We start from the raw sequence: 219,782 nt of genomic DNA, 5'->3' as shown, positions 1-219,782 counted from the left end.
AAAACATCGCGTCCTTCTTTGTTGGGGCCAGAGTTTTAATGCCCAATTGGCTTTGCCCGCATCGCGCCACCCTATCACGACCGCGGATTGATGAGAAGCAGAGGGTAGTCAAACCGATAGATCGCGTGAAGGGGGCATCGTTGTTGCACCTCCTGACTTTCTGGAACATCGCCTTTCGTGACCGCTCAGAGACCGTTTGAAAACGGGTGGCGGTTTGAGGCGGTCCATGATTCAAGCTTCTGATGTGGACAGCAGCGAATCAGGCCCGGATGGCCGCCGGTGTTGGGGGCACCTCAAGCGTCCGTTGTTAGACTAGGCGACACCTTGTAGATTGGAAAGACACCTCGGAGATTTGAAACATGGCGCTCAAGCGGATGGACAACGTAGGAATCGTCGTCGAAGACCTCGGAGGGACGATTGATTTCTTTCGCGAACTCGGCCTCGAGCTCGAAGGGCGGGCCACGATCGAAGGAGAATGGGCCGGACGTGTCACTGGACTGGGCGATCAGCGTGTGGAGATTGCCATGATGCGCACACCGGACGGCCACAGCCGGCTCGAGCTCTCCCGCTTCCTCACGCCGCCTGTCGTCGCAGATCACCGGAACGCCCCGGTCAACGCCCTAGGCTACCTCCGCGTCATGTTCGCCGTGGACGACATTGACGAGACGCTTGAAAGGCTCCGCACGCGCGGCGCGCAGCTCGTAGGCGAAGTAGTCCAGTATAAAGACGCATATCGGCTCTGTTACATCCGTGGGCCTGAAGGGCTTCTCATCGGACTCGCCCAAGAACTCAGCTGAGCGCAATACGAAGACAAATGGCGAAGAGTGACCAATGTCAGCGAGCGCGTCCGAGGCCGACCCGCCTGTTCGAGGTGCATCCCTCCACGGTCGGCCGCGCTGGCCTTGGATCAAGCATCTGTACGCCGACACCGCCTACGACCGGGGCAAGCTCATGGACAAGGCCGCCTATCTTGATTTCGTCATCGAAGTCGTCCGACGCATCGAAGGCCAGCCTGGGTTCAATGTTCTGCCGCGACGCTGGGTCGTCGAGCGGACCTTCGGCTGGATGACACGATGGCGGCGCCTTGTCCGCGACTACGAGGCCCGCATCGACGTGTCAGAAGCCATGATCCATGTCGCCATGGGCGGTCTTCTGCTCCGACGTATCAGCCACTGACGTTCCCAAACGGACTCTCAGTGGAAGACTGGCGTCCGGGCGCTCATTCTCCTATCGCGTTCAGCTCTTATGTTTGCCGCCCTGTGGGTTGCTTTTCGTTGCGGCCTTGATCTGATTGGCGAACGTACTCTCCACCTTTATCGGAGACTTCTCCTGTTTCGGTTTCCGCGCTTCGCGGTTGCCTCTTACTTGTCCTTTAGCCATTGGTGCGATCCTTTTTGAAGTTAGAATTGATGTGTGAGGACAGATTCACAACATTCCGATACGACGATTTCGATGTCCTCGTTGAACGATCCCGCGACCCAAGTATTTGGAGGTCCCGCGTAGGAGCTACATGGCCGGCCAGCTTATTGGAGTGGTGCCCGAAGCATGTTGAGCTCGGACGAAGACATGTATGAAAGATCGAACACGGAAGACATTCTGTCCTCCTTTGAGAAGGCTAGGGTGTGGCGGCCTTCGATCAGCAGCCCCCTAATAAAGACCGCTGAAGAACGGACCATGCGCTCTTCCCTTTCTCAATACAACTGAATTCGGTGAAGGCGCGATGGTGAAGCGGGGACATGAAACTGGCGGCGAGAAAACGACGATCCGATCGGTCAGCATCACTGCCTCGTGAAAACCTCGCCATCAGCACACGCGTCGGGAGCGACGGGTGACGAAGTTGCTGTTCGCTCGCCTCAAGGGAGACGAGGCGAACAACTGATCGAGGATCTAGCATGCGAGGTTTTGAGTGAGGCCAGGCTCACATATTCTCAGCCGTCCTCCAGGAAGAGCCGAAAAACCACCGATGCGCAACCCTTCTCCTCCCGCAGCTGCAGGTTTCTATGCATGATCCAGGCCGAAAGGAGCCCTCCTCTGCGCGGCGTTTGTTGCGCCTTTCCAGCGCATGCCCGCATCGCGGCCGATCGTCGGATTTCCCTCTTAGATCTCTGTACCCTTCGGTGGATATTCGCACCGCCATCGCACGACGCGCAAGTTCGGATGCTCCTCCGACCACCTGGCAATCTGAGGAGGCGCCTGGGCCATGCAGGCCATCAAGCTTCCCCTGTTTTCGAAATGAAGATGTTCATCCCGGCAGATCGAAGGCCTGTCCGCAATACAAATTGTCAAGACGAGTTCGATAAATAACATGTCGCACCTTTCGACCAACGAGGCCGCGCCGCAGCAATTTTTTCTCTCAGGCGCCGCAGCCGCGACCGCCAACCAGCCGCGCCCCCGCGGTGCTGGAAGAGGTAAGGGTATGAAGAGGCTAAGAGCTTCGCCCCGGCCCGTCAATCGCGACGTTCGTCCCGCGCGATCGATGAGGGTTCAATGGCCAATCAAAGGGTTGACTTACATTCCCTGGCGGGTAATTTTTTTGCCGGATCGCAAGTCTGCCGTCACCGTACGGAAGGCCATACGATCCAAAATGGCTGGCGCCGGTGGAGGAACAGCAGCGCCTGCCTTCGTCAAAGGGCACCCTTGGCGAAATGAGGAAATATCATGAACTATCATATCCTTCTGATCGGTGTATCAGTTGCGATCTTTTCTGCCTGCGGGGTCAATGCTCAAGACGGAGATGCCAACGCAGGCGCAACGGTGTTCAACAAGTGCAAGATCTGTCACAGTGCCGACACTGACCAGAACAAGGTAGGCCCGTCTTTGAACGGAGTGATCGGCAGGGCTGCCGGCTCGCATCCAGGGTTCTCTTATTCCAAGGCAATGACCGATGCGGGCAAGGCCGGCCTGAAGTGGGACGAGGCATCGTTGCGCGACTACCTCCACAATCCGAAGGCGAAGGTGAAGGGCACCAAGATGGCTTTTGCTGGCCTGAAGGACGATGCCGACATCGCCAATCTCCTCGCCTATCTCGTGCAATTCCAGAAGAAGCAATAAAGGCGAAGACCGCCGGCAGTCGCCGGCGGTCTCATCATCCCCGTGGCTTGCTCGGCTTACGCTGCCTGCTGCGCTAGCGCCTTGTCTGCCTGTCGGCGGATCGCTTGGATATTGCCCGCATAGGCCGACGCGTCATCGCCTGCGAATATGGCCGAGCCCGAAACCAGGACGTCGGCACCGGCAGCAGCGATCAGCGGCGCGGTTTCGGCCGTAATGCCGCCATCGACTTCGACATGGATCGGACGATAACCGATCAACGCGGCCACGCGGCGCACCTTTTCGGCGACCGCCGGAATGAAGGCCTGACCGCCGAATCCGGGATTGACGGTCATCAGCAGGACGAGGTCCAGCCGGTCGAGCACGTATTCGATCACGCTTTCGGGCGTCGACGGATTGAGCGCGACGCCTGCCTTCTTGCCGAGATTGCGGATCGCCTGAAGCGTTCGGTCGAGGTGGGGCCCGGCCTCCGCATGGACCGTAAGGTAGTCGCAGCCGGCATCGGCGAAGGCGGCGAGATAGGGATCGACCGGCGCAATCATGAGATGACAGTCGAACACTGCGTCCGTCCGGTTGCGGATCGATTTGACGACCGGCGGCCCGAAGGTGATGTTGGGCACGAAATGACCATCCATGACATCGAGATGGATCCAGTCTGCGCCCGCCTTGACGACCTCCTCCACCTCATCACCCAACCGGGAAAAATCTGCCGAAAGGATGGAGGGGGCAATGATCGATTTGCGGCTCATGACCTGGCCTCCGCTTGTCTTGCTGCGCTGTTGAAGACGCGACTGGCCTGGATGTCTTCGGCAACGATGGTGGACAGCACCTTGGCATCAATCGGGCCGGCGGAAGTCTCGAACAGCCGGTTTGCCTGACGCAGGCGCGCGCGATCGAGGGCGTTGCGGATGGAGCGCGCATTGGCAAAATGCGGTTGGCGGCGCCGAAGGGCGATATATTCTTCCATGGCGGCCCGGGCCTTGACGTCGAAACGGTAGTTCTGCTTGGTAAGCGTCGCCTCGGCGATCCGCAGGAGTTCGTCGTCGGTGTAATCCGGAAAGTCTATATGATGAGCGATACGCGAACGAAAGCCTGGATTGCTTTCGAAGAAACGCTCCATCCGGTCGGCATAACCGGCCAGTATGACGACGAAATCCTCACGCTGGTGCTCCATGACCTGCAGGAGGATCTCGATCGCTTCCTGGCCGTAGTCGCGCTCGTTTTCCTGCCTGTAGAGATAATAGGCCTCGTCGATGAAGAGGACACCACCCATCGCCTTTTTCAGGATCTCCTTCGTCTTCGGCGCCGTGTGGCCGATATATTGCCCCACCAAGTCGTCGCGCGTCACCGATACCAGATGCCCCTTTCGGATATAGCCGAGGCGATGAAGCAGATCGGCCATGCGCAATGCGACAGTCGTTTTCCCAGTCCCGGGATTGCCGCTGAAGCTCATGTGCAACGTTGGCGTTTCATGAGCGAGTCCGAGACGCTTGCGCGCGCGTTCGACCAATAGCAGGGCCGCGGTCTCCTTGATTCGCTGCTTGACCGGTGCAAGGCCGATGAGGGAATTGTCCAGCTCGTCGAGGAGCTCCTTGACGCCGGACTCGACATATTCCGCCCGCAGATCGATGGCTGATGGCTCCTCGCCATCGATCTTAGGCCTCATGGGGACCGCATCAGCCATAACGTTCTCCCGCCGGCCGGTCTGCCGCATAAGAACGTGTGGTGTATTGGAGCCGTCTGCCGGCCGCCTCCTGCCGCTCAAGCCGGAATCCCGGCTCTTCCGGGGGACGATTGACGATGAAGGAGAGGCGAACGGACTCCCATCCGTGGCTACTGTCGAAGGCGACGAGCCGGATATAGCGGTCGCCATAGACCTTCCGGCACTCGTTCAGCTCCATTATCAGCGCGGCTGCGTCCGCATTGTCGAACATCGGATGACCCCACATGTCCCAATAGGTGTTGCGGGGATGGGGATCATCGGTGAACTCGAGGCTCGTCGCCCAGCCCTTGTCGATGCAGTATTGCGCCTGCCGGGCGATCTGCTCGTCCGTCAGCGGCGGCAGGAACGAGAATGCTCCCTGGGTGATATGCATGTGAGGTCTCCTATTCTGCTGCTGTGGCCGTCGGCACGAAATCCGGCGTGTCGGTCGAGGTGTAGTTGAAGGTCACGTCCTTCCAGACATCGAGGGCCTGCTGCAATGGCTGGCAGTGGCGCGCCGCCTCGCGCAGGATCTCCGGTCCCTCGTGCACGATGTCCCTTCCCTCGTTGCGGGCGAGCACCATGCATTCGAGCGCAACGCGATTGGCCGTGGCGCCGGCGGCAATGCCCATCGGATGCCCAATGGTGCCGCCGCCGAACTGCAGCACGACATCTTCACCAAGAAGGTCCAGGAGCTGATGCATCTGCCCTGCGTGGATGCCGCCGGAAGCAACGGGCATCATGCGGTTGAGAGAGGCCCAATCCTGGTCGAAGAAGATGCCGTTCTCCAAACGCATCGGATTGAAGCCTTCGCGGCAGACGTCGTAGTAGCCGCGTGTCGTTGCGGGATCGCCTTCCAGCTTGCCGACAACGGTTCCGGCGTGAATGTGGTCGACGCCTGCAAGCCGCATCCACTTGGCGATCACCCGAAAGGACACGCCATGTGTCTTCTGGCGCGTATAGGTCGAGTGCCCGGCGCGATGAAGATGCAAGATCATGTCATTGCGACGCGCCCATTTTGCCATGGATTGGATCGCCGTGTAGCCGATGACGAGGTCGATCATGACGATGACCGATCCAAGCTCCCTGGCAAATTCAGCCCGCTCGTACATGTCCTCCATGGTGGCTGCCGTGACGTTCAAATATGTTCCCTTGATTTCGCCGGTCTCGGCCTGGGCCTTGTTGACCGCCTCCATGCAGTAGAGGAAACGTTCGCGCCAATGCATGAAAGGCTGCGAATTGATGTTCTCGTCATCCTTTGTGAAGTCCAACCCGCCCTTCAGCGCTTCATAGACCACGCGACCGTAGTTGCGCCCCGAAAGGCCAAGCTTCGGTTTCACGGTCGCGCCAAGCAGCGGGCGACCGAACTTGTCCAAGCGCTCGCGCTCGACGACGATGCCGGTCGCGGGCCCCTGGAAAGTCTTCACATAGGCGACCGGAAACCGCATGTCCTCCAATCGCAATGCTTTCAGCGGCTTGAAGCCGAAGACGTTGCCGATGATCGATGCGCTCATGTTGGCAATCGAGCCTGGCTCGAACAGGTCGAGGTCATAGGCGATATAGGCGAAATACTGGCCTTGCGCATTCGGCACCGGATCGAGCCTGTAGGCCTTTGCGCGATATTTCTCGGTTGCCGTCAGCCGGTCGGTCCACACGACCGTCCAGGTGGCGGTGGAGGATTCGCCCGCGACGGCCGCGGCAGCCTCGACTGGATCGACGCCGTCCTGCGGCGTGATGCGGAAGAGCGCGATGATATCGGTATCCTTCGGCTCGTAATCAGGCTCCCAGTAGCCCATTTTCTTGTATTCCATCACGCCAGCTCTGTAGCGTTCCGCACCTGTGACGGTTTGCGATTTATTGGCCATGACTTAGTCCTCTCGTTGTCTTCTGTATCGCCGATCAGGCGGCTTTGGCTGCTGTGGTTTTCGGATCGAGTTCGCCCGCGGCATAGCGTCTCGCCATCTCATCTAAGGCAATGACCTTGATCCTTGAGGCGTTGCCCGCCGTGCCGAAACGTTCGAAGCGGTCAAGGCAGAGATTGCGCAAGGCATCCATTGCAGGTTTCAGGAATTTTCGCGGATCGAATTCCTCCGGATGCTCTGCGGCGATCTTACGAAACTGCCCCGCCATCGCCATGCGACAGTCGGTATCGATGTTGACCTTGCGGACCCCATGGCGAATGCCGCGCTCGATCTCCTCGACGGGCACGCCGTAGGTCTGCGGCATTCGTCCGCCGTAGCGGTTGATGACGTCCTGCATTTCCTGCGGGACCGAGGATGAGCCGTGCATGACGAGATGCGTGTTCGGCAGCTTGAGGTGAATTGCCTGGATGACGCTCATCGCCAGAATATCGCCGTCCGGCGCCCGGGTGAACTTGTAGGCGCCATGAGACGTGCCGCAGGCGATCGCCAGCGCATCGACACCGGTGCGCGCGACGAAATCGACGGCCTGGTCAGGGTCCGTCAGAAGCTGCTCATGTGATAGATCACCTTCAGCGCCATGACCGTCCTCGGCAGCTCCGGTGCCGCTCTCCAGCGAACCGAGAACACCCAGCTCCCCTTCGACCGACACGCCCAGCCAATGGGCAATGCGCGTGACCCGTTCGGTGATTGCGACATTATACTCATAAGACGAAGGTGTTTTGGCATCCGCTTCGAGAGAGCCATCCATCATCACCGAGGTGAAGCCGTGGCGTATCGCCGTCATGCAGGTCGCTTCGTCGCTGCCATGGTCCTGATGGACGCAGATGGGAATGGCCGGATAAATCTCCGAAAGCGCCTCGATCATGCGCGCCAGCATGATGTCCTTTGCATAGGCACGGGCACCCTTGGAGGCCTGAAGAATAACGGGAGCGTCACAGGCGGCAGCAGCCTCCATAACCGCAAGGCCCTGCTCCATATTGTTGATATTGAAGGCGGGAACGCCATAACCGTATTCCGCTGCATGATCGAGCAGCTGGCGTAATGCGATGCGGGCCATCAGCCTGCTCCTTTCACGTTGAACTGACCTCAGGCCGCAAGTCTCAGCGCCGCCTCCACGACGGCCCCGGGGGTGATGCCGAAATGGTCATAGAGTGCGGCGGCAGGAGCGCTGGCACCGAAGCCCTCCATGCCGATGAAAATGCCACCGTCTCCAAGGTATCGGTCCCAACCGAGACGCGCCGCCGCTTCGATGCCGATCCGCGGACGAGTTCCGAGCACTGCCTCGCGGTATTCGGACGGTTGTTGTTCGAATAGCTCCCAGCACGGCATGGACACCACCCTCGCCCCGATGCCGTGTGCAGCTGAAAGCATATCGGCAGCAACGCAGGCAATTTCGACCTCGGAACCGGTCGCGAGGAGCGTGACGGGTGATGGTTCCGAGGTCGCGCGCAGGATGTAGGCTCCGCGCGCAGAACGGTTTTCTTCGCTATTGGCCGGGCGACACATCGGCAGGTTCTGCCGCGACAGCACAATCAGGCTCGGACGATTGCGGTCCTTGAGGGCCTGTTCCCAGCATTCGGCCGTCTCGACGATGTCGCACGGACGATAGACGTTCAGGTTGGGTGTCGCGCGCAGCATTGCCAGATGCTCGATCGGCTGATGGGTCGGCCCGTCTTCTCCAAGGCCGATCGAGTCATGCGTCATGACGTAGATAACCTGCTGCCCCATGAGTGCCGAGAGGCGGATGGCGCCGCGCGCGTAATCGGAGAAGGCGAGAAAGGTGCCGCCATAGGGAATGAACCCGCCATGCAGGGCAAGGCCGTTCATCGCAGCCGCCATTGCGTGTTCGCGGATGCCATAATGGATATAGCGGCCGGCGTAACTTCCCGGCTTGATCGGCTCCATTCCCGCGGTCAGTGTCAGGTTGGAATGGGTCAGGTCCGCCGAGCCGCCGATCGTCAAATCCGTCGCGGCGTTGATGATGCCAAGAACCATTTCGGAGGCCTTGCGCGTGGCGACCTTGGTCGCCTTGGCCTGATGCGTTCGACGAAACTCGGCAAGTTCATCGAAGAGTGATGTGTCGATCTCACGGTCTACGGTTCTCAGGAAGGCGGCGCCTTCGGGAGCTGAAGCAACGCGGTTGAGCCACTTGACCCGCTCGGCTGCCCCGCGTGCGGCAGCATCGCTCCAGCGCTCCAAAATAGCCTCAGGAACCTCAAAGGGCGCCGCTCTCCATTTCAAGGCGTGTCTTGCCGCGGCGACTTCGGCTTCGCCGAGCGGCGCGCCATGCGTCTTCTCCGACCCCTGAAGATTTGGCGCGCCCTTGCCGATGATGGTACGGCAGGAAATGAGCGACGGCTTGTTCGAAACCCTTGCCCGGGAAATCGCCCGGCCGATCGCATCGAAATCGTGCCCGTCGATCTCCTGAACGTCGAAGCCCGCCGCCTGGAAGCGTGCGAGCTGGTTCATCGAGGTCGAGAGGCTGGTGGGACCGTCGATCGAGATGGAATTGTTGTCCCAGAACACGATCAGCCGCGACAGCTTCAAATGGCCGGCAAGGTCGATCGCTTCATGGCTGATGCCCTCCTGCAGGCATCCGTCACCGGCAATGACATAGGTATAGTGATCAACGAGCCCGTCGCCATAGCGCGCATTGGTCACGCGCTCGGCAAGCGCCATGCCGACCGCCGTTGCGATACCCTGGCCCAATGGACCCGTGGTCGTCTCGATGCCCAGGGCGTGACCGTACTCGGGATGCCCGGCAGTCCTGGCGCCAAGCTGGCGGAACCGCTGCAGCTCCTCAACCGTCATATCCTCATAGCCGATCAGGTAGTGAAGCGCATATTGCAGCATCGAACCGTGGCCGGCCGAAAGAACGAAGCGATCACGATCGGGCCAATCGGGGTGCGAGGGATCGATCTTGATGAAGCGGTTGAACAGCACCGTTGCGACGTCGGCCATGCCCATCGGCATGCCAGGATGGCCGGAATTGGCCTTTTGAACGCCATCCATGGCAAGCGCCCTGATGGCATCGGCCATGTCTTGTTCCGTTACGATAGCGGGTTCGATAATGCCCTGCGGCTGGAGTTGCGTGTTCATCGCTTTCATCCTCATGAGGCGCGGTTTTTGCGTTCGATCAGTTGCATGATCAGGGGTGTCAGGATCAGCTGCATGGCGAGATCGAGCTTGTTTCCCGGCACCACGATGGAATTGGCGCGCGACATGAACGAGTCGTGGATCATCGACAGCAGATAGGGGAAATCGATGCCGCGCGGTCTCGCGAAGCGGATGACGAGCATCGATTCGTCAGGCGTCGGGATCCAGCGCGCGATGAACGGGTTGGAGGTGTCGACGATCGGCACCCGCTGGAAGTTGATATCGGTCAGTGTGAACTGCGGCGTGATGTAGCGTACATAGTCGGGCATGCGCCGCAAGATGACGTCCATGACCGCTTCCGTGGAATAGCCGCGCGCTTCGCGATCACGGTGGATCTTCTGGATCCATTCGAGATTGATGACGGGCACGACGCCGATCTTCAGGTCGGCGTGACGGGCGAGATTGACCTTGTCCGTCACCGCGCAGCCGTGCAGCCCTTCATAAAAGAGCAGGTCGCTTTTCGGAAAATCGCGCCATGGCGTGAAGCTGCCCGGCGGGACGTCAAAGCGCGCGGCCTCCTGTTCATCGTGGATATAGGTCCTTGTGTGGCCCGTGCCGCTGCGACCATATTCGTCGAAAACGGCTTCGAGCGTCTCTAGTTCGTTGGCATCTGCGTTGAAATGGGTGAAGTTTGGATTGCCGTTCCGTTCCTCCTCGGCCACCTTTTCCTTCATGGCCTGCCGGTCGTAGCGGTGAAATGCGTCTCCCTCGATGAAGGCCGCTTCGATTTTCTCGCGCCTGAAGATCTGCTCGAAAATCCGCTTGACCGACGTGGTTCCGGCGCCCGACGATCCGGTAATCGAAATGATGGGATGCCTTGCCGACATGTCTTGTTCTCCGATCAGGCCCTGAAGAGACCGCGATTACTGAAGAGCGGCGCTCGCTCGGCAATATTGCTCGGCTCGGTGTGGTAGCGCCCAATGCGCATGACCTCCCGCGCCGAGCCGAAGACCAGCGGAACGCGCTGGTGCAGTGACGTGGGCGTGAGGTCCAGAATACGGCTGATCGTGTCGGTGGCGGCTCCGCCGGCCTGCTCAATAAGGAAAGCGATGGGATTGGCCTCGTAGACCAGCCGCAGCCGGCCCTCGCCATAGCCCCTGCGCGTGTCGCCGGGATAGAGATAAACGCCGCCGCGCATAAGGATGCGATAGGCATCGGCGGCAACGGCCGCGATCCACCGCATGTTGAATTCCTTTTCACGCGGCCCTTCCGTCCCCTTCAGGCAATCATCGACATAAAGCCTGACGGCCTCGTCCCAATGACGATAGTTGGAGGCATTGATCGCGAATTCCTGGGTCCGCGGTGGAACGACCACGCCTTCGTGGGCTTGTATGAATACGCCGCCACCTGAGGAAAAGACGAAGACGTGGGTGCCGCTGCCGAGGCTGAGAACCAGCGCAAGCTGCGGGCCGTAGATGAAAAAGCCGGCGGCGAGCTGGGCGTCTCCCCGTTGGAAGAAGGAGGCGTTAGGCTCGCCGACCGGATCACCAGCCGCTGGGAGGATGGAGAAGATCGTCCCGATGCAGACGTTTATGTCGATGTTCGAGGAGCCGTCCAACGGATCGATGGCGACTGCAAGCGGGGCTTTCGGATCGAGGAGCGCTGCGTCTTCGAGCTCCTCGGAGGCGTAGAGGCAGACAGGCGCCTCTCGCATCGCGTCGATGAAGAACGCATCGGCCAGGACGTCGAGATCCTTTGTTATGTCGCCGCCTGGACCAACATGGCCGCGTTCTCTGGAAAAGGCCTTGCCGGGCGCACCTTGATTGATCGTGCTGTAGAGCGTGACCGCGGCGGCAGCCAGGTGCCGGATCGTGACGGCGGCAGCTTCGCAATGCGGGCGACCACTGCCGATATGGGAATTCAAAAAGGCGTCTAGCGTCGACGAAGTCATAGCCTACCTCCCCGCCCGCTCCTCACTGCCCGGGCATGGCAACATCGAAACAGGAATTTCGCGTTAAGTAAAATTTATTGTATTTACTAGTTAGCTAAAAAAAATTAAGCTAACCTGATGAAGAACCTGACGCTTCGACATTTGCGTGCAACGCAGGAGATCGCGCGGCACGGAACGATCGTGCGGGCCGCCAATGCGCTCGGCCTCACCCCCTCGGCCGTCACCATCCAGCTCAAGCAGATTGAGGAGGATGCCGGCATCATCCTTTTCGACCGGACAAATGACGGAATTCGCCCAACGGCGGCGGGCCTTGCTTTCATCGATGCCGCCCAGATGATCGAGGAAAGGCTGCGCCAGCTGGACGACGAAGTCGATGCAATCAAGGGCGTGCGCACCGGCACCCTCGCCCTCGGCGTCGTCTCGACCGCAAAATACTTCGCGCCGAACATGATGGCGACCTTCCGCAAGAGCCATCCCGGGATCGCCGTTTCGCTCGCCATCGGCAACCGGGCAGAAATCATTACAAAGCTTAAAAACCATGACGTCGACATCGCCCTGATGGGCCGTCCGCCCAAGGACATGCCGTTGCACTCGGTGGGATTCGGCGACCATCCGCTGGTGATGGTCGCACCGCCCGACCATCCCTTGGCAGGGAAACGGGACATCACCAAAGAGGAGATCGCAAAGGAACATTTTCTCGTCCGAGAACCCGGTTCGGGCACGCGCATATCGCTGGAAATCTTCCTCGGCGAGATTCCTGGCAGGCTCGATGATCTGGGAACCGAGATGTCGTCGAACGAGACGATCAAACAGGCCGTCATGGCGGGCCTTGGCATCGCTTTCATTTCGGCCCATACCATCGCCATGGAACTGGAGTTCGGCAAACTCGTCACCCTCGACGTCATCGGCATGCCGATCCGCAGGCAATGGTTTTCGGTAACACGGACGGACAGAACCGTCTCCCCGGCGATGAGTGCCTTTCAGGTGTTCCTGCGTGAGCGGGGAGCCCAATGCCTGCCCTTCTTCGACAAGCTTTATCCGATGTTGCAGCAATCCGATTGAAGATCTTCGGCCGATCTTAAACCGGACGGCCACGGCTCAACCTCGCGGAAACATGATTTCGCCCTTGCCCAAGACCGCATTGTCGCCGCCGAAACGGAAAGGTTTTGCGCCGAGCAGCGGCCGGTCAAGGATCTTGTCTTCCATCAGATAGCGGTCGAACAGTGCCGGAAAGACGATTTCGACGCGGCCGCAATCGATGAACGTCGGCGAAAGCGCCGCTGGTCGCCGGTCGAACAGAAGCGAGCCGCGCTTCATCAAGTGGCCGGGATAAAGACCGACGCGTCCGATCGCAACGATCGTCCCGGCGGTCATGCCGAGACCGGCGTAATCGCCGCATCCTTTCAAAAGCGCGATGATGCCTCGCCGCATCTTCTCGCCGGGGCGATGGCCGGCCTTGCCGCCAACAATCACGAGGCCGCCCGTCATGCCGTGGATCTCTCCCGCCATCGGCCCGCCAAGGCCATCGCCTGCATCACCGGCGATCTCGATGCGCCCGTTCCTCATCCCCGATCCCGCCTGCAAACCGGCCTTTCCTTCGATTTTCAGGAAGCCGCCAGCCATGCGGCGACCGGCGCGGGCGCCGACATCGCCCTCGACGCGGATCTGCCCCGTCGTCATCTCCGCTCCGACGAGGTCGAAGCGCCCGCTGCCGCCTGAAAACACGATGTTCGAGATATCGCTACCCGCCACCTTGAAAACATCGCCCACCGTGGCGGGACGCCGGCTCGTTCCAATCAGCAATCTGGCGATGTCGGCAGGCTGCATGCCGTTGAGCTTTTGGGGCGTCAAGCCGGATAGATCGAGCCTTTCATCCGGTTCGGAGCGAAGGGTGAAGGTCAGCGGCTTCATGGCAGGAGATCCCTCAGATGATAATGGAACTTGCCGAGTTTGCCGCCATAGTTTCCCGCGCTGATGCGCAAAGCGCCGCGCCTCGGCCCGAAATTGATGACCGCCTTCAGCCCGGCTTGCATCGCCGCAGCCACCGCCTCGCTCGTCTCCCCGTCGATGACGATTTCAAGGATTGCATTGATGTCGGGACCGAGCGCACTCTTGGTCACCCCCCGTAGTGTGGGCGCATAGGCATCGTTGGTCGAAGCCATCATGCCCTTGTACTTGCCGCCGATTTTCGAGCCGGAGCGCACGATGCCGCCGGGGAAAGGCATGATTGCGCCGGGAACCTTCTCAATCGCCGCCACGGCGCGCTCGGCGGCCGCCAGCGCCTTTCCGCCGTCTGTGGCGAGCAGGAAGAGGTTTCCGCCGCCAACCGCCTCTTTCGTCAAACCGGCCTTCGCCTCGCACAGAAATTCGCCATCCATGACCGGCACCCGCCAATAATGCTTGCCGCCGAACTTCTTGGAGATCTGCCATCCGTCGCCGAAATAGCGCAGGGATGATCCGAGATCGAGCCAGGCGCTGCCTTCGAGCCCGGAAAAACAGGCGCTGCCGGGCGAGGTCAGAACACATTGACCGAGCCTGGTTTTCAACTGCTTCTGCAGCTCGTCCGTCCCCATCGCAAAGATCATCACGCGGCAACCCGGACGCCCATCCGGCGTCTCGGACGCCGGAATATCGATGTCGATCGCCGCCTCGCAACCACAGCCGATGACGGAGGTCGCAAAGCCCGTCATGGTGGTCGCCGCCTGGCGCGCCCACTTCAGGCTCGGCGCGGTGATGATGATTGCGGTCGCACGCATGCCGAATGCCTCGGCAAACGTGTCGTCGATCTCAATGCCGTTGCGGATCAGCTCTTGCATGCGACCTCCGCAAAAGGGTTTTCGCGACAAATTGCTGAATCCGGAAAGGTGAACCAGTCGAGCGACAGCCCGTAGCGATCTTCGTGATAGGCTTGCATGCGCTTGGTGATGCTCTTGTCGGGCGGCAAATTGAGGTGCACCGTCTTTCCCCAACGATAGTGCGTGACGACGCCGTCCTCGACGACCAGGTCGCCGTTCTTGAACACCAGAGCCGCATCGCGGAACATCCTTTGGACATCCTGCCCTTTCCGGTAGACGGCGATATCCGCGATTGCGCCGGTGCCGAGGTGCCCACGGTCATCGAGGCCAAGCAGCCTCGCCGGCGCTGCTCGCGTCATGACCGCAACCTCCTCAAGCGTATATTCGCGGGAGATCGAGGCGAGTGTGGTAAGCTCCAGCGCGGAGCGGTCGAGCTCGTCCATCTTGGCATTGCGGACATCGCGGCGCATCAGCAACTCGAACAATTCGGGATAGGCCGTGAAGGGGGCGCCGTTCGGATGGTCGGTGGTGAAGAAAACCCGCCATGGGTCGTTGATCAGCAAGAACAGCTCGAGCCCCACCGCCCATTGCAGCGAACCATAGTAGTCCTTGCGATAGCGATAGGGGACAATGCCGCCGCCGTTTCCGTCGCCGTCGAAGAGAATGGACTTTTTCGGACTTGCCGTTCGCATTCCGGAATACTGCCTTATGACGTCGGATGAGATTGTCACCGTCTGGCCGAACATCACCTGGCCGACGTCGATCGTCACGTTTTCCGTGCTGTTGACCAGATCGGCAAGACGGGCAGCCTCGGAGGAAAAGCCGCGTTTGCCTTCGGTGCCGTAACCATAAAACTGCAGGTGCGCGAGATGGATTGGTTGGCCTTGCGCCGCGCGAATTGTCTCAGCAGCCGTTGCGGCGTTTCCGGCGATGCCAAGGTTATTGGCGTGGACATGGAGAGGGTGAGGAATTCCCAGACGGCCGACGGCGGACTGCAGCGTCTCAACGATCTTGCGGGAAGTGACGCCGTAGGATGGCACGACGTCGTCGAAGGCGAAGCTGCGGATGTTTTCCTTGAAGGCGGCTGCTGCGCCTGCATTGATCACCTTCACGCCGAGCGATCTTGCCGTCGACACGGTCCAACCCACGTAATCGTCGATCATCGCCGAGGAGGCGTTGTCCCTGATCATCGACAGAAGGAAATCGTCATTGCCGAGGATTGCAAGCGTTGCCTTGTCGATGATCGGGATGTCGGCAAGCTCCATATGGGTATGAAGCGCGTTCGAAGGCGACATGGCGGGCTCCACCACGGTGGTAAAACCCATCTGAGCGTAAAGGCATCCCGTGTTGAAGGTAGACCACCCGGCGTTTGCAAGCGGCGTGTGCAACGGCCGTTTGAGGTGCGCGGCATGTTGTTCGGGCAACAGAAGTCGGGCCGTATTGACGTTTCCCCCGCCGATATGCGAGTGGATGTCTATTGCACCCGCCATGACGAGGCAGCCGGAAACGTCATAGGTTTTGTCGGCCCTCTTTGAGACCGGCTTTTCGATGATGACGCCATCCTTGATCCAGACGTCGCGATTGCCGGTCGGACCATTGACCGGATCCACCACTTCCCCACCTGCAAGACGGATCATCATGATGGCAAACCCTCTCCCTGCAGGGCATGCTCGAGTTGCCCGACGATTGCATAAACGCTGGGGAGAGCGGAAGGCGCCGTTGCGGCAACGGATCTTAGGGTTCCGATGCGGCTCGAATAGACCACGCCGTCATGGTCAAGACCAGCCTTGCCGATACGAATGGTGACCAACGCGCCGGCGGCGGGCCGTTCACTCCTCACCAGCGCGACCGTGGGCACTCGGCTGCGTTTCGGCGGACGCGCCTCGTCACGCTCCGATACCCACAAATGCAGATCCGCCTCCTTATCTGCGATCATCCGCTCGATGTCGCAAAGCCACGGGTCATGGATGGGTGAGCCGGTCGAAAAGCCTGTACGCGGCGCAAAGCCCGTCATCCAGGTCGATGCCAAGACCGTGCCCCAGGCGTCGTCGTCGGACGGCAGGAAAAGAGCCGTCGCCCGCCGGGCTCTGTTGATGTCTGCCAGCATGCCTTGCAGCATCGCCAGACTGGCCGGGTCGTTGAGATGGGAGAAGACGAAGACGGGAAAACGCGCGCTCGCCATTTCGCTTAAGAAAGTATCGATATTGGCGAGAGGGGCGGATGTTTTTCTTCCAGCCAGCATCGCCCTGAGGCTTCCGAGCACGGCATCGATGGGAAAATCGGACGAGCCCACTTCGATCGCCTTCAAACGCCGCAGAGGCTCGCCGGCGGCGGCCGGCGCCTTGCCTTTGATCTGTAGCCAACGCCTTCGGCTTGACGACGAAAGATCCGCCGCCGTTGACGCAAGCGATAAAAGCAGATCGTGATGAGCCGCTGCAATGTCGCCCACGATGATGATGAGGTCGGCGCGGCGCCGCACTTCCGTCGCCGTTGCAAAAAAACCGCCGATATCCGTGTGAAGTGCCACTTCCTGAAGAAGGTTTCGGCCATTCACGTGGTCATAGGTCGCCCCGACCCGCTCCGCCAGCGCAATCAGGCTGCGGGAGCCATGGACATCCGATTCAATGGAAAATACCGGGCAGCGGCTCTTTGCCAGAAGCTTTGCCACCTGCTCAATTGCATCTGGCAAAGGAACTGTTTGGCTGCCGATCCATGCAACCATCACACTCCGAAACTTTCTGGTGCCCCCGTGAATTTATCTGTTCTTCGTCAAATGTGAAGTCCATCCGACGAAAAATGCAGCTCAGCTATCATATTTCAGGTAAGCAAATCGCTGATCGGCATTGGGCGTGCCTTCGAGAGCACCGTCCGCCTTGCCCGGCTGCCATTGGACGACGTCCTCAATTTTTTTGGCGAGTTCGAAATCCTTGTCGGTCACGCCTTTGGCGGCATGGTTCATCAACAACACCTCCACCCACGCATAGGATGCCTTGAGATCGGGATGGTGCCAGGCCGCCTCTGCCAGGTGTCCAACCGTGTTGATGACCATCAGGGTGGATTTCCAATTATGCGTTTTGTATCTGCGGCGAATCCAGCCGTTTTCGTAGCGCCACTGCGGAAGCTCCGCCTGCAGCTTCGAAACGATTTCGTCCTCGGAATAAACGCGCTCCCGTTTCCGTTCCGTCTCCTCGCTCATCGCGGCTGCTCCTTTGGTTCTTTTCTCCCGGTTTGTCACCCAGACTTGCGCTGGTAGTAAAATACGATAACATAACTCAGGGCCCGATTATCAAAAAGTTCAGAAATAGAACCGATGTCGGACTCCGTCTCCATTCAAGTTCCTGGACGCTTGCACCTCGGATTCCTGGACATCCCTGGCAAGGACAGCTCGCGTTTCGGCAGTATCGGTTTGCCGCTGGACGGCATATCGACGCGGCTGGAGGTCTCGCGGGCAGCCGAGACCAGCGTCCATGGACCCGAGAGTGCCCGGCTTTTTGCTCACCTTACGGCCCTGCGGTCTCGTCTCAAGCTTTCAGGCCATCACCGGGTGATCGTTCGAGAGACAATCCCGGCCCATGCCGGGTTGGGGTCTGGAACCCAGCTGGCGCTCGCCGTTTCCGCAGCGCTTCGAAGCTTGCATGATTTGCCGTTCCACATCCGCGAAGATGCGGCCTTCCTGGGGCGCGGCGCACGATCGGGAATCGGCATTGCGGCCTTCGAGGAAGGCGGTCTTATCTTCGATGCGGGCAAGGCCAGGGACGATCTGACCCCGACCGTCATTTCCCGCATTCCGTTTCCGAGCGAGTGGCGCATCATTCTCGTTCTGGACAGCCTTGCCCACGGAATTCACGGAGACGCTGAAATCAAGGCATTCCGCGCGCTGGCGCCGTTTCCTGCAGCCGGCTCGGCTTCGATCTGCCGCCATGCGCTGATGGAGATCATGCCCGCCGCGTTCGAAAAGGACATGGCCACTTTCGGCAATGCGGTGACGGCAATCCAGCAAACGCTGGGCGATTATTTTGCACCGGCGCAAGGCGGCCGTTTTACCAGTCCGGCGGTCGAAAGGACGCTCGCAAGGCTTGCCGAATGCGGAGCCGTCGGCATCGGGCAAAGTTCCTGGGGACCGACCGGATTTGCCTTTGCTCCATCTCAGGCGGCTGCCGAGCGGATTGTCGCTTCTGCCGCGCTAATGGACACACAAACGACAATCCGCATCGTCGCCGGCAGAAATGAGGGGGCGCAGATCGCGCGAACGAGGGCACCGCAGCAATTCGAACTGGGTCGGGAAACATACTAGAGAAGGCGAGCCAAATGAGCCGGAAAACCATTCTCCATATGCTTACGCCATTGAGGCAGATGAGCCCGTTCGACGTCAATATGGCCCTTGATGCGGGCTATGACCATATCGTTCCTTACACGGACGTGGCGCTCGCCGACATAGCCGGCCTTGTCCAGGATGCGGTCTTCTCACGTCCCCCGGATGCAGGCGTTGCCACCGGCATTTTTATTGCCGGGCGTGATACGATCCTGGCACTCGACATGATCGATGCCGCAAAGCAGGCAATGGTGCCCCCTTTTGAGGTTTCTGTCTTCGCCGATCCTGCCGGCTCGTTTACCACCGCCGCAGCGATGGTCGCCAGAGTCGAGAAAACACTTGGAAAACTGCACAATCGTGAGCTGGCGGGAACGAAAGTGAGCATTTTCGGCGCGACCGGCGTCGTCGGCTACTGCACCGCCGTGATCTCAGCCAAGGAGGGCGCAGACGTCACGCTGGTCGGTCACGACGGAATTGCGCGTGTCGAAGCCATCGCCGAGGCCATCAAGGCCCGCTTCGGCGTCACTGTGACAGCGGCGGACGGTTCGACGGAAGAAAGGAAGACGGAATTGTTGCGCAAGGCCGAAGTGGTGCTGGCCGCGGCCAAGGCTGGCGTCAAGGTGATCTCTGCCGAACAACTGCGCCAGGCGGCAAATCTGCTTGTTGCGGCAGATGTCAACGCCGTGCCGCCGGCAGGCATCGAGGGCCTGGCCGTCCATGCGAAAGCCGATACGCTCGGGGAAACCGCCGCAGTCGGCATCGGTCCGCTTTCTATCGGCAATGTCAAGTACAAGACCCAATCGGGGCTGTTCAAACAGATGATCGGCGCTGAAAAACCGGTAATTTATGATTTTCAGGATGCTTTTACCCTTGCCCGCAGCATCGAAAAATAGTCCTGCGATTCTGATCGCGGCCATTTCCGGCCGGTCACTTGCCGCAGCAGCGCGCCGTGCCGGCTATCGGCCGTTGGTGGCCGATCTGTTCTGCGATTGCGATACGGTCGCCCTTTCCGAGAGGACAGCGCGCCTATCGGGCAGTATAAGCGAAGGAATAGACCGCGAGAAAATCATCGGCATATTGTCACGCCTTATGGGCGACGAGAAACCGGCCGCATTGGTCTACGGCTCCGGCTTCGAACGTCAGCCCGACGTCATCGACGCACTCGGTCGAGTGTTTCCGCTTGCCGGCAACAGCGCCGACACCGTGCGGGCGATCAAGGAACCCGCCAACCTGTCCCAACTTTGTCGAAGCTTGGACATCCCGCATCCGGCGATCCAGTTCTCGTCACCAGAAAAACCGGAGGGCTGGCTCACGAAGCTTGGCGGCGGCGCCGGCGGGTCGCATGTCAGACCGGTCGCAACGATGCCTGCCGAGCCAGGCTACTATTATCAGCAGCGCATGTCCGGCCGCAGCATCTCGGCTCTTTTCCTGGCCCAAAATGGTGCCGCCCGCATCATCGGCGTCAGCCGGCAATGGTCTTCGCCTTCGCCAACGTCACCATTTCGTTATGGCGGGGCCGTCCGTCTCATGCGATTTGACCGGCAAAAGAAAATGCAAATCGGGTGCTGGCTCGACAAGCTGACGCGCCACTGCGGCCTTGTGGGTCTTTGCAGCGCCGATTTCATCGATGGGCCGGAGGGGCTTCATCTCATCGAAATCAACCCACGACCTGGCGCAACGCTGGATATCTTCGACACCGACAGCGCACCCCTCCTCATTGAGCATTTGCGCGCCGTGCGCGGGGAAAGGATCGACGTGCCAGTCTATCGCGGGGCTGCGGCCGCGGCGATTGCCTACACGTCTCGTTCCATCTCCTGTTTCCCCGATGTCAAATGGCCGAACCTGACGGCCGACCATCAAAGGCCGGGTTCGGCGCTCAGCCCCGGCGATCCGGTTTGCACTGTCTTGGCGCATGCCCGATCCGCCTCCGCAGCAGAGCGCGCTGTCAAGCGCCGTGTCAACCAAGTAGCGCAGCATTGGAAGGAGGAATTCCAATGAAGAACGGAATGGCCCATCTCAACAGGAATGCGCAACGGATCATCGATCAGATCATTGCCGACGACGAAAGATTTGGCGTCGCATATGGCCGCGGCTCTCTTGGAGAACATCTCATCGACGCCGGCGCGGCAAGCCCCGGAGGCCTCGAAGTGGGTCTGCGGATGGCGGAAATCTGCATGGGTGGCCTGGGAACGGTCTCGATGGTGCTCGATCGTCATAACGAAAAGTGGCCGTTGAGCGTTATCGTCCATTCCTCCCAACCGGTTCTTGCCTGCCTCGGCAGCCAGTATGCGGGTTGGCGGCTTTCGCATGAGAAATATTTCGCCATGGGCTCGGGCCCTGCGCGTCTGCTGGCGCGCGTGGAGCCCCTTTTCGAGGAAATTACCTATAGCGAAACCGATGCTTCGACGTCAGTTCTTCTTCTTGAAACGGACAAGGCCCCGCCGCCAGCCGTTGTCGAAAAGGTATCAAAGGCGACAGGACTAGGCCCTGACGCTTTGACCTTCATCTACGCGCCGACGCAAAGTCTTGCAGGCTCCGTTCAGATTATCGGGCGCTCACTGGAGGTCGCTCTTCACAAGGCCCACAGCCTCAATTTTCCGTTGGATGCGATTGTCGACGGAACGGGATGCGCGCCGGTTCCAGCGCCTCATCCGGACTTCCTGCAGGCTATGGGGCGGACGAACGATGCCATCATCTATGGCGGATTGGTGCAGCTGTTCGTTCTAGGCAGCGCGGCAGACGCGCGCGCGCTCGCCGAAGAGCTGCCGAGCTGCAGGTCGCGCGACTACGGGCAGCCTTTTGCGGAAATCTTCGAGAAATTCAACGGCGACTTCTACGCGATTGATCCGCATCTCTTCAGCCCGGCCGAAGTGATCGTTACGGCTGTCGAGACAGGCGACACCTTCCGCGCCGGTGAATGGAACAGAGAGATGCTGGAGCAATCCCTTGGTTGAACAGACGGTGATTTCAGACAAAATTCTCATTCTTTCCGACAAACCAGACCGCCAGGTGAGACAGTTGCGTCGCGCCTTCGCAAAACTCGGCGCGGAGACGATCTTCTGCCCGCTTGCCGATATCGCGTTCGATACCCGGTATCCATCAGGCATTGCCATCCCGACGCTTGATGGAGCCCTTCCGGCCGGTGTGATCGTCCGCTCCATCTCCGGCGGCAGCTTCGAAGCGATCACACGCCGTCTCGGCATCTTGCACGCGCTGACCCAGCTTGGCGTGCCGGTCTGGAACTCCGCCAAAGCAATCGAGCGTTGCGTCGACAAATCGACGACGACGTTTCTTCTTGCGGCTGCCGGAGTGCCAACGCCGGAAACGTTCGCAGTGGAAGGTCCCGCCAATGCCAGGACCGTCGTTAAGCGCGAGGTGCCGCATGGCCTCCTGGTGCTGAAACCGCTCTTTGGATCGCAGGGACGCGGAATAAGGCTCATTCGTTCGATCGACGATCTGCCTGACCCGGACGAGGTCGACAATGTCTATTACCTGCAGCGCCTTGTACTGCGTGCCGGACCGCCCTATCGGGATTACCGGATATTCGTCAGCAATGGTGAAATTCTCGGCATGATGGGTCGTTGCGCCGACGGCTGGATCACCAATATCGCCCGCGGCGCGAAAGCCGAGCCGGTCGTCGGGCCGCTGCGCCCGAAGCTTGCCGAACTTGCGCTTGCCGCCGCCGCCGCTGTTGGAACCGACTTTGCGGGCATCGATATCGTACAGGGATGCGAAGGCAATCTTCTCGTACTGGAAGTCAACAGCATGCCGGCCTGGACCGGCTTGCAATCCGTTGTCCCCGTCCGCGTCGCCGATTGCATCGCTCAGGCAATGGTCGCGCTTCTCAGTCCGGACGTAAAGGAAAGGCCCGCAGCATGACGCTGACGCGGCAAGAGATCATGGCAGCCTACCTCGACGCCTGCCGTGCCGAGATCGATGCCTTGAAGCCGGGCAACGTGCACCGCTTCGCAGACGGCCACCGGATGACGGCGGATCAATTCCTCCAAAGTGCGGCCGTCAGTTCGCTATCGGTCACCGAACCGCTTCAATCGGTCGGTCAGCGTGTTCTTCGTGCGGTAACCGCCACCCGCGAAAGCGTGGGAACGAACACCAATCTCGGCATCCTCCTGCTTTGCGCGCCGCTTGCCAAGGCGGCCGAGAGCACGTCTTGGGATTTCCGCAAGGACCTCACGCAGACATTGGATGAAATGGATGCGGGCGATGCCCGCGACGTCTTCGCCGCAATCCGCCTCACCAACCCGGGAGGGCTCGGCAGCGCCGAAGAACATGACGTCAGAGACGAGCCGACGGTGTCTCTCGTCAACGCCATGGCCATGGCGGCCGACCGCGACATGATCGCCCGACAATATACGAACGGCTTTGAAGACATCTTCAACGGCGGCCTGTCGGCGTGGAGAGAAGCGGCCGCCCGCGGCGAAGAGGACATGTGGCCGACAATCTTCGTCTATCTTTACTTCCTGTCCTCGTTTCCCGACAGTCATATCGGGCGCAAACACGGGACCGATCTCTCTGCCGAAATTGCGCAAGAGGCAGACACAATACGCCGTCGAGTGATGGACGAGACGCGCTTGCCGAGACGGGAAGAGATTCTGCTGGACTTCGACAGGCGGCTGAAGGACAGGGATATCAACCCCGGGACCTCCGCCGATCTCACGGTTGCGACGCTTTTTGTCTGCAACATGAAGTTCGGCTTGCATAATCGTAGCTTAGATGTTTGAATTTGGCCGGCGAATAAATCTTACTCGCTGCTATCTGGCCAACCGACCCAGTCAAGGGTGCTGCGAACAAGGATAGCTGTCCATCGAGCGTCGTGTCTCGTGTGGTACGGCTTCTTTGGACGAAACTTTTTGACCATACGGTACAAGGGAGGAATTGGCCGTGGCAAAGATTAGCAAGGTAATGGTTGGTGAGTCACTCGTTGGCGAGGGAAATGAAGTCGCGCATATCGATCTTCTGATCGGACCGCGTGGAAGCGCAGTGGAAACGGCATTTTGCAATGCGCTCACGAACAACAAGGACGGGTTTACGTCACTTCTGGCGGTCATCGCCCCGAACCTGGCCTGCAAGCCGAATACGATATTGTTTAACAAGGTTACGATTAAGGGTGCCAAGCAAGCCGTGCAGATGTTCGGCCCGGCACAGCATGCGGTGGCAAAGGCAGTCCAAGACAGCGTAGCCGAAGGCATCATTCCCGCCGACGAAGCCGATGACGTCTTCATCTGCGTCGGCGTCTTCATCCACTGGGAAGCAGAAGACGACGCCAAGATCCAAGATTATAACTACAGGGCAACGAAGGAAGCGATTGAGCGCGCAGTCACCGGCAAGCCGACCGCGGCGGAGGCAACTGCTCAGCGGGACACCGTCAAGCATCCTTTCAGCGCCTAGACACGAAACAACCCCGCACAGGGCGAGCCCGCCGTAGAAACAGGCGGCCTGTTGCGCCGGTTGTCGAAGCTTTTAGGCTTCAGCGGTACGCCATCTTCAAGCGCCAATGGTTGAAATGGCAGTGCTTCGGCCAAAGGATTGAGAGAAGAGGCAAAGCGCCTCTTCTCTTAAATTTCCCTAGCTCCCATAAAAGGCGGAGACGTCGGTTCCGGTTAGTTCGCCGCTATGCAGCGATGTTGCGACCAGTGCACCAGCAATGCCCATGTCGGTCAGCCGTTCCAGGTCGTTGACATTGCGGATCCCGCCTGCGGCGATGATGTCGCGGTTTCCGGCGATGTCCTTGATTGATCGCAAGCGATCGAAGTCGGGTCCGCAGCGCGCACCCACCTTGTCGAGTGTCATCACGATCACCCGTCTCGGCCACAGGTCAGGCGTTGACATGATGGCGGGCGGCCCGAGGAAGGCATCACCGCGAAAGTCGAGGGAAAGGATCAGTCTCTGATGCGCACCGAACGCGCTGAGAACGTCGGTACCGGCCTGGCTTTCGGAACCCAGGACGGCATAGATCTGCGCGTTGGCAAGCGCCTGCCCGACGTCCGTTGCACTTCGAAACCCTGCATCGAGCCAGACGTCCGGCCTCGGCTGCAAAAGAGATAGAGGCCCGGCGGCAGAACAATGGCTCGAACCGCTCTCGATGGCATCGAGGTCGGCCACATAAAAGATCGAAAACGGATGGATTCGGCGCAAGCCGTCGGCGACACTGCTGATCGCCGGTATCGCGCTGAGCGGCGTCTCGATGGGTCTATAGGTATCGCGCATGCCCATCTGCGCGCGTACCACCTGGCCGTCTTTGACGTCGAGAACGGGAATGATAAGCAATGGTCAAACCTCGGCAGAAACGATCACTCACATGAAAGCCGGAATGGTAGCAGAAGAAAAGCAAACAGTTATCGGCTGGGACATCGGTGGCGCGCATTTGAAGATGGCGCGGACCGAGAATGGCCAAATTACCCATGCCAGGACCGTCAGGGCGCCGATGTGGCTCGGGCTCGATCAGGTGCGCGATGCGCTGGATCAGTTCCGCCCGCTTTTTCAAGGCAATCCCATCCATGTCTTCACGATGACGGGAGAGCTGTCGGATGGCTTCCCGTCACGAGACGCCGGTGTTCGCCATATCCTGGATTTCATCAAAGCGGAATTCGGCGGCGACGACCTGCAGGTTTATGGTGGCCGTGCCGGCTTCGTCGATCTTTCAGACGCCTACGATCTCGGCCCCGATATCGCCTCGGCCAATTGGCATGCCACGGCTGCGTTGAGCGCCAGGATCAAGGGAGAAGGTCTCTTCGTCGACATGGGTTCGACGACCACCGACATCCTCGCGTTTCAGAACGGACGGCTCTGCAACAATGGCTATTCCGATGCGGAGCGTCTGTTGACCGGCGAACTCGTCTACACGGGCTTTACGCGCTCGGCGCTGATCGGAATTGCCGAAAGAGTTCCGGTGCGCGGCACGATGACGCCGCTGATGAATGAGTATTTTGCCAATACCGCCGATCTCGGGCGCATTCTCGGAACATTGGACGAGGCCGACGACCAATACCCCGCCGCCGACCGAAGAGCCAAGTCGCGTGATGGATCGATCGGCCGTATCGCTCGCATGGTCGGACGTGACGGCACCGATCTTAGCGAAGGCGAATGGATCGATGTCGCCCGCTGGTTCAGCGAGCACCAATTGCGCATGATCCACGACGGTGCGTTCAGGGTTTCCGGCAATGCCGCACTAAGCCCGGTCGCACCGGTGGTGGGCGCGGGGATCGGTCGCCCGCAGATCATGCAGCTCGCCAAACGCCTGGAGCGGCCCTACGTCGACTTCGGCATGCTTATTCCAGCAGCATCGAACGAAATCCGCGATCAGGCAAGCAAGGCCGCGCCGGCCGCTGCCGTCGCGCTACTGTGGTCGAAATCGTAAAACCCCCTACGGACGAAATGCCGGACGGATCCCGTCAGTCTCCGGCCGAATGGGCGTTCACGCGCTCCATCAGCCAATCCCAGGCCTGCCGCTCGTCAGCACCGGCCGTCTTGTCGATGGCAATCGACAGATACGCAATCTCGGAATCGACCTTTTGCTTGGGCAGCATATGCAGTCTGCTCACCAGGATCGCGAGCTCGAGAACGGCTGCCTTGGCCCGGTTCATGCCTGTGAACGGGGCATGCGTGGCCTCAGCTGCGATCCGGCAGAAATAGCGGGGGCGGATCTCGTCCTGCGTGACGGAAACGACCTGCAAAACGGAATGACTGAGCGCGGCCTCCAGACGCGGGACAGGGCAATCTTGCACCGCAACCAGCGGCCATTCCCGCCGTCCGGTGAGACAGCCCGCGAAAATCCGCATGTCGTCCGTATAATTGGCAATGGCAAACGGCACGGCGGTAAGATTTTCGAGGGTTGTGGAGGGTCGGAACGGCGCAATGACCCACCCGTCATCTTGAGCGATGATACCGAGGGGCGCGATATGCACCCGGCCCTTGGCATTCACCGTCGTTACGATCGTTTCGCGAATGAAGCTCATGGGCCGTCCTTCTTTGCGCGCAGCGTATGCCCGGCCCCGGCAAGCCGTGTGCGGTCCTCGCCTGCGCCCGGGCTCGCCACGCCCCAGGTAAGCGGCTCGTCCTGCGAATAGCGTTTGCCGAGCTTCCAGGCGATTTCCGCTTTCATCAATTCCGCTCCCAGATAAAAGGCATGCGGGCCATCCTGTTCAACATTGAGCACAGGAAAGAGGTCGAAGGCGTTGTCGCTCTTCCAGTGGCCGGCTTTGCTGAAGACATGGATGCCGTCAGGAGCGGTCATGATGCGGAAATTGGCGTCGCGCACGTCTTGCGCAAGCGCCTCGATATCGGCAATGGAGCTCGCAAAGGGCGCACGGTCGTGTATTTGCAGGAGGGCTGCGTCATAGCCGCGGGGCAGCGCATGATCGTGCTTGGCGGCATACATGATGCGTCGCGCCCGGTCATGTTCCTCCACCGTGCGCACGGTATGCGGACTGACGTTGACGACCAGCACGTTGGCGATGGAAAGCTCCGAGCAAAGGCCCGCGAGGATGGCTGTTATTCCCGACGTGTCGGCGTCGGTCAGTTCGGTCAGGTTGCCGGTGCCCATCATCATCTCGACGTCCGGCCAGCGGCGGCGAGCCTCGATGAAGCGTCCAAGCGAGGCGGCGAAGCCGAAATGGATTGGGTCGAGGACCGGATCGGCGATGAAGGATATCCCGGCGTTCTGCGCCGCCTCGATGGCACGGCCGAGAGAGAAGAGGTCGCCCGGCACGGCTGGAACGAGAACCGGTTTGACCTTGTGGCGCGCGGCAATTCCGATTGTCCTTTCGTTGAGGCTCAGAAGATAATCGGCGCCGGAGCGGGCGGCGAGTTCCAGTTCATCGGAGTTTGCTGAGTCCACGCTGACGCAAAGCCCCTCGGCCTTGATCCGCCCGATGGCTTCTTCCAGATGGGCAAAGGGCGTATCTGGAAGGCAGCCCAGGTCGATCACATCGGCGCCGCCGTTTGCGAGCGCTCGCGCTCTCTTTAGCAGCGCCTCCAGCGACAGGGTCGATGCGTCGACGATTTCGGCGAAGATGCGCATCTCGTGGCGCGACAGATCCGGCGGCTTTCCCGCCCGGCCAAGGTAGACGGGCAGATCCGCCACCTCGTCAGGTCCGCGCACGAAAGGGATGCCGAATTCGTCGCTTAACCGTTCCAGATGGCCTCTGAACCGACCGGGCAAGACAACTCGGTCCGCCTTCAACGGCCGAGGCAAGCGACGGCTGACGATTTCTTCCGTCATCAGGGCGGCAACCTTCACACCGATGTCGATGATCTCGTAGGTGAAGGGGGTTGTTCCCAGTCCGGTGAGAATGTTTTCAAGCCTGGCCTTTGCCAAGTGCCCGGTCAGGAAGACGAGATGCTCAGCCACGACCGTCGATCTCTCCTTTCCGCCGCGCCACCGCCAGCTCCAGATCAGCAAAGGATTCCACGACCTGCGTGCGTTCAAAGGTCTTAAGACGGGCCGTGTTCTCAAGATCGATCGGCCGCGGATAGACCTTCACCATTCCGTGGGGGGCCATTGTCTCCAGCTCGGGCGCGGTGTCGCAAGCAAAGACGATTGATGGAAGGCGGCATTTGCCGGCTTGTGCGTAGACATTCGTGGCGATCGTGTCGGAGATCCCCGCCACGCATTTGGCAACGGTATTGGACGTGGCAGGCGCAATCACGACGCTATGATAGACGCCGTGATAGAATTCGCCGACAGGGACTGCGCTTGCCGTCTTGTCGTGAAGCACGCGTGTCGTGTCCGAAAAATCGAGCTTCAGCCCATACATCCTGAGAACTTCGTCTGCGGCCTTCGTCACGAAGACGTCGCAATGGTCGAGTGAGCGGATTAATTCGAAGCATTCGACGAAGAAATGGCCTGACCCGGTCAGCACCCAGGCCCATCGCGGCGTTCGAAGCCGCGTCATCGGCACGTCTCTGTGCGGGCTTCATCGGGCAATCCCACGCGGCGCCCGGGTATGCGGGTCATGGGCAGCGCGAGCAGCTGCGAACGCAGCGACGATGGTCCGGCAACGTACAAGACTGTCTCCTTCCCGAGCAATTGCGGCAGCATGGCATCGACGACGCCATTGTCAACGAGCGCTTCCAGATCGTTCGGAAGGGATTCCGGATCGACCTGCTTGCACAACAGCAAGTGGCCGCTTCCGATCTGCCTGCACAGCCAGGCCGCAAGAGCATCCGACGTCACATCCCACGACTGTGCGATGTCGGCGTTGCGGGCCATCTGGGACGGCAGCCATACCGGTATCCCGTCTTCGGCAAGAATTGCGTCGAGCTCGCGCAGCGACCGGGCCGGTTGAAAACGCGGATGCCGCTCGGCGATCACGATGCCGAACTGATCCATCGCGAGAATGGCCATCTCATGTGCCGCGGCATTTGAGAAGTGCATGTTATTTTGCGAAACGCGCACCTGGTCGGCAAACGGTCCGCCGCCGGGAACGATCACCAATGGCAAGCGCGCCGATGTCAGCACCGCAATCCATTGGTCCATCTCGATACGGCCGGCCGTGCTTCCTCCAAGCTTGACGACCAGCGGCTTCATACCACTTTCCTTCCTCCATCGGCCTTTGCCGCTACGACGCGAAGCGGCTTTGACAATCGGGCGCTTTCCCTCTTGCGCTCGATCTGCACGCCGACGCCGCCCGGACCCAGTTCCAGTTTTTCTACTCGCACGACGACACGAGCCACACGCGGGTTCTCAAGGATGAACGCTGCAGCCTGCTCGGCAAGCGTTTCAACCAGATCGACATGACCACGGCTGACGATCGCGCGGATGCCGTCCATGATGAGGTCATAAGAAACAATATGATGCATGTCCTTCGGATCGCGGGTGAGACGAAGGACATCCGCCGTCACATCGAACCGGACCTTCTGCTTTTTGCCATGTTCAAAGCTGTAAGCGCCGATGTCGACCGGCAGGACGAAATCCCGCACGAAAATCTGGTCGGTGCCGAGATTGTCCTCAGCCGGATCGGGGAAATATCCCCGTGCCGCCAGGAGTTCGAGGTCAACGCTCGGCGTTTTTTCAGCCGGCCGCTCCCCGGGTATTAGAGCACGGATCTTTGCCGTGGCTTCAGCGTCCAGATCGGCGTTCCTGGACAGGCCCTCGCACAGCGATCCCCGGAAGCCCAAAAAATCCGGCTTGCCCGGCAGCAAGCGTGGGATGTCGGGTGCTTCCAGTGAGCCGGCAAGGCCCGTCATCAATCCGTGCCGTTGCCCCTGCGCCACAAAATCCGAAATACGATCTGGAGGAATGTGATCCAGCAACCGTCCCTTCGATTTGTCATCCGTATCCAGCATGACGCCGTAAAAGCCTGCTTTTGCAAACGATGTCATGACGTTCTCCTCGTATCGATGGTCGGCAAAAACAACGGCGATCAACCTCTTGCGGCCGGCAATATCGGCCAAGGCTTGCGCATCCGCCCCGATGGGGGACGACGGCAGAAACCCGATCTTGATGAAATCAACACCTGTCGCGGCCACCTCCTCGACCCTTGCCCTGAGGGCCTGCAGATCGCCGCCAAGTTCGCCGCAGGCGGCACTGACGGGCCGTCTGCCGGACACGAAATCGACAACGTCGATGATTTGCGAGATGTCTGCCGCCCCGAGCGCGCCGCGCAAAGGGTCCTTGAGATCGATAATGTCCGCACCTGCCTGCAGAACGATCTCCGCCTCCTTGCGATTTTGAACACTGGCCAACATCAATGTCATGGCATGTCTCCGCAGGCGCCGCATTTTTCCCAACCGTGGCGGGAAAAGTTGAGTGCAAGTATTGAGTTTATCGGGGATTGGACTACAAACATAGTGGGCACCTTATCGAGACAGCGCGTCCGCCTTCGTTGAAGCCGGCGCGGAGCGTGGTATGACCATGAAGAGTATGGTGCCGAATACTCTTATCTTTTTATTCGCTTGTTTTTCGCTGCTCGTCAATGCGCCGCATCTGATGGCGCAGCAAAATCCCGCCGCCGAGCCTGCAACGGAAATCCGCATAGGATATCTGCGCGCCTATGAGCCGCAACTTGCGCTGTCGATCCTGGATGTTCCCCCGCGCGATGAAGGCGTTGCCGGTGCCAACATCGCCATCAACGACAACAACACGACCGGCAGATTTCTCGGCCAGTCGTACAGCCTGGACGTGGTGGAGACGAAACGGGAGGCGGATGTCGTCCCGGTTTTCAGGCAGATGCTGGCGCGCGGCGAGAAATATGTGCTGACCGACATATCGGCCAAGCAGTTGCTCTCCATTGCCGATCTCGCCAAGGAGAACGGTGTGCTTCTCTTCAATGTCGGCTCGACGGATGACATTTTGCGCGAGCACGAATGCCGCTCCAACGTCTTCCACACCGCTCCGACGCGCACCATGCTTGCCGATGGCCTGGCGCAATATCTGATCTGGAAGCAGTGGCGCAATTGGGTGCTGCTTTACGGTTCCCACGAACCGGACCAGCTTTTTGCGGATGCGATCCGGCGCTCTGCCAAGCGTTTCGGCGCGACGATCGTCGAGGAGCGGCTCTACAAGGATACAGGCACGGCCCGCAGAACCGACAGCGGCGTCGTTCAGGTGCAGCGACAGATGCCGGTCTTCACCCAGGGACTGCCCGACCATGATGTCGTCATTGTTGCGGACGAGAGCGAGGTCTTTGGAAGCTATGTTCCTTTCCGGACCTGGGACCCGCGGCCCGTCGCCGGCACGGCGGGCCTCATTGCCTCGTCCTGGCATCCGGCCAGCGAACAATGGGGCGGCTCTCAGATCCAGAACCGCTTCGTGAAGGCGACCGGACGGCGCATGCTCGGCAAGGACATGCAGGCATGGACGGCAGCCCGCATCCTCGGCGAGGCCGCAACGCGGACCAACGGCAACGATCCTGCTCAGATCGAAGCCTTCATAAAAGACGAAAATTTCTCACTGGCGGCCTTCAAGGGACAGAAGGTGAGCTTCCGTCGCTGGAACTGGCAGCTCCGCCAGCCAATTCTGCTCGGCGATGGGCGCGGTGTGATCTCCACCTCGCCCCAGGAGGGTTTTCTTCACCAGTTTTCCGAACTCGACACATTGGGGATCGATCAACCGGAGACAGCCTGCAAATTGAACTGAATACGCAATGGGAGGAGAGAATGCGCAGACATGTTTATCTGCTTGCGGGAATGATCGCCGCCGTCTTGTATGCGGGACCGTCTCTGGCCAACACCGTCTATGTTTCGAACGAGAAGGACAACACCGTCACCGTCGTCGACTCCAAGACGATGGAAGTCACCCAGACAATCAATGTTGGACAAAGGCCGCGCGGCATTACGATTTCCCATGACGGAAAGCACCTTTATGTCTGCGCAAGCGACGACGACACCGTCGAGATCATCGATACGGCAACGCATCAGATCATCGGGACGCTGCCTTCCGGTCCGGATCCGGAGCTCTTCGTGCTCTCGCCAGACGGCAAGACGCTCTACGTCGCAAATGAGGACGACAATCTGGTCACCGTCATCGACGTCGACAAGAAAACCGTGATCACCGAAATACCGGTCGGCGTGGAGCCAGAAGGCATGGGCGTCAGCCCCGACGGAAAGACGATGGTGAACACCTCCGAAACGACGAACATGGCGCATTTTATCGATACCTCGACCCATGAGATCGTCGCCAACGTGCTCGTTGACTCGCGTCCGCGCTTTGCCGAATTCAAGCCGGACGGTTCACAGGTCTGGGTCTCTTCGGAGATCGGCGGAACCGTCTCCGTCATAGACAATGCCTCCAGACAAATCGTCAAAAAGATCACGTTTGAGATCCAGGGCTTGCGCTCGGAGGCGATTCAGCCCGTTGGCGTGCGGATTTCGGCGGACGGCAAGAAAGCCTATGTCGCCCTCGGCCCGGCCAACCGCGTGGCGGTCGTAGACACGCAAACCTATGAGGTCGAGAAATATATCCTTGTCGGTCAGCGTGTCTGGCAGTTGGCTTTCACGCCCGACGGCCAGCACCTGATCAGCACGAACGGTCTTTCCAACGATATCACCTTCATCGACACGGCGAGCGACGAGCCCGTCAAATCCGTCACCGTCGGAGCCATGCCGTGGGGAGTGACCGTAGCACCCAACTGATAGGCGTTCCGATTTCCAAAAGGAGGACAACATGAAACTCGCAGTCATTGCTCTTGCAAGTCTTATTGGCGCTCTTTCTACGCAACAACCGGCCCTTGCCCAGTCCGGTGATGACGACGACGGCGATCCCGCGCCCAAGGTTACGCGCGCAAGCCAAAACGTGCCGGAATTGATCCTCGGATCGAAGGACAACAGCTACGCAGTGAACCGGAAGGACTTCGAACTCGTTTCAGGACAGGGCTACCGGTGGAAGATCACGTCGGCGGCCGGCCTTGAATACAAGTTCGTGACCGATCTGTTTCGCAACGTGTGGATGAACCAGATCGTCATCAACGATCTCGAGGTTCACATGAATGGAGCCCCGGCATGGCTCGAATTCGATTCAGAAGGAACGATCAACGTGCAGTTTTCGACAGTGCGGCCGGGAGAATACACATGGTCGGTTCCCGACCTTGCCGACAAGGGCATGACAGGCAAGATCATCATCAAGTAGGCATCCCGGGCGTCTTGCTCGCCTGCGGCAACGCCGCTTGTGAAAGGCATATCCAATGAAGCTTGAATCCCGCTTGGACGAGACATCCAATAGGCAAGAGAGTACGGCGGTCGCTGCACTCGAACTTACCTCCGTCAGTTATAGCTATGGGCAGCGAAAGGCGCTCGACAATGTGTCGTTTTCCATAGAGCCCTCGCGCTTCACCGTTCTTCTGGGGCTTAACGGTGCCGGCAAGACGACGCTCTTTTCACTCGTCAGCCATCTTTTTTCGCCGCCGGCGGGCCGCATTCGCGTTTTCGGCCAGGACATAGATCGCAATCCCGGCGCCGCACTCAGACATCTCGGCATCGTGTTTCAGGCCCGTACCCTCGATCTCGATTTGAGTGTCCGACAAAATCTCCTCTATCACGCCTCCCTGCACGGCATCGGATCGCGTGTGGCGCGGCAACGGATCGACGAGCTTCTTCGGTCCATCGACATGAGCGACCGCATCGAGGAAAAGGTCCGCGATCTGTCCGGCGGACAGATCAGGCGTGTCGAGATCGTTCGGGCCCTACTGCACCGGCCTTCCCTGCTGCTGCTCGACGAGGCGACGGTCGGGCTCGATATCAAGTCGCGTGCGACCATTGTGAAGGATATTCGTGCTCTCGTGGAACACGCCGGCATCAGCGTGCTGTGGGCAACCCACCTGATCGACGAGGTTGGCCAGGCGGATCAGATCCTGGTCCTGGACCAGGGAAAGCTCGTCGCCGATGGCCAGGTTTCGACCATTCTTTCCCACACCGGCACGGAGACCATCAATCAGGCATTCTCGAAGCTTACCGGTATCACAGACATGAATATCCGGGGAGGAAAGCCATGACCGGCGCGACCGGAACCTTGGGCGGTGCGACCGCCGAGAAATGGAAAGGCTTCACGGCGATCCAGTACCTCGTCTGCCTGAGGGGTATTCTGTTGCGCGAATGGCTGCGCTACCTCTCGCAGAAGGAACGCTTCATCTCCTCGTTGGTGCGGCCCCTGCTCTGGCTCTTCATATTCGCAGCCGGTTTCCGGCAGGTGCTGGGCGTTTCGATCATACCGCCGTATGAGACCTATGTTCTCTACGAGGTCTACATCACGCCTGGATTGTGCGGGATGATCCTCCTCTTCAGCGGCATGCAGTCCTCCCTGTCGATGGTCTATGACCGGGAGATGGGCAATATGCGTATCCTGCTCGTCAGTCCATTTCCGCGCTGGTATCTTCTCCTATCCAAGCTTTTGGCCGGCGTTGCCGTTTCGCTTCTCCAGGTCTATGCATTCCTGGCGATTGCCTGGTTTTGGGATGTCAAGGCGCCAATCGCCGGCTATTTCATGATCCTGCCTGCCCTGTTTTTCTCAGGGCTGATGCTGGGAGCGTTAGGGATGCTCTTGTCATCGCTTGTCAAGCAATTGGAGAATTTTGCAGGGATCATGAATTTCGTGATCTTTCCCATGTATTTCGCCTCCTCGGCGCTTTACCCGCTCTGGCGGGTTCAAGAAGCAAGCCCCCTGCTCTACAAGATATGCCTCCTCAACCCGTTCACCTATGCGGTCGAACTCATCCGCTTCGCCTTTTACGCGCGTATCGAATGGACATCGCTTGCCGTCGTTGTGGCCGTCACGCTTGCCCTGTTGGGGGGAGCCATCCTGGCCTATAATCCCGCACGTGGCCTGACCGTCCGCAAGCAGGAGATGGGAGCAAGCCAGTGAGCCGACGCTTTTTCGTTTTCGTAATCCTTGCCGCGCTGTCTGCGGCACCGGCGGCACACCCCGCAACAAACACCGATCCCGACTGGCCTTGCGTTCAACGCAAGGTGCCTGAACTTTCGATCGGCCAGGTGTGGAACGCCGGCGAGCTTCCCGAAACGGCCAAGCAATGGGACAAGGACCCTCGATTGTCCGACCTCGCCGCCGAACTCGTCAAGCGCAGCAATCCGATCGATGATGCCCGCAAGCAAATTTCGGATTACATCGCATCGCTGCCCAAGGATCAGGCCCATGAAAAGCTGGAGCAGCTTTTCATGGGCGTGTTCGACAAGATCAACGTAGAACGCGGCCTGATCATCTCCGGCATTTCGCGCTATGCCGAAAGTCAAAGGCAGCTTGCCGCCGATCTCAGAAAAAAGGCCGCAGAGGTCGACAAGATGCGCACGGCATCTGATGCCGACCAGACCGAGCTTGCCAGGCAGACGGCGCAACTGACATGGGAGACGCGCATCTTCGAAGAGCGTGTCCAGTCGCTTTCTTATGTCTGCGAGGTTCCGACAATGATCGAGCAGCGCCTTTACAGCCTCTCGAAAATCATCAGCGAGATGATGCAAAGGAACTGATCTTGCCGCCGGCAGCACCATCGTCGGAAGGGTGCCAGAGGTCCTGAAGATTGGCTGCGAATGGCCCAGCTCTCGCGCCGTCGCGATCAAGCCGCCGGCGCGACCTCGACGCGTCGAGGTTCGTTCGCGTATCCGGATGCTCAACGCTGCGGGGCAAGCGGTTTCTAGCGCGACTGCCGGGGCGCTTCAGCGGCGAGCGCAGATGCCGCCGTGCGCAGGCCACCCAGCGGCGAGGGTTCCTGCGAGGCGAAATCGTAGAGACAGGGCGTCGCGAAGATTGCCCCGCTCAGAATAGAGATGATCAGCAGTCTCATTCGTCCTCCGCAGACATGGGGGACCCATGTCTTCTTCCGTTCGCGTTGCGCCTTATGCGGCCGCCGCAGACCCTTGGGCTGCGGCGGCCGCTTGCATTACTCGACGATCTGCAGTTCCACATGGATGTTGTCGCGCGTCGCCTTGGAATACGGGCATGTCTGATGCGCTTCCTCGACGAGGGCCGTTGCCAATGCCGGCTCGATACCCGGCAGGCGAACGTTAAGGCGGGCCTGCAGAAAATAGGCGCCGTCGCTGATTCCAAGATCGACCTCGGCATCAACGGAAAGATCCTGAGGCAGCTTCACCTTTCGCTTGCCCGCGGCAATGCCGATTGCGCCGATGAAGCAGGCCGACCATCCGGCGGCAAAGAGCTGCTCGGGATTGGTGCCGTCCCGATTGCTGCCGGGAGGCGAGAGCTTTATGTCCAACTGACCATCGTCGCTGCGAGACGCCCCCTCGCGGCCGCCGGTGGTCCGGGTCTTGCCAGTATAAAGAACCTTATCGATCTTCGTCATCTCCAAACACTCCTTTGCTTCGTCGCTGGCGACGTCGTTTTGGGAAGTGTCATTTGCCCGATTGACGTATCGGTCATGTTTTCAAAACGATCCGAAGTGTAACGAAACGTAGCGACTCCCTGGTCAGACATCTTGTTGTACAGTTAAGGTAGGCTGAGGCTCGGCGCGTTAGAACGTTTGCTTCCAGTTCCAAACCGGCGCGAGCAGAGCCCCATAAAACCGCCGTCAGAGGGATGGCGGAGTTTCAAGTCGGCCCGCGCATCTCGGGAAGGATGGAGACCTAGGCCTTGATCGAATGGCTCGCTGCCAACAGCATTGACGTTAATTCCCCGGCTCCGGTTGCCACGCCAAAGGCGCCCGAAGAGGCAAGCAATGCCTTCCTTGCCGGCCTCGGGTCGGCAGGATCAACGAAGCCTATGGCGATCATACCGGCGGAGACGGCTGCCGCAACGCCGTGCGGGCTGTCGTCGACCATGACACAGCGTGCCGGTCTTGCCGCGAATTTCTCGGCGCAATGCAATAAAAGGTCCGGGGCAGGCTTTGGCCGCGCCACAGCCTCGGCGCTGAAGACCCCCGGGTGGAAGCACTGCCAGAGATCGAGCCTGCCGAGGCTCGCGCGAAGCCGGTGCATTGTACTGTTCGACGCAACACATTTCGGCCGGGTTAGGCTGGCGACGATGTCGCCGATGCCAGCCATTGGCGTCAAGGACCGTGCGAATTCGGCGTAAAGCCGCCGATGCCAGGCTTGGAAGACGTTTGCAATGTCACCCAAGCCGTAGTCGCGGACGCACATGTCGCGGATCACCGTTTCGGAATTGCCCGTGAATTTTTCGTGGGCTTCGGAAGGGGTGATTGCCACACCCGCCTCCTGCAGGGCTTCCGCAAGTGTGCGGCTTGCGATCGGCTCACTGTCGATGAGCACGCCGTCGCAGTCGAAAATGACCAGGTCAATGTTCTGAAGGGGATCGGGGTTGGAGTGATTGGAGGCGCGCGTTTGGTCTGTCGCAGATAAGGACACGGTTCACGAACCCCGTATGCTAAGGGCAAGATCCGGCCTGTCGGTGGTGATCTGCCGGACGGGTTTGGCCAACCAATAGGCAAGGTCGGCACTGTGATTTGGCACCCATGCGCCGAGCCGGTCAAAGGGAATGAAGGACGTGATTTCGTCCCAATGCGTCGCAAGCAGAGACTTTTCGACGGCAATGATGTCGGCGAGCCCCTCCATTTTCTCAAGGCCGGATCTGAGCCCAAGTCGCTCGGCGGCTGCGCGGTCAAATGACGACAGCGTCCGGATATGCGGCGCAACCTCACGGACAGTTTGAAGAACGCTGGCGTGAAAGCTCGTCAGGACAGAACGGTCGGCAAGCTTGAGGCCATCGACGAGGTTTGCAGCCCTCCTCTCAAGGCCCGGATAGGCATCCCCCTTCGCATCTGCCTTCAGCTCGATATGCAGCTCAAGGGCGCTGTCCTTGAATATCTCGAGAACCTCTTCAAGCGTCGGTATCGCCTCTCCGTCGCTGTCTTTCAGCGTGACGCTTCGGTGCTCGCCTGGAGCAAGGTCGAAGACCGGTCCGGAGTAATCGGTCGTGCGATCAAGCGTTGCGTCGTGAATGACGAGCAGTTCGCCTGAACGGGTCAATTGCACGTCGAATTCGACGCCTTCGACTGGCATTTCAGCCAGTTTGCGGAAGCCAGAAAGGCTGTTTTCGGGCCAAAGATTGCGGCCACCGCGATGGCCGATGATGTAAACCATTTCGAAATTGTCCTTATTGTCTGGGCAAAGGCTTACTTGCCGGAATCTACCAGCCCCTTGGTGAACCAGCGTTGCATGAGGAGAATGATGACTGCCGGAGGCAACATGACGAAGAGAGCGGCGCTCATGGCAATGTTCCACGCAGGCACGGAATCCGAGACCGGAACCAGCTCCTTAAGACCCAGAATTGCGGTAGCCATCGTCCTGTCGGTGGTAAAGAGCAGCGGCCAGAGATACTGGTTCCAGCCATAGAGAAAGAGGATGATTGCAAGTGCCGCGATATTGGCGGTGGAAAGCGGCAGCAGCACATCCTTGAAGAATTTAAGGGGGCCGGCGCCATCGAGTTTCGCCGCCTCGCATAGCTCCTCAGGCACGGTCAGGAAGAACTGGCGGAAGAGAAATGTCGCCGACGCGGAGGCAATCAGCGGCAGGATCAGACCGCCATAGGTGTTCACCATGTTCCACTTCAGGGATGTTTCTATGCTGTAGCCCGTCAAGTTTTCCATAAGGCCGGCAAATCCGGTGATGCCGGAAAGCCAGCGGATCGGGCCTGCAGCGTCGGCCACGGCCTCGTAAGTGGGGATAATGCGGACTTCCACGGGCAGCATCAAGGAAACGAAAATCAGCCAGAATGCGGTCATGCGGAACGGGAAGCGAAAATAGGTTACGGCAAAAGCCGCAATGAGCGAAATGGCGAGCTTGCCGATGACGATCCCACCCGTCACGATGATCGAGTTGAGGAAAAGCTGCGCGAAATCGCCTTGCCTCCAGGCGATTGCGACATTCTCGATAAAATGCGAGCCGGGCACGAGCGGGAAAGGAGCCTGCTGCACCTCTTCCAGCGTGAGCGAACCTGCCACGAAGGCAAAGTAAAGCGGCAAGCATACGAAAGCTGCGCCAACCAGCAGAACGGCGTGACAGAAGATCGAAAGGCCGAGATTGCGTTCACCCATGGCTACACCTGATAGTTGACCTTGCGCTCAAGCGCACGGAACTGGAGGACGGTGAAAAGGACCGCGACGATCATCAAGATCACCGACTGGGCAGCTGACGACCCCAGATCGAGCTGCACGAAGCCGTCCTGATAGACCTTGTAGACTAGGCTGTTTGTGGCACCCGCAGGCCCGCCACGTGTGACGGCATCGATGATGCCGAACGTTTCGAAGAGGCCGTAGACGAAGTTCATGACGACGAGGAAGAACACCGTCGGTGAGACGAGCGGCAGGGAAATCGTGAAGAACCGCCGAACGGGGCCTGCCCCATCAAGCTTGGCAGCTTCCAGCAGCGAGGCCGGAACCGCAAGCAATGCGGCAACCAGGAAGATGTAGTCATAGCAGACGTTCTTCCAGATGGAGGCAATCGTCACCAGAAGCTGTGCATCGAATGGCCGTCTGTTCGGATCCCAGGCGATGCCCAGCGAATGCAGGAACTGCGCGATCGGACCGACGGCCGGATTGAACAGAAAGGCCCAAAGCACGCCTGATATGACAGGCGCAATCGCATAGGGCATCAGGATGATGCTCTTGTAGATGCCGCGGCCGCGGATGACGAAATCCGTGGCGAATGCAAAGAGCCCCGCAAGGCCAAGCGTTGCAATGTTCTGGAGCAGCGTGAACCAGAGCGTAAAGAGGGCGCTGCTTCTATATTCAGGGCTTGCCAGCAGCGTCTGAAAATTCTTCAGGCCGACGAAGATCTGCAGGCCACCGAATGGGTCGACCTGTACGAAGGCGAGCGACAGTGCCTTGTAGGAAGGGATGAAGAAAAAAAACAGCAGGATCAGCAACTGAGGCGCAACGAGCAGGGCAGCGAGCCACGGCTTGTTGAAATGCGCAGCCTTGAGACCCGCCTGGGGGGAGCGCGCTGTTGCCAGGCCGGACAATGGCCTTCCCAGGATGCGGAGGCGCCGTGGAGCGCCTCCGATGACCTGCACTGGGCTATTTCCCTGCATGGAGCTGCTCATATTGGCGAAGGATCTGGTTTCCGCGTGCAGCCGCTGAATCAAGCGCCTCTTGGGGGGTCTTCTGACTGGTCCAGACCCCTTGGATCTCTTCGACAAGAAGCGCCATCGACTGATTGTGGTTGCCGAAACGGAAGCCGCGGGAATTATCGTCCGGCGTACCGCGGGAAAGCTGCAGAATGGCGATCTCACGCGTCGGATGCTCCTTGTAGTAGCCTTCCGCCTTGGCCTGCTCGTAGGCTGCGTTGGTGACCGGCACATATCCCGTCTGCTTGCTCCACCAGACCTGTGTCTTCGGCGAAGCGACGAAATTCAAAAAGGCGGCCGCGCCCTTGTATTCGTCCTCGGATTTCCCCTTGAGCACCCAGAGCGCACCGCCGCCGATCGTGCTATTCTTCGGTTCGATGCCCTCCTCGTGCGGCAGGAAGGTCGCGCTCCATTTAAACTTTGCGCCCGCCTCCACAGCAGCATGGGCAGCCGTCGAGGCGACATAGGTCGAGCAGGTGCCCGAGATGAAGAGCTGATCGGGAGAAAGCCCCTGGCCGGCGATCTGCAAGACGCCGTCATCCATCCACTTTTTCAAGCGCTCCACCTGACCGACGATCAGCGGGCTCTTGTTGAAGACGAACTCGGTATCCAGCCCGCCAAAACCATTGGCTTTGGTGCCATAAGGCTGGTCCTGTATGGCCGCATAATTTTCGATCAGGCTCCAGTAGAAGTCGTTGGCGAGCGCCATCTGGCATTTCGAGATGCCTTTTTCCTTGATCGCATAAAGCTGCTTTTCGACTTCCTGCCAGGTTTCACCAGGCTTTTCGAAGCCGGCCGCCTTGAACTGTTCGGCATTGTACCAGAAGATTGGAGTCGAGCTGTTGAACGGCATCGCGGCGGGCTTGCCGTCGATGAGATAAAAGCCCGCAACGGGTGCAACAAAATCGTTCCAGTTGATTTTGTAGCCTTCCCGCTCCATGAGTTCAGGAACCGGAATGATCGCACCGGACCGGTGCATGGTCAGGAAGCCGCGTTCGGCAGCCTGAATCAAAACAGGCTGTTGGCCAACGCGATAGGCCGCAACCATTGCAGCCATCGTTTCCTCATAATTTCCCTTGCTGATACCGACGATCTCATACTTGTCCTGAGATGCGTTGAAATCGGAAATCAGCTGCTTGGTGATCTCGGCAAGCCGGCCGCTGGCGGCATTCCACCATTCGACCTTGACCCGGTCTTCGGCGAGCGCATTCCCTGCGATGTGTAAGCTTAAGACGAGTGCGGCGGCGCCAGCCGCAACGCTCTTGAAGACCCGCCCGAACGGGCCGTTTTCTGAAGCCTTGTCTATCATCTCGTTTTCCTCTCCATCGCCTGCTGTTTGTGCGTCGGCTTTGCCGGCTGCGGCTGACCCCTCCCAAGGTGGCGATGAAAACAGGTTAGGGGTGACTTGTTACAAATGTCAATAGCGTGTTACAAATGTATGACGGGCGCACGGGAGGAACGAATGGCAGCCATAGAACTAATCGACCTGAAGAAGAATTACGGTCAGGTTCCAGCGGTGAAGGGCGTCAACCTGACCGTCGCCGACGGCGAGATGATCGTGCTTGTCGGGCCTTCGGGCTGTGGCAAGTCGACGCTTCTAAGAATGATTGCCGGCCTTGAGAGCATCAGTTCAGGGCATCTGCATATTGCGGGAGCCGATGTGAGCAACGTCGAGCCCGCAAAGCGCGATATCGCGATGGTGTTCCAGAACTACGCGCTTTACCCACATATGACGGTTCGTCAGAACCTCGAATATGGACTGAAAAATCGCCGCGTCGCGCGCCCCGAAATCGACCGGCGCATTGCCGAAACCGCGGCCATTCTGGAAATCGGCCCATTTCTCGAGCGCCGTCCGCGGCAGCTATCGGGCGGGCAGCGCCAGCGCGTCGCAATGGGTCGGGCAATCGTTCGCAATCCCGCCGCTTTCCTCTTTGACGAGCCGCTTTCGAACCTCGACGCCAAACTGCGCGTCCAGATGCGGGTGGAAATCCGGCGCCTGCAGCGGCGGCTGAAGACGACAAGCCTTTACGTGACGCATGACCAACTGGAAGCCATGACACTTGCTGATCGTCTTGTTGTCATGAATAGCGGACGGATTGAACAGATCGGCACCCCGCTCGAAGTCTATCAGCGCCCGGAAACGATCTTCGTCGCTGGCTTCATCGGATCGCCGCCCATGAACTTCGTTGATCTTAAAACGAACGGCACCATTGCGGCGGAAGAACTAACTATGTCCGCGGACGCCGATATGATCGGCATTCGTCCAAATGCCATCAGGCTCGGCGAGACCACCTCGCCTGCCCTTCGTTTCAAGGGCAACGTCGAGCTCGTCGAAACCGTGGGCGACGAAAACCATGTCCATCTGCGCCTTAACGATGCGAGGAACGAACTGATTGTGGCAAGCATTGCGGGCGACCAGAGACTTTCGGACGGTGAGACGGTCTCATGCTTTGCCCTGACAGACAATCTTCACTTCTTCAACAGCGCGACGGGTCGGCGGGTCAACTAGCAAAAATGCATGCAAAAAACCCACCGGACCACAGCAATTGACAAAGGCGGCCGATCTGGTGCCCATAGCGGCGAAAGCAGAGGTTGCGAGAGCGGTCCAATGACACAGGCAAAGACGGCCGGCGCGCCAGTTGCACTTCCCGACGAGCAGATGCAGGTTCGTGTGGTATGGCTCTACTTCATGGAAGGCCGTACGCAAGGCGAGATTGCCGACGCGCTTTCGACCAACCGGCTTCGTGTCAACAAAATCATCGCCGAAGCCCGCCGATCCGGCCTTGTGACGATTACCTTGAATTCCAGGCTTACGTCCTGTGTCGAGCTTGAGCAGACGCTGGTCGCGGAGTTCTCGCTGAGCCGGGCGATCATCGTGCCAACACCTTCAGATCCCGATCTCATACCTGTTCTGCTCGGCCAAGCGACGGCGGACTACATCGCCCAGCTGCTCAGCAACGGCAAGCTGTCGGGTATTGGCGTCGGCTGGGGAGCCACGCTGCGCGAAATGGTACGTCATATGCCATCCATGCGCCGGCCCGACATTTGCGTGAATTCGGTGATGGGTGGACTGACGCATGGCATCGAGATCAACACATTCGACATCGCAAGCGACCTCGCCCGCCATTTGAATGCGGAGTGCGCCTATCTTGCAGCTCCCATTTATGCCGGCAGCCCGGAATCCAAAACGGCAATCGTAACGCAGGACGTATTCCAGGCGGCTTTCCGGCAGATTGCCTCAAACGATCTTGTCGTGCTCAGTATCGGCGATATGACCGAGCGATCGCTTCTGATGCGCTACGGGCTGCCGCAGGACGTCACGATCGACGAGCTTGTCGCTACCGGCGCTTGCGGCGATGTTCTGGCGCAATTCATTGACAGGAACGGAACCCCCATCGACCACCCGCTCAATCTACGGGCAATCGCGCCGCCGCTGGAAGCGTTGCGCAAGATCCCGAACGTCGTCTTCGCGTCAGGCGGGATCAACAAAGTCGAGGCCATTGCCGCGGTCCTCTTGTCGGGGCTTGGAACTGTCCTCGTCTGCGATGAAGACACGGCGCGCGCAGCTCTGTCGGTGGCAGCCCGCGCGCCATCGCCCGCGGAGTTGTCCTGAAATGCATCGGCCCTAAGGACCGCGGAGCCGAAGAGGCTGTTGCGATCCCAGCGGGCAGTTTGACAGGTCAGGCCTGTCACGCCTGCATCCGGCATGCCCTCGGCGGCCCATCGCAAGCAAAGCGCCTCCCGGTCTGAAAGGATAAAGTGGGTTTATGGGTCGGTGCGGTCGTGCTTTGGAGGCGCGCATGGATAAGTGCCGCCGCGGCGGCTGCGCCCACCGCGTCGATGTCGCCACTTCCCGATGCATCGCAGGATGGACAAAACTTAATAAAGTGACCGAACAGGCTGCGTTGTCCGCGGTAACGACATCGAGATGAAAATCACGGCCTTGGGCAGCAAATGAGACATGCGGTAGAACGGAGATTGCTTTCAATTGGTCAACGCTGGAATTTCAAATGGTCGCAACTTGACTTTCAATTGGTCACGCCCTTATTAGCGAAGCTGTGGCGATTTATCCAAGGCTCGTTGAGCAGCGCGTCAACGACGCTATGTCAGACGCCCGTGTCGTATTGATCATTGGCCCCCGGCAATCCGGGAAAACAACACTTGCCAAGAAGATGACCAGTGCGGAGATGGCGTACTACACGCTTGATAACGCAACGACCCTGGGAGCAGCTCAGCAAGACCCTGTGGGGTTTGTACGAGGTATGGATCGTGCCATCATAGATGAGGTTCAGCGCGCTCCCGAACTGCTGTTGGCGATCAAGGAAAGTGTTGATACCGACCAACGGCCCGGACGTTTCCTTCTTACGGGATCAGCTAATCTTATGACGCTGCCACGCGTGGCGGACTCGCTCGCCGGACGCATGGAAGTCGTTCGATTGCTTCCGCTTGCCCAAAGCGAAATCAGATCGGCGGAGGGTAACTTCCTTCTCGATGCCTTTCGAAACGAAGTCAAAACCGGCGATTCTGTCATCGGGGACGACTTAGTGATTACGGTTCTTGCAGGGGGATATCCCGAAGCATTGGGACGGAAAACTTGGTCCCGTCGGCAGGATTGGTACATGGACTACATCCAGGCGATCGTGCAACGGGATGTTCGTGATGTCGCGCAAATCAAGCAGATTGCTCAAATGCCGCGGCTACTACGCACTCTGGCGGAGCATTCGGGTCAGCTGGTGAACTATTCCGGGATTGGTGCCGCAATTGGGATGAACCACATCACAACGCAGAAATACGTTCGCATATTCGAGAACCTATCCCTCGCCCGGACTTTGCAACCTTGGTTCTCCAACAAGCTAAAACGTCTTACAAAGACACCCAAAGTACATTTCCTTGATTCTGGCCTCCTCGCGTCCCTTCGTGACCTCTCTCTCGACCGACTAAAGGCCGAACGCGGGCAATTTGGACCATTGCTGGAGACTTTTGTTTTTGCCGAAATCCTTAAACTGGCAAGTGGCATGGAAGAACGCTTCGAGTTTTCGCACTTTCGCGACAAACAGCAAAATGAAGTCGATATCGTCATCGAAGACAGAAGGGGACGAATAGTCGGTATCGAGGTAAAGGCGGCAGCGACCGTCTCGAACTCCGATTTTTCGGGATTGCGAATGTTGGCAGAAGCATCCGGAGATCGGTTTGTTTCAGATCCTATGAGGAGGTGGATAGCGGTCCGCGCTGTGGCAAAGTGAGGCTCGCTAAAACATCTCACACTGGAGGCCAGCATGCCGGTTGCAGCACACCACCCCGAAACGCCGACCGCTATCCACACCGATCTTCGCGCAATTTTCGTCTCGATGGAACTCTCCCGCTCGAAATGGCTGGTCACCTCGCTGTCGCCGGGTGGCGGCGAGAAGATGTCCAAGTACTGGGTGGAGGCCGGCGACATCGCCGCCCTGCTGGAACGGTTTGCCGAACTCAACAGGAAGGCCCAGGCGCGGACGGGACGATGCTTTCCGATCATCGTCATCCAGGAAGCTGGGCTCGACGGCTTCTGGATCCACCGCGTGCTGGAGGCGGAGGGGATCGAGAGCCACGTCGTCGATCCCGCCTCGATTGCGACCTCGCGCCGGCGGCGGCGGGCCAAGACCGACAAGATCGATGGCGAAGCGCTGGTGCGCGCGCTGCTCGCCTATAAGCGGGGCGAGCCGCGCGTCTGCGCCATGCTCAGGGTACCGACACCCGAGGAAGAGGACCGCCGCCGCCTTGCGCGAGAGCGCAAGGTCTTGACCAACGAGCGCGTAAGGCACGTCAATCGCGTCAAGGGCCTGCTGTTTGCCCAGGGCGTGTCCGGCTACGAACCACTGCGTCGAGACCGGCGCAAGTGCCTTGAGGAACTGAGGACCGGCGACGGGCGTCCGCTGCCTGTCCATCTGAAGCGGCAGATTGGCCGCATCCTCGACCGGCTGGAACTGCTGATCGAACAGATCAAGGCGATCGAGGCTGAGCGCGACGCCATGCTGGCGGCCCAGCAGGGTGCTTCATCGGCGCCGACCATGCTACTCGCTCTGAAAGGTATCGGACCAGAGTTTGCCGCCGTGCTGTGGTCGGAAGGCCTGTCCCGCCACTTCGACAACCGGCGACAATTGGCTGCCTATGCGGGCCTGGTCGCAACACCGTGGAAGAGTGGGGCGATTGATCACGAGCAGGGCGTGTCGAAATCCGGCAATCCTAGGCTACGAACGACGCTCGTTCAGCTTGCCTGGCTGTGGGTGCGCCATCAACCGCAATCGGCGCTCACCCTATGGTTCAAGGAGCGGGTGAAGCAGAACAACGGGCGGCTGAAGAAGACGCTGATTGTGGCGCTTGCTCGCAAGCTGCTTGTGGCGATGTGGAAATACATCAATGCCGGCGTCGTCATCGAGGGAGCGGCCATGACGACCGCCTGATGCGTTAGCCATCAAACTGAATTCTGCCATCTTCCGGGACCTGATCAGTCCCGGCGGATCCAGGTGGGACGAACCGAACAAACCCTTGGCTTGAAATGCCGCCTGTCCAGAAGGGTTTCGTCCTCCTGAGCCCTTGCCCCGTCGCAAGCGGGATGTTGGTGCGCGCTGTTTCGAACGGCGACCGTATATAAGGTGGATCTGGCTCGGACAAACGGGCCGCGTCATGCCATCGGGCTCAGACCATGGATTCCGCAATGGACCAACCAGGAGAAGTGGAAATGTTGCCCTGACATCCCCGTTCCCCTTGACCTTCCTCATATAAGGGTTTGTCTTGTATGACCATCAAAACGTGATCCCGTTCGGAGAACGTCTATATGCCGTGCCATTTTCGGCACTTTGGCGCTAGCTTTGCCAAATCGCTTTTGGAGTTCAGGCTCACGTCAGCGCCGGACAATCCTCAGATCGTGAATTGCACGGTTTCGCGGCGATGACGGAAATCGCTTCGGCATTTCTTCGCGGGAATGGATATCGCGGGCTGATGGCGCTCCGCAATTCGCTCGAACTCCAGCTTCGCGCGCGACGGGAGGCCTCAAGGCGCCTTTCCCAAGCCGGATGCTGGAGCGCCTCCACCCTCAGCTCATCGACCGAGGGGTGTCGCAATGGCTCTATGTAATGGATGGGCTTGCTACGATCGGCGAAGACAAACTCGGCAAAGGTGATGCAGCGGCGGATGCCGAGTTACCCCTACCTAAGATCAGAGCCGAAGCATCGACTACGCTGGTTCTCTTTCCCGTTGACCGCCACGCTCACTCGTATCTTGCGGGCACGATTAGCGGGCGTTGAACGGACAGACAAAAAGTATGCAGCGGGCTTCGCCTGAACTACGCTGATGGGGCAATGGCGATCCTGGCTGTGCGCTGCGCTCACGCCGAAAAGAAGGAGCGCGGTAACGCGTTCGAACTCTAGGGCCGCGAGCGCTTGGCGGGATGTTTGGCTCGCTACGGTCAGACGGCAAATGAATCGCTTGACTCGCTTCCCCAATAGGAACATTTAAAGAACAAAATGAAAGGCAAAGCCATGTCAATCGCCGAGAAGTTCATCGTCCTGCCCTATAAGAAGAACCGCGGAAATCTTGTGCCGGGGGAGATGCGCCAGGCTTCAAACGGTCCATCGGCTGAGAAGATTGCTGCCTCGATGGCTGCTCGCTTCGTCGGGGTCGCTGCCTATGCCGTGATGGTCGACGATGAGACCGGCGACATGACGTCGCCCCGCTTACTTGCAAGGCATGGCGAAATCGCTGATCTAAACATTGGTTAGAGGCAGTGGATCCAGAATATCTTGCTGGGTTGCGAAAAATGCCCTTCGAAGACGATTGGTAGCGCCGAGCTCCAAGTTGCCATGCGAGAGATGTGCCGCTTGTGCTCGCCGCGCGCTACCATTCGTTGTCACTAGATCTATTTTCTCCAATCCGGGATCGACCAGCACCGCGGAGGCGATGCGCGGATCGCGGTTCGATTGTTCGAAGCGCGCCCGATCGATGCTGCGCAGATCGAATTTTTCGACCGTGACCTGCTTGTTGTTGACGAAGCCGCGCCCGCCTTCGAACCAACGGCAATCCATCATGGCCGGATAGTCGTCGCAATAGCGCACATAAGCATCAAGGTCGGCTTGAGCGCCGGCAAGCTCCATCGCCGTGCTGCCGCCGAGGGAAAACCCGGGAACGCCGATGCGATCCGTGTCGATCGACGCCTGCCATCGGGCATCGCTGACGAGTGCCGTGATAATTGTCGAAATATCCTGGGTACACTCCCAGATTTTTGGCGTGGCAGCCGGCGTGGAAACGCCGCTCGTTGTGCCGGGATGGTTGGGGCCGGCCACGATGAACCCTGCCTCCGCCAATACCTTAGCGATCCACGCCATGCCTTCCACCCTCGAACCGGAGCCATGCGAAAGTAGCACCAGCGGGAAACGACCCACTTTGATGGAAGCATTCTTCGAGGCTGGCGTACCTTCGAAAATTTTGCTCTCGCCGGTCAATGCGGGTTCACCATCGCCCTTCGATGGATACCAGATCGTCACGGCAAGTGCGCTGCCGCGTTCATGCGAGAAGATGCGGATATCCTGCAGGCCGACTTCACCTGCGAAAACGGATGCGGTTGAAGTGACGACAAAGAAAAAAGCTGTCAATGCTGTGGTCAGTCGCATGAGAACCTCGTTCGGTTTGAGAAACGATGACTGACCTTCGGTGGAAACACGGTCTTTTCGACCTCGATCAGGTTCAAGGACGTTCTCGAACATGATGCGGTTCTACTTCTTCGCTGCATCTAGATTAAAGTCCGAAAAGCGTCATCATTGCTTGATTCTTCTTCGTAACTGCCATGTCTGCCGAGGATCGTCCGGCTGTATTTTTGCTATGGGGGTCTGCACCTTTTGTTACAAGCAGATCAATCAGTGGCAGACTCGGGCGCGGGTTGAGCACCGCCGTCCAAAGCGCGTCATTCCCATACTTATCGAGACGACGCAGATCAGCACCCTTGTTCACGATGTCCGTCGCGAGATCGTACATACCCCGTGAGATCGCATATTGAAGCGCTGTTTGGCCATTGCCGTCCTGATGATCGAGAGGTACGTCAGCCTGCAGGATCGATTCCGCATGTTCAGGTCTGTAAGCAATCGCTTCCTGAAGGTAGCTGCGATTGTCTTCAGTCCGGGATCATGTGAGGATCAAAATTCGGATTTGTTCGTAACTCTGCGAAGAAATTTGCCATTCTTTCTACTCCGCTTCGTAGCGATGACTGACGATTTGCGTTTATGGACTCTGGTTGATAACTATTCGGATCTCGATACTGGCGCACGAACTCGTCCTTCGGTAGCCGTCCCTCCATATAATCCTGGTGCAATGTCCGATACTCGTGGCCTGGCTTGTGCTGTTCCACACAGACACAATTTGCGTGCCAACGGTGGCGATCGCCCTTTGCGCCACCGTTTCACCGCATATGGCCGATTTGGGCCATTGCCTTGTGTGCTATCGACGGCGCAGGCCACGAAGCTTGCGCTCCTCTGGGTTGCAATGATATGAAACACTCGGGTTTCGCCGAGCCGGGCAAAGACTCGGGCGCGCTGTTCAGCTGGAACTCCGAGAGGCGCTAAGGGTTCTCCCGCGACCAGCGCCACGATCAGCTGGCGGGCGAATGGGTACGAATGCAAATGGATACGCGCCATGGGACGGCCGGTACGAATCGTACCTAAGATAACGCGTGGCACTTGTCATTGCGGCGCTGTGCGTTGGGAGTATCGAGGAGACATACCCGATGCCACGATCTGCAATTGCACGGTCTGCCGCCGCTATGGAGTACTCTGGACCTACGGATACGATGGTCAGGAAATCGCCGTGGAAGACCCGGGGCATGCTATGGCAGCGTATATTTGCGGGTCTCGCAGGATCTCATTCAATTTCTGCAAACTCTGCGGCAACCTTATCAGCTGGCGCAGCTTGAGGCCAAACGACGACGGCCGAACAAGAATAGCTGTCAATCTTCGCCTCGCTGATCCGCAGCAGGTGGCGGAAGTTCCACTGCGCCGCTTTGACGGCCTCCACAGCTTTCACGACCTGCCGCTTGATGGACGCACGGTCGCTGACGTCTGGTTCTGAAGATGTAATCGACGCTGTAACTTTTCACTGGTGCGGCAGCACCGAACGATCTCCGAATGGGCGAACGTCTTAGCTGCCGGCCGCGGGGTTGTCTCTCAGACAGCGTTGCTTCTTTCAGAGTGCGGAACCAATCAAACCAAATCCCGAAAGACGCCTTGGAAGGCCAGGATTCGCGCCAATATCCCTGTCGTCACCGGGATCAACGCCACCGACTGCCATCTCTTCGGCGAGCCTGAAATTGCCTTCGAGCGCCCGCGTGGAACTAACGGAGGCCGAAATGACGTGCTCGTCCGGCAGAGGCCTAGTCGCGATAGCGTTCGAGATCGGCGAGAGCGCTCAGCAGCCGTTGCTGCACCTCCTGCTCCTGTTGACTAATCGCGGCCAATAGCCGTCGCATGGTTCCGCGCAGCCCGTGAAGCTGGTCTACCAGGTCCATAACGACATCGACGCCAGCCTCGTTAAGTCCCATCTTCCGGGTAAGATCGAGGATCAATTGCGCGCGGGCGACGTCGCTATCGCGGAACTGCAGCCGTTCCTCCGCGGCATCAGGCACCAGCCATCCCTCCTCGATCCATAAATTCAACTCGGTGACGTCGATCCTCAGGAAACGCCGGAATTCAACATCATCCATGCTCAGACCTCCATGCTCCTTCTTGGATCCTGCGCGCTCGTTCCGGCCCAATCCTTGACGAATGCGGTCAACCGGTCATCCGGCTTGTCGGGCAGGACGATCTTGAGAGTGACATAGACATCGCCCTGTTTACCGCCGCGCCTTACAACGCCTTTGCCCTTGAGGCGCAGCACCTTGCCTGTATTCGAATACGGCGGCAGCGTCAGATTGACGGGACCCGAGGGTGTCGGCACGCGCACCTTGCCGCCGAGCACGGCTTCGCTGAGCGAGACCGGCAGTTCCAGGCGAATATCGTCACCATCACGGGTGAAGAAGCGATGCGGACGTACGCGGATATCGATCAGCGCATCGCCCGCCGGTCCGCCGCCAATTCCCGGCTCGCCCTTACCGCGCAGTCGCAACATCTGTCCGTCTCGGGTGCCTGCCGGAATCTGCACGTCGAGGGGCGGGCCATCCGGCAATCTGACCTGCTTTTTAGCGCCGTTGACTGCATCGAGGAAGTCGACCTCCATCGAGAACTGACGATCTATGCCCTGGGCGCGAAATTGCGCGCCACCGCTGCGGCGCGAAAAGAAACTGGCAAAAGGATCGTCGGCGTCGCCGAAATCGGCAAAGCCGGAGGTATTCTGGTAGGGGCCGCCAGGACTGCTCGCCGAGGCGTAGTCGCGATAATAGTTGCGCGGCGCCTGCTCGGCGCCTGTCATATCGATCTCGCCGCGATCGAAGCGGGCACGCTTTTCCTCATCGCTCAGAAGTTCGTAGGCAGCGGAAATATCCTTGAACCGCGTCTCGGCTCTCTTGTCACCCGGATTGAGATCGGGATGGAACCTCTTGGCGAGCTTGCGGAAAGCGCTTTGAATTTCCTTTTGGGTCGCGTCCGGCTTCACGCCCAAAAGCTCATATGGGTTCTGGTTCATACATGTCTCCTGTCGAGGCACGAATACTGCAAAGTGAATTCAGCGCTGATATAGGTTGCCGCCGTCTACTAGAGGAGAGGTGAGCGGAGCATTCAGCCTAAGGAGCGGTTGTTTCACGGGCTGCAACACGACTCCATAAAAAGGCTCGATGCGGACGAGCTGGTCCTTCACTGACCATACGCCGGCAGTGTCCTCATCCGCGACCTTGGCTGCCAGACGCTCGCGTCATCAAAGATGGTGCCCGCAAGCGCCGCGACGCCATCGAGGAGATCGACGTGGATAATGCCGTTCTTGCTCCAGCTTTGCTTTCTACGTCCGACCCAGCTTTGCGCAGATCGAGGTTACTCCGGCAGTCCCGCTTTCCGAAGAGCCTCTATATACCGAGTACGATCGTCCAGTCGTCGGAACGGTGGGAGTATATCGGCAAGATTCGAAAGGCGCAGCGCAGGGTCGAAGTCGCATAGGCGAGCGATCATTTCCTGGGCTTCCACAAACCGCCCCACCATGGCATGACCCGCCGCCACGACACGCATCGCACGGGTAGTTCGGCTGGTGGCGCAACGACTTTCCCGCCCAAGCGACGGCGTCATCGTAGCGGCCAGCACAAAAATGAGCGAGCCCGGTGTTCAACGGCCAAGCAAACAGGCGCGGATCAAATGGGCTCAGGCGCATGGCAAGCGCGGCGTGCCCGACGGCCTTGTCCGGCTCGCCCAAGCAAGCTTTCACCCAGCTGCTGACGCCCAAAGCAGCGACCAGGTTCGGGTTGAGAGCAAGCGCGCGAGAGCTCGGCGAGATCAGCACATAATTCTGATTCCCTATTGCGGGCATAAGCGCGTGGCCCAAGCGATCATCGCCGTACGTGGCCTGAGCGTTGCCTGCACTGAAAGGATGATGCATTGACGACGTGCAAATTCCTGTTTAGCTGTATCGTCATGAAGATCGCAATGGTTGTCGTGGTGATAGGGCGCATGGGCAGGATGGTATAGCCATCCGGCGAAAGCACCCATGCGCGGTAAGCAGGCTCCTGACGGGGCCTTTTTTTATGCCCGGAGATTGGGCCGCGCCTCGTCAGACTTCCGCAATCACTCCTGACAAGACGGACAAAACGATGATGAGCGAAAATCCCATTCAGACGTCGTGCACCCAAGTGACCGGCAGAACGGATATCACCCTGACGACTGCCCCGCCCCGGCTAGCGACCCTCATCTTGCTTTCGGCGCTTGCGGTGCTGCCGGTGAACATGATCTTGCCGTCGCTTCCGAACATTGCAGCCACGTTCCAAGCTGATTTCGGGCTCGTCAATCTTTCGGTTGCGGGCTATGCAACCGTATCGGCGCTGACAACGGTCATCGCAGGGGCGATGACGGATCGATATGGGCGCAGGACGGTCGTATTAATGGCTGTCTCCATCTTCATTGTCGCCTCCGTTGGCTGTGCACTGGCGACCAATATTGGCGTTTTCCTTCTGTTTCGAGCAATGCAGGCGTCCATTGCTGCGTGTTTTTCCGTGGCCCTCGTCCTGATCAAGGAGACATCGGGCGAGCGCGAAACCGCAAGCAAAATCGGTTACGCCGCCGTGGGATGGGCACTTTCGCCGATGCTCGGTCCGATGTTTGGCGGGACGTTGGACGAGTTGTTCGGATGGCGGGCGAGCTTTGTTGTCTTTGCGGTCCTTGGTTCAGCAATGCTCGCTTTGGCCCTTTGTGATTTAAGGGAAACGGTCGCGCGCTCACAGAGACCGCATGGGAACTATCTTGCCGCCTATGGACAGCTCCTGAGTTCGGCGCGGTTCTGGGCCTACACCCTGTGTATGGCCTGGTCCATGGGGACGCTTTACATCTTCCTGGGCGGAGCACCATTGGCCGTCGGTCAGACGCTCGGCGGCTCAAGTGCGAAACTGGGCTTGTACATGGGGTTGGTCCCGGCGGGCTTCATCCTGGGTAGCTATTTGGCTGGCCGCTACGCCTCCAAGCACGCGCTGGGCGCTACCCTCATTGTCGGGCGCCTCATAACGTGCATGGGGCTGGTGGTTGGCCTGATCCTATCGATGTTGGCGACAGCCCACGTTCTTGCGTTCTTTGGGCCTTGCATGCTCATAGGCATCGGCAATGGACTGACCATGCCCGCCGCCAACACAGGCGTGCTGTCGGTGCGCGCCGATCTCGCCGGTACCGCGGCGGGGCTGGCCGCTGCAATGACAACCGCTGGCGGAGCGCTCATAGCCTCAATCGCCGGCTTGTTCCTTGTGAAGTCAGGTGCAACCCATGTACTGCTCGGTATGATGCTGATATCGGCATCACTCGCATTGCTGGCAGCACTTTTGGCCGCTTTTGTCGATTGGCGTGCCTCCAAGATGGTTTCCTAGGGAGTGGCCGATTTCTATCAACCCTTGCTCAGTCCACTTTAAGCCTTGGGGTTTCTTCTCGCGAAAACATGCTCGTCTTCTGGCTCGCGCGCACTCTTTCGCGAGCCCTGGTCGGCCAACCGTCTGGCGATCTGGCCCTGCAACTGCCGCCCCGGCACCGCATGGCCTTTTTGTTTGCATGCTCGCCCCCGAAAACCCGCCAAGCTCCGATCCCCGTTTAACTTCAGGCTCACTATCCAGCGTGAGCTCTTTCACGGGGCTTCGGTGGAAAATCGACATCATGCAGTGCTACATTTCCTTTTGAATGACGCAGAATGTGTTGCCGTCTGGATCAGCCAAGACGATGTAGTCCGCTTCCCCGGGATAGCGCCAATTGACGCGTTGCGCGCCGATCGACAACAACCGCTCGACTTCGGTTTTTTGATTGGATGCGTAAAGATCGAGATGATGGCGCTGATGGGTTTCAGGATCAGATGAGACGATTGTGATCGCCATCTGTTGACCCTCGCCCTCTGTCGGAACGAGGATCGCCCAATCCGCCGACGGCTCCCTCGCGGGCTTATATTTCAAAGCAGCGCACCAGAATTCAATGGCACGCGGGACATCGCTTACACCCCAGACAATCGAACCTATCTTGAGCATTCTTCCTCCTTTTTCCGACACCAGCGCGCGCCAAATGACCGCTAAGATCAGTGACGGCCGAATGCGGTGCCCGCGTGCCGGAGCAACCACCGACGATCAGATAGCGAGCATATTCCACCTGCCGGCGCGCATAGCCAATGCGCCCTCGCTCAACATGCGCTGTCCATCCAGCTCCTGAACCGGCCCAAAACGCATCTCCTCATATCAAAACCTGACCGGGCTTGGCTGTTCCATAAATTTCGCAGCCAAGGTCGCGAACCTCAAGTTCTCAAGATGATCAATCCGTCGGTGCTCAGGCAGGCTTTGTATCCTCGACATCAATGCCCGCCCGTCGAAGTGTTGGTGCCCTCCTGCAAATGCCTCGATGCCTCCCACCTTGATCAAGGTGAACGCCGATCTACCTTCTTCTCTAAGAGGCGAGAGCCCTGCAATCGGTAGATAATATGTGTCCGGAAACCTGCTGCAACCATCGACCAGTCGTCCCTCCATTGAAGGATCGTCCCGCCATCGTTGGTCCTGATTGTGATCCACTCTCTTTCAGATCGCGAAAAGGCAGAGGCAACCAAGGAGCGCCGGCGTGTCCGGCTGACGGAAAAGCAATCCCGACAACTTTAGGCAGGGCTTGGTTCAGAAAGGTCGATCACTGACAAACCAGATCGAGGTTCCAAACAGCGCGTGTTCCGACACCGGTTCTTTATGGAGCGTCAGGAGAGGCCAATCTCCGGTCATCGCGACGGCAATCCATGACGGTCGGCTTATGCGGCAGGACTTGCTGCCGCTTTGTGCTTTGAGCGAGTCCGAGCGTCTTCGTGAGGAAGACCCCTTCACAGCCTTCCTGATCAGTGGCGTGCCGAACCAGGTCGTTTTTCATCGTTCTCGGTTTGAGATCGATCTCAACCGGAGTCGCGAACAGGCTGTCTATTTCCGTCCTGAGCAGGCTTGGGGGCTAACCGTCTGGAAAAATGGCCTTCCCGCCTCCGAACACTTGGCCTCGCTGATGGTTTACGATGACTACTATGAGATGCTTGGCTCCTTTCTAAAGGGTATCGAGCGAAACCACGGGGAGTTCGTCCTTCTCGACGTCCACAGCTATAACCATCGCCGCGCCGGTCCCGACATCCGGACCGATCCCGAGCAAGCCCCAGATATCAACATCGGTACCTTTTCGATGGACCGCGATCGCTGGGCGCATGTCGTTGATCCGTTGATGGAGCACTTCCGAGCCGTCAAGACCGGAGACAAGCCGCTGGCTGTGAGCGAGAATATCGCCTTCCAGGGCAAGGGAGAGCAAACCCGGTTTATCCATGAGCAGTTCCCCAAGACGGGATGTGCCATCGCCATCGAGTTCAAGAAGATATTCATGGACGAGTGGACCGGGCAGCCGGACAACGCCGTACTCGGCAAGCTTCGCGACGCGGTAACGGCGGCGGTTCCGCTTCTGGAACGCATTGTGGGGCAGCCTCGATGATGCGACAGACGTCGGCAGTTCAGGAGAGTTGGCTGGAGGAGGTCACACAGTGTCTGCGTGATGATAAGCCGATCCGCAAGGAGCTGCCGGAAGGCGGGCGACTTCATATTGATCGACTGCTGCCCTTCCTCTTCATTTACGTTGAGACCCGCAAGACCGAAGAGGTTGCCCGGTCGGTAACACAGTCAAACGCTTCGTATCTTCTCGCATCGACCCCAAAGCAGGTCATGCCTGTCATCCAGGCTCTTAGCGCCATCGCGGTCGAACGATTTGGATCATTCCTGGTCATCAGAATCGGAGAGCTCGGGCGCGACAAGTTCCTTACCGATGACGCGCCCTATCTACCGCCCTTCGAGGTTTCGGTCTGGTCAACCGAGAATGCCGTTGTAGCCAAGGAGACATTCTCGCAGGCGGTCATGGCGAGCGAGGCTCGGTTTCGCACGCCAAGGGTCGAGGAACGAGGCGCTCCGCCATCGATGATCGACGAGGAAATTTCTGCTTTATCCGGTTGCGCCGTCCTATCGGCCGAGTTTGCTCCGATTTACCGCGCGCCCGAGTCCGCAAAGATATACCCAGAGCTTCGAGATCAGCTGATTGCAACCCTGTTCGATGCCGGGCTACGGGCATGTGCCGCATTCATAGGCTCTCGTGGCATCTTGAAACTGACATCGCATCGATCCTTGGGTCGACGCGCCTTTGTTGATGCCGTGAGCCGTGTTGACCGGGGCATCGATGAAATTGCGTCGGCCTTTGACGTGCTCCTTGCGGTTACGCCCATCAACGCTCAGCAGGCGTTTCAACAGTTCAAGTCGAACAGTTTCAAAGGCGAACCCGCCTTCCTCTACCGCCCTTTGACCATCCAGGTCGAAAGCGCAAAGCAGCACCTCTTTTCGGTTTCCTTTGATCATATGGAAGACCCGGTTCTCTACGATCTCTATCGGGAAAAGCAACGCGAAGTGGATTTGCAGCTTTCCTTGATCGCGTCGCGCCAGGCAGCCACCTTCATAGAGTTCGGAAGAGCGCTATACGGGCCTGTCGAACCGTCTCTCCTTGCCGAAGCCGAAAGCATTCTCGGCACGCTTTCGAGCGGCGGCCCGGCTGATTTTGACGACCGGGTTTCCGAGGCGCCGAATGCGGACGCCAACTATGTTTCGCGACGGGCGCAGGCGATGATCGCTATGTATCGGCGGGCGTGGCCGGACTTCAAAGTCGATATCGAGCTTCGCGATGATCTTCCATCAGGGTTGATGGTGACCAATCATCGCCTTCTGATATCAAAGACGACCAATATGGATCGACGGCGCGTGGAGCCGCTTCTTTCCCATGAGATCGGCGTCCACCTGCTCACCTACTTCAACGGATCGTCGCAAGGCCTGCGGCTCTTTCGCTCTGGCCTTTCTGGCTATGAAGGGATGCAGGAAGGCCTTGCGGTTTTCGCCGAATACCTCTCGGGCGGTATGACCGTGGAACGGCTGAAGTTGATTGCTGCCCGCGTCGTCGCATGCGCCGACATGCTTGCGGGAGTGCCCTTTGAACATACGTTCTATCGTCTGGTCCAGGATTATAAATTCACCCACTTCGGGGCATTCAATCTTGCGCTGCGGATTTACCGAGGCGGCGGTCTCGCCAAAGATGCGATCTACCTGAGAGGACTGCTTCAGCTCCTGGATCACCTCAAGCGCGGCGGTGCGCTTGAACCCTTCTGGATGGGAAAGATCGCCTCTTCTCATTTTGGCGTCATGGAGGAGCTTGCAGCACGCGGGTTGCTGAAGCAACCGTCTGTCTATCCGCTGTTTCTCGCCACCGGTGAAGGGCGCGAAAGGCTCGACAGGGCCAGACAGGGAATGCGGCCCATCGACATGGTCCAACCAAAGGAAAGCTAGATGCGCATTGCGTTCTTCGTGAACTCCATCGAGGGCGAGGCTCCGTCCTATACGACGACCTCTCTGGCAATTGCGGCGATGGCCCGTGGCCATGATATCTGCTACGTCACGCCCGATGGTTTTGTGCTTCGACCGGATGACAGTCTCTCTATGCGGGCGACCATTCCGGGTGTTGGAAAACCCAAGAACGCCGAAGCATTCATCGCGACCCTTAATGAGAAAACCTCGACCGAAACGATTGACATGGTGGATGTCGATGTTCTCTTCCTGCGCAACGACCCATCCCTGGACGCCGATGAACGGCCTTGGGCAGCGCATGTCGGGGCAATGTTCGGACGGCTTGCGGTTGAGCGCGGCGTGATCGCCGTCAATGATCCCGACGCCTTGGCGAAGGCGCAGAACAAGCTCTATTTTCAAGACTTCCCCGAGGTCATACGGCCGACTACTCTTATTTCCAAGAGCCTGGACGAGATCAGGGCCTTCATCGACAGCCAGAAGCGTGGCGTCGTCCTCAAGCCGCTTCAAGGATCGGGCGGCCGGCATGTGTTCAAGATCAAATCAAGCAAGGAATCCAATCTTAATCAGATATTCGAAGCAGTCAGCGGCGAGGGATACCTGATCGCCCAGGGCTATCTTCCCGATGCCGTCGAAGGCGATATTCGATTGTTTCTCATGAACGGCAGGCCGCTGGAAAAGGATGGTTCTTATGCGGCATTTCGCAGGGTCCCGGCAAAGGGCGAGGTCCGCTCCAACATCAGCGCGGCCGGAACTGCAGCCGCAGTGAAGATCACGCCAGAAATCCTTGAGGTCGCCGAAATCGTAAGACCGAAGCTCGTCGCCGATGGAATGTTCTTGGTCGGTCTCGATATCATTGGTTCCAAGATATTGGAGATCAACGTATTCACGCCGGGAGGGCTCCAAAACATTGAGCGGCTCTACGGCGTCGATTTCTCCTCCGTGGTGATCGAAGCGCTGGAAAAGAAGGTGAGCACGCGTGCGAATTACGGCAGCCGGTTGTCGAACGCAGTCCTGGCGACATTGTGATCGTGCCAATCGTGCGAATGTCAAATGTCACGCCAAGACCGGTCGGCCCCAGAGCGTATAGATGACCTGCACGAGCCAGTCCGGTACAAGTGCTCGCGGCAAACGATTGCCGCCGAGGCCGCCATCTAGGCACCGGACGTGATTTCGGCTACCTTTGAACGGTCATTCCAGTCGTTGGGGCCTATGGATCGATTTGATGCGATGCGGGTACTGCTTGCGGTCGTCGACGCCGGCAGCTTGTCGGCTGGCAGCCGCAGGCTGAATGCTCCCCTGCCCAGCGTCAGCCGCAAGGTCGCCGATCTTGAACGGCACCTCGGCGCAAGTCTCATCATCCGAACAAGTCGCAATCTGCAGCTTACCGACGCCGGGCGCGACTATGTCGAAGCCGCACGCAAGATTATGGCAGACCTCGAAGAGGTTGAACGCCGAGCCTCCGGCGAATATCAAACGCCGCGTGGAATGCTCACGATCACAATGCCAGTGGAGTTCGGAAGTCGGTACGTGTTGCCTATTGCGCTGGACTTCATGAAAGAGCACCCAGAAGTGACGTTGAACCTCCTGTCGCTCGACCGTTCAGTTCATCTTGTGAATGAGCAGGTGGATGTTGCCTTTCGGCTTGGCGAACTCGCCGACAGTTCCCTCTATGCAGTCAAGGCCGGCGAATTTCGCCTGCTGACATGTGCCAGCCCAGCCTATCTGGAGCGGCATGGCGTTCCTCAACATCCCACCGATTTGTCGAACCATGAGGGCATCATGTTCAACAACCGGTCATTCTTCTGGGGATTCGAAGTCGAGGGCAAACCAATCGAAGCGGTGCCGCGAAGCCGCATCGAGGTCAACACCGCGGCCAACTGTGTTGCCGCGGCGTTAAGCGGAGTCGGGATCGCCCGCCTCTTCGACTACCAGATTCCCGACGAATTATCCTCTGGCGCGCTTGTGCCGATACTGAAAGGCTACGGTAGCGAGCCGAGGCCGATCCATATCGTCTATTCGCGCCAAGGGCTTCTTGCCTTGAAGGTGCGCACATTCATCGACTGGGCTTTGCCACGGTTCCGCGCGACGTGCAGTAACTATGGTGCCATTGCGCACTGACCGCATGACGCGCGGACGTCGTCGATTGTCCGCTCCGGGTCTTGAAGATGGGGGAGTGCCCGATGCCGGAAGGAGCGAGAATTCCGCATTGACCCTTTCGGCAAGCTCGATTCCCATTTCTTTCTTGATATAAGAGTCTTTCTTACCCAGACCACCTTCACCGCTGTTTGTGAGCCGGCCGAGATTCGCCTCGACGTAATCTGGTCCTTGTAAAATGCGCGTAGTCACTGGAGAAAGCATCTGCCGTGGTCATGTGGTCACGGCTCCATCCGCGGGGCATGTCTTGTTTGAACTCCCGGGAAGCCTCGAATTGAGCTTGCCTGGCCAGTCCTCTCCGTGATGAGTCTTCTCAAAGACCATTGTCATGTCGGTGATCCTTTCCTCTCGACCGGATCATCGGACCAGTCGATCGACGTGCACCTGAAGTCGCGGTCCGATCAGCAGGATGGCGGGAATGACGATTAGATACCCGATGCTCCACGAGCGCAGCCATGTCAGGACAAATCCCTTTGAGAAGCCGAGGTTGAGCGCAAGAAGGACGAAGGAGATTATTCCGGTTGTGATGATGCCCATCGACAGGGCGAAGGCGATCTTCCGTTTCAATTGCGTGTTCATGTTCTTCTCCAATGAAGGTTCAAAGCCTCGATATGACCGCTTTGCACTGATCGAACCGGGGCGGTCACGATCTGGTTGATGATCGGCGCCGAGAATCGAGCATTGCCACCCGGGGCGGTAGAGCAAGAATGCGAGAGGCAGCCTCTTGAATCCGGCAAGTCCCAAACGCTGCGAAACGGACTACATCTGTCGCGAAAGGACCGAAACGTCATGTCGCGAACTCACCCCAAGGCTCTCGTCACCTACGCGGCCTGCGCGATCGGCTTGCTATATGCCGACCGCCTTGCTCGCCGCGGATATGATCTCGTGTTGCTCGCAAATAAACCTGACCGGCCAATTGCCCTTGCGCGCATTTTGCAAGCTGAGACCGATCAGGCGGTCGAGGTTGTTGCTGTCGACCTTTCGACGGACCAGGGCCTCCAAGACGTGGAGGCTAGGTTCGCCGAAGAGAAGGGCTTTGACCTTGTCGTCAACAATCTCGACTTGCCAGCCGGCAAACCGCTTCTGGAAGACCGGGCGCTCAACCTCGACCGCCTGATCGGAATGAACGTTAAGGCATATGCACGCCTCGCAGCAGTGGCCGCACATAGCATGGCCCGGCGACGTCAGGGTGCCATTATAAACGTGGCATCGGCAATTGCCTTCGCGCCAGAAGTTGCGACGGGTGTCTACGGCGCGAGCAAAGCCTTCCTTGTCGCCTTGACCCGCACGATGCAGGCCGAACTGACGCATCAAAACGTCTATGTTCAGCTCGTTCTGACCGGCGCGGTGCGCACCGATGTCTGGCCGTTCCCCGCCTGCATGCCTGAAGCAATACCCGGAATGATGACGGCTGCCGATCTCGTAACTGCCGCGATGGTCGGTTTCGACCGCCGCGAGGCCATCACCATCCCCTCGCTGGTAAAGACCGGCCGCTGGACGAGTTATGAGCACGCGCGCAAGGCGCTGCTTGACGACCTCATGAACAGTGAGCCGGCCACTCGGTATCGGCGCCAAGGGTGATCAAGTCCGTCAAACGAGAGGCTGGCTCTCATTTTTGCTCGCTACCGGGCCAACTTTACCGAGCTCATATTCTTACCCATCGCAGTCGACAAGTCGCAACTGACGCTTGGCTGTGTCCACGACAACCCGAAAGGAAATGCCATGCAGGAAACGTTAGGAATCGCCGTCGTTACCGGCGCATCGGGCGGCATCGGCGCCCTTTATGCAGATCGACTTGCCCGGCAGGGCTATGACTTGATGCTCGTTGCGCGAAACGGCGACCGGCTGCAACGCGTAGCGGCTGCTATCCGCGAACAGACGGGCCGCACCGTCTTGACCGTCACCGCCGACCTCACGACAACGGACGATGTAGCCCGGGTCGCAACGCTGATCACTGGTGACCCGCGGATCACGATGCTGGTCAATAATGCCGGTGTCGGGGCGACCGCGCCGCTCGTCCAGTCCGACGTCAACGCCATGAGCGCGATGATTGCGCTCAATGTCGATGCGCTGATGCGGCTCACTTACGCCGCCGTCCCTGGGTTTGTCGAGCGGGACCGGGGTACGATCATCAACATTGCTTCGATCGTGGCTGTCGCGCCGGAAAGATTGAACGGCGTCTACGGCGGCACGAAAGCCTTTGTTCTCGCCTTCAGCCAGAGCCTGCGCCAGGAACTGGCCGACAGCAACGTCCACGTACAGGTCGTTCTCCCAGGTGCCACCGCGACTGACTTCTGGGATGTCGCAGGGCTTCCGGTTCAGCACTTGCCGCAAGAAATGGTCATGCCGGCTCAAGACCTGGTCGACGCTGCCCTACTGGGGCTTTCGCGCAAGGAGTTCGTCACCATCCCGAGCCTTCACGATGCCGGCCAATGGGATGCCTTCGACGGCGCCCGGCAGGCGATGGCGGGAAATTTGTCCACCAACAAGCCAGCAGCCCGCTATCAGGCCGGCTGACATCCGATCAGGAGCAAATGAAATGTCGAAAGTCGTCTACACGGGTAAAACCCACACCACCGGCGGGCGCGACGGCGCCTCGCGCAGCTTAGACGGGCGTCTTGATATCAAGCTGTCGCCACCCGGATCGACGGGCGCTGGCACCAATCCCGAGCAGCTCTTTGCGGCGGGTTGGTCCGCATGTTTCCTCGGCGCGGTCGGAAAGGCCGCCGGCGAGCGCCACCTCCGCCTGCCCGCCGATGCCTCAATCAATACTGAGGTTGACCTTGCCTTGGGTGATGATGGCTATTTGCTAGGTGCGCGGCTGAGTGTGAGCCTGCCGGGCGTCGCGCCTGAACTTGCGACCACCCTCGTCGAACGGGCGCACCAGCTTTGCCCTTACTCGAAGGCAACCCGCGGCAACATCGAAGTCGAGCTCAGCGTGGCTTGATCCGCATCGATTATTTCCTTCAACCAGACATCGCGCCGGCGATCGGAAATCTCCCGGTCTCGACCGGCGCGGTTATCACGGGATGATATTAGCCATGAACACGACCATTAAAGCCCTCGGCCTCGCTGCAACCGTCCTTCTGACTGCAGCGACAGCGACTGCCCAGGCCCAAACGCCAGGCAGTGTCCAGACTCAGTTTCTACCTGTCAAGGATGAGCCCGAGCCGAAACTACTTGTCGATCAGCCCCTTGCAGAACCACTCACCACGCGAGGGGTGGCCATTATTCCATATCGGACCGAGAATTTTCGCATCCTGCCGATTTTCGGTCCCGGCGCAAGCGACGTATCGCCACGGGTGGGCCACCTGCACGTCAACGTCGACGATCTGCCGTGGCGCTGGGCGGATGCAGGCGGCACAGGTGCAATTGTTCTGACGGGGTTGCCGGCTGGCAAACATAAAGTGCTGATCGAAATTGTCACGCCTGAACACCGTGTGATTGGCGGCCAGGCTGTCTCGTTCACGGTTCCGGCGATCCATGGCCAGCATCATTGAAAGGCCATCGCTCCTGAGTTCGGATCAGGTGAACTGCAACGCCTTGTTGAAAGTGCCTGATCGATGTTGTCGGCCAGATCACGCCATGGGTCCGTGTCACACCTCCAACGTCATCCCGCAAGGCTGGGAGGCCTCCCCAATATGCAGGTAAATCGGTCCAGGGCTAGTTGCGACCTGTCAGCCTGCATGCTTGAAGAACTCGATGAAGGCGCGCAGTGCTGGGCGCATCTGACGCCGGCTTGGGTAGTAAAGATAGACACCGGGAAACGGCGCGCACCAATCGGCAAGAACCCGGCGCAGCCGCCCTTCTTCAATGGCGGCGTTCGCCATGTTTTCTAGCAGGAACGCGATACCGGCGCCGTCTAGCGCGGCCTCGATCACCAACCGGTCGTCGCCTAGAATAAGCGGTCCATCGACATCAAGGACCAGCTCTTCGCCATCTTTTTCGAATTCCCATCTATAGACCTGTCCGCTGGCAAATCGCCGCCGAATGCAAGCGTGATCCATCAGCTGACGCGGATGGACCGGCACGGTCTTTTGCTCGAAATAAGAGGGTGAAGCAACGACGCTTGCCCGTATAGGAGCGCTCATTGCGACGGCGATCATGTCCGGCTCCAGACTCTCTCCGAGGCGCATGCCGCCATCAAGGCCCGCAGCGACGATGTCGTTGAACGGCTCCTCGACCCGGATTTCCAGAACGACGCCCGGGTAAGCCCTGCTGAAAGCCGCAAGGCGTGGCGCCAGAAGCCAATGCGCCGCAAAGGGCGGCACGCTGAGGCGAAGATTGCCGGCTACACGATTGTTGATTTCCTTTACCGCATCAAGCGCCAGGTCGATCTCGCCCAGCGCCGGCCCCAGCCGTTTGAGAAGCAGTGCGCCCTCTTCCGTTACCGCGATGCTTCGGGTCGTACGAGAAAAGAGTCTAACTCCCAGAGCAGCCTCCAGGCTCGAGACGGCGTGGCTTACAGCAGAAGGCGCTATCCCCAGCTCCTTGGCCGCCCCCCGAAATCCCCCGCATGCGGCCACGGTAGCGAAGATTGCAAGTTGAGGTAGGCGACTTCTGTCCATTGTTCCATTCTATAGAACAGCGTGTGAATTTCCAGGCGAATTAACGAACAACCTTCCTAGTCCTATCTTCCATTCATCACAGAAGGAGATCAGTGATGAAAAAACGGAAGCTCGGAAACGAACTCAACGTCTCGGCGGTAGGCCTCGGATGCATGGGCATGACGTTCGCCTATGGCGGTCAGGATGAGGCAGACGCCATTCGCACGCTGCACCGCGCTGTCGAGATCGGCGTAACTTTCTTCGATACCGCAGAGGTCTACGGTCCTTTCGATAATGAAATTCTGGTGGGCAAGGCTTTGAAGCCGCACCGGGATCGCGTCGTGATCGCAACCAAGTTCGGCTTCAAGATCACCGATGAGGGCGAAGGGCCGTCGCGCATGGTCGGCGTCGACAGCCGCCCTGAACATGTAAAGGCAGTAGCCGAAGCCTCTCTCGGACGGCTCGGAATCGAGCAGATCGACCTCTTCTACCAGCACCGCGTCGACCCCAACGTGCCGATTGAGGAAACTGTCGGAGCCATGGCGGACCTCGTCAAGGAAGGCAAAGTGAAAGCGCTCGGCCTTTCGGAGGCAAGCGCTGCCACGATAAGGCGCGCTCATAATGTGCACCCAATTGCGGCGGTGCAGAGCGAATACTCGCTGTGGAGCCGGGATCCGGAGAAGGAGGTCTTGGCGGTGTGCCGCGAGCTTGGCATCGGCTTTGTCCCTTACAGTCCGCTCGGTCGTGGTCTCTTGACCGGCACAATCAATAAGCCCGATGAACTTGGTGCCGATGACTGGCGCAAGAACCTGCCACGCTTTCAAGCTGATGCCATGGCCGCGAACGCTGCCCTTGTCGCAACGTTGAAGGACATGGCGCAGGCAAAGGAGGTAACGGCGGCGCAACTTGCACTGGCCTGGGTGCTGCATCAGGGCGACTTCATCGTGCCGATTCCCGGCGCGCGCAAGCTCAAGCATCTGGAAGAAAATGCTGCGGCAGCCGACATCACGTTGTCGGACAATGAGCTTAAACAGATCGGCGAGGCGCTCGCTCCGGCAAAGGTCACCGGCAGCCGTTACCGCGAGCAGGACCTTGCCCTTGTGAACGGGTAGACTTTTTACGCCTCAGCGTTCGACAAGGCGTTCCTTCCACTACGTCTTGACATCCTCGGCCTCAGGCGACGGACCATCCACCGTCCACCAGCAGGTTCGCGCCGGTGATTAAGCTCGCAGCCGGTGATGCAAGGAAGACTACGGCACCCACCACATCATCGGTCTCACCGATCCGGCCAAGTGGAATGTGAGCGAGCGTCGCTTTGCGATTGTCGGCATCGGATAGAAAAGGTTCGGTACCATCCGTGTGGATGAACGTCGGCGATACGGTATTTACGGTGACATCATAGCGTGCCCATTCGGCTGCAAGGCAGCGCGTGAGGTGATTAATTGCCGCCTTGCTCATGCAATAGATTGCCTCGCCGCGCAGTGCCACGGTACCGGCCTGCGAGCTGATGTTGATGATCCGGCCCCCATTGCGCTTGATCATGTGACGGCCTACTGCCTGCGTCATCAGAAAGGTGCCCTTGATGTTGACATCGAGTATCTCGTCAAGGTCCTTCTCCTCAACGAGTTCCGCGAGATTGCCCGGAGCCACGCCGACGTTGTTGACAAGGACGTCGATCCGACCGAACGTAGTAAGCGCCGCGTCGACGGCTTGTGCGATATGGGCCTTATTGGGAATGTCCAGTTTAACAGGCAGAACTTTTCGTCCCGCGCCCTCGAGTTCGGCAACCAGGCCCGCCGACGCTGCGACATCGCGGACCCCCAAAACAATATCGGAGCCTGCTGCGGCACAGGCAAGTGCGCAAGCTCGCCCGATGCCACGGCTCGCGCCCGTCACCAAAGTCACCTTGCCCTCAAGGCTGAAGTCCGGCGCATTCTTCTGCATCATGATGCCTCCCTCGATGAAGCTCATTTATGGCAGCATCGGCGTGCGGATGCCAGATGTTCTGTGCATGCCGAGGAGCGTCCCTTTGACCAATGGGCGATCCCGCAGCGTCTCTAGAGCCAGATTGATCGGGCAGCCCGAGCGTTGCGCGTTCACGCGCAGTCCAAAAACCAATTGCGACATAAAATCAGTCCAGCCATTTTAAAACTGATTGCATAACGCAATTAGAACGGCGGTGGCGCGGGCGCTTAGGAGGAGAACGAGGGCATGGCCAAGCTCGTCTTCGCAATGATGCAATCGTTAGGCGGTTTGCGCCAGGCCCTGCACTCTTGCGCCACTTCATCGAGGAAGTGCGCGGCCTGACCGGCTGCGTGTACGGTTGCCGCATGTTGGCAAAGCCTGGATGAAATTTGCGGCAGCGGACCTTGCTAATCGCGATGAATGCGGGCCGGAATCATCGAAACCGCGGGATTGCCTGGCGCATCCTGGCGGAGATGAAGCACCCATCGTCCGAGCACGATCGCGGCAAGTACCGCTACCCCCATGCGAAGCCACGGAAAGGCGCCGACACGGTTCCCCGCCACGGTTTTGAGCTGACCAGGGAACAGGGCCAGCTGCTCACACAGGTCGGCAACGTCCTTCCGGAGCCAGGCAACTTCCCGCAGGGCCGATTGCAGCTCATCCTCGCCGGGTATGTCTTCGGCCAGATCGTCGGCCGGGGCGCCTTCCTCCACGTCCGCAAGGTGTTCACGAAGCTGGGTTGGACTGTCAAAGCCCTTGAAACGGATGTTCGTCATTGCCTTTGCCTCAGTGCGTTTTCGCTGTCGTCGTCCTCTCCCCTGCATTTGCGGCGACTAGCGGCGGAGGGAGCGGAGGTTTTTGTCGCTTGGCACGTAGCGCTTGCCCGTACCGGTACCGGTGAATTCCCGCCTGGCCATGGTGCGTCTGCTTGCTGTGCGTGGGGAACGCTTCAGGCCGCAAAAAGATGCATCGGCGGCGATCGGAGGCGCAGGTCGATTGCGGTACTGACGTGCACAGAACGATAAACCGCTTTCAACCCGAAACAGGCGCAGTCAGGCATCAGGAGCCGCCATCAACGTCGGTTGGGTGGGAAGCAGTCCTCTGCCTGACAATATCGCGGCGGCACGTCCTGCAGATTGAACCTTGACGAGAGACCGCCACAGGTGTGGCCGTCCTCGACAGTCGCGAGGATTTGTCCAATCCTGAAAAGTACGATGGCGACCCAGGCAAGCTGATGGCGCCCCACGATGACGCAACCCGGTAACGGTATCCGTGCCGACCGTCGGTCGACATAGAACGCACCGGCCACACGCAAGATCGTGCAAGGCCCGATTATGTCTAGCCAGTCTCATAACGCCAAAAGAACACGCGAAAGCCTTAGAAGGCGGCTAGATTGCGTAGCTGGACCCGCTCCAGTTTTCTTTCAACCGTTTCCATGGCGACATTCGTCGATGTGCTCGCCACAAACGGCAAGTTTGAAATCCGTTCGCCAAGTACATGTCTATAGCGGCGTATGTCACGCGTCCTGATCTTGAGCAAATAATCAAAGCGTCCGGCAATCATGTGACATTCCTCGACTTCCTTGATCTTCTTGACTGCCGCATTGAAGGCGCGAAGCGCATCTTCCTGCGTGTTTGAGAGTTTGACCTCCGCAAAGGCAATATGCTCCAGATTCAGTTTCGAGGGGTTGATGACGGCTTTGAACCCTTCAATGTAGCCGTCAGCAATGAGCCGTTTAAAACGCAGCTGGCAGGGCGTTTTAGAAAGCCCGACGCGCGCAGCAAGATCGGTGATCGACATTCTTCCGTCGTCGGAGAGCGCTTCGAGAATTTTCCTGTCGAATAGGTCAAGTTCACTAAACTCATGCTCGTCTTTAGTCATTTCATACAGCTCCGCTCGCAGCAATAAATCCATACAGACTATAAACCAGGAAAATCAAGTCTGAATGCCTTGATTGCGCGTGCTAGAGTGGGCTGCTTGCTGAGGAGGAACGCCACCCTGACCATCCCCGTTAGGATCCAGGATCCGCAACCACAGAGATTGTCGTTTCCGGAGAGTGTCGAGATTTACATGGACCGCGCGCGCGCCAGCTTTCCTCTGCCCGAAGGTTTGCCTGAACGCATCCAGGCGTACAATTCGACGTATTGGGCTTGTTTCGGCAACCACTGGGCGGGCGGATTTTGATCCGCCCCGAACCTTTCGTGAATGCAAGTGGCGTGATCTTGTCGTATTTTGAAGAGGCAATGAACGTGATGCATCTTCCATTCGCTCTCATGGAGCGTCGCAGTCGGGAACGCCGCAATTCTCAAAACACGCAGGCACTCGAAGACATGACGGGCAAGAAGGTCCCCACCGACATCCGCGACGACTTCGCAAAGGGCGGCAGCGAGATCGTTCCCCTCCGCTCTCGCACGGTTGACGTTATGCGCGGCGCTTACGACCGCACGGTGCCGCGCTGCACGCCTCTGCGGAGATCAAGGACTTCCGAACGGGCGGGTATCATACCCCTCCAGCCGCATCACTGACGCTTAAAACGCAATCGGCATCCAACACAGGGAACTGAAAGGCACCAAAATGTCGAGCCAATCCAACAAAATCCACAAGGACAACACTTTGCCGGACCCGATGCCTTTTTCGCTGTTTGCACCACCAATCAGAGCACAGACGCCTTTGCGGCAGGCAATCACAGCAGCGTATCGTCGTCCCGAGCCCGAATGCCTTCCTCCCCTCGTCGAAGCGGCACGGGCGCCTTCCTCGGCGAAGGCCGATGCGGCTAAGACCGCGCGCAGGCTCATCGAAGCCCTGCGTGCCAAGCACAAGGGTACCGGGGTCGAGGGGCTTGTGCATGAATATTCTCTCTCAAGCCAGGAGGGTGTCGCCCTCATGTGCCTTGCCGAAGCCCTGCTGCGCATCCCCGACGCTGAAACCCGCGACGCGCTGATCCGCGACAAGATCGCCGAGGGAGACTGGAAGTCGCATCTGGGCGGCACGAAGTCGATGTTTGTGAATGCCGCGACCTGGGGCCTGGTGGTCACCGGTAAGCTGACGTCCACCGTCAACGACCGCAGCCTGGCTGCAGCGCTTACCCGTCTCATCGCGCGTGCCGGCGAGCCTGTGATCCGCCGTGGCGTCGACATGGCGATGCGCATGATGGGCGAACAGTTCGTCACCGGCGAGACGATCGACGAGGCGCTGAAGCGCGCCCGGCCGCTCGAAGCCCGCGGCTTCCGCTACTCCTACGACATGCTCGGAGAAGCTGCCACAACTGCTGTAGATGCAGAACGCTATTATCGCGACTACGAGGCAGCGATCCATGCGATCGGCACGGCCTCCAATGGCCGCGGCATATATGAAGGGCCTGGAATATCCATCAAACTCTCGGCGCTGCATCCACGTTACGCCCGCGCGCAGGCGGACCGCGTGATGGGCGAATTGCTGCCGCGGGTAAAGCAGCTCGCGCTCCTGGCAAAGAAGTACGACATCGGTCTCAACATCGACGCCGAGGAGGCCGACAGGCTCGAACTCTCTCTCGACCTGCTCGAAGAATTGAGCATCGATCAGGATCTCAGCGGCTGGAACGGCCTCGGTTTTGTGGTGCAGGCCTATGGCAAGCGCTGCCCCTTCGTGCTCGACTACATCATTGATCTTGCCCGCCGTTCCGGTCGCCGGATAATGGTGCGGCTGGTCAAGGGCGCCTACTGGGATGCCGAAATCAAACGCGCTCAGCTCGACGGCCTTGAAGACTTTCCCGTCTTCACTCGCAAGGTTCATACCGACGTTTCCTACATTGCCTGTGCGCGCAAGCTGCTCGCTGCCGTCGATTTAGTCTTCCCGCAGTTTGCCACCCACAACGCGCAAACGCTTGCGACGATATATCATCTGGCCGGTCCGGAATTTCAGGTCGGAAAATATGAGTTCCAATGCCTGCACGGCATGGGCGAACCGCTCTATGACGAGGTCGTAGGCAAGGCCAAGCTCAATCGTCCGTGCCGCATCTATGCGCCAGTCGGCACGCATGAGACCTTGCTCGCCTATCTCGTCCGCCGCCTTCTCGAAAACGGCGCGAACTCATCGTTCGTAAACCGCATCTCTGATCCAAACGTCTCGGTCGATGAGCTTGTTGCAGACCCTGTGGACGTCGTCGAAGCGATGCCCGTCGTCGGCATGCCGCATGACCAGATCGCACTTCCGGCTGCGCTTTTCGGAAAGGACCGGCTCAATTCGAAGGGGATTGACCTTTCGAATGAAGCAGCCTTGGCGGAGCTTTCCGCTAATCTCGCCGCCACTCTTTCGCGAAACTTCCATGCCATGCCGTTACTCGCCGACGGCTCGCAGGACGGTGAGACACGGCCGATCGCCAATCCGGCCGATCACTCCGATATCGTAGGTCAAGTTACGGAGCTCAAGGTTGACGATGCGCCCAGGGTTGCACGTATGGCTGCCGATGGTGTCGCACAGTGGGCTGCGTTGTCGCCTCGTGAGCGAGCAGCCTGCCTTGATAAAGCAGCCGACATAATGCAGGCCCGCATCGAGATACTGATGGCCATCGCCATGCGAGAAGCAGGCAAGTCAGCCGCCAACGCGGTCGGCGAAGTCCGCGAAGCGATCGACTTCCTGCGCTATTATGCAGACCAGGCACGCAAGACGCTCGGTCCGGCGCATGCACCGCTCGGCGCGATCGTGTGCATCAGCCCCTGGAATTTCCCGCTGGCGATCTTCACGGGCCAGGTGGCGGCCGCCCTCGTCGCCGGCAATTCGGTGATGGCAAAGCCCGCCGGCGTCACCCCGATCATCGCTCATGAAAGCGTGAAAATCCTGCATGAAGCCGGCGTGCCACGCGGCGCGCTGCAGTTCGTGCCCGGCAGCGGCCGCCTCGGAGCTGCACTTGTGGCGGCCCCGGAAACGGCAGGGGTCATGTTCACCGGCTCGACCGAGGTCGCCCGTCAAATCCAGGCCCAGCTCAGTGAGCGCCTCTCGCCGGCCGGAAAACCAATACCGCTGATTGCGGAAACGGGCGGACAGAATGGGATGATCGTGGATTCGTCGGCGCTCGCCGAGCAGGTCGTTGCCGACGTGATTGCCTCCGCCTTCGACAGCGCCGGCCAGCGTTGCTCGGCTTTGCGCGTGCTTTGCCTCCAGGATGATGTCGCCGACAGGACGCTCGCCATGTTGAAGGGGGCGTTGAAGGAGCTCAGGATCGGGCGCACCGACCGGCTCAACATCGACGTCGGACCGGTGATTTCCGAGCAGGCAAAGGCCGAGATCGACCAACACATCGAACGGATGCGCTCGCTCGGCTGCAAGGTGGAGCAATTGCCGCTTCCCGACACTGCCGCTCTTGGCACCTTCGTTCCGCCGACGATCATCGAACTGAAGCAGATGTCGGACCTGACTCGCGAAGTGTTCGGACCTGTACTGCATGTCATCCGCTATCGCCGCGAAGATCTCGATCGCTTGATCGACGATATCAACAATTCCGGTTACGGCCTCACTTTCGGGCTCCATACGCGACTGGACGAGACAATCGAGCACGTTACGGGACGGGTGAAGGCGGGCAATCTCTACGTCAACCGCAACATCATCGGCGCGGTGGTCGGCGTCCAGCCCTTCGGCGGACGGGGGTTGTCCGGCACGGGACCCAAGGCAGGCGGGCCACTCTACATCGGCCGTCTCGTACAGCGCGCGCCCGTCCCGCCGCAACACAGTTCGGTCCATACCGACCCTGCGCTTCGCGAGTTTGCATCCTGGCTGGGCCGGAAAGGCCACAACGCCGAAGCGGAAGCAGCGCGCGAGCTTGCCGCGATTTCCGCGCTCGGGCTCGAAAAGGAACTGGCGGGACCTGTGGGCGAACGAAACCTCTATGCCCTTCATCCAAGGGGGAGGATCCTCCTTGCGCCGGCAACGGCAACGGGCCTTTTCCGTCAGCTTGCGGCGGCATTGGCCACCGGAAACCAGATTGTGATCGATCGTGCGTCGAACCTTGAGATCGCCCTCACCGCGCTTCCAGCGTCCGTTTTGGCCAGGGTCTCCTGGAGTTCGAACTGGGAATCCGACGGACCATTCTCGGGTGCCCTGGTCGAAGGGGATACTGAACGCACAAGCTCGATCAACAAAAGGATTGCGGCCCTGAAGGGGCCTCTTGTCCTCGTTCAGTCGGCCACGACCGATGAACTCGCAAAAGATCACGAGGCATATTGCCTCAATTGGCTGCTGGAAGAGGTTTCGATTTCGATCAACACGGCTGCGGCCGGCGGCAATGCTAGCCTTATGACGATTGGCTGACACGGGGAAGTGCCGCGCGTGTCCGGATCAGACCGCGCGGCCGCTTCCGACACCGCAACTTTGAAAGTTGAGAACGACCATGTCCACGGAACCGAAATCCGAAGAACGTTCTGACGAACTTCTGGAGCATTACCGCCCTATCGCACTGAGGGCGGTATTGGCAGCATGCGCGGTAAAAGGCGAGCACAAGAAGCCGGCGACGGTTCAAGATCTTGAAATATTCGGGGCCTTACCCGAAGGCTTTCACATGCCGCACGATCTCGAGAGCTGAGGGTCTTCCCGCCGCTTTCTCCTGACGGCCAGCCAATGGCTCAAATTGCGCTGACTTGCGCGGTCCGAAAAGCGCCATTTAGCGGTGACTCGTCTATGTGCTACGGGTCCCGTTCGCAGTCGCGCGCTTCATGTTTCAGCCACTCGACGAACTGTGCGACGCGAGCATTCTTGGCGCTGCGCGACGGCTCGATGACGAAACATCCGTTTCGCGTTGTGATTGAATACTCGGTCAGCCTGACCGCGGGATCCGAAAGCATCGAGCTCGAGACTCAAGTCTGGATCACGGCGGCAGGAGCTGAACGGCTCGATACCTTTCCCTGGGAAGACGTCTAAGCCGATTTGTGGGGGCTTCGGCCTGAGCTGGGCCTCCAGCGATGAAACGCTCACTTCACAGGCGTTTGGCCTCGCTATCTGAGGGAAGATGCAGGTCGCGACGTCGGAACACCTCGATCAAAAACCTGCTTGCGTTTTGCGCCCCGCGATATTCTGCGGAACGAACCGATAGTGGATTAAATCCATGACAACAATCTCACTTTGCGTCCGATTGCGGTAGCCATGGCGGCGGTCGGCAGGAAACCTCAGCGACTGCCCTTGCGCGACCCGTCTCCACTCTTCCTCCACCAGCAATTCGATCTCCCCGCGCAGGACGGTCACATGCTCCACAACCCCGATGTCATGCGGCTCTGAGATACTCTCGAAGTCGGGCGCAAAGGTCAGTTCATAGAGTTCGAAGCCGAACCGGGTCTCATAAGGGAACAACAATGCGCGTTGCATGCCTTCCTCCGACGGGCGCACCCGGAGACAACTGGCGTCACGCAAAAGCAACACATCGCCTACTTCGCGATCTGGCTCAAGCAGGGTGGTCATCGGAACCCGCAAGCCCGTCGCGATCTTCCAAAGCGTCGCAACCGTCGGCGTGGATTCGCCACGCTCGATCTGGCCCAGCATCGCCTTGCTCACTCCAGTACGCTCTGCAGTCTTGTCGAGGCTCCATCCAAGGTCGTGCCTGATCGATTTCAGTAGATTCCCCGTGTCAACGGGACTGATGGACTTCATTTCTGACTGACCTCGCATTTGTGCGTTATAGCGCACACTTCGAACGTGCGCTATAACGCACAAATGCGCAACTGCAACAACAGCGTCGGAGGATGTCACATGCAGCCTGTCAGTGAAAGACCCGCAGCATCCCGGGAAGCCAGGCAACCAGACACCAGGCTCGACCTCGGGCGCATCTTTGAGGCGAGGGAACATATCTCACGGATGTTTCGCGACACGCCCCAATTCGGCTGTCCATCTCTTGGCGATCGTCTGGGCTGCGAACTCGTCATCAAACTTGAGACCGCAAACCCGATCCGATGCTTCAAGGGACGTGGGACCGAGGTCGTAATGTCCCGCCTCGCAAGAAGCGCTGATCGGAAGGCCGCGGTCTGCGCCAGCGCCGGCAATCTCGGGCAGGCGCTCGCATATAGTGGGCGGGAACGCGGTATTGGCGTGACAGTGGTCGCCGCCACAAGCGCCAATGCCGCGAAGATCGATCACATTCGCCGGCTCGGAGCCGCCGTCGAACTTGTCGAGGGCGACATCGAGGACGCGCGAAAGCGCGCTCGCGAAATCGCGGCCAGCTGCAACGCTTTACTCGTGGAGGACAGCGAAAACCTCGACACCTGCGAAGGCGCGGGCACGATCGGGCTGGAGCTTGTCGAAGGGTTCGACCGCATCGACACGATGCTGCTCGCGCTCGGCGGCGGTGCGCTCGCCACCGGCGTTGGCCACGTTTTCAAGTGCCTGTCGCCCGCAACGGAGGTGGTGTGCATCCAGCCGAGCGGGGCGCCCGCCATGGCCCTGTCCTTTCGGGCGCGATCGGTCGTCACCACCGATCGCACCGATACCATCGCCGACGGTGTCGCCGGCCGGTTCCCAATCGCGGCGGTCCTTCAGGACCTGCTCGCCGTCGCCAATCACGTGCCGCTGGTTGAGGAGGCAAGCATCAAGGCAGGCATGCGCCTGCTCCATCGGCACTCCGGCCTCGTGGTCGAGCCATCGGCCGCCCTTGGCGTTGCCGCGATCCTGGAAGAACCCTCGCGATACCGCGGCAAGCGTGTGGTCACGGTGATCTGCGGGTCGAACGTACTGCCCGAGGCGTTTTCGGCGTGGACACAGGACTAGGGTAAAGCGCAACCGCTTCCAGTGAAGGACGATGACGATCGGGTTGAGCGCCGATGTCCGGACCGACAGGTGTCCGTTACGCGCAATCACCACATCTTGCATTCATCGGCGGCTGCCATCGTCCGATCGGCCAAATCGCTCGAACGCAAGCCTCTCCTTTTCGCTGAAGCTCTTGTCGTCAGGTGTATTCGTCCTTGAGGAACGTCAGACCCTCGCCCACCTGGGCAGGTGTGAGCGACGAGGTGCTGTCTGAGGCCGACGGGTCGCGAAGAACGCGGACGTCATCAGGAAGCAGAGGAGGCGATAAGATTTCTCCCGGCTTACATCTGAATCGCCTTCATATCGCGCCTGGTCAGCGACGGCGCTCAATGCTGAGAGTGAGTTTCTTATGCTGGCGCGACATCGAGATCACGAGGTTGCTTTATCGCTCGGGCCTGCCTCTATACTCATGACAAGCTTGCGCAGCAGGGCGGCCAGGGCCGCGCGCTCTTCGACATCCAAACCTTCCAGGAACAAGAGTTCACTGGCCATATCCGCGCGAAACGCCTTTTCGGCTAGCGCGATACCCGTTGCGGTCAGGCAAACGACAACACTTCGCCCGTCGTGGGCCGATTTCTCGCGCACAATCAGACCAGCCTTTTCCAGCCGATCAAGGCGGTGCGTCAGTCCGCCGGAAGACAGCATAAGCGTCGTATACATTGCCGTCGGCGTCAGCTGGTAGGGTGGTCCAGATCTGCGCAGGGTCGCGATGACGTCGAACTCGCCGCGATCGAGACCGAACTTGGCAAAGGTCTCCTCGATGGAGGGCGCCACCAGGTTTGTTAGCCGTTTCGCGCGTCCCAAAATCGCCATCGGCTCGGTGTCGAGGTCCGGCAATTCGCAGGCCCATTGCGCGCGGAGCCGGTCGACATGGTCTTCGACAGCGCCCTCCTTTGAGCCGCGGTTGTTGTCTGGCGCCACCCGCATGATCCTCGTTTGCTTCGTCGTGCCCCACATTTGCGTGGTGCTGTTCCATACACCATGGGGCCCCAGCCGCAAAGATATCTTTGTGCGAAGATATTTATCTTGACGAGAAGATAGTTTAACAATATGCCTTCTTGTGAAGATAACTGCGAACGGTTGGAGGAGATCAGGATGTTTTCGGTTTATCGCTATCAGCAGCCCGAGCCCGGCACGAGCCGTACTATCCGTTTCGAAGGTCGTCACTTCGGCAGCGAGGTATCGGTTTTTATCGTGGACGCGGATCCGGGCCGCGGCCCGGCGCTGCATGTTCATCCCTATGCCGAGACCTGGGTGGTTCGAAAGGGGGAGGCCGAGTTCACGGTTGGCAATGATAAGACGCGCGGCTCTGCCGGCGACATCATCGTTGGCTCGGCCAACGTTCCTCATCGTTTCGAAAATGTCGGCACCGGCCGGCTGGAGATCGTCTGCATCCATCCGAGCCAGACGTTCGAGCAGACCTTTGTTTAAGCCATCTCTGAGAGGAGCAAGATAATGACTAAAATGATCTTTCTGAACCTGCCGGTGAAGGATCTGGCAACCGCGACGGCTTTCTACGAGGCCATCGGCTGCGTCAAGAACGAGCAGTTCTCCAATGAAAATGCGAGCTCGATGGTGTGGTCAGAAACGATCACGTTCCAGCTTCTGCAACATGGCTATTATCAGACGTTCACAGCAAAGCCGATCGCTGACGCGCACGCGACGAGCGGTATGCTGATCGCTCTGTCTCGCGACAGCCGCGAGGAGGTCGATGCCATGGTGGAGGCTGCCGCCAGATCAGGCGGCCAGGCGGATGTCCGCGAGCCGCAGGATTTGGGATTCATGTACCTGCGCAGCTTTGCTGATCCGGACGGACACGTTTTCGAACCGGCTTACATGGATATGGGCAACGCCAGTTGAAATCGGAGGGTTACCTGAGCTTCAACAGCCATCGGCAGACCTAGCTTTTCTTATGCCTAAGGCGAGATTTTGTCGTCTGTTCAAGGCGCGGACGACGGCCTATACAGTGTCGCGCCTGCGGGCGGCCACGTGTTCCTTGGCGGTACTGCGTGTGACCGCAGCTGCAGGCCCGTCACACCGCGCAAGCCCGCTTCCGGGAATGCGGGCGGCCCCATTGAAGCGAGGATACCAGGAGCTATGAGGACAATATCCAGCAGGACATATGCGGTTTGCGCCGGTGCCTGTTTTTCCCTTTTCGGCACCTTTCTTGCCTGCCGTGCAGAGGCAGACGTTGTTGAAGGCAGGATCAGGCCCTTGGTCGACCGGACCGTCAAGGCGTTGATGACCGAAAACGGCGTAGCCGGCATGGCGGTGGGCATTTCTGTTGATGGCCGCCGGTTTATTTTCAACTATGGTCTCGCCGACAAGGAAAAGGCAACCCCCGTCACCGCTGACACGCTGTTCGAGATCGGCTCCGTCAGCAAAACCTTTACCGCCACGCTCGGCGCCTATGCTGAGGTCAGAGGAGCGCTCGCCTTCTCCGATGCTGCGAGCGAGCATATGCGGGAGCTGGCAGGCAGCGCCTTCGATCAAATCACCGTGCTCGAACTGGGTACCTATACGGCGGGAGGTCTGCCGCTGCAGTTTCCCGACGAGGTCGTCAACAATAGCACGCTCACGCGTTATTTCCGCGGATGGCGCCCTGGCTATGAACCCGGCACGTATCGCGTCTACTCCAATCCCAGCATTGGTCTGTTCGGAACCCTCGCAGCTGCGAGCCTCAGAAAGCCCTTCCCTGAGCTCATGGAGGGCACCCTCTTTCCTGCACTTGGTCTCACCAACAGCTATATCCGCGTCCCAGAGGCGGAAATGGGAGATTACGCCTTCGGCTACAACAAGGAAAACAATCCCGTGCGAGTGAGCCCAGGAGCGCTCGATGCACAGGCCTACGGGGTCAAGACGACGGCGGCCGACCTGTTGCGCTTCGTCGAGGCGAATATAGATCCCTCTGGGCTTGAACCTTTGCTGCAGAAAGCGATTGGCGCAACCCAGACCGGCTACTATCGGATAGGCGATACGTTCCAGTCCCTGGGGTGGGAGCTCTATGCCTGGCCGGCAGGACTGGATATACTCCTCGCTGGCAACTCATCCGACATGGCGATGAAGCCTCACGCGGTGACCCCGCTCGTGCCGCCACAAAAGCCAGCCCAGGACGTGTTTTTCAATAAGACGGGTTCCACCGGTGGCTTTGGAGCCTATGCCGCGTTCGTGCCAACACGCCGGATCGGCGTAGTACTGCTTGCCAACCGTAACTATCCCATCCCTGAGCGGGTTAAGGCCGCCTACTCGATCCTCGGGATGCTCGAAGCCGTATCGCAGGACGAGAGGCATCGGTGAGTTGACCGATGCCTCGCGAAGAGAAAGGAGTGGCGGGTGGCCGGCTGCCTCGAACCGAGTGCCGGTGTTCAGGCGGCGCCCCGTCGGCAGGATCAGTAGACAACCACGCCGCGGATGCTTTGACCGGAATGCATGAGTTCGAAGCCCTTGTTGATGTCTTCGAGCGGCATCGTATGGGTGATCATCGGATCGATCTGGATTTTGCCTTCCATGTACCAGTCGACGATCTTCGGCACGTCGGTGCGGCCACGCGCGCCGCCAAAGGCGGTGCCCATCCAGCTGCGGCCGGTGACCAGCTGGAACGGGCGGGTGGAGATTTCCTGGCCGGCACCGGCCACCCCGATGACGACCGACTTGCCCCAGCCGCGATGGCTGGCTTCCAGCGCCTGGCGCATCACCTTGGTGTTGCCGGTGCAGTCGAAGGTGTAGTCGGCACCGCCGATCTGGTCGGCGCCGCGCTTCGTCATGTTGACGAGATAGGGCACGATGTCGTCGCCGACCTCCTTCGGATTGACGAAATGCGTCATGCCAAACTTTTCGCCCCACACCTTGCGGTCATTGTTGATGTCGACACCGATGATCATGTCGGCGCCGGCAAGCTTCAGGCCCTGGATGACGTTGAGGCCGATGCCGCCGAGGCCAAAGACGATCGCCGTTGCGCCGATCTCCACCTTGGCGGTGTTGATGACGGCGCCGATGCCGGTGGTGACGCCGCAGCCGATGTAGCAGATCTTGTCGAAGGGGGCGTCCGCATTGACCTTGGCAACGGCGATCTCGGGCAGCACCGTGTAATTGGCAAAGGTCGAGCAGCCCATGTAGTGATGGATCTTGTCCTTGCCGATCGAAAAGCGCGACGTGCCGTCCGGCATCAGGCCCTGGCCCTGGGTGGCGCGGATCGCCGTGCAGAGATTGGTCTTGCGCGACAGGCAGGACGGGCATTCACGGCATTCCGGCGTATAGAGCGGAATGACGTGGTCGCCCTTCTTGACCGAAGTGACGCCCGGTCCGACATCGACGACGATGCCGGCACCCTCATGACCGAGGATTGCCGGAAACAGGCCCTCCGGATCGGCGCCAGACAGCGTGAAATCGTCCGTGTGGCAGATGCCGGTCGCCTTGACCTCGACCAAAACCTCGCCGGCCCGCGGGCCTTCCAGCTGCACGGTCATGACTTCCAGCGGCTTTCCAGCCTGAACGGCAACGGCAGCGCGAACATCCATGGGTTTGCTTCCTTCCTGATTTCGTTTCGCAATTCACATATTCGGTAAATCATCGCGTCGATCAAAGAGACGTGTCTTCGACGTGGCACCAGACTGCCAATAAGGGCTCAGCAGTGCATCGCATCGCGAACTTCTTGCCAGCTTCATTGAAGAAGACGGTCCCTGCAGTGGCACGGAACCAATTGCTGTCGTCGAGGCAAACTTCGCCACCGGACAGAAGCAAGAATACACGTGAATGGAATTGCACGTGATCTGGAAAACGGCTGTAAGGGGCCATCAAGGTCAGTCCGAGGCGCACGTCACTGCGTTCCTCAAGGCCGTGAGGTCCGACGACGATCGCATGAGCGTGAGATTGCTCGAACCTGAGGCTTGCAAATGGGCCGGTCCGGCCGCTTCGCCAGGACAGTTGCTCGTTCAATTCCGCCAAGCCTGTTGCACCGCCAGCAAACCGGGGCAGAGAGGCATGCAGATTAGAGAGAGCGCGGTCAAAATGCTCAGGTTTCAACGGTGTGGCAGTATCGATGCATCTGGCCACACCCCGTTTTTCGAGCCTCTGGTATATTTTGCCCGCAATGTAACTTGCCATGACAGGAGCCTGGGACGACAAGAGGGCGTCGCCAATTGCGTTGAGAACCTCCTGCAAAGCTCGGGGACGAAAACCTCCGCCAAGCACGGAGACCTGTCGTCGTATTGGCGCGCTGTCGTCATTGAGTAGCAGGTCCGCGCTCCGCTTGAGTGGTGTCGAGACTTGCGACATGTTTTTCTCCGCCGTGGATGAAACCGGACTGCGACTGAGGCAGCACGTTCATGGATTAGATCGGCGCGCCTGTTAACACGGAAATAACAGCGATCAAATTGAACTCTGCAGTTCCGGCAGGGCCTCGAAGAGATCGGCGACGAGGCCGTAGTCTGCGACCTGGAAGATCGGGGCCTCCTCGTCCTTGTTGATGGCGACGATGACCTTCGAGTCCTTCATGCCGGCAAGGTGCTGGATGGCACCGGAAATGCCGCAGGCGATGTAGAGTTCAGGGGCGACGACCTTGCCGGTCTGGCCGACCTGCCAGTCGTTCGGCGCATAGCCGGCATCGACGGCCGCACGGCTTGCGCCGACGGCGGCTCCGAGCTTGTCGGCGAGCGGCAGGATGACTTGCCTGAACTTCTCGGCCGAGCCGAGTGCGCGGCCGCCGGAGATGATGATCTTTGCCGACGTCAGCTCCGGGCGGTCGGAAGCCGACAGCGCGTCCTTGACGAAGGTCGAAAGACCCGGATCGGAAACGGCCGGGATTGCCTCGACCGGAGCCGAACCGCCGGTCTCGGCAACAGCGAAGGAGGCGGTGCGCACGGTGATGACTTGTCTGGCGTCGGTTGCCTGCACCGTCTGGATGGCGTTGCCGGCATAGATCGGCCGCTTGAAGGTGTCGGGCGCGACGACTTCGATGATTTCCGACACCTGCGCCACGTCGAGAAGGGCGGCAACGCGCGGAGCGACGTTCTTGCCGGTCGAGGTCGCAGCCGCAATGATCGTGTCGTAGCTGCCGGCGAGCGAAACGATCAGGTCGGCCAGCGGCTCGGCCAGATTGTTGGCAAGCGTGTCGCTTTCGGCCAGCAGCACCTTGGAAACGCCGGAAAGCTTGGCAGCGGCATCGGCGGCAGCCTTGGCACCCTTGCCGGCAACCAGCACGGTGACATCGCCGCCGATCTGGCGAGCAGCGGTCAGCGCCTTGGCGGTCTGGTCGGAAAGGCTTGCATTGTCGTGGTCAGCCAGAAGCAGAATGGCCATGGTCGTATTTCCTTTCTCGCCTTAGAGGGCGCCGGCTTCGTTCTTGAGTTTCTCGACGAGCTCGGCGACCGACTTGACCTTGACGCCCGCCTTGCGGCCACTTGGCTCTTCGGTCTTCAGCACCTTCAGGCGCGGAGCGGTGGAAACGCCGAAGTCGGAAGGCGCTTGTCTGTCGAGCGGCTTCTTCTTCGCCTTCATGATGTTCGGCAGTGAAGCATAGCGTGGTTCGTTCAAGCGCAGGTCGGTGGTGACGACGGCCGGCAGCTTGATGTCGATCGTCTGCAGGCCGCCATCGACTTCGCGGGTGACGGTCGCTTTACCGTCGGTAATCTCGATCTTCGAGGCGAAGGTTGCCTGGGCAGAGCCCAAGAGCGCGGCGAGCATCTGGCCGGTCTGATTGCTGTCGTCGTCGATCGCCTGCTTGCCGACGATGATCAGACCCGGCTGTTCGGCGTCTGCCACGCCCTTGAGGATCTTGGCAACGGCAAGCGGCTCGAGCGTCTCGTCGGTCTCGACCAGGATGGCGCGATCGGCACCCATGGCGAGCGCCGTCCTCAGCGTCTCTTCGGCCTTGGCCGGACCGATCGACACGACGACCACTTCCGCAGCCTTGCCGGCTTCCTTCAGCCGCAGCGCCTCTTCCACCGAGATCTCGTCGAACGGGTTCATCGACATCTTGACGTTGGCAAGCTCGACGCCCGTGCCATCCGGCTTGACGCGGATCTTCACATTGTAATCAACCACCCGCTTCACGGGGACGAGAATTTTCATGGGGTCCTTCCTTTTTCACGTCATCTCCGGCCGCTTGAGCGCGGAGAATATTTGAAGAATTGAGCCGTGCGAGCATGGCGCATGGGTGACTGATCAGATGCTGCAAACGCCGTATCCACAAACCATCCAGGCTTCGACTGCACCAGCCCGACGTCACTGCGTGAAGGTTGGCTGTCCGACATGTCGGACCGCCTTTTCGTCAGATATCCTTGGCGATCCGCAACCCATCGTAGATGGCAGCATGGGTGTTGCGAGCGGCCACAGCATCACCGATCCGGAAGAGCTGGAATTTCCCTTCAGGATTGCGCACGACAGTCTGGGGTTCGCCGGCGACCAATTGCTGCTGCGAAATTTCGCCGAGATTGGTGGAAAAGGGTTTCAGCTCGAAATAAAGTTCATCGAGCGGGATTGTCCCATGGTTGATGACGACCTGGTCGACCGTGCGCTGCTTCGCAACACCGCCGTAATCGCTGCCGACATGGGCAATGAGCTGATTGCCCTCCTTTTCGACCGCTTCAAGCCTGAAGGTCACGGTGAAGGTGACGTCGAGGTTCTGCAGCGAACGCATATAGGGCACGAGGTTCATCGCCATGACTTCCGGGGCGAAGGAACGGTCAGGTGTCATGATTTCCACCTTGGCGCCCGCCTTGGCAATGAACTCGGCAGCCTGCAGCCCTGCGTGGTCGCCCGCATCATCGAAGATAAGAACGTTCGTTCCTCGTTTCACGTCACCTGAAATGATGTCCCAGGCCGAGACGACCAGTTCATTACCCGTGGAGAGGACGTCTGTATGCGGTATGCCACCGGTGGCAATGATCACCACGTCGGGCCTTTCCGCCTCCACCGTGTCGGCTTCCGCCCAGGTGTTGAAACGGAAGACCACACCGTACTTCTCGCACTGGTTCATCCGCCAGTCGATGATGCTGATCATTTCCCTGCGGCGCTCGCTTTGGGCCGTCAAGCGGATTTGGCCGCCGGGATCGTTGGCCGCCTCGAATACGACGACGTCATGGCCGCGCTCGGCTGCAACCCTTGCGGCTTCCAGCCCCCCCGGGCCTGCGCCGACGACAACAACTTTCTTACGAATGTCCGCCTTTTTGACCACATGCGGCATCGTCAGCTCGCGGCCGGTCGCGGCATTGTGGATGCAATAGGCCGCCCCACCCTGGTAAATGCGGTCCAAACAGTAGTTGGCGCCGACGCAGGGACGGATGTCCTCTTCGCGCTTCTCCATGATTTTGCGAACGATGTGCGGGTCCGTCATATGAGCGCGGGTCATACCGATCATATCGACCTTGCCCGACGCAATCGCATGGCGGGCAGTTGCAACATCCGGGATTTTGGCCGCGTGGAAGGTGGGGAAATCCGTCGCGGCGCGAATCTCACCCGCAAAATCGAGATGCGGGGAGTTCGCCATACCCTGGATCGGGATGACATCTGTAAGGCCGGCGTCGGTGTCGATATGACCGCGGATCACATTCAAGTAGTCAATTAGGCCGCTTTCTTTGAGGCGCTTGGAAATTTCGAGGCCGTCAGCCTTGCCGGTGCCGCCGGGAAGACATTCATCAGCGGTGTAGCGTATTCCCAGAATGAAGTCCTCTCCGACCCGTTTCCGGATCGCCTTCAGAACATCCAGACAAAAACGCATGCGATTGTCGAGCGAACCACCGTAAGGACCTTCGAGTTCGTTTGTCAGCGGGGACGCGAACTGGTCAAGCAGGTGTCCATAGGCCTCCAGCTCGACGCCATCCATGCCCCCGGCCTTCATGCGTTCTGCAGCGTCGGCAAAGTCCTTTATGATGCGCTCGATGTCCCAATCTTCGATCTTCTTGGGGAAAGCCCGGTGTGAGGTCTCGCGCTGATGCGACGGTGCGACAACGGGAAGCCAGTCGCCCTTGTCCCAGCGCGTGCGACGGCCGAGGTGCGTGAGCTGGATCATGATCGCCGCCCCTTCCTCATGGACCGCATCGGTCATTGCCTTCAGCCACGGCACGATCTCGTCCTTGTAGGCGAGCAGGTTGTTGAAGACGGGCGGGCTGTCTTTCGAAACAGCCGCAGAGCCGGCCGTCATCGTCATGGCGACACCGCCCTTTGCCCTTTCAACGGTGTAGGCGAGATAGCGCTCCTTGGGCATACCATCTTCAGGGTATGCCGGCTCGTGCGACGTTACGATGATGCGGTTGCGAAGCTTCAGGTGCTTGAGCTGATAAGGCTGAAGGAGAGGATCGTTCGACATCTGTCGGGCTCCGGACTAGGACAGTTGTGCTAGACGCTATGCGGAAATGTACATACGTGTCAACAGACAAAACACTAAAGTCGTTTTTGTCGACATAGGTGTACATTTTTCTTGTGTCGGGTTTCGTTTTTTGTTAGGAGGTCAATCATGGAGCAGGCTTTGAACGATACCGGTTGGCGCGGATCGCAGGAGGGATGGCTGGAAGCGGCCTACGAATCTCTGCTGGAGTCGGGCGTTGATTCAGTGAAAATTCTCCCCTTGGCCAAGAAACTCAACCTTTCTCGGACGAGCTTCTATTGGTTCTTCAAGGATCGCGAAGAATTGCTTGCCGGCCTGATTGCGCGCTGGCGAGAGAAAAACACAGGAAACATAATAAAGCAGAGCGAAGCCTACGCGGAATCACTTGCCGAGGCCATGCTTAACGTTTTTGATTGCTGGCTCGATCAGAACTTGTTTGACTCCAAGTTCGAATTTGCAGTGCGCAGTTGGGCGCTGCAATCGGAAGAGATTCTTTTCGAGGTCCAAAAGGCAGATCAAGTTCGCCTTGAGGCGCTCAAGCGAATGTTCGTGCGCTTTGGATACGAGGAAACACCAGCCGACGTCCGAGCCCGGACGACCTATCTCGTTCAGATCGGCTACATCTCGATGCAGTCCCGCGAAGAGATCGCGGTGCGAATGAAGCGTATTCCCGAATATATCGCGATCTACACCGGCCAAATACCCCAGCAAAGAGAGCTTGACCGCTTCTTTGCCAGGCATGGCCATAGACCGAAATGAGAAGAAGCGGATGCAGGACTCAATAAGGATCGGCGTGATCGGTGGCGGAGGGTGGCTTGGGAAAGCGCTTGCCAGCGCGATACTCAACAAGGGCGTTGTTGACCACGAAGGACTGACACTCTCCTATCGGTATGAGAGGCCCGCGTCTTTTCCGAACGTTCACTGCACGCAAGACAACCAGGAGCTTGCTGATCGATCGGACGTGATCATCGTTTCTGTCCGTCCGGCCGATTGGCCGTCTCTGTCGGTCGACGCCCACGGCAAACTCGTCATCTCTGTCATGGCGGGCATCCGCCTGGACCAGCTTGCGGCACATCATCAAACGGGCCGCGTTGTCCGCGCCCTACCCAATGCCGCGGCTGAAGTTGGCCGATCCTATACGCCCTGGATTGCATCAGGCGACATGGACGAGGCCGATCGAAGCATCGCACGTCGTATCTTTCGTGCTTTTGGCGTTGAAGACGAAGTGAATGGCGAAAGCGATATTGACTATTTGACTGGCTTGTCCGGGTCGGGGCCTGCGTTTCCGGCGCTGTTTGCCGCCGCGATGATGAAAGATGCCGTCGACCACGGCCTTCCTACAGATATCGCACGGCGCGCCGTGAACACCGTGCTGATAGGGGCCGGGGCCTTGCTTGAGCATCAAGATGACTGTCCGAACAACGTCGTCAATTCGTTTCTCAATTATCGGGGTACGACCGCAGCGGCGATCGAGGCGATGCGCGCTTTTGGCCTGGAAGCCACCGTTTCGGAAGGACTTTCGGCAGCATTCAAAAAATCGGTGAGTATGGGAGACGCCTCCTGACGACCGCATGAGCGGGCTAACGCAGCGCCCCGCTCCAAGAAGCGCCGCTCAACAAAGGGAACGATAATGAACAAACTCCTTGCATCAACATGCCTGATGTTCGGCCTTCTCGGCGGAACATCGCTTGTCAGCGCCGCAGAATGTGGAAGCGTGACGATCGCCAGCATGAACTGGCAAAGCGCAGAGGTTCTTTCAAACCTCGACAAGATTATTCTGAATGAAGGCTATGGATGTAGTGCCGACATCACCGTTGGTGACACGGTTCCGACCATCACTTCGATGGCGGAGAAGGGCCAGCCGGATATCGCGCCCGAAGCTTGGATCGACCTTCTGCCGGATGTCGTGAAGAAAGGAACGGAAGAAGGTCAGATCATTCAAGTGGGCTCCCCTCTTCCCGATGGCGGCGTTCAAGGCTGGTGGATTCCCAAGTATCTTGCCGAGGCTCATCCCGACCTCAAGACGATCCCCGACATGCTGAAACACCCCGAACTTGTCCCCGATGCGGAGGATAAGAAGAAGGGCGCGATTTTCAACGGCCCCCAGGGTTGGGGAGGAACGATCGTCACTTCGCAGCTCTACAAGGCTTTCGACGCTGACAAGGCAGGCTTCACCCTTGTTGACACTGGTTCGGCTGCCGGCCTCGATGGGGCGATTGCAAAAGCCTATGAGCGCCAGCAGGGCTTTGCGACCTATTACTGGGCGCCCACTGCGCTTCTGGGCAAGTATGAGATGGTAAAGCTGGATGCCGGTGTGCCCCATGATGCGGCCGAGTGGAAGCGCTGCAACACCGTGGCCGATTGCCCTGATCCGAAGCCGAACGCCTGGCCTGTCGACAAGGTCGTAACCCTGGTGGCGAAACCATTCTCGGAAAAGGTCGGTCCTGAGGTCATGAGCTATCTCGAAAAGCGCTCCTGGAGCAATGACACGGTCGGCAAGCTGATGGCCTGGATGACTGAAAATCAAGCGTCCGGCGAAGATGGTGCGAAACACTTCCTGAAAGAAAACAAGGACCTCTGGACCAAGTGGGTCTCGCCTGAAGCAGCAGAGAAAATCGAAGCTTCTCTGTAAGTCCTGTGTGCGGTGCGTATCCATGCGCACCGCACACGTAAACGCCGAAAATAAGAAGAATTTGGCCGGCTCTTTTTAAGAAAAGGGGAACCGCATGGAATGGTTTTACAAATTCCCGCACATGGATGATGACGCTCTTCGCAATCTCAAGAAGGCGATAGACGACGGATTTAGATCGTTCACCCGCGCTTACGGTGAAGGTCTCGAAAACATGTTCTCGCCGCTGCAGCACTTCCTGATGGCCGCAGAGCGTTTCATGACGCAGACGCCATGGCCGATTATTACGCTGATGATTTTAGCCATCGCGTGGGCCGGCAGCCGAAGCGTCAAGGTGGTCTTGGGCTGTCTTCTGACATTGCTGGCAATCGGCTACCTCGACATGTGGGACGACACCATGCGGACCATCTCGATGATCCTCGTCTGCACCATCTTGTCCATCGCGATCGGAATTCCGATTGGAATCCTCATGTCGCGGTCGGACCGGGTCCAGAGAGTGATCAATCCACTCCTTGACGTGATGCAGACGATGCCCAGCTTCGTATACCTGATACCTGTGGTCATGCTGCTTGGCATCGGACGCGTGCCAGGACTTATCGCAGTCGTGATCTATGCGATACCTCCGATGATCCGATTGACCAACCTTGGCATCCGCCTCGTTGACAAGGATGTCCTGGAGGCGGCCGATGCTTTTGGCTCCTCAAGCTGGCAAAAGCTGAGAAATGTTCAACTCCCCCTGGCGCTCCCGACGATCATGGCCGGAATCAACCAGACGATCATGATGGCGCTTGCCATGGTGGTTATCGCCTCGATGATCGGGGTGCAGGGCCTAGGTCAGCCTGTTCTCAAGGCCATCGCCAATCAGTATTTTACACTGGGGATCTTCAATGGACTCGCCATCGTGGGCATCGCAATCATCTTCGACCGGGTCAGCCAGGCATACGGACACCGCCTGCAGAAGCACCGGGAGGTGGTCCATGGCTGATCAACGCTTCGAAGGGATTAAAATACGCAACCTTTACAAGATCTTCGGGCCTAACGGCGCAGCCTATGTCGACGTCGTCCGGGGCGGTCTCAGCAAAGCCGAACTGAACGAAAAGCACGGGCACGTGCTTGGTCTGAAAGATATCAACATCGAGATGCCGGCTGGTTGCATTCAGGTGATCATGGGCCTGTCGGGTTCCGGGAAGTCCACGCTGATCAGGCATATCAACCGTTTGATCGATCCGACCGCAGGCGAGGTCCTGGTGAAGGGTGTCGACGTTGTCAAGATGAACGCTGCGGAACTGCAGGAGTTTCGTCGCCACCAGACGGCAATGGTGTTTCAAAAATTTGCGCTGCTTCCGCATCGCAACGTACTTGAAAACGCGATCTACGGATTGGAAGTTCAAGGTGTCCCTCGCGCCAAAGGCGTCGAGACCGCCATGCAATGGATCGAGCGCGTCGGACTGAAGGGATTCGAACAGAAATATCCCAATCAGCTTTCAGGTGGCATGCAGCAACGCGTCGGCCTCGCCCGCGCGCTCGCCAACGACGCGCCGGTCCTGCTGATGGACGAAGCATACTCGGCACTCGATCCGCTGATCAGGATGGACATGCAGACCGTCCTGCTGGACCTGCAAAAAGAGATCAAAAAGACGATCGTATTCATCACTCACGATCTCGATGAGGCCCTCCGCCTGGGTGACCAGATAGCCATTCTGCGGGACGGCGAGGTCATTCAGCAAGGCACCAGCCAGGACATCGTCCTTAGACCGGCCGACGAATACATCGCCAACTTCGTGAAGGAGGTCAATCGGGGACGGGTCATCCACGTGGATGCGATTATGACGCCGGCCGAACCCGGACACCGGCTGAACGGCACGAACATAGCATCGGGAACGACAATCGAAGATGCAATGAGGATATTGACCGATCGACGCCCGGATGAGGACGCCGCCGTGACGGATTCGACGGGAGCGGCCATCGGCACCCTTAACCTTAGACAACTGGCCTCGGCGATCGTCACGCCTCATTGAACTGGCCGCGCCGGACGGCGCGCCCCCCCAAATAGCGCAGATTGACGGCCTTGAACAAGGACACCTCTACTTCGATAGCGATACCAACGTTTGGCACGTCGCGATCGCTGGCGGAAAGCCGCCTTTCTCCGACGGCCATCGAATCCATGAACGATCTGACGCGAAGTCCTGACGGCAGGCGTGGCATCAGAAAAACAGCACCGGTCGTCTGAAATGGGAAATCCACGTTGAATTCGTAACCTTGACCTACGCAGAGAGCGTGTACCGCCTCTGGACGATATGGATCAGGTGACGCCACGGAAGTGGACGCGGGAGAATTCCTCGCCGGCTTCATTCACGATCTCAGCCATCAGCATCGTAATATTGATTTATAGAACTGGCGGCCACAGCGGCATGGCTACTGCGCCGCCTGCATCTCCCACTGCGGCCATCGCTTCAGTGCTTCCCGTCCGTCATCCGTCAAGCCGTAGACGCCTCTGTCGAGCCGCTCAAACCACCCGTAGACATTGGAAAGCAGGATCTTCCCGGCCTCCGGTACACCACACCTGATATCCCGCACACGCAGGGGGCCGGATGCCAATGCGGCTGCGCAGCCGAGCGCCTGCTGGCGATATGCCGTCATGACCGGCGTGCGCGTGCTGCCGCCGAGGGCTGGATCGCCGCGCCGTTCCTGATGCTCGCGCATCAGTCTTGAACGTCGCTTCGGATTGGTCCGCGGCATCGGTGATACTGAGCCGACGATGATGCTGACGTCGCCGGCATCTGAAATGCCGAGCATGCCGATGCCGAGCCTGCGGCAGAGATCGCGAAAGCGCTTATCTGCCTCGCGGCCTTTGCCCTTGCGCGAAACTCGGGCCGCGATCCAGACCTCGTCCGAAACGGCGGCCCGGTCGACGGCCTGCAGGATGAGCTCGAGATTGAAGCTCGTCTTTAGTTCGCAGACCACGACAACAGGCGGATCGTCATCGCTCACGCCCACGAGATCGCAGCCGCCGACTTCGCCCTTGACGACGTATCCTGCCTTTTCCAGAAAGCCTTTGACCGGCTGATAAAGCGAAGTTTCCATTGGCCTGCGGATCAAAACGGAGAATCGTTCGATAAGCTACATCGATTTGCCAGCGCGGACACCACATCTAATGCCAGCGCTCCGATTGGTTAGGCAAAGGACTATGCACCTCGACGAGCTCCGCTGATCGCATCGATAAAAGCAGCGGCGAGCAGTTCAGCAGCACAGAATCGCCGAATTCATGCGCGCGGTAGCCGCACGCGCTGAGCGCTGCGGAGGCCTTGGCGAGCAAGTTATCATCGGCGAAGGCGCGCAGGAGCTCGAAGTGGCTTTCGCCGGGCTGGTGGACGCCCGTGAGAATCGCATCGACCACGCGAAGCGCAGTGTCCCGCGCTATGCGCCCTGTCGCAATGCCATTTCCGGCACGCACGCTGCCATCGGGATTAACGGTTGCCTCGAGCGCGCGCACGACGCTCGTGCCGATCGCGATGATGCGGCTGCCGCGGAGCTTTGCCCGCGCGACCTGCGCTGCGGTGCGCTCAGAGATGCAATATGGCTCATCGAAGGGAAGGCGCGAGTCGAGCGCCGGATCGCCGGTGGAAGAAACGCCCGCGGCATGCGTGAGTGTTGCGAAGCCAACGTCGCGCCGGCGCCAGGCGTTGAGCGTGCGCCAGTCGAGCGCGAAGCCTGCCGACGGCGCCTCGAACGCGAACGGCCGGGCGGCAATCTTCGTCCAAACATCCCACAATGCCAACGGCTCAGGAACATTCGCGTATTGGATTGGCCGGCCGTGCTGCGCCATTCCTGCAAGCACCGCTGCGCGGTTGCCTGAAAAGCACAGCTCGAGTAGTCGAGGATGGTCGAGGAGACGCTCGACGACCCCTTCAAGTGGGCCGAGCCGGAGGCGGTGGCCTGCTGCCAGCGTCGGCGGAGGCAACCGGTCTTCCGTGCGCGTGCGGTGATCGCCCGAGCCGAAGGCAATCGCCACGAAGCGGGTGGGACCGGTAAGTGATAGCCAGCCTGCCAGGCGGATCTCGATCGCCTCGCCCGTTGGGACATGCGTGCCGTGCAAGCTAGCAGGCAAGGTTGCGGCGTCATTGGCGACGACCAGATCGCCGGGATTGAAAAGCGTCGCGAGCCCGACGCGCGGCAGATCCCGCATCGTGCCGTCCGCCTCGACGACGAGCAGCCTGGCGGAGTGCCGATCGGGGCGGTCGGCGGCGATCATGCATGTTGTCCGGCGTGAAGCCCCGCCCAGACCGGCAACGCGTCGAGCATCTTTTCAATGATCTCGGCAGCGGCCAGTCCGGGACGCTTCAATGCCGATGGATCGGCGTCAGGAACCGCCAGCGCGTGTAGCGCGGTGTCCATATCGCCGGGGTCGAGCGCGAGGATCCTTATACCATCGTCTTTCGCCTCCTCGTCCCAGATCGCCGTCAAATGGGCAAGAGCGGCCTTGCTCGCACCATACGCGCCCCAGCCGGGATAGGCAGTCACCGCCGCGTCGCTGGAGATGTTGACCACCACCGCGCCGCGGCCCTCGCGAGCGGACGCGGCAAGCGCGCCGAACAGGGCTTTCGTCAGCCGGAACGCGCCGAGGAGGTTGACTGCAAGCGCTGCTTCCAGCTCCTCACACTCTGTATCGGCCAGAAGCGCCAGAGGGACAGGACCGAGGTTCGACGCATTGTTGATCAGGACGTCGACTCCGCCAAGGATGGCGTTGACCTGCATGGCCATCGGGTAAATGTCGTCCTTCTTGCCGATATCGGCGACAATGCCGTGCGCGCCAGTCTCGTCCGCTATGCGTTCGACATTCGCTGCGGTGCGGGCGACGAAGGCGACGCGCGCACCCCTTTCGATAAGCTGCCGCACAAGCGCCAGTCCGAGGCCAGACGTGCCGCCCGTGACGGCCACACGAAGTCCCTGAAGATCGATATTCGTCTGCATAGCCGGTGCTCCTTCAATCCGTAGAGGTATTTGCTACAAGTTCAAGTTAACTTGAAGTCAAGTGAGATTCGTGCTCTCGTTTATGCATGGATTCGATGCTGACCATCACAGAAGTGTCGCGTCGTAGCGGCGTCGCCTCGTCAGCCCTTCGTTTTTACGAGGAGCGTGGGCTGATCGCGTCCGAGCGGGCCGGGTCGGGGCATAGGCGCTATCACCGGTCCGTGTTGCGCCGGATCGCCTTCGTCATTTTCGCGCAGCGCATTGGGTTGACGCTTGAGGAGATCGGCGCCGAGCTCGCCAAGTTGCCAGCCGAACGCGTGCCCTCGCGTCGGGATTGGTCGCGATTGTCGGGGGAGTGGGCAAAGCGCATCGACCAGCGCATAGCCGAGTTGCAGCGCCTGCGGAGCGGGCTTACCGAGTGCATCGGCTGTGGCTGCCTGTCGATCGACCGCTGTAGCCTGGCCAACCCTGCTGATGTAGCAGGACGCAAGGGGCCGGGGCCGAGGTATTGGACAGGATGAACTGCTCTCCGGCAGGAGGATGACGGTCTCAGCGCCTTCGACCGCTCTTATATTGCGCGTCGCCCTGACCAAGCATGGTGGCAGGCATTGTTTCGGCTCGCCTCCGCGACTCAGCACAAAAAGGTGACCCCGCCGATATCCGGCGACGATCTGGAAATACTGCAGAAACAGAAAAACAGCGGGGTCGCGATCGGCGCACCGGTCGCGGCCCCGCTTTAGGTCGAGGGTTTAGGGAGATTGCACGTCGCATCCAGGTATCGACTCGGTCCTGATTCACAGCGAGGCATCCAACGGCTTCAGCGGTCGTGGGCATCATTCCGTCACGAGCCCAATGCGCTGTTTACGTGCAACGAGTCGAACCTCCGGGCGTTCGTCGGGGAAATTCATGACGTCGAGGAGCAGCGCAGTGTCGATAGGCTTTAGCCAAACCTTGTAGATTGCGGCCGGCGCAGGCAACTCCTCATCATCATTCCCCACTTAGCAAACGGTATGGCTATTAACGTCACCAGCTTTCTTTCAAATAGCTCAAGTATTCCAGAGCAGCAGTCGAAAGGCGATCGATACTTTCACACCGCAGGGCATGTTTTCCTTGCAAGTGCTCGGCGCTGTCGCCCAGCTCGAGCGCGCCCTTATTGCGGAGCGCACGAAGGCCGATATGAAGGCCGCCAAGGCAGGCTGGCCGACTTGCCCGCAACCCCGGCCCTCGCGAACGTCGCCCGGAGGCAATCCGTGCCGTTTCAGCGGCTCGGGAACGAGCCTACCTGAACGAACTGATCTCGTCGGCGCAGACATGACTGCCCACCGTACGGCCGCAGCACAGTTGGGACAATGTCATGCGAATCCTCAATAGCCGAGGTCACGACTGGGCGCCGAACGACTTCACCGGGCGATCCATCGGATGGTACGCGAAAAGCTTGTGGAACCAGAACTGCTTGCCCGGTCGCCGCGGCGGCCCCCTGAGGCTCATCTGATGAAACTGGTCGCCGGGATCGCAATTGCCGATCCTGATCTTTCGTTGCGCGACATTGCAGCTCAGTTGGACCAGATGCGTGGGCCGCCGGCGCGTGGGGGCCGTAAATGGCAACCGTCCTCCGTCAGGGCACTCCTGGACGAGGCCCGTCGCTTCGGGCTCGTTCGCTCTTGAGCGCCTGGTTAATGAGCCGACCGAGCTGCCTGAAGCTTGTCAGCCCGTGGCTTCAACGAAGGAGCCCTTCGATAGTGAAATTCGATTGGACCCACCACCCTAAGAGCATCCCGTCGCCTCAGCGCCAGGACAGCTGGTCTTTCGGCATCCGACCGCTTGGATCGACCACCGTTACCTTGTGCGGAAGCTCCGCGCCCCAGTCCCAGAGCACGAGATTCTTGTCATCGCCCTCGGCCCCGGGCGCGAAGCTCGGAACAAGAATACCTGAAACGCCTTGAGGTCGCAGGCGATCGTAAATCGCCCACGACGCCGGCCGATCTCCAATACTGAGAGCCGTAGCCCATGCGCAGGCCATATCCACCAATGCGACGGAAAATCCTCCCCTTCCCTCTTCTACCGTCAGATCCACGATATGGTCGCAATCGACCTCGTAGGAGCAGAGCACACACGGATCGATCCGATGAGCAAAGCCTTGATTGGCCTCCTTCACTGCCGTCATAATGCTCAGGCCCAGATAGAGCGCTGGCACACCCTTGGGATTGAAACGCGCACCCCTGATGGCCGCTCCATCACCGGAGACCGGCTTGAAGGCCCAACGAGGATCATGCGCCCGATAGCAGGTTCCGACGAACCTCAAGCAAAACCGCCAAGGGCCATATGATCGAGGTATTCGCGAACGGCAGCTGCCTTGCCGTCTTTCACGAGCGATTCGGCGGTGCGCCCGCCGAATGCCGGAAGCGGCTGGGCCCGATACCAGGCCATGGCCTGCTCTTTACCGCCCGCCCAATCTGTAACGCGGCTGATGATCTCGAGCATTTCACGCAGGCGACCTTGCGTTTTGGCCGTGCCGCTGCGCTCCACCCGATATAGCGTCTCTCGTGCAAGCCCTGCGGTTTCTGCGAGCTGGGTCTTGGACATGCCGAACCCGTCCACGAGCCGATCGACTACGATCCTGCCAGACCTATCCATATACGATAGAACCAGCGGCCCATTCTGCCTTGCAATCTTCATGGCCTCAGCCATCGCTATCACCTCGCCACATCTGATGCCTTATATTTCGTACAGAATATATGACCTCTCCGTGCGCAATGCAATCTCCAAAACCATTGCCGGCAAAGCATCTGCTTCTGAAAGCATGCTTGAAGGATTATCTCCATCTGAGTGCAAAGATGAATTCGATCACTAGCGCCAAATCCGACACTAGGACGAACCTGCGCTCCATATCCTTTTCAGGTTACGCTGGGATTCCAGAACGCACAGAAATGCCGGTGGCGCCAGCTTGCTACCTTCGACCTGCGCTCACCTTGTCGTCATGCTGGCGACCAGATCGCTGAACCTCTCGCCTTGTATTCCGACATGTACCCGCAACAGGCGGCGAGCCTCCTCGCCGTTTCCGGCGAAAATTGCATCGACAATGGTGCAATGTTCGGAAAAGGACGTCGACAGGCGGTTACGCACACGCAGCTGAAGTCGCCGATAAGGGCGCAGGCGCCGATGCAGTTGCAGGCACTGCTCCTCAAGGAACTCGCTGCGGCTTGCTGCGTAGATGGCCTTATGGAATTCCTCGTTGTCGTAATAATAGGCGTCGCTGTCGCCGGCCCCGGCTGACAGCTCACAGCGCCTGTGGGCAGCCGTGATTGCCGCGCGAGATTCGTCGTCCAGCCGGCGGGCGGCGAGCGATCCGGCCAGGCCTTCGAGCTCCGCCATGACCTCAAACATCTCGAAAATTCTGTGCGGCGCCGGATCGATGACGACAGCCCCCCGGCGCGGGCGAATCTCGATAAGCCCAATCGCATTGAGTTGCATCAGCGCCTCGCGGACGGGTGTCCGCGATACACCGAACCGGGTCGCGAGCACCATCTCGTCCAGCCGTTCGCCAGGCGCGAACTCATTGGAAAGAATAGCATTTTCAATCTCGTCTCGAAGCCACCTGCCAACATTTTCAGACATGCGTTCTACCTTCATAATACTCAAATCAGTTTCTTGTATACACAATCATTGACATTGTACGCGACATGCGCCAATTTAAATACTATACCGCGAAGCCTCAGAAATGAGAACGGTGGCGACGGGGACGCCTTTAGCGCCACGAAGCAGGGAGGAGAATGGCATGCCTGGAACCTCATTTTTCAGCGACATGCTGCAAAACATCACGGATCGCGGACGCAAGCTTTTGTTTGCGGATTCGCGCACGCCGGCGGATGCGACAAAAGTCGATTTCGAAACCCTCTGTGAAATGCTGATGTCGAGCCGCGGCGAGGCGTCCGGGATGGCCATCGCTGCCGAGATCCTCGATCGGTGGAGCAAACTCGAAGCAGACGGCGTGCCGCAGTTTCTGCAAATGCTCTATGACAGGTTCGGGCCAGACACGGCCAAACTCGATCAGGCGATCGAAACGTATCGTGCTCAAAAGAACTCCGCGACGATCACGGCGCTCCACCAGGCAGCTGAACCACGGCGCCAGGAACTCCTGCGCCGATTGAACCAAGCGCCCAATGGTACGGCCAAGCTGGTCCAGATGCGTCAGCAACTCCTCGCTTTAGCCGCGCAAGCGGACGAATATCGCGCCATCGACACTGACTTTGCCCACCTCTTCGGCTCCTGGTTCAATCGCGGCTTTCTCACACTTCGGCCAATCGACTGGTCGACGCCGGCTCACATTCTCGAAAAGATCATCAAATACGAAGCCGTGCACGAGATCGCCAGTTGGGAGGAGTTGCGCCGCCGCCTGGCGCCAGCCGACCGTCGCTGCTTTGCCTTTTTCCATCCTCGCCTCGCAGACGAACCGCTTGTCTTCGTCGAGGTGGCACTCACACGGTCGGTACCAAACACCATCGCGGACGTGCTCGACGAAGGCAGAGAGCAGATCAACGCCGACGAGGCGACGACGGCTGTCTTCTATTCGATCTCCAATTGCCAGGACGGCCTCCGCGGAATCTCCTTCGGCAACTTTCTGATCAAGCAGGTCGTCGAGGACCTGCGGCGAGACCTGCCCGGATTGAAGAATTTTGTGACGCTCTCGCCCGTTCCAGGCTTTGCCCGCTGGCTTGCCAAAGCGCGTGCCTCGACAGCCAGCCCGGTGCCGTCGGATGCCGATCGCAAGGCCCTGGCGCTACTTGACGACCCGAGATGGGCAGACGACAGGGCCAAGGCGGTTGAGGTGGAGCGCGTGTTGCTGCCGCTTGCGGCGCGGTATTTTTTGATCGAACGCACGCCGCAGGGTCGCCCGCTTGATCAAGTCGCCCGTTTCCATCTGGGTAACGGGGCGCGACTGGAAAGATTGAATTTTCTCGGCGACCACTCAGCCAGGGCGATGGCGCAGGCGCACGGCCTGATGGTCAACTATCTCTACAAGCTCGACGACATCGTAGCCAACCACGAGGCCCTTGCGCAGCGTGGCGAAGTTGCAGCCTCACCGGCTGTCAAAAATCTCCTCGGCCGGAACGGGGACGCCACAAAAGTCGTCAGGCTTCGCGGACTTTCGCGCGAGTCGTAAAACAGCAATTGGAGGAGGGCGACATGAGCAACCATCTTTTTGACGCCATACGGGCTGCCGCACCCGGCAATGCGCCATTCATCCGCATCAATGGCGGACGGATTTGGACCTACGACCAGGCGCTGGACCTTTCTGGCCGTATCGCCAGTGCGATCGACGCCCTCGGTATTCGTCCCGGCGATCGGGTTGCCGTGCAGGTGGAAAAAAGCGCCGAAGCCCTGATCCTCTACCTGGCCTGCCTTCGCTGTGGCGCTGTCTATCTGCCACTGAATACAGCCTACACGCTCGCCGAACTCGACTACTTCATTGGCGATGCCGAACCGCGCCTGGTTGTCGTCTCGCCGGCTCAGCGTGAGGCGGTCGCAACAATTGCGAAGGCTCATGGCGCAATCGTCGAAACGCTCGACGCAGATGGTACGGGCTCGTTGCTCGATCTTGCGAGGGACGAACCACTTGATTTCGTGGATGCGTCATGTTCGGCAGATGATCTGGCGGCGATCCTTTACACCTCAGGAACCACGGGCCGCTCCAAGGGGGCGATGCTCACGCATGGAAATCTCCTTTCAAACGCCCGGACCTTGCGCGATTGCTGGCGCGTTACATCCGGCGATCGTCTGATCCACGCATTGCCCATCTTCCACACGCACGGGCTGTTCGTTGCCACCAACGTCACTTTACTTGCCGGTGCCTCGATGTTCCTGCTGTCGAAGTTCGATGCAGACGAGGTCGTGGCGCTGATGCCGCAGGCGACCATGCTGATGGGTGTCCCGACCTTTTACGTGCGCCTCCTGCAGAGCCGCCGCCTCGACAAGCAGGCGGTCGCGAATATGCGCCTCTTCGTTTCTGGTTCGGCGCCCCTGCTTGCCGAAACGCATGTCGAGTTCGAAAAGCGCACCGGTCATGCCATCCTTGAGCGCTACGGGATGACCGAAACCAACATGAATACGTCCAATCCCTACGACGGAGCGCGGATCGCCGGAACAGTCGGCTTGCCCCTTCCTGGAGTGACGGTGCGCGTTACGGATCCGGCCACCGGCGCCGTGCTGCCGCCCGATGAAACCGGGATGATCGAAATCAAGGGGCCGAACGTCTTCAAGGGCTACTGGCGAATGCCGGAAAAGACGGCAGCCGAATTCACCTCCGATGGGTTCTTCATCAGCGGCGACCTCGGCAAGATCGACACGGACGGCTATGTCCACATTGTCGGTCGTAGCAAGGACCTGGTGATTTCCGGCGGATACAACATCTACCCCAAGGAGGTCGAAGGCGAGATCGACCAACTCGATGGCGTCGCCGAAAGTGCCGTCATCGGAGTTCCTCATCCCGATTTCGGAGAGGGCGTCACGGCCATCGTGGTGCGCAAACCCAATACGGTGCTTGACGAAGGCGCCATTCTTCATGCGCTCCAGGACCGGCTCGCACGGTACAAGCAGCCGAAGCGCATCATCTTCGCCGAGGACTTGCCGCGCAATGCCATGGGCAAGGTGCAAAAGAACGTTCTTCGGCAGAAATACGTCGACCTTTACGCAAGGACCTGATCCGCCTGTGCGCCCTCTGGGAGGACGGCGCGCAGACATATTCAATTGTTGCAAACGAAAAGCTGCCGGCGCGAGAGCGCCGGAGGGAGGGGAATCATGAGCATCGAAATACTGTCCATACTCTTGTTGATCGGCATGTTTGTCGTCGCAACGATCCAGCCAATCAACATGGGCGCACTTGCTTTCGCCTGCACGTTCCTGCTCGGCACGCTGATCATCGGTATGAAAGCCAACGATATCTTCGCAGGCTTTCCGAGCGATCTATTCCTCACTCTGGTCGCCGTGACCTACCTTTTTGCGATCGCGCAGATCAACGGCACCATCGACTGGCTTGTTGAATGCGCCGTCCGCCTGGTCCGAGGGCATGTCGCATGGATTCCCTGGGTGATTTTCCTGGTCGCTGCGGTCATCACCGGCTTTGGAGCGCTGGGGCCGGCAGCCGTGGCCATCCTTGCGCCGGTGGCGCTGAGCTTTGCCGTGCAATACAGGATCCACCCGGTGATGATGGGCCTGATGGTCATCCATGGCGCACAGGCCGGCGGCTTTTCGCCGATCAGTGTCTATGGCGGCATTACCAATCAGATCGTCGCAAAGGCAGGGCTGCCTTTGGCTCCGACATCGCTGTTCCTTTCCAGCTTCTTCTTCAATCTGGCGATTGCCGTACTGGTGTTCTTCGTTTTTGGCGGTGCGCGAGTAATGAAGCAGCAATCGGTATTGTTCGGCCCCTTGCCCGATCTGCACCCTGAAGGCGTATCGGCATCGATCAGAGGCCATGGGGGTACATCCGCAAAGCCGATCAGAGAGCATGCTTACGGCACGGCCGCCGACACTGCTGCAACATTCCGCCTCACCAGCGAGCGGATATCCACCTTGATCGGCTTGACCGCTCTCGGCATCGGTGCCCTGGTCTTCAAGTTCAATGTGGGTCTGGTCGCCATGACTGTCGCAGTCGCTCTCGCGCTGCTGTCACCGAAAACTCAAAAGGCGGCAATCGACAAGGTAAGCTGGTCGACCGTGCTGCTGATTGCAGGCATCATTACCTATGTCGGCGTCATGGAAAAGGCCGGCACGGTCGACTATGTCGCGCACGGCATTTCAAGTCTCGGCATGCCGCTCTTGGTTGCGCTGCTGCTCTGCTTCACGGGCGCCATCGTCTCGGCCTTTGCATCCTCGACAGCGCTCCTTGGCGCCATCATTCCCTTAGCGGTGCCATTCCTGCTGCAAGGTCATATAAGCGCCGTCGGCGTGGTAGCGGCAATCGCGATCTCGACAACGATCGTCGATACCAGCCCGTTTTCCACCAATGGCGCACTCGTCGTTGCCAACGCCCCGGATGACAAACGCGAGAAAGTGCTGCGTCAACTGCTGATTTATAGCGCCCTGATCGCGATCATCGGGCCGCTGGTTGCCTGGTTGGTCTTCGTCGTGCCTGGGCTCGTCTGACGCAGCATGCCGCAGCCGAACGCAACCGCCTGCCGACGATGAAATTACCGGCGCCCGTCAGATCCCATGGGCGCCGGCGCAAGCAGATGGGCACCCGCTCCAGTGCAGCGATCGGCAGCCCACCCTCGATGCGCGATATCACCCGAACGGCGACCGAAGAGCCGCCTCCTTGGCAGGAAGGCCGAGTAGGTTCGCAACGTCTTCAAAGGCCAACATAATTCAATCCTCGCTCCAGATGAGGCTAAATGTAGCCTCAGATGACGCACCACAAGACCACTCTTGCGGATATTGGCACTCCGGCCGCGGAGCCAAAACGCCACCTTGGCCAGGTCTCAAATGCACCCATGTGCGGTCAGATCAAGATACGATCGAGTGCGTCTTTCACTCTTGGCATGTCTGATGGCGGCAAGGGCAGTATTGGCCGTGGTGGCGCGGCGCGGCAAAGGCCAAGGGCGTCAGCTATCGCGTACATTACGCGGAAGCTGCCAAACTCCTTGAACAGCCTCCACAAGGGTTGAAAGGCCTGATCGAGGCCCTCGACCTCGCAGGCGTCTCCTGCTTGGGCTGCTCGCGTGAGAGCAACGGCTTCGGAAGGCAATAGGCCAGCGATCACGCTGTACCAGGCGTCGCAGCCCGCCAGCAGTGCGTCGGCCGCGCCCCAATCGCCACTGTAGCCGATTGCGAAGCCGTCCGGCGTGCGCCTTCGCAAACGCGTAAGTTCAGCCTTGACATCCCCGTGGGTGGGAAGCGGCATTTTCACGGCGACTATGTTCGGTGCGCTCGCCAGACGGACGATCAGATCGTCGGTGAAGGTGAAGCGGGTGGTGCTCGGGTTGTTGTAGATACACAAGGGCAGCTCACCCGCTTCCGCAACGGCCAAAATATGCTGAAAAACCTCCTCTTCCGTCAGGGGAGTATAGGACATGGGAGCCAACAGAAGACCATTCGCTCCCGCCTTCCTCGCATCACGGGCATGCGCCTGAGCCTCGTCGGTTCTCAGCGCGCCGACACCGACGATGACAGGTATCTTCCCGCCAACGCACGCCATTGCCGCCTCGACGGCACGCTGTCGCTCGTGTCTCGAAAGAAAAGCGTAACCGCCGGTGCTTCCCAGCAGTCCGATCGAGTCGGCGCGGGCCGCAGCAATGCGTTCGAGGAGGCGCGCAAGCGCGGCCGTGTCGACACATCCGGAGGCATCCGTGGGCGTGATGGAAAAGGCAGAGAGGCCCGCGAAGAGCTTCATGATGCTTCTCCCATACCTTACGCGCGCGCCAGTAGCAGCCGGAGACCGGCAACGCCGAAAAACAGGGCCAGCACTCCTTCGATCCAGCGCCTCGCGCGACGGTACAGGCGCACCATGGGTGCGGTCGAGAAAATGACCGCATAGCCGCAAAAGATGGTCACGCTCAACACCGCGCAACCGCCAAGGATCGCCGCAAGCGTGTGCCATGACGAGTTCGGGCCAAGGCCCAGCGTCACCAAGGCGATCCACGCAAGGATCGATTTCGGATTGCTGAGGTGCATGAGTAAGCCGCGCCGGTAGAGATCTGTTCCCGACACTGCGGCGCCATTTGGCCCCCTATGCGACACAGCCTGATCGCCCGAAGCAAATGCAGCTTTGCCCGCCTTGAAGGCGAGATAAAGAAGATAAAGACCACCGAAGATTTTGAGTACGATCAGCGCTTCCGCATAGCGGGTCAGGATTGCTGAGACACCTGTTGCAGCCATCGCACCCCAGAAGATCGAACCGCTGACCACGCCGGCAGCGAGTATGAGGGCTGCACGCCGCCCGTTATGCATCGCCACCCCCATGATCCGCATATTGCTGGGGCCGGGGCTTCCGGCTGCGATCACATAGGCGGTGTAGACAATCAGGAGATGGTGGAGTTCGGCAGACAATCTGAGGCCCAATCATGCTGTTGGCTATTGCGGTAGGTCGATCGAAACGTAGCGTAACGTGCAAACCGGGCGCCTGTCTCTATCTTTGGGCGCCACGATCGACTTTTTATGACGTCGCCGAAAGCGGGATAGCGGGCGGTGCTCCCGACCAATGCGGACATCCCGGCAGATCGGCGGCTACATTTCCCTCAATAGGTTAAAGGCAATCATCCACATCGTAAAAGTAATGAGCGTTTCCAGAATTCGCCACGATGCCGGCTTCGAGAAGATCGGCCGTAGCCAGGTCGCACCGTAGCCAAGCGAAAAGAAGAACAGAAACGAGCCGGTTGCGGCTCCCGCCGCGAACGATACCTCGTATCCCGGAAACCGAGTCGAGATGGTGCCAAGCAGCACGACCGTATCGAGGTAGACGTGCGGGTTGAGCCAGGTAAGAGCAAGACAGGTGGTAAGGGTCGCTCGAAAATTCGATAGACCCGCCTCCTGCACCGCCAGCGCTCCCGACGAGCGGAAGGCGGAATAAAGGCTTTTTGCGCCGTACCAGATCAAGAACGCCGCTCCTCCATAGCGCATTGCCGGATCGAGCCAGGGCAGCAACGCGTTGATCTGCCGGAAACTGGTCACGCCCAGCGTGATGAGCACAGCGTCCGACAAACCACATGCGAGGCAGACGGCCAATACATGCTCGTTGCGCAGGCCCTGGCGCAGCACGAACGCGTTCTGCGCGCCAATCGCAACAATCAGGCTGAGCCCCATCATGAGGCCGGTCCCAAAAACCGGAAAATTCACCATAAACCGCTCCCCGAAATATCGAGACTTTCGCTATCGCATCCCGTCAATTTAGTATAGTTAATGCTGCTAACGCTGATTAAGCAAAACTAACTCATGATCGATTATTCCGCTCTCCGCGCCGTATCGGCGATCGTTCAAACAGGCAGCTTCGAAAAGGCCGCAGGCATTCTCAACGTGACGCCCTCGGCTGTCTCGCAGCGGGTGAAACAGCTTGAGGAACGTCTTGGCATCGTTCTGGTCGCGCGGGGCACTCCCTGCACTGCAACGGAGAAGGGAGAATGGCTCTGCCGGCACATGGAGAATGTCGGCATGCTCGAAGCCGATCTGTTCGAGCATCTGCCCGCCCTTGTCGATCCGGCCAAACCCGAGCCGAGGGTGACGCTGCACATTGCGACGAATGCCGACAGTCTTGGAACATGGTTCCTGACGGCCATGTCCAGTTTCGCCAGACGCTCTGCGTATCTCTTCAATATTGCGATCGATGACGAGGATCATACCGCCGAATGGCTGCGGCGTGGGCAGGTGGTCGCTGCCGTCTCCAGCCTGGAAAAGCCGGTTCAGGGCTGCCGGCGCATGTTTCTCGGCGCGCTCCGCTATCATGCAACGGCGAGCCCCGATTTCGTTACCCGGCATTTCCCGCAGGGCGTAACGGCAGAGGCTATCGGCAATGCGCCCGCCTTGACCTTCAATCAAAAGGACAGGCTCCAGAGCCGGTGGATACATCAGGTGCTCGGAGAAGACCTCAGCCCTCCGACCCACTGGCTGCCTTCGACGCAGGCTTTCATCGAGGCCAGCCTTTCCGGCATGGGATGGGGCATGAACCCGGCCCCCCTCGTGCGCGAGCACTTGGACTCCGGGCGTCTGGTGGAGCTGATCCCGGAAACGCCACTGGACATTCCTCTGTACTGGCAAATGAACCGTCTAGCGGCGGAACGGCTGGTTGACCTGACGCGCGAGGTCATGACCGTAGCCAAGCATCACCTGTTGGGCTGAAAGAAGCGCAACTGTCATCCCTGATCGGAGACGACTATATATATTTCGTTATCTATGGGTCGACGCTTTAATCCAGCACCGCCGTTGCGCGCTCCATACGCTCTTGATGATCGCGACAGTATCTTCAGCTATATCGAAGCAGAAAACCCGCGCGCGGCGGTTCATGTCGATGAAGAGGTCGTTCGCGCGCCGCGCGTCGTCTCCTTGAGTTTCCTGAAAGCGGACATCCCGGCCGGATTGCTGGAACACGCGAACTTGTTATCCCGCGCACACCTTATATTGCGGCCTATGCGGTGATGCCCGACAGGATTCGTATCCTGCCTATCTTGCATGGCGCCCAAATATCGCCTGCTGAGATAGAAGATAAGTAGGCTTTTAACCGACTGCGATCGCGCCGTTGTCATGCGAAAATATGCGGTCTTGCTCCTGTCGCAGCCTCAACAGCTCGGAACTTCCATCGATTTCGACGTCACCACATAGGATCGGATTTCCCGCCGATACCGGCCGAACCAGCCTGCGGTTGGCGGCGAGATAAAAAGGCACCGGACTTTCGGCCGACATCGCCTGCGCCGGCACCATTCTGCCCGAAACATTGGTGATCGAATGATGATGACCGCTTGCCGCAAGTAGCGTTCCCGCCGACAGGTCGGCATCGGCATGGGCGATGAGGTCAATGACCGGCTTCGGCGCCTCGGCCCCGCTCGACACGCCGTTGAGGCCGACTTCCAGGATGCTGCTTGCCGCTTCGACTCCCAGGAGGTGGCGCGGTAGATAGAGCATTGCGGTACGGCCCGACCGGCTGACCACGTGGCCCTTTTCAGCAAGCATGGCCCATGTTTCCGCATCGTTGCATTCGACTGTAACGAAGACGCCACCGGCGAAGCTGACTTCGCCAGGGAGACGGAGGCAATGAAACACGTCTAGAGTTGATTTGCGAGTGAGCAGACCACCCTCCTCCACCGCAGAGAAGAAGTCTGCCACTTCGCCGATCCGTGCGATGGGGGCGTGCAGATCCAACCGATCCACCGTGAAGCCGGTTGCATTGGCAACAAGGGTCAGCTCGCAAAGATCGGGCACCGTCCTCTGAGGCAGCGCCGCTGCCGCCTGCGCCCTGCCCGCGGCGACATCCGGGGCAGCCAGGCTGCCCAGCTCGAGCCATGCGGCAAACTCCGGAGCATAGAGCGACGTGCCGTTGCAGGTCAGCATGTTTTCGGCCGGATCAAAGACGAAGTCGTATTCGCTGGATTTGCCGGCAGCGATTATATTTAGACCGAGAACCTGGGCCCAGCTGATGAGCCCCATGAGAAGGCTTGGCTGGTCGCCATCGACAGGTGTTACCAGCACATTGTTGCGGCGTGCCCGCGCAGCGAGACCAGGGCCCACCACGCTGTCGACCTCCTTTGACACGAGCGCCACATGCTTGCTGGCATCGATGGCGAGGCGCGCATGCCGCGCGCCGGCTTCGGGATGGCCAGTCGCCTCTACAACCACGGTAAACGGTAGAGCGAGCACTGTCTCAAGGTTGTCCGTTGCGATGAACCGATGCTCGACCCAGGCAGCCGCGGCCTCCTCTTTTGTCCGGCAAAGGGCGATTTCATCGGCAGGTACCCCGATCGAACGGAGTGCGGCCACTGCAGTTTTCGCGGAAAGATCGACCGCGACACGCGTGCTGACGAGCGGCGTTCTGCGGCTCTGACCGAGGAAGCTGCGCCCGAACGCACCGGTGCCGACGATGCAGCATTCAACGGGGGCGGCGCCTTTGGGGAAGTAGCTATGGTAGTTCATGATGACTCCAACCTCGTAAGAAAAAGCGGCGGCCGGCCCTAGTGGGCCGAGCCTGCCGCACCCCGTCGCCGCAACCGGGAGAGCAGTTTGACGGCCTGGGGAACGACGACGAGCGCCAGCGCCAGCGTGGTGATGGTCCCGACAAGCGGATTAGAGAAAAAAACGCCAAGGGAGCCGTCCGAGATGATCATCGATTGATGGAAGGCATTTTCAGCCTTATGGCCAAGCACCATGGCAAGCACCAGCGGGGCAATCGGGAATTCAAGCTTGTTGAAGACGAAGCCTAGGACGCCGAAGACGAGCACCAGCCAGAGGTCGAACGTCTCGCTGGAGACAGTATAAGCGCCGACGAAGCAGATCGCGACGATGACTGGCCCGATGATCGAAAACGGAATGCGCAGGAGCGCTGCGAACATCGGCACCGTGGCAAGGACTAAAATTACGCCGACGATGTTCGACACATACATGCTGGCGATCAAGCCCCAGACGAAATCGGGCTTGGTTGTGAAGAGCATCGGTCCGGGCGTGAGGCCCCAGATCATCAGTCCTCCCATCATTACGGCAGCTGTCGCCGAACTCGGCAAGCCGAGCGCCAGCATCGGCAGCATCGCACACGTTCCCGCCGAATGATCGGCCGTTTCTGGCGCGACGATACCTTCCGCACGCCCGCTGCCAAAGGCCTGGCCCGGCTTGGAGCATTGCCGTGCGATGCCATAGCTCATGAATGACGCCGCAGTTGGACCACCCGGAGTGATGCCCATCCAGATCCCGACCGCGCAGGAGCGGATGACTGTGGTGAGGTATCTGGGCAGTTCAGCGATCGTGCGGAGCACGTCGCGCAGATCGATCCTTGACGAGAGGCCGCGAAATTTGTGGCCGTCCTGGACCGTCGCGAGGATTTCTCCAATTCCGAAAAGTCCGATGACGACCACAAGGAAGCTGATGCCGCCAATGAGCACGTCAAGCCCGAATGTCAGACGAAGCGATCCGGTGACGGTATCCATGCCAACTGTCGAGAAGAGAAGACCAAGTCCCAACGAAACCACCGTTTTCAACGGAGCAGCGCTGCCCATCCCGACGAAAGCGCAGAAGGCAAGGAAATAGACGGCGAAATATTCCGGTGCGCCGAAACGCAAGGCGAAGCTTGCTGCCCACGAAGATAGAAGCGTAATGACAACGACCCCGGCAAGCGCACCGATGCCCGCCGACATGAAGGCAAGTGTCAGCGCGCGCGTGGGCTGGCCTGCGCGGGCCATCGGATAGCCATCAAACGTCGTGGCGACCGAACTCGGCTCACCGGGAATGTTGAAGAGGATGGAGGTAGTCGATCCCCCGAACAGGGCACCCCAGTACATCGACGCGAGCAGGATGATGGCCGACACCGGATCCATCGAGAACGTCAGCGGAATGAGCAACGACACGCCATTCGGCGCGCCAAGGCCCGGCAGTACGCCGACGATCAAGCCAAGCATCACGCCCACCACCATGAGCATGATGTGGTAGGGCGTCAAAGCGATCTGGAATCCGTCCAGCAGCAGCCCAAAATTTCCCATCGAAGCCTCCCTGTCGTTCAGTAAACGCCGAACATGTTTTCGAGCGGACCCTTGTGCAGCGGGATCTGGAAGACGATCTCGAAAATCAGATAAAGTGCCACGGCAAATCCGAGACCAAGGGAAACGGCTGCAAAGGGATGATATTTTCCCTGTCTCCACGCGACGTAGAAGAGATAGAGCGCGCTGCCGACGTAAAGGCCAAGCTGGATGGCAACGACCACGAAAACCGCCATCGGCAAGAAAAAGGAGGCCAGACGTCTGACCTGTTCGGCCTCCAGGAAGATCTCACGGCGCTTTTCTCCGTGCCGTCGGAGCGCAAAAAGCGTCTGCGCGGCGGAGGCTACGCTCGCCAGGAGCACAATCAGCCCGACATAAAAGGGAAAATAACCAGGTTGCGGGCCAGAGCTTTCCCAACCGACTCCAAGATCGAGCGAGCCCGTCGCAGCAAGAAGTCCGATCCCTGCGGTCAGTGTCGCGGCGACCAGCTCCATGTGGATGCGTTTAATGTGCATTTGCTATCCTCCCTATGAGAAAGAATCGGTCCGTCGGCGCCCGCCGGACCGATCATCTCACTGGACGAGCCAGCCTTCGGTCTTGAAGACCTTGACGGCATTCGTCTCGCTGGTCGCGATGAATTCGCCGAGCGCCTTGCCGGTCAGGAAATCACCGGTCTGCGACGTCTTGCGCACATACTCTTTCCATTCGGAGGTTTCGCTCACCTTGCGAAGAACCTCGGTGTAGTAGGCGAGTGCATCCTCCGGAACATCGGCTGCAGTCCAGACAGTGCGCGGCATCTTGTAGGATTCGATCGGAATCCCGGCCTCGATGCAGGTCGGAATATCCTGCCAGCCCTTGCCGTCATGGATCGGCTCGCTTTTTGCCATTTGCGTGGACGAGAAGACACAGAGAGGTTTCACGGCGCCAGCTTGCCACTGGCCGACATTCTCGTTCGGGTTGTTGACGTTTGCAGCCACGTGACCACCGGCCAGCTGCACGCCGACTTCGCCGCCGCCGTTGAACGGCACGTACTTGAAGCTCGCGCCAGTCTGCTGTTCGATCAGGGCGACAAGCGTCTCGTCCGTATCCTTGGACTGGCTGCCGGCAAAGGCAACCGTTCCAGGCTTTGCCTTGGCGGCCTCAACAAGGTCCGTAGGCTTCCCATATGGGGAATCGGACTTTACCCAGATCAGGAATTCGTCAAACGCAAGAGCTGCAACGGGCGTCAGATCCTCGGTCGAGTAGGCCATCTTCGCCACATGGGGCAGCAGATAGGCGTTGTTCGTTCCGAAGTAGAGCTTGTTCGCGTCGCCCTTGTTCTGCCTTGCATAGAGAAACGCTTCCGCGCCGCTGCCGCCACCCTTGTTCAGGACGACCATCGACTGATCCATCAACTTGTACTTCGTAATGATGGACTGGATGGTGCGAGCGAAGTTGTCGGTGCCGCCGCCGGCGCCCGAGGCGACGACGAACTCGACCGGGCGGTTCGGCTCGAATGCGAATGCCTGGGTAGCCGCGCTTAGCGCCGCCAGGATAGTGCATGCAATGGAAAAAGGCTTCTTCATCGTTACTCCTCCTTTGAACTCATCCGGCACGAACCCTCCTCCATGCCGGGCGATGCTGCAGATTTCTGAAGTCAGGCCGCAGCAGACAGTGCTGCAGCCCTCCTGGCCATGCGCGCCGCCAGAAGCAGCGCCTCGCGGCTGGCGCCTACATCGGCGATGCCCTTTCCAGCGATGTCATAGGCCGTGCCGTGGGCCGGCGTGCACAGCGGGAACGGCAGGCCACCTATCATGGTCACCCCTTTGTCGAAACCGATCAGTTTCATCGCGATCTGACCCTGATCGTGATACATGGTCAGGACGGCGTGAAACTCTTCCTTGAGTGCGCGCAGAAAGACGGTATCGGCAGGGAACGGGCCTGCGACGTCGAGACCGGCCTTTTGCGCGGCTGCCACGGCCGGTTCGATGATCTCAATCTCTTCCGTCCCGAAGTTGCCGCCATCACCAGCATGCGGGTTGAGGCCCGCGACGATGATCCTCGGGTTTTCGTGACCGGCGCTCTTCAGGCATGCCTGCGTCAAAGCGAGCTCGGCGACGATCCCCTCCACCGACAGAGCCGACGCAACCTCCGCCAGTGGTATGTGCGAAGTCACACGTGCGTTCCAGACGCGTTCGAGAACATTGAATTCGCGCGCCTTGCCAGTGAAACCGATGACGTCGGCAACAAAACGGATTTCGTCGTCGTAGCCCGAATAGGCGTAACGCATCGCCTTCTTGTTGAAGGGGGTAAAGCACACGGCATGCGCTCGGCCACTGTCAGCAAGCTTCAGCGCAGTGCGGAAGTTCGTCGTGGCGAAAGTGCCGCCTGCAAGTGTCGCCTCGCCGCGTACCACGTCGGCAGGATTGAGATGCGCAAGGTCGATGAAGACGTGGCGATCCTTACCCGCCTGCTCGAAATTGTCGAGCGGCGCGCTGGCAAGGTTCAAGTCGAGGCCCGCTTCCTTGGCTCCGCCCTCGAGAATACGACGGTCGCCGATCACGACAAGATGCGCCGCCGCGCGGATTTCCGGAAGGGCGATGATGCGCGCGGTAAGTTCGGGACTGATGCCGGCCGGATCACCCATCGCAAGGGCGATTACTGGACGCGTTTCGGTTGCGCCATCTTTGATCATGAACCTCTCCACATGTTTCTCCTCGAAGAAGCAGATACACCGGTTTGGCATTCAATATCAAGAGTACCGCATGCTGTATGCAGAATATTTCATTGACTTGATCGCCGCGGAGTTTCATTAGGTGACCTCAGCGAGCGCCCTCATGGAGAATCAGCGTGGTCCGGATGAACTCAGTCAACGTGGGTACGGGTGATGTCAGCAGCGTTGCGCCGCTGCAGCGGACAGCCTTGCACGACACGCTTGTGAACCACCTGCGCGACATGATCATCGAGGGTAATCTCGCGCCGGGAAGCCGTATCCATGAAGGCCAGCTCGGTGAGCAGCTTGGCGTTTCAAGGACCCCGTTGCGTGAGGCAATCAAATATCTGGCGAGCGAAGGGCTCGTCGAGCTCGTCCCCAGTCGCGGAGCAGTCGTGAAGCGCTTCAGTCCGAAGGATGTGGAGGACATGCTGACGGTGTTGCAATCAATGGAGGAGCTAGCCGGACGGCTCGCATGCGAGGTCGGCTCCGCCGAGGAAATCGCCCATGTTCGCGCTCTTCACGATGAGATGCTGGACAAATACAGGTCGGGCGACCGGCTGAACTACTACAAGCTCAACCAGGCCATCCATACGGCAATCGTCCAGATGGCGCACAACACAACGCTCTCGAACATGCATACGACGTTGCAAACGAGGCTGAAGCGCATCCGTTTCGTCGGTCATGAAGGTCCTGAGAAATGGGCTGCCGCAGTTGCCGAGCATGAAGAGATGATCGTCGCCCTGGAACAGCGCAATAAGCCGGCATTGTCGGAGGCGCTTGGACGGCATCTGAAAAATGCGTGGGAGCGCGTCAAGGACGGTGTGTGAGCCACGTTATGCCGGCGCTTCTTGGATCGTCATGACGCACCATGAGAGCCAGAAGTGCGATAAAGATCGCCGCGAAGCATGCTTGAGAAGTAAGCAAGGTCGCAGCGGTCGTATCGAGTGAGCTGCCCCCGTTGCGTTGCAGACGCGCAGTCGCTGCGAACCGAAAATGGTTTCGCAATCGCCGGTATCAAGTTCGCTGCCGTGGCGCCACGCGGCATTGCGGACACATCAGTTGATCTTTCGGGCGGCCCGATGCGCTGGAAGTGTCACGACGAAGCAGGCGCCGCCGCCCGACGGGGATTCGTAACGGACTGCACCGCCATGGCGCTCGGCGATCTGGCGCACCAGCGCCAATCCCAAGCCCCAGCCGCCCGTGGCCTCGCTTCGCCCCGAGGGCCGGTAAAACGGCTCGAAAACGCGGACGCTCTCGCTATCCGGTATGCCCGGGCCCTGGTCACGGATTTTGAGTTCCGCCGCACTGTCTACCTGCGCAACACTGGCCGTGACGGGAGGGACGCCGTGGCGCAACGCGTTCTGCATGAGATTGCGCACGAGCCTGCCGAGCAGGCGCGCATCGCCTATGACAGTCGCGGGCGTGCCAACGACCTCGACGCCGTGGCGCGCCCCTTCTTCCGAGACAAGAGCCAAGAGGTCGATCGACTCGGGCGCATCGAGCTTTTCGACATGGTCGAGCCTGCTCGCCAACAGAATCTCCTCGACGAGCGTGTCCAGTTCGGCGAGGTTGCGCACGATCTCCTCCTTGCGGTTCTCGTCCGGCGCCTGCTCATAGAGATCGATCGCCATGCGAAGGCGCGCAAGCGGCGAGCGCAATTCGTGGCTGGCATTGGCGAGCAGAGCGCGGTTTGACTTGATCAATCGCTCGACATGATCGGCGGCCTTGTTGAAGCTCTTCGCGACCGCCGCGACCTCATCACTGCCGTCCGCTGGTACACGCGCCACGAAGTCGCCCCTCCCCCAGGCATCCACGCCCCTGCGTAACCGCTCCAATCGGCTGGTCAGGTGGCGCACCACCGGATAGGCGGCAAGCCCAATGACGCCGGCGATCAACGCCAGATAGGTTAGCGGATTGCGTCCGGACGGACGGAAGGGCCGCGCCATGCGCGCTGCCACCGCGCGCCCGTCGGGCAACTTCGTCACCACGGTGTGAAAGCTGCCTCTGCCGTGGCGCCAGCGCCCCTCGAGAACGTCGCGCGGAAGCGGCTGGCCGGCGCTCGCGATCAGCCTACCGCGCGGATCGTAAACTGCAATGTCAGCGTCGAATGCGCGTGAAAACCGCTCCAGCGTCGCCTCGATCGACTGCAGGTCCATGTCGGGCGGAATCAGTGCGGCGACGAACCGCGCGCGTTGGCTCTGCCAGCTGGACTCCTCCTCTCCCTGCCCCAGCCACACGAAGGCCGCACTGGCGAGCGCGACCGCTGCAAGGCTCGCCAGCAGCGTCAGGTAGATTTTTAGGAACAGCCGGCTGCGCATCGCTATCTCTCTTCGTCCTGGAAACGGGCGAAGACATAGCCGGCGCCGCGCACGGTGATGATGCGCCTCGGATGCTTGGGATCGCTTTCGATGGCCGCCCTGATGCGCGATATATGGACGTCGATGGAGCGGTCGAACGCATCCAACTCCTCGCCCTTGACCGTGTCCATCAACCGTTCGCGCGACAGCGTGCGCCCGGCATTTTCGGCAAGCGCCACAAGCAGGTCGAACTGGTAGCTGGTCAGGACACATTCATCGCCGTCGATCCTGACCGAGCGGGATCCCGGATCGATCTCCAACCGTCCGAAGCGCAGGACGCGCGAGACCGCTGCGCTCCCGTTGCGGCGACGCAGGATCGCCTTCAGACGCGCCAGCAATTCGCGCGGATTGAAAGGCTTGGGCAGATAGTCGTCGGCTCCAAGCTCCAGCCCGACGATACGGTCTGTCTCTTCACCTTTGGCCGTGAGCATCAAGATCGGCACGTCCGATACCGCGCGCATGCGCCGGCAGGTCTCGAAGCCGTCAAGGTCCGGCAGCATGACATCGAGGATCACGACATCCGGCATAAGGCGGCCAAGGTCGGTAAGGCCCGCCGCGGCCGTCGCCGCGGCGTGGACGGTGTAACCGTTGCCGGAGAGATAGTCAGCGAGCATGGCGGAGAGGCGCGTATCGTCGTCAACAATCAAGACCCGTTGCGCCATTACTTGCCCTCCGTTCAGTCGCTCGGCCCACTTAGCCTTACCACCGGCCGCGACCCCTGCGCTCTTTCAAATGCTCGACGAGCTTAACGCGCTGCTCCGGCGTCAAAACTGCGGCGGCGTCGAGCAGAGCAGTCGTCATCTTGCGCGAGGCCGCGTCGATGGCCGCGACGCGCTCGCTGCGTAGCTTTTCGGCGGCCGCCCGGTCTATAGAAGGAGCACCGAGGAGTTCGATAACCTGCTCACGCGTCTCGCGAAAGTCCCGGAAAGTCGGCCCGATCTCATCGCGCGCCTTGTCGATGATCTCCCAAATCTTGTCTTCCTGCTCGGATGTCACATCGATTTCGTCAAGCACGGAGCCGATTCGGTGTTCCATAAAGCCGCCACCTCCCATATGTGCGTGCATCATGTGGCCGCCCATCCCGAAGCCGAAAACATCGCTCCGCGCGGCTGCAAAACCGGCCGCGCCGACTAAAGCGACGGCTACCACGCCGCCAATCGCGGCGCGCCGCCCCCATCCTTTCGAGGCTGGTTCGCCGAAAGTCGGGCTCGCCAAATTCTTGTCCTCGTTTTCCATCGTTAGTCTCCTTCACTGCGCAGCACCTGCTGCAATGAAGGTACGCTAACAGGGCAACGTTTCGAGTGTTCTGGGCAAATGTAAAGGAATGTAAAGCGGAGCGCGCCGTCGCGGACAGGCTGGGCCGCAGCGATGAGATTACGTCGGCCGTCATGCCACTCGGTAAAAAATTCCTGCGCCCAAACAGACAGTTACAGCGTCAAAACGTTAAAGTATGCCGAAGTGTATTTTCGAGAAAGAAACATTAGACTAAAGTCATACGCGCTGGGGTCAACAGCAGGTAAAAGTACTATTTTTTGGGAGGAAATAGAATGTCACACAAAGTGGCCTTGAAGAAACGCGTGCTGTCTTCAAACGATCTAGACATGCTGGACGGTTTGCTCAAGGAATGGTGCGACAGTCGCCACTACGACATTTTGAACTTGGAGTCCCAAGAGGCTGCAAGGGAGTTGGTGATGTGGTTTGAGTTCGGCGTCGATAAACCCCATCAACTTCGGGAGTTGCTTGCGACGCGTTAATCAAGATGCCCGTCTGGCATTAAGCGCCAGATGGGCACATCAATCCGGCGCATGGCGTAATTCCAGTTTCCGCCCCGCAGATACTGACTGAATGAATGTCGTCAGCGGATCCGTGAGCCGTCGGCCTGTAATGGATCCAACAGGCGTCTTCCATGCTTCTCGCCAATTGAGCGAGGGGAGTTTGCGGCAGCTATCGGTTCAAACAAACGTTCGGCTTCATCGGGCCGGATGATGCTGCAAGATCAGCGGACGAGATCTTCGTCTACCGGGAACCTACGCGTCCTCTGCGGCATTAGAAGCAGGTTGTCGCAATTTGTTTCAAGGGAGGCCGAGACGTCAGGAAAGAAGAAGAGCGTCCGCTCCAGCGCCGCTCCCGTTCGGCCACATCGCCTTCGCCCGAAGCGAGGGGCACGATTCCGCGTGTTCGAAAAAGCCAATCGCCAAGCCATGAAGATTGCCTGGCTTGTCGTTATCACTTTTGTTGCCGCCATCGCATTGCATGCCTTGTTGACATGATCAACATTGGTTGCACATGCCATCGAGCCGTTATGCTGGTTGGTAACACGTCCATCCCAGATCAAAGAAATGCCCCGATGCAGGTGGATGCGGGTGGAATAGCGTCTCACGCAAGTGCCTCGGCTAAAATCCTAACTTTCCCAGATAAGTGATTGAGATCAGAATATTTTGTCGGATCAGGTCGATGCAAGAAGCGCTGCCAACTTCCCCAATTCCGACGGTTCGGGTCTCATTGTACAAAAGAAGGTCAGACTCCTCCCACTGGCGATTTTATGGCAGTATTAGAGATGCCTTAAATGAAAGGGAGGAACCACTCGTGTCTCTGATAACAAAACTGCCAGCAGGCCAAACTGTCCTTGAGTTCGAGGGGCACAAGTTCTGGGTTGATATTACGGAGAAACCGAAATTTGAAATGAGAGTTGGGATGGTGCCAGAAGGTGATGATCCAGAACTGGTAGTGAAACTCATGGCCGCTCTGGAGGAAGGGAGTAAATGGAAGAAGAATAAAGACGGTTCTTGGAAGTGCGTCGATGAAAGTGGGTCGGCAACTGACGGCATGCACAGAACGAAGCACTGAAAAAAAGGCAACCGCCCGCCTTGGCGAGATGGGCGTCCGAAAGTACGTCCTCGGCCAGAAAATCAGCAGCATCAGGGTGATGATATCGGCGAATTATTGGCATTCCCTATTGCATCAGAACCACCGCATGGCGTCCGTTCCTTCGATTGATACCGAAGGACGAGCCCGTTGTGATCCAAGACATACGTTTTCCTTCTGGCGAACCGTCGCGAGGCATTCGAATGTCGCCTATTCGTAGCATTCTCTCCCGGGGCAGCAGGTTTAACCGACCATGGTCCCGGTGGTTGGTGCAGATTGAAGTCCCTGTCGGGGTCGGACAACCCATGTCACGAGACAAGTCGAAGAGCTGCTGCGCGATCAGGTGCGCGACCGCCCTTTCCCTCTGGGCCGTTGCGTGGGCGCTCCACCTTGAAGTGCGCGAGGCTCCATGAATGTGGAACTTCCGGACCTTCTTCTCATTTGATCGAGATGAGCATCCGAGAACGAGATTCCATGCGAGGCGACCAGCAGCAGGAAATGGCCTCCTGGTTGCGGTCACTGGAGCCTGTCCAACCGAAGGACATGATCGGACTTTGGAAAGGCGTCGGCCTTCCGTCGGGACATCCGCTGGACGGCGTCCTCGAGAACTTGCACTGGTTCGGAAAGCGCTTCCATGCCGACATGCGGGCGGACGCTTTGCTCTTCCAACGGCGGCCCGGACGGCTTGTGTCGATTGATCCCCGCTATATCCCCATCGGGCTCGCGATCAAGGCGGCACCGTTGGGACGAACGGCTGTTGCTCGGAAGCTGTTTTTGCACCTTCAGCAGGCGTTGCGCGCAAAAGATACGACAGCTTCGATAACGCTCCAAATATTCGAACACGTCGAAAGCGCGGCAATGATCTACGACAAGCAGCCCATCGTGGACCACTTCCGGCTTGTAAGACATGATGAACTAGTCGGGATGATGTGCGTGCGCGGCGACTCGTGCCGGTATTTCTTCAGGCTTCGGAAAGTGAACGAGGCAGGCATGTAACCCACGGCTTGGACTGCGCCGTCTGGAACATTGTCGGGCTCGGACCGTTCGCAGGAAGAGCAGCAATCGGAGGATCACATGAGCAATCTTTACAATGAAAGCGACCCCGCGGTCTCGGGCGAACCGGCAAAAAGCATGCTGACTGCGTTCTTTGACTCTCGAAGCGAAGCGGAGGATGCCGTCGAGCGCCTCAAAGAGGCAGGCGTCGCCCACGTCCGGCTGATGCCGGGATACGAAGCCGATGCCGAGAAGGCTAATGTCGAAAGCGACGATCGCGGAGGTTTCTGGCCTCAACTCGGAGACTGGCTCCTTCCGGACGAGGACCGTGTCGTCTATGCCGAAGGACTTCGACGCGGTGGCTTCCTGGTGTCCGCTTCGGTGGACGAGGCCACCTACGACACGGCCCATGACATACTCGACGATGAAGGAGCAATCGACATGGACGAGCGCGCCGACCTTTGGCGCAGCGAAGGCTGGAACGTCCTGAAGCCGAACGAGACATATGTCGAGGCGAGATATGATCGGAACCGTCTCGGGGAAGCGAATCGCGACCAGCAGGTCTCCGGCTCTCGCGACGATGTGTTCGAAGCCGACGCCGCCGCGGGGTCTGCTACGGTCGCAGGTCACTACATGAGAAGCGGCGAACCTACGCCTTCGCGCGTGCGCGCCTATGAGCTCGATGAGGAAGTTCGCGTGGACGAACATATGCGCGACGACATCCTTCCGACCGGTCATCAGCGAACGGTCGCCGAGGGACAGGATCCAGCCGACCGCGAACTTCGTCAGAGCCAGGACATGGACGGCCTGCGTCAGGAGCAAAGCTTCCCACGCAGCCGATAAGCGCGGACGAGATGATCGACGCTGGTCGGCGCAGGTCGGTGCCGTCGGAGACGCCACAGAGGCCGGACGTTTGTGCCGTCCCTCCTTCATTTTATGAGCTGGTCACTGGCGTCCATACGGCGTCGACGGCTACGGGCATCGCGACCCCTGACGCTATCACATGTGCAGCGGATAGAAGATGCTTCAGCCACAGCCGAGACCTCGACATCTTGAGGCATTGGTCACTATGCAGCTCGTTAAGGAGCGCGACGCGGAGCGTGTTCGTGACCGACATTGACGAAACCCTCATTCTTCAAAGGAGAATCCCAATGAAGAGCAAGGAACTTGACGAAAGTGATCCGTGGCGCGAGCGCAACTTCGTGCTGGTCCTGGACGACGGCGAAGAGGCGTTCGAAGCAATCACGCGCTTCGCCGAGGAGCAAAAGGTCGGCGGCGCGTCGCTAACCGCCATCGGGGCCTTCCGTAGCGCCACGCTCGGCTTCTTCGAGTTCGCGACGAAGAACTACAAGGAGATCCCGGTTGAGGAACAGACCGAGGTCCTTAGTGCTATTGGAGACATTGCTATCGGCGACGACGGCAAGGCCAGCCTCCACATGCATGTGGTCCTCGGCCGGTCAGACGGAGCCACCCGGGGCGGCCATTTTATCAAGGGCACCGTTCATCCTACCCTCGAGATCATCATCCGCGAAAGCGCAGTCGGCTTCCGCCGCCGAAAGCGCGAAGACCTCGGTATCGCGCTGATCGACCTGTAGACGGTGGTCTGGAGCAGCCGATCACGAGCAGGGGCTTTTTCTTTTGTCTCGGAACTTTATCTTCGCCTGGATGTTTATGGCGATCACGCTTTTCATATACCCACCAGTCGCTGAATCTGCGTGATCTGCAGTGCTGCGGGCATGACCCTTGGCACTCAGCTGATGGCTTGGACTCGCATTCGACCTCTCATTAGACGAGCCCTTGTCGCAATATGTTTCGTGAAATGCTTGCCCCCGCTTCGGCGGGTTTTTTGTTGAGTCTCAGGGGTGTTGGAGAACCAACCATGCTGAGCTTGCTTAACCCCGCCGCAATACACCCGAAAGCCGTCGCTCAAACACCTTGATGGAACTCTCGCCATGAAGATTGTGGTTGCTCTGAAAAGATACATCTCCCCGGCATCAATTAACTTGCGTGTCCGCTAAACTTGATCGCAGGTGACGGAGACCAACCAGCTGCCGCAAATGAACTCAATCAGACCAAAGTCTTGAGTGCTTCAGGCCAATGGTCTGATGGAGGGAACTGCTGCGTTGTGCTGTCGTTTGCTCACCTGTGAGGCTGCCAAGACAGCCACGGAAATGGAGAAGAAAATGTTTAGCAAGATTCTCGTCTCTACCACTGCGATCGCCCTCATGTCGGGTGCTGCCTTTGCAGGATCCTCGACGGTTAACGGCGCGGTTGGCGGTGCAGCCACAGGCGCAATCGTCGGCGGTCCCGCCGGCGCCGCAATCGGTGGCGCAGCAGGTGCGGTCGTTGGGACTCTACTCGATCCGCCGCCGCCGAAGGTTGTGACCTATGTGCGCGAAGCGCCTCCTCCGTCAGGCACCGTCGTCATAAAGGAGAAGGTTGTCGTCGGACAGCCGCTGCCTGAGGCCGTCGTAGTCACTCCGGTGCCCGATGACCCAACATACGCCTACGCTGTGGTCAACGACCAGCGTGTGATCGTGGAGCCTTCCTCGCGCAAGGTCATCCAGATCGTCAACTGACGACAAGGTTGGATCCGGCATGCCGGGTCCAACCTGCAAACTCAAACCAAATCGACACCACAAGGACGTCGTGCTGCGACGCCCTCTGGCGCAGCACGTCCTCGGCCAGGGAGTTAAAGCTATGAACCGCAAGATCCTACCTGTCCTGATCGCCTCGCTCGCGCTCGGCGCGTCGCCAGTTGGTCTGCTTTCCGCAGCCGCGCAGGATGCAACTCCGATATTGCCCAAGAAGGGCACGACGCAAGGCGAGCAGCCGCAATCCGGCACATCGCAGCAGCCGTCAGGCGCAGAAGCGCCAAGCAACGGTTCGGGTCAAGAAGCCCCGTCCGGAGGAACGGGCGACGCCACAACTGTCCAACCCGATAGCGGAGGAACGGGAACATCCGGCTCATCTTCGCAAGGTACTGATCAGCCTACCACTCAACAGCAAGACACAACGAAACCTGCCGACGGATCCACTTCGCAGCAGGCGCCTGCATCCGGCAGCGAGAGCGGAAAGAGTTCGACGAAGAGCTCCGGTGAAACAACTTCGCCTGATGGAAAAGCCACATCCGATAAGCCGTCTGACGCCACAGGATCGGGCGACGCTGGCACGACGGGTGGGGGCACGTCGACGGGAACGTCCGGTCAATCCACTTCCACTAAGACTGAAACCGATGTCAACATCTCTGTCGAACAGAAGACTGAAATCCAGCAGGTCGTGAAGGAAGTCAATGTCGAGCCGGTTCGCGAAGTCGACTTCACGGTTGAAGTTGGCACAGCCATACCAAAGACGATCCGACTTGAGCCGCTGCCGCCGCGGATCGTCAAGATCGTCCCGCAATATGAAGGCTATCGCTTCTTCATCCTGGCAGATGGCAGGATCATCATCGTCGAACCCTCGACGTTCAAGATCGTCTACATCATTGTCTGAATGGCCCCGACTTCCCCCGGCGGCAAGTCCGCCGGGGGGCAAGAGAAGACCATCTTATGCGACGAAGCAAAGGCTAGTGATATGGGATTTCCACTCGCGGTGATCGCAGCGGCCATCGCAGCTATCGTTCTTGCACTAATGGTGCTCGGTGATCCGGCAGAGAAGGCGCCGAGCCGTGTCTTTGTGCAACAGGCTCTGCATCATCAAGTGACGCGCTCTCCGTGACGCTCAGGGGCTTGCACGCCTCAGCTTATCGCCAGGCCGTCAGAACTACGCAAGGTCGGCCATAGCCCTAAAATGGAGATCGCGTCGCTTGGTTTGAGTCCGCGTCCGCCAGCTCGGCTTCGGCATCAATGGCGAAAGGGCGAACCGTCCTCAGCGGCAACATCAGGATAAAGTTGGCGCCGGAGCGTCTCCAGTGCTCTGACCTTTCGAAGCTCGCGCTGCACAGTCTCGGCCGTAACATCGCGCCAGGCTGCGCCATCCGGCTGGTCCCATACCCTTCCGCCGGATGCCAGAAATTCGCAAAAGGCCTGCGCCGAGCGAAGGCGGCTGCTAAGTTCGACATAGTGGTTAGTGTAGGCGTCCATGAGAACTCCGTCAGCATAACGCGCGCGCCTATAAAAACGACGTCCCCGTCATTCGCTGCGCTGACACTTCGCCTTAGTGCAGCACAGTCGGCGGCAGGCGAACGATGCTCGTAATCGTCTCGAGCAGCTCAACGAACTGGTCGAGGACCATTCCAAAATTCTTGTCATCCATCCGCGCTATCTCCGGGATCGTGTCGTAAGTGCGCGCAACAAGGTAGTCGAGGCCCGTGCTGCTGGCAAACGGGCTGTCGGAAAAGTCGCTCGTTCGAACCGCGTGCAGTTCATCCACAATCCGGCGAACAAGACGCTCGCGATCCTTGATTGAAAGGCTCAACAGTTCTTTCCGCGCATCGCGAATTTCGGTGATGATACCGTGGGACATGAGCCTCCCCGATCTAAACGTGGCGGCAGCGCGCCTTGCGTGTAGCCGCACTGTAGCAGCTCCTTCGCGACTAGACGTCGGACCTTGGTCTGATCGCACCCTTCGCTTAAGACCTAAGTCCTGGCTCGAGCCCCGCCTTGTCCGCAGGCCAGCTGCTTTGGGAGCCATGTGAGCCCGAGGGACTGATCGCCGCTCTCTCGCGCTGCTATCCGCTCGTTTGAACGTTCATCCAGGGCGGCACGACACGTACAGACCAGTGCTTCATAATGGTGGCGAGACCTTCGGTCGCAGAAGAGAAACGATCGTTTCTTTCGCCTCAGCGACTGAGAGGCCCCACCCACGCGTCACGCCAGCATCAAAGACACCAACGGCCGACATCCGTGTGCCTTCGTCTAGCAAGCCCGCTTGGATCATCAGGTCGATCGTGGTTTCGATTGCCCTTTCGGGAATGGCCAGGCCGTTCGGCCACATGCCCATGTCACGCATGTAGCGCAGCCCGCGACGGGCAAGATCGGCGTCATCCGGCACCGTGATGCGCTGGAAGATCGGCAACGCAATTTCTTCCTCCTGCGAGGGATCGTTGGTAATCAGATAGGCTTCGGCCAAAGCCTTCAAGCGCTTTTCCCCTTCGCTGTCTCGCCCTTGAAATCAGTGTATATTATGCCAATATACATTGATGATTGATTGGGAGCGGATAACGGGCTTCGACTGGGACGCGGGAAACGCCCGCAAGAGCGCTGAAAAGCACAGCGTGGGCCAGGCAGAAGCGGAGCAGGTGTTTTTCAACGAGCCACTGCTGATTGTTCCCGACGCAAGGCATAGCGCCGAAGAGCAATGCATCCACGCTCTTGGGCGCACCGACGACGGAAGGCTGCTTCATGTCACCTTCACGCTTCGGCAGAACGCGACGAAGATACCGGTGATCTCGGCCCGGGATATGAGCCGCAAGGAGCGGAGCTATTATGAGCAAGACGCTTAAGCCAGTACCGGAATTCAAGACGGAAGCGGAAGAACGGGCTTTCTGGGAAAGCCAGGATTCCGACGATCATATCGACTGGAGCAAGGCGGAGCGCGTGCGCTTGCCGAACCTGAAGCCATCCTCGACATCGATCTCGCTGCGGCTACCGAACGCGCTTCTTGAACGGATAAAGGTCGCGGCCGGCAAACGCGACGTACCCTATCAGTCGCTCATCAAGATCTGGCTCGCAGAGAAGGTCGACGCTTCGGGTGCGCAACGATGACGTCCGCGGATCGACGAAAGCGCCGCACCGTGGCAGGCGACCCTTCGTCATGATCTATCGGGCAGTAGCATGCCTCGCCACGCCCGTCCTATGGACGTCTCGCGGACCTTCTGGCGCACTCTATGGGAAGGTTTAAAAGGAACTCAGAGAAGGGCGTGCGATTTGCAATCAGGGGCCCTGACTGGTCGCGTCCTCCCCGGCCTGAACGCCGGGGTATCCGCGAGGTTCATGATGAGGATGTCTTCGAAGCCCGCTGCGGCAAAAACCTCGGCTTCGGAGATCTTCTGGCAATTGATGCCTTTGGCCCCGGCGGCGACCTGCGCTGCGGCAAGCGCCGGGATCTTGTGGGTCTTGATATGCGGACGGAAACGCAGGCCGTTTGCATCCATGTAGGATTGCACCCGGCTGATGTTTGCCGCCAGCCGGTCTTCATCGACGATCGGTCGCGGCGTAGAAAGATCCGCAATCCTGTCGCCTACCTCGGCGACAACGGCAAACCGGTTTTCCTGCATCTACGCGGCTCCGCGTTCATTTCCATGAGGATCGGCGATCATCGGCCAGATATTTCTCGGTGCCCGGCGATAGGGCGTCTTGGCCGGATTGTTCGGATAAGGCGTCCCCGCGGAACAATAGAGGATCTCGGCGGCGATCTTCGAAAACGACGCGAAGAAGTGGTTCGTAGATTTGATGACCAGGATCCTCTTCTTCGTCGGATCAATGCCCATGACCGTAAAGAGGCTGGCATCAAAGCTCTGGGCACGCGTTGAGTTCAAGATGATGTCGATACCGTTGAGAACCACATGAGCGGCATCGCCGAAGGGTGCCAGGCTCTCGCGGAACTGCATATCGGCATCCTTCACAAGCTTGACGACCGTCACGGTACCATCGATCGGATTTCCGGTGCCGGGCGCCGATTTCGCGCCGAAGCGGAGCGGAATCTCAGCGCCCTCCCCTGCCGCAAAACAGATCTGCACCGCCATCGGGTCCCAGATCGTGCCGATCGCCGTATCCGTCGCCCCATGGCTCATCAGTTCTTCGAGGATGACCGTGGCATCGCCCGCGGTACCGCCGCCCGGATTGTCCCAGACATCGGCGATGACAACCGGCCAGGCGGTGGCGGCCAGAGCACGCGCGACCGCCTCCTTCTCGTTTATCTGAGGTGCCATGAAGGTTCCGCGCTTGGAGAACAGCTCGAGCCCGAGGTCGCGGGCAAGCGCTGCCCCCTTTTCCGGCTTGCCATCCGTAACCACCAGCATTTTCGTTCCCATTTCGGGAACGTCGCCGACCATGAAGCCATGGATCACGGAAATCGACAGGACATCCGGGTCGTCCCTTTCGATCTCGATGATCTTGTCGACGAAGGAGCGCATGGGTTCGCGCGACGTGGGGAAGACGTCGATCATGCGGCAATCGAAGACGGAAACGGCAGGCTTTATCCTGCCTTCAAGCGTATCGACGGCGATGCGCCACAGATCTTCGGCGCGGTCGACGAAATCCGTGTGCGGGAATTCCTTGAAGTAGACGGCGAAGTCGAGGGCCGCCACGCGCTTGGCGGTCAGATGGCTGTGCGGGTCGAGTTCGGCGCAGACGAGAATATCGGGTCCCACGATCTCGCGGATGCGCGCAAGGATGTCGCCTTCGGTATCTTCGTAGCCCGCCGCCACCATGGCTCCGTGCAGCCCGAGGACCACCGCGTCAACTGGCATTGCAGCGTTAAGCTGAGCCAGTATCTCGTCGCGCAAATCTTCATAGGTGGAACGGTTGACGAGCCCGGCCGGATCCGCCCAGGTTGCCGTCCCTTCAATCAGCTCCCAGCCCTTTGCAGCAGTGACCCGCCTGCCGACGGTGATCGGCGCGGTGCAAAGTGTGGGTGTTTCTGGATGCTGTCCCGGCGGTGCGTAAAGCGAAGCCTCGAAAGCCCGCCGGTCGACACAAATCGGTGAGAAGGTGTTGGTCTCGGTCGCCAGAGCCGCCGTGAAAATGCGCAAATGATTGGCCTTTTATGTTGTCGACACCGCTTCAACCCATCGGATTCGGCAGATAGCCGGTGAACCCGCAGATCTTCCAGCGCCCCTCGTGAAGCCGGCAGTAATAGAGCGTCTGCCACTGCATGACATCGCGGCTGCCGTCGGTCTTGGCGATGCCGCCATCGAATTTCTTGCGCACCAGGGCCGTGTCGCCTTCGATCTCGATATCTTCCAGCGTGGTCGTCGAAAAGATCGCGGTGCGCGCGTCCTCCGCCAGGCTTTCCTTGCCAAATTCCTTGGCCTGCCGCAGCCATTCGTCGCGATAGGCGGCAAGCGTCGGAAAGGCAAGACGCCATTTGTCCGGGCTCACCTGCTTGCGACCATCGATCCCGATGAAACCATCTTCCACGAAGTCGTTTTCAACCATGGACCAATCGGCAGCCAAAAACGCGTCGATATCGCGCGGAACGAGCATCTCCCAGATGGAATGCCGGGCTGTGTCAGACGAAGGGAAGGGATTCTTGAAAGGATCGCGCATGTTCGCCCTTTATTTAAATTCTTTTCATAAATTGCGTTTTTCGCTGGCCAAATTCTGCTTTCTATGGTCACTTGTCAACTTATCAAGAAAATAATTTGCAAGGATCCGGAATGTCCATCAAGCGCTATGGCACTGTTCAAACCGGCGCCGGCGGCAAGTCTCTGCCGTTTGCGCGCGCCGTCGAAGCCGATGGCTGGCTTTATGTTTCCGGTCAGGTTGCAATGGAAAGCGGCGAGATCGTCGAGGGCAACATCATCGCCCAGACGCATAAGACAATTGCCAATGTGCTGGCGATCCTCAAAGAGTCCGGTTACGGCGTCGAGGATGTCGTGCGCGTCGGCGTCTGGCTCGACGACCCACGCGATTTCTGGACGTTCAACAAGATCTATCAGGAATATTTCGGCGAGCACCCCCCGGCACGCGCCTGCGTGCAATCTTCAATGATGGTGGATTGCAAGGTGGAGATCGATTGCGTCGCCTATAAGAAAAAAGACCAGTAAGGACGCCATCACCGGGAGGATCGGTTGGATATCTTTTCCACATTGCAGGAAGACAAGGGCCGCCTCTCTCCCTCGGAGAACCGGATTGCCGAGATCATCGTCAACGATTTCGAATTTGCCGTGAACGCCTCCATCATCGAGCTTGCGGAGAAGGCCGAGGTCTCGCCGCCGACCGTCACGCGCTTCTGCCGCCGTCTCGGCTGCGAAAGCTTCTCTGACTTCAAGGTCCAACTCGCCCGCACGGCGCATATCGGCGTCCGTTATCTGAAGCCCGAGTCCAAAAGCAGTGATCCCGCCGACGTTGCGCAGGACATCATCACCAAGGCCCAGAACGCGCTGTTCCTCCTGCACCGTTCGCTTGACATCGCCGCAATCGAAGGCGCCGCCGACCGGATCGCCAAGGCGGATATGATCTATGCCTTCGGTTCGGGTGGCAACTCCTCGATGATCGCCGACGAATTCCAGAACCGCCTCTTTCGCCTAGGACTGCGCATCACGGCAAGTTCGGACCACAGCATGCAGCTGATGATGGCGGCGGCAGCGCGCGCGGGCGACGTGCTGATCGGCTCGTCCTTTTCGGGGCGCAATGCCGAGCTCGTTCGCGCTTTCGGGCTGGCGCGCGAAGCCAAAGTCACGACGATTGCACTGACGCAGACCGGAAGCCCGGTGGCAGCGGCGGCCGAGATCTTGGTGCCGATCGACCTGCCGGAAGGAAACAATATATTCCGCCCCACCTCGACCCGCATCGCCTATATCGCAACCGTCGACATCATCGCGAGCCTTGTCGCCTATGCCATCCAGCCGAAGGCGGCGGTAACGCTAAGACGTATCAAGCAACAATTGGTCGCGCACCGCGACGGCGACGACCGTCAGCTCCTCGGAGACTGAGGACGTGCAAAAGGAAGGATGAAGCATGACGCAATCGGTCGCTATCGTGACGGGAGCTGCTGGAGACATCGGCGCTGCAATCGCCGCGAGGCTCGCCGATGACCATGACATCGTCCTGCTTGCCGACATCGACCTGGAGGCGGCCGCAGCCGTTGCCGCCGCGCTTGGTCCGCAAAGCCGTTTCGTTGCCGCCGGATGCGACGTCACCAGCGAGGAGAACGTTTCTCGTCTTGCAAGGCGCTGCGCCGAACTCGGACAGTTGCAGACGCTCGTCAACAATGCCGGCGCGGCACGTGCTGTCAGCCTTCATGATACCACGCCTGCCATCTGGCGCATGGACAATGCCCTCAACCTCGAAGCTGCATTCTTATGCTTTCGCGCCGTCGAGGACATGCTGAAGACCTCGAAAGGCTCGGTCATCAACATCGCCTCCGTCAACGGCATGAACGTTTTCGGGCATCCGGCCTATAGCGCGGCGAAGGCGGGGCTTCTCCACTTCACGCGGTTGGTGGCCGTCGAATACGGCAAGTTCGGCATCCGCTCCAATGCGGTCGCCCCCGGCACGGTCAGAACCCGGGCCTGGGAAGCGCGCGCGGCTGCCAATCCCAACGTCTTCGAGGAGGCACGGCGATGGTATCCGCTCCAGCGGGTCGTCGACCCGAAGGATGTGGCCAATGCCGTTGCCTTTTTAGCCGGACCGCAGGCGGCAGCCATCAGCGGGGTTTGTTTGCCTGTGGATTGCGGCCTGACGGCGGGCCAGGCGGAGCTCGCCCGCACCTTCTCGCAATCCGACCATTACTGAAATCCATAATCAAAAGAGAGGAACAGGACATGAAACCGGTTTACTATCGCTTGGAAAACAGCTGGACCCCAAAGGGCGGGCCAAACGGCCAGTTCACCTTCACGCTCTTAAACCTCTCCGAAAGCCCGCTTTCCGGCTTCAAGCTCGTCTATACGTCCTTGACGCGGGTGAGCGACCCTGAAGCCTGCGAGAACGCCCAGTTCCTGCGCCGGAACGCGAACTTCCACGAATTCTCGCCGCCCCCGGGGTTCTTTCTTGCGCCCGGCCAGAGCTGGATCTTCACGGTTGCCGGCCTTCATCGCAAGGCGCAGCATTGCACGGATGGGGCAAAATCCGCCTATCTGACACTGGCCGACGGCACGCATGCCGAGGTGGCCGTCTCCGATCTGCTTCTTGAAGGCAGCCTGAGCGAGCCGCCGCCGGCGCTGCTGCCGGAGGGCCGCCTTGATCTTCCCTTCGCGCTCCAGCCCTGGCCGGCAGAGATCGATGCCAAGCCGGGCGACAGCTTTCCGGTCGTGCTTTATCCGCAGGGCGCAAGCTCCGACGAGCTGCTTTCGATCTCGACGGTGATTTCCCTTTCGCGCCGGCTCTTTGAGAGCGACCATTCCGTCTTCAGCCTGGCGCCATCGCCGCAGGGCCGGGCACTAGCCTTCGACCGCCAAGCCTCGCTCGGTGCGGAGAGTTACCAGCTAACCTTTGCCTCTGACAAGGTCACGCTTTCCTATTGCGATGCGGCAGGGCGCCAGTATGGCCTGACCTCGCTTGCGCAATTGCTCAACGGGGCGCGCACGACAAAGGGCAGGTTCCGCTTTCCTGTCTCCGGCAGCATCTCCGACAAGCCGCGTTACGGCTGGCGCGGCTGCCATCTCGACGTGTCGCGTCAGTTTTATCCGGTTGCCGACGTCAAGCGGCTGATCGATATCCTTGCCTGGTTCAAGCTCAATATCTTTCACTGGCATCTGACCGACGACGAGGCATGGCGGTTGGAGATCAGGGCCTATCCGCAGCTCACCACCACCGGCGTCCTGCGCGGTCCGAACGAGCCGCTGCTGCCGCAGCTCGGCAATGGCGCTGAGCCCGTCGGCGGCTTCTATTCGCAGGACGATATCCGCGACATCGTCGCCCATGCCCAGGCATTGAATGTCGAAGTCGTGCCGGAGATCGATATTCCCGGTCACAATGCCGCAACGCTGGCCGCTCTGCCGGAACTCACCGATGGCCAGGAGGCACCGGACAGCTATCATTCCGTTCAGGGCTATCCGAACAACGCCTTGAACCCGGCCGTGCCCCTCACCTACGAATTCCTGGAAAAGGTCTTCGACGAGATGGTCGAGCTCTTCCCCTCCTCCTACATTCATGTGGGCGGTGATGAAGTGGCGAACGGTTCATGGCTTGCCTCTCCGCTGGCAAAGAAGCTGATGGCCGAGGAAGGCATTTCCGGCACGTTCGGCCTGCAGTCCTATTTCCTGAAACGGATCAAGGACATGCTGACGGCGCGCGGACGCAAGCTTGCCGGCTGGAACGAGGTGGCGCATGGCGGCGGGGTCGCGGCGAAAGACACGCTGCTGATGGCCTGGGAAAATCCGCAGGTCGGCATCGATCTCGCAAGGGAGGGCTACGACGTCGTCATGACGCCGGGACAAGCCTATTATCTGGACATGGTGCAGGCAGAGGCCTTCCAGGAGCCGGGGGCGAGCTGGGCAGGCACGGTGCCGCCGGCACATACCTATGCCTATGAAGCGGGAGGTGAGTTCCCCGAGGATCTCAAGGACAAGATGAAGGGCGTACAGGCCTGCATCTGGTCCGAACACTTCCTGTCGCGCGGCTACTTCAACCGCCTGGTCTTTCCGCGCCTTCCGGCGATCGCCGAAGCGGCATGGACCCCGAAGGCCAAGAAGGACTGGAACCGCTTTGCGGCCATCGTCCCCCTGAGCCCGGCACTCTAGGCGCGAAACTCCAGGACGGTAGCGATGCGGATTGCGGTCGGCGGAATTCACACGGAATGCAGCACATACTCGCCGGTGCTGATGGCGATCGAGGATTTTCGCGTCATGCGCGGGGCAGATCTCCTCGGTTCCGACTATTTCAACTTTCTGAACGCGGAAGGGGTCGACCACCTCCCGCTTCTCCATGCGCGTGCCATTCCCGGCGGACCGGTGTCGCGTGCCGCCTACGAGGAGTTCAAGACGGAGTTCCTCGACCGGCTGCAGGCGTCCACGCCGCTTGACGGTCTCTATCTCGCCATGCACGGCGCAATGAACGTCGAGGGCATGGATGACGCCGAAGGCGACTGGATATCGGCGGCCCGGGCTGTCGTCGGTCCGGACTGCATCGTCGCTGCGAGCTACGATCTGCATGGCAATGTCAGCCAGAAGATTGTCGACCAGCTCGATATTTTCGCGGCCTACCGCACGGCGCCGCATATCGATGTGCGCGAGACCATGGTGCGCGCCTGGTCGATGCTCGTCGACGCGCTTACGAGCGGGAACCGGCCGGGCGTGGCCTGGGCGCAGGTGCCTGTCCTGTGGCCAGGCGAGCGGACTTCGACTGAGGATGAGCCGGCAAAGAGCCTCTACCTACGGCTTGCGGACTTCGACCGCCGCGACGGCGTTCTCGATGCCAATCTGATGATCGGTTATGTCTGGGCCGACGAGCCGCGGGCGACGGCCTGCGCCGTGGTGACGGCCTCGGACAAAGCTGCTGCCGCAAAAGCCGCGGAGGAGATCGCACTTTCCTATTGGAATGCCCGAAAGGATTTTCGTTTCGGACCGGTCACCGGTCCGCTCGACGACATGCTCGATATTGCAGCAGATACGAAGACTGTGCCGGTCGTGCTTGCGGATTCGGCGGACAATCCGACCGGCGGCGGTGTGGGCGACCGGGCCGATGTCCTAAGCGCGGTTCTTTCCCGCAAGTTCGAAAACACGCTCTTTGCCGGCATCACCGACCGGCCGGCCGTCGAGGCCTGCTTTGCCGCCGGCAGGGGAGCGGTCGTGCCTCTATCAATCGGCGGTAGTCTCGATCCGGCGAGCTTTCCCGTTCGCATCGAGGCCGAGGTAATCCTACTCGACGATCCAGGCTCCGAGGCCGAACGCCAGGCGGTGATCCGCTCCAGCGGCGTGACGGTGGTTCTTGCCGCCCGCAGGCGCCCCTATCACAACATCGCGGATTTCGCGCGCCTTGGGCTCGATCCCAGATCGGTTCGGCTGCTGGTCGTAAAATCGGGCTATCTTTCGCCCGAGCTTGCGCCGATTGCCAATCCGAATCTCATGGCACTGACAGAGGGCGTCGTGAACCAGGACATCGAAAGTCTGGCGAGCCATCGCCGAACCCGGCCGATCTTCCCGTTCGACCGCAAATTCGTATACCAACCGCAGGCGCGTCTTTCGGCGCGCTGGCAGGACTGATTATGTTTTATTTTCAGGCCCGGGACGAAGGCCACCATCCGGTAGGGATCTGCACCTTGCGGAACGAGGATATGAGGCGGACGAACGGCTGCTGCGGGTGATCGCCGAGCGTGCGTCAAATGAGATCGCAAACTCGTGCGTTTCGCTGACAACCATCCAGAGCGGCGCACGTTGAATCATGCGAGCATAACTGGACAATGCAGCGCAAGGCGAACTGTTCGGAGGAGCTCATGTGCGGTGATTATCCTCTGATCGTGGGCACCGCGTCCATCGCCGAGAATTTCGCGGAATTCAGATCAAGGTTCGTTTTGTCGATGTTTGCCGGGCGCGGGCGATCTTCCCGTTCGACCGCAATTTCGATTGCCAGCCGCAGGCGCACTTTTCGGCGCGCCGGCGGGATTGACATTTTGCATCATCAAATCGCGTGGCGGGCGGCGCATTGCCAGAACGCGCGCCGTCCGACCACCAGATCGTTCCTTTCGCTGATATCCGCATGAACCGCCTTCTTCCCGATGTCTTTCGCAATCCGGCAATCCGCGTCAGCATGATTGCCATTTTTTTGTTCGGGTTTGCGGGGGCGACAACATCGCCCTATCAATCCGTCGTCGGCATTCGCGAGCTGGGATTGAGCAACGGTCTTTATTCAGCCCTGATCTTTGTGGCCGCGGCGGTCAATGTCCTCGTGAGCATCCTCCTCGGCAACCTTGCCGACCGTCTCGGCGAATATCGTTCGATGATGCTGGTGGCTGCCAGTTTCGGCATTTTCGGCTATGGCGCGATATATATCGTTCCGACCCAAACGAGCTTCATCGCCTGCTCGCTTCTGTTGCTACCGATCTATGGTTCGCTCAACTCCCTGCTTTTTGCCAATGTCCGGGCCGCCACCGCGAAAATGCCCAAAAACGAGGTCAACACCGTCAACTCAGGCGTCCGGGCAATGATCTCGCTGTCGTGGGTGCTGGTACCTGGCATGACAGGTGCGCTGCTTTCCGCGTCGACGAGCATGCTGCACGCCTATCTTTTCGCCTGTCTCTCTTGCATATTCTGTTTTGCCCTGATCAGCGCGTTCCTGCCGCGCCAGAAGGGCACGGACAAAGCAGCAACGCATCATCTCTCTCATCTTGCAGCTCTCGCCGAAGTGGTTTCGCCGAGAATCTTCACGCCCTTGATTGCCGTTGCGCTCATTACGAGCACGCTCCATGTCAACGGGGCGATCCTGCCCTTGATCGTCACCGGAGCGGTTCACGGGACGGTGGCCGATGTCGGCATTCTCGTCGGCATCGTTGCTTTCTTCGAGATCATCTTCATCATCGTCTGGGCGCGACTTCTCAGGCAGATGGGTCAGGTCGCAGCACTGGTGACCGGCACCATCATTTATGCCGCCTACCTGTTGCTGCTCGGCCTTGCTTCAGAGCCCTGGCACGCTTACGCCCTGACAATCATCAGCGGCATTGGCGCTGCAGCGTTGATCAGCATCCCCATCACCTACCTCCAGGACCTCATTGCAGAGCGGCCAGGTCTTGGCAGCGCCCTGATATCCGTCAACATTTTTCTCAGCGCAGGCGTGAGCGCACTCGTCTTCGCCATCGGCAGTTCCATCACAACCTATTCGGGGACCTCAATTATTGGCGCGCTGTTCGGGCTCGGCGGCATTGGGCTCCTGATATACTGCAGCACCAGACGTCGAGCTGTTTGATAGAGGACTACCTAACGCTCCGCAGGTCAGGAAATCCCAACTCATATGCATCCCGCAATCATCCGGCCTCCGGATGGCTGGCGATCAGATCATAAGCAGCTTGAAGAGCGTCGACAAAGCCGAGAGCAACCTCGGTTCCAGCTTCGTGTGCAACCGCGACCACGGGCCATGTCGGGCTCCTCCAGCCAGGTATAGGATATCGGGGTTTTGATGCTGGCTCCTACTGAATTGCGGAACTGTCCGCCTTTTCAAGAGCAATGTAAGCCGCTGCCGTCCATGAGAATCCGAGCCCACCGCATCCTTCGCCGGATTTCGGATCGAAATATTCGGCAAAGCCTTCGGTCTCGATCGCGCTGATCGTCGATTGGCGCAGTTCCTCTGCAAATCCTGCGTGGCCGTTGCGGTGTAATCCGTTGATCAGGAGCCAGTTGATGATCGCCCAGGCCGGACCGCGCCAATAGCGCTTGGCCTCAAAACTCGCGGAAGTAGGCTCGGTCGTCGGGAAGACGACTTTCATACCCTTGCACCATCTTCGCATTTCGCCGGCTGCAGCGTCGGCTGTCACCTCATCAAGGTCGAGCGCAAGAAGAGGAATGAAGCCGGCCTGCGTGGCTGCGGCGACATCCTCGCCGGCCAGCAGATCCCGCGAGACGAAACGCGAAAGATGAGAACGCCATTGCGCCTTCAGGGCCTGCCGCGTGCGCTCATTCAGCGCTGCAATCTCATCGGCTTCGCCTCCGCGCCCGAAGACACCTGCAAGATAATGCAGATCTTCGCCGGCCTTCAGCAGGATCGCGCTGGTCTGGATATCCGCGATCTTGAACTCGGCCTTTTGCCATTGCTCGACGGGGTCCCAGCCGCATGCCGCATAGGTATCCAGGAGATGGATGAAGCGGCCATAGTCCTCGTCACGCGGGCGCATTTGCGGGTTCACATGCCCTATGTCTTTTCGCACGACCGGCGTTTCGGTCGTCGTCGGAACACGCGCAAGGGCGATGTCCCAGGCAGGCGAGTTGTCGCTGCCGCTTTCCCAAGGATGCAGCAAGGCGACGAGACCGGTGCCTTCCGGATCACGCGCGCGGTACCACCACCGGTGCCACTTCAAGGCGGCTTCGTAGAGCGTAAGGGTTCGCTCGTTTGCGACAGAGCCGGTGGCGACCGCCGTTTCGTAAATCTTGCGAAGAGCCATCGCGAAGACCGGCGGCTGCGTGATACCGGAGGTCGGAATGACATGGTTCGTGCGCCAGACGTCGGGGCCGGGGAAATAGCTGTCGCTCGGCTGATGGAACACGATATGGGGGATCATGCCATCGGCCCATTGTCCCTCGGCCAGGCGTTCGAGTTCACGATAGGCGCGATCGATGTCGTAGGCGGCAAACCCCATGGCGACGAAGGCCGAATCCCAGTTCCACTGAAAGGGATAAAGCCTGTCGGTCGGTACCGTGTAGCCGCCGCGGTCATTCGCCGCCAAAATCGCCTTGGCTTCATCGATGTATTTCGTCATGCCATTTACTCCAGATATTCGTCAGGCAGCGGCCGCCAGGTAGGCCTTGCCGCTATCGGGTGCGAGCCAAGAAATGCGCGCGGGATCAGGTTTCAGGCCGATGACGTCGCCGCTTGCGACCTTTTCGGCGGCCGGCAGGATGACGCGAACGGGCTGGTTTTCGATCGATCCCGTCAAAAGAAGATGCGAACCCATCGGCTCGGCGACGCGAACGCGCATTTGAAATCCCTCTGACGGCGGCGCAAGCACCACGGCTTCGCCGCGCAGCCCGAGGATGATCTCGGGCCCGGATTCCGGCGGCACCGAAAAGCGCTCGCTGCCCGCGATCACGTGCCCGTCGGTCACGGGCATGCGGATGAAATTCATCGGCGGATTGCCGATGAAGCCGCCGACGAACCGCGTGGCGGGATGGTTGTAGATGTCGACGGGATGGCCAACCTGCTCGATCTGGCCGTCGTGCATGACGGCGATCCTGTCCGAAAGGCCCATCGCCTCGGTCTGGTCGTGCGTCACATAGATCGTCGTCGTACCGGAAGACTGCAGGACCGTCTTCAGTTCCGTGCGCATTTCCAGGCGCAGCAGCGCATCGAGATTGGAAAGTGGCTCATCCATCAACAGGACCTTCGGCTCGACGGCGAGCGCCCGAGCAACGGCTACGCGCTGGCGCTGGCCGCCCGACAGCTTGTTCGGATAGCGGTCGAGATAGGGCTCGATATGCAGAAGAGCTGCCGCTTTTTCCACCTGCTGCCTGACGCGCGCCTCATCGGCCTTTTGCATCCTGAGGCCGAAGGCGACATTTTCAAAGACGGTCATATGCGGGAAGACGGCGTAGTTCTGGAAGACCATGGCAAGGCCGCGGTCCTTCGGCTGAAGCCCGACGACCGAGCGGTCTCCGATCCGAATGTCGCCGGCACTTTCGGATTCAAGACCGGCGATGATGCGCAGGAGCGTCGTCTTTCCGCAGCCAGAGGGGCCGAGAAGTGAAACGAATTCCCCGTCGTTGACTGTCAGCGAGACCTCCTTCAGCGCCTGGAAGGTTCCGAAGTTCTTCCGGATGCGGTCGATGACGATGTTGGCCATGAAACTGTTCCCGTTACTTGGATGACCCGTTACTTGGATGACCCGTTACTTGGATGAAATGCCCCAGATCGCGAAAAGGTAACGCCTGACCGCGAAGATGAAGACCACGGATGGCAGGATGAGCATGAGGCCGCCCGCAAAGCGGTAATGCATCGGGCTTTCCGCCAGCACGGTCAGCAGATAGGCCGTCAGCGTCCGATTTCTGACGGTGAGCACGGACGCGGCGAAAACCTCGTTCCAGGAGATGACGAAGGCAAAGACGGCGGTCGCGGCGATACCTGGAAGGGCGAGCGGAGCGACGATCTTGAAGAATGCCTGGATACGCGAGCACCCGAAGACCCATGCCGCTTCCTCGAGTTCTCTCGGAACGCCAAGAAAGATGCCTTGCGTCACCAGCACGGCGAAAGGCAGAGCAAGGACGGTATGGACGAGCCCGACGCCCGTTACCGTATCGTAGAGGCCGAGACGGATGAAGGAAACGGTGAGCGGCAGAGCAAGGATTGCCAAAGGAAAGGCGCGGGTCAAAAGGACCATGAGCCGGAAGGAATCCTTGCCGTGAAAATTATAGCGTGCCAGCGCATAGCCGGCGGGCGCTCCGAGAAGCAGGGACAGGGCAACCGTGATGGCTGCGGCTCCGAGTGAGTTCAGGAAGGAGCCGAGAACGCCTTCCGTTCTCAGGAAAAGCAGGAAGGGCTCGAAGGAAAGGCCCGTCGGCAGACCGGTCTTCGGCCAGAGGTAGACGGCGCTGCGTCCGCCGAAGGCGCCGAGCGCGATCAGATAGATCGGCACCAGGACCCAGGCGCAAAGGACGGCGATCCCGCTCCAGAGCAGAATGCGGCGGGACGAGACGAAGTTTGCGGCGCGGGTCGTGCTCATGGAAGACGCTCCGGATCGACCTTGATGGCCTTCAGATAGAACATGGTGGCCGCAAGCGAGATGAGCATGATGAGAACCGCGTAGGCTGCGGCAACGCCATAGTTCTGGTTCTGGTTCTGCCAAGTGTAGGCCTCGCCGACGAGCACCGGGAAATTGCGGCCGCCGAGGGCATATACGACGGCAAAAACCTCGAAGGCCAAAACGGTGCGCAGGATGAGCGCCGACTGCAGCGCCGGCCGGATGAGCGGCAAGGTGATGCGGAAGAAGCGCGTCCACGGACCTGCGCCGAAGATTTCTGCCGCTTCCCGGTATTCCTTCGGCACCTGGTTGAGGCCGGCAACGATGACGACCATGACGATCGCCGTTCCCCGCCATATCTCGGCGGCAGCTATGCCGAGAAAAAGTGCGAACGGCGTCTGGTAGGAAAGCCAGCTCGCCTGCCGTTCGATGATGCCGAGGCCGTAAAGGAAGGAATTGAGATAACCGCTGTTCTGCAGGATCGACAACCAGACGAGACCGGCTGCGAGATCCGAAATGCCGAGCGGAATGGTCCAGATCCACAGGATCGTTTCCCGGCCGGCTGCCACTTTCGCGACCATCGTTCCCATGGCGAGCGCAATGACGATCTGCACCGGCACAACGGCAAGCGTCAGAAGAAACGTGTTTTGTACCGAGCGCGTAAAATTGAGATCACCAACCATACGCTGGACATTGGCAAGCGAGGGCGTGCCATTGTCGGAGACGGCAAGCCAGATCGTCTGCACAAGCGGCACGACGAAGAGCAACGCCAGGAACGCCACCGAGGGCAAGATCAGCAGATAGGGGATCCAGGTGCGGTTGTTGGGCATTGGCTTTCGCTTCGTGGCATTTCGAAAAGCGGCCCGGACGCTAGGCGCCCGGGCCGAAAGGCTTATTCGACAGGGCAGGCTCCGTCGCTCTTGGCGTCCGGCGCCCAGCACGGGGCCTTGGTATCGGCCATCAGCTTTGCAAGCGTTGCGCCTTGCGCCTTCAGGACGTCGCCGACGGCTTCGTTCTGCAGGATGATCCGCTGGAAGCTGTCCATATAGACCTTGTTGAACTCGCCGCCCTTGTCGCCGAGGCCGACGGGAAGCAGCGAAATCAGCGCGTCCGGCGCGGTCTGGGTTGCGTTGACGGCAGCCGCGAGCAAGCCTACTCCAGGATCGATATCGGAAGGCAGCTTGGCGTCAAGCGTCGGAAAGAACCCCACCTTCTGCGCTGTCAGCAATTGCGTGTCGAGCATCGTCAGGTGTTCGATGACGGCGATCGCGCCTGCCTTGTCAGGTGCCCCCTTCGGAACGGCGAGGCCGGCGACAACGGGCATGTAACCGCGGCCTTTCGGCCCGGCGGGAGCCGGGAAGACGACATATTGATCAGGCTCGGAGGAGATCGCCTCCTTGAGGCGGGCGACGTGATCCCAGGCGACCATGACTTCGCCGGCAAGCAGCGGCTCCTGCATGAAGTCGTAGTTGGTGGAGTTCGGATTGACGACCGCCCAGAGCTCCTTCAGCTTCTCCCATCCGGCTGCAGCATCAGCACTTTGGAACGGCCGCACGACGCCGCCTGTGAAGGAGGGATAGAAGTAGCCCTGGAAGAAGCGGGACATCAGCCCCTTCGGCCCGGCCGGAAAGCCGATCTGCGGCTGGCCGGTCGCTTCCTGCATCTTCTTTCCCCATTCGATCAGCTGATCGTAGGTAAGCTTGTTCACATCCGCGCCCTGGGGAAGATATTGCAGGGCGTCCTTCCTGGCGGCCATGACATAGGTCGCCTGCATCCAGGGGACATATTGCTGGCTGGACTTGCCGAGCTTGCCGAGATCAAGCAGAGGCTGCGGCATGCCTTTCGAAGCGAGCGTCTTGGCGACGTCGTCGAGCGGCTCAAGGCCGTCCTTGTCGGCAAGCGGCGACAGTTCGCCGTGCAAAGCGCCGACAAGGCTGATCGTGTGCGTTCCGGCCTGGCGCTCGGCCTCCATGCGGACCGCAAATTGCGGCGGCTCTTCGACCACGTAGTCGACCGGGTTCTGGACGCCCTTGAGCAGTTCTTCGCGCACCACGGTCGCTTCTGCGATCGGACGAAGTTGCGTGGACAGGAACACCGTGTCGGCAAGCACCGGCGTTGCGGCCAAAAGGACGGTCGATGCCAGAATTCTAAGTGACGCTAGATGTTTCATTTTCTCCTCCTCTTTGCTTCTTCTCTACGCATTTGGCGGCGCACGCCGATGGCTCTCGCGGTCGACGAATTCGATCGGGTGCAGTTCCTGAAGTTCTTCCGAAGGCTCGCCGGCAATGGCGCGAAGCAGCAGCGAGGCAAAGCTGCGACCCAGGTTCTCGCCCGCCATGCGCATGGTCGAAAGCGGTGGGCTGGTATAGGCACCGGTTGGAAGATCGTCATGGCCGACGATGCTGATCGTCTCGCCGCCCTCAATTTCACGGAGCGCCCGCAAGGCACCGATCGCCATTTCGTCCGTCGCGCAGACGATCGCAGTTGGCCGACGTGGATGGCGCAGCAATTCCAGCGCCGCCAGGTATCCACCCTGCTCGGTCGGTGCGCCTTCGGCGCAAAGTTCGCTCGAAAGGCCGCTTTCTTCCATGGCTGCCTGCCAGCCCATGCAGCGGACATGGGCAAAATAATAGTCCTGGGGGCCGGCAATATGAGCGATCCGGCGATGACCGTCGGCATGAAAGCGAAGGCTTGCCGCTTGAAACCCGGCAAAGCCGTCGCCGTCGAGATAGGGATGCGGCAACACCGACTCGGTCCGGCCGTTGGTGACGAACGGAATGCCCCGCGCCTGCAGGAATTCCACGCGCTCGTCCCTGCGTTTCGTGCGAACGAGCAGCATGGCGTCGACCCTTTGCCCGTCGACGAAACGGCGGCACATGTCGAGTTCGCTCTCGCCGCGCGGCACAGGGGCAATCACGAGATTGAGGCCGGCGGTCGCAAGATGTTCGGCGCAGCCGGAGAGCATATCGAGAAAGTGCGGCGGGCCGATATGGCCCGGATCGCTCGGGAGTGTCACGGCGACAAGTTCGGCACGCTGTTTGCGAAGGCGTCGTGCAGAAGCATTGGGGCGATAACCGGTGAGCGCTGCCGCTTCCCGTACGCGTTCGCGGGTTGCCGGCGAGACGTCCGGATAGCCGTCGAGGGCGCGCGATACCGTGGTGATCGACAGGCCGAGCGACTGGGCCAATTGTTTCAGATTGGACACTGCGTACCCTCCCAGATACAGCGCCAGTATGAACCAAAACGTTTTGGAGATCAAGCCAAAACGTTTTGGAAATGGACAGCTATAAGGACCGCTGGGAGGGCTCGTCGACCGTCAAGCGATGCGGCGCAGTAACGGGTGTCGACATCGCTGCATTCGCAACAGACTTGGAGACCAGCTGGCTGCCGGAAGGCGTCGATGAAGAGGTTGATGTCGAAGCAAACGCTCGCTCAGTCCGCAAGTGGCTTGCTACCCTTTTGCAAATTGCTAGCTCGCACCTTTAGGAAGTGGCGGGGGAAGCGACATATCCGGTCGGTCACTCAGAAATTTGCAACAAACGCTCCGGGTCGGCGTTAGGTGTATTAAAGGCAACCCCCAGGCGACCCATGGTCTACAAGCGGTACGGTTTAGAGGAGAATTCTGACGGCACGTGGCATGTCATCGACTACCACGAAGGTAGTACGGCAGAGATGCACGGAACGGTTCTCAATCGGTTGCCCCACGATGTCGCGACTGACCTCATGATCATCCTTAATGCCGAAGAAAAGAGAAGGGCCGAGGCCGAGCCTCAGCACCCAAAGGAACACCTCATGGCAACTGGGCGTTATAGCCGTCGCAAGAACCTGAACAACTACTGGGCGGTAGTCGACGCAGTGACCGGACAGGCGGTCGTTATCGATGGGGTGGTCATGGATATGCTCACCGAAGAGGATGCCGAGGAGTTGGTCGAGCGTCTGAACCTTAAGGATGAGGAAGGGAAACCGTTTAGTCGTCCCTGACATTGCCGCTGAATAGCCAATCATGAAACGCTCAGATGGGGACTCCTAATCCCGCTAGCTCAATGACACAAACGTGTAGGTCTTGTCGCCGTTGTTGCGCACGTGACCGAGGCCAGGAAACGGGAGGTGTGCGCCTCCGATCAGGTATCGATCCTTCGCAGCATCATCGAAGACACGCCAATGCTCTTGTTCGGCCTCGGCACTGTCGACGTCATATCCGATTGTGACGGCCGGATCGACAAATTGCACTGCGGCGACATGGACGATATCGCCCCAAAGGAGCAGCTTTTCGCCTTTGCTCTCCACTTCATACATCGTATGACCAGGAGTATGCCCGTAGGCCGGCTGGGCTCGAATTCCTGGGATCAGATCGGCACCCCCCTCGAACGTCTTGATCTTGCCCGCTGTCATGTAAGGAGACAATGACGCGATGGCCGCCTCAAAGAAGCGCTTCGCCGCAGCGGGAGCAGCACGCATGTTTTCCTCGCTCAGCCAGTAATCCACGTCGCGCGTGTCGGCGCGAACGACAGCGTTTGGAAAGGCCCGTTGGTTTCCAGACATTAAACCGCCGATGTGATCTGTATGCATATGCGTGAGATAGACCTCGTCCACCTGCTCCGGCCGATAGCCCGCGGCTACAAGATTGCCAAGCAATTTGCCTGTGTGCGGCCCCAGTAGTGTCCCTGCACCCGCATCGACCAGTACCAGCTTGTCGCCCGTGTTCACCAGAAAGGAATTGTGGGAGGTTTCAACCTGCTCTCCAAGAAAGTTGCTTTTCAGGGCATCGGCGATCCGCGCGGTGTCTCCTTGCAACAACTTCGTAGCCGCAAGCAGATTCTTGCCGTCGGAAAGTACTGTGACCTCACAGTCACCAACCATCAAACGAAAGAAGCCCGGGCTGTCACTCTTGATCATTGGCGCATCAGCAAGGAGTGGGCCGGGCACAGCGCATCCAACGCAAATGCACGACGCTATAAGAAGGGATCGGCGAGTAAGACTGTTCGGTTTGTTCGTCGTCATCTTTTCGTCCTTAGACTGGGGATTGCGAAGAGGCAGGGGAGCATCATTACGCGGGTGCACGACCAAATCCCGAGCCGCGATCATGTTTGCGCAGTCGTAGCGCTCTAGCGAGCGTGAAGGCTCGCACGGCCCATCATCTCCGTCCAATTCACAGTTCAAAGGACCGTTATCATCCCTGTCAATAATGCGCTGGATCATTGGCAGCGGAGCGCGGAGCGAAACGCTTGACGATCCCCTCGCATGTCTCCTTGGCGTCGCTGAGACGTAGTCCTGGCGTTAGACGTGATGACGACGCCGGCATCGACGAGGGCTCTGTTAGCGGATTGAGTGCCGGCCCTGCCCCTGCTCGACCATGACGTCAAGTCCAGAGCCTCTTTTCAGGCGAGTTTGTGCGACTGGCTTGCCAGCGAGGCAAAAGGCGATCAGATCCGCCATCAATCCGGCTCTTCGATCACGGCCATGAAATCGCATTGAACCAGCGAAGGGCCCTCCACCAGCAGCGGCTGTGAGTGTCGGGCCGGTCGAGTTTCGGGGTCCGGAAACATGCGCACCCATTCCGCATTCAGCGGTTCCCGGTTGTCGCGGTCGCGCAGATAGACGGTCATCTTGATGATGTCTTTGGTGCTGCCTCCGGCAGCCTCGACGATCGTCTTCATATTTGCAAATACGTGGGCGCATTGAGCCGTCAGGTCCTTCGGCATGGTGTGAGTGGCAGGATCCACGCCGTGGATCGCACCGGAAACGATCAGGTTGCCGATGCGACAGGCATTGGGAACGGGATACTTGTGAGCGAGGGATTCGACGGTGACGCTCGTCCTGCGGTTCATGGTTTTGCTTGCTCGTGAGCTATGCTGCACCGCCATGTCGGACGTATTCACTACTGTCGATTGTGTCATCTGCTTTTCCTTTTCTTCTCACTGCTTTGAACACCTGCGTTAGCGATTTGCGCGCCGTTTTGTCGGGGCTTCCTTTCCAAAAGCCTGCGCGTCGCACGTTGACAGGATCGGGCCTGGCCACGTTGTTCATCTATGCAGGACCGCTGCCTCATTCGATCTCGGGCGCCCGATCGAGGCAGCCTGCGCCTGAATGCGGGAGCGGTTATGGCCTGCCAGGTGCGGGTTGCTCCGTCGGAGCGGCTGCCGCTTCAATCGACCGATCATCCCCGTCGACAGTCTGGCCAAAACCCGGCTTAAGGCTGATGCCTTTCGTCTCTGGAAGCAGCAGCGTTGCGACGATCGCGATGCTGTAGCCGAGCAGCGCGATCAACCCGATAGCCTCGGCCAAGGTGATCCACTGCGCAAGGACGCCGATGCAGGACACCGCGACGGCACCCGCCGCCTTGCCGAAGTTGTAGGCGAAGCTCTGGCCGCTGCCACGGATGGCAGTGGGGAACAACTCCGTGAAGAAGGGGCCAAGCGCTGCGTAGTTGCCGATCGTGAAGAAGCCGAACGGTATCCCCATCAATATCAGCCCCCAACCTGATAGCGGCAGGAACATATAGGCTATGGTCACCAGCCATGAGCAGACCAGAAACAATTGGAACGTCCGCCGCCGGCCGAGCATGTCGGACAAATAAGCGCTTGCCAGAAAGCCGAAGAACGAACCTCCGGTGACCAGGAAGACATAATATCCCGAGGCACTGGGCGACAGATGCCGGACCGTCTTCATGAACGTCGGCAGCCAGTTTACGATCGCCCCGCCGACACCGATCACGCCGAATGCCAGCAGCGACGCCAGGATGGTGACCGGCAGCATGTTCGGCTGGAAGATCGCCCCAAGCCCCGGGCCGCGGCCAGCAGCATTTATCGCAGCACGAGTCTGCTGGTAGAGCTCCGGCTCCTCGAGCCGGCGACGCAAGTAGAGCACCAAGAACCCAGGCAGCACCCCGATCATCAGCAGCGTCCGCCAGGCGTAGTCCGCGGGGACATGGGCCAGGATCACGCCGGCCAGGATCGCCGCCACGCTCCAGCCGATGCCGAAGCCGCTCTGGACACAACCGACCGCCTTGCCGCGGTGTTCGGGCCGGATGATTTCACCCATCAGCACCGCGCCTGCGGCCCATTCGCCGCCAAAGCCCAGCCCTTGCAGCACACGCACGATGATGAGCTGCTCGAAATTCTGGGAGAAGCCCGCCAGGAAGGTAAACAGTGAGAACCATAGAATGGTGAACTGCATGACGCGGACGCGGCCGAAGCGGTCCGCCAGGTAGCCACATGCCCAGCCACCCACGGCAGCGGAGAAGAGTGTCGCTGTGGCAAGGTAGCCTGCCTGTGCCGTTGTCATCGCCCAGGCTGCGATGAGCACGGGCAGCACGAAGCTGAAGAGCTGTGCGTCCATTGCGTCGATCGCCCATCCAGCAAAGCATCCCCAGAACGTATTTCGCTCCCGCTTTGTTAACTCACGATACCACTTAAACATTTGGCTCCTCCCAATGTTCGAATTTTCGCCTCCGGCTCGGCCGGTCACACGACGAGCGGCGTCAACCCTCCGTCCATGGTGAGCGAGGCAGCAGTCACGTAGGACGCTCTGGCGCTCGCCAGATAGAGCGCCGCATCCGCCACCTCCTCTGCAGTGGCGTAGCGTCCAAGAGGTATGCGCTGCTGGTTTTGTCGCAGCAGTTCCTCCGGCGGCTTTCCAGTGGCACGCGATTCCGCCTCCAGTGACATTTGCAGCCGGTCGGTCATAGTCGCTCCAGGATTGATGACGTTGACGCGAATGCCCGCGTGTCCCCAAGCCGCAGCGAGACCCGCGGAAGCCAGCATCAGTGCCGCGTTCGCAGCGCCGCCAGGGAGGTGGATCGGCGAGGCGATCTTGCCGCCGGTGCCGATAATGTTGACGATCGCACCCCCCCGCCGCGACACCATCCTCGGCAGGACGTAGTCCATGACGTTCATGTAGGTGAAGAACTTCGCATTCATTGCCACCCGCCACTTGTCCGGCGTCAGTTCACTGGGAGGCACACGGATGGCGCCTCCAGCGGAATTGACCAGCACCGCAATCGGCCCGACCTGCTCTTCGGCCGCTATGACCGCCCGTTCCGCTGCCGACCCGTCCGACAGGTCCGCCGCAAACGGCGTAGCGTCGAGACCCTCCTTTGCAAGGGCCGCCTGGGCCGCGGCCAGATTGACCGGATTGCGCGATACGATGACCACGCGGGCGCCTTCCCTGCCGAATGCCCGGGCGCAGGCAAGGCCGATGCCCTTGCTGCCGCCGGTGACCAAAACAACTTTCCCGTCGAGCTCGAGGTTCATTGTGCATGCTCCTGTTTCAGCACATCCGGATTATGGATGTTGATCGCGGAACCATTGGCGAAAGCCACGATCTGATCGAATGCGTTGCCGTAGGCGAATTCAAAATTGTCGCGCTCGACATAGCCGAGATGCGGTGTGCACAACGCGTTCGGCAGATGCAGCAGCGGGTGGGTCGGATCCGTCAGCGGTTCTTGCTCGAACACGTCCACCGCCGCCTTTCCAGGCCGACCGTTGCGCAGCGCTGCGACGAGCGCCCCGGATTTAATCAGCTCCGCGCGGCTGGTATTCACGAGCAGTGCCGTAGGTTTCATCAGAGCAAGCTCCTTGGGACCGATCAGTCCGGTGGTCTCGGCATTCAGGCGCAGATGCAGGCTGATCACATCCGACTGCTCGAAGAGGGCCTGCTTGCTTTCGGCAACCGGAAACCCTTCTGCCCGCGCCCGGTCCAATGAGCCCTGCCGTCCCCAGATCAGCAACTCCATACCGAACGCTGCGCCGATCCGCGCAACCATCGAGCCGAGCCGGCCGAAGCCATAGATCCCGAGTGTCCGACCGCGCAGCCCGAGCCCGACCGTGCTCTGCCAGGAGCCCTTGCGCAGCGCGGCGCTTTCGAGAGGGATGTTGCGCATTGCCGCGAGGATTAGACCCCAAGTGAACTCCACGGTCGGGTACGAAGGGCGTGGCGTCAAAGCTGAGGAGACGAGGACGCCGTGACGTGTGCATGCGGCGAGATCGATGTGCGGCACGTGACCATTCTGGCTGATCAGCTTGAGGTTAGGAAGTCGGCTGACCAGCGCCTCGTCCACCTTGGTCCGCTCGCGCAGCAGCACCAGCACGTCGGCGGTGGCGAGCCGCTCCGCGAGCGTGTCCACGTCGGCCATGGCGTCGTTCCAGATCGTGACCTCATGACCCTGCAGCTTGCTGAAACAGTCAAGCGTACGAACAACGTCCTGGTAGTCGTCGAGGACGGCGATACGCAGTCTTCTCGTGAAATCAGTCATTGCATCACTCTCTGCTCGGGAGGTCGGCAACCGCCGTGCCGGCGTCGATCGCCGTGCATTTATCCTGTTCAAAGGCAGCCTTCGCCAGCGCCCGTTCCAGCACTTCGGCGGCGCGCGCGATCGGAACGAAGCAAACGCCGGTTTCATCGGCAACGACGATGTCTCCGGGCGAGACGCGAACGCCAGCAATCTGAATGTCGCCATTGATCTCCACGGTTTCTATGCGCCACTTGCCCGTGACCGGAGTGATCTCGGTGGCCCAGAGCGGATAGTCGACGCGACGGGAATGGCCGACGTCACGGATGCCGCCGAAGACGATGGCGCCAGCTTCGCCTTGGCGCTTGCCTGTCTGCGCCGAGATGCCGCCCATGTTGGAGACGCCCGCAACACCGTCAATCACGAGGACGTCGCCAGGTAGCGCCAGATTGTGCGCTTCGAATTCCGCCATGCGGTTCACGTGGCCGCGGGCGGTTTCATAGACGTGCTCGCGCTGCATGATGTTGCGCACGGTAAGCGCCGGTCCGACGATGCTTGCGTTTGGCAGGGTCGGCTTGAGAGCCGTGGCTCCGATAGCGCCGGTGATGCCCAACTCGTCCATGACGTCAGCGATGACGCTGGTTGCGTCGGCGATGCGCTTGAACTTCTCGATCAGACCCTGGGGCGGGCGCGGAGTACGCAGGAGACGAATACGATCGGGGCTGATCTTTCCGGTCAGCTTCGGCAGCAGGTCTCCTGCAGGAGCATCATTCATGAAGAAAATCCTTACAGCATCTGGGCGCAGTCTCGATTGCAAGCGCGTATTGATACAAAGCTTAGGCGGAACTCTCTTTGCACAGAGTTGCCCAAAAGAACTGGATGGTCCAATTTGGATTCCCAAGGTACCATTATCACCGAGGTGAATAACATGCGGCTCGACCTCAACTTGCTCGTGGTAATCGAAGCCATTATGTTGGAACGAAACGTCACGCGCGCAGCAGCCAGCCTGGCAATGAGCCAACCGGCCGTCAGCAACGCGCTTCGCCGCGCTCGAAAGCTGACGCACGACCAGTTGTTCCTCAAGGTCGCCGACGGCGTCCAGCCTACATCACGGATGCTGGCGATCTGGCCCGAGCTTCATCATTCGCTGGCGGTGATCCGAGCATCGATCGCACCCGAGAATTTTGATCCGCGCTCGGACCCGACCAGCTTCCGGATTGCAGTTACGGACAGCCTGGCGTCGGAAGCAGTCACCGGCATCGCGTTGAAACTGAGGGCCATGGCCCCTTATGCCCGGGTCGCGTTTACTTTCCACACCAATACCACCTCCCTCGACGGCATCGAGCGCGGTACGCTTGACTGTGCAGTCGGCATGTTTCCAGCGCTTCCACGTGGTATCCATGTGCAGGGTCTTCGTACGGATCACTACGTGTGTGTCATGCGGCGCGAACACGCATTGGAGCGAGAGATGACCCTTGATCAGTTTGTGGCGGCTTCTCACGTGCTGGTGACACCGTCGGGAATGGATCTGGGCGCGGTGGATGGCTGGCTGAGCCTTCACGGTCGTACGCGGATGATCGTCACCGTCGTCAACCATTTTGCTGATGCTTTGCGGATCGTCGCGCAAAGCGACCTCCTGACCTGCGTGCCAAGCGGCTTCATCAACGGACCCGACCACAGGTTTGCCGCGCAGCATGAGTTGGTGGTCCGCTCCTTGCCCTTCGAAACCGAGAAGCTGGTCTACAAACTTGTCTGGCATGAACGGTTGCACACTCACCCCGCCCACCAATGGTTTCGGTCGCTCGTTGCCGGGGTTTGCGGAATTCCCGGCGAAACGACGCATCCAAGCGCCACAACGTCTCCGTCGTGATGCTCAGGAGCGATTCTGGTCGATGGACCCGTCCCTGCCCCGATCCTGGCGCGCTTTAAGCGAAATAGTCAGGCCCAACCATGGGATGCTTCTCCTATCGGTCACGCCGCAAGCACTCGCCGAAGCCGTCCTTTATTAAGCTGAGCGCTTAACGCTTCTCAGAAAGCTTTCGAAATGGGGCCAGAAATCCGCGAAGGCCAATTCGTTGCGATGTTTCAAAACAACCTGTCCAAGAAGCTTCATCCCCACCGCAAGAACGCTTGCTTCGTCGTCAGGAACGATGGCCTTCGTTCTGACAATGTCTGCGATGTCGATGATATCGTCATGGCTCACAATGTCGAACTGCAATGTACGGCCTTGTCTCGATCCTTCGCCACTGTCTGCAATGTGCTGAAGTATTACACGGTATTTGTTCGACATCGATTTCGCTTTCGTCCAGAGTTGATTGCACGACGCGCCGACCTTCGACCTAGATTTCCTTGAGGAGGTCGTTTTTCGAGGCGACGCCTTTTGTCCGACGATGCTGGCTTCAGCGCTGGCAGTACCAGTCGAAAGCAAGCGTCCGATCATCGGACAGATGGTCGTTGAGCTGGCGCTCGATGACCACCATGATCTCGTCGAGCTGCGACACATCGACGGCTTCGATCCAACAGTTTAAGCCCTGAGCGTCGGCTATAAGCGTGACGCGCGCCGGCGCGCTCCATGCTCGTGTCCCGATCTGCGGAGGGAAGACGACAGTGCAGCTGTGTTCGTAAACCAATACCCGGTACCAGCCTTCCCATCGTAACGCGGCATCCTTAAGCAGGCGGCAAGCATTGTCGGTCGAGACGCGGGCCATGGTTAGAATCGCGCAATCCGGCGAAGGCGACGGCTCGGAACCGATCATGAGGTCGATTCTTTCACTTCTTGTGGGAGGTTCGCTCGATCCATCCTTCGAAATCCCTGACCCAGTTCTGCAAGAAGGATCTGGTGCTCTCGTTAGTGATGCCGCCGTCCTCATCGAACAGCTCGGCCTTCCAAGTCAGATAGATCTCTGGCTGACCCATCACGATCACGTGCGCCGCGTTCAGTACACTCTTCAGCTGACTTTGCCCGACTGCAGTTCCAATGGCGCCAGGAGAGGTCCCCACGACGGCGCCTGGCTTTCCGGCAAAGGAGTTTTGGCCATAGGGCCGCGTTCCCCAGTCGATGGAGTTCTTCAAAACGGCTGTGAAGGACCGGTTGTACTCTGGTGAAACGAAAAGCACGCCGTCGGCCTGCTCGATCTGTCGTTTCATCCTCGTAATCGAGACAGGGATATCGTCCCAGAGATCCTCGTTGTACATCGGGACCCCACTGAGCTCGATGAAATCGAATTCGAGCCGATCTTCGGCAAGGCGCGCGAGTGCGTCGGCAAGTCTTCTGTTGATCGAGTGACGCCGGAGTGATCCGACCAGCACGGCGATTTTTTTCATGTTATTTCTCTGCGTTGAATTGGGATGACGGTATGCCGCCGTCCCAACGACGATAATTCATCTTAAGCCTATGTCAAGATATGTCTTAGACAGTCTTTAAAAGAGTATGATATGACGAGAACGACAACTAACGACGACTCCCAAGCCGCGAGCAGTCCTCGAAGGATGCTCGATGGCGATGAGCTGGGATTCCTTCTCCTGCTGCTTCTCGACGATAGCGACGCGCGGCACGGCTACGATCTCATCCGAGAAATCAAAACACGGTCTGGGGGCAACTACGCGCCAAGCTCCGGCATCGTCTACCCGCGCCTGGCCCTGATGTCAGACCTTGGCCAGATTGAATCGAGGCAAGCCCAGGAAAAAAGGCGTGCCTATTCGTTGACCCAGACAGGGCGCAGTTTCCTTCATGAGCATCTTAACGAAGCCCAGGGTGTCCTTGCTCGCATCGAGGCGCTGCGCTTCCGCGGCAGCTCCGTCGCCGCAGGACCTGTCGGACGCGCAATGCAGAATCTCAAGACAGCACTCGGCCAGAGGCTAGTGGGGACACCGGACAAGGAATTGCTTCTCAGCGTTGCGGAGATCATTGACGAGGCGGTGCACAAAATTGAAAGGCTGTGACGCCGATGGAAAAGTCGCTCGCTCATCTAGCGATGCCGCCTGCGCGAGGCCAAAGGCTGCGTTCGCACGACACGCTCGCCGACAAGCCAGATTTCGATCAGGTCTTCGTCGGCGCAGGTGCTCCAGCGTGATCAAAAGCTGCTTATGACGATCGAGTGGAACAAGTTGATCGGTAGGATGTTCGTTATTTTCAACCATCAGGATTCTGCGTCATGCGAGTTTTACCCGCCATCGCCCTAACTTGCGCCACCTGTCTGACTTCGAACGCGTCCGCTTCCGAAGAAGACTTCTTGAAGTCGATCGAAGGGCAGTGGATGGGCGGCGGAGCGGTCCTGACAAAGCTCGGCGGAAGCAAGGTTGATGTCTCGTGCAAAATGCAATCCGATGCCAAATCGTCCAGCTTTTCGATGAACGGCTCATGCCGAGCGTTTGCCGTTGTCACGCGCAGCTTTACCGCGAACGTCAAGGCGTCTGGAGAAGCATATTCCGGCATTTATGTCGGAATATCCGGTAAGCCGTCCAAACTCGTGGGCAGCCGAGACGGGAATACGATTAAACTCGATGTTACCTGGGCCAATACAATTTATGGGGATCGCCAAGCGAAAATGACGATCGAGAAGGTCGGCGAAGACGGTCTTCGAATTCGAACGATCGATCAAGATCCGGCATCTGGGAAGTCGATTGTCACCACTCAACTAGATTTGCGGCGACGTTGAACGGTTATCGTCCGTCTTTTCCGAGAGGCCCTGTGACGAGAGGCCCTGTGACGGCGGCGTCGCTCCTTGGGCCGTCTACGGTGAGCAAACGCCGGCCATTGGTTCAAAGCTCCGCACTGCCTGGCCGGAGTGTTGATCGAGAGCAGTCGGGTCGAGGCGCGCCGCATGGTCTCAGGCGGCAGGCTCGTAATATGGCGTCAAAGGTCAGCGCTGGTCAGCCGATGCCTTGATGAAATCGATGAATGCGCGCAGCGGCGCCGGCACGAGGCGCCGTCCGGGATAATAGAGAAACGGCCCGGAGAAGGCCTGCCACCAGGGTTCAAGGACGGGTTCGAGGGCGCCGCTATTGAAAAAGGGCCGCAGCCAGTCCTCGAACAGTCCCACGATGCCGACGCCGGCAATCGCGGCATCAACGGCAAGATCGACGGCGCCGCCAATCCCCACGGTCAACGGACCTTCCGGATCGACCCGCACGACTTCGCCTTCGCGCTCGAACTCCCACGGCGTCATCATCGCACCGCTCGGAAAGCGACCGCGTATACAGGCATGGCTGAGCAGATCGCGAGGATGATCGGGCCGCCCATGGCGATCAAGGTAAGCCGGAGAAGCAGCGGTGGCGAACCGCTGGACACGAGGCCCGATCGGCACCGCGATCATATCCTGCTCCAGCCGCTCCTCGTAGCGAATACCGGCATCGCATCCGGCCGCCAATACGTCGACGAAGCTCTCCTCGGCGATCACCTCCAGGCGGATGCCAGGATAGGTTGCGAGGAATGGCGGAACGATGCTGGGTAGCACCAGCCGCGCCGCGCTGACCGGCACGTTCAGGCGCAACGAACCCGCCGGCCGATCGCGAAAGCCGTTCACCACGTCGAGGGCCGACTCCACCTCGCTCAACGCCGGGCCGAGCCGCTCCAGCAGGCCGTGACCAGCTTCGGTCAAGACGACGCTGCGTGTCGTACGGTTGAGCAGCCTGACGCCGAGCTGCGCCTCAAGGCGGCGGACCGCCTCGCTCAAGCCCGACGCGCTTGCGCCGCTTGCGCGCGCTGCGTCGCGAAAGCCCTTGGCGCGCGCCACCGCCACGAAAGCACTGAGATCCCCTAGATCGACACTCACTGTTCGCCTCTCCGCACAGCCTGTGCAGATTGTATCCGGTTATCGCGCGGATGGCCAACGCCTATCTACGCCTTGTCAGATAAGGGGAAAGATCATGACCAGCACCGAAAACCAATCCGAAACCTTCGTCCTCGGCGACCGCACCGTGAAGCGGCTCGGCTACGGCGCCATGCAACTTGCAGGGCCTGGCGTGTTCGGTCCGCCCAAGGACCGTGAGGCGGCATTGGCCGTATTGCGCGAAGCAGTGGAGCGCGGGGTCAATCACATCGACACCAGCGACTTTTACGGCCCGCACGTGACCAACCAGCTGATCCGCGAGGCACTCGCGCCCTATGGTGACGATCTCGTCATCGTCACCAAGATCGGCGCCCGGCGCGGCGAGAATGGATCCTGGCTCCCGGCCTTCTCGCCGGAAGAACTGGCCCAGGCCGTGCATGACAATTTGCGAAATCTCGGTCTCGACGTGTTGGATGTGGTCAACCTTCGGATCATGTTCGACGCCCATGGCCCGGCCGAGGGATCAATCGAGGCGCCGCTCACCGCCCTGGCCGAGCTCCAGCGGCGGGGTCTGGTGCGACATATCGGATTGAGCAACGTCACCCCCACGCAAGTCGCAGAAGGACGCCGGATCGCCAAGATCGTTTGCGTGCAGAACCAGTACAATTTAGCGCATCGGAGGGACGATGCCCTGATTGACGATCTTGCCCGCGACGGCATCGCCTATGTGCCGTTCTTTCCGCTCGGCGGGTTCAATCCGCTGCAGTCGTCTATCTTGTCCGACGCCGCTCAACGCCTCGGCGCCACGCCATTGCAGGTCGCTCTCGCCTGGCTGCTTCTTCGGGCGCCGAACATCCTACTGATCCCCGGCACGTCCTCGGTCGCGCATCTGCGCGAGAACCTCGCCACGGCGGAACTTGATCTGCCGAATGATACGCTTGATGCATTGGACGGCATTGCAGCGAGCGTCAGTTCCGCCTGAAGAGCCGGCGATTCCCTTGCTTCGGGGCGCAGCCGGCGGTCGGCAATCGGGTGGAAAACTGGCAGCGTGATCGTGCTCGGCAAAGTCCGTTTTCACTCACGAACTCGGTTCGGCCGCACTGCGCAGCAATTGCTTTCGTTGGACGCCACAGCTCCCGCCGTCCCGTTATCGACACGGGACGGTATTGCGGTACCCACCAACCTTGGATCAGAACAGGGTCGCTTATGGAGAAGCGCGTCAGTCCGGCTCCACTGGTCGGATCGTTTCGACCGAGACGTCGCCATGAAGGATCCCGCGCGAAACGTCGGTACGATCACGGTCGATCTCGATTACGGTGTAAAGCTTGTCGTCCCGGAAAGCGCTCGCATTAGCTGTCGTCACGTCTTCGGCAGGCGCTGCATCGACCTCCATGAAGTCCAGCTCGCGACTCGCCGCCATGATCCGTGCGTCGCCTGGCGTCCTCGCCGCCACTACGACAACTCCATGTCCTGGAGAGTTGGCCCATCTTGGATCGTTCGGTGCGGCGATCGGCTCGAGCCGATAGATGCTGAGTGGTTCCCCAACGCTGCCGGGCGCGCCCTGCGCGGCCGCGTCAGCGATCTGCGCCTGGCTTTCGACCGAACGCCCGAACGTAGTCGGGCTGCTTGCATTGTTGATCGCGTCGGTACCTGTCTTCGAAACGTTCGACATAACGTCCTCCATGACAAACAATAACGATAGCGGCACCCAACTGTTCCTAATTCCAGAACTCGCAGGGACCGGGCCGGTACGGCGCTCAAGGCGAAGCTGATCCTTAAGTCCCAGGCGCAGGCCAAGTTCGCAAGGCAACAGGAGCGTTAAGGGTTCCGGCCCGCCATGACCGTTTATTGACCCACGTAAGAGCGCGCTTTCAAATGGGCAGCCCGGTTGAGCGGTCTGTCTACATGGGCCTGGAATGTTTAGCGCGTCACGTAGACGTCTTCGTCCCGCACGACGTGGGTCGTGCCGACGGCGCCGCCGATCCAAGCCGCGACAGCACCTACGGCTAGCGCGATGAATGCCAGGATCGCTCCCGCCGAGAACGCTGTCGCTGCGGTTTCGGCGGCCTCGGTCGCCTGCTGCTTCGCCTGGGCAACGGCGTCCTTGTACTGCTGCTCGTACTGGGCGACCTGCTGCTTGGCCTGATCGACAGGAATGTTCTGAGCTCGGGCGATGGCGTCGGCAGCGCGATTGCGTGCTTCTTCTGCCTTGGTTTGGTCGCCTGTCAGAACTGCGCGCACGGAGGCGACTGCGGCATCGCGCAGCGCTGCTGGATCGTTGCCGCCACTTACGTCGCGGATGCTCTGCTCGACGCCGGCCATTGGATCGGTGGCCGTCGCAAGTGCCGGAGCTGCAGTCGTGGCGGCTGTGGCCACCGTGGATCCGGCGCTGGAGACGATGCCGCCCAAACCAGAGAAGACGCCACCGACGAGCGCGCCGACGGATGTGGTCAGAAGATAGACGACGACCAGCGTGGTGACGGCCCACGACGTGACGCCATGAAGAGATCCCGTCGAACGAAGGGGGCGTCCTGACAACCGGCTGGCAATGTAGCCGCCGGCAAAGGATGCGATGAGGCCGCTGACGACGAACCAGATTGCCGTGCTGACCGAGAGCGTTGTCGCACTCGGATTATCACTCGAAGCGGGATCGATGACGGCGGCGCCGAGACCGGCGCCCAGGAGGTTGAGCAGGAGCTGCACCACAAGTGCCACTGCGACGCCGGCGAACACGGCGCCCCAGGAGATCTTGTTGAAGGCTGCGTTGAGGTAGGGGTTATCGTCGCGCGTATGAATGTGCGCCACGGATGAAACGGGTTCGGTCATGAGAGTTTCCTTTTTTCACGCGTTCGTGAAGTGGCAATCAAACTCGCAGACGTGCCCATTGTTCCAGGTGGCTGAACTTCATTGGAGCGTACCTTAGGTCGTCAAGGGACCGAGCGCGGTGGTGCCGCGTTCGATGACGAGGACGCGCGTGCGGGCGTCAGACCCAGGGCGCCCGCGAAGTGCTTGTCGACCTTTCTTATTTCACGATCGTTTTTATCTTCGCCACAGCTTCGAGCGTGCGATGGACCGGGCATTTGTCGGCAATTTCAGCAATCTTGCTGCGAAGCTCCCCGGAGACCTCGCCATCGATGGAAATGACGCGCTCGAAACGATCAATCCTGCCGCTGCCGCGGCGTTCCGCTTCGGTGCAGTCCTCGCAGTCCTTGACATGAATTTTGGCATGCGAGACGTCAACGCCGATACGCCCGAGCGTCAGCTTCTTGTGATCGGCATAGATACGCAGCGTCATCGCGGTGCAGGCGCCAAGTGCGATCGACAGGAAATCATAGGGCGATGGCCCGGTATCGAGCCCGCCCAGGTTTCCGGGTTCATCTGCGAAAAGCCGGTGGCTGCCCGCCTGAACCGAATTCTGGAACTTGCCTTCGCCCGTTTCGGTCACGCGGACATGTTCGATCACGCCCGTGCCCTGCGGCGTGTCGGCGGCGAGATAACGGGTCAGCCATCCCGATATGACCCGTCCGGCGAAGGCTGCGTCCTCAATGTCAGTGAGCAGGTGATCGGCCTTGTCCAGCGAGATGAAGCTCTTGGGATGTCTGGCCGCGAGGAAGATTTCGTTGGCGTTTTCTATTCCGACCGTCTCATCCAGCGGCGCGTGAAGGATGAGGAGCGGCTTTTTTAGGCTCGCAACCGCATCCTTGATACGGTGTGCACGCGCGTCCTCGACAAATTGCTTTCTGAGAAGGAACGTACGCCCGGCAAGATCGACTTCGGCCGCGCCACTTTTTTCGATTTCCTCGAGGCTTGTCCCGAAATTCTTCAACACGTGGCCGACATCGGCCGGCGCACCGATCGTGGCAACGGCGCGCACTTCAGGTATGTTCCTGGCGACGGCCAGCACCGCTGCGCCGCCGAGCGAGTGGCCGATCAGCACTGATGGTGCCCGATAATGCTGACGAAGATAGTCGACCGCCGAAAGCAGGTCGGCAACATTGGAGGAGAAATTTGTCGAAGCAAATTCGCCTTCGCTCGATCCCAAACCCGTGAAATCAAAACGCATGACAGCGATACCTTCGCGCGCAAGCTCTGCTGCAATGCGGCGAGCTGCGGCCAAATCCTTGGAGCAGGTGAAGCAATGGGCAAAAAGTGCGTAGGCGCGTAAAGGCCCGTTCGGCATGTCGAGGCGGGCAGCCAGGGTTGCGCCGGAATGGCCGGCAAATTGAAGCCGTTGCGTGTTGAAGGCCATGGGAATGCTCCGCCGCTGTGAGGAAATAAGCATTCTACATCAGCGACAGAGACCGACTACCTAGTTGTTCGGTCAGAGCCCAATCTTTGCCTGGATGTTTGTGACAGCGGAGCGCCGGCACTGCCGGCCTCCTTGGTGGCGGCGTCCAAACTGCACGACGTGCTCCTGTTATGGCCCGGCGTATCCGCCGCACTTTTCAGGATTGGTTCGAAGGGGCTCCGCCAATCTGCCTGGCAGGAGAAAGGCGCCGGTTACTCGGCCGCCGACCGCCGTGGCAGCACCCAGTTGGCGCGCGGGAAGTGGCAGGTGTAGCCGTTTGGATAGTGCTCCAGGTAATCCTGATGCTCGGGCTCCGCCTGCCAGAAATCTCCCGCCGGCTCGACCTCGGTCACCACCTTGCCGGGCCACAGACCCGAAGCGTCGACGTCTGCGATGGTGTCCTCGGCTATTTTCTTCTGCTCGTCGTCAACGTAATAGATCGCCGACCGGTAGGAGGCGCCGACATCGTTGCCCTGCCGGTTTCTTGTCGTCGGATCATGGATCTGGAAGAAAAACTCCAGAATCCGCCTGTAGCTGATCGTCTCGGGATCGAAGATGATCTCGATGCCTTCGGCGTGGGTACCGTGATTTCGGTAGGTCGCATTCGGCACATCGCCGCCGGTGTAGCCCACGCGGGTCTGAATGACCCCGGGCAGCTTGCGGATCAAGTCCTGCATTCCCCAGAAGCAACCACCAGCCAGAACAGCTTTCTCGGTCATTTAGATATCCTCCACCTGGTTGAGATACGCACCGTAGCCCTCAGCGTCCATTTCGTCGCGCGGAATGAAGCGCAGGGCTGCGGAATTGATGCAGTAACGTAGGCCGCCCTGGTCTTGAGGACCGTCGGGAAACACGTGTCCAAGGTGGCTGCCGCCATGCGCGGAGCGCACCTCGATGCGGGTCATGCCGTGGGAGCCATCCCGCAGTTCCTTGACGTTTGCCGACACGATCGGCTTGGTGAAGCTCGGCCAGCCGCAGCCGGAATCGAACTTGTCGGCCGAGGCAAACAGCGGCTCGCCGGAAACGATGTCGACATAGATCCCCGACCTCTTGTTGTCATGATACTCCCCTGTAAAGGGGCGTTCGGTGCCGTTTTGCTGGGTCACCCGATATTGCTCGGACGTAAGTTTGCTGACCGCTTCGTCGGTCTTTGCGTAGGTCATTGCCTATCTCCGTTCTCGGATTTGTTGCCTGAATATGGCGAAGGCCCACGGCGATTGCCAATATCAGCTGTGTATAGATTCAATAGCCGTACGATCAGGACAGTTCTGCCCGCTTACGCCCAGTCGTGCCGAGCTGCCATCTCCGCGATCTTGCGGATCTCGAGCGGCGTACCGGAACCGGAGACCGTCACGAAGACCAGTTCGCGTTCCAATGATATTCCTTCAACCGGGCGTGTCGCTATGCCCTGCACGACGACGGACCGCTCGGGCATGATGCAGATCGCGCGGCCTTCGGCTACCATTTGCTGGACCCAGTCCTCGCGCTCGGCACTGAAGCGCGGTTGCATGACCGCATCATGGTCCATCAGGTGCTCGGTGATCTCGGTGTGGAACTCGCAGGCCAGCCGGTCGACGTAAGGATAGGCGGCAATTGCCTCGGTACTGACGACATCTTTGCCCGCCAGCGGATGGCTCTGCGCGCAGGCAAGGAGGAATCGCTCGGAAAACAGCGGCACGACGTTGAGCTTGGGGTTGGGACGCGGCGCCCGCGGCAGGATGCAGGCGTGGTACTTGCCCGAAAGCACTTCGTCCGCACTTTCTCCAGCCAACAGCTGATGCATGTTGATCTTTATGGAAGGAAGCTTTCCAAGCGCGTCGTCGAAGAATGCGGCAAAGGCTGCAGGGCCTATGGTTGGGGCAACAGCGATGTCGAGAATACGGCGTCGGCCGAGCACCGTGCTCTCGGAATGCTCGAGCACGTTTCGAAGCGCGAGTTCAATCCGCATGAACTCGGCCTGGACGTCGCGGCCAAGCGCCGTAAGGCGGCTGTCCTTTCCATCGCGATAGATCAGTGGACTGCCCAATTCTTCCTCTAGACGCTGGATTGCTCGAGTGAGACTTGGCTGCGAGACACCACTTCGACGTGCGGCTTCGGTGAAATTCAAGGTTTCCGCCAAATTGAGAAAGTACCTAACCTGATTGATGTCCATGGATCACTTCTTGCGTGGGTTTGACGGGGATTGCCATCAAGGTGGAAGCGAGATACGCGGGTTTCGAGCTTGCCTAGGAGTGAATACAGATCAGCAATGGTTTGTGCCACTCCTGGAGAGCGCCTGCCCCCGACGAGGTACCCGGTGCAGGCGATTATTTACCGCGGGGGCAGTGCGATCAGAGCTCTCTTCTATCGGACCAAGAAAGCGATTGCGATGGTCATAGTCGGCCCGCGCTTAGGTGCGACGGCGCAAAGCGCGGTCCGAATTCGTCGACCTCCATGGGCGGAAATGCATCAAGCACCCTTGGAGCGGCCAGAAGCCGAGTTGCGCCTTCGCACGGCTGTTGGAGGCTGCAGTCGGGCGGGTGTGGTAGTAGACCGCTTCCTCGCCCGCCGATTTCAGCGCGCCCTCGACGCTCACGTGCAGGCTCCGCCGCGCCGACCCACCGGGCGAGGGCCGGCAGGCATTCGGCCATGGAAAGGGGATCGTGATCGACGACATTGTAGCCCCCGGCTCGGCCGTAAGCGAGGCGATCGTCGCGGCGATCGCGTCATCGATGTGGACGAACGACCAGACTCGGCCGGTACAGTAACCAGGAATGCACGCACCTGTAGCTCTAGGATTCATCGGTGGTGAATTTGTGCACCGTAGTCGACTTTAGCGTCTCCTGCGGTTTCAGCACCGTCGTCGGAAAGGACGGCTTGTTCGGCGAATCCGGGAAGTGCTGCGTCTCGAGGCAGAAGCCGTCAGTCTGGCGGTATTGCTGACCGGCCGCGCCGACGAGCGTCGAATCGAGGAAGTTGCCGCTGTAGAACTGGATGCCGGGCTCGGTGGTCGATATCTCCATGATCCGGCCCGAGCGAGGCTCGTAGACTCGCGCGGCAAGCGAAAGCCCGCTTTCTGACTTGTTCAGCACGAAGTTGTGATCGTATCCGCGGCCATAGACCATCTGTGGGTCGTTTGCGCGGATGCGTGCGCCGATCGGCATCCCTTGGCGGAAGTCGAACGGCGTGCCGGTCACGGAGGCGAGCTCCCCGGTCGGGATCAAGGTCGCATCGACCGGCGTGTAGCGATCGGCGTTGATCGTGAGGATGTGATCGCCGATCCCGCCCACACCGTCGCCGGCGAGATTGAAGTAGGAGTGACTCGTGAGATTAACCACGGTTGGTTTATCCGTTGTCGCCTCGTAATCGATGCGCAGCTCGTTGTCGTCGGTGAGAGTATAGACGACTTCGACCGCAAGCGTGCCGGGATAGCCTTCCTCGCCATCTTTGCTCGTATAGCTGAGCCGTGCCGCGGTGCCGCGCTCGCTGGTCAACGGCTCGACCTCCCAGACGACCTTGTCGAAGCCTTTCATGCCGCCATGCAGGCTGTTCGGCCCGTTATTGGCGGCGAGCTGGTACTGCGTGCCGTCGAGCGTGAACTTCGCGGCGCCGATGCGATTGCCATAGCGCCCGATCAAGGCGCCGAAATAGGGATTCTTGGACTCGTAGTCGGCGAGTTCCTTGAATCCGAGCACGATGTTACCGAGCTTGCCCCAGCGGTCGGGCACGTTGATCGCCGTTACGATGCCGCCGTAAGCGATGAACTTGACGGACGCGCCCCTGTCGTTGGTCAGCGTGTAGAGATCGACGGCTTTGCCGTCCTGCGTGTTTCCGAATGGGGTCTTGTCCACAGAGCCGGCTCCGGCGCTCGTTCCCGTCAGCAGCGCGCCCATGCCAAACAAGGCCGCGCCGAGTACTGATCCGTGCCAAGTACGCGATATGTTGTGATCGACCCACATCATGGTTTCCTCCCCTAATAGGCCTCTTCGCGGCCGACCTCGGGCGAGCCGCCTGAAGAACCAATTGTAAACTCATCCGACTATTAGCGTAAGCGAATACATGCTGTGCGGGCGACCGGAAGCCGCCGCACGTCGCGAAATTCGGGGCGGCAGCGGCTGAAACGTCTCCTTCGCGCCAAACAGCGGACTATTGAAGCACGCCGTCAGTATTAGATTGCCCCGCCTCATAGGCTATACTAGTGGGCGGACAGAAGCGCATCTCTGACAGATTGTTGAGGATCACATGCCCTCTAATTTCGTCGCAAACGGCGCAGAGGCCTATGAGGCCAGCATGGGTCGCTGGAGCCGGCGGCTCGCAACACCATTCCTCGAATTCGCAGGCGTGCCATCACGAGGGCGCGTCCTTGACGCGGGATGTGGTACCGGCAGTCTAGCCCTGGCCTTGGCAGCGCACCCTGAGCTGGAGGCCATCGGGGCCCTGGACTTCGAGGAGAGTTTTGTGGCAGCCCTGGAATGGCGCGTGACCGACGTTCGATGGTGTCTATTCGCTTTTGGTCCTTCACTTTGTGTCCGATGCGCATCGAGCAGTGCAGGAGATGCGGCGCGTGTTGCGGCCGCGTGCTGCCGCCGCAGCTGCAGTTTGGGCCTGGGGCGGCATGCCGAGTTGGCGATTGTTTTGGGATGTCGTTCTTGCAATTGAGCCAGAAGCGGCCGGGAACGGAGTGCCCACGGCCAGGAGGCCGCTGACAGAGGAAGGTGAGTTACGCTCGGTGTTTGAGGCCGCCGGTTTCACAGGACTTGCCGACACGAAGCTCACGATCGTAATGGACTACACCAGCTTCGACGACTTTTGGTATCCAACGGTCTACGGGCAAGGCGCCTTTGCAGCTTTCTTCGACGCATTGCCGGAAGCAAGGCGTGTTCGACTTCGCGACGCGGTGAGAGCCGCCTATCTTGCCGACGGCCCCGACGGCCCTCGCGGCTTTCTGAGCTTTGCTTGGGCGGTCCGAGGTAACGCTTGAAGTATTCCGCACAACGGGCGGCTACATATCTGCGCGAACGGGTTTCGACGCCTGGATTGAGGTGACGGACGTGGGCGGGTGGATGGCTGAGCGGATCGCTCGCCTGAAGCATCATTTTGAAAGACAGCAGTGAAAGGATGTCGCTGAAAAGCCCATGGGCGCGATGTATACGTCGCGTTCGGGGGGCTAAGGCGCCACGGCAAAGAACAAGAATACTGCAAAGATGACCAGGTGCACGATGCCCTGAAGCACCGTGGTCCGGCCCGTACCCAATGTGATCACACTGATGATAAGCGTAAGCACCAGCAGAGTCTGGCCTTCTCCTCCAGGCCAAGCGCAAGGGGCTGACCAAGCATGATCGAAACCAGCGCAACCACCGGGATGGTCAAGCCAATTGTCGCAAGTGCCGATCCCAGCGCCAGGTTCAGGCTGGTCTGCAACCGGTTGGCCTGCGCTGCTCGAAGCGCCGCCAGACACTCCGGAAGCAACACCACGCCCGCGATGACGATCCCGACTACGGCTTTTGGCATGCCGAGCCAGTTTATTCCTGCCTCCACCGACGGCGTGAGCGCTTTCGCGAGCCCCACTACCACCACGAGCGCGACAAGCAGCAAGGCTGCGCTGGTGGCTGCCGTCCTGTTTGACGGCAACGGAGCATGCGCATCCTCGCTATCAGCCTCGAGCGGCAGGAAGTAGTCGCGGTGCCGCGCGGTCTGGATGAAGATGAACGAGCCATAGAGGATCAACGAAACTGTACCGGCGAAGACAAGTTGCGGTGTGCTGAACATCGGCCCGGCTGCGGTCGCGACGACGTTTGGTACCACCAGCGTCAGGACGGTGAGCGCGGCCAGAACGGCCAAGGCGGCACTCGCCCCCTGGAGCTGAAATCCCTGTTCGTGGTGGCGCATGCCCCCCGAAAGCAGGCACAGGCCGACGATACCGTTCATCACGATCATGACCGCGGCGAACACGGTGTCTCGTGCCAGCCCGGCTTTTTCCGCCGGAGCTGCGATCATCACCGAGACGATCAGGGCCACCTCGATCACCGTGACGGCGATGGCCAGCACCAGAGTGCCAAGCGGCTCGCCGACCCGGTGTGCGACGACCTCGGCGTGGAACACGGCGGCAAAGACGGTGGCGATCAATGCTACTCCAGCAGCCGCAGCAACAAAGCCCCCGAGGCCCGTAAATGGCGTCGCCAACAGGATCGCCAATGCCAATGCAGGCGACACCCATGCCCACCACGGTGTTTGTTCTGTTGCCAAGACGGTGAGGACCCATTGTTCCGCCGATAAAGCATACGCATGGAAGGACTCCATAGGCAACCTCACGTCGCACTCCGAACGCCAGAGTCTGGCTCCGGAGCGAGACATATGGTTCTATAGACGTTCGATGCAGTGCGGTGTGCGCCGAGCCGAAAGGCTCTCTTCGCTCATTTAGAAGTATTGACAGTGGTCCGCCTTTATTGCCTTCTCAGTCAGGAACCAGCCTGGGTCAACGATGCCGTCCGCCTCCGCGATAAGGTCTGAGTCATGCACCTCGAACGTTTGTGCCGCATAGCGGCAGCCGTAGAGATGCACGTTGCCGGTCCCGGCGAGAAGTTTCAGGAAATCCTCGATCTCGGTCGGCTCGCCGTCCGCGGCCATTCGGGCGCGCAACCATTCTGTCTCATCCCTGTGTCTGTCATCCACCGAGAGTAAGGCCGCTCCCTTGCTGGTCAGCGCCTTCACCGCCCAGAGCAGAAAGAGCATGTCAACCTTCACGCCGTTGCGGGCCTGAGTGTAGGCAAAGGTCAGCGGCGTGAGGATTTTGTCGTAGGCGTCGTCGCGCACGATGATTGCGAGATGCTTCATGGTGAAATCTCCAATGGTTGCGGGCCCTTGTCTCGCCCATGAAGCGTCCCACCGCCGAATGCAGGAGGCAGCCGGACGTGGGACAAAGGTCAGGCGGCCTTCAGACCCGGCGTTGCGCTTACTCCGGCTCGGGCCAGGAAAGTCCGATTGACTGGGCTGTGGGGCTTCAGTGCTAGGCGCTCATTGGCAAGGGCTTCCGCCAGACCGTTGAGCCCGCCGCGGATGGCCGCCTCGGTCAACGTCCAGTCGATGATGTCACGTTGCGCGTGGCTGCCGCCGAAGCTGTTGGCGATGTAGCGGGCGCCATAGAGGTGGTCGGCCGCGGCCTGGTAATCCCCGCGCCAGAACGCCACGAAGCCTTCGATCAGAGGCACGGCCGTGCGCCGCCCCCATTCGGCGGCGTCAGACCCGTCCGCGCGGTTCTCCCGATAAGCCCGCACGATGCGCTCAACGTCGCTTTCCCGGCCTGTTCCGAGATAGGCCATCACGGCGTGCCAATCGTTGAATGGATAAGTGCGGCCGTCGGCATGGTTTTCCCAGGTGGTCGCCAGTTCCCGCCAGCGCTCGCCCACGTCATGGCCTGAGAGATGCAGGCGCCAGAGGAGCGCCGAGGCATCGACCATGTCGATCGCCAGGGTGCTGCGGCTCTCCCGGATCGGCCCATCGTAGAGCGCGAACACCTCGTCGACCTGCCCGAGATCCAGGTGATAGAGCGAGCGGTGCCACCAATTGTGAACCTTGAAGAAATTGTCATCGCCGGACCAGTGCGGTTCGCGCGCGATCATCCAGCCGATACCGTCCTCGGCGCGCCCCTGCATCTCCATCACGTGGGCGACCGCATGGTGGGCCCAGCAGTCGAGCGGTTGCAGGTCCACGGCGCGCCGGCCCATCTCCTCGGCCCGGGCGTAGTCACCGGCCTCCTCAAGCCCGAAGGCATGCATGCCGAGCAGGATCGAGTAGCCCGGCATGCCGGGCGACCATTTCGGCAAGACTCGTGCGATGCGGTCGCGCAGACCCCGCGCGCTCGCGCGGAAGAAATCCATAAGATGGCCGGACTGGAGCGCCACAAGGTCGTGCGGATAGCGTGCGTTGTGGCGGTCGAGCGCGGTCGCGGCGGCGGTCCAGTGCCCCTCGGTCACCAAGTCCAGCGCGGCGACGTGGGAGACCTCCCGGTCGGAGAGGCGGAGCGTCCTGGCCTTGCAGAGGATGGCCTTCGCCTCACTGGTGGCGTCCGGCTCCGTCGCCAGGCCAAACAGGTGAGCCTTCAGAATATGTGCCATTGCGAAGTCGGGGGCGGCCTTGATGGCATTGTCCAGCAATGCGACGGGATCGCCGCGATAGATGTTAAACGCCTCGACAGCCTCGTCAAAGAATTCCGCGGCCTCAACGGTTGCGCCTGAGAGCGAATTGCCCTGCTTATCCGTAGTCATGTTGGATCTCTCCTCGTTGTGGCACACCGCAAGATGTCTGTTCCGGCAGATGGTCCTGGCCAGCGGCGTTGCTTTCGACTTTGTGGCCCGGGTGTTACATTAGCCTCGCCGAAAGGCAGGTTATATGAGCGAGGCGCCGGTCCGCTTTGCCGATCCGCCGAATCTGGGTGTGAGTGATGGATTCCATCCTGGACATGTTCCGCACCATGCGGCTCACGGGCGGCATCTTTCTCGATGCCGATTTTACCGCGCCATGGTGCGTAACAGCGAAGGTGGGGCCTGAGGATTGTGCCCCATTCACACCCGAGCCTCGCCAGATCATTGCCTATCATTACGTGACCGCCGGCACCTGCTGCTCAAGGTCAGCGGGCAGAAACCGATCCCGGTCGAGGGCGGCGAGATTGTCGTCCTGCCGCGCAATGATGACCATGTGATCGGCAGTTCCCTGACGATCCGCCCCATCTCCGCCGAACGCCTGATCCAACCGAGCCCGGATGGCGGGCTGGCGCGCATCGTTCACGGAGGTGGGGGAGAGCGGACGCACATCTACTGCGGATTCCTGGGCAATGACATGCCGCACAACACTGTCATTGCAATGCTACCGAGTGTCCTCAAGCTCAACGTCGCCGATGGCGCATCCGGAAACTGGATAGAAAGCTCCTTCCGTTTCGCCGCGCAGGAACTTGCCGCGGGTCATGTCAATTCACCAGCGATCCTCGCCAAACTTGCCGAACTTCTGTTCATGGAGGCAGTGCGCCGGTACTTTGCCTCGCAGCCTCCCGGCCGCAACGCCTGGGCAGCGGGAATACACGATCCCATCATCGGACATGCATTGGGCCTCCTGCATGGTCAGATGACCCGACACTGGACCACAGAAGATCTTGCCCGGGAGATCGGCCTGTCCCGCTCTGCATTTGCAGAGCGCTTCACCCGGATCATAGGCGAACCACCCATGCGCTACCTTGCCCAGCAGAGGCTGGTACAGGCCTCTGTACTGCTTAAGGAAACATCCGATGCCGTCGCGCGCATTGCCTATGCGGTGGGCTACGAGTCCGAGGCCTCGTTCAATCGGGCATTCCGACGGGAGTATGGCGTTCCACCCGCAGCTTGGCGTGGATAACCCCTTGAAGAAAAGAGGCTGAGATCGCGCAAAACGGTCGTGTGGTGCCTTCAAACAACAAAATCATGCTATCGTCCATCCGTTCGACAGAAAGGCACCAATCATGAGCGCTCGGCGAGACTTCACTTACGAGGAATGGAGCAGCCTTTTGCAGCTCTACCGGCATGAGAACGCTGCGTTGGCGGACGAAATTGATCAGAGGTTCGTCGAGCTTGGCGTTATTGAAAAAACGGTCGGCGGAACAAGTCTCAGTGCCGCAGGTAAGCGACTGGTTGAGCACGAGCTTCTGATGGAGCGAAGGAACCGGCTTCAGCGATGACGTGTCAAGCAAGCGTTGGCCGCTTGGTCCGACGATAGTGGCTTGGAGGCATGACTCTCAACACCTCCCGTTCGATAAGCTGAAGGTGTTCTTCGACCAGCATCTCGCAGCCTGATTGGTGACACCTGCTAGGCCCGGGAAGACCGGATCACTCCGGGCTGGCAAGGCATCTCCAGAAAACCACGTCTGATGGGAGCGCGCCGCATGTCCAGAATGGCCCATTTCGACAAAGAGCCAATCACGAAATGCTTTAACCTTTCGCTAAGAAATCGCGCGGGGCGGATAGACCACGAAGTACTAGGACGAGGATTTGAGCGCGTGTTTGAACAAGATGTCCAAGATAATCGTCGCCGACCTGGAAGCGGCTTACGCCGGCAAGGTCAGCGCTTTTGGGTAAGAAGATTGTCGTCATCGGAGCCAGTGCCGGCATAAGTCTCGGCGTGGCAGCACCTCGTGCACGAATGGTTGGAGTCTCCGATCTCGGACACTTACTCAATTCCAGGATCAGCCGGTCGTGCAGGCCAGCGCGATGCCGTCGGCGACCTCGCTGCTACGATCCGAAAGATTGCCCGTTGCGACCCTGATATGATTGCTGGGTAGGATCGAGAACTTTGCGCCGGGGTGAACTGCGATCCCTCGCGCCGCCAAGGTGACCATCGCAAAAGGCTCTGAGGAGACCGGAACCCAGGCGCAGAGGCCTGCTCCATCATCCACCTCTACGCCGCGCTCGCGCAGCGCATTCGTCAGCTCATCGTGGCGCTGCTGATAGATATCGCGCGCGCGGGTAAGGATTTCGTCGGTTCTAGGATCGCGGAGCAGCCACGCTGCCGCCGCTTGCAGAATCCGGCTGGTCCAGCCGGCGCTGAAGCTCCGATAGGATTGAATCTGCTCCACGATCGCCCGGGAACTCGACAGCACGGCAAGACGCAGGTCCGGACCCAGCGTCTTCGAATAAGACAGGATGTGTATGACCCGGTCCGGATAGCGCCCTCCCAAGGAATGCTTGGGTGCGCCAGAAATGTCGGCCACGCCATCGTCTTCGATGATCAGCGTGTCGCTCCCCGCCAAAACGTTTCCCAGAGCTTCCAGGCGGGCCTTGCTGACGCTTTGGCCGGTCACCGAGTGAAGCCGCGGCTGAAACAGAAATGCAACGGGGCGATATTTCATGGCCGCTTCGAGCGACGACGGCAGGGGGCCGTCCCTGTCGCACTGAACGGGCAGGATGCGCACGCCCAGATCCTCGAGGATATCGAGAAGGCGCATGGCCGTCGGATTTTCGATTGCGACCGAAGCGCCCGGCATCACTAACGCATGCAACAGCGTATAGACGGCGTTGTATCCGCCGTTTGTTGCAAGAAAGGCCTCCGGCTCGTAGGGCCAGTCGCGCCGCACGGCCGCTTCGAGCTCCGGCAGGATCCGGCTGCGTTCGTAGCTGTTGAGGTTTTCCGCCGAGGCGCCGTATGTCAGGGCGTCTGCCAGGGGCGGCAGCAGGCTTACATCCGGGACCGCCGCCGTGAGGTCGAGTACGCCCTCGCCGTAGTTGCCGGAACTTGCAAGCCTTTCGGGCTTGGCAACGAACCGATCGCCGCTGATCCAGGTGCCATTGCGGCCGCGCCCGCTGATGATCTTCTGGCGGCGCAGCTCGCTCCAGGCCTCAGAGATCGTCGCGGGGCTGACGCCAAGCGCGAAGGCAAGGTCGCGGATCGCGGGCAGCTTGGTTCCGACGGGAAGCGCGCCGGCGCGGATCATGGCGCTGGTTTCCAACGCAATTCCGCGAATGGACTTGTCGCTTAACTTTTCGGCAAACCAATCGGCATTTCGTGTTTCGTTCATATTTTGCACCAAGATTAAATGTTCAATAACGTAATAACATTTGATCGAGGCAAATTGAACATTTATTTACGAGCAGAAATGACCATTCTTTGCGAGCGAAATGCATGACTGTAACGATACGGCTGGCCCTGCGCGACTGGGACTACATGACCCCGCTGGTGTTGGGAGAGGTCTCGTCACCCCGCCTCGACGTGAAGGTCGAAAGGGTTGGCACGCTCATCTCCCATATTGGAAAGGACGACGCTCACGACGCGGCGGAAATGTCCTTCAGCCGATATACCCAGCTTCGCGCCGACGGCGACGAGACTGTGATCGGCATCCCGAACTTCATCATGCGAGGCTTTCGCCATCGCTGCATCATCACGATGAAGGAAAGCCCGATCACGGAACTAAGCCAGCTTGCCGGAAAGCGGATCGGTGTGACCGGATGGCGCGATTCCGGAAACACCTGGACGCGCGCAGCCTTGCGCCGTGAAGGTGTCGGCGTCGAGGATGCGATGTGGTTTGCCGGCCGGTTGACGGAAGCCCACCCTGTCACCGATCGTCTCGACGGCTTTGGCCGCCCGGGACGCATCGAGGCAGCACCTGGCGAGCGGCCGATGGTGGACCTCCTGAAAGAGGGCGGACTGGATGCCGTCTTCACACCCTTCATGCCCGAGGGCTTTTTCGATAAAGATTCGCCGTTCCGCCAGGTGCTTGCAGATTTTCGCGGTGCCGAACGCCAATATTTCGACGACGTCGGCTATGTGCCGGGCATGCATCTCATCGGCGTCAAGGCGACGGTCGCGGCGGAACATCCATGGCTCCTCGAAGAACTCAGCACCTTGATCGATGAATCCAAGCGCGTCTGGACGACGAAGCGCCGCAAATATGCCGACACCACGCCGTGGATGCTCGATGAGCTCTTGAGGGTCTCGGCAGATCTGCCACCGGACTGGGACGAAAGCGGCCTTGATGCCAACCGTGCGATGATTGCCGATTTCGCCCGGGAGCTGCACGCGCAGGGCATCCTGCCGCGAGCGCTCACGCCGGCAGAGCTTTTTCCGCTACAGACGTCTTCAGATCGCCCGCAGCTTGCCGCAGCCGAATCCTGAACCTTCATCCATACAAACCAAAAAGGGGAATAAGAAATGCCATTGAAATCCATCACCTCCTTCGCTCTTGCGAGCGCCCTGCTCACTGGAATGGCCATGGCCGAGGATGCAACGCTTCCGAAGCTCACCGTCAACGAGGAACTGCGGGCAAAGCTTCCCGAGGAGATCAAGACCGCCGGCAAGATGATCTCGGTCAACAACGGCTCCTTTCCGCCCTACGAGATCGTCACCGGAACGAAGATGGAAGGAGCGAGCGCCGACCTCACGGACGCGCTCGGCCAGGTGCTCGGCGTTACGATCGAGCACGCAACCGTCGGTGGCCTGCCGGCACTCCTCGCCGGCGTCAATTCCGGCCGCTATCAATTCGCCTTCGGTCCTGTCGGCGATTTCAAGAGCCGCGAAGAGGCCAACGATTTCGTCGACTGGGTGCAGGAATTCGTCGTCTTTGCCGTGCACAAGGGCAATCCGAACGGGATAACCTCGCTGGAGACTGCCTGCGGACAGCGCATTGCCGTCATGGCTGGTGGATCGGCGGAGAAGGTCATCAAGGTCCAGGCCGAAAAGTGCAAGACCGACGGCAAGGAGGCGATCGAGGTTCAATCCTTCACCGACCAGCCGAGCTCGATCCTTGCCGTCAGGTCCAAGCGCTCCGATGCATTCTTCTCCTCCCAGGCTCCCCTCACCTATTTCGTGTCGCAGTCCAATGGCCAGCTCGAACTCACCGGCGTCGGCCAGAAAAACGGCTTTGAAAATCTCTATCAGGGCGCCGTCGTGCCGAAGGGATCGCCGCTTGGACCCGTGCTGCACGACGGCATGAAAGTTCTGATGGACAACGGCACCTATGCGGCAGTCATGAAGAAATGGGGTCTTGAGAACAACATGATCAAAGAGCCGGGCATCAATCTCGGCGGGACATTGCCAAAATGAGCGCCAACAACGACAAAAGCGCATCGCCTTCGGGCGGTGCGGATCCCCGTGACGTCGTCAACGCGCACAAGCCGTTTCGCATCGATCGCCTGGTCCTTTGGACGCTGACACTGGGCATTGCGGCCGATTTTGGCTGGATCGTTGCAAACAACGAGAATTTCGGCTGGCCGGTCGTCGCACAATATTTCTTTGACCCGACGGTCATCAGCGGTCTCTACGTGTCCCTCGGACTGACCGTTGTTGCCATGCTGATCGGCATAGCGCTCGGCCTGCTGCTTGCCATTGCGCGGCTGTCGACGGACCGGCTCGCCCATTCCCTTGCCGGCCTCTACATCTGGTTCTTCCGCGGCACGCCGCTCCTGGTGCAGCTTATTTTCTGGTACAACCTGTCGACGCTCTTTCCGTCGATTTCGATCACCGTGCCTTTCGGACCGACATTGGCGAGTTGGGACACCAATTCCGTCATCACGCCGATGACGGCGGCAATCGTCGGCCTGGCGCTCAACGAGGCGGCCTACATGGCCGAGATCATCCGCGGCGGCCTTCTCTCCGTCGACAGGGGCCAGGCGGAAACGGCGGAAGCCTTTGGCATGACGCGGGCACGCGCACTGCGCAGGATCATCATCCCGCAGGCGATGCGCTCCATCGTTCCGCCAACCGGCAACCAGCTCATCAGCATGATCAAGGCGACCTCTCTCGTCAGCGTGATCGCCATGGCGGATCTGCTCTATTCGGTCCAGTCGATCTATAACCGCACGTTCGAGATCATTCCGATGCTGCTCGTCGCCGTGGTCTGGTACCTGCTGATCACCTCGATCCTCAACATCGGCCAGGGCTATATCGAGCGCTACTACAGCAGAGGCGACAGACGCTCCGGCAGCGCGGCGAAACCTGCCGGACAGGCGGGCACGCCGATCGTACCCGATACCCCCTCACCCGTCATCGCACAGGAGGCGAGCCATTGAATGCCCTTGCAACTGTCGAACCGCTCGTCCATGCACGCAATGTTCACAAATCCTTCGACCAGCTTGAAGTCTTGAAAGGGATCGATCTTGACGTCGCCCCTGGCGAGGTCGTGGTTATCCTCGGGCCTTCCGGCTCGGGCAAATCGACCTTCCTGCGCTGCATCAACCATCTGGAGTCCATCAATCAGGGCTCGATCATGGTCGATGGAGAGCAGATCGGTTATCGATTGCGAAAGGGCCGGCTTCAGAAGCTCTCCAACAATGCAATCGCTGCACAGCGGCGCAAGATCGGCATGGTCTTCCAGCAGTTCAACCTCTATCCGCACATGACCGCGCTCGAAAACATCATCGAGGCGCCGGTTGGCATCCACGGCGAAAGCCGCAAGGCCGCAACGGAAAATGCGCTGATGCTTCTGGAGCGCGTCGGCCTCTCGGAAAAAGCCGGCAGTTATCCGCGCCAGCTTTCCGGCGGCCAGCAGCAGCGCGTGGCGATCGCACGGGCTCTGGCGATCAAGCCGAAGCTGATGCTGTTCGACGAGCCGACCTCCGCACTCGATCCCGAACTCGTCGGTGAGGTCCTTTCCACCATGCGGGACCTGGCAAGCCAGGGATTGACCATGATCGTCGTCACTCACGAGATTGGTTTTGCGCGCGAAGCGGCCGACCGGGTCATCTTCATGGATGGCGGCAAAGTCGTCGAACACGGCAAGCCCGAAGATGTCCTCGGCAATCCGCAGCATCAACGCACGAGAAGCTTTCTCGCGCGCTTCATCTAGCCGGGCAATCTGTACGCTCCGCATTCTGCCCGTGCCGCCAAACCGCGGCGCGACCATCCCGTTCATTCTAGCTATCGGAACTGACTGATGACACGCGACAACGCTTTTGCCCGCATCTCCGACTTCGAGCCGATCAAGGAAGAGCTTGTGGCGACCCGCCGGCATCTTCACGCCAATCCGGAACTGTCGTTCGAAGAGGTCGAGACGGCACGCTTCGTCGCCGAAAAACTGGAATCCTGGGGCTACGAGGTTTTCCGCAATGTCGGCGGCCACGGTGTCGTCGCTCGTCTCAAGGTGGGCAGCAGCCCGCGCAGTATTGCGATCCGCGCCGACATGGATGCCCTTCCGATCCAAGAAGAAACGTACCTGCCTTATGCGAGCCGGGCAGCCGGCAAGATGCATGCATGCGGTCACGACGGCCACACGACGATGCTGCTTGGGGCTGCGGAATATCTGGCGCGCACCCGCCGTTTTGACGGAACGGTCAACCTGATCTTTCAGCCCGCCGAGGAAGCCGGCACCGCAAGCGGTGCTGAAGCGATGATCGCCGACGGATTGTTCGAACGCTTTCCGTGCGATGCGATTTTCGGGCTGCACAATCACCCCGGCGCGCAGGAAGGCACCTGGCTTTTGCGTTCCGGCCCACTGATGGCAGCTGCCGACACCGTAAAAATCACCATCAAGGGAAAAGGCGGCCACGCCTCCAGGCCGCATCTGACGGTGGACCCGGTCGTCATTGCCTGCAATCTCGTCGTCTCTCTGCAGTCGGTCGTTTCGCGCAGCATCGATCCGACACAAACGGCAGTCGTTACCGTCGGCTCCATCCATGCCGGCGAGGCCTCGAATGTCATTCCTGACATCGCAACGCTCTTGCTCAGTGTCCGGTCCTTCGAACCGGCGATCAGGGACATTCTGGAAGGGAGGATCCGTAGACTGACGGCGAGCGTCGCGGAAGGCTATGGCGCCAGGGCCGAGGTCGACTATGTGCGTGGCCACCCGGTCGTCATCAACTCCGAGAAGGAAACCGAGTTTGCCCGCGGCATTGCGGAGGAGCTCGTCGGCCGGGACCAGGTCTTAACGTGCCCCCTGATCCCGGGAAGCGAGGATTTTTCCCATTTTCTCGAGCACAAGCCGGGCTGCTTCCTGCGCCTTGGCAACGGTCTGAACTCGGAGATCCTGCACAGCTCGAAATTCAACTTTGCAGACGAAAACCTCACGGTTGGTGCCGCCATGTGGGCGCGGCTGACAGAGAAATTCCTGGGCTAGAATTCCTATGACGCACTCGCAAGCATGCGCGCGCCGTTAACCTTGGCAATAAAGATTGTATTCAGTCTTTTTTGGTAATTTTCCGTTAGCCATTCACGCCAGCCGGTCCCGGCGGCATGGGGTTGGCGTCGGCGGCAGTTGTTTTGCGTACGGGTTCTTATGCGTCTATCGAATGTGACAGCAATCTTTTTTGCGTGCCTGACATTGGCCGGTTGCGCCGCCAATTCTCGTCCTGCGACCGTTCAGGCCGGGCGGCCATCTGAGGAGACCACGGGCTCGGTTGCCCAATCAACCGTGCCCGTCCCTGCCGCCAATGTCGGCGACGTCGCCCTGCAGGGCAATCCGCCGCAGGAGACGTTGGCCTGGGCGGGATCGGTGCCGCAGCCGCAGGCGTTCACGCCGGCTTCAAGAACCGTTGGCGCGCCCATCCCTTCAGAACGGCCGATTGCCATGCTGGCGCCGGACAAGCCTGAAATGAGGGCAGCTCCGCAGACGCGCTCGCAGATTTACAGCTACGGGTTCCGCGACGCCAAGCCGATCAATTTCGGGTCCATATCGCCCAGAAAGCTTGCCGTGCATGGCGTCGACGTTTCGCGCTGGCAGGCGGAGATCGATTGGGAAAGGCTCCGGAGGCAGGGGGCGAACTTCGCCTATATCAAGGCGACGGACGGCGGCGATCATCTCGATCCGATGTTCAAGAAGAACTGGCGTAGGGCCAAGGAGGCCGGCTTGAAGCGCGGCGCCTATCACTTCTTCTACTGGTGCCGCACGGCAGGCGAACAGGCCGACTGGTTCATCCGCAACGTTCCGAAGGAAGCGGGCGCTCTTCCGCCGGTGATCGACGTCGAGTGGAACGGTGAATCGAGCTGCAAGCGGCGGCCCTCGCGCGAGCGGGTGCTGGAAAAAATGCAGGTCTTCATGGACAAGCTCGAGCGGCACTACGGCCAGCGTCCGATCATCTATACGGCGCCGGACTTCTACCGCGACAACCTGAAGGGCGCGTTTCTCGATTATCCCTTCTGGCTGCGCTCGGTGGCGGCTCACCCGTCCAAGGTCTACCCGAAACGGAAATGGGTTTTTTGGCAGTATTCTGGCTCCGGCCTGTCACACGGCGTCGATGGCCGGATCGACCTGAACGTCTTCCATGGTGACGAAGGCGATTGGCACGACTGGGTGGCGTCACGGTAGTGCCGCGCGAGCCGCCTAGCTTCAGCCCGGCCCCCTAAAAAAGCAAAGGATCACCCCACCCCACTAGGCGCAGGAGAGTGCGTCGGCTCGCGAGCCGCCGCGATTCCTATAATTTCCAGTAGTAGACGGCGAATCGTCTTTGGCCTATCGATGGACCCATGCGATCGTCCTTGGAACATCTGCCGGAAGAAAAGCAGCGCGAGCTTGCCCGCGTCGTTGCGATCATCCATGAGGAGTTCGCCGATGCACTGTCAGGCACGTCGGCCGCCTTCAAGAAGCGCGGCCGGATCTTAAAGATCATCATGTTCGGCTCCTATGCCCGCGGCAGCTGGGTCGACGAGCCGCAAACGATGAAGGGCTACCGCTCCGACTATGACATCCTGGTGCTGGTCAATTCCAAGCAGCTGGCTGAACCGCAATACTGGGACAAAGCTACCGACCGGCTGCTGTGGGACAAGGATGTGCAGACGCCGGTCGGACTGATCGTCCATGGCGCCCGGGAGGTGAATAACTTCCTGGCCGACGGTCAGTATTTCTTCGTCGACATCCTGCGCGAGGGCATCGTGCTCTACGAGCTCGATGACCGGCCGTTGGCTGAACCGAGAAAACTCTCCGCGGTCGATGCTTATAGGGTGGCAAAGGAGCATTTCGAGAACAAGTTTCCCTCAGCACTGAGCTTCCTGGACACCACCCAATATCTGCTCAAGAAAGGCCAACTCGGTCACGCAGCATTCGAACTGCACCAAGCGGTCGAAGCCGCTTACTCATGCTTGCTCCTAACCCTCACCAACTACAGCCCGCCGTCGCACAATCTGAAGTTCCTCCGGGGCCTGGCGGAAGACCAGGACCGCCGGCTGATCGACGCCTGGCCGCGCGACCAGCACCGCTATACCGCCTGGTACAACATCCTCAACGAAGCCTACGTGAAGGCGCGCTACTCGAAGCACTTCGAGATCACCGAAGAAGCGCTAGGCTGGCTACTTGAGCGAACGGAGCATCTCCATCAAACGGTCGCGGCCATCTGCAACGTCTATTTGGCGGAACTTGCGCGGGCGAGCAGTGCCCACTGAAGACCGATCCTCAGGCACAAAGGTGGCATCCACGTTCGCTCACGACGGGAAAACAGAGGGAATTTCAAGGCGACTTCGATAAGCCATTGAAATCATGTGAGAATGCAGGTTCCCCAGCCATCTCTTCTTTTCTCCATTATTTCAACTTTATCAATTAGAGATGACTAAATGATGCAGTCGCGGTCATGTGCCTGGCGCCTGGGATTTTTCCGAATTAGCACCTAACTAAAGGGACCGATCTATTGCGCGTAAGTATGCGGGACACTACCTTCCGCGTGGGTTTGGGTGGAAAGGCACGCGCTGCCAAGTAAACTGGTAAGGCCGTATCTATTTTCTCAAACAAAGCGGGACTTTTCGATCCCGTTCTCAATTCGGACAGCAAGCCCTTCATCGATCCCATGTTGATCGAGAGCCGTGACACCCCGCATATGGTCACCGCCTATAAACAGCTACGGGGGCACCTCGAGAAAGCGGTCAAGCTTCTGGCCGCGAGCAAAGCTTTAACGATCTGCGTGGAAAGCAGCGCGTGGAATATTGGATCTCAAAGAAAGATCCGAGACGTGCCTTGGATATGGCGGATCAAATATCAGCGGAAATTCCAGATCTGAGGAATTCACAGCTGCCCGTCGACGCCCTTGTCGACCAATGTAAGTTCCGCGATTTGATCTTCCGCATGTCGATGAGCCGATCGGGTTCGGAGACATCTCACGGCGGTGCCAAGGGCTTTGGTCGATCCCGTAAATCCGGCGAACCGCTTCCGTGGGCGACCCCGTCACCGCGACCATGTGGCAACGGAAACGCTCCGTCACGCTCGCCGAGACCATTGAGATCGGACGACAGGTCGAACAGCCGCTGCACGACCAGATGGACGACGGGTCGCTGGACTTCGTGCATGACCAATTTGTCTGCGGCAGACGCTTTCGCGTTCTCAACGTCGTCGACGACGTGACGCGTGAATGCCTGGCGGCGTCCCCGACACCTCGATCTCCGGCCGTCGTGTTGCTCGCGAACTGACAGCGATAATCGAGCGGCGTGGCAAACCCGGTATGATCGTCTCCGATCACGGCACGGAATTCACCTCGAACGCCATTCTCGCTGGTCGAAGGATCATAAGGTCGAGTGACAGCGAGCTTGATGGCCCCGAGAAGGGCGCGAGTTTTCTCATACTGGGCCGCGATGCCCCGAAACTGAAAGACCCAAGCACTGAAGGGAAGCAAGGGCCAGAAGTTCGGAAACCGACAGGCCGAGAACCGTGGCGAGTTCTTCCGCGCCGGTCCGCCAAACACCTAATCGAGGATGCGGGTCTGGAGCTTGCCGACAATTTTATCGAGGGAGCGCAACGTCAGTCACAGTGAGCCGAGACGCTGGAAAGCCTCTTGCGCGCTGCCCTTGCCGGTCCGGGCCCGGAAGGTCAATACCTAGTAACCGCTTCGACATCGTACACCTTTGAAGCCCGGGCTAATGTATGCTTTCATTTACCCAATCAGCAACATCCCCGACGTCGGTATAAACACCATAGAGCCCCTCGTGACCACATTGAAGATTTGCATCTGATGGCCCCATCCCCCAACTGACGATCCCAATCTGAATGGTATTGCGGCCGGCACCCGCAATCAACGGCCCGCCACTATCTCCTTGGCAACTGTCTCGCTTGCCATTGGCGACACCCGCACAGATCATAGATTCGTCGAGTGGATCCGCAATGTTGCTGATGTTGAACACTTCAGTTGCGCCCGCCGCGGCAGCTTCTTTTTCAGCCTCCTGCTTTAGCAGATTTTTGAGTCCGGCATTGCAAGCATCGTTCGGGACGATACTAATTTCCGCTTGCATAAGGTCTATAGGACTTGCTCCCTCGTCTGTTAGTCCCCAGCCTACGACCGTAGCTTTGCCCCTGCCTTCGGCCGATCCGATTGTGGTCGCAACCGCATCGGATGGCTCAGCGAGTCGGATCAACGCAGCGTCATAGCTCATTGTTTGAGGATCGTAACCCGGATGCATCTTGATCTCGGCCACTTCGTACCTGACACCATCTGTCAGCGTCGTCGCGCCGACAAGTATGGTGATGTCCCGGTTAGCATGAACTTCGCCGTCATTATCAACGCAATGAGCCGCAGTGAGTACCCATTGTGAAGCGATAAGGGACCCGCCGCAGAACTGCGCTTGATATTGCGACATTGCACTATCGTCCAAATACTCGCTGCGCATTAACGCAACCTGGAAAGGCCACTCACCCTTTTTTGCAGGAATGCCGCCAATAACCCTGTCCCGCTCCTTTCCTGCCCGTGCCTTCGGAACAGAGTCGTAGGGTGCGTTGTAGGCGACCCGAAATCGTTCCATCGCCTTGTTGACGAACTGAGATTCAGCGGCGCTTGCAACGGACACCGTCGCCACTAACGTAGCGGACAAAGCGATGGATTTAGGCAATGATTTAAGAAAATGGATCCAAGACACAGCGGACGCATGGCGAACGTTCTTCATTCTCCCCTCCCAACCCTGAAACGCCTAATTGTGCGTGAATTTTAGAAAAAAGAAAAGTTCCCTTCAAAGAAATGGGCGCGTCGCCTTGGCTGTACGCATGACGACGAACCCCATACTTGCGCGGCCAGTAATTGCACCCCTGATTCAGCTAAACGTTTGCAACAATGACGCAACCCGCCGTCTCGCCAAGACCGATCGTGCTCAACTCCTTTGCATGCCTTTCCCGGGCTAACTCCAATTGCAGTGCCATTGCATGCCGCGCGCCGCACGGCGGCAGATAAGGCCGCGGCCACAGGAATGCGTGGCGGTCCTGAAAGTCCGACCACGGCCCGTGCCGCGCGAGAAGGTCTCACGGGCAGCGATGTGAGCATCGGCCGGGCAGTTGCCGAAGGTCTTTGGGGGGGCGGTCGGCGGAGTGATCGCGTTTTGCAACGTGCGCTTCGCCGGCGCCTTGATCTCGGCGCAGCGGCCGTTTCTCTCCTGCTGGTTCTGGGCGCAAACGAGCGGACAGATCCGCGACTTCTGCGTGCGAAGCCGCTCAAGCACATCGCCTGAAGGCTCAAGTGCCGCAAGCTCGACCTTGCTGCGTCTGGCGAACTGCCCCAGCGCCCGACGGCTGCCGTCACCCCAAAGCCCGTCCTCGCTGCCGGCACCGCAGCCAACGCGGTTCAGTTCCTTCTGGATCGAGCGCACCAGTTCGCGGTCCGGCGCTCCGGCATCGGGGGTCGCGCCGCCCGTACTCGGGGGGGCAAGTGCAGCCAACTGCTTCTCGGCGGTTGACAGATCGACGTCAGCCCGTGCGGGCTGCTGCACGGTTGCAGCGGCCTTCGCCTCAGCGGCGGGCTGCTCCGCTGCTGCCCTTTCAATAATCCGGATTTTTGCCTTCGCCAGTGAGACAAAGAGTCCGTTCGGATATTGCTGCAGATAGGCATCGAACAAATCCCGGTCAGTCGACGCCTTTATCGTGTCCCAGAAGGCAAGCTCGGCGGCATTGTCCGTTCTGCCGGTATCGGCTATCGCGGGCCCCAGCTTCGCCACGGGGTTCAGTACTACCTCGCCAGTAAGCGAGGAATTGTCCCAAGGCACCTGTTTTCCATGCGTCGCCTCGAGCACGTCGCGACGAACGTCGATCAATTCACGGGTAATATCCCGGCCGGGCTTGCCGAGGTGACGCAGAAGTGCAGCGGAAAAGGGAGAATTGCGGCCCTCGCCATCGAGCGCCACGTTGCCAGGCTGGGTGGCAAAGGCGATGAGAGAGCCGACACCACTTCCAACCTTGGCAAGCCCACGGCCGACCGAGAAAGAGCGTGTTCCCATGGAGCGGGCGAGATTGACCGCCAGCGGATTGTCACGGCAGGCGTCGAGGAACACGAGATTGACGCGCGTCGTGCGTTCCATGGCTGACAGGATCAAGTCCATCGGCACCGCCTCGAATTCCAGGTCGATATACGAAAGAAGCTTCGCATCGACAGGCGCGATATAGTTCTCTCCATTCACCTGCAGACCGTGGCCGGCATAGTAGAATAGAGCGATGTCGGCACCATCGAGGCTGCCGACGAAATCGCTGATCGTGCGCCTGACGCCGGCGAGATCGAGGTCGCTACCGACGACAACCTCGAAGCCGAGATCCCGCAGCTTGGCCGCCATGTCGCCTGCGTCGTTCCCAGGGTTCGGCAACATCGGCACATGCTGATAGGCAGAATTACCGATGACCAGCGCCACGCGCTTCTCAGCGAGCGCCTGCGAGCACATCAGCACCAATAGGATCGTCAGGGCGATGCGAAGGCACTGCATGTCATACCCCCCGGCATGCTCGTCCATGCCCTTGAACGTCGCCTGTGCCGCCCCAGCGTTTCGGCCCATGGGAAGGGTACGACTGATCGCGACCCGGCCCTTGTCCGTTTCGAGAAACGACCGCAGGTCTGGTCTATGGATTAACGACCCTGGCTCGTTTTCAATCAATTGCTAAATAGGATTAGGCAGGCATATGCATTGTGCTTAGACGTCAGCAGACTTTAGATATTTCACGACCGCCGTTCTTCTCATGGCGCCTCCGTCATAATGGTCGGCTGAGGCGGACAGTGCGTTCTCCGCGCAGCCTCGTGACGGCCATGGCTGAACTGATCGACTCGATCCATCAGTCACCCAAATTTGGCATGGTTGATACTCCTTTTCGACGGTGAAGCAATTCACGCATTAGTATACAAATGCGTAGACACTCGCTCCGAAACTAACGAGCCACATTTGGTTGCGTAGAGGAGACCACATCGTGTTATCAAGTTCCCTGAGAACCACGCTGCTAGGCGCCGCGAGCTCGGTGCTGTTTGCAACACTTGTTATGACGTCTCCGGCTTCCGCTCAAACCAATTACGCGGTCATTGTTGGCGTCACTGAATACCCTAAACTTCCGAAGTCCAATTGGCTTGTCGGCCCAAGGAACGATGCAACATTAGTGCGCGAGTATCTCACGAAGCGATCTCCTGTCCGCTTTGAGCCAACAAATGTTACACTCTTGGCGGACAACGTGAATGGAGCCGGGGAGCCCACTCGCGCGTCAATCCTCTCAACGCTGGATACTCTTGGGAGGGAGGTTGGCAGTGGTGATTTTGTTTACATCCACTTTTCCGGACATGGCTTCCAGCAACCCTCAGATGACTCGTCCGAAACAGATGGTCTTGATGAGATCTTTCTTCCGAAGGATACCGGGCACTGGGTTGATGAAACCAAGCGCTTGGACAATGCGATAGTCGATGGCGAGATCGGCCAGAAGCTCAATAAGATACGTGAGAAAGGCGCGTTCATTTGGGCCGTGTTTGATACGTGCAACTCTGGAACGGCTACGCGCGCTGCGCCCGTTGACAGTACCAAAATCCGAAAAATTGGGCCGGAGGAGGTGGGTATGCCGCAGCAAGTGTTGCGGGCGAGCGAACGCCAGCGGGCGCTAAAGTTCTGGGAGGTGGAAGTACCAGACGAAGCAGCCGCTAATATCTCGCAGGCGGGTGGATTGGTTGCCTTCTTTGCCGCACAGTCGAATGAAACTACTCCGGAAATGCCTTTACCGGAAACGAGATCTCCGATTTTTGGCCTATTCACTTACACTCTGTTCTCGAAGCTGGCCGAGAATCCCAATGTTACGTATCGCCAACTTGCAGATAGTATTCTGCAGTACTATGCGAGCATCAACCGCAACAGCACCACGCCTTTGTTCGAAGGTGATTTAGACGCGTCCGTCTTCGGAGACAACCTCGGCAACTTTGTCCCTCAGTGGCCAATCAAATTGGCCAAGGACCATGCGACAGTACAAGCCGGTTTGCTGGATGGTCTGGCAGTTGGAACTCGACTGGCGATCGTTGATAAGCCCGCATCTTTAACCCAGAACGCAATTGGTTTTGTCGAGGTGACGAGCGCCGACAGCTTCTCGAGCCAAGTTGTTTTGTCTTCATCGCAGGTGAAGGATGCTTCTGCCGAGAAAGCTGGCGAGGCTCAGACCACAACGAAAATGATTAGGACACTCCGCGAGATTCCGCCAAGTAGTTATGTTCGCCTCGTTGAGCGCGCATACGATTTCACACTCAAGGTAGCGCGACCGGCCGATACTGGCGATTACCCCGACAGTTTTGCGAAAGTCAACGAGTTGCTTGATGCCATTGTCGTTGACGAAACCTCACAACTTAGCATTGAAATTGTGCAGCCCGGTATACCAGCTGATCTTCGCTTAGCTGTGTTTGACGAGAGCGACCTGAGGGGTGCCACTTTGGGTGCGAACCGGCGTCCGGCGCTATGGTTCCTGCCTGAATCCGGTGAAGCTTCTCTGGACGTTGGCCGAACACCTCCTTCGATCGCGATAGAGGGTCGCTCCCAAGAGACTCTCCGCGATACTATTACTCGATACCTGACAAGCATCTATCGCGCGACAAGCCTATATAAGATTAGCCAAAGCTCCGATTACACTGCCGAGGAAATCCAGCTGAAGCTGACGATGAGAGCGAAAGTGACTGGCGAAACGGTGGGAATTACAACCAGCGGCATGACTGTAGCTACGCCAGGCGATATGGTCCGCGTGCAAGCAATGAACAAAACTCGCAGCATGGTCGACATGAATATTATTTACATTGGGAGTGACTATTCCATCTCGCATATTCAAAGTGAACGACTTCAACCATCGGCGTTGTTCGATGAGGAGTCTCTTGAATTCACGGAGACAACCTACGGCAATGAGTTTATTGTGGTCGTATTTACCGAGGCTCGCCCGCTTACCCGGACGCTGGACCTGAGCTTTCTCGCGCAGAAAGGTTTGCGCTCTGCGACGCGCCCCTCCTCTCCGAAGAACATAGCGGATTTGGTCCAGAGCATGGGTTCCGCGGCCCCGGCACGCGGTGTGTTACCCATCAAAGATTCGGCAGACGGTAAGCCGCGCGGCTCCATCATGCTTTTTCCAATTCGCACGGTTCCGCCTTCCTCAAGCAAGAGGTGAAGGATAACTGGAGCCAAGAAAATCATCTCAACGCTACGAAAATGAGATGCAAATGGATCACGACGAGAAGAAGAGAATAGGCCAGGCCATCCAACGTTACATCGTGGAGAGAAAGCTTAGCAGGGAAGGTTTTGCGCATAAGACAGGCACCTCCCTCAGCAATGTGAACAAAATGGTGACTGGTCTCTTCACCGAAAAGGGTTTGGCCAAAGTTGAAAAAAGCACCGGAGTTCGATTTCGCTCTCGTGTATCGAGTGAGCGCTATGGCAGCTACACGTTTGAGGAAGCGGAGCGCTACCAAGGCACGTTCGAATATCTACGCTACTCGTTTGAGGATGTGGCCACCATTCACTGCTACTCGATGAGGATTGATTGGTCCGAGGAGAATGCATGCCTGCAAATACAGCACAAAGGCATCGCTGAGAGCGAATTCAAGCAATTCGGTTACATCTCCATGCCTAAAAGGGTGCCACACATCTTCATAGTTTCCAACGCCGGCGGACTTCATAATCTCAACATCCTGGGAGTGATGGATTTCACCAGGACCATGCATGGAGGCTTGTACACGATTGGCAGAATCGGCGAACAAATCTTCGCACCGCGCCTTGTCCCGGTCGCTCTGTGCGGCACCAAAGAGGAAACTGAGACCCGCTACGTGCATCCGAAAGAGCAAGATTATGAGCGGTATAAGCGTCTTATCGAGACATCACGCGAAGTTGTAGCCGCGCAAGCGAGTTTGTTGATCAACAATCCCTCTCAAAGCCGCCTGCGGAGCAAGCTTCCGAATCCTCTGTCTCGGTAATTTCGAATTTGTGCTTCTTGCCTGTCGATCTGGAAGTGTAGGTGCAAGTTCCCCTACCTGCGGCTAACAGGCATACAAACGAGCCATACCTTGATCCGCCAAGGTCAACATGTCCGCCATATTCGTTCTGAATGGTTCCGGCACCCACAGTATTCCAACAGCCGCCAACGTGGGGCTGAATAGTGAGGGTCGTTCCGGTGAACTTGAAGTTCGGATATCCCAGACAATAAACGTCGTTGTCAGCAGAGCGGCTTGTTACGCTCAAAGTCCGATCAACGCTCCCATCGCTGAATCTCGAAATGACGAGCGAAAACGTCCTGCGAAGATTGAAGAGCTCGCCCTGCCACTCCCGGGTCCGTTGATATGCCGGCTCATCCCCACGGCTAAACTCCGGCGGCATACCGCCAAAGGGATTTGCGAGTTGCTCCGCTGGATGAGCGGAACACGCTCCTGCGAGGTATCCAGTGACAAAGGTGCTGAGCAGCCAACGACGACGGTACATCCCCCCTCCCCCGCCTGCACGAAGAGCGCGACGTAGATCGCGCTCTTCGTTTTTACATCAATAAGTGACGAAGCGGAAGCCATTGCCACTGTAGCTGGTAAGCTCCACGTCGGAGATGTTGCAGACGTACTGGTGGAACACGTGCTCCAAGCCGTCATACGTTACCAGCGTCACATCGAAGTCGCATTGATGGCCGAGCGGCTCTATGTCCAGCGAGTCCCCGTATTCCAAAATGGTTGGGCCAAGCAGGTCATCGCTCCACTCCGTGGCAGGGCCGCGGATATAGACTTCGACAACATCCTCGCCACTGTAGTTATGGAGTTCGAAGCGATTATTGGCAGCCTGCGTTGCGTCGGCGGTCAAAAAAGTCACAGCGGCCAGGGTAGCCGCGAGAAGCGTCTTCATGGTATTTGTCCTTGTCTTGAGTTGACCGGGCCGGCGGAGAGGGGTTGTCCAGACTAATCTCTGCCGGCTTGTCTTTGGCTCCGTTTGCCTCTGACAAGCACAAGGTACGAAAGGCTATTTTCAATAGGAAGCGTCATTCCTTTCCCAAATTTCTGACAGGCGCCGGACGGCCCACTGCTATGAGTGAATTGTCCGCCACCAGCACTCATGAAGGCGGGCCGACGCGAATAGCAACCGCATTCTCGCGCGATTAGCGCGCCCGCTTCAAAATCAAAGCCCTTTCAAAGCCTGCTGGAGCGTTTTTCGCGTGGACCACGATACCTCCTACCGTGTCCGCTCTCTCTTGCACGCGCCTGTGGCCAAAATACCGACACCCGCCAACTATTGCGCCTGCCTCGGCCGCGATAGCAAACCGCCCGGCGCATCTTCGATCAATGGAAGTTCCGCGATTTGATCTTCAGCGTGTCGATGTGCCGATCGGGTTCGTAAATATCTCGCGGCGGAGCCAAAGGCTTTTGTCGATCCCGTGAATCCGGCGAACCGCTTCCGTGGACGACACCGTCACCGCGACCATGTTGCACCGGAAACGCTTCGTCGCGCTCGCCAAGGCCTCTGAGATCGGACGACAGGTCGAACAGCCGCTGAGCGACTAGATGGACGACGTCCCCCTCGCGCTGGATCTTGCCGTTGATGGCGAGCATCGTGGCGGACAACACGACCCGCCTCTGTTTTTCAAATAGGCTCGGCCAGATGACGGCGTTGACGATGCCGGTCTCATCCTCCAGCGTCATGAACATCACCCCCTTGGCCGATCCAGGCCTTTGGCGCAGGAGCACCAGTCCCGCCGTCATCAGCCAGCGCCCGTCCCGCCCGACCATCGCCTCGGCACAGGTGACAATGCTCCGTTTCCTGAGGTCATCACGAAGGAAGGACACCGGATGCTGACGCAAGGTCAGACCTGTGTGACTGTAGTCTTCCACGACCTCCATGCCCTGCGTCATCGATTTCAGCGTGACTTCGGGTTCCTGCATTTCCGCGATCACCCTCGCTTCCCGCTCCGCCGCCGCGGCCCATAGTTCGAGCGGTTCGTCGCGCAACGCCTTGATCGCCCAGAGCGCCTCGCGCCGTTCAAGGCCCATCGACGGGAGGAAAGCGTCCGCTTCGGCAAGCTTGACCAGAGAGGCCGTGGGCACGCCTGATCGCCGCCATATGTCATCGGCCGAGATGAAAAGCTGGCCGGCGCGGGACGCGACGATCCGCGCGGCGTCTGCCGTTGCCAAACCCCGCACCATCCGCAACCCAAGGCGAACAGCGAGATGACGCGAACCCGGCACGTCTTCCAGGGTGCAATCCCAGCGGGACTGATTTACGCAAACGGGTCTGATCTCGATCCCGTGAGCCCTGGCGTCGGCAACGATCTGGGCCGGAGCGTAAAAACCCATCGGCTGAGAGTTCAGGAGAGCCGCGCAGAAGGCGTCCGGATGGTGGCATTTCACCCAGCTTGAGGCGTAAGCGATCAGTGCAAAAGACGCCGCGTGGCTCTCTGGAAAACCGTAACTGCCGAAACCTTCGAGCTGACTAAAGGTCTTTTCAGCGAATTCCGTCGAATATCCGTTTTTCACCATGCCGGACACCAGCTTGTCCTTGAACTTCGAAACCCCTCCCGTGTGCTTGAAGGTCGCCATCGCGCGCCGCAGCTGGTCCGCCTCTCCCGCGGTAAAGCCGGCGCAGACCATCGCGACCTTCATCGCGCTCTCCTGAAAAAGCGGCACGCCAAGCGTCTTGCTCAGCACGGCCTCCAGTTCCGGCGTCGGATACTCCACCTTCTCCCGGCCTTCCCGCCGCCTGAGATACGGATGCACCATGTCGCCCTGGATCGGCCCGGGCCTCACGATCGCCACCTGGATCACCAGGTCGTAGAACGTCCTCGGTTTCAGCCTCGGGAGCATAGACATCTGGGCGCGCGATTCGATCTGGAACGTCCCAAGCGTGTCGGCCTTGCGGATCATCGCGTAGGTCGCCTGGTCCTCCTGCGGAATTGACGCAAGGTCCTTGTTATCACCCTTGTGTTCGGCCATCAGCGCGAAGGCCTTGGACATGCAGGTCAGCATTCCAAGCGCCAGGACGTCGACCTTCATGAAGCGCAGCGCATCGATGTCGTCCTTGTCCCATTCGACGACCTGACGGTCGTCCATCGCCGCCGGCTCGATCGGCACGAGGTCGTCCAGCCTGTCATGGGACAGCACGAAGCCGCCAGGATGCTGCCCAAGATGCCGGGGCGCACCCATCAGTTGCCGAGCAAGATCGAGGGTCAGCCGCAGACGGTAGTCCGAGGCGTTGAGATTGTTCTCCTTGAGATGCTTCTCGCTGACGCCCTCCGACCAGCCCCAAACACCGGATGAAAGCTGGGCGATCATGTCCTCGGGAAGCGAAAGCGCCTTACCGACGTCGCGCAGTGCGCCCTTCGTTCGGTATCGCGTGACCGTGGAGCAGAGTGCGGCCTTGCTCCGGCCGTAGGTCTCGTAAATCCACTGGATGACCTCTTCGCGCCGCTCGTGCTCGAAGTCCACGTCGATGTCCGGCGGCTCGTTGCGCTCTTGGCTCACAAATCGCTCGAACAGGAGATCATTGGTTTCCGGATCGATCGACGTGATGCCGAGGCAATAGCAGACAGCCGAGTTTGCCGCCGATCCCCTGCCCTGACAGAGAATGCCCTTGGAACGGGCGAACCGCACGATGCTGTAGACCGTCAGGAAGTACGGCGCGTATTTCATGGCCCTGATGAGGTCGAGTTCATGCTGGACTGCCCTCCTGACCTTGCCGGGGATGCCCTCGGGATATCGTTCGGCTGCCCCTTCCCAGGCGAACTTCGTAAGGCTCTGCTGGGCGTCGAGGCCCGGAACAATCGCCTCCTCGGGATACTGATATTCGAGTTCGCTCAGATCGAAACGGCAGCGGTCGGCAATCTCCCGCGTTCGGGCCAACGCTTCGGGGTATTCGGCAAACAGCCGATGCATTTCCTCGGGAGCCTTGAGGAAACGGTCTGCATGCCGCTCGCGCTCGAAGCCGACATCGTCGATCGTTGTCTTGTTGCGAATGCAGGTCACGACGTCCTGTAGCTGGCGGCGGGAAGGCTCGTGAAACAGCACGTCGTTGGTGACAACTGTCCGAACTTTGAAGCGGGTCGCCAAGGTCGAAATACCATGGAGGCGCAGCCTGTCGTTCGGCCGACGCCGGAGACAGAGGCTGACATAGGCACGGTCATCGAAGAGCTCGGCGAGCTTGCGCAACTGCATGCCGCAGGTCTCGCCTGCCTCGTCCGGAACCAGGACTGCAATGAGGCCATCGGCGTACTGGGCCAGATCCGAGAAATCGAGAACGCAGTTTCCCTTGCCGCCCCGCGATTTTCCGAGCGACAGCAGACGGCAGAGCCGCGAGTAAGCCGGACGATCTGTCGGGTAAACGAGGATCGACATGCCGTCCGAAAGGTCCAGCCGGCATCCGACAACGAGCAGCACGCCGGTCGTCTTCGCCGCCTCCCAGGCACGCACGATTCCTGCCAGAGTATTGCGATCAACGACGCCGAGCGCATCGATACCGAGGACCGCGGCTGTGGCAAAGAGTTCCTCGGCGGAACTGGCGCCTCGCAGGAAGGAGAAATGCGTCGTGACCTGGAACTCGGCGTATCTCATCCGAACACTCCATGGAGGAACCACTGGTGGGAGCCGGTCTCCGCATCGACACCGTCGCCGGCCCGAAAGATCCAGTATCGTTCGCCCACCTCGTCTTCGACAACGAAGTAATCCCGAACCGCGGACATCTCCGTGGGGCGAAGCCACCATTCGCCGAAGATGCGTTCTGGACCGTCGGCGCGTTTTACGCGTCGTCGCTTGCCGCGCCAGGAGAAGACGGCAGGTGGCTGGTCGGGAAGCAGGGCAATCACCTCGATCCGCTCGGGCGTCGAAAGCAGACGTGACGGCCTGGGCCACTTCGCCGCCCAGTTCTCTCCGGTTTCATCTGCCGTCGGACTGATCTTCCTGACGGACCTTTCCGGAACGTCGGAAGCAACGGGGGCGACGCGATAGAGACGCTGGCCGCGATTGCCGAGGATATCGACCAATGGCGTCACATCGACGACCGTCTCCTCGATCAAAGAGGAGGCGATTTGCTTCTCCTCCAGCGGTTCGACCATAACGGCAATGAGTGCCATCTTCTCGATTCCGAAGCCAGGATCGATCTTCTCGATGCGGTCGCAGAGGAGTTTCGAAAGTCGGGCGGGCTCGCGGACAGGCTTTGCGAGGCCTGCCCTCAGACATTGCCTGATGTTGTCCACGCGGTGAATGATCAAGTCGCATCGTCGCACGCCAAGCCCTCGCTCCTCCAGCCTGGCCGTCAATTGCACGACGAGGCGGCGCGTGTATTTTGCGATGGTTTCGGCCGCGCCGATCGGTTCGGAAAAATTGCGGGATACCTCGACCAGGTCCGGCGTACGGATCGGGTCAATCGGTTCGGCGATCCGGCCAAACATCTGGTCCAGGCGACGGCCGGGTTCCGGACCGAAGCGAAGCGTCAGGGGTGCGCGCGGCATTGCCGAGAGCTGGCCGACGGTATCAACACCGAGCACCCGCAGACCCTGGACCATTTCCGATGGCAGCCTGAGACAGTGGATCGGCAGTTCGGTTACTGCTTTGGCAACCGCTCCAACGGGGACGACGGTCATTTCGTCCGAAGCAAGCCTCGCAAGCGCGTGGGCCGCACCCCAGGTATCGGCTACGGCTGCCTTCGCTGACAATCCCTTCGCCCGCAGTCTGTTCACCAGACCGCTGACGAGGAGGGCTTCGCCGCCCTGCAGATGATCCGCCCCCTCGGTGTCCATCACGAAGCCATCTGTCCCATCCACGGCGACCACCGGCGTGTACTGCCGGAGCGCCCAAAGGGCGAGCCGCTCGAGCGCGGCGGCGTCCGCGCCAGGAGCCGCGTCAACCATGACCAGATCGGCGACCATCGCCTGAGCCTTGCTGGCGGGCATGCCGATTCTTAGACCGAGCTTTGACGCATTGCAGTCTGCGGCAGAAATCCATCGCTTGGAGCCGCTCTTCGAGATGACGACGAGCGGGCGTTCAGCTGGCACGGCTTCTACTCCATGCCGTCTGATCCGATCCGTGGCCAGACGCGGGAAGTAGACAGATACGACCCTTGGCATCGCAGGCTCCTATTTCAAACTCAGCACACTCGCCCGCCTTCACACGCATCAATTCCGCCAGCCATCGCGCCCGGCCGACACCGGCAACGGGAAGCGGTTCGGACGGCAAGACGCTCACGCGCCATCTCGTTGTTGCAGCGGTGGGCTGGCCGTAGTCCGAGGCTTCCGTCTGCCGCCGCCAGCGCCGGAGCGCTATGCCCATCGTGCCGGTCTTTTCGGCTGCCAGCTGGAGACGGCGCGAGACTGTCATGGGAAGACGTACAAGCTCGCCGACCACCGCTCCAAGGCCACCGAAACCGAGGCCTTCTTCCATTGAAGCCAACACATCCTCTTCCCGGTCGGCCTCGCAGAAGATCACCCGGTCGGCATGCAGACCCGCCTGAGATATGGCCGGGAAAAACAGGTCGGGCCTTGTCAGGCACCACAGGATTTTACCCTTTGTGCGGGCGGCGATTCCCGCCGCAAACAGCGCTGCGGCTGCTCCATCGACAGTCCCTGTCCCGCCGCCGGCGACCTCATGCAACGCTCCGTATGAAAGGCCACCGCCCGGAAGGTGTCCATCGATTTCGGCGACCCCGAACGGCAGGACGACCTTGCGGCGGCCAGCCGTTCCTTCGAGATGCTGGATACGGTCTCGAAGCTCGGAGAGGGTAAGGTTCGCGCGCGGCTGCGCCATCTGTGGCCTTCGTCAAAAGCAGGTTTCGATCTCGTTAAAAGCGAGAATGTTCCTCTTTTGTTCCTATGCGAAAAGCGAGTCAATCGGCATGTTTCGGATGGCATCTCAGCTCAAGCGTCCTCCACAGCACGAAAACTCGTGATCCATTAGAGAAATCAATGCGGTACAGGGAGCCTGTCCACAGCACTCAAAAATGTCATCGATGAGAAAATATTCCTGCGGCGGCAGTGCAACTCTGAGAGAGCGGTCACGGGCAAGGTGAATAAAAGCCAGACCTGTTGCCTAGCCCTAGCGTGTCGCGACCCAGTTTGGACCGAAGCCCGCCGCGGACGTCAACAATTTCCCGGCCGACGACCATTAATTCTTCATCGACGCCTGCGCGAGTGCATCGTGCTCTACGAGCTCGACGACTGGCCGCTGGCTGAACCAAGAGCTCCCTGCGGATAATGCGTATAGGGTGGCGAAGGAGCATTTCGCACTGAACCTTAAAGCCCGCAGGGTCGGCACGCGCGGAAGCCAGTACCGTCTCATCGTCAAGGGTAATATAACGGCGGCTGCCATTTCGAGCCCTCTTTGGTAAAGATAGGAATGCGAAGTAGCTCACCGGATAAGCATGCCTAACCGAGGCCCCACTGACGTCATATGCCTTGGCAGCGGCGCGGATGCCACCATCCTGTCTCGCAGCGGCAGCAACAGCGGTTGGGACGCTCGAAGCCAGTATGTACTGGCTACTAAAAGAACGAGCAGGATCTGCAATCACGTTAAGCCGACATCCGCCTAGCCATCAGATAAGCGGTTTCCTATCAGAACCGAACTCGACCGTCTTGAGAACGGGATGGAATATTCTATCAACCCTGCCAAGGATCGACTATGACCACGCCAGTGCCCTCGAAGTCCCTGACATTGCGCGTCACGACGGTCATGCCGTGAACCAGAGCGGTCGCGGCAATGAGCGCATCGGCCTCGTTGCGCCTGTCAGGAATATGCAAATGCGCGCAGCGTGTCGCGATCGCCTCATCTATCGGCAGGATACGGCCTGCGAATTCCGGGCGCACATGATTGTCGAGCCATGAACGCAAGCGAGCGCCCTGCGCCGCGTCCCGGCGCTGCACACCGAGTATACCCCGTTCAAGTTCAAGGATGGTGATCGCCGAAATGTAAAAACTGACTGCATCTTCCGCGTCGATCCACGCCACCACATTGGCATCGGCCTTACCGTCACCAATCTTGCGCAGTTCGGAGACGACATTGGTATCGAGCAGATAGATCAAGATAGATCGACTCCGCGCGGCGTGATCTCAACGCGAGGCGGATCAAATTCGATTTCCGAAAGGCCCGGCATTGCGAGAGCATCGACGAGGCTGCGGTGCTTGCCGGTCAGGCGCTCGAACTCGTCATAGGTCATCAGCACATGGGAAGGCTTTCCCCGATCCGTGATGATAACCGGGCCCTTTATGGCAGCCTTCTTGGCGCTGCTGACGTCGTGGTTCAACTCGCGGCTGGAAAGGGTTGTGATGTTCATGGCACGCTCCCATGTAGGTATTTACCTACATATAGCAATTGAGGATGGAAAGACAAGTCTGGACCGTTCAAGGTGGACGTCCCAGGCCGTGCGTTAGGTTGAACCCGACGCCGAATAGTGCCGGGACTGTCGACCTAGATCTGTTTTGACGATGCGACCGCATCTATCGATTTGTTGCGACCGGTCGCAGAGTTTTTCATCTCGACGTCCGCAGTAATCGCGGCGGTCGGGAGATTGTACGAAGATGGCGTGACTTTGCCCGCAGTCGTGGCGCTCCGGCATCTGAGGTCAAGATTATGGAAGCAGTTTTCGAACGCGTCGATATCGGCGCATGAGCCTACGCCGACGATGTGATGGTAGAACCGGCGCGATATCTTGTGACATTTGCCACCTAGTTCCGTATTGTTCTGATGTCGTGGAGAGCTTCTTGACTTCGTTGCGAGGCTCGGCCTTGCGGCGTGCACGCTTTCTTCATAAGGCAAGGGCGATCACGATGAGACAACTCAGTGAAGAGGGTCGACGGACCCTGGAGGGGATTGCACAGCGGTACGGGGTCAGCCTTGGCGCGGTCGAGCACCTTCTGATGGCGATTATCGCCGGGCAGGCGACACAGGCTCAGTTCAACCATCCTGATCTCGGTGGCATGGGGCAATGGTCGCAGGGCGGCATGATCATGGTCGGCGACATGTTCAACCATGCTCTGAAGGCGAACGTGGCCGGGATTTGTTCCGAGCTTGCGGCCCTCGTACGCAGCACGGATTTGCTGGACCCGCAGAGGTCGCACCAGTCCCAATACCAAGGTCAGGGCGGCGTTAGTCTGTTCGTCCCTGGGGCGTTGTCGGCCGGCAACTGGTGGCCCGAAGAGCTCGGGCATCCTGCCTCGACCGGGGCGCAGAATGACCTGCGCTATGCCTTTTTCCCGACAACCCGACGACTGGCGATCGATGTCGGCGGCCGGGTTACGGTCTACGACACGAAGGACCATCGCATTGGCGGTTTCTCGCAACAGCAAAGCAGCGACCAGTCGCTGGTCTTTACGTCTCAGCATGGGCTCGTGAAAATTTCGGAACTGGATGTGGTCCGTCAGGACGGCAAGGAACCGGCGGGCACGTCGGCTACCGGACCATCTGCCGCGACCGTTGCGCCATCGATATTCGCATCGTCCGCGCCGGAATCCACCGAGCCACAACAAGCGGCGCGTCCAGCGCCGGAGGCGCGTCGGTCCGATGAGGACATCTTCGACAAGATCGAACGCCTCGCGGCCCTTCATGCAAAAGGTATTCTCACAGATCAGGAATTCGAAGCGAAGAAATCGGAGCTGCTCAGCCGACTATAGCATCCGACGAACAGCGGCTTGCCGGACGCAGATCAGTTGATGGCTTTCCATCGAGCCCGGATAATCACCGTGCGGGCCGCCTGCAAACGTTCATCGCGGATCTTTACCCATCGATCGGATTGTGGTGGCTTTAGCGTCTCAGAAACACCTACGGTGCCGCGTGACAAGGTTCGATCTCATCTGCGAGATCATCAAGAATGAAATCGACTTCGCTGGTGGAAAGCGTCAGGACGGCGTGTCCTTCACCTCAGGAAATGCAGCATGTCAGCCTCTGGCTCTTTATTCTGCCATGTCCCGCGCAAGGCGCAAAGATTAGGAATGTCGCTCGACATGTTCATGAAAGCACTCACTGCCGACCTCACCGGTGAAATAAGTTCAAATCCTCCTCCGCGTTTCGGGGGCCTCAATTCGTAGTCTCTGGATGCCAAACTTTGCACGCAGGTCTGAACCCGGAGTTTTGTAACCACATCAGGGGACGCGGACACGGCGCGGTACAACATCCACTGCAAATCTTTCTGGCTACGAGTGCGGCGTAATCAGCGTCACTGACGGAAAATATGTGCGGTAGCGGCCAAGGTCGCGGGTGAGCAACGGAAGCTGACTAACCGCTGCATGGGCACCTATGAGAAAGTCGGGCAATACGCCAGTTTTTGATCCTCCGGCGCGGCGATACTGCGTAAATATCTTGCCGGCAAGGAAAAGGGCGGCTCGCGGCATTGCAGTCATTTCAAGCCCAGCCTCGTCGAGGAATGCCTCGAGTTCTTCGATACGATCGTATCGCACCGCGAGCTCGGCGTATACGGTATCGTTAATCAGTAAAGGCCCATCGAGGCTCGCCGCTTCAAGTTGCGCAATCGAGCAATCCGCCCACGCCGGATCATCGGTGACAACGTCCAGGAGGATATTGGTATCGACGAGGGTCAAGTTTCGCCACGTGTCAGTGCCATGATGGCATCGGTGCTGAGCCCTTTGCCCGCATGACCTCGCAACTTCGCAAACCGGCTCACAGGCTGCTTCTTGTCCGCCCGCACCACGACAATGCTGCCATCGGCGGCGCGGCGGAAATCAACCTTGCTTCCGGGAACGATTCCCAACAGATCGCGGACGGGCTTTGGAATGGTCACCTGCCCCTTTGCTGTCACTGTCGTCGTCATTTGGCCCTCGGTAATACCTGATGTCCAGAAGGTATTACTTTGCGAGCGTGAAATCAATAAGGCGGTCTCCATGATGATGTGCTTTCACAGGTGTCGTGCCGGTGGCGCGCCGCTAACCCGCGAAGCCGAATGAGGCTCGAGCGGATCGCGGCCAGATCGGTAGCGGCATGACGAGATCTCGCGCTCGAGCATATGGATGTGGATCGGTCCGAAGATCCGAGGGTGAACACCGCATATCTCACGATTTGGAACGTGCCGATCACGACGTAGTGGTGACGAAGGTGTTTATGAGCGGCTACTGGGTTGATTCACGCGACAGGTATTCGGCACCCCAATCGACCGCGCCGCCATCGGCCTCCCCACTGGAGAGCGCGAAGAGTTCGAGAAGGGTGTCGAAGAAGGCGCTTCGATAGCTGGCAAGTGTCATGGCGTAGTCCCTGGCCGGAAACCAACTTTCGAAATTGGATGCGGTTCCCGCTTTGGAAAAAAGTCAACCATCCGGAACACTCGTCGACTGCCGACGAGGCGGCAATCACGGTAGCCGCCGCGTTCAGTCTGCAGTCACCTCCCAGTTATCATCGGGGTTGAAGGTCCTGATGCCAGCAGCTATTTTTTCGGTCTCCCGACCGAGATCGGCCTGGTAGACCGTGCCGTTCGCGTTCACCAGGAACGTATGCACACCGGTTTCGCCGTAGCGGATCGGCCAGGCGATGAGCGCGAATCCTGCGATCATGTTGCCGTTGATGATATAATCGAACTTGCCACCGGCGATGTTCGGCCCCTGACTGTCGATGATCCTGTAACGATAGCCGTAGTAGCCCTCGCCGGCCTTCGCCTTGTCCAGGGCCGCGTTGTCTTCGAGGGCGTTGCCCGCCGGGCTATCACCCTCGCCAAGATCGGGCGACCAGTAAAGGCCATCCGTTTTGCCGTCGCTGCTGATCAGGTTCTGGGCATACTCCAGCACACCGTCCCCGTCGCGGTCTGCGGAAGAATATTCCTCTTGGGCGCCGACATAGGCGCGCATCGTGACGATGGTCTGCAGTTCGTTTTCGCCGACGCGACGATTGATGATCTCCTCGAAGCCGGCATAGGTGTCGAAGCTCCATTTGCCGTCGTCGCCCTTCACGATCGGAAATGGCAGAGGCCATAATTTGTCACCGATCTCGATGATCTTGCGGCCATCGACCTCCTTCAAGACGATCTTCTTCTTTGTGCCGTCCCGGATTTGCGCATAGGTGTCCATCACCCCTTCGCCCGCCTTCGCTTTCGCTGCATCGATACCCAGCAGCATGGCGAACTTGTCGAAGTCATCTGCCGCCAGGGCAGCCCTGAAGGCGTCGACGGCCTGTTCCGGCGTCTGGAATACCGGCGGATCGCTCTGCGAGGCGAAGCCCGAGATGACGGTCGCGTCGGATGGTTCTGCTGCAGATGTTGGAGCCGGATTGCCGGCGAGGGCTGAAACAGCGGCGAACACCGAACCCAGAACGATGTTTCTCACTGACTTGGTCATGATTGTCCTCTTCTTCCGGTTACCGACGACGTCCGCCGCCTCGGCGGATTTCTCCACGACCGCCACCACCGCGACTGCCTCCGGCCATGGCCTGTCTGCCGCGGTTGGACTGCATCTGGGAGCGCCTGCCGCTGTCGACCTGACCGAGGGCGGATGGCTTTGTTGGCCGGCTGTCGATGCGGGCCGCTGGCTTGGGCTTTGCGACCGGACGTTTGGCGTTGACTGTGGGCTTGACGTTGTCGGCAGCCCTGTTCGCCCGTGCTTCGGGCCGGCGGTTCTGCGCGGCAGGCGCCGCCTTCCTGTCCGCGGGCGCCGCTGCGATGTTCCCTGCCTTGTTGCGGGCGGCACCTATCCTCTCCGCATCGATCTTGCTCTTGCGGACGTCATTGACACTGACTTTGCCTGCCTCATTGCGAATCGTGCCGGCACGATCGCTCACTCTTGCGCCGACCCTGTTGTTGGCGTTCGCTTCGATATGGGTCCTGAAGGCGCTGCGGTCCATCTTGTCGAACTGGGCGGCGTCGAACCTGATCTTGCTCCTGTCGACGTTTTTCCAGTCGACGTCGTTGATATTCACCTTGCCGTTGATGTTGTTGAAGCAATTGTTGCAGTCGATATCGACGTCGCCGTTCCAGCGCCCGCCCCATACGCCCCAACGGTTCCAGTCGATGGCGGCAGCCCAGACCGCCCCCGTCACCACCCCCGCGAAAAAGGTCGCGGTCGGATAGTAGTAGTTCGGATACGGGTCGGAATAGTAGCCGATGGGCGCGGCCACGTAGCCTGGTTCATACAACATCTCCGGAGCGTACTGTGGAACGTAGACCTTTTCCGGACTGGCGGAGACGATCACGACGTTGTCGTTTTCCTGGGTGACCTTGATCTTGTCGTCGGTCTTGATGATGCCGTCGGCGACTGCCTTGTCGCGCAGTTGCTGTATAGCGATCAGAACGTCCTTCTGCTGGTAGGAAAGCGCCTCTCCAAGTGACTGCGTCCAGTCCAGATCTTCGCTCATCATCGTCACGATCTGAGGATAGTTCAGCAAGGACACGATGCTGCCGTCCCACGTCGTCTTCGGCTTGAGCTTGGGCTGCTTCTTGATGGCTTCGAGAAACCGGGCGGCTTCCACGATCTGCAGCGGATAAAGCGAGGCCGATGTGACGAGCGCGACCAGCTCGTCCGGATAGAGCGCGATCCGCGACACCAGAATTTCCAACTCGTCTTCGCTCAGGGGCGCCGGAGCGTCGTCTTCTGCGGAGACTGGATTGGATGCGGCCGGCTCCTGAGCGGCGGCGGTCAGGAGCGGATGTGGAGAAAAGGGGATTCCTGCGAAAGGCAGAAACAGGCCCGTGGCGAGTAATAATGCGCGAGATCTAGCCATCTCAATCCTCCTTGTGCTCAGACATGATTGCAGGCTGTCGATGACTATGTCTTCGCTCGCGCCGCAACCTCCTCCGAGCAGGAAGAAGTGATAGTCATCGGCCAAGCATCTTTGGCTCTAGGTTCTACAGCAAAGACTGCTCCAGGCGTAGTCGCAGGAGTGATCTGGGATGTATGTTACAGTAACACACTTACGGAAGCGGGGTTGAGCGCGCAGACTGGGCAAACCGCGCGAAGGATCTCTCTTTTGGCGATTTGGGAGGAATAGATGGCGCCGCCATACTTCCTTTCGTTCGGTCAAGCCGCCTGATCACGAAGTTATGGTGATGGAACACCGCCTTTTTTGAACGCGATACGCCACGCCAATATCAGCGACCGCGAGGCCGTGTAATGAATGCCGAAACCCAGCGCCTCAAGGAGGCGCGAGACGGAAAAGCCGAGTGGAAGAAATGGGTTCCCTATCTGGCTGAGCGGCAGTGGGGAACCGTTCGCAAGGACTACAGCGAGGGCGGACGCGCATGGGACTACTTCACCCATGACCAGGCTCGGTCGCGCGCCATCCTTTGGACCGTGCAGCAGGCTTGGCTAGGCACGCGGCAGACGCGTGAATCTATCTTCCAACGCTTTGCTTGTCGAAACGCAACCCAGCGTCAGGGCTGCAAATCGTAACACTGCGCCCTGCGGCTGCCGGTCTGGCAGGTCGGCGAGAAATGGAGCCGATAATGCCCCTGCCTCATGCACTCGGTGAACGCTTTCGGATCCGGCGGATCCTTTCAAAGGTGCGCGAGCTCGCAGTGCTTGCGGACGTCGACGAAGTTCTCGGTTCTCTCGACGGCGCCTACGGAAGCTGCCGAAGAGGTTGCGGCCACGAACATCGCGCAGCTCAAGGCTGCCGATTTCGTCGAGATGAACCTACTCCTGCGCGACGCCGCGTCATGCCGCAATCCCCTTCGAGTTGCTGGTGCGCGGCCAAAGGATCGCGGCGAACAGCAAGGCGTAGATCAAAGCTGCCGCGACATAGACGATGCGGGTGGCGAAGGATTCTGCGGCGCTCCCCGGAAGGGGCGAGACCCCCAGACCGAAGAGGATCAGGAAAGTCGTCAAAGCGCCTGCGAATACCGCTGCGTCCTTCGACCGTCCAGCAGCGCGTCCTCCCAGCAAAAGGGCGACGATGAGAACGATAAGAAAGATCGAAAGCAGGCTTGGCCGCAACGTCAGCGCCGCGTAGGCGACCGATGCGAGCACTCCCCCGAAGAGATTGACGAGCACGAGTCCGACCGCCGCCCGGCTGCTTGCCGCCACGTCGAGCTGCCCGAGCAGGGACGCCACCGTTATGGGAATGACTGCCGCGGCGGTCAGGTTGTCGCTCGTCAGGCAGATCACGACGGAGGTCAGAAGTATCCCCGTATTCGCCAGCGCCCGAAGCAGAGCTGGTGGCCGTTCACCGGACGAGACGGCCTCGAAGGTCTGCCCAAGGGGTTCAGGGAAGATCGCATATGCCAGCCACATCAGGAGCGTTCCTGACAACACCCCTGTGACCAGGATGGACAGGATGGAATTGGCGAGGTCCTTATTAAGGATGCCAAGCAGGGGGACGATGATCGCAACGACGAGCACGAGAAAGACGGCCGGCCCGCCCTTCCCCGCCGACTGCGCGACGAAGCAGGCAAAATAGGTCAGTCCCAGCAGGAGAAGGAAAGGCGCCGGCCGTTCGCCGAGGAGGCTGGTCAGCATCATCATCGCGATCCCAGTAATGAGGATCACCATCGCAGCGCCGACCGTTTTTCCAAACGGCATCGGTCGCGAGCTGCCGAGCAGGAACTGTGCTGCAAAGAGCGGACCGAGGAACGGCACGATAGCCCCCGCATACACTGCGACCGTGAAACCGATCGAGACCGCGAACGCGACGCGCAGGCCCTTGCGTTTCTGCTCCTCGACCGCGGTAGTCCGGTCAGTTGACATAGGTCAGAACCGACATGATGCGGATCCAGAGCGATCCCCACGCATTGGTGACCGGGTTGTCACCGGTGTAGATCACAACGGTCGCCTGCGAGCCGTAGCGTACTCCGCCCTTGGGCCGGGCGTCCTCCTCGATGTTGAGGCGGACTGGAAACCGCTGCGCTTCCTGCACCCATCCGCTGTCGTTCCTGATTGTCGGCAGTCCGGTGTTGGGATCCGTGGTTCCCTGCGAGACACCAAACCCGACGCTTTCGACCTCGGCTGGAAACAATTTTCCGGGAAGTGCGTCGAAGAGGATCTCCGCCCTGTTGCCGGCAGCCACCTTCTCGAGGCTGTTCTCCTTGAACGCCGCGTTGATCCAGATGGTGCCGACATCGATGAAGGTCATGGCCGGCTGGCCGGCCGAGACGACCTTGCCAATGGTGAGCTGAAGGTTCGTGACAACGCCCGCCGAAGGCGCTCGCACGGTCGTCCGCACGAGGTCGAGCCTGGCCTTTCCCAGTCCGGCAAGGGCTGCGCGGAGCTGGGGGTTGTCGTTTCCGGCTGGGCCGAGCTCTTCCCTGGCCTTGGCAAGGTCGGCCTGCGCCCCCGAAACGGAAGCCTCCGCCTGGTCATAGGCGGACTTGGTCGCATCGAACCTGGCCTTGGAAAAGACGCCGCGCTTCACGAGCTCGGACGCCCGCGCGAACTGGTCGCGGAGATTGTCCCGGTCAGCCTCAATCTGAACGAGCTTGGCTTGGGCGGCGTCGACTGTCGCAGTCGACGCCCCGATCGACTGGCCGACGCTTGCGAGCGCCGCCTCGGCCTCGGCGACCGCAAGCTCGTAGCGCTCGGGATCGATACGGAAGAGAACCTGGTTGGCGTCCACCCGCGAATTGTCGGCGACCCCCACTTCCACGACCCGGCCCGTGACTTCGGCCGCGATGCCGACGACATAGGCTTGAACCTGAGCTTGTGAGGTCGACGGCGTCCGCCGCTCCATGAAGATGGAGAGGACGAACAGGACCAGCGCCAGAAGGACGACAACGAGCGCGATCCTGCGCAATGGGTTCTGGGGCGCAGGAGAACTCGCAGGCTCGTGTGAAGGCTCGTGTAAGGTCTCGGACAGCACGGTATTCATCCTTCGAATGCGAGAGTTGTATGGGTATCTGAAGGTCTTGGTCTGCAACGACGTCGGCGGCATCGGGCTCGTCGCCCTATTCACCGGGAAGGGCGCGCGGATGGCGGACGAAGCGGGAGCACCGTCGCGTTGTCGAGCGCGTCTTCGATCTCCTTCCCAAGTCCGGCAACCAACTCTTGGTATTCCGCACTACGCTCATCGCGGTTCGGATCTTCCGACACGCGCCATTTGGCTAGTTCCATCTGGGCTTCCGCAAAATCCCGGCAGATCTCGCAGAACACGTCGTCCCGTGATGCAAGTTCTTCGATCGCCTTGGCTCTGATCGGAAACTGCAGCCTGACAGCCGCCACGCCCTCATCCATCGACAACTCCATTTCACGACACTTGAGACCGTGCCGATCGAACGTGCTTCAAGGCTTCATGTTCGTGGATGAACCGGGGTTCGTGGAGTATGTTACTGTATCATACACGCCGACGACGGCGCCGCCCGATCTTGATGCGGGCCGATTTCTTGCCGAACAGGCCTCGGCGGGCCGACGGCGGCTCTGCTTGCCGTCAGAGTCAAAGACCGAAGGGAGGCGCACACTTGCGACTGATCGCGGTGCCGGGAAACGTCCCGCGGCCGGTGTAACATACCCGATGCTACGGGTAAGCCCTCTCGTGTTCGCATAGCTTTTTTTCGGGCCGGGGGTCGTCCGCTTCTGCATGAAGCGGCGATCTCGGTCATGGCGCAACGGCCGCGGGGAACAGTGGTGAGCAGAGCGAACAAAGTTGTCGACCCCACTCGCGCGAGACTTCCTCGCGGTTTGAAAACGATTCTTGTAATCGCCGCGCTGGCGGCGGCGGGAGGGTGCGGCGGCCACCCGAAGAACGTGCTCATCCCCGTTGCCGACAGCGCGCCGAAATCGACCAAGATCGACATGCTGGTTACGACCACACGCAGTCGTTCCACAATTCGGGGTGAGATGTTCACGGGCGAGCGCGCCCTTGCCCCTGCGTTCGCGGACATCACCGTATCCATCCCGCCTGCGAGCGTCCGAAAGGTCGGGGAAGTTGCATGGCCCAAGAGGCTTCCATCCAATCCGGCGACCGATTTCGCGACCTTGAAGGCCGAGGAGATCACACGCGATGACGCCAAGAAATGGCTGAGCGCATCGGTCAGGAAGAGCCGCGACGGCAGCGTCCTGGTGTTCATCCACGGCTTCAACAACCGTTTCGAAGATTCCGTCTACCGCTTCGCACAGATCGTCCAGGATTCCGGCGTCCATAGCGCGCCGGTGCTGGTGACATGGCCGTCGCGCGGCAGTCTGCTGGCCTATGGTTACGACCGCGAGAGCACCAACTACACGCGCAACGCACTGGAGACGCTCTTCCAGTACCTCGCGAAGGATCCGGAAGTGAAGGAAGTCTCCATCCTCGCACATTCCATGGGGAACTGGCTGGCGCTGGAGTCGCTGCGGCAGATGGCGATCCGCAACGGCCGGCTCCCCGCCAAGTTCGAAAACGTGATGCTGGCCTCGCCTGACGTGGACGTCGATGTCTTCCGCCAGCAGATCGCCGACATGGGCAAGCAGCATCCGAAGTTCACATTGTTCGTCTCGCGCGACGACCGTGCGCTTGCGGTCTCCCGCAGGGTGTGGGGCGATGTCGCCAGGCTCGGCGCCATCGACCCCGAGCAGTCCCCTTTCAAGAAGGAGCTGGCCGACAGCCAGATCACGGTGATCGACCTCACCAAGGTCAAGGCGGGGGACCGCCTCAACCATGGCAAGTTTGCGGAATCTCCCGAGGTCGTTCAGCTTATCGGAGCGCGCATCTCCGACGGGCAGACGCTGACCGACAGCAAGGTTGGTCTCGGAGACAAGATCCTTGCAGCAACGACGAGCACCGCCGCCGCGGCAGGCAGCGCGGCGGGGCTGATACTGGCCGCCCCGGTCGCAGTCGTCGATGCGGACACAAGAGACAACTACGCAAGCCAGGTGAGCGGCCTCACGGGTCCGACAGGAACCAAGCGAAAGCCGGCAGCCTGCACAGTCGGCTTGCGCTCACAGGAGGCGTGCGCGCGCTAGATGCAGATGTCGGCGTCACGTGCATCTTCTTCATTCAGATCAGGATCTACAATGGACGTACTTTTGAAATTCGCGTCGCTTCGAACGCTTCTCTCTGCGGCGGCGCTCACGGTTGCTCTTGTGACGGGTGTTTCCCCTGCCGCGGCACAGACCGAGGCGACCGCACAGCCACGGCCCGAAAGCGTTCGGCGGTTCATTGGAATGTTCTCCGATCCGGACGTTCAGACCTTCCTGCAGCAGCAGGCTGCAGCGGCCAAGGCCGCAGCCGAGCCTGCCGCGGAGAGCGCGGGGACCGGCGTTTCATTCTCCGAGTTCTCAACACGTTTTCGCGCTCACGCTGCCAGTCTTCTAGGTGCCGTGCAAACCTTTCCTTCTGAGACCATGCGCGGGGCGACCGTTCTCGAACGCGAGGTTCAGGCGAGTGGCGGCACCCGGCCCATCTTTCTGGTAGCGGCCTTCGTTGCCGTGGGGCTGGCCGCACAATGGCTTTTCTGGTGGATCAGCGCCGGATGGCGTCAATGGATGGCGCGCGCACCCTTTGCCACCGTTTCGGAGAGAGTAGTCGCGGTAAGCGCAAGATTGCTGTGGGCCGTGTGCTACGTTCTCTCGTTCGGCCTCGGCAGTATCGGCTTCTTCCTTCTTTTCGAGTGGCCCCCGCTCGTCCGGGAGATCGTCGTCGGTTACCTGTTTGCCGTCGTGGTCTTCCGCATCGCGAGCGTCCTCTTCGACGTGCTTCTGGCTCCTCGCGTCGCGACAGACCTCTCACCGGAGCGATATCGGGTCGTGCCAGTTACGGACGAGGCCGCCGCTCACTGGGCAAAACGCCTGGGCTATCTCGTGGGGTGGTATGCCTTTGGCTGGGTGACGATCCGGCTGCTTGGAACGCTCGGCTTCTCTGTTCCTGCGCGGCAACTCGTTGCCTATTCGCTTGGCCTGGTGCTACTCGTTATCGGCATCGAAGCTGTCTGGCGACGCCCTCCCGGGCCTTCCCAAATGGCACCGCCCAGTCGGCTCGGTCTGCGCGCGAGGAACTGGCTCTGGACCGCCTACTTCATCGGAGTCTGGCTCCTGTGGGTGGTCGGGGCGATGAAGCTATTCTGGATTGCCCTGGTCTGCGCTGGCCTGCCTGGTGCGATCGCGCTCACTAAGGCGGCCGTCAACAACCTCCTGCGGTCCTCTGCCGTTGAAGAGGATGGCGACAAGAGAAGCACGGTCGTCTCGGTGATCATCGAGCGCGGCATCCGGGCGGGCTTGATCGTCGGCGCGATCGTTCTCCTCGCGGACGTTCTGGAGATCGAGCTTACGCGAATGACAATGCAGGATTCTCCTGCATTGCGCCTCGTGCGTGGAACATTGAGCGCCGGCATTATCCTCCTGGTCGTCGACCTCGCCTGGAACGTCGTGAAGGTGCTCATCGATCGCAAGCTCGGAGACACGCAAACGGTCCTCGAAGTCGGCAGCGAGCAGGAACGTCGCCGCACGCGCATGAGGACCTTGCTGCCCATCCTGCGTAACTTCCTGATGATTCTATTCGTCGCGATCGCCATCATGATGGCGTTGTCGTCGCTCGGGGTAGAGATCGGACCACTGATCGCCGGAGCCGGCGTCGTTGGCGTCGCGATCGGCTTCGGCGCGCAGACGGTGGTGAAGGACATCATCAGCGGCATGTTCTACCTGCTCGACGACGCCTTCCGGATCGGAGAATATATACAGAGCGGCAGCTACAAGGGCACCGTCGAGTCCTTCAGCTTACGGTCGGTCAAGCTCAGACATCATCGTGGTGCAGTCTACATCGTCCCCTTCAGCGAACTCGGGGCCATCCAGAACATGAGCCGCGACTGGGTAATCGAGAAGATGACGATTACCGTGACCTACGACGCCGACATTGAGAAGGCCCGCAAGATCATCAAGAAGATCGGGCTGGAGCTATTCGAAGATCCCGAGTTCAAGGCGACCACAATCGAGCCGCTGAAGATGCAGGGCATCGACAGCCTCGGGGACTCCGGCCTTCTTCTGCGAATGAAGGTCATGACGCTCCCCGGAGAGCAGTTCACGCTGAAGCGCCGCGCTCTGCGGATGATCCATCAGGCATTCAACGAGAACGGGATCAAGATCGCGGTGCCGACCGTGCAGGTCTCGGGCGGAAAGGACGACGACATTGCCGCGGCGGCGCAGCAGACGCTTGCGAAACACAACGCTGCAAACGCCGCTGGAACGGCCTGAGCGAGCGGCCACAGCAGGCGCCTTGAACAGAATTCGATCCTTCGGGTATTGAAAGGAGACTTCCATGGATTTCACAGTTATCGACGCTCCGCTTGTCGGAAAGCTTCTGCTCCTGCTCCTGATCGGCATGGGGCCGAAGATCGCGCTGGTTCCCTTCCTCGAAAAGACCCACGCGTTCGACGCAGAAACCAAGGCGCGCATCGCTCGCCAGATGGTTCTGATCGCATTGGTCACGGCTCTCATTCTGTTCGCGACCGGCGCGCTGCTGATGCGCCTTCTCCACATCACGGGTGGCGCCGTGGCCGTGGCCGGCGGGATCATCCTCGCGCTTATCGCGATCAAGATGGCATCCGGACCGACGGAAAAGCCGCATGACGAAATTGAGGTGCCGGTCGATCCGGAGAAACTCGCCGTGTTTCCGCTTGCCGTCCCCTACCTGCTCAACCCGGTCGGCATCACGGTCATCATCCTCGCCTCGGGCGAAGTGGTCTCGATCGCCAGCGCGGCACTGGTTGTCGTATTGATCCTGGTCGTCGCTGCCTTAGACTATCTGGTGTTCACCAACATCGACAAGCTCGCCAAGCGGATGAAACCGGCCAGCATGGTGGTCTCGGAGGTCGTCTTCGGCATCCTGCTGACGGCGGTAGCGATCCAGTTGATAGTGAGCGGCCTTGGCAATCTCGGGATAATCGCTCCGCCAGCCGCGCATTGACGGCCGTGGACGAAGACACGTTCCGGGTGTAGGTTCTCTTTCCGCGCATGCGTGGCATGGCACCTCAGGGGGGCATCGGGAGCGCCATGCCAAGCCGACAGCGTCGACGGAGGGGACCGTGACAGCAGCGACGACGAACGACCTGCCTTGTGTCGACGAAATCCGGACGCAGCTCGAACGCATCGTGTCGAGCCCGGAGTTTCCAGGGGTCGGACGCGCTGCGGCATTCCTGCGATATGTGGTCGAGGAGACGCTTGCCGGGCGGGGCGGCCGCATCAAAGGCTATTCGATCGCCATCGAAGTGTTCGGCCGCGACGAGACGTTCACTCAGGACGACCCCGTCGTCCGCATCGAAGCCGGGCGTCTGCGCAGATCGCTCGAGCGCTACTATCTGGTCGGCGGCAGGAACGATCCCGTCAGGATCGACGTGCCCAAGGGCGGATACGTGCCGTCGTTTTCGTGGAATACCGTACCTGCGGAGCACATCGAGACCGTGCCCGCTCCCACTTCGCCTCCTCGTTCGAGCGAGCCGTGGTGGCGGGCCAGGCGCGCCGTGCTTGCATGCGTTGGCGCGGCACTGGCCGCCTCCGGTTACTTGGCTGCCGGCAGCCTGGCCACGTATCCCCCACCACGGTCCGCGGGCGGTATGTTTCCGGATCGGCCCACGCTTGTTGTGGCGCCCTTCGCGAATCTCGGCGACCGATCCGAGGCACAGCTCTACACCATCGGACTCACCGAAGAGCTGCTGACGGCGCTTCCTCGTTTCAAGGAGATCAAGGTCTTCGGCCGCGAGACGTCGAAGTCGCTTCCCTCGGACGTCGACGCCTCGCGGGTCCGGGACGAACTCGGCGCACGATATCTTCTGGCCGGCAGCGTCCGGGCGTCGGGTGACCGCCTCCGGGTCACCGCGCGCCTTCTCGACACGTCGGACAACGAGATCGTCTGGTCGCAGGACTACGACAACGATTTGGGATCGGGCGACCTCTTCGCCATCCAGACGGACGTCGCACGCAGGGTCGCGACGACGATCGCGCAGCCCTACGGAGTGATGGCGCAGGTCGATGCAGCCAATCCGCCGCCTGACGATCCAGGCACCTACGAATGCACCCTACGCTTCTATGCGTACCGGTCGGAACTGAGCACCGAGGCACATGCGGACGTCCGGGACTGCCTCGAAACCGCCGTCGCGCGCTACCCGACCTATGCGACCTCGTGGGCGATGCTGTCGATCATCTACCTTGACGAGGACCGCTTCAAATTCAACTCCGAGCGCGGGTCGGAGGCGCCGATGCAGCGCGCGCTTAGAGCGGCCAGGCGCGCGACACAGCTCGATGCGAGCAACACGCGTGCTCTTCAAGCGCTGATGATGGCGCTTTTCTTCAACAGAGAGCTGGCGGATGCAATGCGGGTCGGCGAACAGGCGCTTGCCACGAACCCCAACGACACCGAGCTCATGGGCGAGTTCGGCACGCGACTGGCGATGGGTGGTCAGTGGGAGCGGGGAGCCGCACTACTTGACCGGGCGATCGCCCTCAATCCGGGCGGGGGCGGCTACTATCACGGCACGCGCGCTCTCGCCGCCTACATGCTTCGCGACTACCCAACCGCGGTCAGCGAGATCGAGCGGGCCGACCTGCAGAAGTTCCCGCTTTATCATGCAGTCGCCGCGGTCATCTATGCCGAGGTCGGCACGATGGACGATGCCCGGCGCGAGGGCGAGGCGTTCGTCCGGATGCGACCGGACTTCCTGCCGAACATCGTGGCGGAACTCGAGATGCGTAATCTCCAGCCGGACGACACCGCCCGTCTTGTCGCCGGATTGCGCAAGGCGGGCATGCCGGTCCCGCAAGATGTCGCGGACACGGGTGCAGGGATTGGTGGCGCAACCTCGGATCTGCAGCCTCGCTGACCCGCCGGGCGAACGTCCGGCATACAGTAACATACCCGATGCGACACGCACGTGCCCGCCTCATCCGAAAATCTCCTCTCTCGTGCCACTGCTTTGTGCTTTTGCGATGGGACAAAGGACGATCCGATGATTAATTCCGCCCACAAAGCAGTGCGCCTGACGGTGTCGGCGGCATTCGTGCTCTCCGCCGTGGCGAGTTCGACCTCCCGCGAGGGCCGGCGAAAAGGAGGCAAAGGATCTCGCGAAGGCGATTTTCGACCATCTCGACGCCCAAAGGCCATATCATTCAAGTTGATCATCCGGTAAACCAACTCTTCGCGAGACAAGGAATCCTTCAGTTACCGGCAGCGCCGCTGCACGAGGAACCGTCGGAACTTCGGTCTGCTTCCGCCGGTAGATGGGCACGTGCCGCGTCTTCGCCAGCCGCATCGATGTCGAGGTCAAGGTCTCAAACCGCCTGGTGTAGGATGATCCTCCAGTCGCGGTTTCCGCCTGCCTTGCGGGCGAGGGTATTTTCCAGAGTCTCGCCATCGGCCTGGCGCCGTTCTTGGCACTGCGAAAGGGCCGACGAGCTCTATCCGCTCTATGCCTACCATCCGTCGCGCCATCTGCCGCCGGCGAAGGTTAGGGCGTTTTTCGATTTCATCCAGGAAATCGGTCAAGATGAAGCCCCTCCAATCTATCATTGAGGCGCGCAGTCATTGCCAACCTATAGAACGGTTGGCGAGCTCGGCACGCCAGGCATTATGATTTTCCATCGACGCGGACACCTAGGGCCTGGTTGGCGGAGATTTGAGTGTAACGACGAAGATAGAGGCCTCTCCTTCGGAAATTTTGGCCGAAAATTGTTTCTGGATGGGCGAATGGATCGGGTCGCTGTGCCCTCAGGCACGCCGCCCTTCCCTTTACAGAACTCAGCCATATTTACACCTTCACTGCCGGAAGCTGTTGTTCAAAGGACCTGGGGCATGTCCATCATAATCAGCATCCTGATCACGGTCCTTGTCATCGCCCTGGTGCTGTACCTCGTGCAAAAACTTCCGATTGACTCGACGATGAAGCAGGTGGCTCAGATCGCCGTTGTAGTCGTCGGCATAGTCTCGTTGCTAAGCTCTCTGGACGTATTCTGATCAGCGTACGGGACTTGCCGCTACGCGACTCAGCCGACGCCACCGGCCGGGGAGTTGCTCCCGCCCCTTTTCCGCCTTTACGGTCAGACTCCCGGCGATCCGCAGGCACTTCGTTGAGGCATTCCCTGACTAGCAGCTTTACAAGGAACTAGTTCGCAAGCGCTTCACGGCCCGTCACTTTGTCCATGCTGATGGCAAAAAAATGGGAAGATATCCCGATGGCTTCTCCTCCGCGCCCCAGTTAAGGGCACCTGGTTCCCACCAATCATTGTACACGTTCAGTATACCCCATGCGTGTTTCTTCTCGGCGTCTTCGTGGAATTCGCGGTACCTGCCCTCAATGACTACGCATCTCCATCGGTGCTGATCAGCGAAATGCTCGATCTCGATGCATACAAACGGGTTGCTTCGCATGAATTCAATCTTTCTTCCCGGCATCGAAAAGCTGAAAATTTGGTCCTCGGCTCGGACATAATATATCGGCACAACATAAGGTTGATTGTCACGGCAACATCCGAGCCGGGCCACGCGGTGCTCGGAGATGAGCATGCTGCATTCACTGGATGGCATCTCGCGCAATCTCATTGGTTCGGTCGGGCTCCGTGCCGATGCTTGCGAATAACCGCAATCTATCCTTCATTTTACCATGGAAAACGGGACCGTACGAGCGGATGGCATAAAACGTCTGTTTCGTGCGTGTGGCCCGGTTCCTTCGGAGGTGATCATTGGATTGCAGTTCCCTCGGATGGACCCATACTATGACTAAGGCCGAAGATTTGCGCGGACGCCTCATGGTCCCGCGGTGTCCCGCCGAGGTGCCCCAACTAAAGGAGGACAGCATGTCTTCCACCTTGCCTCAGCAATACCTTACCTCACTCAATCTTAAGGTGTTGAAGCGTTGTGCTTGACACAACAGGACTCTTTGACGTCGATAGCGCTTGGCATCAAGAAAAAAGGCAGATGCGGCGACATATCTCATCACCGCTTTCCAAACTGGCATTTATTCGGGGGCGGCGCTTGTAGCCTCGCTTATGCAACGGATCGAGGTGCTCTTCTTGTCTTCTTGTCTTCTTGTCTTCTTGTCTTCTTGTCTTCTTGTCTTCTTCGCCTCTTTCGATCACCCATCCGCCTCATAATGAGGATGAGCGCGTTGGGAGAACGAAGGCGGCGCCACTGCGTCTAGGCAACGCCCAACCCGCAATTTGATCAAGTGATCAAGTTGACAACAAATTCTCGCCGGCGGCAGCAAGAGATCGTATCGTTGGCAGCCAACCGTGCTAATCATGCGCGGGAGGGAGCGGCGCGGAGCGTGATGCCGGAACCGTTTGCGAAGATCGGCCGAGCCCGCCCCCTTTTCTGAAGCGAAAATCCGTCAACTCAATCCCTTGTATCGGCTTCCAATTGGTCAGCCGCAAGGGAAGACGGTGCCGATTGCATACGCTCTTCGAGTTCCGCTGCGACCCACTCGAGAAAGAGGTTATAGGCCACCGCCAGTAGGGTTGGTCCAAGAAAAAGCCCGATGAATCCAAAAGCCAGAACGCCGCCGACGAGCCCGAATAGACCGAGCAGCACGGGCAGATTGATGTTCTGGCTGAGCAGATATGGTCTAAGGAAGTTGTCAATACTGCTGACGAGAAGCAGACCCCATGCAGCGATGAAGATCCCCCACCAAACCGATCCCTGCATGAGAAGCCAGAGCGCAACCGGCCCCCACACGAACGGTGGCCCTGCGGGCACAAACGAAAGCAAAAACGTCAGACCGCCAAGCAATAGCGATTGCGACACGCCGGCGATCCAGAAGCCGATACCGGCCAAAAGACCTTGGGCGAGGGCCGTTCCGATCATTCCGTAAACGACACCATTCACGGTCATGCCAATGACCGTCAGCAACCTTCTAGAGCGGGCGCCGGCAATACGCTCACCGATTTGACGCATGAAACTGATCATGCGCCGGCCGTGCAGGAACAGGAAGAAAGTGATGAATATACTGAGCGCAAGTTCGATTAGGCCGATGCCGAAAGCTGCACCGCCAGCAAGAGCAATATCGGTGACAGGCCCCGTCAGCTTCTTGAGCTCGAGGATAAAGGCAGGAGCGTCATGCGCAAAGTTTTCCCAGTAAGCGGCCACACTCTCGCCGACAATCGGAAGGCCTCTCACCCAGATTGGGGGCGCGGAGGGACCCTGCTCGAGGACGCGCGTTATTCCCGCCGCCAGATTCCTTATATCGTCGGCGAGCGCCGTCACGAGGAACGCAAGCGGTGCGGCCACAACAAGGACCACCATCACCGTCATAGCTGCGGCGGCAGCCGCCCGGTTGCCACCGACAGCACGTTCACATCGGCGGTAGATGGGCCATGTCGAAAAACATATCACCGCAGCCCACATTATTGCCGACAGGAAAGGCCAAAGGACGAGAGCGCAACCAATCGCCAGCAGCACAAGCGCGCCGATACCCAGAAGCTGCTCGACCAGTCTGCTTAGAGGAATCATGACTACTCCTCCGGTTCCTTACTACTCCATCGGCAAGCATGACACTCATCGACATTTGCAGCTACCTCGCTGTCACGCACGGCCATCAAGTGGGGCAGATCGCGTCGCTATCGCTCAGCAGAGCGCTGCTTCGCAGCGGCGGCAACGGACAGCCCGCTTTAGGCGTCAGCCGATTGTAGAAACTACACCACTATATAGTGTATACTATCATATGATGCATTAATCCTCACTCGACAATCTTGCTGATCAATCTTTCAAGAGCGAAGAGATAAGACAGCGGTCGAGCTCAATTTCGGTGAGGGCAGCATTTCGTCGAGACGAAACAGAACTAAATTCAAGTGGAGAAAGTCATGACATTGGGAATGATACTTCTAATTATTCTTATAATATTTCTTTTGGGCGGGTTTAGTGGTCGATTCGGAGGCTATGGCTACGGTTATGGGCACGGCGGCATCGGTGTCCTCGGCATCGTGGCGATTATACTGTTCATTCTGATCCTTACGGGCAGGCTTTAGGCCGACGCCACGGTGCATCTGAATGGGAATTGAAACGACGCTTGCGCGCTAAATTGGCGGCCAAAACAACACGATCAGAGGCACGCCCAGCAAGACCACAATGAACGAGAGCGGCAGTCCCAGTTTCCAATAGTCGCCGAAGCGATAACCGCCGGGGCCGAGCACCAATGTGTTGCACTGGTGTCCGACAGGCGTGAGAAAATCGCAGGCCGCACCCACCGCTACGGCCATCAGAAAGGCGTCCGGACTGTAGCCAAGGCGTTGCGCAAGGGTAACCGCGATCGGGGCGACTACGAGAACCGTGGCTGCATTGTTCAAAAACGGCGTTGCGGACATTGCGACCACCATGATCATTGCAAGGGCACCGTAAAGGGGCAAGGCGGTAGCAAGCTGAGCGAGGCCGCCGGCGATAAGGTCGGCACCACCGGTGGTACGGATCGACTCGCTCACGGGAATGAGGGCCCCGAGCATTATCAGGATGGGCCAGTCGATGGCCTCATAAGCTTCCCGAAGCGAAAGCGAGCCGAGCAGTACCGTCAGGACAGCAGCCGTAAAGAAAGCTGTGGCAACGGGCAGCAGGCCAAATGCCGTTAGCGCCATGGCACCAGCCAGGACCACCACCGGAACCAAACCCCTTCGCGGATTCCCCAGGCGGATCTCGCGTCCCGCCAAGGGAAGAAGACCGAGTTCCATCAGCTTGGTCGGGAGAAGCACGAGATCGCCCTTCAAAACGAGAACGTCGCCTGGTCTTAGCGCGATGTCGCGCAAACGTTCGGTGAAGCGCTTGCTGCTCCGGCTCACTGCGAGCAGATTGATGTTGAAGCGCTCATGCAGCGCCAGACGCTTGGCGGTTTGCCCGATCAAAACCGATTTTGGGCCGATCACGACTTCAATTCCGGCGATCTCCTCGTCGACTCCTTTTGCTTCCGTGGAGCGGTTGTGCCCCTCCAGTTCCAGACGCGCACGCCTGATGCCTCGCTCCAGCGCCTGAGGGTCTCCCTCCAACAGAACGATATCGCCCTGACAAAGGATGAGGTCCGGCAGTGATATCATGCGCTCGACCTGATTGCGGACAAGCCCGGTGACAAGGACCTCCTCGTCCAACAAGGCCGATAGGTGCCTGATCGACTTGCCGTTAACGGACGAAGTCGCAGTGACGCGAGCCTCTGTCATGTAGTCCTTGATGTTCAGCGCTTTCTCCATTGTCGGGGCCGCCTTCCTGTCTCGCGGGAGCAGCCGATAGCCAAAGGCCAGAAAAACCACTCCCGCTGCGGCAATACCAATGCCGACAGGAGTGAAATCAAACATGTTGAAAGGGTGGCCCGTGAGTTCCTCGCGCATCTGCGATACGACAATATTTGGCGACGTGCCGACGAGGGTAATGAGCCCGCCAAGCAACGAGCCGAACGCCATCGGCATGAGAAAAGACGAAGGGGACGCTTTCGACCGGCGCGCCATCTGAAATGCGACGGGGATCATCATCGACAATGCGCCGATGTTCTTGATGAAGATGGACAGGACCGTGACGGCTCCCACGAGAATAACGACCTGGCCCTGCAAGGAGGTGACCTTGGGCGCGACCCGATGAAGGAACGCCTCTATGACACCACTGCGTTCGATTGCGGCGCTTACGACCAGCGCGCTCGCTACGATGATGACAATGTCGTCACCGAAACCGGAGAATGCTGCCTTGTGCGGCACGATGCCGGTGAAAACCGCCGCAAGAAGTGCGAGAACTGCGATGAGGTCGTAGCGAAACCGTCCCCATATGAAAGCGACCATTAGTCCGATCAGAATGGCAAAGGCGAAAGCCTGATCTTGTGTCATGGATGCCGTCCAGACCGACCCCTCCAAATACCGAGCCCATATTACTCGCCTGGAGGAGCCAATGTCAGGAAAACTGACAAGCTTTGCCCCAAAGGCGCTGCCCCGAGCGTCAGTTAGAACGCTTTCCAGACAGCATGGCCGAAAACCGTGCTATGATGAGCAATGAAAAAGCGCTCAGCACTTGAAGCAGCAAAGCAGCGGGTCACCGATGATCGAATCCAGATCGCGGTCCAGGAGGCCGAAATTGCCGGGGGCGTTCTCAGGGGCGAGCCTACGTCTTTGGCTCGCGAACAGCTCGTCAGCTTTTTGCAAACGCTCCGATTTCACGTCTTTGCGTGCGACCTGATGAAAGCAAAGATAAGCGCAGATCAAAACCTGCCCCCTCGGGGAAATGAATTCCACGAAACTTCGTAAAACGACGAGCTGCTGCATAAGCAGCGCGGGATTTGAGCAGGAGGCAGATATGTTACGCGACCAGGCACTGGCGGAAGAATATTCGATCCAGAACCTTACGGCGACATGCGGAAGAGAAATCGACGTCTATTTGAAGGAGCGACAGAACGCTGGGATTAAGCAAGAGAGTGAGAAGGACCTGTAGCCAACGATGAGGTTTGGCGAAAAAGTCAAGTCGGTGAATATTTTCGCGTTTTAACCGTCGCCGCACGCAGCCTGACCCACTCTTCATTTTCCAATCGCAGGGCTTTCAGATGGGCGGTCTTGGCCATTCTTGCCTTCATCTCGGCTCGAATGATGATCGCCGAAACGCGGTGCGTTTCCTCCGCTATCGTGGGCGGCTTTCCGGCGGCGTGTTTCATCGGACGCATGCCCGATGTGCCGCAGGGTAGTATAGCTCGCGACCGGGGACATGCCATGCGGAAATCCGGCCTGGCCGTGACCTTATCCTCCAGCAGCTCCGACTTTGATTTTTCATTCCAGTCGTCGAATGCAATTCTCAGGCTTTCAAGGTCGTAAGATGAATGTCTATTGTTGTGATCGAAACGGTCAGGAAAGGACATGACCTTCTCCCCAATGCTTGGGGCGGGAGCGTAGCGCTCTCAAGCGGCAGTGCCCTTTTCAACGGCTGCCGACAATACGCACCCTATGCTCTTCTACCGGGAACGCAACGAAATCATTTGTCCTTCGAGGGGAACAATAACCTACTCGCCTTGTTTACTGGGTGGACTGCGGAGGCGGAATGGTCCCACCCTGTTTCCAGCGCAAGCCCTTGTCCTGCACGGTCCACCATTTCCCCGAGTTCGCCACTTAAATCTTGCATGGGGCAACCAGCAGAACGAGCCGTTCATGATCAATTTCCATGCCGCAAACGAGGCAGAAACCGAAGCGCCGATTAGCGGCGCAGTCGCGCCTCGGTCAGGCAAATTGCTGGGCGATAATCCCTATGATCCATAGCACGACGACGTTGGATATACGGCTTGGCGGGAAGCGTTCTTCTGCGCGCAAAACGCGTAAGACACCCTCAAGCGGCGCGGTGGAAGTCACCGCCCACATTCCACTGTGCGTCGTCGTCGCGGCTTCACCTTTTGAAATCAATACAGGTAAGCGGAGCAAGGTCCGTTCCGCTAATGAGTTCCCTTTGGTACGAATGCGTTTGACTATCGCCCGCTAAAGGCGCGTCATCATCTATGGTCTTTTGACCACACGCGCGGCCATGCGATGTTCCTCATCGTAGCCACGCTCAAGGAGGCTAACATGCCATCCACCGAAGCGCTCCGGTCTTATCGTGACAACACGGTTCGCCTGATCCGGGAAACTAACTTCCGCTCGGTAGCGATATACTTTGCGGTTCTCGTCGCGATGTTCATCTCGGTCGCCGTCCTGGGGCATTTGCTGCTCAGGACGTGAGCTTTTAACGTGTGTCTCAAACCTCGCCGATGCTGACAGAAGCGACCAGGAACGGATAGCGCTATGCAAAAATCCAAGGAAGAACAACTACAAGCCCGCGCTTACTCTATATGGGAAAGGGAAGGCTGCCCTGAAGGAAAAGACCGCGAAAATTGGGAGCTCGCCATAAAGGAGATGGAAGGGCAATCCCCTCCCCAAGTGGAAAAAGGCCCATGGCGGACGCCGCAAGAAAACGCGGCCAGTTAACTGCGCTTTCGTGTATTCGCGAGGCGTCTCACCAGCAGGCGATTGCGAAGCTTATATGCGTTCAGCTTGCGAAAGCTGTGACTTCTACGATGCTCCCACAAATAAGGAAACAGACATGTTAGAAAACGTAGAAAACGCACTTATTGCGAATGTGTTTGCATTTCCAGTGACCGACTGTCGCGTGCGGGTCGAAGCTGCGATGCTGGAAATGATCGGGCGGTTAGAGAGTAGGGGCCTGCCACCTGACGATATCGCTCTCGCGCTTGCGGATGCATCCGAAGACTACGTCATGTTCTTAGCCCAAGCGTAAATCGGCGCCCCACTCACAATTACCTGAGTATCCAAGGCATCGGCGCCTACTGTGAGGTCGCGTCTCCTTCCGAGCGCGGCAGGGAGGCCTGCACACACCCCTTTTTAGTGTGGGTCTCCGCTCGGAGCGAGACCATACGTGCAGAACCGGCCGTCGCGCTGCCATATGGGCGGAGGTGGCGACCGCGCCGGCCATTGGCAACTAAGGGCCGTCGGCTGCCTAGTTTAGAACGAGCTAACCGACGGCACATTGTGAAGGCGCACCACCTCCCCTGCCGCTTCCGTGATCGGCAGGATCAAGATCTTTGAAATCTGATGCTCGAGTACGCGGAGCGGATCAAAATTCGCGTCTACGATCGCGATATTATATTCGCCCAGGCAACCAACAATCTGGATCCTGCCAACAATGACGGCGGCCTCGTTCGTGCAAAGGAGCGCGTAACCGGCTGCGCAATTTGATCATTTCATAGTCGGGATTCTTGAACTGTCTCCTGCCCCAGAAGGTTGCGCGGCAAAAAGGTTCTGTCGCTCATTGCCTTTGGATGTGGCTTTAATGGATCGCGCCAGATGACTGCGCCGGAAGCCCTTGGATCGCAAAGCGATGGAAGCGTGAGGCTCCGAGCGTAACAGCCTCTTTCTTAGGCTTGCCGAAATGTCGTTCGAGCTGAATAGTCAGTTCGGCTGGACTGGTCGTTCCCTCTTGAAAGAGGCCGATCAGAAGCCGGGCTGCGATGGGGAAGGGTCGAGGCTGTTCAAAGAGAACATCGTCCGTATAGCCGGCATCCTTCAGCACCCCTTGCAGTAAGTTTAGGTCATCGCTCGTCATATATTTAATGGATGTTTCGGAAGACATGACATCCTCCTTTCGGTCGGGGCAAAGGGTTTGGCGACCCTCAAACAGCAGCGCCCGTAATGATTACTGCTGGAGGCTAGACCATGCGCCCTCGGAGTAGACAAAGCAAACAATAACTTTCGAGGATGCTCATATACGACGGCAGCATCATTCTCCTCGACGGACGACATGCGCGCTCCTCGGCGCGGTTCCGTGGCAAGTCACGAAGAGGTGCGTTCCCTACTTAGACGCGATCTTCGGTCGCTGGCGATCGTGCGGCTTGCTGGTCTTTCAGCAGCGCCGCATCGATTTCCGCTCGCGTGACTTGCAAATGCTGCCTCTTGAGCGAAGGCGTTTCAATTGACGGAATTTCCAGATGAGCGGCTAATATCCTGTAAGCGGCAAAGGACAGTTCCTCGATCCGTTCTTCGTCCACCGTTAGCCGATATGTCCCGGCTGCCAGTGGCATAACAAGAGATTGGATGAGGAACGAATGATCGAACCTGATCTCGGTTTCAGTTGTTCTGTTCATGGCAGACTCCGTCTGGTTTGATACTGAGGCGACAGGCGTTTGCCGCGCAGCCGGGAGATCTTTCCGTCCCGGTCAGCTTTCCTTCATGCGTTTATAGCCCCAGCCCTGACGCGATATGGTCGGGGTCGGACAGCCCTTTGTGGTCGCTGCGCCAAGTCACCTTCGGTTCTCCGCAGCTTTCGAGGCTGCCGCCGAACGCGCGCTGGTTGCGCCGCCTTCGTTCTCCCACGACGCCAGTGCATCCGGGTCTGAGCTTTGCCTGTGCCGAAGGGAGGGCGGATAGCTCTGCGAGGGTATCGTGCCGGCCTCGATGCGGCGGATGATCACGACTTCCTCGTGACGCTCCGGGCCCTCGTCGGCTTGCATGTCCGATGTCGCATAATTGGCTCGCTTCAAAATTCGCTGCAGCGTCGAGCCCTCGATAGCTGCAGTTTCACCGACGTAAAGAATGGTTACCATAGCCAGCCCCCGAAATCAGAAACAAGATGAAGGCGAAGCTGAGCGCGGCCAGGAACCTGATTGCGACGTGTTCAAAGGAATGATGATGATGGAACATGGAAGACATCACGTCCTCCTTTAGATTGGGGCGAAGGATTTTAACCCTTTTGCGGCAGCGCCCGCTTCAAATGCTGCCGACAGAAATACTGTGCGCTTTGATTAGGTTTTAAGCAAGGCATTTCGCCGCAATAAAAATAAAAACATTCTACAAGTTCCTGTGATATGGTGCGCACATTGGAATATTATTGCGAGGAGACGCTTCAATGAAAGCTATTTTTCCAGACATGACCGGACGACAAGTGGCGATATTTCTGATCGAGACATCGCTCGTAATGGCAGGACTGATCGTAATCCTTATCGTAGGGATACCCATGCTTTAGAGAGAACAGTCGATCACGGCTTGGATGCCGCCATGCGAAGGCAGATCAGGATAATTCAGCGGCTGGTGAGGTCTACCGCAGAAGCAATCGCCCGACCTTTAAGAAGAAGTCGCGGCTCCACAAAGACCCCGGAATACGCGTTTTTCTGTTTTCCTAAGGAAACCCAAGCAAGCTTATACTTCACCTGCAGCCTCCGACGCAGCACCAGGAATGACGCCGGGTTCCATTCAGTTCCTCTTTTGCTCCAACCGCGAACATGCCTGCTGGCTTTTAGCGCCGCCCGTCGCCCGCGTCGGCGACGGCAGTCTATCTACATGCCCTGAATACTCACCTGAACCGCGCATTCCCGCGGAGCCGGCCGTCCTGGGCCTGGGCTGAACCCAAACGGCTCGAATTTGGAGAACATGCCGTATTCACGCACCGGCACGGGGTGAAACTCCAGAAGTGCCGACTGGCCAGAACCTTGTTCTTAAGGTCGATCAGCCGTCTCGGTAGCTCGATCCTTTCGGCGCACATCCAAAGATGTGTTGACTCTTATCACGATGAGAACATAATAGGAACAAACGGCGGCGCGACCGCCCGTTGCAACAAATTGTGTAAGGGGAGAACGATCATGCCCCGGCAGCCGATCAAGAGAGAATTGGAACAAGGTACCTATTGGACGCCGCCTTGCGAAGTCGCCCTTTCTGAAGCGCATCCACGATTGCTCAACGCGCTGAAAACCGGCTCGGGATTGGATCGCAAACGCCTCTTCGTGGCAGGCGCCTACGATATGGCCCTCGGTTCGCCGATGGGTCAGTTCGAGGTCGCCATAGATTGCGAAAGCGGGCTTTCCTGCGGCGTCTTCAGAACCATGCGTAGCTCGGAAGATGTTTCGGGAAAACCTGTGTGGTTTACCTCTGACGGCGATCCGGACAACGCGGTCGAGACGGTTCTTCGCAGCGCCAAGGCGGAAGGGCTAGTTCCCTGATGCGGCCTTTCACAAGGGAAGACACCGCCTATGAAGTCGAGGCCGCTCTCGCCTTTCACGACGACGACGCCAAGGCGACGATCGCGACACTGTTGGCCGATAATCATCATTTGAGGCTGCAGCTCGCATTGGCGGAAAGCGCCCTGAGCCGTGGCTTGGTCCGTGGCTGGCGTCCGCGTTTCGACCGGGACTGACATGCCGGAAATGAACGACATGCGAACGTTGTCTCGCTGGAGGCTGCAGCACGCTGCAGATGCTGGGCAGCTCTTGATGATTACCTGCCCTACTGCAAGGAAATGGCAGACGGCAAATACCGTGCCGCGCCCGAAAACCAGCATGGTGATTGCCATCGGCACCGGCGCGGCGGCGATTCAAGAGAGCTGGCGCTCAACTTTGATAATCGGGGCGTATTTGTCGGGATCGTCGAACTGGAAATATCCGTCCAATATGATCCCGGTCCCGTTCTGCTGCCAGAACTCGATCATCGCATCTGCAACTCTGCCGCGAAAGCGCTCGGGATGGGGAGGAGGAACGGCTCCTCCGCCTTGTGGAACACCGAAATCCTTGACGATCGAAGCAAGCCCAACTTGATAGCCTTCGCGACACCTCCAGTTAGAAGGCAGATACACCGCGCAGCCCCATGCAAAAGCAGCACTCTTGCTTCCAGCTCTCAACGACCGCAATTGGCGCGTTCCGCCGTTCAGTCCAAAGCGGCAACCACGTCAGGGTTGGCGCCCTTTACGATCGACACTTCCGAGGATGGCGAAAAACGGTTGGTTCCCTATTTCCGAGCGTAGCGGATGAGGAATGGCCGGATTGCTTCAAAGCGAAAGGAACACGCAATGGCTAAGAATACGATTTGCCTCTGGTTCGACAAGGACGCCGAGGCTGCCGCTCGCTTTTACTCCGAGATCTTTCCCGACAGCATGGTGAGTGCCGTGCACCGTGCACCCGGAGACTACCCGGCGGGCAAAGAGGGCGGTGTGTTGACGGTCGAATTCACAGTTGCGGGCATTCCTTGCCTCGGCCTCAACGGGGGGCCGGTATTCAAGCACAACGAAGCCTTCTCGTTCCAGATCGCCACCGACGACCAGGAGGAGACCGACCGCTACTGGAATGCCATCGTCGAAAATGGCGGCGAGGAGAGCGCGTGCGGCTGGTGCAAGGACAAGTGGGGGATTTCCTGGCAAATCACCCCCCGCGTATTGACTGACGCGCTGGCGGCTGGCGGTGACGAAGCAAAGCGCGCGTTTGAGGCCATGATGACGATGAGAAAAATCGACGTCGCCGCTATCGAGGCGGCGCGGCGTGCTTGACGCTCCGTCCGCGTCTTGTGGCCACCAGGTCGAGGCGCAGGTCGGCCGCTTTTTCATCGCTGCTCTCGAAACGGACGTTGCAGGAACTGCCGAGATTGATGCGCAGCGCTCCGTCCGGCGCAAAGGCGAGTTCGCCTCCCGTGCTCGCCCCGGCGAATAGGTCGTCGATGCCCGCTTCGAGCTAGCCGATCGTGCATCCGCATTCACGTTGCCCGCCATCGCCATGAACGGAGCTAGGAACATACGGCTATCTCGAAGAGCGGTGCCGTGGAAGCGTCAAGGTCGGAGGCCACCAAGCGGTGGTTTGAAGCGCCCTCCTTTTCCTCGGGTCGCGTCACCGTCATCTGCAACCACAATCATGCGTGCGTTGCCGATGTTGCGGGCAAAAACGCTGCCTTCAAAGCCATCGTGCACCTTGAGCCGCTTCAGGATCTCCTCGCTGGTGGTTTGGCCTGAAAACATTTGTTTCTACGCTGGAGAACAGCAAGATGCTCGCCAGCAATGCGGCTGGCGTAATCATATCTACCGTCCTGCTCACCGGTGCGTCCATCTTGGGTCTCACTTCTTCAAGCCGGCCGCGGCTCGTGGAAGCGGCACCAGCCATTGGGGCTGATTTCACCTGCAACGATCTCACATGCATTTGGCTCGAGGAAATGGGTGCATCCGCCGCACCGTCGCCCCTTATTCGGCGAATTCTGGTAGCGCGCCACAGACTTAGGGGTCGTTCCAGCGCCGCGTGCGACAGGCTGACCCGTCATGCAAGAAGAAAGCGCACCTGCACCGGTAACCGCGACGCCGGCCATCGTCACTGTCAAGAATTTCCGTCGGGATACCGCTTGGCTTGAGCGACCTTGCGCCGGGCTTTTGCCCTCCGGACCACGATCCTTTTTCATGATCTTGCCTCTCTATTATCGAATAGCTGTCAACGTTTTCGAACAGCGGTCAGATCGACTTCAGGTACTCGATCAGATCGCTCCTCTCCTCATCGGTGAGATCGAGATTGAGGTGACGGTCGTAGTGCCTGACGACGTCCTCGAGCGTCGCGAACCGACCGTCATGGTAGAATCCGCCCTTATGGATCTTTTCCGTGTTCCAAAGGGCCCGCAACGACGCAGTCCGGTAGCGCTCGTCCGGAGATCGCATTGCCTGGAAATCATCGACGTCCCTCCCCGCGGTCGATCTCTCGACACGCGACATCCTATCTCCGACAAAGGAAAATCCCACTATACATTAAAGTTTACTAATATACAAAGCTTCACCTCACTTGCAGTGGCATTTCGGGAAGGTTGGGGAACTGCGCGAAGGCTGGAAAGTGATTGCGCGTTGTCGGGATACACCGTCTGCGATGGGATCCGCAGGGCCGACTTCCGCCTGAGTGATCCCAAGATCCGCCGGGCAAGGTTCGGGGGAACTTTTGCGTTCTTTCTCCTATTTAGCAGGTGTAGGTTTTTGGAGAAGTCGGCCATGAATGTCAGCGATGAAAAAACCGTCTCTTTATGGGCGCCGATCAAAGTCGCGCCTGACGCCGTTCCGCTCCCCCACGATGACCAAGTCGATGTCGTCGTTGTCGGCTCGGGAATTGCCGGCTTGTCAGTGGCCTACGAGCTCGCACTCGCTGG

Annotated in this window: 223 protein-coding genes and 8 pseudogenes (1 of these 231 running past the window's edge); 107 read left to right on the top strand and 124 right to left on the bottom strand. The window is 59.4% G+C overall.

Annotated features, from left to right (window positions below):
• Positions 1-359: 359 nt before the first annotated feature.
• The 3 genes from ACZ9DP_RS05930 to ACZ9DP_RS05920 all read left to right on the top strand — a co-directional run bounded on the left by ACZ9DP_RS05930 (position 360) and on the right by ACZ9DP_RS05920 (position 3,051).
• The gene (locus ACZ9DP_RS05930) at positions 360-797 is read left to right on the top strand and encodes a VOC family protein (protein ID WP_074072220.1); all 438 of its coding nucleotides are present in this window, start codon (positions 360-362) and stop codon (positions 795-797) included.
• Between the two features lie 34 nt (positions 798-831).
• The gene (locus ACZ9DP_RS05925; protein WP_476200765.1) at positions 832-1,176 is read left to right on the top strand and encodes a transposase; all 345 of its coding nucleotides are present in this window, start codon (positions 832-834) and stop codon (positions 1,174-1,176) included.
• Positions 1,177-2,658: 1,482 nt separating this feature from the next.
• Complete coding sequence (locus ACZ9DP_RS05920; protein WP_074072222.1) at positions 2,659-3,051, top strand: c-type cytochrome; 393 nt, start codon at positions 2,659-2,661, stop codon at positions 3,049-3,051.
• A 56-nt stretch (positions 3,052-3,107) separates the two neighbouring features.
• On the opposite strand, the gene rpe is transcribed toward ACZ9DP_RS05920, so the two are convergent.
• Genes rpe through ACZ9DP_RS05880 form a run of 8 tightly spaced genes read right to left on the bottom strand, consistent with a single transcriptional unit; the run spans position 3,108 to position 11,719 of the window.
• Positions 3,108-3,797 (bottom strand): ribulose-phosphate 3-epimerase, encoded by a 690-nt coding sequence (gene rpe, locus ACZ9DP_RS05915; protein ID WP_476200763.1) that lies wholly within the window; start codon positions 3,795-3,797, stop codon positions 3,108-3,110.
• Positions 3,794-4,732 carry a CbbX protein gene (cbbX, locus tag ACZ9DP_RS05910; RefSeq protein ID WP_476200761.1) on the bottom strand — a complete coding sequence of 313 codons (939 nt, stop codon included), beginning with the start codon at positions 4,730-4,732 and terminating at the stop codon, positions 3,794-3,796. The genes rpe and cbbX overlap by 4 nt, the downstream gene beginning before the upstream one ends.
• Positions 4,725-5,144 carry a ribulose bisphosphate carboxylase small subunit gene (locus ACZ9DP_RS05905; RefSeq protein WP_194730907.1) on the bottom strand — a complete coding sequence of 140 codons (420 nt, stop codon included), beginning with the start codon at positions 5,142-5,144 and terminating at the stop codon, positions 4,725-4,727. Before ACZ9DP_RS05905 ends, cbbX begins: the two co-directional genes overlap by 8 nt.
• A gap of 10 nt (positions 5,145-5,154) precedes the next feature.
• Complete coding sequence (locus ACZ9DP_RS05900) at positions 5,155-6,615, bottom strand: form I ribulose bisphosphate carboxylase large subunit (RefSeq protein WP_022716099.1); 1,461 nt, start codon at positions 6,613-6,615, stop codon at positions 5,155-5,157.
• Between the two features lie 34 nt (positions 6,616-6,649).
• Complete coding sequence (gene fba, locus ACZ9DP_RS05895) at positions 6,650-7,729, bottom strand: class II fructose-bisphosphate aldolase (protein ID WP_074072226.1); 1,080 nt, start codon at positions 7,727-7,729, stop codon at positions 6,650-6,652.
• Between the two features lie 29 nt (positions 7,730-7,758).
• Positions 7,759-9,771 carry a transketolase gene (tkt, locus tag ACZ9DP_RS05890; RefSeq protein WP_372431314.1) on the bottom strand — a complete coding sequence of 671 codons (2,013 nt, stop codon included), beginning with the start codon at positions 9,769-9,771 and terminating at the stop codon, positions 7,759-7,761.
• A gap of 11 nt (positions 9,772-9,782) precedes the next feature.
• Positions 9,783-10,655, bottom strand: coding sequence for a phosphoribulokinase (locus tag ACZ9DP_RS05885; RefSeq protein ID WP_194730904.1), 873 nt, complete (start codon positions 10,653-10,655; stop codon positions 9,783-9,785).
• A 14-nt stretch (positions 10,656-10,669) separates the two neighbouring features.
• Positions 10,670-11,719 carry a class 1 fructose-bisphosphatase gene (locus tag ACZ9DP_RS05880; RefSeq protein ID WP_476200759.1) on the bottom strand — a complete coding sequence of 350 codons (1,050 nt, stop codon included), beginning with the start codon at positions 11,717-11,719 and terminating at the stop codon, positions 10,670-10,672.
• A 117-nt stretch (positions 11,720-11,836) separates the two neighbouring features.
• Between ACZ9DP_RS05880 and ACZ9DP_RS05875 the strand changes: the two genes are divergently transcribed.
• The gene (locus tag ACZ9DP_RS05875; protein WP_074072229.1) at positions 11,837-12,781 is read left to right on the top strand and encodes a LysR family transcriptional regulator; all 945 of its coding nucleotides are present in this window, start codon (positions 11,837-11,839) and stop codon (positions 12,779-12,781) included.
• A 36-nt stretch (positions 12,782-12,817) separates the two neighbouring features.
• On the opposite strand, the gene ACZ9DP_RS05870 is transcribed toward ACZ9DP_RS05875, so the two are convergent.
• The 5 genes from ACZ9DP_RS05870 to ACZ9DP_RS05850 form a co-directional block, all read right to left on the bottom strand.
• Positions 12,818-13,630: a formylmethanofuran dehydrogenase subunit C gene (locus tag ACZ9DP_RS05870; protein WP_476200758.1), complete on the bottom strand. Its 813-nt coding sequence runs from the start codon at positions 13,628-13,630 to the stop codon at positions 12,818-12,820.
• The gene (fhcD, locus tag ACZ9DP_RS05865; protein ID WP_476200756.1) at positions 13,627-14,535 is read right to left on the bottom strand and encodes a formylmethanofuran--tetrahydromethanopterin N-formyltransferase; all 909 of its coding nucleotides are present in this window, start codon (positions 14,533-14,535) and stop codon (positions 13,627-13,629) included. The genes ACZ9DP_RS05870 and fhcD overlap by 4 nt, the downstream gene beginning before the upstream one ends.
• A complete protein-coding gene (locus tag ACZ9DP_RS05860; RefSeq protein WP_476200754.1) occupies positions 14,523-16,154 on the bottom strand; it encodes a formylmethanofuran dehydrogenase subunit A in 1,632 nt (543 codons plus the stop codon). The genes fhcD and ACZ9DP_RS05860 overlap by 13 nt, the downstream gene beginning before the upstream one ends.
• Positions 16,151-17,236, bottom strand: a complete 1,086-nt coding sequence (locus ACZ9DP_RS05855; RefSeq protein ID WP_476200752.1) for a tungsten formylmethanofuran dehydrogenase — start codon at positions 17,234-17,236, stop codon at positions 16,151-16,153. The genes ACZ9DP_RS05860 and ACZ9DP_RS05855 overlap by 4 nt, the downstream gene beginning before the upstream one ends.
• An 81-nt stretch (positions 17,237-17,317) precedes the next feature.
• Entirely contained in the window at positions 17,318-17,710 is a 393-nt protein-coding gene (locus tag ACZ9DP_RS05850) for a 4a-hydroxytetrahydrobiopterin dehydratase (protein WP_239600390.1), read from the bottom strand.
• A gap of 114 nt (positions 17,711-17,824) precedes the next feature.
• Between ACZ9DP_RS05850 and ACZ9DP_RS05845 the strand changes: the two genes are divergently transcribed.
• From ACZ9DP_RS05845 to fae, 7 genes are all read left to right on the top strand, one after another.
• On the top strand, positions 17,825-18,808 hold the full coding sequence (locus ACZ9DP_RS05845; protein WP_476200750.1) for a beta-ribofuranosylaminobenzene 5'-phosphate synthase family protein: 984 nt from the start codon (positions 17,825-17,827) through the stop codon (positions 18,806-18,808).
• A 14-nt stretch (positions 18,809-18,822) separates the two neighbouring features.
• Entirely contained in the window at positions 18,823-19,719 is an 897-nt protein-coding gene (locus tag ACZ9DP_RS05840) for an NAD(P)-dependent methylenetetrahydromethanopterin dehydrogenase (RefSeq protein ID WP_476200748.1), read from the top strand.
• Positions 19,697-20,824: an ATP-grasp domain-containing protein gene (locus tag ACZ9DP_RS05835; RefSeq protein ID WP_476200747.1), complete on the top strand. Its 1,128-nt coding sequence runs from the start codon at positions 19,697-19,699 to the stop codon at positions 20,822-20,824. The genes ACZ9DP_RS05840 and ACZ9DP_RS05835 overlap by 23 nt, the downstream gene beginning before the upstream one ends.
• Positions 20,821-21,780, top strand: coding sequence for a methenyltetrahydromethanopterin cyclohydrolase (gene mch / locus ACZ9DP_RS05830; RefSeq protein WP_239600386.1), 960 nt, complete (start codon positions 20,821-20,823; stop codon positions 21,778-21,780). Before ACZ9DP_RS05835 ends, mch begins: the two co-directional genes overlap by 4 nt.
• Positions 21,773-22,705 (top strand): ATP-grasp domain-containing protein, encoded by a 933-nt coding sequence (locus tag ACZ9DP_RS05825; RefSeq protein WP_476200745.1) that lies wholly within the window; start codon positions 21,773-21,775, stop codon positions 22,703-22,705. The genes mch and ACZ9DP_RS05825 overlap by 8 nt, the downstream gene beginning before the upstream one ends.
• Positions 22,702-23,565, top strand: coding sequence for a triphosphoribosyl-dephospho-CoA synthase (locus tag ACZ9DP_RS05820; RefSeq protein ID WP_476200743.1), 864 nt, complete (start codon positions 22,702-22,704; stop codon positions 23,563-23,565). Before ACZ9DP_RS05825 ends, ACZ9DP_RS05820 begins: the two co-directional genes overlap by 4 nt.
• 160 nt (positions 23,566-23,725) lie before the next feature.
• Positions 23,726-24,232: a formaldehyde-activating enzyme gene (fae, locus tag ACZ9DP_RS05815; protein ID WP_074072240.1), complete on the top strand. Its 507-nt coding sequence runs from the start codon at positions 23,726-23,728 to the stop codon at positions 24,230-24,232.
• A gap of 177 nt (positions 24,233-24,409) precedes the next feature.
• Here fae and ACZ9DP_RS05810 read toward each other — a convergent pair whose 3' ends face one another.
• Entirely contained in the window at positions 24,410-25,111 is a 702-nt protein-coding gene (locus tag ACZ9DP_RS05810; protein ID WP_476200741.1) for a HisA/HisF-related TIM barrel protein, read from the bottom strand.
• A gap of 43 nt (positions 25,112-25,154) precedes the next feature.
• Here ACZ9DP_RS05810 and ACZ9DP_RS05805 point away from each other — a divergent pair, with 43 nt between their 5' ends.
• Positions 25,155-26,201: a hydantoinase/oxoprolinase family protein gene (locus ACZ9DP_RS05805; RefSeq protein WP_194730893.1), complete on the top strand. Its 1,047-nt coding sequence runs from the start codon at positions 25,155-25,157 to the stop codon at positions 26,199-26,201.
• A 34-nt stretch (positions 26,202-26,235) separates the two neighbouring features.
• Here ACZ9DP_RS05805 and ACZ9DP_RS05800 read toward each other — a convergent pair whose 3' ends face one another.
• The 5 genes from ACZ9DP_RS05800 to ACZ9DP_RS05780 are packed head-to-tail and all read right to left on the bottom strand — an operon-like array spanning position 26,236 to position 30,541.
• Positions 26,236-26,799, bottom strand: coding sequence for a DUF447 domain-containing protein (locus tag ACZ9DP_RS05800; RefSeq protein ID WP_476200739.1), 564 nt, complete (start codon positions 26,797-26,799; stop codon positions 26,236-26,238).
• The gene (locus ACZ9DP_RS05795; RefSeq protein ID WP_476200737.1) at positions 26,796-28,193 is read right to left on the bottom strand and encodes a DUF6513 domain-containing protein; all 1,398 of its coding nucleotides are present in this window, start codon (positions 28,191-28,193) and stop codon (positions 26,796-26,798) included. The genes ACZ9DP_RS05800 and ACZ9DP_RS05795 overlap by 4 nt, the downstream gene beginning before the upstream one ends.
• A complete protein-coding gene (locus tag ACZ9DP_RS05790; protein WP_040115778.1) occupies positions 28,186-28,737 on the bottom strand; it encodes a flavoprotein in 552 nt (183 codons plus the stop codon). Before ACZ9DP_RS05790 ends, ACZ9DP_RS05795 begins: the two co-directional genes overlap by 8 nt.
• Positions 28,734-29,372 carry a dihydroneopterin aldolase gene (locus ACZ9DP_RS05785; RefSeq protein ID WP_476200735.1) on the bottom strand — a complete coding sequence of 213 codons (639 nt, stop codon included), beginning with the start codon at positions 29,370-29,372 and terminating at the stop codon, positions 28,734-28,736. The genes ACZ9DP_RS05790 and ACZ9DP_RS05785 overlap by 4 nt, the downstream gene beginning before the upstream one ends.
• Positions 29,369-30,541, bottom strand: a complete 1,173-nt coding sequence (locus ACZ9DP_RS05780; protein ID WP_476200733.1) for a (5-formylfuran-3-yl)methyl phosphate synthase — start codon at positions 30,539-30,541, stop codon at positions 29,369-29,371. The genes ACZ9DP_RS05785 and ACZ9DP_RS05780 overlap by 4 nt, the downstream gene beginning before the upstream one ends.
• Positions 30,542-30,773: 232 nt before the next feature.
• Here ACZ9DP_RS05780 and ACZ9DP_RS05775 point away from each other — a divergent pair, with 232 nt between their 5' ends.
• Genes ACZ9DP_RS05775 through ACZ9DP_RS05750 form a run of 6 tightly spaced genes read left to right on the top strand, consistent with a single transcriptional unit; the run spans position 30,774 to position 35,758 of the window.
• Entirely contained in the window at positions 30,774-31,922 is a 1,149-nt protein-coding gene (locus ACZ9DP_RS05775; protein ID WP_476202207.1) for an ABC transporter substrate-binding protein, read from the top strand.
• A 20-nt stretch (positions 31,923-31,942) separates the two neighbouring features.
• On the top strand, positions 31,943-32,917 hold the full coding sequence (locus ACZ9DP_RS05770) for a YVTN family beta-propeller repeat protein (RefSeq protein WP_372419548.1): 975 nt from the start codon (positions 31,943-31,945) through the stop codon (positions 32,915-32,917).
• A gap of 31 nt (positions 32,918-32,948) precedes the next feature.
• Positions 32,949-33,410 carry a cupredoxin domain-containing protein gene (locus ACZ9DP_RS05765; protein ID WP_476200730.1) on the top strand — a complete coding sequence of 154 codons (462 nt, stop codon included), beginning with the start codon at positions 32,949-32,951 and terminating at the stop codon, positions 33,408-33,410.
• A 55-nt stretch (positions 33,411-33,465) separates the two neighbouring features.
• Positions 33,466-34,272: an ABC transporter ATP-binding protein gene (locus ACZ9DP_RS05760; RefSeq protein ID WP_476200728.1), complete on the top strand. Its 807-nt coding sequence runs from the start codon at positions 33,466-33,468 to the stop codon at positions 34,270-34,272.
• On the top strand, positions 34,269-35,138 hold the full coding sequence (locus tag ACZ9DP_RS05755) for an ABC transporter permease (RefSeq protein WP_476200726.1): 870 nt from the start codon (positions 34,269-34,271) through the stop codon (positions 35,136-35,138). The genes ACZ9DP_RS05760 and ACZ9DP_RS05755 overlap by 4 nt, the downstream gene beginning before the upstream one ends.
• Positions 35,135-35,758: a hypothetical protein gene (locus ACZ9DP_RS05750; RefSeq protein WP_074072250.1), complete on the top strand. Its 624-nt coding sequence runs from the start codon at positions 35,135-35,137 to the stop codon at positions 35,756-35,758. Before ACZ9DP_RS05755 ends, ACZ9DP_RS05750 begins: the two co-directional genes overlap by 4 nt.
• Positions 35,759-35,922: 164 nt before the next feature.
• Here ACZ9DP_RS05750 and ACZ9DP_RS05745 read toward each other — a convergent pair whose 3' ends face one another.
• The 7 genes from ACZ9DP_RS05745 to ACZ9DP_RS05715 form a co-directional block, all read right to left on the bottom strand.
• A complete protein-coding gene (locus ACZ9DP_RS05745; protein WP_476200724.1) occupies positions 35,923-36,072 on the bottom strand; it encodes a hypothetical protein in 150 nt (49 codons plus the stop codon).
• A gap of 96 nt (positions 36,073-36,168) precedes the next feature.
• Positions 36,169-36,588 carry an organic hydroperoxide resistance protein gene (locus ACZ9DP_RS05740; protein ID WP_194730884.1) on the bottom strand — a complete coding sequence of 140 codons (420 nt, stop codon included), beginning with the start codon at positions 36,586-36,588 and terminating at the stop codon, positions 36,169-36,171.
• 280 nt (positions 36,589-36,868) lie between these two features.
• On the bottom strand, positions 36,869-37,606 hold the full coding sequence (locus tag ACZ9DP_RS05735; RefSeq protein WP_420882190.1) for an HAD family hydrolase: 738 nt from the start codon (positions 37,604-37,606) through the stop codon (positions 36,869-36,871).
• A 3-nt stretch (positions 37,607-37,609) separates the two neighbouring features.
• Entirely contained in the window at positions 37,610-38,341 is a 732-nt protein-coding gene (locus tag ACZ9DP_RS05730; RefSeq protein ID WP_476200721.1) for a glycerophosphodiester phosphodiesterase family protein, read from the bottom strand.
• Between the two features lie 32 nt (positions 38,342-38,373).
• Positions 38,374-39,294, bottom strand: a complete 921-nt coding sequence (locus ACZ9DP_RS05725; protein WP_476200719.1) for an ABC transporter permease subunit — start codon at positions 39,292-39,294, stop codon at positions 38,374-38,376.
• A gap of 2 nt (positions 39,295-39,296) precedes the next feature.
• Positions 39,297-40,289, bottom strand: a complete 993-nt coding sequence (locus ACZ9DP_RS05720; protein ID WP_074072254.1) for an ABC transporter permease subunit — start codon at positions 40,287-40,289, stop codon at positions 39,297-39,299.
• Complete coding sequence (locus ACZ9DP_RS05715) at positions 40,276-41,634, bottom strand: extracellular solute-binding protein (protein ID WP_476200717.1); 1,359 nt, start codon at positions 41,632-41,634, stop codon at positions 40,276-40,278. The genes ACZ9DP_RS05720 and ACZ9DP_RS05715 overlap by 14 nt, the downstream gene beginning before the upstream one ends.
• 153 nt (positions 41,635-41,787) lie before the next feature.
• Between ACZ9DP_RS05715 and ACZ9DP_RS05710 the strand changes: the two genes are divergently transcribed.
• The 5 genes from ACZ9DP_RS05710 to ACZ9DP_RS05690 all read left to right on the top strand — a co-directional run bounded on the left by ACZ9DP_RS05710 (position 41,788) and on the right by ACZ9DP_RS05690 (position 48,082).
• Entirely contained in the window at positions 41,788-42,834 is a 1,047-nt protein-coding gene (locus tag ACZ9DP_RS05710; protein ID WP_476200715.1) for a sn-glycerol-3-phosphate import ATP-binding protein UgpC, read from the top strand.
• A gap of 99 nt (positions 42,835-42,933) precedes the next feature.
• On the top strand, positions 42,934-43,938 hold the full coding sequence (locus ACZ9DP_RS05705; RefSeq protein ID WP_476200713.1) for a sugar-binding transcriptional regulator: 1,005 nt from the start codon (positions 42,934-42,936) through the stop codon (positions 43,936-43,938).
• A gap of 445 nt (positions 43,939-44,383) precedes the next feature.
• Entirely contained in the window at positions 44,384-45,568 is a 1,185-nt protein-coding gene (locus tag ACZ9DP_RS05700) for an ATP-binding protein (RefSeq protein ID WP_476200712.1), read from the top strand.
• Positions 45,569-45,601: 33 nt separating this feature from the next.
• Positions 45,602-46,765: an IS110 family RNA-guided transposase gene (locus tag ACZ9DP_RS05695; RefSeq protein ID WP_476200710.1), complete on the top strand. Its 1,164-nt coding sequence runs from the start codon at positions 45,602-45,604 to the stop codon at positions 46,763-46,765.
• 1,077 nt (positions 46,766-47,842) lie between these two features.
• On the top strand, positions 47,843-48,082 hold the full coding sequence (locus ACZ9DP_RS05690; protein WP_074073113.1) for a hypothetical protein: 240 nt from the start codon (positions 47,843-47,845) through the stop codon (positions 48,080-48,082).
• Here ACZ9DP_RS05690 and ACZ9DP_RS05685 read toward each other — a convergent pair.
• From ACZ9DP_RS05685 to ACZ9DP_RS05675, 3 genes are all read right to left on the bottom strand, one after another.
• Positions 48,068-48,970 carry an alpha/beta hydrolase family protein gene (locus tag ACZ9DP_RS05685; protein WP_476200709.1) on the bottom strand — a complete coding sequence of 301 codons (903 nt, stop codon included), beginning with the start codon at positions 48,968-48,970 and terminating at the stop codon, positions 48,068-48,070. The genes ACZ9DP_RS05690 and ACZ9DP_RS05685 overlap by 15 nt on opposite strands.
• Positions 48,971-49,094: 124 nt before the next feature.
• On the bottom strand, positions 49,095-49,439 hold the full coding sequence (locus ACZ9DP_RS05680; RefSeq protein WP_476202205.1) for an ankyrin repeat domain-containing protein: 345 nt from the start codon (positions 49,437-49,439) through the stop codon (positions 49,095-49,097).
• Between the two features lie 28 nt (positions 49,440-49,467).
• Positions 49,468-49,701 (bottom strand): GH-E family nuclease, encoded by a 234-nt coding sequence (locus ACZ9DP_RS05675; RefSeq protein WP_476200707.1) that lies wholly within the window; start codon positions 49,699-49,701, stop codon positions 49,468-49,470.
• A gap of 284 nt (positions 49,702-49,985) precedes the next feature.
• Here ACZ9DP_RS05675 and ACZ9DP_RS05670 point away from each other — a divergent pair, with 284 nt between their 5' ends.
• Entirely contained in the window at positions 49,986-50,417 is a 432-nt protein-coding gene (locus ACZ9DP_RS05670; RefSeq protein WP_476200705.1) for a GFA family protein, read from the top strand.
• Between the two features lie 301 nt (positions 50,418-50,718).
• Here the strand turns inward: ACZ9DP_RS05670 and ACZ9DP_RS05665 are convergent, their stop codons facing one another.
• A complete protein-coding gene (locus ACZ9DP_RS05665; protein ID WP_476200704.1) occupies positions 50,719-51,048 on the bottom strand; it encodes a chaperone modulator CbpM in 330 nt (109 codons plus the stop codon).
• A 2-nt stretch (positions 51,049-51,050) separates the two neighbouring features.
• Positions 51,051-51,965, bottom strand: a complete 915-nt coding sequence (locus ACZ9DP_RS05660; protein WP_476200703.1) for a DnaJ C-terminal domain-containing protein — start codon at positions 51,963-51,965, stop codon at positions 51,051-51,053.
• Between the two features lie 1,108 nt (positions 51,966-53,073).
• Here ACZ9DP_RS05660 and ACZ9DP_RS05655 point away from each other — a divergent pair.
• Complete coding sequence (locus ACZ9DP_RS05655; protein ID WP_476200701.1) at positions 53,074-54,330, top strand: MFS transporter; 1,257 nt, start codon at positions 53,074-53,076, stop codon at positions 54,328-54,330.
• 288 nt (positions 54,331-54,618) lie between these two features.
• On the opposite strand, the gene ACZ9DP_RS05650 is transcribed toward ACZ9DP_RS05655, so the two are convergent.
• Positions 54,619-54,993 carry a VOC family protein gene (locus ACZ9DP_RS05650; RefSeq protein ID WP_476200699.1) on the bottom strand — a complete coding sequence of 125 codons (375 nt, stop codon included), beginning with the start codon at positions 54,991-54,993 and terminating at the stop codon, positions 54,619-54,621.
• Positions 54,994-55,615: 622 nt separating this feature from the next.
• Between ACZ9DP_RS05650 and ACZ9DP_RS05645 the strand changes: the two genes are divergently transcribed.
• From ACZ9DP_RS05645 to ACZ9DP_RS05630, 4 genes are all read left to right on the top strand, one after another.
• Complete coding sequence (locus tag ACZ9DP_RS05645; RefSeq protein ID WP_237362205.1) at positions 55,616-56,440, top strand: N-formylglutamate amidohydrolase; 825 nt, start codon at positions 55,616-55,618, stop codon at positions 56,438-56,440.
• The gene (locus tag ACZ9DP_RS05640) at positions 56,437-58,323 is read left to right on the top strand and encodes a flavohemoglobin expression-modulating QEGLA motif protein (protein WP_476200698.1); all 1,887 of its coding nucleotides are present in this window, start codon (positions 56,437-56,439) and stop codon (positions 58,321-58,323) included. The genes ACZ9DP_RS05645 and ACZ9DP_RS05640 overlap by 4 nt, the downstream gene beginning before the upstream one ends.
• On the top strand, positions 58,324-59,367 hold the full coding sequence (locus tag ACZ9DP_RS05635; protein ID WP_476200696.1) for a glutathione synthetase: 1,044 nt from the start codon (positions 58,324-58,326) through the stop codon (positions 59,365-59,367). It begins immediately after the preceding gene.
• Positions 59,368-59,550: 183 nt separating this feature from the next.
• The gene (locus tag ACZ9DP_RS05630; RefSeq protein WP_476200695.1) at positions 59,551-60,459 is read left to right on the top strand and encodes a LysR family transcriptional regulator; all 909 of its coding nucleotides are present in this window, start codon (positions 59,551-59,553) and stop codon (positions 60,457-60,459) included.
• A gap of 393 nt (positions 60,460-60,852) precedes the next feature.
• On the opposite strand, the gene ACZ9DP_RS05625 is transcribed toward ACZ9DP_RS05630, so the two are convergent.
• Positions 60,853-61,074, bottom strand: coding sequence for a DUF2798 domain-containing protein (locus tag ACZ9DP_RS05625; protein WP_074064219.1), 222 nt, complete (start codon positions 61,072-61,074; stop codon positions 60,853-60,855).
• Between the two features lie 210 nt (positions 61,075-61,284).
• Here ACZ9DP_RS05625 and ACZ9DP_RS05620 point away from each other — a divergent pair, with 210 nt between their 5' ends.
• The 4 genes from ACZ9DP_RS05620 (at position 61,285) to ACZ9DP_RS05605 (ending at position 63,995) form a co-directional block, all read left to right on the top strand.
• Positions 61,285-62,076, top strand: a complete 792-nt coding sequence (locus tag ACZ9DP_RS05620; protein WP_476200693.1) for an SDR family NAD(P)-dependent oxidoreductase — start codon at positions 61,285-61,287, stop codon at positions 62,074-62,076.
• A gap of 141 nt (positions 62,077-62,217) precedes the next feature.
• Positions 62,218-63,012: an SDR family NAD(P)-dependent oxidoreductase gene (locus ACZ9DP_RS05615; RefSeq protein ID WP_476200692.1), complete on the top strand. Its 795-nt coding sequence runs from the start codon at positions 62,218-62,220 to the stop codon at positions 63,010-63,012.
• Between the two features lie 22 nt (positions 63,013-63,034).
• Positions 63,035-63,442 (top strand): organic hydroperoxide resistance protein, encoded by a 408-nt coding sequence (locus ACZ9DP_RS05610; protein ID WP_476200690.1) that lies wholly within the window; start codon positions 63,035-63,037, stop codon positions 63,440-63,442.
• A gap of 94 nt (positions 63,443-63,536) precedes the next feature.
• Positions 63,537-63,995 (top strand): DUF6130 family protein, encoded by a 459-nt coding sequence (locus tag ACZ9DP_RS05605; RefSeq protein WP_476200689.1) that lies wholly within the window; start codon positions 63,537-63,539, stop codon positions 63,993-63,995.
• A 177-nt stretch (positions 63,996-64,172) separates the two neighbouring features.
• On the opposite strand, the gene ACZ9DP_RS05600 is transcribed toward ACZ9DP_RS05605, so the two are convergent.
• Positions 64,173-65,063, bottom strand: a complete 891-nt coding sequence (locus ACZ9DP_RS05600) for a LysR family transcriptional regulator (protein ID WP_476200687.1) — start codon at positions 65,061-65,063, stop codon at positions 64,173-64,175.
• A 95-nt stretch (positions 65,064-65,158) separates the two neighbouring features.
• Here ACZ9DP_RS05600 and ACZ9DP_RS05595 point away from each other — a divergent pair, with 95 nt between their 5' ends.
• Positions 65,159-66,154, top strand: coding sequence for an aldo/keto reductase (locus tag ACZ9DP_RS05595; RefSeq protein ID WP_476200685.1), 996 nt, complete (start codon positions 65,159-65,161; stop codon positions 66,152-66,154).
• A 61-nt stretch (positions 66,155-66,215) separates the two neighbouring features.
• On the opposite strand, the gene ACZ9DP_RS05590 is transcribed toward ACZ9DP_RS05595, so the two are convergent.
• From ACZ9DP_RS05590 to ACZ9DP_RS05580, 3 genes and pseudogenes are all read right to left on the bottom strand, one after another.
• Positions 66,216-66,986: an SDR family NAD(P)-dependent oxidoreductase gene (locus tag ACZ9DP_RS05590; protein WP_194731911.1), complete on the bottom strand. Its 771-nt coding sequence runs from the start codon at positions 66,984-66,986 to the stop codon at positions 66,216-66,218.
• A 428-nt stretch (positions 66,987-67,414) separates the two neighbouring features.
• Complete coding sequence (locus ACZ9DP_RS05585; protein WP_476200683.1) at positions 67,415-67,783, bottom strand: hypothetical protein; 369 nt, start codon at positions 67,781-67,783, stop codon at positions 67,415-67,417.
• A 612-nt stretch (positions 67,784-68,395) separates the two neighbouring features.
• Positions 68,396-68,888 (bottom strand): annotated as a pseudogene (locus ACZ9DP_RS05580) (Lrp/AsnC family transcriptional regulator).
• Positions 68,889-69,250: 362 nt separating this feature from the next.
• On the opposite strand from ACZ9DP_RS05580, the gene ACZ9DP_RS05575 reads away from it, so the two are divergent.
• From ACZ9DP_RS05575 to ACZ9DP_RS05560, 4 genes are all read left to right on the top strand, one after another.
• Positions 69,251-69,532 carry a hypothetical protein gene (locus tag ACZ9DP_RS05575; RefSeq protein ID WP_476200682.1) on the top strand — a complete coding sequence of 94 codons (282 nt, stop codon included), beginning with the start codon at positions 69,251-69,253 and terminating at the stop codon, positions 69,530-69,532.
• 49 nt (positions 69,533-69,581) lie between these two features.
• Positions 69,582-73,289 (top strand): trifunctional transcriptional regulator/proline dehydrogenase/L-glutamate gamma-semialdehyde dehydrogenase, encoded by a 3,708-nt coding sequence (gene putA / locus ACZ9DP_RS05570; protein WP_476200680.1) that lies wholly within the window; start codon positions 69,582-69,584, stop codon positions 73,287-73,289.
• A 79-nt stretch (positions 73,290-73,368) separates the two neighbouring features.
• Positions 73,369-73,560: a hypothetical protein gene (locus tag ACZ9DP_RS05565; RefSeq protein ID WP_074072279.1), complete on the top strand. Its 192-nt coding sequence runs from the start codon at positions 73,369-73,371 to the stop codon at positions 73,558-73,560.
• 170 nt (positions 73,561-73,730) lie between these two features.
• A complete protein-coding gene (locus ACZ9DP_RS05560) occupies positions 73,731-73,895 on the top strand; it encodes a hypothetical protein (RefSeq protein WP_476202291.1) in 165 nt (54 codons plus the stop codon).
• A gap of 117 nt (positions 73,896-74,012) precedes the next feature.
• On the opposite strand, the gene ACZ9DP_RS05555 is transcribed toward ACZ9DP_RS05560, so the two are convergent.
• Positions 74,013-74,618: a helix-turn-helix domain-containing protein gene (locus ACZ9DP_RS05555; RefSeq protein ID WP_476200679.1), complete on the bottom strand. Its 606-nt coding sequence runs from the start codon at positions 74,616-74,618 to the stop codon at positions 74,013-74,015.
• A 99-nt stretch (positions 74,619-74,717) separates the two neighbouring features.
• Here ACZ9DP_RS05555 and ACZ9DP_RS05550 point away from each other — a divergent pair, with 99 nt between their 5' ends.
• A complete protein-coding gene (locus ACZ9DP_RS05550) occupies positions 74,718-75,728 on the top strand; it encodes a threonine ammonia-lyase (RefSeq protein WP_476200677.1) in 1,011 nt (336 codons plus the stop codon).
• A gap of 408 nt (positions 75,729-76,136) precedes the next feature.
• On the opposite strand, the gene ACZ9DP_RS05545 is transcribed toward ACZ9DP_RS05550, so the two are convergent.
• Positions 76,137-76,688: a MarR family winged helix-turn-helix transcriptional regulator gene (locus ACZ9DP_RS05545; RefSeq protein ID WP_246763419.1), complete on the bottom strand. Its 552-nt coding sequence runs from the start codon at positions 76,686-76,688 to the stop codon at positions 76,137-76,139.
• A gap of 174 nt (positions 76,689-76,862) precedes the next feature.
• On the opposite strand from ACZ9DP_RS05545, the gene ACZ9DP_RS05540 reads away from it, so the two are divergent.
• The 3 genes from ACZ9DP_RS05540 to ampC all read left to right on the top strand — a co-directional run bounded on the left by ACZ9DP_RS05540 (position 76,863) and on the right by ampC (position 79,064).
• A complete protein-coding gene (locus ACZ9DP_RS05540; protein WP_476200675.1) occupies positions 76,863-77,198 on the top strand; it encodes a cupin domain-containing protein in 336 nt (111 codons plus the stop codon).
• Between the two features lie 24 nt (positions 77,199-77,222).
• The gene (locus ACZ9DP_RS05535) at positions 77,223-77,627 is read left to right on the top strand and encodes a VOC family protein (RefSeq protein ID WP_476200673.1); all 405 of its coding nucleotides are present in this window, start codon (positions 77,223-77,225) and stop codon (positions 77,625-77,627) included.
• 237 nt (positions 77,628-77,864) lie between these two features.
• Entirely contained in the window at positions 77,865-79,064 is a 1,200-nt protein-coding gene (gene ampC, locus ACZ9DP_RS05530) for a class C beta-lactamase (RefSeq protein WP_476200671.1), read from the top strand.
• Positions 79,065-79,156: 92 nt separating this feature from the next.
• On the opposite strand, the gene ACZ9DP_RS05525 is transcribed toward ampC, so the two are convergent.
• The 5 genes from ACZ9DP_RS05525 to ACZ9DP_RS05505 all read right to left on the bottom strand — a co-directional run bounded on the left by ACZ9DP_RS05525 (position 79,157) and on the right by ACZ9DP_RS05505 (position 85,071).
• A complete protein-coding gene (locus ACZ9DP_RS05525; RefSeq protein WP_476200670.1) occupies positions 79,157-80,284 on the bottom strand; it encodes an S-(hydroxymethyl)glutathione dehydrogenase/class III alcohol dehydrogenase in 1,128 nt (375 codons plus the stop codon).
• Positions 80,285-80,345: 61 nt separating this feature from the next.
• Positions 80,346-81,041, bottom strand: a complete 696-nt coding sequence (locus tag ACZ9DP_RS05520) for a dimethylsulfonioproprionate lyase family protein (RefSeq protein ID WP_239600337.1) — start codon at positions 81,039-81,041, stop codon at positions 80,346-80,348.
• Between the two features lie 93 nt (positions 81,042-81,134).
• A complete protein-coding gene (locus tag ACZ9DP_RS05515; protein WP_194730845.1) occupies positions 81,135-82,064 on the bottom strand; it encodes an electron transfer flavoprotein subunit alpha/FixB family protein in 930 nt (309 codons plus the stop codon).
• A 21-nt stretch (positions 82,065-82,085) separates the two neighbouring features.
• Complete coding sequence (locus ACZ9DP_RS05510; protein ID WP_476200668.1) at positions 82,086-82,835, bottom strand: electron transfer flavoprotein subunit beta/FixA family protein; 750 nt, start codon at positions 82,833-82,835, stop codon at positions 82,086-82,088.
• Between the two features lie 199 nt (positions 82,836-83,034).
• Entirely contained in the window at positions 83,035-85,071 is a 2,037-nt protein-coding gene (locus ACZ9DP_RS05505; RefSeq protein WP_476200666.1) for an oxidoreductase, read from the bottom strand.
• Between the two features lie 147 nt (positions 85,072-85,218).
• Here ACZ9DP_RS05505 and ACZ9DP_RS05500 point away from each other — a divergent pair, with 147 nt between their 5' ends.
• From ACZ9DP_RS05500 to ACZ9DP_RS05480, 5 genes are all read left to right on the top strand, one after another.
• The gene (locus ACZ9DP_RS05500) at positions 85,219-85,848 is read left to right on the top strand and encodes a TetR/AcrR family transcriptional regulator (RefSeq protein ID WP_372419568.1); all 630 of its coding nucleotides are present in this window, start codon (positions 85,219-85,221) and stop codon (positions 85,846-85,848) included.
• Positions 85,849-85,858: 10 nt separating this feature from the next.
• On the top strand, positions 85,859-86,653 hold the full coding sequence (locus ACZ9DP_RS05495; RefSeq protein ID WP_476200665.1) for a pyrroline-5-carboxylate reductase family protein: 795 nt from the start codon (positions 85,859-85,861) through the stop codon (positions 86,651-86,653).
• Between the two features lie 66 nt (positions 86,654-86,719).
• Positions 86,720-87,721, top strand: a complete 1,002-nt coding sequence (locus tag ACZ9DP_RS05490) for an ABC transporter substrate-binding protein (protein WP_476200663.1) — start codon at positions 86,720-86,722, stop codon at positions 87,719-87,721.
• 94 nt (positions 87,722-87,815) lie between these two features.
• Complete coding sequence (locus ACZ9DP_RS05485; RefSeq protein ID WP_476200661.1) at positions 87,816-88,703, top strand: ABC transporter permease; 888 nt, start codon at positions 87,816-87,818, stop codon at positions 88,701-88,703.
• On the top strand, positions 88,696-89,736 hold the full coding sequence (locus tag ACZ9DP_RS05480; protein ID WP_476200659.1) for a quaternary amine ABC transporter ATP-binding protein: 1,041 nt from the start codon (positions 88,696-88,698) through the stop codon (positions 89,734-89,736). The genes ACZ9DP_RS05485 and ACZ9DP_RS05480 overlap by 8 nt, the downstream gene beginning before the upstream one ends.
• On the opposite strand, the gene ACZ9DP_RS05475 is transcribed toward ACZ9DP_RS05480, so the two are convergent.
• The 4 genes from ACZ9DP_RS05475 to ACZ9DP_RS05460 form a co-directional block, all read right to left on the bottom strand.
• Entirely contained in the window at positions 89,723-89,962 is a 240-nt protein-coding gene (locus tag ACZ9DP_RS05475; protein ID WP_476200657.1) for a hypothetical protein, read from the bottom strand. The two genes, ACZ9DP_RS05480 and ACZ9DP_RS05475, sit on opposite strands and share 14 nt — an antisense overlap.
• Positions 89,963-90,133: 171 nt before the next feature.
• Positions 90,134-90,802, bottom strand: a complete 669-nt coding sequence (locus tag ACZ9DP_RS05470; protein ID WP_476200655.1) for a DUF2161 domain-containing phosphodiesterase — start codon at positions 90,800-90,802, stop codon at positions 90,134-90,136.
• 67 nt (positions 90,803-90,869) lie between these two features.
• Positions 90,870-91,970, bottom strand: a complete 1,101-nt coding sequence (locus ACZ9DP_RS05465; protein WP_476200653.1) for an S-adenosylmethionine:tRNA ribosyltransferase-isomerase — start codon at positions 91,968-91,970, stop codon at positions 90,870-90,872.
• On the bottom strand, positions 91,967-92,689 hold the full coding sequence (locus tag ACZ9DP_RS05460; protein ID WP_476200652.1) for an SDR family NAD(P)-dependent oxidoreductase: 723 nt from the start codon (positions 92,687-92,689) through the stop codon (positions 91,967-91,969). The genes ACZ9DP_RS05465 and ACZ9DP_RS05460 overlap by 4 nt, the downstream gene beginning before the upstream one ends.
• 86 nt (positions 92,690-92,775) lie before the next feature.
• On the opposite strand from ACZ9DP_RS05460, the gene soxR reads away from it, so the two are divergent.
• Together soxR and ACZ9DP_RS05450 are read left to right on the top strand one after the other, a co-directional pair.
• Entirely contained in the window at positions 92,776-93,210 is a 435-nt protein-coding gene (gene soxR, locus ACZ9DP_RS05455) for a redox-sensitive transcriptional activator SoxR (RefSeq protein WP_476200650.1), read from the top strand.
• A 541-nt stretch (positions 93,211-93,751) separates the two neighbouring features.
• A pseudogene (locus ACZ9DP_RS05450) lies at positions 93,752-94,354 on the top strand (recombinase family protein); the annotation flags it as partial.
• 118 nt (positions 94,355-94,472) lie between these two features.
• Here the strand turns inward: ACZ9DP_RS05450 and ACZ9DP_RS05445 are convergent.
• The 3 genes from ACZ9DP_RS05445 to ACZ9DP_RS05435 all read right to left on the bottom strand — a co-directional run bounded on the left by ACZ9DP_RS05445 (position 94,473) and on the right by ACZ9DP_RS05435 (position 96,304).
• The gene (locus ACZ9DP_RS05445) at positions 94,473-94,991 is read right to left on the bottom strand and encodes an RES family NAD+ phosphorylase (RefSeq protein WP_476200649.1); all 519 of its coding nucleotides are present in this window, start codon (positions 94,989-94,991) and stop codon (positions 94,473-94,475) included.
• On the bottom strand, positions 94,988-95,377 hold the full coding sequence (locus ACZ9DP_RS05440; protein ID WP_194730833.1) for an antitoxin Xre/MbcA/ParS toxin-binding domain-containing protein: 390 nt from the start codon (positions 95,375-95,377) through the stop codon (positions 94,988-94,990). Before ACZ9DP_RS05440 ends, ACZ9DP_RS05445 begins: the two co-directional genes overlap by 4 nt.
• Positions 95,378-95,653: 276 nt before the next feature.
• Positions 95,654-96,304, bottom strand: a complete 651-nt coding sequence (locus tag ACZ9DP_RS05435; protein WP_074072314.1) for a GntR family transcriptional regulator — start codon at positions 96,302-96,304, stop codon at positions 95,654-95,656.
• 160 nt (positions 96,305-96,464) lie between these two features.
• On the opposite strand from ACZ9DP_RS05435, the gene ACZ9DP_RS05430 reads away from it, so the two are divergent.
• The 3 genes from ACZ9DP_RS05430 to ACZ9DP_RS05420 all read left to right on the top strand — a co-directional run bounded on the left by ACZ9DP_RS05430 (position 96,465) and on the right by ACZ9DP_RS05420 (position 100,831).
• Positions 96,465-97,850, top strand: a complete 1,386-nt coding sequence (locus tag ACZ9DP_RS05430; RefSeq protein WP_476200646.1) for a malonyl-CoA decarboxylase — start codon at positions 96,465-96,467, stop codon at positions 97,848-97,850.
• 23 nt (positions 97,851-97,873) lie between these two features.
• Positions 97,874-99,388 (top strand): malonate--CoA ligase, encoded by a 1,515-nt coding sequence (locus ACZ9DP_RS05425; RefSeq protein ID WP_476200644.1) that lies wholly within the window; start codon positions 97,874-97,876, stop codon positions 99,386-99,388.
• Positions 99,389-99,484: 96 nt separating this feature from the next.
• Entirely contained in the window at positions 99,485-100,831 is a 1,347-nt protein-coding gene (locus ACZ9DP_RS05420) for an SLC13 family permease (RefSeq protein WP_476200643.1), read from the top strand.
• A gap of 352 nt (positions 100,832-101,183) precedes the next feature.
• Here the strand turns inward: ACZ9DP_RS05420 and ACZ9DP_RS05415 are convergent, their stop codons facing one another.
• The 3 genes from ACZ9DP_RS05415 to ACZ9DP_RS05405 form a co-directional block, all read right to left on the bottom strand.
• Complete coding sequence (locus tag ACZ9DP_RS05415; protein WP_476200642.1) at positions 101,184-102,074, bottom strand: dihydrodipicolinate synthase family protein; 891 nt, start codon at positions 102,072-102,074, stop codon at positions 101,184-101,186.
• 17 nt (positions 102,075-102,091) lie between these two features.
• A complete protein-coding gene (locus ACZ9DP_RS05410) occupies positions 102,092-102,730 on the bottom strand; it encodes a LysE family translocator (RefSeq protein WP_476200641.1) in 639 nt (212 codons plus the stop codon).
• A 177-nt stretch (positions 102,731-102,907) separates the two neighbouring features.
• Positions 102,908-103,519 (bottom strand): LysE/ArgO family amino acid transporter, encoded by a 612-nt coding sequence (locus tag ACZ9DP_RS05405; RefSeq protein ID WP_476200640.1) that lies wholly within the window; start codon positions 103,517-103,519, stop codon positions 102,908-102,910.
• A gap of 93 nt (positions 103,520-103,612) precedes the next feature.
• Here ACZ9DP_RS05405 and ACZ9DP_RS05400 point away from each other — a divergent pair, with 93 nt between their 5' ends.
• Both ACZ9DP_RS05400 and ACZ9DP_RS05395 read left to right on the top strand, forming a co-directional pair.
• On the top strand, positions 103,613-104,512 hold the full coding sequence (locus ACZ9DP_RS05400; protein WP_476200639.1) for a LysR family transcriptional regulator ArgP: 900 nt from the start codon (positions 103,613-103,615) through the stop codon (positions 104,510-104,512).
• Positions 104,513-104,566: 54 nt separating this feature from the next.
• A pseudogene (locus ACZ9DP_RS05395) lies at positions 104,567-104,883 on the top strand (type II toxin-antitoxin system RelE/ParE family toxin).
• 4 nt (positions 104,884-104,887) lie between these two features.
• Here the strand turns inward: ACZ9DP_RS05395 and ACZ9DP_RS05390 are convergent.
• The 5 genes from ACZ9DP_RS05390 to ACZ9DP_RS05370 form a co-directional block, all read right to left on the bottom strand.
• A complete protein-coding gene (locus tag ACZ9DP_RS05390) occupies positions 104,888-106,297 on the bottom strand; it encodes an NAD(P)H-dependent oxidoreductase (protein ID WP_476200637.1) in 1,410 nt (469 codons plus the stop codon).
• Positions 106,298-106,335: 38 nt separating this feature from the next.
• Positions 106,336-107,850 (bottom strand): tripartite tricarboxylate transporter permease, encoded by a 1,515-nt coding sequence (locus ACZ9DP_RS05385; protein WP_074072324.1) that lies wholly within the window; start codon positions 107,848-107,850, stop codon positions 106,336-106,338.
• A gap of 17 nt (positions 107,851-107,867) precedes the next feature.
• Complete coding sequence (locus ACZ9DP_RS05380) at positions 107,868-108,362, bottom strand: tripartite tricarboxylate transporter TctB family protein (protein ID WP_183927207.1); 495 nt, start codon at positions 108,360-108,362, stop codon at positions 107,868-107,870.
• 57 nt (positions 108,363-108,419) lie between these two features.
• Positions 108,420-109,412, bottom strand: a complete 993-nt coding sequence (locus ACZ9DP_RS05375) for a Bug family tripartite tricarboxylate transporter substrate binding protein (protein WP_476200636.1) — start codon at positions 109,410-109,412, stop codon at positions 108,420-108,422.
• Between the two features lie 71 nt (positions 109,413-109,483).
• Entirely contained in the window at positions 109,484-110,521 is a 1,038-nt protein-coding gene (locus ACZ9DP_RS05370; RefSeq protein WP_194730823.1) for a 4-hydroxythreonine-4-phosphate dehydrogenase PdxA, read from the bottom strand.
• 164 nt (positions 110,522-110,685) lie between these two features.
• Between ACZ9DP_RS05370 and ACZ9DP_RS05365 the strand changes: the two genes are divergently transcribed.
• Positions 110,686-111,369, top strand: a complete 684-nt coding sequence (locus ACZ9DP_RS05365) for a GntR family transcriptional regulator (protein ID WP_476202202.1) — start codon at positions 110,686-110,688, stop codon at positions 111,367-111,369.
• Between the two features lie 228 nt (positions 111,370-111,597).
• Here the strand turns inward: ACZ9DP_RS05365 and ACZ9DP_RS05360 are convergent, their stop codons facing one another.
• Genes ACZ9DP_RS05360 through ACZ9DP_RS05350 form a run of 3 tightly spaced genes read right to left on the bottom strand, consistent with a single transcriptional unit; the run spans position 111,598 to position 114,135 of the window.
• Positions 111,598-112,860, bottom strand: coding sequence for a sensor histidine kinase (locus ACZ9DP_RS05360; RefSeq protein WP_476200635.1), 1,263 nt, complete (start codon positions 112,858-112,860; stop codon positions 111,598-111,600).
• Positions 112,861-112,862: 2 nt separating this feature from the next.
• Entirely contained in the window at positions 112,863-113,561 is a 699-nt protein-coding gene (locus tag ACZ9DP_RS05355) for a response regulator (RefSeq protein WP_372419572.1), read from the bottom strand.
• Between the two features lie 37 nt (positions 113,562-113,598).
• On the bottom strand, positions 113,599-114,135 hold the full coding sequence (locus ACZ9DP_RS05350; RefSeq protein ID WP_194730820.1) for a Spy/CpxP family protein refolding chaperone: 537 nt from the start codon (positions 114,133-114,135) through the stop codon (positions 113,599-113,601).
• Positions 114,136-114,446: 311 nt separating this feature from the next.
• Here ACZ9DP_RS05350 and ACZ9DP_RS05345 point away from each other — a divergent pair, with 311 nt between their 5' ends.
• From ACZ9DP_RS05345 to ACZ9DP_RS05310, 8 genes are all read left to right on the top strand, one after another.
• Positions 114,447-114,653: a hypothetical protein gene (locus ACZ9DP_RS05345; RefSeq protein ID WP_074072331.1), complete on the top strand. Its 207-nt coding sequence runs from the start codon at positions 114,447-114,449 to the stop codon at positions 114,651-114,653.
• A gap of 832 nt (positions 114,654-115,485) precedes the next feature.
• Entirely contained in the window at positions 115,486-115,746 is a 261-nt protein-coding gene (locus ACZ9DP_RS05340; protein WP_040115879.1) for a hypothetical protein, read from the top strand.
• A gap of 468 nt (positions 115,747-116,214) precedes the next feature.
• Positions 116,215-116,760, top strand: coding sequence for a GXWXG domain-containing protein (locus tag ACZ9DP_RS05335; RefSeq protein ID WP_476200633.1), 546 nt, complete (start codon positions 116,215-116,217; stop codon positions 116,758-116,760).
• A 78-nt stretch (positions 116,761-116,838) separates the two neighbouring features.
• On the top strand, positions 116,839-117,600 hold the full coding sequence (locus ACZ9DP_RS05330; protein WP_476200631.1) for a hypothetical protein: 762 nt from the start codon (positions 116,839-116,841) through the stop codon (positions 117,598-117,600).
• Between the two features lie 308 nt (positions 117,601-117,908).
• Positions 117,909-118,352, top strand: coding sequence for a PPC domain-containing DNA-binding protein (locus tag ACZ9DP_RS05325; RefSeq protein ID WP_074072335.1), 444 nt, complete (start codon positions 117,909-117,911; stop codon positions 118,350-118,352).
• A gap of 588 nt (positions 118,353-118,940) precedes the next feature.
• Entirely contained in the window at positions 118,941-119,336 is a 396-nt protein-coding gene (locus tag ACZ9DP_RS05320; RefSeq protein ID WP_074072336.1) for a DUF1236 domain-containing protein, read from the top strand.
• Between the two features lie 121 nt (positions 119,337-119,457).
• The gene (locus ACZ9DP_RS05315) at positions 119,458-120,249 is read left to right on the top strand and encodes a DUF1236 domain-containing protein (RefSeq protein WP_194730816.1); all 792 of its coding nucleotides are present in this window, start codon (positions 119,458-119,460) and stop codon (positions 120,247-120,249) included.
• An 81-nt stretch (positions 120,250-120,330) separates the two neighbouring features.
• Positions 120,331-120,474, top strand: a complete 144-nt coding sequence (locus ACZ9DP_RS05310; protein WP_239603454.1) for a hypothetical protein — start codon at positions 120,331-120,333, stop codon at positions 120,472-120,474.
• Between the two features lie 125 nt (positions 120,475-120,599).
• Here ACZ9DP_RS05310 and ACZ9DP_RS05305 read toward each other — a convergent pair whose 3' ends face one another.
• The 3 genes from ACZ9DP_RS05305 to ACZ9DP_RS05295 all read right to left on the bottom strand — a co-directional run bounded on the left by ACZ9DP_RS05305 (position 120,600) and on the right by ACZ9DP_RS05295 (position 121,836).
• Positions 120,600-120,839 (bottom strand): hypothetical protein, encoded by a 240-nt coding sequence (locus ACZ9DP_RS05305; RefSeq protein WP_283072748.1) that lies wholly within the window; start codon positions 120,837-120,839, stop codon positions 120,600-120,602.
• A 73-nt stretch (positions 120,840-120,912) separates the two neighbouring features.
• Complete coding sequence (locus tag ACZ9DP_RS05300) at positions 120,913-121,221, bottom strand: hypothetical protein (RefSeq protein ID WP_074072339.1); 309 nt, start codon at positions 121,219-121,221, stop codon at positions 120,913-120,915.
• 261 nt (positions 121,222-121,482) lie between these two features.
• Entirely contained in the window at positions 121,483-121,836 is a 354-nt protein-coding gene (locus ACZ9DP_RS05295; RefSeq protein ID WP_476200628.1) for a hypothetical protein, read from the bottom strand.
• Between the two features lie 61 nt (positions 121,837-121,897).
• On the opposite strand from ACZ9DP_RS05295, the gene ACZ9DP_RS05290 reads away from it, so the two are divergent.
• Together ACZ9DP_RS05290 and ACZ9DP_RS05285 are read left to right on the top strand one after the other, a co-directional pair.
• Positions 121,898-122,200 (top strand): BrnT family toxin, encoded by a 303-nt coding sequence (locus tag ACZ9DP_RS05290; RefSeq protein ID WP_476200626.1) that lies wholly within the window; start codon positions 121,898-121,900, stop codon positions 122,198-122,200.
• A complete protein-coding gene (locus ACZ9DP_RS05285) occupies positions 122,184-122,462 on the top strand; it encodes a BrnA antitoxin family protein (RefSeq protein WP_476200624.1) in 279 nt (92 codons plus the stop codon). The genes ACZ9DP_RS05290 and ACZ9DP_RS05285 overlap by 17 nt, the downstream gene beginning before the upstream one ends.
• A gap of 230 nt (positions 122,463-122,692) precedes the next feature.
• Here the strand turns inward: ACZ9DP_RS05285 and ACZ9DP_RS05280 are convergent.
• From ACZ9DP_RS05280 to ACZ9DP_RS05270, 3 genes and pseudogenes are all read right to left on the bottom strand, one after another.
• A pseudogene (locus ACZ9DP_RS05280) lies at positions 122,693-122,974 on the bottom strand (alanine racemase); the annotation flags it as partial.
• The gene (locus ACZ9DP_RS05275; RefSeq protein ID WP_476200623.1) at positions 122,975-124,450 is read right to left on the bottom strand and encodes a M81 family metallopeptidase; all 1,476 of its coding nucleotides are present in this window, start codon (positions 124,448-124,450) and stop codon (positions 122,975-122,977) included.
• 31 nt (positions 124,451-124,481) lie between these two features.
• On the bottom strand, positions 124,482-124,967 hold the full coding sequence (locus ACZ9DP_RS05270) for a hypothetical protein (protein ID WP_194730791.1): 486 nt from the start codon (positions 124,965-124,967) through the stop codon (positions 124,482-124,484).
• Positions 124,968-125,077: 110 nt separating this feature from the next.
• On the opposite strand from ACZ9DP_RS05270, the gene ACZ9DP_RS05265 reads away from it, so the two are divergent.
• The 7 genes from ACZ9DP_RS05265 to ACZ9DP_RS05235 all read left to right on the top strand — a co-directional run bounded on the left by ACZ9DP_RS05265 (position 125,078) and on the right by ACZ9DP_RS05235 (position 132,260).
• On the top strand, positions 125,078-125,467 hold the full coding sequence (locus ACZ9DP_RS05265) for a RidA family protein (protein WP_074072347.1): 390 nt from the start codon (positions 125,078-125,080) through the stop codon (positions 125,465-125,467).
• A 24-nt stretch (positions 125,468-125,491) separates the two neighbouring features.
• On the top strand, positions 125,492-126,355 hold the full coding sequence (locus ACZ9DP_RS05260) for a MurR/RpiR family transcriptional regulator (protein WP_476200621.1): 864 nt from the start codon (positions 125,492-125,494) through the stop codon (positions 126,353-126,355).
• Positions 126,356-126,380: 25 nt separating this feature from the next.
• Entirely contained in the window at positions 126,381-127,157 is a 777-nt protein-coding gene (locus tag ACZ9DP_RS05255; RefSeq protein ID WP_476200620.1) for an SDR family oxidoreductase, read from the top strand.
• 29 nt (positions 127,158-127,186) lie between these two features.
• On the top strand, positions 127,187-129,103 hold the full coding sequence (locus tag ACZ9DP_RS05250) for a beta-N-acetylhexosaminidase (RefSeq protein WP_476200618.1): 1,917 nt from the start codon (positions 127,187-127,189) through the stop codon (positions 129,101-129,103).
• Between the two features lie 24 nt (positions 129,104-129,127).
• Positions 129,128-130,564, top strand: coding sequence for a M81 family metallopeptidase (locus ACZ9DP_RS05245; protein ID WP_476200616.1), 1,437 nt, complete (start codon positions 129,128-129,130; stop codon positions 130,562-130,564).
• A gap of 197 nt (positions 130,565-130,761) precedes the next feature.
• The gene (locus tag ACZ9DP_RS05240) at positions 130,762-131,061 is read left to right on the top strand and encodes a hypothetical protein (RefSeq protein WP_476200615.1); all 300 of its coding nucleotides are present in this window, start codon (positions 130,762-130,764) and stop codon (positions 131,059-131,061) included.
• Positions 131,058-132,260 (top strand): MFS transporter, encoded by a 1,203-nt coding sequence (locus ACZ9DP_RS05235; RefSeq protein ID WP_476200613.1) that lies wholly within the window; start codon positions 131,058-131,060, stop codon positions 132,258-132,260. The genes ACZ9DP_RS05240 and ACZ9DP_RS05235 overlap by 4 nt, the downstream gene beginning before the upstream one ends.
• 61 nt (positions 132,261-132,321) lie before the next feature.
• On the opposite strand, the pseudogene ACZ9DP_RS05230 reads toward ACZ9DP_RS05235, so the two are convergent.
• The 7 genes and pseudogenes from ACZ9DP_RS05230 to ACZ9DP_RS05200 form a co-directional block, all read right to left on the bottom strand.
• Positions 132,322-132,411: pseudogene (locus tag ACZ9DP_RS05230) on the bottom strand (type II toxin-antitoxin system RelE/ParE family toxin); the annotation flags it as partial.
• Positions 132,412-132,480: 69 nt separating this feature from the next.
• Positions 132,481-133,764 carry an MGH1-like glycoside hydrolase domain-containing protein gene (locus tag ACZ9DP_RS05225; RefSeq protein WP_476200611.1) on the bottom strand — a complete coding sequence of 428 codons (1,284 nt, stop codon included), beginning with the start codon at positions 133,762-133,764 and terminating at the stop codon, positions 132,481-132,483.
• Between the two features lie 21 nt (positions 133,765-133,785).
• Entirely contained in the window at positions 133,786-134,844 is a 1,059-nt protein-coding gene (locus ACZ9DP_RS05220) for an ABC transporter ATP-binding protein (RefSeq protein WP_194730783.1), read from the bottom strand.
• 45 nt (positions 134,845-134,889) lie between these two features.
• Positions 134,890-135,720: a carbohydrate ABC transporter permease gene (locus ACZ9DP_RS05215; RefSeq protein WP_022718149.1), complete on the bottom strand. Its 831-nt coding sequence runs from the start codon at positions 135,718-135,720 to the stop codon at positions 134,890-134,892.
• The gene (locus ACZ9DP_RS05210; RefSeq protein WP_074072358.1) at positions 135,717-136,568 is read right to left on the bottom strand and encodes a carbohydrate ABC transporter permease; all 852 of its coding nucleotides are present in this window, start codon (positions 136,566-136,568) and stop codon (positions 135,717-135,719) included. The genes ACZ9DP_RS05215 and ACZ9DP_RS05210 overlap by 4 nt, the downstream gene beginning before the upstream one ends.
• A gap of 62 nt (positions 136,569-136,630) precedes the next feature.
• On the bottom strand, positions 136,631-137,908 hold the full coding sequence (locus ACZ9DP_RS05205) for an ABC transporter substrate-binding protein (RefSeq protein WP_476200609.1): 1,278 nt from the start codon (positions 137,906-137,908) through the stop codon (positions 136,631-136,633).
• Positions 137,909-137,932: 24 nt separating this feature from the next.
• Positions 137,933-138,943 (bottom strand): LacI family DNA-binding transcriptional regulator, encoded by a 1,011-nt coding sequence (locus ACZ9DP_RS05200; protein ID WP_074072360.1) that lies wholly within the window; start codon positions 138,941-138,943, stop codon positions 137,933-137,935.
• Positions 138,944-139,326: 383 nt separating this feature from the next.
• On the opposite strand from ACZ9DP_RS05200, the gene ACZ9DP_RS05195 reads away from it, so the two are divergent.
• Positions 139,327-139,719, top strand: coding sequence for a hypothetical protein (locus ACZ9DP_RS05195; protein WP_476200607.1), 393 nt, complete (start codon positions 139,327-139,329; stop codon positions 139,717-139,719).
• Positions 139,720-139,773: 54 nt separating this feature from the next.
• On the opposite strand, the gene ACZ9DP_RS05190 is transcribed toward ACZ9DP_RS05195, so the two are convergent.
• The 6 genes from ACZ9DP_RS05190 to ACZ9DP_RS05165 form a co-directional block, all read right to left on the bottom strand.
• The gene (locus tag ACZ9DP_RS05190) at positions 139,774-140,634 is read right to left on the bottom strand and encodes an MBL fold metallo-hydrolase (protein ID WP_246763416.1); all 861 of its coding nucleotides are present in this window, start codon (positions 140,632-140,634) and stop codon (positions 139,774-139,776) included.
• Between the two features lie 539 nt (positions 140,635-141,173).
• Positions 141,174-141,566 carry a RidA family protein gene (locus ACZ9DP_RS05185; protein WP_194731905.1) on the bottom strand — a complete coding sequence of 131 codons (393 nt, stop codon included), beginning with the start codon at positions 141,564-141,566 and terminating at the stop codon, positions 141,174-141,176.
• A 271-nt stretch (positions 141,567-141,837) separates the two neighbouring features.
• On the bottom strand, positions 141,838-143,076 hold the full coding sequence (locus ACZ9DP_RS05180; protein ID WP_476200606.1) for an MFS transporter: 1,239 nt from the start codon (positions 143,074-143,076) through the stop codon (positions 141,838-141,840).
• 125 nt (positions 143,077-143,201) lie between these two features.
• The gene (locus ACZ9DP_RS05175) at positions 143,202-143,990 is read right to left on the bottom strand and encodes an SDR family NAD(P)-dependent oxidoreductase (protein ID WP_476200604.1); all 789 of its coding nucleotides are present in this window, start codon (positions 143,988-143,990) and stop codon (positions 143,202-143,204) included.
• Complete coding sequence (locus ACZ9DP_RS05170) at positions 143,987-144,991, bottom strand: D-2-hydroxyacid dehydrogenase family protein (RefSeq protein ID WP_476200603.1); 1,005 nt, start codon at positions 144,989-144,991, stop codon at positions 143,987-143,989. The genes ACZ9DP_RS05175 and ACZ9DP_RS05170 overlap by 4 nt, the downstream gene beginning before the upstream one ends.
• Before the next feature lie 4 nt (positions 144,992-144,995).
• Positions 144,996-145,742 (bottom strand): RraA family protein, encoded by a 747-nt coding sequence (locus ACZ9DP_RS05165; protein ID WP_239603402.1) that lies wholly within the window; start codon positions 145,740-145,742, stop codon positions 144,996-144,998.
• Positions 145,743-145,895: 153 nt separating this feature from the next.
• On the opposite strand from ACZ9DP_RS05165, the gene ACZ9DP_RS05160 reads away from it, so the two are divergent.
• Positions 145,896-146,837, top strand: coding sequence for a LysR family transcriptional regulator (locus tag ACZ9DP_RS05160; protein WP_476200601.1), 942 nt, complete (start codon positions 145,896-145,898; stop codon positions 146,835-146,837).
• A 135-nt stretch (positions 146,838-146,972) separates the two neighbouring features.
• On the opposite strand, the gene ACZ9DP_RS05155 is transcribed toward ACZ9DP_RS05160, so the two are convergent.
• The 3 genes from ACZ9DP_RS05155 to ACZ9DP_RS05145 form a co-directional block, all read right to left on the bottom strand.
• Positions 146,973-147,257: a DUF3861 family protein gene (locus tag ACZ9DP_RS05155; protein ID WP_476200599.1), complete on the bottom strand. Its 285-nt coding sequence runs from the start codon at positions 147,255-147,257 to the stop codon at positions 146,973-146,975.
• Positions 147,258-147,366: 109 nt separating this feature from the next.
• Positions 147,367-147,723 carry a hypothetical protein gene (locus ACZ9DP_RS05150; protein ID WP_476200597.1) on the bottom strand — a complete coding sequence of 119 codons (357 nt, stop codon included), beginning with the start codon at positions 147,721-147,723 and terminating at the stop codon, positions 147,367-147,369.
• A gap of 13 nt (positions 147,724-147,736) precedes the next feature.
• The gene (locus ACZ9DP_RS05145) at positions 147,737-148,291 is read right to left on the bottom strand and encodes an NADPH-dependent FMN reductase (RefSeq protein WP_476200595.1); all 555 of its coding nucleotides are present in this window, start codon (positions 148,289-148,291) and stop codon (positions 147,737-147,739) included.
• Positions 148,292-148,402: 111 nt separating this feature from the next.
• Between ACZ9DP_RS05145 and ACZ9DP_RS05140 the strand changes: the two genes are divergently transcribed.
• Both ACZ9DP_RS05140 and ACZ9DP_RS05135 read left to right on the top strand, forming a co-directional pair.
• Complete coding sequence (locus ACZ9DP_RS05140) at positions 148,403-148,909, top strand: PadR family transcriptional regulator (protein ID WP_476200594.1); 507 nt, start codon at positions 148,403-148,405, stop codon at positions 148,907-148,909.
• A 290-nt stretch (positions 148,910-149,199) separates the two neighbouring features.
• A complete protein-coding gene (locus ACZ9DP_RS05135; protein ID WP_476200593.1) occupies positions 149,200-149,625 on the top strand; it encodes a hypothetical protein in 426 nt (141 codons plus the stop codon).
• A 204-nt stretch (positions 149,626-149,829) separates the two neighbouring features.
• On the opposite strand, the gene ACZ9DP_RS05130 is transcribed toward ACZ9DP_RS05135, so the two are convergent.
• Complete coding sequence (locus ACZ9DP_RS05130; protein WP_476200591.1) at positions 149,830-150,741, bottom strand: LysR family transcriptional regulator; 912 nt, start codon at positions 150,739-150,741, stop codon at positions 149,830-149,832.
• Positions 150,742-150,835: 94 nt separating this feature from the next.
• Here ACZ9DP_RS05130 and ACZ9DP_RS05125 point away from each other — a divergent pair, with 94 nt between their 5' ends.
• Complete coding sequence (locus tag ACZ9DP_RS05125) at positions 150,836-151,720, top strand: aldo/keto reductase family oxidoreductase (protein WP_476200589.1); 885 nt, start codon at positions 150,836-150,838, stop codon at positions 151,718-151,720.
• A 237-nt stretch (positions 151,721-151,957) separates the two neighbouring features.
• Here ACZ9DP_RS05125 and ACZ9DP_RS05120 read toward each other — a convergent pair whose 3' ends face one another.
• The 8 genes and pseudogenes from ACZ9DP_RS05120 to ACZ9DP_RS05085 all read right to left on the bottom strand — a co-directional run bounded on the left by ACZ9DP_RS05120 (position 151,958) and on the right by ACZ9DP_RS05085 (position 158,967).
• Positions 151,958-152,410, bottom strand: coding sequence for a hypothetical protein (locus ACZ9DP_RS05120; RefSeq protein WP_476200588.1), 453 nt, complete (start codon positions 152,408-152,410; stop codon positions 151,958-151,960).
• Between the two features lie 248 nt (positions 152,411-152,658).
• The gene (locus tag ACZ9DP_RS05115) at positions 152,659-153,564 is read right to left on the bottom strand and encodes a PhnA-like protein (RefSeq protein ID WP_476200586.1); all 906 of its coding nucleotides are present in this window, start codon (positions 153,562-153,564) and stop codon (positions 152,659-152,661) included.
• Between the two features lie 196 nt (positions 153,565-153,760).
• Positions 153,761-154,987, bottom strand: a complete 1,227-nt coding sequence (locus ACZ9DP_RS05110) for a bifunctional alpha/beta hydrolase/OsmC family protein (protein ID WP_476200585.1) — start codon at positions 154,985-154,987, stop codon at positions 153,761-153,763.
• Between the two features lie 251 nt (positions 154,988-155,238).
• Positions 155,239-155,745, bottom strand: coding sequence for a peptide-methionine (S)-S-oxide reductase MsrA (msrA, locus tag ACZ9DP_RS05105; protein WP_074072376.1), 507 nt, complete (start codon positions 155,743-155,745; stop codon positions 155,239-155,241).
• A complete protein-coding gene (msrB, locus tag ACZ9DP_RS05100) occupies positions 155,746-156,189 on the bottom strand; it encodes a peptide-methionine (R)-S-oxide reductase MsrB (RefSeq protein WP_074072377.1) in 444 nt (147 codons plus the stop codon).
• Between the two features lie 113 nt (positions 156,190-156,302).
• Entirely contained in the window at positions 156,303-157,178 is an 876-nt protein-coding gene (locus ACZ9DP_RS05095; RefSeq protein ID WP_476200583.1) for a LysR family transcriptional regulator, read from the bottom strand.
• A gap of 237 nt (positions 157,179-157,415) precedes the next feature.
• Positions 157,416-157,757, bottom strand: a pseudogene (locus ACZ9DP_RS05090) (hypothetical protein); the annotation flags it as partial.
• 40 nt (positions 157,758-157,797) lie between these two features.
• Positions 157,798-158,967, bottom strand: a complete 1,170-nt coding sequence (locus tag ACZ9DP_RS05085; RefSeq protein WP_476200581.1) for an aldose epimerase family protein — start codon at positions 158,965-158,967, stop codon at positions 157,798-157,800.
• 602 nt (positions 158,968-159,569) lie between these two features.
• Here ACZ9DP_RS05085 and ACZ9DP_RS05080 point away from each other — a divergent pair.
• Positions 159,570-159,986, top strand: a complete 417-nt coding sequence (locus tag ACZ9DP_RS05080; protein WP_476202290.1) for a hypothetical protein — start codon at positions 159,570-159,572, stop codon at positions 159,984-159,986.
• A 186-nt stretch (positions 159,987-160,172) separates the two neighbouring features.
• Here the strand turns inward: ACZ9DP_RS05080 and ACZ9DP_RS05075 are convergent.
• From ACZ9DP_RS05075 to ACZ9DP_RS05065, 3 genes and pseudogenes are all read right to left on the bottom strand, one after another.
• Positions 160,173-161,305, bottom strand: a pseudogene (locus tag ACZ9DP_RS05075) (calcium:cation antiporter).
• 117 nt (positions 161,306-161,422) lie between these two features.
• The gene (locus ACZ9DP_RS05070; protein ID WP_476200579.1) at positions 161,423-161,839 is read right to left on the bottom strand and encodes a hypothetical protein; all 417 of its coding nucleotides are present in this window, start codon (positions 161,837-161,839) and stop codon (positions 161,423-161,425) included.
• 89 nt (positions 161,840-161,928) lie between these two features.
• Positions 161,929-163,269 (bottom strand): tetratricopeptide repeat protein, encoded by a 1,341-nt coding sequence (locus ACZ9DP_RS05065; protein ID WP_476200577.1) that lies wholly within the window; start codon positions 163,267-163,269, stop codon positions 161,929-161,931.
• Positions 163,270-163,555: 286 nt separating this feature from the next.
• On the opposite strand from ACZ9DP_RS05065, the gene ACZ9DP_RS05060 reads away from it, so the two are divergent.
• Positions 163,556-164,389: an AraC family transcriptional regulator gene (locus ACZ9DP_RS05060; RefSeq protein ID WP_476200576.1), complete on the top strand. Its 834-nt coding sequence runs from the start codon at positions 163,556-163,558 to the stop codon at positions 164,387-164,389.
• On the opposite strand, the gene ACZ9DP_RS05055 is transcribed toward ACZ9DP_RS05060, so the two are convergent.
• Together ACZ9DP_RS05055 and ACZ9DP_RS05050 are read right to left on the bottom strand one after the other, a co-directional pair.
• A complete protein-coding gene (locus ACZ9DP_RS05055) occupies positions 164,334-164,720 on the bottom strand; it encodes a hypothetical protein (protein ID WP_476200575.1) in 387 nt (128 codons plus the stop codon). The two genes, ACZ9DP_RS05060 and ACZ9DP_RS05055, sit on opposite strands and share 56 nt — an antisense overlap.
• Positions 164,721-165,212: 492 nt before the next feature.
• Positions 165,213-166,541, bottom strand: coding sequence for an aminotransferase-like domain-containing protein (locus ACZ9DP_RS05050; RefSeq protein ID WP_476200573.1), 1,329 nt, complete (start codon positions 166,539-166,541; stop codon positions 165,213-165,215).
• Between the two features lie 104 nt (positions 166,542-166,645).
• Here ACZ9DP_RS05050 and ACZ9DP_RS05045 point away from each other — a divergent pair, with 104 nt between their 5' ends.
• The 8 genes and pseudogenes from ACZ9DP_RS05045 to ACZ9DP_RS05010 all read left to right on the top strand — a co-directional run.
• The gene (locus tag ACZ9DP_RS05045; protein WP_476200572.1) at positions 166,646-167,635 is read left to right on the top strand and encodes a substrate-binding domain-containing protein; all 990 of its coding nucleotides are present in this window, start codon (positions 166,646-166,648) and stop codon (positions 167,633-167,635) included.
• Between the two features lie 36 nt (positions 167,636-167,671).
• Entirely contained in the window at positions 167,672-168,562 is an 891-nt protein-coding gene (locus ACZ9DP_RS05040; RefSeq protein ID WP_476200571.1) for an ABC transporter substrate-binding protein, read from the top strand.
• On the top strand, positions 168,559-169,527 hold the full coding sequence (locus tag ACZ9DP_RS05035) for an amino acid ABC transporter permease (RefSeq protein ID WP_239603311.1): 969 nt from the start codon (positions 168,559-168,561) through the stop codon (positions 169,525-169,527). The genes ACZ9DP_RS05040 and ACZ9DP_RS05035 overlap by 4 nt, the downstream gene beginning before the upstream one ends.
• Positions 169,524-170,303: an amino acid ABC transporter ATP-binding protein gene (locus tag ACZ9DP_RS05030; protein ID WP_239603308.1), complete on the top strand. Its 780-nt coding sequence runs from the start codon at positions 169,524-169,526 to the stop codon at positions 170,301-170,303. Before ACZ9DP_RS05035 ends, ACZ9DP_RS05030 begins: the two co-directional genes overlap by 4 nt.
• An 87-nt stretch (positions 170,304-170,390) precedes the next feature.
• Positions 170,391-171,569, top strand: coding sequence for a M20 aminoacylase family protein (locus ACZ9DP_RS05025; RefSeq protein WP_476200569.1), 1,179 nt, complete (start codon positions 170,391-170,393; stop codon positions 171,567-171,569).
• 159 nt (positions 171,570-171,728) lie between these two features.
• On the top strand, positions 171,729-172,757 hold the full coding sequence (locus tag ACZ9DP_RS05020) for a glycoside hydrolase family 25 protein (RefSeq protein WP_476200567.1): 1,029 nt from the start codon (positions 171,729-171,731) through the stop codon (positions 172,755-172,757).
• Positions 172,758-172,915: 158 nt separating this feature from the next.
• Positions 172,916-173,827, top strand: coding sequence for a nucleotidyltransferase and HEPN domain-containing protein (locus ACZ9DP_RS05015; protein WP_476200566.1), 912 nt, complete (start codon positions 172,916-172,918; stop codon positions 173,825-173,827).
• 876 nt (positions 173,828-174,703) lie between these two features.
• Positions 174,704-174,947: pseudogene (locus tag ACZ9DP_RS05010) on the top strand (DDE-type integrase/transposase/recombinase); the annotation flags it as partial.
• A gap of 338 nt (positions 174,948-175,285) precedes the next feature.
• Here the strand turns inward: ACZ9DP_RS05010 and ACZ9DP_RS05005 are convergent.
• Both ACZ9DP_RS05005 and ACZ9DP_RS05000 read right to left on the bottom strand, forming a co-directional pair.
• Positions 175,286-176,305 (bottom strand): S1 family peptidase, encoded by a 1,020-nt coding sequence (locus ACZ9DP_RS05005; protein ID WP_476200564.1) that lies wholly within the window; start codon positions 176,303-176,305, stop codon positions 175,286-175,288.
• 228 nt (positions 176,306-176,533) lie between these two features.
• A complete protein-coding gene (locus ACZ9DP_RS05000; RefSeq protein WP_476200563.1) occupies positions 176,534-178,168 on the bottom strand; it encodes a caspase family protein in 1,635 nt (544 codons plus the stop codon).
• Positions 178,169-178,574: 406 nt separating this feature from the next.
• Here ACZ9DP_RS05000 and ACZ9DP_RS04995 point away from each other — a divergent pair, with 406 nt between their 5' ends.
• Entirely contained in the window at positions 178,575-180,779 is a 2,205-nt protein-coding gene (locus ACZ9DP_RS04995) for a caspase family protein (protein WP_476200562.1), read from the top strand.
• 52 nt (positions 180,780-180,831) lie between these two features.
• A complete protein-coding gene (locus ACZ9DP_RS04990; RefSeq protein ID WP_476200561.1) occupies positions 180,832-181,581 on the top strand; it encodes a hypothetical protein in 750 nt (249 codons plus the stop codon).
• Positions 181,582-182,140: 559 nt separating this feature from the next.
• Here ACZ9DP_RS04990 and ACZ9DP_RS04985 read toward each other — a convergent pair.
• The 6 genes from ACZ9DP_RS04985 to ACZ9DP_RS04960 form a co-directional block, all read right to left on the bottom strand.
• A complete protein-coding gene (locus ACZ9DP_RS04985; protein ID WP_476200559.1) occupies positions 182,141-182,488 on the bottom strand; it encodes a hypothetical protein in 348 nt (115 codons plus the stop codon).
• Between the two features lie 431 nt (positions 182,489-182,919).
• Complete coding sequence (locus ACZ9DP_RS04980; RefSeq protein WP_476200557.1) at positions 182,920-186,180, bottom strand: error-prone DNA polymerase; 3,261 nt, start codon at positions 186,178-186,180, stop codon at positions 182,920-182,922.
• On the bottom strand, positions 186,177-187,691 hold the full coding sequence (locus ACZ9DP_RS04975) for a Y-family DNA polymerase (protein ID WP_476200556.1): 1,515 nt from the start codon (positions 187,689-187,691) through the stop codon (positions 186,177-186,179). Before ACZ9DP_RS04975 ends, ACZ9DP_RS04980 begins: the two co-directional genes overlap by 4 nt.
• Complete coding sequence (locus ACZ9DP_RS04970; protein ID WP_476200554.1) at positions 187,609-188,367, bottom strand: ImuA family protein; 759 nt, start codon at positions 188,365-188,367, stop codon at positions 187,609-187,611. Before ACZ9DP_RS04970 ends, ACZ9DP_RS04975 begins: the two co-directional genes overlap by 83 nt.
• Positions 188,368-189,215: 848 nt before the next feature.
• Entirely contained in the window at positions 189,216-189,638 is a 423-nt protein-coding gene (locus ACZ9DP_RS04965; protein WP_476200553.1) for a PIN domain-containing protein, read from the bottom strand.
• The gene (locus ACZ9DP_RS04960) at positions 189,635-189,889 is read right to left on the bottom strand and encodes a type II toxin-antitoxin system Phd/YefM family antitoxin (protein ID WP_239603250.1); all 255 of its coding nucleotides are present in this window, start codon (positions 189,887-189,889) and stop codon (positions 189,635-189,637) included. Before ACZ9DP_RS04960 ends, ACZ9DP_RS04965 begins: the two co-directional genes overlap by 4 nt.
• A 583-nt stretch (positions 189,890-190,472) precedes the next feature.
• On the opposite strand from ACZ9DP_RS04960, the gene ACZ9DP_RS04955 reads away from it, so the two are divergent.
• Positions 190,473-191,225, top strand: coding sequence for an SHOCT domain-containing protein (locus ACZ9DP_RS04955; protein ID WP_476200552.1), 753 nt, complete (start codon positions 190,473-190,475; stop codon positions 191,223-191,225).
• A gap of 519 nt (positions 191,226-191,744) precedes the next feature.
• Here ACZ9DP_RS04955 and ACZ9DP_RS04950 read toward each other — a convergent pair.
• The 5 genes from ACZ9DP_RS04950 to ACZ9DP_RS04930 form a co-directional block, all read right to left on the bottom strand.
• Positions 191,745-192,149 (bottom strand): type II toxin-antitoxin system VapC family toxin, encoded by a 405-nt coding sequence (locus tag ACZ9DP_RS04950; RefSeq protein WP_476200551.1) that lies wholly within the window; start codon positions 192,147-192,149, stop codon positions 191,745-191,747.
• Positions 192,146-192,379, bottom strand: coding sequence for an AbrB/MazE/SpoVT family DNA-binding domain-containing protein (locus ACZ9DP_RS04945; RefSeq protein ID WP_194730739.1), 234 nt, complete (start codon positions 192,377-192,379; stop codon positions 192,146-192,148). The genes ACZ9DP_RS04950 and ACZ9DP_RS04945 overlap by 4 nt, the downstream gene beginning before the upstream one ends.
• Positions 192,380-192,674: 295 nt before the next feature.
• Positions 192,675-192,806, bottom strand: coding sequence for a hypothetical protein (locus ACZ9DP_RS04940; RefSeq protein ID WP_476200550.1), 132 nt, complete (start codon positions 192,804-192,806; stop codon positions 192,675-192,677).
• 123 nt (positions 192,807-192,929) lie between these two features.
• A complete protein-coding gene (locus ACZ9DP_RS04935) occupies positions 192,930-193,889 on the bottom strand; it encodes a DUF2950 domain-containing protein (RefSeq protein WP_476200548.1) in 960 nt (319 codons plus the stop codon).
• Positions 193,890-193,908: 19 nt separating this feature from the next.
• Positions 193,909-195,267 (bottom strand): DUF3300 domain-containing protein, encoded by a 1,359-nt coding sequence (locus ACZ9DP_RS04930; protein ID WP_476200546.1) that lies wholly within the window; start codon positions 195,265-195,267, stop codon positions 193,909-193,911.
• Positions 195,268-195,656: 389 nt separating this feature from the next.
• Here ACZ9DP_RS04930 and ACZ9DP_RS04925 point away from each other — a divergent pair, with 389 nt between their 5' ends.
• The gene (locus tag ACZ9DP_RS04925; RefSeq protein ID WP_476200545.1) at positions 195,657-195,935 is read left to right on the top strand and encodes a hypothetical protein; all 279 of its coding nucleotides are present in this window, start codon (positions 195,657-195,659) and stop codon (positions 195,933-195,935) included.
• A gap of 264 nt (positions 195,936-196,199) precedes the next feature.
• Here the strand turns inward: ACZ9DP_RS04925 and ACZ9DP_RS04920 are convergent, their stop codons facing one another.
• The 3 genes from ACZ9DP_RS04920 to ACZ9DP_RS04910 form a co-directional block, all read right to left on the bottom strand.
• Positions 196,200-197,228, bottom strand: coding sequence for a DUF2955 domain-containing protein (locus tag ACZ9DP_RS04920; RefSeq protein WP_476200544.1), 1,029 nt, complete (start codon positions 197,226-197,228; stop codon positions 196,200-196,202).
• Positions 197,218-198,336, bottom strand: a complete 1,119-nt coding sequence (locus tag ACZ9DP_RS04915) for an HlyD family secretion protein (RefSeq protein WP_476200543.1) — start codon at positions 198,334-198,336, stop codon at positions 197,218-197,220. The genes ACZ9DP_RS04920 and ACZ9DP_RS04915 overlap by 11 nt, the downstream gene beginning before the upstream one ends.
• A gap of 89 nt (positions 198,337-198,425) precedes the next feature.
• Positions 198,426-198,707 carry a hypothetical protein gene (locus ACZ9DP_RS04910; RefSeq protein ID WP_194730734.1) on the bottom strand — a complete coding sequence of 94 codons (282 nt, stop codon included), beginning with the start codon at positions 198,705-198,707 and terminating at the stop codon, positions 198,426-198,428.
• Positions 198,708-199,151: 444 nt separating this feature from the next.
• Here ACZ9DP_RS04910 and ACZ9DP_RS04905 point away from each other — a divergent pair, with 444 nt between their 5' ends.
• The 5 genes from ACZ9DP_RS04905 to ACZ9DP_RS04885 all read left to right on the top strand — a co-directional run bounded on the left by ACZ9DP_RS04905 (position 199,152) and on the right by ACZ9DP_RS04885 (position 206,385).
• On the top strand, positions 199,152-200,411 hold the full coding sequence (locus tag ACZ9DP_RS04905; protein WP_476200541.1) for an alpha/beta hydrolase: 1,260 nt from the start codon (positions 199,152-199,154) through the stop codon (positions 200,409-200,411).
• Positions 200,412-200,462: 51 nt separating this feature from the next.
• The gene (locus ACZ9DP_RS04900) at positions 200,463-202,634 is read left to right on the top strand and encodes a mechanosensitive ion channel family protein (RefSeq protein WP_476200539.1); all 2,172 of its coding nucleotides are present in this window, start codon (positions 200,463-200,465) and stop codon (positions 202,632-202,634) included.
• A 64-nt stretch (positions 202,635-202,698) separates the two neighbouring features.
• Positions 202,699-203,346 carry a MarC family protein gene (locus ACZ9DP_RS04895; protein ID WP_476200537.1) on the top strand — a complete coding sequence of 216 codons (648 nt, stop codon included), beginning with the start codon at positions 202,699-202,701 and terminating at the stop codon, positions 203,344-203,346.
• Positions 203,347-203,464: 118 nt separating this feature from the next.
• Positions 203,465-205,255 (top strand): adenylate cyclase, encoded by a 1,791-nt coding sequence (locus ACZ9DP_RS04890; RefSeq protein ID WP_476200535.1) that lies wholly within the window; start codon positions 203,465-203,467, stop codon positions 205,253-205,255.
• A gap of 968 nt (positions 205,256-206,223) precedes the next feature.
• Positions 206,224-206,385, top strand: a complete 162-nt coding sequence (locus ACZ9DP_RS04885; RefSeq protein WP_194730731.1) for a Thivi_2564 family membrane protein — start codon at positions 206,224-206,226, stop codon at positions 206,383-206,385.
• A 174-nt stretch (positions 206,386-206,559) separates the two neighbouring features.
• On the opposite strand, the gene ACZ9DP_RS04880 is transcribed toward ACZ9DP_RS04885, so the two are convergent.
• On the bottom strand, positions 206,560-206,955 hold the full coding sequence (locus tag ACZ9DP_RS04880; protein ID WP_476200534.1) for a pyridoxamine 5'-phosphate oxidase family protein: 396 nt from the start codon (positions 206,953-206,955) through the stop codon (positions 206,560-206,562).
• 807 nt (positions 206,956-207,762) lie between these two features.
• Positions 207,763-208,875, bottom strand: a complete 1,113-nt coding sequence (locus ACZ9DP_RS04875) for an AI-2E family transporter (RefSeq protein ID WP_476200533.1) — start codon at positions 208,873-208,875, stop codon at positions 207,763-207,765.
• A 350-nt stretch (positions 208,876-209,225) separates the two neighbouring features.
• Between ACZ9DP_RS04875 and ACZ9DP_RS04870 the strand changes: the two genes are divergently transcribed.
• The gene (locus ACZ9DP_RS04870) at positions 209,226-209,390 is read left to right on the top strand and encodes a DUF3309 family protein (RefSeq protein WP_476200532.1); all 165 of its coding nucleotides are present in this window, start codon (positions 209,226-209,228) and stop codon (positions 209,388-209,390) included.
• Positions 209,391-209,438: 48 nt separating this feature from the next.
• Here ACZ9DP_RS04870 and ACZ9DP_RS04865 read toward each other — a convergent pair whose 3' ends face one another.
• On the bottom strand, positions 209,439-211,217 hold the full coding sequence (locus tag ACZ9DP_RS04865) for an SLC13 family permease (RefSeq protein WP_476200530.1): 1,779 nt from the start codon (positions 211,215-211,217) through the stop codon (positions 209,439-209,441).
• Positions 211,218-211,379: 162 nt separating this feature from the next.
• On the opposite strand from ACZ9DP_RS04865, the gene ACZ9DP_RS04860 reads away from it, so the two are divergent.
• The gene (locus ACZ9DP_RS04860) at positions 211,380-211,631 is read left to right on the top strand and encodes a hypothetical protein (protein WP_476200529.1); all 252 of its coding nucleotides are present in this window, start codon (positions 211,380-211,382) and stop codon (positions 211,629-211,631) included.
• Positions 211,632-211,680: 49 nt separating this feature from the next.
• Positions 211,681-211,815 (top strand): hypothetical protein, encoded by a 135-nt coding sequence (locus ACZ9DP_RS04855; RefSeq protein ID WP_476200528.1) that lies wholly within the window; start codon positions 211,681-211,683, stop codon positions 211,813-211,815.
• Between the two features lie 25 nt (positions 211,816-211,840).
• On the opposite strand, the gene ACZ9DP_RS04850 is transcribed toward ACZ9DP_RS04855, so the two are convergent.
• Positions 211,841-212,233: a hypothetical protein gene (locus ACZ9DP_RS04850; RefSeq protein WP_476200526.1), complete on the bottom strand. Its 393-nt coding sequence runs from the start codon at positions 212,231-212,233 to the stop codon at positions 211,841-211,843.
• 694 nt (positions 212,234-212,927) lie between these two features.
• On the opposite strand from ACZ9DP_RS04850, the gene ACZ9DP_RS04845 reads away from it, so the two are divergent.
• The 3 genes from ACZ9DP_RS04845 (at position 212,928) to ACZ9DP_RS04835 (ending at position 213,636) form a co-directional block, all read left to right on the top strand.
• Positions 212,928-213,080, top strand: a complete 153-nt coding sequence (locus ACZ9DP_RS04845; protein WP_476200525.1) for a hypothetical protein — start codon at positions 212,928-212,930, stop codon at positions 213,078-213,080.
• A gap of 63 nt (positions 213,081-213,143) precedes the next feature.
• Positions 213,144-213,326, top strand: a complete 183-nt coding sequence (locus tag ACZ9DP_RS04840; RefSeq protein WP_476200524.1) for a DUF2934 domain-containing protein — start codon at positions 213,144-213,146, stop codon at positions 213,324-213,326.
• Between the two features lie 115 nt (positions 213,327-213,441).
• On the top strand, positions 213,442-213,636 hold the full coding sequence (locus ACZ9DP_RS04835) for a hypothetical protein (RefSeq protein ID WP_476200522.1): 195 nt from the start codon (positions 213,442-213,444) through the stop codon (positions 213,634-213,636).
• Positions 213,637-214,185: 549 nt separating this feature from the next.
• On the opposite strand, the gene ACZ9DP_RS04830 is transcribed toward ACZ9DP_RS04835, so the two are convergent.
• The 3 genes from ACZ9DP_RS04830 to ACZ9DP_RS04820 all read right to left on the bottom strand — a co-directional run bounded on the left by ACZ9DP_RS04830 (position 214,186) and on the right by ACZ9DP_RS04820 (position 215,458).
• Positions 214,186-214,488: a hypothetical protein gene (locus tag ACZ9DP_RS04830; protein WP_476200521.1), complete on the bottom strand. Its 303-nt coding sequence runs from the start codon at positions 214,486-214,488 to the stop codon at positions 214,186-214,188.
• A gap of 223 nt (positions 214,489-214,711) precedes the next feature.
• A complete protein-coding gene (locus tag ACZ9DP_RS04825) occupies positions 214,712-214,999 on the bottom strand; it encodes a hypothetical protein (RefSeq protein ID WP_476200519.1) in 288 nt (95 codons plus the stop codon).
• A gap of 156 nt (positions 215,000-215,155) precedes the next feature.
• Positions 215,156-215,458: a hypothetical protein gene (locus ACZ9DP_RS04820; protein WP_476200518.1), complete on the bottom strand. Its 303-nt coding sequence runs from the start codon at positions 215,456-215,458 to the stop codon at positions 215,156-215,158.
• Between the two features lie 1,032 nt (positions 215,459-216,490).
• On the opposite strand from ACZ9DP_RS04820, the gene ACZ9DP_RS04815 reads away from it, so the two are divergent.
• Positions 216,491-216,847: a hypothetical protein gene (locus ACZ9DP_RS04815; RefSeq protein ID WP_074072450.1), complete on the top strand. Its 357-nt coding sequence runs from the start codon at positions 216,491-216,493 to the stop codon at positions 216,845-216,847.
• Positions 216,847-217,041 carry a hypothetical protein gene (locus ACZ9DP_RS04810; protein ID WP_476200516.1) on the top strand — a complete coding sequence of 65 codons (195 nt, stop codon included), beginning with the start codon at positions 216,847-216,849 and terminating at the stop codon, positions 217,039-217,041. The genes ACZ9DP_RS04815 and ACZ9DP_RS04810 overlap by 1 nt, the downstream gene beginning before the upstream one ends.
• Positions 217,042-217,218: 177 nt before the next feature.
• Here ACZ9DP_RS04810 and ACZ9DP_RS04805 read toward each other — a convergent pair whose 3' ends face one another.
• The gene (locus tag ACZ9DP_RS04805) at positions 217,219-217,476 is read right to left on the bottom strand and encodes a GAD-like domain-containing protein (protein WP_476200515.1); all 258 of its coding nucleotides are present in this window, start codon (positions 217,474-217,476) and stop codon (positions 217,219-217,221) included.
• Between the two features lie 213 nt (positions 217,477-217,689).
• Here ACZ9DP_RS04805 and ACZ9DP_RS04800 point away from each other — a divergent pair, with 213 nt between their 5' ends.
• Both ACZ9DP_RS04800 and ACZ9DP_RS04795 read left to right on the top strand, forming a co-directional pair.
• Positions 217,690-218,163, top strand: a complete 474-nt coding sequence (locus tag ACZ9DP_RS04800) for a VOC family protein (RefSeq protein ID WP_074072455.1) — start codon at positions 217,690-217,692, stop codon at positions 218,161-218,163.
• The gene (locus ACZ9DP_RS04795; protein ID WP_476200513.1) at positions 218,156-218,323 is read left to right on the top strand and encodes a hypothetical protein; all 168 of its coding nucleotides are present in this window, start codon (positions 218,156-218,158) and stop codon (positions 218,321-218,323) included. The genes ACZ9DP_RS04800 and ACZ9DP_RS04795 overlap by 8 nt, the downstream gene beginning before the upstream one ends.
• A gap of 116 nt (positions 218,324-218,439) precedes the next feature.
• Here ACZ9DP_RS04795 and ACZ9DP_RS04790 read toward each other — a convergent pair whose 3' ends face one another.
• Together ACZ9DP_RS04790 and ACZ9DP_RS04785 are read right to left on the bottom strand one after the other, a co-directional pair.
• Positions 218,440-218,625 carry a hypothetical protein gene (locus ACZ9DP_RS04790; RefSeq protein WP_194730715.1) on the bottom strand — a complete coding sequence of 62 codons (186 nt, stop codon included), beginning with the start codon at positions 218,623-218,625 and terminating at the stop codon, positions 218,440-218,442.
• A gap of 480 nt (positions 218,626-219,105) precedes the next feature.
• Positions 219,106-219,360: a hypothetical protein gene (locus ACZ9DP_RS04785; protein ID WP_476200511.1), complete on the bottom strand. Its 255-nt coding sequence runs from the start codon at positions 219,358-219,360 to the stop codon at positions 219,106-219,108.
• 267 nt (positions 219,361-219,627) lie between these two features.
• Between ACZ9DP_RS04785 and ACZ9DP_RS04780 the strand changes: the two genes are divergently transcribed.
• A protein-coding gene (locus ACZ9DP_RS04780) for an FAD-dependent oxidoreductase (RefSeq protein ID WP_476200510.1) crosses the window boundary here: on the top strand, positions 219,628-219,782 show its beginning. 1,363 nt of this gene lie beyond the right edge of the window; 155 of the gene's 1,518 nt are visible here — the first part of the coding sequence; its start codon is at positions 219,628-219,630; the stop codon falls past the right edge of the window.

Source organism: Rhizobium sp. USDA 4016, assembly GCF_056279705.1.
Note: the sequence above shows the minus strand (reverse complement) of the source record. Positions and strands in the feature narration are given on the sequence as shown.

What these genes read in the sequence shown, in the direction of transcription:
- ACZ9DP_RS05380 (WP_183927207.1), bottom strand. Translation starts at nt 108,362, where the DNA reads ATGCACATTAAACGCATCCACATGGAGCTGGTCGCCGCGACACTGACC.
- ACZ9DP_RS05120 (WP_476200588.1), bottom strand. Translation starts at nt 152,410, where the DNA reads ATGTCGAACGTTTCGAAGACAGGTACCGACGCGATCAACAATGCAAGC.
- ACZ9DP_RS05255 (WP_476200620.1), top strand. Translation starts at nt 126,381, where the DNA reads ATGACGCAATCGGTCGCTATCGTGACGGGAGCTGCTGGAGACATCGGC.
- ACZ9DP_RS05480 (WP_476200659.1), top strand. Translation starts at nt 88,696, where the DNA reads ATGGCTGATCAACGCTTCGAAGGGATTAAAATACGCAACCTTTACAAG.
- ACZ9DP_RS05115 (WP_476200586.1), bottom strand. Translation starts at nt 153,564, where the DNA reads ATGACCGAACCCGTTTCATCCGTGGCGCACATTCATACGCGCGACGAT.
- ACZ9DP_RS05505 (WP_476200666.1), bottom strand. Translation starts at nt 85,071, where the DNA reads ATGTCGAACGATCCTCTCCTTCAGCCTTATCAGCTCAAGCACCTGAAG.
- ACZ9DP_RS05850 (WP_239600390.1), bottom strand. Translation starts at nt 17,710, where the DNA reads ATGAGCGAGGAGACGGAACGGAAACGGGAGCGCGTTTATTCCGAGGAC.
- ACZ9DP_RS05920 (WP_074072222.1), top strand. Translation starts at nt 2,659, where the DNA reads ATGAACTATCATATCCTTCTGATCGGTGTATCAGTTGCGATCTTTTCT.
- ACZ9DP_RS04945 (WP_194730739.1), bottom strand. Translation starts at nt 192,379, where the DNA reads ATGACGACGACAGTGACAGCAAAGGGGCAGGTGACCATTCCAAAGCCC.
- ACZ9DP_RS05310 (WP_239603454.1), top strand. Translation starts at nt 120,331, where the DNA reads ATGGGATTTCCACTCGCGGTGATCGCAGCGGCCATCGCAGCTATCGTT.
- ACZ9DP_RS05515 (WP_194730845.1), bottom strand. Translation starts at nt 82,064, where the DNA reads ATGGCCATTCTGCTTCTGGCTGACCACGACAATGCAAGCCTTTCCGAC.
- ACZ9DP_RS05485 (WP_476200661.1), top strand. Translation starts at nt 87,816, where the DNA reads ATGGAATGGTTTTACAAATTCCCGCACATGGATGATGACGCTCTTCGC.
- ACZ9DP_RS05170 (WP_476200603.1), bottom strand. Translation starts at nt 144,991, where the DNA reads ATGACTGATTTCACGAGAAGACTGCGTATCGCCGTCCTCGACGACTAC.
- ACZ9DP_RS05880 (WP_476200759.1), bottom strand. Translation starts at nt 11,719, where the DNA reads ATGACTTCGTCGACGCTAGACGCCTTTTTGAATTCCCATATCGGCAGT.
- ACZ9DP_RS05300 (WP_074072339.1), bottom strand. Translation starts at nt 121,221, where the DNA reads ATGTCCCACGGTATCATCACCGAAATTCGCGATGCGCGGAAAGAACTG.
- ACZ9DP_RS04985 (WP_476200559.1), bottom strand. Translation starts at nt 182,488, where the DNA reads ATGAAGACGCTTCTCGCGGCTACCCTGGCCGCTGTGACTTTTTTGACC.
- ACZ9DP_RS05270 (WP_194730791.1), bottom strand. Translation starts at nt 124,967, where the DNA reads ATGCGCGATCCTTTCAAGAATCCCTTCCCTTCGTCTGACACAGCCCGG.
- ACZ9DP_RS05885 (WP_194730904.1), bottom strand. Translation starts at nt 10,655, where the DNA reads ATGTCGGCAAGGCATCCCATCATTTCGATTACCGGATCGTCGGGCGCC.
- msrB (WP_074072377.1), bottom strand. Translation starts at nt 156,189, where the DNA reads ATGACCTACGCAAAGACCGACGAAGCGGTCAGCAAACTTACGTCCGAG.
- ACZ9DP_RS05760 (WP_476200728.1), top strand. Translation starts at nt 33,466, where the DNA reads ATGAAGCTTGAATCCCGCTTGGACGAGACATCCAATAGGCAAGAGAGT.
- tkt (WP_372431314.1), bottom strand. Translation starts at nt 9,771, where the DNA reads ATGAACACGCAACTCCAGCCGCAGGGCATTATCGAACCCGCTATCGTA.
- ACZ9DP_RS04970 (WP_476200554.1), bottom strand. Translation starts at nt 188,367, where the DNA reads ATGGCGCAGCCGCGCGCGAACCTTACCCTCTCCGAGCTTCGAGACCGT.
- ACZ9DP_RS05250 (WP_476200618.1), top strand. Translation starts at nt 127,187, where the DNA reads ATGAAACCGGTTTACTATCGCTTGGAAAACAGCTGGACCCCAAAGGGC.
- ACZ9DP_RS05095 (WP_476200583.1), bottom strand. Translation starts at nt 157,178, where the DNA reads ATGGACATCAATCAGGTTAGGTACTTTCTCAATTTGGCGGAAACCTTG.
- ACZ9DP_RS05790 (WP_040115778.1), bottom strand. Translation starts at nt 28,737, where the DNA reads ATGACGCGGCTTCGAACGCCGCGATGGGCCTGGGTGCTGACCGGGTCA.
- ACZ9DP_RS05640 (WP_476200698.1), top strand. Translation starts at nt 56,437, where the DNA reads ATGATGCGACAGACGTCGGCAGTTCAGGAGAGTTGGCTGGAGGAGGTC.
- ACZ9DP_RS04875 (WP_476200533.1), bottom strand. Translation starts at nt 208,875, where the DNA reads ATGATTCCTCTAAGCAGACTGGTCGAGCAGCTTCTGGGTATCGGCGCG.
- ACZ9DP_RS04850 (WP_476200526.1), bottom strand. Translation starts at nt 212,233, where the DNA reads ATGTCCTTTCCTGACCGTTTCGATCACAACAATAGACATTCATCTTAC.
- ACZ9DP_RS04960 (WP_239603250.1), bottom strand. Translation starts at nt 189,889, where the DNA reads ATGAACATCACAACCCTTTCCAGCCGCGAGTTGAACCACGACGTCAGC.
- ACZ9DP_RS05905 (WP_194730907.1), bottom strand. Translation starts at nt 5,144, where the DNA reads ATGCATATCACCCAGGGAGCATTCTCGTTCCTGCCGCCGCTGACGGAC.
- ACZ9DP_RS05430 (WP_476200646.1), top strand. Translation starts at nt 96,465, where the DNA reads ATGCCTGGAACCTCATTTTTCAGCGACATGCTGCAAAACATCACGGAT.
- ACZ9DP_RS05780 (WP_476200733.1), bottom strand. Translation starts at nt 30,541, where the DNA reads ATGACATTGATGTTGGCCAGTGTTCAAAATCGCAAGGAGGCGGAGATC.
- ACZ9DP_RS05140 (WP_476200594.1), top strand. Translation starts at nt 148,403, where the DNA reads ATGACGAGAACGACAACTAACGACGACTCCCAAGCCGCGAGCAGTCCT.
- ACZ9DP_RS05025 (WP_476200569.1), top strand. Translation starts at nt 170,391, where the DNA reads ATGACACGCGACAACGCTTTTGCCCGCATCTCCGACTTCGAGCCGATC.
- ACZ9DP_RS04870 (WP_476200532.1), top strand. Translation starts at nt 209,226, where the DNA reads ATGACATTGGGAATGATACTTCTAATTATTCTTATAATATTTCTTTTG.
- ACZ9DP_RS05355 (WP_372419572.1), bottom strand. Translation starts at nt 113,561, where the DNA reads ATGGCGCAACGGGTCTTGATTGTTGACGACGATACGCGCCTCTCCGCC.
- ACZ9DP_RS05305 (WP_283072748.1), bottom strand. Translation starts at nt 120,839, where the DNA reads ATGGACGCCTACACTAACCACTATGTCGAACTTAGCAGCCGCCTTCGC.
- ACZ9DP_RS04940 (WP_476200550.1), bottom strand. Translation starts at nt 192,806, where the DNA reads ATGACACTTGCCAGCTATCGAAGCGCCTTCTTCGACACCCTTCTCGAA.
- ACZ9DP_RS04990 (WP_476200561.1), top strand. Translation starts at nt 180,832, where the DNA reads ATGGATCACGACGAGAAGAAGAGAATAGGCCAGGCCATCCAACGTTAC.
- ACZ9DP_RS05540 (WP_476200675.1), top strand. Translation starts at nt 76,863, where the DNA reads ATGTTTTCGGTTTATCGCTATCAGCAGCCCGAGCCCGGCACGAGCCGT.
- ACZ9DP_RS05925 (WP_476200765.1), top strand. Translation starts at nt 832, where the DNA reads ATGTCAGCGAGCGCGTCCGAGGCCGACCCGCCTGTTCGAGGTGCATCC.
- ACZ9DP_RS05440 (WP_194730833.1), bottom strand. Translation starts at nt 95,377, where the DNA reads ATGGCTGAGGCCATGAAGATTGCAAGGCAGAATGGGCCGCTGGTTCTA.
- ACZ9DP_RS05725 (WP_476200719.1), bottom strand. Translation starts at nt 39,294, where the DNA reads ATGGGTGAACGCAATCTCGGCCTTTCGATCTTCTGTCACGCCGTTCTG.
- ACZ9DP_RS05165 (WP_239603402.1), bottom strand. Translation starts at nt 145,742, where the DNA reads ATGAATGATGCTCCTGCAGGAGACCTGCTGCCGAAGCTGACCGGAAAG.
- msrA (WP_074072376.1), bottom strand. Translation starts at nt 155,745, where the DNA reads ATGACCGAGAAAGCTGTTCTGGCTGGTGGTTGCTTCTGGGGAATGCAG.
- ACZ9DP_RS05385 (WP_074072324.1), bottom strand. Translation starts at nt 107,850, where the DNA reads ATGGGAAATTTTGGGCTGCTGCTGGACGGATTCCAGATCGCTTTGACG.
- ACZ9DP_RS05660 (WP_476200703.1), bottom strand. Translation starts at nt 51,965, where the DNA reads ATGAACCAGAACCCATATGAGCTTTTGGGCGTGAAGCCGGACGCGACC.
- ACZ9DP_RS05150 (WP_476200597.1), bottom strand. Translation starts at nt 147,723, where the DNA reads ATGATCGGTTCCGAGCCGTCGCCTTCGCCGGATTGCGCGATTCTAACC.
- ACZ9DP_RS05710 (WP_476200715.1), top strand. Translation starts at nt 41,788, where the DNA reads ATGGCAGCCATAGAACTAATCGACCTGAAGAAGAATTACGGTCAGGTT.
- ACZ9DP_RS05265 (WP_074072347.1), top strand. Translation starts at nt 125,078, where the DNA reads ATGTCCATCAAGCGCTATGGCACTGTTCAAACCGGCGCCGGCGGCAAG.
- ACZ9DP_RS05500 (WP_372419568.1), top strand. Translation starts at nt 85,219, where the DNA reads ATGGAGCAGGCTTTGAACGATACCGGTTGGCGCGGATCGCAGGAGGGA.
- ACZ9DP_RS05285 (WP_476200624.1), top strand. Translation starts at nt 122,184, where the DNA reads ATGAGCAAGACGCTTAAGCCAGTACCGGAATTCAAGACGGAAGCGGAA.
- ACZ9DP_RS04860 (WP_476200529.1), top strand. Translation starts at nt 211,380, where the DNA reads ATGAAAAAGCGCTCAGCACTTGAAGCAGCAAAGCAGCGGGTCACCGAT.
- ACZ9DP_RS05185 (WP_194731905.1), bottom strand. Translation starts at nt 141,566, where the DNA reads ATGAACCGCAGGACGAGCGTCACCGTCGAATCCCTCGCTCACAAGTAT.
- ACZ9DP_RS05565 (WP_074072279.1), top strand. Translation starts at nt 73,369, where the DNA reads ATGTCCACGGAACCGAAATCCGAAGAACGTTCTGACGAACTTCTGGAG.
- ACZ9DP_RS05805 (WP_194730893.1), top strand. Translation starts at nt 25,155, where the DNA reads ATGGTAGCAGAAGAAAAGCAAACAGTTATCGGCTGGGACATCGGTGGC.
- ACZ9DP_RS04820 (WP_476200518.1), bottom strand. Translation starts at nt 215,458, where the DNA reads ATGGTAACCATTCTTTACGTCGGTGAAACTGCAGCTATCGAGGGCTCG.
- ACZ9DP_RS05670 (WP_476200705.1), top strand. Translation starts at nt 49,986, where the DNA reads ATGGGACGGCCGGTACGAATCGTACCTAAGATAACGCGTGGCACTTGT.
- ACZ9DP_RS05490 (WP_476200663.1), top strand. Translation starts at nt 86,720, where the DNA reads ATGAACAAACTCCTTGCATCAACATGCCTGATGTTCGGCCTTCTCGGC.
- ACZ9DP_RS05800 (WP_476200739.1), bottom strand. Translation starts at nt 26,799, where the DNA reads ATGAGCTTCATTCGCGAAACGATCGTAACGACGGTGAATGCCAAGGGC.
- ACZ9DP_RS05615 (WP_476200692.1), top strand. Translation starts at nt 62,218, where the DNA reads ATGCAGGAAACGTTAGGAATCGCCGTCGTTACCGGCGCATCGGGCGGC.
- ACZ9DP_RS05040 (WP_476200571.1), top strand. Translation starts at nt 167,672, where the DNA reads ATGCCATTGAAATCCATCACCTCCTTCGCTCTTGCGAGCGCCCTGCTC.
- mch (WP_239600386.1), top strand. Translation starts at nt 20,821, where the DNA reads ATGAAGAACGGAATGGCCCATCTCAACAGGAATGCGCAACGGATCATC.
- ACZ9DP_RS05215 (WP_022718149.1), bottom strand. Translation starts at nt 135,720, where the DNA reads ATGAGCACGACCCGCGCCGCAAACTTCGTCTCGTCCCGCCGCATTCTG.
- ACZ9DP_RS05460 (WP_476200652.1), bottom strand. Translation starts at nt 92,689, where the DNA reads ATGCAGACGAATATCGATCTTCAGGGACTTCGTGTGGCCGTCACGGGC.
- ACZ9DP_RS05325 (WP_074072335.1), top strand. Translation starts at nt 117,909, where the DNA reads ATGAAGAGCAAGGAACTTGACGAAAGTGATCCGTGGCGCGAGCGCAAC.
- ACZ9DP_RS04975 (WP_476200556.1), bottom strand. Translation starts at nt 187,691, where the DNA reads ATGCCAAGGGTCGTATCTGTCTACTTCCCGCGTCTGGCCACGGATCGG.
- ACZ9DP_RS05755 (WP_476200726.1), top strand. Translation starts at nt 34,269, where the DNA reads ATGACCGGCGCGACCGGAACCTTGGGCGGTGCGACCGCCGAGAAATGG.
- ACZ9DP_RS05065 (WP_476200577.1), bottom strand. Translation starts at nt 163,269, where the DNA reads ATGACTACGGATAAGCAGGGCAATTCGCTCTCAGGCGCAACCGTTGAG.
- ACZ9DP_RS05155 (WP_476200599.1), bottom strand. Translation starts at nt 147,257, where the DNA reads ATGTCGAACAAATACCGTGTAATACTTCAGCACATTGCAGACAGTGGC.
- ACZ9DP_RS05070 (WP_476200579.1), bottom strand. Translation starts at nt 161,839, where the DNA reads ATGAAGCATCTCGCAATCATCGTGCGCGACGACGCCTACGACAAAATC.
- ACZ9DP_RS05465 (WP_476200653.1), bottom strand. Translation starts at nt 91,970, where the DNA reads ATGATCGCCGCCGACCGCCCCGATCGGCACTCCGCCAGGCTGCTCGTC.
- ACZ9DP_RS05785 (WP_476200735.1), bottom strand. Translation starts at nt 29,372, where the DNA reads ATGAAGCCGCTGGTCGTCAAGCTTGGAGGAAGCACGGCCGGCCGTATC.
- ACZ9DP_RS05000 (WP_476200563.1), bottom strand. Translation starts at nt 178,168, where the DNA reads ATGGGCCGAAACGCTGGGGCGGCACAGGCGACGTTCAAGGGCATGGAC.
- ACZ9DP_RS05320 (WP_074072336.1), top strand. Translation starts at nt 118,941, where the DNA reads ATGTTTAGCAAGATTCTCGTCTCTACCACTGCGATCGCCCTCATGTCG.
- ACZ9DP_RS04855 (WP_476200528.1), top strand. Translation starts at nt 211,681, where the DNA reads ATGTTACGCGACCAGGCACTGGCGGAAGAATATTCGATCCAGAACCTT.
- ACZ9DP_RS04845 (WP_476200525.1), top strand. Translation starts at nt 212,928, where the DNA reads ATGCCATCCACCGAAGCGCTCCGGTCTTATCGTGACAACACGGTTCGC.
- ACZ9DP_RS05695 (WP_476200710.1), top strand. Translation starts at nt 45,602, where the DNA reads ATGCCGGTTGCAGCACACCACCCCGAAACGCCGACCGCTATCCACACC.
- ACZ9DP_RS05245 (WP_476200616.1), top strand. Translation starts at nt 129,128, where the DNA reads ATGCGGATTGCGGTCGGCGGAATTCACACGGAATGCAGCACATACTCG.
- ACZ9DP_RS05110 (WP_476200585.1), bottom strand. Translation starts at nt 154,987, where the DNA reads ATGGCCTTCAACACGCAACGGCTTCAATTTGCCGGCCATTCCGGCGCA.
- ACZ9DP_RS05415 (WP_476200642.1), bottom strand. Translation starts at nt 102,074, where the DNA reads ATGAAGCTCTTCGCGGGCCTCTCTGCCTTTTCCATCACGCCCACGGAT.
- ACZ9DP_RS05125 (WP_476200589.1), top strand. Translation starts at nt 150,836, where the DNA reads ATGACCAGCACCGAAAACCAATCCGAAACCTTCGTCCTCGGCGACCGC.
- ACZ9DP_RS05820 (WP_476200743.1), top strand. Translation starts at nt 22,702, where the DNA reads ATGACGCTGACGCGGCAAGAGATCATGGCAGCCTACCTCGACGCCTGC.
- ACZ9DP_RS05210 (WP_074072358.1), bottom strand. Translation starts at nt 136,568, where the DNA reads ATGCCCAACAACCGCACCTGGATCCCCTATCTGCTGATCTTGCCCTCG.
- ACZ9DP_RS04815 (WP_074072450.1), top strand. Translation starts at nt 216,491, where the DNA reads ATGCCCCGGCAGCCGATCAAGAGAGAATTGGAACAAGGTACCTATTGG.
- ACZ9DP_RS04935 (WP_476200548.1), bottom strand. Translation starts at nt 193,889, where the DNA reads ATGACCAAGTCAGTGAGAAACATCGTTCTGGGTTCGGTGTTCGCCGCT.
- fba (WP_074072226.1), bottom strand. Translation starts at nt 7,729, where the DNA reads ATGGCCCGCATCGCATTACGCCAGCTGCTCGATCATGCAGCGGAATAC.
- ACZ9DP_RS05845 (WP_476200750.1), top strand. Translation starts at nt 17,825, where the DNA reads ATGTCGGACTCCGTCTCCATTCAAGTTCCTGGACGCTTGCACCTCGGA.
- ACZ9DP_RS04910 (WP_194730734.1), bottom strand. Translation starts at nt 198,707, where the DNA reads ATGGATGAGGGCGTGGCGGCTGTCAGGCTGCAGTTTCCGATCAGAGCC.
- ACZ9DP_RS04790 (WP_194730715.1), bottom strand. Translation starts at nt 218,625, where the DNA reads ATGTTTTCAGGCCAAACCACCAGCGAGGAGATCCTGAAGCGGCTCAAG.
- ACZ9DP_RS05195 (WP_476200607.1), top strand. Translation starts at nt 139,327, where the DNA reads ATGGTCTACAAGCGGTACGGTTTAGAGGAGAATTCTGACGGCACGTGG.
- ACZ9DP_RS05765 (WP_476200730.1), top strand. Translation starts at nt 32,949, where the DNA reads ATGAAACTCGCAGTCATTGCTCTTGCAAGTCTTATTGGCGCTCTTTCT.
- ACZ9DP_RS04920 (WP_476200544.1), bottom strand. Translation starts at nt 197,228, where the DNA reads ATGTCAACTGACCGGACTACCGCGGTCGAGGAGCAGAAACGCAAGGGC.
- ACZ9DP_RS05435 (WP_074072314.1), bottom strand. Translation starts at nt 96,304, where the DNA reads ATGTCTGAAAATGTTGGCAGGTGGCTTCGAGACGAGATTGAAAATGCT.
- ACZ9DP_RS05840 (WP_476200748.1), top strand. Translation starts at nt 18,823, where the DNA reads ATGAGCCGGAAAACCATTCTCCATATGCTTACGCCATTGAGGCAGATG.
- ACZ9DP_RS05520 (WP_239600337.1), bottom strand. Translation starts at nt 81,041, where the DNA reads ATGTCGCAAGTCTCGACACCACTCAAGCGGAGCGCGGACCTGCTACTC.
- ACZ9DP_RS05665 (WP_476200704.1), bottom strand. Translation starts at nt 51,048, where the DNA reads ATGGATGATGTTGAATTCCGGCGTTTCCTGAGGATCGACGTCACCGAG.
- ACZ9DP_RS05290 (WP_476200626.1), top strand. Translation starts at nt 121,898, where the DNA reads ATGATTGATTGGGAGCGGATAACGGGCTTCGACTGGGACGCGGGAAAC.
- ACZ9DP_RS05775 (WP_476202207.1), top strand. Translation starts at nt 30,774, where the DNA reads ATGGCGCAGCAAAATCCCGCCGCCGAGCCTGCAACGGAAATCCGCATA.
- ACZ9DP_RS04830 (WP_476200521.1), bottom strand. Translation starts at nt 214,488, where the DNA reads ATGTCTTCCGAAACATCCATTAAATATATGACGAGCGATGACCTAAAC.
- ACZ9DP_RS05175 (WP_476200604.1), bottom strand. Translation starts at nt 143,990, where the DNA reads ATGAACCTCGAGCTCGACGGGAAAGTTGTTTTGGTCACCGGCGGCAGC.
- ACZ9DP_RS04810 (WP_476200516.1), top strand. Translation starts at nt 216,847, where the DNA reads ATGCGGCCTTTCACAAGGGAAGACACCGCCTATGAAGTCGAGGCCGCT.
- ACZ9DP_RS05585 (WP_476200683.1), bottom strand. Translation starts at nt 67,783, where the DNA reads ATGACGAACATCCGTTTCAAGGGCTTTGACAGTCCAACCCAGCTTCGT.
- ACZ9DP_RS05035 (WP_239603311.1), top strand. Translation starts at nt 168,559, where the DNA reads ATGAGCGCCAACAACGACAAAAGCGCATCGCCTTCGGGCGGTGCGGAT.
- ACZ9DP_RS05315 (WP_194730816.1), top strand. Translation starts at nt 119,458, where the DNA reads ATGAACCGCAAGATCCTACCTGTCCTGATCGCCTCGCTCGCGCTCGGC.
- ACZ9DP_RS05575 (WP_476200682.1), top strand. Translation starts at nt 69,251, where the DNA reads ATGAACGTGATGCATCTTCCATTCGCTCTCATGGAGCGTCGCAGTCGG.
- ACZ9DP_RS05205 (WP_476200609.1), bottom strand. Translation starts at nt 137,908, where the DNA reads ATGAAACATCTAGCGTCACTTAGAATTCTGGCATCGACCGTCCTTTTG.
- ACZ9DP_RS05190 (WP_246763416.1), bottom strand. Translation starts at nt 140,634, where the DNA reads ATGATCAAGAGTGACAGCCCGGGCTTCTTTCGTTTGATGGTTGGTGAC.
- ACZ9DP_RS05495 (WP_476200665.1), top strand. Translation starts at nt 85,859, where the DNA reads ATGCAGGACTCAATAAGGATCGGCGTGATCGGTGGCGGAGGGTGGCTT.
- ACZ9DP_RS05145 (WP_476200595.1), bottom strand. Translation starts at nt 148,291, where the DNA reads ATGAAAAAAATCGCCGTGCTGGTCGGATCACTCCGGCGTCACTCGATC.
- ACZ9DP_RS05630 (WP_476200695.1), top strand. Translation starts at nt 59,551, where the DNA reads ATGGATCGATTTGATGCGATGCGGGTACTGCTTGCGGTCGTCGACGCC.
- ACZ9DP_RS05625 (WP_074064219.1), bottom strand. Translation starts at nt 61,074, where the DNA reads ATGAACACGCAATTGAAACGGAAGATCGCCTTCGCCCTGTCGATGGGC.
- ACZ9DP_RS05240 (WP_476200615.1), top strand. Translation starts at nt 130,762, where the DNA reads ATGCAGCGCAAGGCGAACTGTTCGGAGGAGCTCATGTGCGGTGATTAT.
- ACZ9DP_RS05610 (WP_476200690.1), top strand. Translation starts at nt 63,035, where the DNA reads ATGTCGAAAGTCGTCTACACGGGTAAAACCCACACCACCGGCGGGCGC.
- ACZ9DP_RS05875 (WP_074072229.1), top strand. Translation starts at nt 11,837, where the DNA reads ATGAAGAACCTGACGCTTCGACATTTGCGTGCAACGCAGGAGATCGCG.
- ACZ9DP_RS04835 (WP_476200522.1), top strand. Translation starts at nt 213,442, where the DNA reads ATGTTAGAAAACGTAGAAAACGCACTTATTGCGAATGTGTTTGCATTT.
- ACZ9DP_RS05470 (WP_476200655.1), bottom strand. Translation starts at nt 90,802, where the DNA reads ATGGAAACTTCGCTTTATCAGCCGGTCAAAGGCTTTCTGGAAAAGGCA.
- cbbX (WP_476200761.1), bottom strand. Translation starts at nt 4,732, where the DNA reads ATGGCTGATGCGGTCCCCATGAGGCCTAAGATCGATGGCGAGGAGCCA.
- putA (WP_476200680.1), top strand. Translation starts at nt 69,582, where the DNA reads ATGTCGAGCCAATCCAACAAAATCCACAAGGACAACACTTTGCCGGAC.
- ACZ9DP_RS05605 (WP_476200689.1), top strand. Translation starts at nt 63,537, where the DNA reads ATGAACACGACCATTAAAGCCCTCGGCCTCGCTGCAACCGTCCTTCTG.
- ampC (WP_476200671.1), top strand. Translation starts at nt 77,865, where the DNA reads ATGAGGACAATATCCAGCAGGACATATGCGGTTTGCGCCGGTGCCTGT.
- ACZ9DP_RS05365 (WP_476202202.1), top strand. Translation starts at nt 110,686, where the DNA reads ATGAACTCAGTCAACGTGGGTACGGGTGATGTCAGCAGCGTTGCGCCG.
- ACZ9DP_RS05620 (WP_476200693.1), top strand. Translation starts at nt 61,285, where the DNA reads ATGTCGCGAACTCACCCCAAGGCTCTCGTCACCTACGCGGCCTGCGCG.
- ACZ9DP_RS05235 (WP_476200613.1), top strand. Translation starts at nt 131,058, where the DNA reads ATGAACCGCCTTCTTCCCGATGTCTTTCGCAATCCGGCAATCCGCGTC.
- ACZ9DP_RS05555 (WP_476200679.1), bottom strand. Translation starts at nt 74,618, where the DNA reads ATGAAGTCCATCAGTCCCGTTGACACGGGGAATCTACTGAAATCGATC.
- ACZ9DP_RS05220 (WP_194730783.1), bottom strand. Translation starts at nt 134,844, where the DNA reads ATGGCCAACATCGTCATCGACCGCATCCGGAAGAACTTCGGAACCTTC.
- ACZ9DP_RS05420 (WP_476200643.1), top strand. Translation starts at nt 99,485, where the DNA reads ATGAGCATCGAAATACTGTCCATACTCTTGTTGATCGGCATGTTTGTC.
- ACZ9DP_RS05600 (WP_476200687.1), bottom strand. Translation starts at nt 65,063, where the DNA reads ATGGACAGAAGTCGCCTACCTCAACTTGCAATCTTCGCTACCGTGGCC.
- ACZ9DP_RS05020 (WP_476200567.1), top strand. Translation starts at nt 171,729, where the DNA reads ATGCGTCTATCGAATGTGACAGCAATCTTTTTTGCGTGCCTGACATTG.
- ACZ9DP_RS05535 (WP_476200673.1), top strand. Translation starts at nt 77,223, where the DNA reads ATGACTAAAATGATCTTTCTGAACCTGCCGGTGAAGGATCTGGCAACC.
- ACZ9DP_RS05160 (WP_476200601.1), top strand. Translation starts at nt 145,896, where the DNA reads ATGCGGCTCGACCTCAACTTGCTCGTGGTAATCGAAGCCATTATGTTG.
- ACZ9DP_RS05005 (WP_476200564.1), bottom strand. Translation starts at nt 176,305, where the DNA reads ATGAAGAACGTTCGCCATGCGTCCGCTGTGTCTTGGATCCATTTTCTT.
- ACZ9DP_RS05375 (WP_476200636.1), bottom strand. Translation starts at nt 109,412, where the DNA reads ATGAAGAAGCCTTTTTCCATTGCATGCACTATCCTGGCGGCGCTAAGC.
- ACZ9DP_RS05400 (WP_476200639.1), top strand. Translation starts at nt 103,613, where the DNA reads ATGATCGATTATTCCGCTCTCCGCGCCGTATCGGCGATCGTTCAAACA.
- ACZ9DP_RS05655 (WP_476200701.1), top strand. Translation starts at nt 53,074, where the DNA reads ATGATGAGCGAAAATCCCATTCAGACGTCGTGCACCCAAGTGACCGGC.
- ACZ9DP_RS05930 (WP_074072220.1), top strand. Translation starts at nt 360, where the DNA reads ATGGCGCTCAAGCGGATGGACAACGTAGGAATCGTCGTCGAAGACCTC.
- ACZ9DP_RS05550 (WP_476200677.1), top strand. Translation starts at nt 74,718, where the DNA reads ATGCAGCCTGTCAGTGAAAGACCCGCAGCATCCCGGGAAGCCAGGCAA.
- ACZ9DP_RS05225 (WP_476200611.1), bottom strand. Translation starts at nt 133,764, where the DNA reads ATGACGAAATACATCGATGAAGCCAAGGCGATTTTGGCGGCGAATGAC.
- ACZ9DP_RS04885 (WP_194730731.1), top strand. Translation starts at nt 206,224, where the DNA reads ATGTCCATCATAATCAGCATCCTGATCACGGTCCTTGTCATCGCCCTG.
- ACZ9DP_RS04900 (WP_476200539.1), top strand. Translation starts at nt 200,463, where the DNA reads ATGGACGTACTTTTGAAATTCGCGTCGCTTCGAACGCTTCTCTCTGCG.
- ACZ9DP_RS05870 (WP_476200758.1), bottom strand. Translation starts at nt 13,630, where the DNA reads ATGAAGCCGCTGACCTTCACCCTTCGCTCCGAACCGGATGAAAGGCTC.
- ACZ9DP_RS05405 (WP_476200640.1), bottom strand. Translation starts at nt 103,519, where the DNA reads ATGGTGAATTTTCCGGTTTTTGGGACCGGCCTCATGATGGGGCTCAGC.
- ACZ9DP_RS05595 (WP_476200685.1), top strand. Translation starts at nt 65,159, where the DNA reads ATGAAAAAACGGAAGCTCGGAAACGAACTCAACGTCTCGGCGGTAGGC.
- ACZ9DP_RS04825 (WP_476200519.1), bottom strand. Translation starts at nt 214,999, where the DNA reads ATGAACAGAACAACTGAAACCGAGATCAGGTTCGATCATTCGTTCCTC.
- ACZ9DP_RS05705 (WP_476200713.1), top strand. Translation starts at nt 42,934, where the DNA reads ATGACACAGGCAAAGACGGCCGGCGCGCCAGTTGCACTTCCCGACGAG.
- ACZ9DP_RS05590 (WP_194731911.1), bottom strand. Translation starts at nt 66,986, where the DNA reads ATGCAGAAGAATGCGCCGGACTTCAGCCTTGAGGGCAAGGTGACTTTG.
- ACZ9DP_RS05335 (WP_476200633.1), top strand. Translation starts at nt 116,215, where the DNA reads ATGAGCATCCGAGAACGAGATTCCATGCGAGGCGACCAGCAGCAGGAA.
- ACZ9DP_RS05770 (WP_372419548.1), top strand. Translation starts at nt 31,943, where the DNA reads ATGCGCAGACATGTTTATCTGCTTGCGGGAATGATCGCCGCCGTCTTG.
- ACZ9DP_RS05685 (WP_476200709.1), bottom strand. Translation starts at nt 48,970, where the DNA reads ATGCGACTGACCACAGCATTGACAGCTTTTTTCTTTGTCGTCACTTCA.
- ACZ9DP_RS05690 (WP_074073113.1), top strand. Translation starts at nt 47,843, where the DNA reads ATGTCAATCGCCGAGAAGTTCATCGTCCTGCCCTATAAGAAGAACCGC.
- rpe (WP_476200763.1), bottom strand. Translation starts at nt 3,797, where the DNA reads ATGAGCCGCAAATCGATCATTGCCCCCTCCATCCTTTCGGCAGATTTT.
- ACZ9DP_RS04955 (WP_476200552.1), top strand. Translation starts at nt 190,473, where the DNA reads ATGGCGATTATCGCCGGGCAGGCGACACAGGCTCAGTTCAACCATCCT.
- ACZ9DP_RS05350 (WP_194730820.1), bottom strand. Translation starts at nt 114,135, where the DNA reads ATGGAAAACGAGGACAAGAATTTGGCGAGCCCGACTTTCGGCGAACCA.
- ACZ9DP_RS05180 (WP_476200606.1), bottom strand. Translation starts at nt 143,076, where the DNA reads ATGGACGCACAGCTCTTCAGCTTCGTGCTGCCCGTGCTCATCGCAGCC.
- ACZ9DP_RS05390 (WP_476200637.1), bottom strand. Translation starts at nt 106,297, where the DNA reads ATGAACTACCATAGCTACTTCCCCAAAGGCGCCGCCCCCGTTGAATGC.
- ACZ9DP_RS04930 (WP_476200546.1), bottom strand. Translation starts at nt 195,267, where the DNA reads ATGGCTAGATCTCGCGCATTATTACTCGCCACGGGCCTGTTTCTGCCT.
- ACZ9DP_RS05425 (WP_476200644.1), top strand. Translation starts at nt 97,874, where the DNA reads ATGAGCAACCATCTTTTTGACGCCATACGGGCTGCCGCACCCGGCAAT.
- ACZ9DP_RS05330 (WP_476200631.1), top strand. Translation starts at nt 116,839, where the DNA reads ATGAGCAATCTTTACAATGAAAGCGACCCCGCGGTCTCGGGCGAACCG.
- ACZ9DP_RS05860 (WP_476200754.1), bottom strand. Translation starts at nt 16,154, where the DNA reads ATGATGATCCGTCTTGCAGGTGGGGAAGTGGTGGATCCGGTCAATGGT.
- ACZ9DP_RS04865 (WP_476200530.1), bottom strand. Translation starts at nt 211,217, where the DNA reads ATGACACAAGATCAGGCTTTCGCCTTTGCCATTCTGATCGGACTAATG.
- ACZ9DP_RS05855 (WP_476200752.1), bottom strand. Translation starts at nt 17,236, where the DNA reads ATGGTTGCATGGATCGGCAGCCAAACAGTTCCTTTGCCAGATGCAATT.
- ACZ9DP_RS05370 (WP_194730823.1), bottom strand. Translation starts at nt 110,521, where the DNA reads ATGATCAAAGATGGCGCAACCGAAACGCGTCCAGTAATCGCCCTTGCG.
- ACZ9DP_RS05050 (WP_476200573.1), bottom strand. Translation starts at nt 166,541, where the DNA reads ATGAACGAAACACGAAATGCCGATTGGTTTGCCGAAAAGTTAAGCGAC.
- ACZ9DP_RS04840 (WP_476200524.1), top strand. Translation starts at nt 213,144, where the DNA reads ATGCAAAAATCCAAGGAAGAACAACTACAAGCCCGCGCTTACTCTATA.
- ACZ9DP_RS05740 (WP_194730884.1), bottom strand. Translation starts at nt 36,588, where the DNA reads ATGACGAAGATCGATAAGGTTCTTTATACTGGCAAGACCCGGACCACC.
- ACZ9DP_RS05525 (WP_476200670.1), bottom strand. Translation starts at nt 80,284, where the DNA reads ATGGATGTTCGCGCTGCCGTTGCCGTTCAGGCTGGAAAGCCGCTGGAA.
- ACZ9DP_RS04800 (WP_074072455.1), top strand. Translation starts at nt 217,690, where the DNA reads ATGGCTAAGAATACGATTTGCCTCTGGTTCGACAAGGACGCCGAGGCT.
- ACZ9DP_RS05360 (WP_476200635.1), bottom strand. Translation starts at nt 112,860, where the DNA reads ATGCGCAGCCGGCTGTTCCTAAAAATCTACCTGACGCTGCTGGCGAGC.
- ACZ9DP_RS05730 (WP_476200721.1), bottom strand. Translation starts at nt 38,341, where the DNA reads ATGGTTTACATCATCGGCCATCGCGGTGGCCGCAATCTTTGGCCCGAA.
- fhcD (WP_476200756.1), bottom strand. Translation starts at nt 14,535, where the DNA reads ATGCAAGAGCTGATCCGCAACGGCATTGAGATCGACGACACGTTTGCC.
- ACZ9DP_RS05045 (WP_476200572.1), top strand. Translation starts at nt 166,646, where the DNA reads ATGACTGTAACGATACGGCTGGCCCTGCGCGACTGGGACTACATGACC.
- ACZ9DP_RS05510 (WP_476200668.1), bottom strand. Translation starts at nt 82,835, where the DNA reads ATGAAAATTCTCGTCCCCGTGAAGCGGGTGGTTGATTACAATGTGAAG.
- ACZ9DP_RS05745 (WP_476200724.1), bottom strand. Translation starts at nt 36,072, where the DNA reads ATGAGACTGCTGATCATCTCTATTCTGAGCGGGGCAATCTTCGCGACG.
- ACZ9DP_RS05345 (WP_074072331.1), top strand. Translation starts at nt 114,447, where the DNA reads ATGTCACACAAAGTGGCCTTGAAGAAACGCGTGCTGTCTTCAAACGAT.
- ACZ9DP_RS04895 (WP_476200537.1), top strand. Translation starts at nt 202,699, where the DNA reads ATGGATTTCACAGTTATCGACGCTCCGCTTGTCGGAAAGCTTCTGCTC.
- ACZ9DP_RS04785 (WP_476200511.1), bottom strand. Translation starts at nt 219,360, where the DNA reads ATGTCGCGTGTCGAGAGATCGACCGCGGGGAGGGACGTCGATGATTTC.
- ACZ9DP_RS05015 (WP_476200566.1), top strand. Translation starts at nt 172,916, where the DNA reads ATGCGATCGTCCTTGGAACATCTGCCGGAAGAAAAGCAGCGCGAGCTT.
- ACZ9DP_RS05715 (WP_476200717.1), bottom strand. Translation starts at nt 41,634, where the DNA reads ATGATAGACAAGGCTTCAGAAAACGGCCCGTTCGGGCGGGTCTTCAAG.
- ACZ9DP_RS04980 (WP_476200557.1), bottom strand. Translation starts at nt 186,180, where the DNA reads ATGAGATACGCCGAGTTCCAGGTCACGACGCATTTCTCCTTCCTGCGA.
- ACZ9DP_RS04925 (WP_476200545.1), top strand. Translation starts at nt 195,657, where the DNA reads ATGAATGCCGAAACCCAGCGCCTCAAGGAGGCGCGAGACGGAAAAGCC.
- ACZ9DP_RS05720 (WP_074072254.1), bottom strand. Translation starts at nt 40,289, where the DNA reads ATGCAGGGAAATAGCCCAGTGCAGGTCATCGGAGGCGCTCCACGGCGC.
- soxR (WP_476200650.1), top strand. Translation starts at nt 92,776, where the DNA reads ATGGATTCGATGCTGACCATCACAGAAGTGTCGCGTCGTAGCGGCGTC.
- ACZ9DP_RS05635 (WP_476200696.1), top strand. Translation starts at nt 58,324, where the DNA reads ATGCGCATTGCGTTCTTCGTGAACTCCATCGAGGGCGAGGCTCCGTCC.
- ACZ9DP_RS05085 (WP_476200581.1), bottom strand. Translation starts at nt 158,967, where the DNA reads ATGATGTGGGTCGATCACAACATATCGCGTACTTGGCACGGATCAGTA.
- ACZ9DP_RS05900 (WP_022716099.1), bottom strand. Translation starts at nt 6,615, where the DNA reads ATGGCCAATAAATCGCAAACCGTCACAGGTGCGGAACGCTACAGAGCT.
- ACZ9DP_RS04880 (WP_476200534.1), bottom strand. Translation starts at nt 206,955, where the DNA reads ATGCCATCCAGTGAATGCAGCATGCTCATCTCCGAGCACCGCGTGGCC.